A 230,686-nucleotide genomic window follows, 5' to 3' on the forward strand; every position below is an offset into this window, starting at 1 on the left:
CTGTTTTTCTGTAAACCAAGTACCCATGATGCATTTCTCCTTTTCATCTATACATCCACCGGTGTCAGGAGATTCCCTCCACACCGGTATTTAAAAAGCAAACAAGAAGTTTATTTTACTACGAAATCTCCCATAATAATAGCAGTCTTTCGATTCGGTGAACATAAAATTTTCTCTTTATAGTTGGGAGTATAAACAAGATGTGGTCATTTATCAAAACTTCATACAAATGGCTGATCATCAGCCTGAAGCTGACGGGCGCCGGTGCCCTCCTCGGCCTGATCGCCGTCATCGCTGTATTCATGACGGCTGTTATCCAGGGCCCCCCGTCTTTGAAAACAGAACAGAACACCCTCATCTATGGCAGCAGCGGAGATGTTATTGGAGAGGATAAAGGGTCTGAGGAAAGGTACTGGATTGCGATCGACGATATGCCTCAGTCGATTAAAGACGCTACACTGGCCATTGAGGACCGGCGGTTTTACAACCATTTCGGCTTTGATTTCAAAAGAATTGCTGCCGCTGCCTTAACAGACTTAAAGCAGATGCGGATGGCTCAGGGGGCCAGTACGATTACCCAGCAGTATGCCCGCAACCTCTACCTTTCGCATGATAAGACATGGAAGCGGAAGCTCTATGAAGCGATGTATGCCCTGCGTCTGGAAATCTTCTATAACAAAGACGAGATATTGGAAGGGTACCTGAATACCATTTATTACGGGCACGGGGCCTATGGTATTGAAGCGGCAAGCCGCCATTATTTCAGCAAGCACGCTGGAGAACTTTCGCTCACGGAAGCTTCCATGCTTGCCGGCATCCCTAAAGGTCCCAGTTATTATTCTCCTCTGAACAATGAAGATAGAGCCGTATCCAGGCAGGAGCAGATTCTAGCGGAAATGGAACGCCACGGCTACATTACGTCGACAGAAAAGGAAGAAGCTGTGGAGGCCAGCCTGAGTTATGCTGATGATCAGGGTAAGGAAACGCAGGAAACCGCTCCTTATTTTCAAGATGAAGTGATTTCTGAAGCGGCCCGTCTGCTCGGCGTCGACAGGGAAAGCATTCAGACCGGCGGGTATCACATCCATACGACGCTTAACGAAGAGCATCAACAAACGCTTGAGGAGATGGCCGTCCGGCACCTTCCGGACAGCAGCGACGTCCAGACTGCCGCAGCTGTTATGGACAGCCGTACCGGTGCCGTCACGGCGCTCATCGGGGGCAGGGATTACGAGGAAAGTCCGTTCAACAGGGCGGTGCAGGCAAAGCGGCCCATCGGCTCAACCATTAAACCGCTCCTCTATTACAGGGCACTGAAGTCTGGAGAGTCGCCGGTCACGATGCGTGAAAGCAAACCGGTTGAATTCCCCGTGGAGGGAAAAAGCGACCCCTATGTTCCGACCAATTTTAATGATCAATACGCCGAAAAGCCGATAACGATGGCGCAGGCTTTAGCTGTATCCGATAATATTTACGCCGTTTCCACCCATATGGACCTCGGTCCCGAAAAACTCGTTGAAACGATGAAGACATTTGGACTGCAGGGAACTTTTGAGCCCCACCCTTCCCTTGCTCTCGGCTATTCATCCGTATCCTTATACGATATGGTCACAGCCTACGGGAAGATGGTTAAAGGGTCCGACTCTCTTGAAGGGCATACGATTCACAAAATCACCGACCGCCATGAACATGTGTTATATGAATACAAACCGGTCGTACTGAAAGACGACCCTGTGGATGACGAGCTGGCTTTTACAGTCACCCATATGATGACAGGCATGTTCGATCCAGCCCTTGATGCGTCCTATGCTTCTGTCACAGGCACTCCTATTAAAGGGAAATTGACCCGGATGTACGGAGGTAAATCAGGCACGACCGATACAGACAGCTGGATGATCGGGTTCAGTCCGCAATATGTCACAGGAGTATGGATCGGCTACGATGAAGGGGGACGTCCTTTGGAAACCTTCAATGAGCACCGGTATGCCAAGTCCATTTGGGCGGATACGATGGAAGGCATCCATGAATCGCTCCCATCAGCAGCTTTCGTCCCGCCACCGGGGGTGAAAGGGGTCTATATTGATCCGGATACCGGCTATCTTGCCGGCCCCGATTGTCCGCAGGAACGGCTTGTCTACATGAAAAAGGCGGACATACCGAAGAAAGTATGTGGGGGCAGCGAAGAAAAGGATATCGAGGATGAATTCAAGGACGACCCGTGGTTCAAAGATGTTGTGGACTGGTTCTTCTAATTAAGAAAAGGTCCAAGCTTCCATCAGCCATAGAAAAACAAGAAGAAAGCTGGCGTCACCCAGCACTTGGACACATGTTGGGTCTGCGGTCACGTTCCGCTTATCGGTGGATGCTTGCCGCGGGCACGGCCTCAGCTAACTTGGGCAGGATAAACCACCTGCCCAAGTGGATCTTCGTCTCGCGCTGTTCCCGCAGGCGTCACCACCGAACACTCCTCGTAACCTCACCATAGGATGAGAGGAACAGAGGGGGCATCCTTTTTATACCATCAAGTTACGGGGGAAGGACAGCCCTCCTCCCCAAGGGACCTTGTTTCTCAAAATAACTTAAATTCTCCTTGGCAGAAAGGGAATAATCGGAGCTGTAATGACCATAAAAAAGGACAGAGAAAACGACCGGCCTGTGACCGGTCGTTTTCTCTGTCCTAGTCAAACATGTACTATCCATGTATTACTTAATATATTACCACGTCAAAGGTTCGTCAATACGCTCGGCGAAGATCTGTCTGTATTTCATGAACATTCCGCCAAATAACCTTCAGGCGATCGTTAAATCAATGATGTCCTCCAACGAAAAACGGACCCGTTCCTTTGTTTCCCAGTGAACGCCTTTGACCACCCGGTCCCACCGGCTCACTTCCTGGATTTTCATCAGACATTCCTCATAATCAAATCCGTTGTGGACCCTGAGGCAGACCGTTAAATCATCTTTCACAGCCCGCTGCAGCAGAAAATCGATTTCCACCGCCTTCTGCTCATCAATGATCCCCTTCTCTACCCGCTGATCCTCTTTCCAGAGCTTCTTCACCATCTCCACGTGTTCCGGCAGCATCAAAGACGTCCACTTAATGGTTCCCCGATCCCGATTTCGATTATCCATCATGCTCCTCCTCCATAACGAACATTTGTTCTTATTCTATCATAAAAAAGAACAGCGTAAACTGGAAGTTACAGGAGAAGTGGAAAAAAGCTCCGTTTCCCCACGATTCCTGAAAAAACGAGCCATAAAAAAAGCCGCCGGTTTTCCCGGCAGGCTTCCTTCCCCTTACGAAACGCCTAAAGCGTCCTTTAATTCCTGTGCGGTATTCTCCCACAGTTCCGGCTTAAATTCACGAAGATATTCACCGAGGATTTTTCTGCTTTTTTCGTCCACATGTTCGACGACGAAACGTCCTTTTAACGATTTGTCCATATGATTCACGTGCTGCGGCATCAGCTTATACCCACGCTTAATCGAACGGTCGACAACGATTTCACTGGCGGCCACTCCGTAGTAGCATGGATTTCCTCCACGGTAATCCACGGTCACCCAGGCGATCCAGTATTGAAGACCATTAGCGACCATGTCCCGATCTGTAATGAATTTGATCCGCTTCTCCACTTTACTGCGGGCATGAAGGGCACCCATATCCACATAGGCTTCTTCTTCATTCGGATCGACGATAACGGGGGTCATATTTTCAAGACTGATGGAACCAACCCCATAGCCGCCGTGGCCGTCTGTGGCATCGTCTTTAATGATTGTAAATTGGTTTTTCTTCTTATCACTGCTGTCACTATCTTTCTTAAACTGGTCAAATTCTTTCATGATCCAGTGAACCTCCTTTACAAGCACGCACGTTTTGATTTTATTTTAACATAGAACCACCGGGTGGGTGGAAGGAAAGGGCAGCGGCCCCTCTTCCTTGTTGGTCAAACGTTTGTTCAATGTCCCTTATCCCTCTTACCTTCAAAATCCGTGCCTCTATAGAAAAAAGGTGTACCAGCGTACACCTTCCGTTCCTCTTAATGAATCCCGCGGATCGTTTCAATGAAGGTCCAGCCCTCTTCTATGTCTTCATCGGAATAATTCTGGGCACTTTTGACTGTAAACACTTTCTCAGCCACCTCTTCTTTGGGCAGATCCTCAAAGAAAAGCATGGTTGAAACAAGTTCTAAAAACCTGGAGCTCCGTTCATTCATCATATCGATATGCTCATTCAGAGGCGGCAGATCCATTTCATAGTGTTTAAGGAAATCACGGCCGCTGTCTGTCAGCTGATAGCGGTATTGGTAATAATTCTTCTTTTCTTCTTTCGTTTCCGTAACGAAACCGAGGTTGCACATTTCCTCCACCCTGAGCGTCAGTTCCTCTGAATAGGGGCCGTAAAAGTGGAATTGGTACCGCTCCTCAAATGGGATTTCACACTTTTTCAAGATATAGATCATCTTCTGCAGTTTCTTCCTTCCGACGATCTCTTCCGTGCTTGAAAAAAACTGCATCAACTTCGCATGATTCTCCAACATGGAGGTTCACTCCTTATCCAAACAATATTTCCATAATCCGTTTCTTCGTTTTACTTCGATTGGACATTTCCTCCAGACGGTCAAGAGGAATATACAGCTTATGATCGGTCCGCTTCTTCCCGGAAATCGATTCAACGATATCTGAAAGCCTGGACAGCTCCTTCAGTTCACCGCTCGGCTGGAGCAGGTGAATCGGAAGACGCTCTCCTTCTTCACCGGGACGGTAGAAATCATAAGGCAGGTCGGAACTGGAATCCACGACAAGATAATAATCCGGGTTCAATCCCGCTTTGGTGAACAGCTTATACAGCTCCATCCATTCATTCATCTGAGCATTCGGGTTGAATTCGATGTATTTGAACAGCCGGCGGTTGACGAACCGCTGGCAGAGATCACTCAATACATCATCCTCTTCTTCCATCCACATCTGGAAATAATAAAGCACAACAGCTTCATCTAATGCTAAATACTCTTTCAAGCTCGGTTTTCCTTCAAAAAAGGAAAGAAAATGGACCGGTTCCAGCTTGAATGTATAGCCATCTTCATACAGCTCTTTCGCCCGGTGCAGGATCTTCGTCAAAATCACTTCAGCACTCCGGGTAACCGGGTGGAAATAAACCTGCCAGTACATCTGGTACCGGCTCATAATGTAGTCTTCCACCGCATGCATGCCGCTTTCCTTTACAACGACCTGATCTTCCATTGGACGCATGACCCGTAGAATCCGCTCCATATCGAAATGACCATAGCTGACCCCCGTGAAATAAGCGTCACGCTGCAGATAGTCCATCCGGTCGGCGTCAATCTGACTGGAGATCAAGCTGACCACCAGTTTATTTTCGTACGTTTTGTTGATCACATCGGCGACCTTTTTCGGGAATCCTTTTTCCACACGGCTGAGGACTTGATTGACCTCCGTATCCCCAAGCAGAATCGCCTGGGTGAATTCCTCATGATCCAGTTTGTACACCTTCTCAAAGGAATGGGAAAACGGACCGTGACCGAGGTCGTGCAGAAGAGCCGCACAAAGACAGAGCAGCCTCTCCTCCTGGTTCCAATGCGGCCGGTCCTTGAAATTTTCAATGATCCTCCGCACAATTTCATAAACACCGAGCGAATGATTGAAGCGGCTGTGTTCCGCTCCGTGGAACGTCAAATAGGAAGTTCCGAGCTGCTTCACACGACGCAGACGCTGAAACTCCGACGTTCCGACCAAATCCCATATCACCCGTTCCCGCACATGGACATAACGGTGAACCGGGTCTTTAAAAACCTTTTCTTCACTTAGTTTCTCATCACGATAAGCCATCCGCTTGTCCTTTCCTGACGACATTTTTAACTATTATATACCTTTATAACCGACAAAAAAACGTCTTGACAGACAAAAAATGACAGGGGCGCGTCCCCTTCCCTGTCCTCATCCTCTTTTTTGACTGGCGACTTTTTTAACCCATCGGAGATTTTACATTGGTTCACTTATTCATGCAACAACCGATATTTGCTATAATAGATGGTGCTGTATGTAAAGGAGTTCGAATGTGCATGAGTACAATCCATACGTTATTAAAAACCAATACCTACCGCTTCATCGACCAAAGCAGCCTGGGGCCTTCATTCTCAGCGCTTCAGTCGTTCGCCATGGACGACACCCTGTCCATTTCGGTCGGAGAGGGAATCAGTCCGACGACGGCCCGCTTATGGGTCCATCATAATACCGTCGTCCTCGGTATTCCTGATGCCCGGCTGCCTTACATTGATGAAGCCATCGAATATTTAAAAACCAACGGCTATCAGGTCGTTGTCCGGAATTCCGGCGGCCTTGCCGTCGTGTTGGATGAAGGTGTCATGAACCTCTCCTTCATTTTCCCAGACTCAAAGGAAGTAAACATCCATGAAGGCTACGATGCGATGGTTTCATTCATCCACTACCTGTTCCAGGACGTGACCGGCGACATTGAAGCTTATGAGATTACCCGGTCCTATTGTCCGGGCACCTATGATCTCAGCATCGACGGGAAGAAGTTTGCCGGCATTTCCCAGCGGCGTGTGAAAAACGGATCAGCTGTCCAGATCTACCTGGACGTCACCGGGAGTGGAGCGGAACGAGCGGCTCTGCTGAAACACTTTTATGAAATCGGGAAAAAGAATGAAGAGACCCGGTTCACGTATCCGGATATTGAACCGTCCGTCATGGCTTCCCTCAATGAGCTGCTGGACACCCCTCTTACCGTAGCGGATGTCCGGGACCGAATCCTGACCAAGCTGTATGAGCTTTCCGGACATATCGTAACCGACCCGTTGAACGACACGGAAATCGAATGGTTCCAGAAACGGTTTGACCAGATCGTCAAACGCAATGAAAAAGCGCTCGACCACCTCCGTTGAGGTTGTCGGGCGCTTTTATCATTATTTCAGGCGGACCAGTTCAGGCTTTTGACTTTCTTCTTCCCGTGTCGTACATAAGGAATCCCAGTCATAGGAAGCGCCGTCCCTCATCGTAACCATACGATCAGCAAGGGCCCGGGAATCCTCCCTGTCATGCGTCACAAAGATGCAGGTGGTACCCGTTTTTTTAAGAATGGCTTTCAGCTCATTTCTGATTTTCACCTGAAGGTCTGCATCAAGATTACTGAATGGTTCATCTAACAACAACAGCTCCGGTGCCGGTGCCAGTGAGCGGGCCAGCGCAATCCTCTGCTGCTGTCCCCCGCTCAGTTCATGTGGGTACCTTTTGGAAAAGTCCCCCATGTTTACAAGTTCCAGCACTTCCTGCACTCTTCGGCTGCGATCCTTCCGCTTCCACGCCTTCAACCCGAATTTCACATTTTCATACACCGTCATATGTGGAAAAAGCGCATAGTCCTGAAAGACAATCCCGATGCCTCTTTTTTCAGGAGCGACAAACGTCCGCTCATCTGTCATCGTGCGGCCTGCGATATGAATGGTCCCTTTCTCCGGGATTTCCAAACCGCACAGGAGGCGGAGCACGGTACTCTTTCCACTTCCGCTCTCTCCAAGGATCGAAATGATTTCCCCCTGTTCAATCTCCAGGTTAAAATCACGGACGGTTCGTTCTTTGGCGTTGGTATATCCAAAACAGAGATCTTTGATTTCAACATACATATCAATTCGACTCCTTTTCTAATACCTGATGAAAAATAAAGACAGCTGCTGCACTGATGACGACAATGATAAGGGAGGAAAGCGCCGCTTCATGGATCTGCTCATCACCGGCATATTTGAATGCGTTGGTCGAAAGCGTTCCGAAATTAAACGGACGCAGAATCAACGTCAGCGGGAGCTCTTTAATGATTTCAATAAAAGCAAGCAGAAACCCGCTGATCAGCGGTGCCCGCAGCATTCTTACGTCCACTTTGAAAAAGGTCTTCGTCATATTCATCCCCAGCATCCGTGAGGCTTCTGTATATTTGTTTCCGATTTTATCAAATCCCGATTCAACGGAATTGTAGCCAATAGCCAGAAAACGAATGATATAGGAAGATATCAGGATTACTAAACTGGTGCTCAAAAACAGCCGGCTTTCCATCCCTGTGGATTCATAAAAACGGGAGAGGCCACTGTCCAGTTCAATAAAGACCGTGCTGATACCGACAGCAATGACGGCTCCAGGAATGGAATAGCCGAGAATCGTCACTTTGGCTGCAGACTTCGACAGCCGGCTCTGATGGGTCCGGGCAAAGTTACCGATAATCACGGCAAAGAGAACAATCAACAGCGCTCCAGCCAGGGATACGAACAGAGAATTCCAGATCAACGTCAAAAATTCAGGGGAGGCTACTTTTTCAAAGGTTAAAAACATCCAGTCCACAAGCTGAATCAACGGGATGAGAAACCCGAGCATAAAGATGATCAGACAATAACTGAAGACCGCCCACCCACGCCCTCTGCTTAATTGAACAGCGCGCAGCGGCCGGGCTTTGGCCGTCGTAGACGCGTATTTCTTCCTGCCGCGCAGCAATTTCTCCAGTATCAAAATAGAAAAGACGATAAACATCAGGGTCGCTGATAATTTAATGGCTGAATTCAAGTCATTCATGCCGAACCATGTTTGGAATATGGCGGTACTGAACGTGGGAACACCAAAGTACTGCACCACCCCGTAATCATTCAAAACCTCGAGGAGAACAAGGCTGACACCCCCGACGACAGCTCCGCGGGAAATCGGCAGAACCACCCGGAAAAACACTTCCAGCGGTGACCCGCCAAGCAGCCGGGCATTTTCAATTAAAGATGCAGATTGATTAGCGAGAAAAGCTCTTGTAATCGTATACACGTATGGATATAGAAAAAGAGTGAAAATAAAAACAGCACCCGGAAGATTCAGAATATCGAAGTATTTCTGGTCCACTTCGATCCCCCACGTATTCCGCAATGTCGTCTGGATCACTCCTGTGTAATTCAAAATCCCATTGTACGTGTATCCAGCAATGTAGGGCGGGATCGCGAGCGGTAAGATAAGCGCCCACTTAAAAAACCTCTTCATGGGAAAATCATAAGCAGAGATCAACCATGCCAGGCTGGTGCCTATGATAATGGTTAAAAGGCCTGTGAAAACGATAAGCAGGGATGTGTTTTTCAATAGATCCGGAAGTATATACTCGGTGATATGATCCCAGTTTTCTGCTTTATTTGTAAAGAAGTTAAATAGAATCGTCACGTTGGGAACGAGAATTAAGATGACAATGATTAAACTGAGTATTGACCAGCTATTTCTGTAAGCAGGCAGTCTGCGAAGTACATTCAAAGAGGACACGTCCTTTTCCACCAGTCCCTCAGCCTTGAATGAAAAAAGCCTGAAGACTTGCTTCATTCAAGGTTGAGTCCATAATAATGATAACAGTTCTCAACTATATTGTATAGAAAAAACCGCATCATGACGGGCATGATGCGGTTCGAACTTATTTCCAGCCCACTTCATTCATAATCTGAATGGCACGGTCGTTGTTTTCTCCAAGTTCATTAAGGGAGATGTCCTGCTCTTTGAACTCGCCCCAGCTTTGAAGCAGTTCAGAAGCTTCGACATCCGGGTTTACCGGATACTCGTAATTGGCTTCAGCAAATTGCTTCTGAGCTTCCTCACCAGAAAGGAATTCAATGAATTTCTGAGCGTTCTCAGTATTCTGGCTGCTCGCTGTCACACCAATACCGCTGATATTCACGTGAGTTCCTGTGGAATCCTGGTTCGGGAAGATAATGCCCAGCTGTTCCGCCACTTTCACTTCTTCCTCATCTTCAGAGTTCAGCATTTTTCCGAGGTAGTACGTGTTCATCACTGCCACATCCCCTTCACCGGCAGCGACAGCTTTCGCCTGGTCACGATCTCCTCCCTGAGGATCACGAGCCATGTTATCCACGATTCCCTGTGCCCATTCCTTGGCAGCATCTTCACCATCTGTGGCAATCATAGAAGCAACAAGAGACTGGTTATAAATGTTGGAGGACGAACGAATCAAGACTTTGTCCTGGAACTCCTCGTTTGTTAAATCCATATACGTTTGAAGGTTTTCTTCATCCACACGCTCTTTGTGATACGCAATAACACGTGCACGTTTTGTCAGACCAAACCAGTTGTTATCCGGATCACGGAATTTCTCCGGGATGTTTTCATTCAACGTGTCACTTTCCAAAGACTGCAGCAGATCCTGAGACTTTGCACGGTGCAGACGACCAGCATCAGCTGTGATTAGAAGATCGGCTTCAGAAGCCTCTCCTTCACGGTCAAGGCGGGCTATCAATTCGTCATCATCGCCTTCAATGACATTGACCTCGATCCCAGTTTCTTCTGTAAACGTATCATAGAGCTCCTGATCTGTATCATAATGACGGCCGGTATACAGATTGACTTCGCCACCTGTTTCTTCAGAAGCGTTTTCTTCATTCGTTTCTTCTGTGTCTGCTGCTTCCTGATCAGAAGAAGTGTCTTCCTCCTGTCCGTCCCCTCCGCATGCAGCCAGTACGAATACGGATAGTAGAAGTGTTAAACCTAAGATCAACCATTTGTTCCTCATCATTTCCACCCCTGTATGTAAATTTTAAATGATAATGATTTTCATTCCTGCTATTATTTTAATGCAATCCAGGATAAAGTCAAGCGTTTTCACAAGATACTTCCCACCTATTAGAAATCGTTCCCAAACTCCCTCACGACAAGAGATAAAAAAAAGCCGACGAGAAGGTTCTCGTCAGCTTTTCTTGAATTATAGAGATTGAGCTGCTGTAATGATGGCCAGCTTGTACACATCATCTGCACTGCAGCCGCGGGAAAGATCGTTGACCGGCTGGTTCAGACCTTGAAGAACCGGACCTACCGCATCAAAACCGCCAAGACGCTGGGCAATTTTGTACCCGATGTTACCTGCTTCGAGACTAGGGAATACGAATGTATTCGCTTCGCCTTTCAGCGGGGAATCCGGCGCTTTTTTCTCAGCTACAGATGGAACGAAAGCAGCGTCGAACTGGAATTCACCGTCGATGACAAGATCAGGGTTCTGTTCTTTGGCAATTGTCAGTGCTTCAGCTACTTTTTCCGTTTCCGGAGATTTCGCAGAACCTTTCGTGGAGAAGCTGAGCATCGCTACTTTTGGATCCACATCGAACAAGGCAGCCGTTTCCGCACTCGCCAGTGCGATTTCTGCAAGGTCCTGGCTGTCCGGGCTGATATTGATGGCACAGTCAGCAAACACATATTTCTCGTCTTCACGGACCATGACGAAGACACCGGAGGTTTTCTTAATACCCGGCTTCGTTTTGATGATTTGAAGAGCTGGGCGTACCGTATCCGCTGTTGAATGAGCCGCGCCGCTCACAAGACCATCCGCTTTGCCCATATAAACAAGCATTGTACCAAAGTAGTTTTCGTCCTGAAGGATTTCACGGGCTTTATCTTCTGTCGCCTTGCCTTTACGGCGTTCGACAAAGCTTGCTACCATGTCATCATATTCAGGATAGTCCGCCGGATTCAACACTTCAGCGCCGGAAATGTCCACACCCAGATCTTTTGCTTTCTGTTCTACTTTTTCTTTATCTCCGACTAGTACAGGTGTCACCATACCATCCGCAGTTAATTGGCCGGCAGCTGTCAGAATACGCTCGTCCATCGCTTCCGGAAGTACGATTTTCGTACCTTTTCCATCAATTTTTGCTTTCATAGTATCAAATAGGTTACTCATGCTTAACCCTCCAATTTTCATTTCTGTTATATATGATAAAGTCTTTCGTGTATAAATGAAAGGAATTCCCTTCAAATTTTCTCCTTCCATACGGTTCTATCCCGTTTATCTGTACCCGGAAACGCCATCTATCATTCCTTCATTTAATTGTCACAGGATATGAGTGCCCTTCGTAATGCCGAAGGGTCAAAATATGTTATATTGGGAATGTGAAAACTTTAACTAATGACTTGCTATAAAAAGGAGCGAATGATCCTATGCCAGAAGCAGTAGTAACGATGGATGGATGGTATTGTCTTCATGATTTCCGCACATTGGACTGGACAGCCTGGAAGTACGCCTCCGAGGAGGAGCGTGGACAGGCCGTCTCAGAGTTCCGTGAGTTGATCGGACAATGGGAGGAAACAGAGGAAAATAAGGAAGGCAGCCATGCCCTCTACACAATCGTCGGTCAGAAAGCTGATTTCATGATGATGATTCTCCGCCCGACGATGGAAGAATTAAACGAAATTGAAACAGCCTTCAATAAAACGAAGCTGGCTGAGTTCACCACTCCAGCCTATTCCTACGTTTCTGTTGTCGAGCTCTCCAACTATATGGGAGGCGCCAATGAAGAGGACCCTGAAATCCAGGCCCGCCTTCGTCCGAAGCTTCCGAAGTGGAACCACATCTGCTTCTATCCTATGGATAAGCGCAGACAAGGAAACGACAACTGGTACGTTCTTGAAAAGGATGAGCGCGCCAAGCTCATGTATGCCCACGGTATGACCGGCAGACAGTATGCCGGCAAGATCCGTCAGATCATCACCGGATCCATCGGTTTTGATGACTGGGAGTGGGGCGTCACCTTGTTCGCTCACGATGTCCTTCAATTCAAGAAACTCGTGTATGAAATGAGGTTCGATGAAGTCACATCGCGCTACGGCGATTTCGGCTCTTTCTATATCGGAAACATTTTGAAGCCTGATGCTGTAGACCAATTCCTTCAAATCTAATGCATACGAAACTGTCCGGGTATTCCCGGACAGTTTTTTTATTTCTTTTGAGGTCCTCCTTATTTTACCTGTGTTTTATGAAGAGGATGCGGCGGATTTGTTAAGGTTTGATTTAGGCAGCGCCCGTTTATTTTTTTCATATCCCGGGAGGGTCCGTACATATAGTGATAAGGAGCATGCAAGCATGCCTTTCGTAAAGCGAGGTGACAGCGTGGCTGTTATTCCTTCTACTGAAGCTGACGTGAAGTTACTGGCGAGGCTGATGCGGGCAGAAGCTGAAGGTGATGGAGAACTGGGAATGCTGATGGTTGGGAACACGGGCGTAAACCGCGTGCGCGGAGACTGTATTGATTTCACTGATATCAACACCATCCGTGATATGGTCTATCAAAGCCCGGGAGGATTTGAAGCTACCCAGAAGGGCTACTTTTACCAGCGGGCAAGAGAAAAGGATATCCGTCTGGCAAGAAAAACGATCAAAGGGACGCGCTACCACCCGGCCTCCAACTCCCTCTGGTTTTTCAAGCCTTCAGGTGACTGCCCTGAACAATGGTTCGGACAGTGGAATACAGGGCGCTATAAATCGCACTGCTTCTACTCTCCGACCCGGTCCGACTGTCCAAGTGTGTATTAAATTCCTTTAAGGAGTGATTCAATTGGCACAAAAACCACAATCCGGAGGCCAGGGACAGCCGATGTACGGGCAGATGTCCTCCCCCTATTATGGTCAGAACCCTTATATGCACCAATATCCAAGTGCCCCTTTTCCCAACCAGGGGATGCCTCAGGGTCAGCAGGGAGGCAGCCTCCAGGTTCCACCTATGCAGCAGGGCAGTTTCAAAGGAGGGGTGAACCCGCCGAACATGCTCCCTTCTGAGGAATCCTACATTGAAAATATTCTCAGGCTCAATGCCGGAAAACCAGCCACTGTATACATGACCTTTGAAAATAACGATCAATGGAATGCGAAAATTTTCAAAGGCGTTATTGAAGCGGCTGGAAGGGATCATATCATTTTAAGCGATCCACAGACAGGGAAGCGCTACCTCCTATTGATGGTCTACCTCGATTACATTACATTCGATGAAGAAATCAACTATAACTACCCATTCGGATCAGGATCCAGTCAGGGCATGGCCAACTACCAGTCCCGCCCTTAAGCTTGAACTCGCTATTTCGATAGCGGGTTTTTCACTATGAAAGGAAAAGGTGAACGGATGAGACCTCCTTATGAGAATTACCAGCGGGCCTTGCTGGGAACCCTCCTTCTTGCGGTCGTCCTGGCGGTCCTGGCCTTATTTCAGCTGGAACATCAATGGCTCGTTCTTCTTTTATTCTATGTCCTGACCGCCGGCTTTGTTTTAGAGGGGCTCGTAGCCATGAAAAAGCAGCTGCAGATCGACATGATCATTCAGCTGCTGCGGGCCTTTATCATTTTTGTATTTGCAACCATTCTTTATTTCTGACGATTACAGATGCTTGATGATGGCATATCCAAGCAGAATCCATCCGATTAAGAATGACAAACCGCCCAGAGGTGTGATCATGGCAAATGTCTTGATTTCCGTAACGGCATAGATGTAGAGGCTGCCGGAAAACAAGACGATACCAATCAGGAAAAACCAGCCGGCGCCGGTCATCATTCCGGCCTGGATTCTGCCCATCAACAAGGCCGTTCCAAACAACGCCATCGTATGGAACATTTGATAATCCACGGCTTTCCCCCACTGGTCCAGGCCTTTTTCAGAAACTTTCCCTTCCAGACCATGGGCTCCAAAGGCTCCAAGGGCTACAGACAAAAAACCATTGATAACTGCGGCGATCAGTAAAAATTTCATATCGATCCTTCCTTCCTAGAAATCAAATATAGACGGCCCGTTGGCCTCTTCGTGATCCACTGTATCCGGCTGGGACTGTTTCGCCGGCGCTTTATCCGCCCCCATCATTTTCCGGATTTCCTCTGCGGTTGGTTCATTGACCGAAGGCTCCGGGCGCCCTCCCTGGGCATCTTCCTCCAGCAGAAGCTCAGCCAGAAGCTTCACAGAACGGACATGCTCTCTCACTCTCTGTTCGTTTCCATGCTGAAGCATCGCTTCCTGTATTTCATTGGCCATCCTTTTTAAAACGCTGTGATTGGTTACTGCCATTTTATAAACTCCTTTGCTCCTGTAAAAATGGGACTCTGTCGTAGTTTAACACGTCTCTTCCCCTCGTGTCCCATCCCCTTTCCATTGTTCAAACAAAGTTCCAAAACAATCTTTAAAAACCGCTCTTACTAAAATACATGAAGTGGAATCCCCTCTTTCTCAAAACCCTCACCCTCTCCTATCCCAGCAGGGACAAAACCGGATAAAAAAACTCCATCTGGGGCGGAGTTGTAAGCTGGTGGGAAAATCTCTACACTCTTTTAAGGGAGACTCTGCTTGGATCTAAGTCCTTCTGAAGAAAAAGATATTCATAAAAAGCCAGCAATAAGAGAGAGACGAGATTAGTCCAAATGACTGGATGAGATAGGTCTTCCACATATAAAACGGTATATAAAAAAGGGGCTGACTTTTGTTTAACAAAAGTCAGCCCTTTTTATCTGCTCATAACTTAGTTCGGTAACGTGGAGCGTTCGGTGGTGACGCCTGCGGGAACAGCGCGAGCCGAAGATCCACTTGGTCAAGTGCTCTTCTTGACCAAGTTAGCTGAGGCCGTGCCCGCGGCAAGCATCCACCGACAAGCGGAACGCGACCGGAAACATAAGATAGGACCAGTTCCTGGTCAGGTTTATCAAATAACCCCTAATTTGTTTAGGAAAATCAGGATGATCATGACCGGTGCGACGAACTTCACAAGGTAATACCAGACTTGTCCGATACCGGATCCCGTGAAATCTGTAGCTTCCAGGGCTTCCGATTTAGAGAAATACCACCCGATCAACAGCGCCATGGAAAGACCGCCCAGCGGCAGAAGAATGTTGGATGCAATGTAATCCATGGAATCCAGAATGTTCAAATCGCCGATCGGTGTGACACCTGACCAGATTCCGAAACCGAGAGAAACCCCGATTCCCATAACAAACATGATCGCTCCCATGACAACACTCGTGGCAAACCGAGTCCAGCCCAGAATTCTCATAAAGTAGGCTGTCGGCACTTCCAGTATGGAAACAGAAGAAGACAAGGAAGCAAGAATCAGGGCGAAGAAGAAGACAAGCCCTACGATTCCACCCATCGGCATCTGCTCAAAGATGCTTGGCAGTGTAATGAATACAAGCGGCGGCCCTGAGCTCGAATCGATACCGAAGGCAAAAACAGCTGGAAAAATGACGAGGCCGGATATAACTGCAAAGAAGGTATCCATAATCCCGATCCCAAGAGCGGCACTTGGCAGTTTGTTTTCTTTCCTCAAATAGCTTCCGTACGTGAGCATAGCTCCCATCCCCAGGCTCAATGAGAAAAACGCCTGCCCGAGGGCAGCGATGTAAATGGACGGATCACTTAAAGCAGTCCAATCCGGCTGAAACAGGAACTTCACCCCTTCTGATGCACCGTCCAGGGATAAGCTGAAAAATGCCAATCCAATCAAGATGAGGGCAAGCAGCGGCATAAAGATTTTGTTGGCTGCTTCAATCCCCTTTTTCACCCCACTCAACACGATGATGATGGTGAGGATCATAAACAGGGCTGTCCAGGCAATTGGATGCCACGAATGACTGATAAACTGACCGAATGCCCCTTCGTAGCCGACTTCCGGTGACGAAAAGTAAGACCCATTTAAATAATTCCAGAAATAAAAGATCGCCCAGCCGGCTACCACGGCGTAAAAACTCAAGATTAAGAAGGAACTGGCGATACCAAAAAACCCGGTTAAATACCACGGTGTGTTTGGTGCCAGCTTCTTGAAGGAACCGACAACATCACTCTCTGCTTTTCGACCAATACTCACTTCAGCAAGAAGCAGCGGGACCCCCAGTAAAATGACGAAGGTCAGGTACAACAGCAGAAAGGCTCCTCCACCACTGTTTCCTGCTACAAAGGAGAACCTCCAAATATTCCCCAGGCCAACAGCGGAACCCATGGCTGCCAGCATAAAACCAAGCTTCGTCCCCCACTTTTCTCTTACCATTCTTCCTCAACTCCTCTCCAACTCTTTCTATGATGTTCTGATAAATATTCATCATAATATCATAGATTTGGGAAAAGTTGATATAAAATCAGAAATTTCATATAATTTACAGCCTGTAGTCTATTTTCGACTGCTTCTTTTGTACAGGAGACGTGTTTTCCCGATGCTTTTCCTCAAATTTCATACAGGGGGTGCCTGAGGAATGCTGCACCACCTGAGAGGGCATCTCCTTCGATTTGAAATCGTAAGCGCTGCAGGCTCTCGGAAAAGCAGGGTTCCATGTCGTCCGAAAATGCCGGCAGCGAAAACAATTGATCTTCTTCAAAGAATTCCTTCCTTTCAACTGATGTGGTAAAAGCATAGCATATCCACTGGACCCGGCCATAAACAAAGCAGCCCCGCTTCACTCTCATGAAGCAGGGCTGTCATTTTAGTATCCGCGTTCGTTTTCAAGACGCTGAATCCGCGCTTCCAGTTTTTCATAGTCCTCACGGGAAACGAATCCAAGTTCATTCATTTGATCCTGGAATTTTGCCTTCATCTGTTCATTCCACTCCTGATCCTTCGACTGACCTTTGGCCATCCATGCCTGCATCCGCTCATTCACCACGCTCTTCGCCTGCGAAGGGCTGATTTCCCCCCGCCTGACCATATCATTCACGAGCTTTTCGAATTTTTCTTTTCCACTGACAGCGGCTCCTAGCCCTAAATGAAAACCTTTTTTCAGCAAGTCATTCATTTTCTATTCCTCCTATTATGATTGAGCTTCCGCAGCATGTTCACATGATTGATGGAACTGATCATAAACCCGGCGGCACCTGACCCGAAGATGATGCCGCCAATCCACCAGCCCGGCAGTACTTCCGTGATGCCTGTATAAAAGAAAGCAGCGCCTCCAATCATCATGAGGATGAAGGAAAGCAGAGTCATAAATAGATAATACTGATGGAACAACTGATTCTTCTGCTGGGTCGTCTTCCATTCCCTCTCTTTATCCCCATCCTCCAAATATTCAACAAGGGCACGAGGAAGAGAGAGAAGCGGCCTCGCCGTCTCTTTTAACACATCTGTGTAAAGGGACGAGGTGGAATCCTTTCCGGATACCCATTCCTTAATGACCGGACGTCCCCAGGCGATCAAATCCACTTGAGGATAAACGGTGCTCAGCACTCCTACAACGATGGATGCCGCACGTCCAAGAAAAGCATAGTCGGCAGGCAGCTGGATCGGCTGTTCTTTGACAAACTGCTGCAGATCTTCCAGCATGTCATTCATCATATGTGCGTCCAGCTTGTCAAAGTTCCCTTCCAGGTACATGTCCGTTGTCTGTTTCAACAGCTTTTTCACTTTTTCAGTATCTGCTTCCGGCAGGAGAAAGTCCATGTCCTGTAACGCTTCAATCACCCGGTCATAGTCATCAAGAATGAAACCCTGAATCATTTTGCGGATGGAATCCGCATCCTCTTTCTTGATTTCCCCCACCATACCGAAGTCCAGGACGACGACGGTGCCGTCCTCTTTAATCATTAAGTTCCCCGGGTGGGGATCAGAGTGGAACATTCCGGCATATAGAAATTGTTCGATACACAGTTCAAACAACGTATAAGCAATACGGCTCCGGTCGATTCCATGCCTGTCCATGAAAGATACATCTGTAATTTTATGCCCTTCCACCCACTCCATGACGAGCACACGCTTCGTCGAAAGATCTTCATAATAGTGGGGCACATATACATCCTCGAAATCACGGAAACGTTTTTGAAAGGCACGGCCGTTCTGAAGCTCCATCGTGAAGTCGAGCTCATTGCTGATGACACGGACAACTTCCGTATAAAGGGCCTGGAGATCCGCTTTTTTTCCATAAACGGTCAGCCGGTCAACTAGCCAGAAGACGATCTTCAACGCCTTGAAATCCATCCGGAACGTATCACGGACTCTGTAGCGCTGTACCTTGACCGCCACCGGTGTCCCGTCCTTCAGACGGGCTTTGTATACTTCTCCAATGGATGCGGAGGCGACTGCTTTTTCATCCATAGATGCAAGGCAGTCTTCCAACGGGGCATTCCAGTCTTCCTCGATCGTTTTTTTGGAATAGGAAAACGGGACAGGCTTCACGCGGTCGACAAGTCCCTCCAATTCTTTAATAAAGGAGGGTGGAAGGAGATCGCCACGGGAGCTGAGGAACTGGCCGAATTTAATAAGCAGCCCGCCGAGGGCCACTGCTTTCTGCCTGTACTCTTCCGCCATATCCGCCAGCATCATTTCCCATTTCCTTTTCGTCTGCTCATCCCAGATCCGGTGTCTTTTTTCGAACCAGAAAATACGGAGCAGAAAACGGACGGACATCCAGACGATGACCGTGATCCGGTAAATGGCTATGTATTTCAACCGTTGCTGCACAGCACCCGCCTCCTTTCTATGCTTCTGTACCTTACCTTTCCCCGCAAACCCGGCGGTCAATCCTGCCATTCGACAATCCCGGCGCATAAAAGCCCCTGTCTGCCAAAGGCAGCGCTTGCACTTTTCTCTTCTATTGTGTGAAAATTCATGTATAACGAAAGGATGAGTGCAATGATTCAGATTCGCGAACTGGAAGTCAGGGAACTACATAAAGCAGCCGAGTGGCTGTATCAGATGAACGGCCAGGACCGGCATTATGTGGCCTGGATGGCTTCTGAAAAAAATGAAATCTTCGAGCAGATCTGGACGTTAACCCAGTTCACTGAACCCCTGGCCTATGTCGCCTGGGAAGGTTCGGAGATTGTAGGGTTCTTAGGCATCGTTCCGTTTTTTGAGCAGAAATTCTGCCGCCTTCTCGGACCTTTTGCCATCAAAGAAGAGCCCGATGTCATTGAACGTTTATGGGATAAAGCCTCCTTAACGGCCCAGCTTCATTTTGACGCGGTTAAAGTGGCCTGCTACGGAGCGAATGAAGAGTTGAAGCATTTTGCAGAAAAGCATGCGTTCGAACTTTACAATGTCGAGAAAACGCTGGCCCTTTTTCAGGCGCATTACCAGGCTCCGAAGCCCGGGAAGACCCCGTCGATTTTTCAGATTCATGAAGAGGATAAAGAAAGACTGGATCGTCTCCATCCAGATGCGGCTTACTATACAACAGGAGAAATGATCGGTCTTTCCAAACAGCCGGGGAATTATATCTGGGGATATGAAGAGGAAGGAGAACTTACCGGCTACCTTTATTTTGAAACCATTGCCGAAGGAGAAGAAGGAGAAATCTGCTTTGTAAATGTCCACCCTTCCCATCAAAGCAGCGGCATCGGAACAGATTTAATGGAACATGCTCTTCAGTATGCGTTTTATGCCCTTGACCTTCAGGCCGTGACCATCTCTGTAAGATCTATGAACGCCAAGGCCGAGCAGTTGTACAAGGATATCGGTTTTCAGGAATTACATGAGATCCACGCCTATCAGAAACTATTTACGCCGACACCGCCTGCGCCGCTGCATTAATAGAAAGGAGGCCTTCCATGGAAATCATCAAAAAAACCCTGAGCAGAATCGGAGATGACAGTGAGGTTCAGAAACAGACCGCGGTCAGCGGTGGAGACATTAACCAGGCTTTTTATGTACAGACACAGAGCCAGGAATACTTTATGAAAACAAATGCAGGTGTCCCTTCTCACTTTTTCCAGGTAGAGGCCGAGGGACTACAGGCAATTCAACAGACAGGGACCATCCGTGTCCCGGAGGTCTATCATTATGATCAGCCTGAAGACGGTGAGTCTGCTGCGCTGCTTATGGAATGGATCCATTCCGGAAGCATGAACGATCATGCATCGCTCGGCAGTCAGCTCGCGCACATGCACAGCCATACGAATGCATCTTATGGATACGGCACTCCGACGTTTGTCGGCCAGCTCGATCAACCGAATACATGGGCCCCTTCCTGGGTGGACTACTACCGCACCTGCCGGCTGGGAGCACAGCTTGATATCGGTATATCCAAAAACCGTCTGACCTCCAAAAGACGCTCACGCCTGGAAGCCTTGATGAACAAACTCGATCAATACCTTCCCGCCCACCCTAAAGCCTCTCTGCTCCACGGCGATTTATGGGCCGGCAATTACATGATGGATGAACAGGGACGGCCGGTATTGATTGATCCTTCCATTCTATATGGCGACCATGCTTTCGAGCTGGCATTTACAGAAGTCTTCGGCGGCTTTCCTTCTGATTTTTACGAGCATTATCAGGAGGTCCTTCCCCTTCCGGTCCATTATGAGGAAACCAAAGCTCTATACCAGCTGTTTTATCTGCTGGCCCACCTCAATATGTTCGGAGAAAGTTACGGGCCACCCGTAGACCGTATTCTCAAACACTATACAGGCTGAGACTCAGGAATAGGCTCTTCCCTTTCCTGAGTCTGATATTTCCAACAGGTCCACCGGATAGGGTTGAAAATAACTCTGCTGCTTCAAATACCCGCTTTGAAAACGGGCTGTCCAGGAGCGCAGTACACTGATCACAGCACTTAACGGAACTTTTTCTTCCTTATATTGTTGAAGAAGATCAGCAAAACTCTGTTTTTCTTCACTCGTCAGCTGCTTTTTAAAGTAGCCGGCGATGTGCTGGCAGACATTTATGTGAGCACTCGCTTTTGCAGGCTCCTGCATCAGTTCATGCAGATAGCCTTCGTAGGCGTCCAGCACCTCACCAATGTCGTGATGGGCATGATTGGCGGTAGTCTGTCCCATTTTCTTCAACAGGCCTGGGTGGTAGGCCATGAACAAATATTTATGACGGGCGTGGAACTGCTGCAGCGCCTTCATCCGTCTTTCCTTTTTCATCTCCCGGAAGGAAGCCAGCGTAAACAGTTTCGTCAAAAAATGATGGCGCAGCGTGAAATTCTTCAACCGCCCTTCCTCTTCCACAGCCAGACCGCTGTGACGCTGGAGTACTTCTGAAGCAAACAATCCGGATGTCTTTCCCGTCACCTGGGAGTTCTCTGCACTGTGATACACCTTCACATCGTGCATGCCGCACGTAGGAGAACGGTTCTTTAAAAGAAATCCGTCCACTTCACCAAGATGATCGAGAAAGGATTTGGAAAAACCAGTCATTTTTTCAGTAAGATCCTCCCCTGTCTTCGGCTGAACGAGACGTCTTTCCGTTCCATCCACGATACGGATTACATCCCTCGGCACCCCCAGTCCTATCTCCACTTCCGGACAGACAGGGATGAACTCTACATGAGCTTTCATACGTTCTACCGCTTTATCTGGTATAACCGCCCCGTTATACCGGACCTCTGCAAATTCAAGGCACCGGCTCACGACGACTTTCGGCTTGGCAAATTCCTGCATTCCCTTCCCCCATTTCCAGTTTTCAACGTATACAAAGGGTTCCCCGTTGGCTTTCTGTGATAAACCCCGGGGGCTGTGATTCTCTACAAATTTCCTATTGGTTTTTGCCGGTAATCGTTATAGAATAAATAATGCTGTATATTTATTCTGAGATGTTTATAAATAAAACAAACGAGTCAGGAGAGATTTTGGATGAAAGCGAAAGATTTTAAAACTTCTTCGCATCTGCGTTTTATCATACCGTCTTTAATTGGTATTTTCTTATTCATGTTCCCCATCATTGGTGATGACGGAGCCGTCACCATTCCGATTGCTGTATTGGCAGGAGAAGTAGAGGAACGACTTGCCGGCTCCCTGTCTTTAATCATGACCATCATTATTACGATTACGGCGATTGCCACTGTATCCGCTAAGCTGCTGGGATCGGATGGATCCAAATCTCCGTTTTTCCATTCCTTATTTAATGTACCCGCGGTATGGGTCGTTACCCGTGTGCTGGGGATGATTTTTGCCATTATGGTTTACTTCCAGATTGGACCGGAGGCAGTCATTTCCGCAAATACAGGCGGGCTGCTGCTGGATTCCCTGCTGCACGTCCTGTTTGCCGTCTTTTTATTTGCAGGACTGTTCCTTCCACTGCTGCTGAATTACGGGCTGTTGGAATTGTTCGGCGTGATCCTTACGAAAATCATGCGCCCGCTTTTCCGTCTGCCGGGGCGTTCTTCCATCGATTCCCTCGCCTCCTGGCTTGGTGACGGGACGATCGGGGTCCTGTTGACGAGTAAGCAGTATGAAGAAGGATACTACACGAAAAGAGAAGCAGCGGTGATCGGAACCACGTTCTCCATCGTTTCTATCACCTTCAGTCTTGTCGTGATCCAGGAAGTCGGACTCGGTCATATGTTTGTGCCGTTTTACCTCACTGTGGCCCTTGCCGGGTTTGTCGCAGCATTAATTATGCCGCGGATTCCACCGTTGTCCAGAAAGCCGGACACTTATGTGACGGATGAAGCCGAAGGACAGAGCGAAGATATCCCTGAAGACCACAATGTGTTTACCTACGGATATACAAGAGCCGTTGAGCGCGGAAGCAAGTCCATTGGACCCGGGGGCTTTATGAAGCAGGGAGCTCAAAACATCCTTGATATGTGGATGGGAGTGGCTCCGATCGTTATGGCTCTGGGAACCATCGCTCTGATCATTGCGGAATTCACGCCTTTCTTCACATGGATCGGTATGCCGTTCATTCCGCTTCTTGAGCTGATGCAGGTGCCTTACGCAGCGGAAGCCTCTGAAACCATTCTTGTAGGTTTTGCGGACATGTTCCTGCCTGCTATTATTGGTGCGTCCATTGAGAGCGAGATGACACGATTCATCATTGCCGCCCTTTCTGTGACGCAGTTGATTTACATGTCGGAAGTCGGTGGACTGCTTCTTGGTTCCAAAGTTCCGGTTAACCTGAAAGACCTGTTCATCATCTTCCTTGAACGTACCATTATTACACTTCCAGTCATTACACTGGTTGCTCATCTTCTATTTTAAAGGCATGAAAAAGACCGCCGGGCCCAGGGCTCAGCGGTCTTTTAATTGTTCCAGTACCTTTTGGGCGGTTTCGAGACTGGACGAAGGATTTTGACCAGTCACAAATGGAAAGTCGACCACGACGTGGCTTTCATCCGGCTCTCCTCTCTTGAATTCCGCTCCTTCTTCTATCAACCGATCCTCCAGTGAAAAAGGTACATGTCCCTCCAAGCCAGTCAGCGTTTCCTCTTCATTTGAAAACCCTGTCAGCTTTTTACCATTTACGAAGGGCTGCTGGTTGTGATCCGTCACACCAACAAAGCCCGCCGGCCCGTGGCAGACAGAAGCGATCACCTTTCCTTCCGTAAGAAAATGGCGGAGCAGCTCGGCAAGCTGGTCATTTTCAGGAAAATCAACCATGGTCCCGTGTCCGCCGCATAAAAAGATGGCGGCATACGATGTAGGATCCACTTCCCCCAGCGCCACCGTCCGGCTGATCGGTTCCATTACCCCGTCCCACACCTCAGGAAGCTGATTGCTGTAACTGTTTTCGTCAATGGGCGGACGCCCTCCAAGTGGACTGGCAGCGGTCACCTCATATCCGGCTTCCCCAAACTCCACCGAAGGCTCCACAAACTCAGACAGCCACAAACCCGTTTCATGCCCATTCATACGGGCAGCATTCGTCACAATCATCAAGATTTTTTTAGACATACAAAAACCCCCTTGCGAATCTCTTCCGTATTATTCACAAGGAGGATGGGATTTATTTATGATTGAAGCGTCGAATCTTTATCAAAGGTCCGCTGCCACCAGCGTTTGATCAGCTGGATGCGCCCTTCGATGAAAGGCTGGGTCAGCGTGCGGATCAGGCTGCTTGATAACAGGTAGACGATGGCTGCTGAGATGATGGCCAGTCCGATGACGTCAAACAGGTTATCGACTTTGAACAAGTCGGCCTGACGGAAGAACTGGATGAAAAAGCCGTGCAGCAGGTACACATACAAGGTTTTCCCACCAAGATACGTGATCTTGTACTGGGTATTTGGAATCCAGGAAAGCACACTGACGACCATAATGCCGGCAAGAGCATACACAGCCAGCCGGAACAATCCTCCCATTTCCGGACTGCCGAGAACTTCATAGGATTTGGATCCGAGCAGCCAGCCGGAGTTGATTTCAGGGAGTACGGCAATCACACCCGCTGCAGCAGCCATAATGACCATGCTGATTTCCCGGACACGCCGTGTTCTCCACTTATGCACATGCTCCTTCGTCAGCCAGTAGCCGGCCAGGAAAAACGGGAAGAAAACGAATGTGCGGGACAAACTGAAGTGATGGCCGATATCCGCAAAATATCCGACGAGCACACCGATCTGCACAGCGATGGCGACGCCGAGCATCGGAGGGATTTTCTTAAACCAGTACAACAGAATGTGCCAGCAGAACAAACTGAACAGGAACCATAACGACCAGTGCGGATAAAAGATTCCGTCAAATCCTTCTCCCTTCCCGATGAAGAAGTAATACCCGGTATAGACGAGCTGAAAAATCAAGTAAGGCAGAATCAGTTTTTTAGCCAGCTGAATCAGATAATCTTTCTCCCCCGATCCTTTAGCAAAGAACCCGGCAAGGAAAATGAACGCCGGCATATGAAACGTATATATCCACGTATAAAGGGTGTACATCGGTTTGGAACCATCCGTAAACGGCTGGATCATATGACCGAAAACGACGAGGAAGATAAGAACAACTTTGGCATTATCAAAAAAAGCATCACGCTTCATGGGATCACCCTTCTTCGATTCAAGATAATCTATTCTACTTCATATGTACCACAATCCATTCACATTGTAGACAGGTTTTTGAAGATTTAAATCCTCTGTAATGATAATGTAATTGAGAAGATACAATGTAATGGTTTCATGAATAAAGACACCCTGGATCAGGGTGTCCCTCAGCTTGTAGAGAAACCTTTTTTTCTTTCTTACCGCCAGGAGCGTAAGGGCACCGCTCCTTGGGAATTCTTTAAAATCGAAAAGACTCTTCACCCAGCTCACTCTTGCTCGATGGAGGACAATCTTTTCATATCCCGGGAGGCAGCCGTCATCAGCGTCTGTGCTTTCCCTTTTTCTTTTCCGCGCAAGCGGCAACAGCGCACTTTTGAATCGGCGAACCTGCTTCTTGCACAGTCTCTTTCCTATCTATTCTAACGTCGGCACGAGGAGCTTATCGGTGGTGGTGCCCGCGGCATTCATCCACCGATAAGCGGAAAGTGACCCTTCACACGAAAAATGGACAGCTCGAACTAGTTAACACAGGCTGTTTCTACAGCCAAAAAGACACTCTGGATCAGGGTGTCTCTTCGGTCTCCTCAAAATCCACGGCCCACATGCCGTTTCGGAAGATGGGTTCGTAGAGGCCTTCCTTCGTTTCACCATCAATATTCAATTCGCCCGATCCCATCATGAAGTCTTCATGGACGAGACTGTCATTCACTCCGTGTGACTCCATCTGCTCCTTGTTGAAGGACGATCCACCTTTAATATTCGTCGGATACGCTTTTCCTAAAGCTAAATGGCAGGACGCATTTTCATCATATAAGGTATTGAAGAAAATATGGCCGGACTGCGAAACAGGGGATGCGTGCGGTACGAGGGCGACTTCTCCAAGCCGGGCAGAGCCGTTATCCGATTCAATCAGATGCTTTAGCGTCTCCTCTCCGGACTCCGCCGCATAGTCCACCACTTTTCCATCCTTGAAGGTTAAGGTGAAGTTCTCGATCAGATTCCCGGCATAACTCAACGGCTTCGTGCTGGACACTTTCCCGTCCACTCCGTACTTGTGAGGCATAGTAAAGACTTCCTCGGTTGGGATATTGGGGTTGAACGGCCGTCCTTTCTCTGATTCAGCCGCTCCTCCGTGCCAGATGTGATCGGAAACAAGTTCAATCGTCAGCTTCGTTCCCGGTCCGGAATAATGGAGTTTTTTATACTGCTTCTGATTCAGATATTCCCTTGCCCGGCGAAGCGCTGCATTGTGCTCCTCCCATGCCTGAACGGGATCTTCCATGTCCACCCGTGTAATTCTGAAAATCTCCTGCCACAACTTTTCCTGCGCTTCTTCCGGAGAAGCATCCGGAAATACCTTCTGCGCCCAGGCTTTCTGCGGATAGGCAACAATGGTCCAGGTCGTCTTATCATTCATCAAATAATCCCTGTATCCGGAAAGAGCCTCGCCACTCGCTTTCGTGGCCGCCGCCACCCGTTCCTGATCTACATTCTTCAATAAATCCGGGTCCGGGCCGTAAATGGTTAACAGCCCATACCCGTCCGCCACCATTTCTTCAAGACCTTCCGCTTTCCATTTAGGAAAATCCTTGAGGACGTCCATCGGGGCATGCTTCATTTTCATATAGCTGAGCATTTCGTCGTTCCATTCGACATGAACGTTTTTCGCCCCCATCCCGTAGGCCTTTGCGGTTACGATCCGGACGAAATCGGCAGCTTCAATAGGCGCGTTGATAATCAGACCCTGCCTGCGCTGCAGGTTTACACCGTTTTTTAAAGCCAGATCTGCATACTTCTCTAAATCATTTCGCTTTATTGTCATGGTTACCCCTCTTTTTATGTTTTGTCTTTAAAAACTTCAATCGCCCGCTTCCGCATTTTTTTATGGTCCACCACGGGCTCCGGATAATCTTCGCCGATCAGGCATCCTGCTTTTTCCTGTTCGTTCTCCGTCATCTTTGAAGGTTCATGGATGTACTTCTTACTTACATCTTCAAGTTCCGGCACCCATTCCTTGATAAACCGGCCGTGAGGATCAAAGCGCTCGGACTGCCTCACTGGATTAAACACGCGGAAATAAGGGACGGGGTCCGTTCCTGTAGAAGCTGCCCACTGCCAGCCGCCGATATTCGAGGCAGGGTCATAGTCCACCAGCCTCTCAGAAAAATAGCGTTCCCCTTCCCGCCAGTCCATCAATAAATCCTTTGTCAGGAAAGACGCAACTGCCATGCGGAGCCGGTTATGCATCCACCCGGTTTCATTCAATTGTCTCATCGCTGCATCAATCAACGGAAAACCAGTCTGCCCCTTCTTCCATTTTTCCAGAAGATCCTCATCATTATTCCATGGAATGCCCCGGTATTTCTCGACAAGCTCTTTGTCGTCCGATTCAGGGTAGAAATAATAAATCATGTTGTAGAAATCCCGCCAGGCAAGCTCGGAAATGTACGTTTCCACTCCGGATGTATCCTTTTTGAAGTTCACTTCGTCCTGAATTCTATGATACAGCGTCCGAATGGAAACTGCGCCGGTACGCAGATATCTGGACATCAAACTCGTCCCATCGACGGCCGGGAAATCACGCTCCTCATCATAATCATAAATGGCCGCATCCAGAAACAGACGGAACCTTTCCTCTGCCGCTTCTTCTCCGACGCCGGGGAAATCGGCTTCCGTTTTTTCCACCAGCGTCTGATACGCGTTTTCTCCCTTTTTGAACGAAGAACGCTCATCCAGGGCCGCTTTTTTCAGTTTCTTGTGGTTCACCCGCTGAATGCCGGGTTTCTGCTGCTGCTTCCATTTCTTTAAGTATGGAGAAAACACTTTATAATGGCCGCCATCCTGCTTCTTGATTTCTTCGGCTCCATGAAGGTGATGATCCATGTAATGAAAGACGTCTACATCCATCGAGTCCAGGTACTCCACCATATGGTCATCCCGCTTCTTACCAAAGCCCGTTTCATCCCGGTTAAAATAAACCATATCCACGGACAGATCCTCTACGAAGGACTGAAAGGCTTCTTCGATATCCCCTTCTATAAAATGAACGGGCGCTTCCATATCTTCGGCACGGGAAACAAGGTCCTGCAGCGTTTGAAAATAATAATCATGCCTCATCGTAAAGGACTTGTTCAAATCCGGGTGGATGTGAAAAACCAAGACGAGACTGTCTTCTTCCTTTGTATGTTCAACAGCTTTAGCCAGTGCTGTATGATCATTCAACCGCAAATCTTTTCTAAACCAGACGGCTCTTGTTGTCATCGCCGTTCCCCCTTTCCCTTTAACCTTCCTTTTTCCTACTTCGCTTAAACCAGAACCAAAGGCAGGGCCTGGCATTCGAGGAAACCCAGTAAAACCGAGCGCTCTGCCTTTTCCGCTTATCGAGAATTCCCGTGTTGTCCAGCTCCTCCAGAAGCAAAGGACCACTCCCTCCCGAAGACGAACGACCATGCATCCTCATTGAACATACACGTCAGGGTTCCGGCAGCTCCGCCCTCCACCAACGTTTTCTGCACCCTGCCGCTCTCAATTCTTTGATATATAAAAAAAGGGGATTTCTGATAAACAGAAATCCCCTTTTTTCAAAAGCTTGAAGGTTCACGCGCACCTACGTCTCCGGATTATTTGAACGCGTTCATCAATGTTGCCATTTCAATGGCTGCTGTGGCTGCCTCCCAGCCTTTATTACCAGCTTTTGTACCCGCGCGCTCGATCGCCTGTTCGATCGTGTCTGTGGTAATGACGCCAAAGATTACTGGAATACCACTCTTCTGGGAAGCCTGGGAAACTCCCTTGGCTGCTTCGCCGCAGACATAGTCGAAGTGCGGCGTGGATCCGCGGATCACGGCGCCCAATGTGATGACAGCATCGTACTTCCCTGTTTCCGCCATTTTCTGAGCCGCCAGCGGAATCTCAAAAGCTCCGGGCACGTAGGCAGCCTCTACATCATTCAAATCGACTCCGTGGCGCTTGAGAGCATCTACGGCTCCTTCATATAGCTTACTTGTAATAAAGTCGTTGAACCTTCCTGTTACAATCCCAATTTTCAGTCCTGTTCCTACAAGATTTCCTTCAAATGTTTTAACCATATGTCTCTCCCTTTCTAGTAGTGAAATAAGTGTCCCATCTTGGACTGCTTCGTTTTCAAATAACTCTCATTTTCCTTGCGGGAAGGCATCTGGATCGCCACCCGCTCCACAACTTCAAGCCCAAAACCTCCAAGTCCGGAGATTTTTTTCGGATTATTCGTCAGCAGGCGGAGTTTGGTTACACCCAGATCCTTCAGAATTTGGGCACCAACGCCGTAGTCTCTCAAATCAGGCCCGAAGCCGAGTTTTTCGTTCGCCTCCACCGTGTCATAGCCTTCTTCCTGCAGCTTATAGGCTTTCAACTTATTCATTAAACCGATGCCGCGTCCTTCCTGTCTCATATACAACAGCACACCACTGCCGTTTTCGGAGATCTGCCGGAGGGCGTTATGCAGCTGCGGGCCGCAGTCACAGCGGTAGGAGCCGAACACATCCCCTGTCAGACATTCAGAATGCACCCGGACAAGAGTAGGTTCATCAGGGTTGATCTCTCCTTTCACAAGAGCGATATGATCTTTAAAATCAATATCGTTGTTGAAGCCTACCGCTCGAAATTCTCCGTATTCCGTCGGCATATTTACTTCGATTTCCCTCGACACATGATTTTCCTTTTCATGGCGGTAGGCAATCAAATCCGCAATAGTGATCATCGGAATATCAAACGCCTCTGCCATTTCCTTCAAATCAGGTACACGTGCCATCGTTCCATCATCTTTAATGATTTCACAAATCACGCCTGCCGGCTGGGCTCCCGCAAGACGCGCCAGATCAACAGCGGCTTCTGTGTGGCCGGCTCTGCGCAGCACCCCGCCTTCCTTGGCAATCAGCGGAAAAATATGCCCCGGACGCTGAAAATCAGCAGCGGTACTTTCCGGGTTCAGCATTTCTCTGATCGTCAGGGCTCTTTCGTCGGCTGAAATCCCTGTCGTTGTCTCTTTATGGTCCACGCTCACCGTAAATGCTGTCTGGTTGGGATCTGAATTATCCTGGACCATCGGCATCAGCTCGAGCGCCTCAGCTTTTTCATCCGTAACCGGGGCACAGACAAGACCACGCCCATGCTTGATCATAAAGTTGATCATCTCGGTGGAAGCGTACTCTGCAATCCCGATCAGATCCCCCTCGTTTTCCCTGTCTTCATCATCACAAACGATGACAAGTTTTCCCTGCTTCAATACATCAATCGCTTTTTCAATGGAATCAAACATATTCTTCCCCCTCTTCACGCAAATCCGTTGTCCGCCAGCATCTGCTTGGAGATGGCTGTGCGCGGATGCTCTTGATTCTGCCCATTTAGAAAATGAGCGACATATTTCCCAATCATGTCACATTCAATATTGACTTTATCTCCCGGCTCTTTCCGGCCCAGCACTGTATGTTCCATCGTGTGCGGGATCAAGGAAATGGTGACACGATCTTCTTCTACTCCGAATACAGTCAGGGAAGTCCCATCAACAGCTATCGAGCCTTTATAGACAAAATAAGGGATTAAATCGGACGGCAGCTGAATGGCGTAATAAACCGCATTGGACTCCTGCCTTTTCGAAACAATCTCTCCCGTACCATCGATATGTCCGGATACAAGGTGGCCGCCGAACCGCCCATCTGCCGCCATGGCGCGTTCGAGATTCACAGCGCTGCCCTGTTTCAATTCATGGATGTTGGTGGCGCGGTACGTTTCCGGCATCACATCAAAGGATGCAGTATCCTTCGTATAATCTGTGACGGTCAGACAGACACCGTTAATGGAAATGCTGTCGCCCATCTTTATATCTTCCAGAATTTTGGATGCAGCAATTTTAATTTCCAAGGCTTCTGTTTTACTTTTAACGGATTGGAGCGTTCCTATTTCCTCCACAATTCCTGTAAACATTAACATTCCCCTTTTCTTATCGAAACAATTTTAATATCTTCTCCAAGCTTTTCGGTCGAAGCAAATTCAAAAGATTTCACCTGTTTCAACTGTTGGATGCCGCGGCCGGCAACCGGGGTCAGTGCTTCTTTTCCACCGATCAATTTGGGAGCTATATACGTAATCGTCTCATTGACCTTCCCTGATCTGACAAAGGCGTCGGCAATGGTCGCCCCGCCTTCAACAAGAAGTGAGGTCACTTGATGCTCCCCTAAATAACGAAGAACATCCGTAATATCAATGGTACGTCCAAGTGGAAGGACGCGGACATGTGCATACTCTTCCAGAAGCAGACGCTTTTCATCAGAGATATCCGATGACGTGAAAATCCACGTCGGGGATTCATCATTTTGTATCAGCATCGAGGCAGGCGGAATCCGAAGGTGTGTATCGAGTACGATCCGGATCGGGTGCTTACCGCCTCCCGGAATTCGTGTCGTCAGCGTCGGATTATCCATCATGACTGTATTGATCCCCACAAGGATGGCATCAGACTGATGGCGGTAGCGGTGTCCATCCTGTCTCGCCTCTTCCCCCGTAATCCATTGACTCTCTCCACTGGAGGTCGCGATCTTCCCGTCGAGGCTCATCGCTGACTTCAAGCGGACGTAGGGTTCACCCGTCTGGATGTAGTGAAAAAACGCGCGGTTGACTTCATCCGCCTCGTCTTTCAACACACCCGTCCGGACCTCCAGCCCTTGTCGTTTCATCATTTCAATGCCCCGGCCGGACACTTTTGGGTTCGGATCCGATGAAGCCGTAACCACCCGCCGGATTCCTGCCTTTGCGACAGCCTCGGCGCAGGGAGGTGTACGTCCGTGGTGACTGCACGGTTCAAGGGTGACGTAGATCTCCGCCCCTGCTGCTTTTTCCCCCGCCATACGGAGGGCATGAACTTCGGCATGAGGTTCCCCTGCCTTCACATGCACCCCCATCCCGACGACTTGGTTATCTTTAACAACAATGGCAGCTACTGAAGGATTGGGACTCGTCTGACCGACCGTTTCCCTGGCCATCTGTACAGCCACAGCCATGTACTGCTCATCACGCTCCATCTTCATCACCTGCTCTTTTCCATAAAAATAACCCTGAAGAAGACATACTTCCCCAGGGTCTTTGACGTATATTTTTCTGCGTACAGCAAATAAAGGGTACACGTGTTGTGTAAACGGTACCTATACGTTTCCATTACCTTCTCCCATCCAGACTCTAACTGTCGGCTTTGGAATTCCACCAAATCAGGGAGAACCGTGCATAACACTGATTCTCCGTCGCGGGCTGAGAGCTTATGCTCATAACCGCCGGCTGGGACTTTCACCCGACCCCGAAGGTATCCGTATTCAGTTGAATTACTTTAAATATATATCAAATCGACGGACGCCGCAATCCTAAAGGTTCAAAGAAGGCCTATTCATCCAGTGTGCTCACCAAACCAATGGATACCCACACAACCGGCCATACGGAAACTGCTATTTTCATGGACCTCCTATTGTAAAGAAGAAGAAAATCAGATAGTATAGAAATTATAAGGAAAACGTTTGCATAACAGGATATACTTCCAGACTTTCAGATCTGAATTTTTTAATCAACAAGCTGTCTATTCACTCATTTACACCAAGAAAACGTTTGCATAAATGAATGATTTTCATAATGAAAGAGGGGCTGTATATGGAACGGGTATGGTGGAAGGAAGCAGTAGGATACCAAGTGTACCCCAGGAGCTTCCAGGATTCAAACGGGGATGGAATCGGCGATCTGCAGGGAATGATCAGCCGCCTGGACTATTTGAAAGATATGGGCATTGATTTCATCTGGATTTGTCCGATGTATAAATCCCCGAAGGACGATAACGGCTATGACATTTCTGATTATCAGGATATCCTTGATGAATTCGGAACGATGGAGGATTTCGATGAGCTGCTCCAGGAAGTCCATAAGCGTGGGATGAAGCTGATCATCGATCTCGTCCTCAACCATACGAGTGATGAGCATCCGTGGTTCATAGAATCCCGTAAGTCCAAGGACAATCCTAAGCGGGACTGGTATATCTGGCGCGATGGCAGAGGCGGTCGTGAACCGAACAACTGGGAAAGTATTTTCGAAGGGTCTGCCTGGGAATATGATAAGAAAACAGGTCAATATTACCTTCATGTGTTTTCCAGAAAGCAGCCGGATTTGAACTGGGAGAACGAAGACGTCCGGGAAGCTTTATACAATACGGTCAATTGGTGGCTGGACAAAGGGATCGACGGGTTCCGTATTGATGCCATCAGCCATATCAAGAAGCGGCCGGGCTTTCCCGATATGCCGAACCCGAAAAAGGAAAAGTACGTGTCCTCTTTTGATATGCATATGAATCAAAAAGGCATCCACACCCACCTTCAGGAATTCAAGGACCGGACCTACGCCAACTATGATGTGATGACCGTGGGAGAAGCGAACGGGGTGAGTGCCGATGAGGCGGACCAATGGGTGGGCGACAACGGCAAAATGGATATGATTTTTCAATTCGAGCACCTCGACCTCTGGGACCAGGATGCCGAACAGCAGCTGGATGTCAAAGGCTTGAAAAAAGTGCTGACCCGGTGGCAGAAAGCCCTTGAAGGAGACGGCTGGAACGCATTGTTTGTAGAAAACCATGACAAAGCCCGTGTGGTCTCCACGTGGGGGGATGATCAGGTCTACTGGCGCGAAAGTGCGACATCTATTGCGACGATGTACTTCTTTATGCAGGGGACGCCTTACATTTATCAAGGGCAGGAAATCGGCATGACGAATATGCCCTTCCCTTCCATCGAGGATTACGATGATGTGGCTGCGAAAAACTTATACCAGACGAAAAAAGCAAAAGGCATGGCTCATGACGACATCATGGAAATCCTCTGGAACACGTCCCGGGACAACAGCCGCACACCGATGCAGTGGAGCCGTGAAGCACAGGCAGGCTTCACAACAGGAAAACCGTGGATGAAAATCAATCCGAACTATACATCCATCAATGTGGCTGATCAGGAACAGGACGCTCATTCCATTTTGAACTACTACAAAAAAATGATTGCCTTGAAAAAAGAGCAGGAAGTGTTCACGTACGGTACTTATGATCTTCTGCTTCCTGAGGATGAGCAGGTTTATGCCTACACAAGGACATTGAACGATCAACAGGCGGTCGTGATTGCCAATTTGACTGATCAAACAGCTTTCTTTGAGACAGAGGATCCGCTCAGTTCCAGTCAGATGGTTTTATCCAATACCATTGTAACCTTCCACAATAACGTATCAAGCTTTCCCTTGAAGCCTTACGAGGCCCGTGTTTATCTCATGGAGAAAGGACTATAAAGGATTACCTGCTCAACTGTGCTCAAAACAAACGCTGATAATGATCAGGTAACCATAAAAAACGGTCGGTATGACAGCTCATACCGACCGTTTTTTCAGTTAGGAAGCGACGGTTACATCCGCAACCAGTTCCAATGCTACGTTTCCTTCGATCGCTCTTGAAATCATGCAGGTCTTCTCTGCCTTTTCCACAAGGCGGTGCAGCTTCTTCAGATCCGTTTCTCCTGCCTCCTGCTTCAGCACGACACGGGGACGGTGGATGATTTTTTTGTAGGTGAAGACTCCGTCCGTTACATCGACTTGGCCCTCAGAAGTCATATCCATTTCCTGAAGCGGCAGGTCCGCTCTTTCAATCATAGCGGCCAGCGTAATGATGTAACAGGTAGCCGCTGCCCCCAGCAGCATTTCATCCGGGTTTGTTCCTACATCCGGTCCATCCATTTCTTTCGGGATGGAAATTTCCGTTTTTAATTTGTCTGACTCAATCCGGCCGACTTCATTCCGGCCGCCCGGCCAGTCTGCTTTTAAGTGAAAATGGTGTAATGCCACAGCAGAACAACCTCCTTCGTCTTTTTTCATCGCAATGAACGGATACGTGCCTCCATTCGTTTTCTGATCAAAACGGTGTGTTTCCTTAAAACCGGCACGACGGTACACCTCGACAGCCCTCTCATTGAAGGCAGCCACACTCAGTGTAAAAACACGGGCACCACAGCGGCGCTCTGCGAAATCCAAACCAGCGGCCACAAAGGAAGCACCCCTCCCCTGCCCTGTTAAATCGGGACGGAGCCCAAGCCCTACATCCACGGTTTCTTCAGAAGTCGGATGAATCGTGAAGAAACCGATCAACATGCCGGCTTTGTAGGCGCTGTACGTGTGCGCACTTCTCCTGTGAGGATCGATAAACGCTTCATAGTCTTCTTCATCGGCGGTCATATCATAAAAATCATACGGGGGTGGATAGTGCCATGCCGCTATTTCCTCGGCTTCCTGCTGGGTCATCCGGCAGAATGTGACCACCATTATGATTGCTGGGCGTCCTGGTCTTTTTTGAACCGGTCCATTTTCATATGGAGCTGCTCCACCATATGATGGACACGCTGAAAATCTTCCGGATCAAGATCGTCTGGATCCATGCTGGAAACAACCTGATGCAGCATATCGATCCGGTTTTTAACGTAGCGGAACTGATCGGACGTATTGTCTACAGCTTTCCCCACTATACATCCCCCCTTTTCTCCATTCTACCGCTCTTTTCATCTTCCATAAACCGAACCGCACCGGCTCCGGAAGAAACGGACACAAGTTTTTTATTCTCCGGGAAATCAGCCGAAAATCTGTCCATTAAAAGTAACGTGAAAACCCGTACCGGTGATTTCAATGTCTGATCACTGTACGGGTCTTCACTTTTACAAAACTCTTCTTTTTTCCACATTGACGTCAGGCGTGCGGATCTTCTTTTTTCCCGGAAAGGAACCATCCCAGAACAGCAATTAAAACGAGGACAGAATAGAAAATGATTTTCCATAAAGCTGAATGGGCAAAGTGCTCATCAAGAATTTGGATGTTGGGGTGGGCAAGCGTCGATACGACGAGCTTCACACCGACCCATCCCACAATGACGAAGGCTGCGATTTCCAGACCCGGGCGGGATTTAAGCAGATTGACGAACACGTTGGCCGCAAAACGCATGATGATAATCCCGATCATTCCACCCGCCAGAATCACCCCGAATTGGGCGCCATCCAGACTTCCCACCTCAGGGAGGTCAGTTTCTGGAAGAGCGACGGCAAGGGCAACAGCAGCCAGAATGGAATCCACAGCAAAAGCAAGGTCTGCGAGCTCGACCTTCAATACGGTCATCCAGAAGCCTTTCCCACGACCTGAACCGGTGTCCTCCTCTTCCTCTTCTTCCTCTCCGCTTGACCTCCATTTATCAATGAGGTGTTTGATCGAGATGAATAAGAGGTAGGCGGCACCAAGGGCCTGCACCTGCCACACATCGACTAGGAAAGATATAATGAATAAAGAACCAAATCTTAAAACAAACGCACCCATCAACCCGTAAAAGAGCGCTTTTTTACGCTGTTCTTTCGGCAGGTGCTTCACCATAATGGCCAGAACAAGAGCGTTGTCTGCCGCTAGAATGCCTTCCAGACCCACAAGTACAATTAAAACCCAGCCATACTCAATCAACAATTGAACATCCACAGTTCCACTCTCCTCATTTATACAAGCTGCCATCAAAAAAATGGCCCCGACCATAGTGGTCCGGGCCATTACATAGACCTTTACCACTGTGGGTAAAGGTCTCGCTAACAACGTTCGTTGCCAATAAAGCCGGGGACTGCTCCCGAAATGACGACTTTACTGTACCAGCTACTCCCCTTTAGGAATGCTACTTCTTCCTTAATCATAGCATGAAGCCTTTTTTTGTCAATCATTCCTGCCCACATTATGGAATCACTTTAGTATGGGGACGAGGCGGAATCCTTATACGCTGTTCATCAATCGTTTGACCCATTCGGGGTACACGGCGTCCATCAGGCTTTTTCTTCAAATAACCGGGCTGTTTCGACGATGACTTCAACTGCTTTTTCCATACTCTCCAGAGAAATGTACTCATATTTTCCGTGGAAGTTTTCTCCCCCTGTAAAGATGTTCGGAGTGGGAAGTCCCATATAGGAAAGCTGGGAACCATCCGTTCCTCCACGGATCGGCTGAATGACAGGTTCGACTCCTTTGTTCTGCATCGCTTCCTTGGCGATCTCCACGATATGGTGGACCGGCTTAATTTTGTCCCCCATGTTGTAGTACTGATCCTCCATCTCCACAGTCACCCGGTCTTCACCGAGACTTGCGTTCATCTGAGCCGCCAGATCATACATCCGCTGTTTTTTCTCCTTGAACTTTTCCCTGTCATGATCTCTCACGATATAGGAGAGTTCCGCCCGATCCACATTCCCTTGAAAAGCAAGCAGGTGGAAAAATCCTTCATATCCTTCTGTATGTTCAGGCGCTTCTTCGGCGGGAAGCTGGTTTTGGAATTCCAAAGCAAGCTTTACTGCGTTGACCAGTTTATTTTTAGCGGTTCCCGGATGCACACTGTTCCCATTAAAGGTCAATTTCGCGCCCGCTGCATTAAAGCTCTCATACTGAAGTTCGCCGAGGGGTCCGCCATCCACCGTATAGGCATAGGATGCGGCAAAACGATCCACGGCAAATTTATGAGGCCCTCGGCCGATTTCCTCATCCGGTGTGAACGCCACACGGATTTTTCCGTGCTTGATGTCAGGATGCTGAATAAGATGATTCAAAGCGGTCATTATTTCTGCAATCCCCGCTTTATTATCAGCTCCAAGCAGAGTCGTTCCATCCGTCGTGATCAACGTCTGCCCTTTATAGGCGGGAAGCTCAGGGAATTCCTCCGGGCGAAGCTCCACCCCCTCATTCAGATGCAGCACACCCCCGTCATAATTTTCAACCACCTGAGGGTTTACATGTTCGCCGGTAAAGTCTGTAGCTGTATCCAGGTGGGCCAGGAAGCCGATCACCGGCACTTCTTTGTCTGTGTTGGCCGGAAGGGTGGCCGTCACATAGGCATGCTCATCCACTCGTACCTCGCTCATTCCAATGTCTTCAAGCTCTCCAACAAGTTTATGAGCAAGCTCCCACTGCCCGTCTGTAGAAGGGGTGCGGCCGGTTGTTTCATCCGATTGGGTATTCATTTTTGCATAGGAAACAAAGCGTTCCAACAGTTCTTTTTTCATCAAGTCATTCTCCTCCCATGTTTCTTTCGGTTTAAACGTTTATACAGGAAAAGTAAATCTGTTGCTTCCCCACCGAAATTTGGTATCCTTATTATATCGAATCTATACGAACGTCTGAAAGCTGGAGCACCCGGCTTTTCTTTATTCTACATAAAAAGGTGTGTCTAATCTGTGGTCCAAAAAAAATGGTTTCAAGCCATCGTTACTGCCATACTGCTGGCTCTGTTGATTTTACTGCTTCATCAAATTCAATTTTTCTTTGATCCGGTCATGACCTACATCGGGGCCATCGCCCTCCCTTTGATCGGCGGCGGCATTCTGTTTTATTTATCCCGTCCATTATTAAAACTGCTGGAACATTACAAGGTGCCGAGGATTCTCGGTATCGTCATTATTTTCCTCCTGTTCATTGTCCTCGGGTACATCATCACCCAGTTCATTGCACCAGTCGCCCAGGAACAGTTCACGCGGCTTGTGGACAATATTCCGGATATGGCTGAAATGATCGGAGAAGGTGTGACGTACTGGCAGCAGAACCAGGACATTATTCCAAGTCAGTTTAATGCGACCATCGACAATGTGGCCAACAATCTGGAATCATACCTCCAGGATGCCTCCACAGTGGTGATCAACGTTGTCAGCCAGTTGATCAGCTTTGTGTTCGCCCTTGTGCTGATTCCATTTTTCCTTTTCTTCATGCTGAAGGATGGTGACAAGCTGATCCCTTTCATCAGGCAGTTCTTAGGCAGAAAAGCCGGGAAAAGCTTTGCTAAACTGGCGCACGATATCGACCATACGCTGCATTCCTTCATTCTGGGACAGTTGACGGTCAGTATCGTAGTCGGGCTGCTGCTGCTGGTCGGATACTTAATTATCGATCTCCCTTATGCCCTGACGCTGTCCCTGTTTGCTATGGTAATGAACGTCATCCCATTTGTCGGCCCGTTTCTTGCTGTGGTCCCCGCCATCCTCGTCGGACTGTTTGAAGATCCGATCCTGGCTGTGTGGGTGGCCGTCATTACCATTATCGCTCAACAGCTCGAGGGGAATTTTGTTTCGCCGAACGTCATGGGAAAAGCATTAAGCATCCACCCCCTGACCATCATCACGTTAATTCTCGCAGCCGGAAGTCTTGCCGGCTTCCTGGGGCTGTTGTTTGCTATTCCGACCTATGCGGTTATCAAAACAATCGTTCGTCATTTCTATCAGGAATGGCTGGAACGGAGAACAGCTGATCACAGGTGATCATATAAACGAATGGACCCGCTATTGTTTACTCAATAGGGGGTCCCCTTTTTTCACTTTACATTATTGAATCGAGGGATTTCTTATGCACAAGCCAAAATTGTGGACCTGGCCTTTTATCTTTCTCATCCTTGCCAACTTATTTACATTTATGAGCTTTCAAATGCTGCTTCCCAACCTGCCTCCTTACATCGAATCCATTGGCGGCAGTACGCTGGAAGTGGGACTGATTACAACAACATTTGCCTTTGCGGCTATCGTGATCCGTCCGTTCATCGGCCACCTGCTGATGACCCGGGCGCGGAAATTGTTGATTCTTATCGGTTCCACCGCTCTGCTCATCCTGACTATGATGTATCCTGTGACGCAGGTCGTCTTCTTTCTGCTGGTCATCCGCTTCATTCACGGTCTGGCCTGGGGATGGTCGACGACCGTTAATGGGACGGCTGCCGTAGATCTTGTTCCGAGGCGCCGCGTTGGTGAAGGGATGGGCTATTTCGGATTATCCGTGACGGTCGGAATGATCATGGCTCCAAGTCTCGGTATCTATCTGTACCAGAACTATTCCTTTTCTCTGCTCGTATGGATTTCCGCGGCCCTTGGAATCATTGCACTCCTTTTATTTTCAGTCACCAGCTTTACGACTCCGGATCAGGTATATGAAAATCAAAAAAATCCGCCTCGTTTCTCCTTTAAGGACGCCTTAATCGAAAAGCGGAGCTGGTATCCGGCTCTCGTTACGATTCTCAACACGTTTGGGTACGGAGCGGTTGTCACCTACATTGTCATTTTTGGGAACGAACAAGGGCTGGACGGCACGTTCCTTTTTTATTTCTTTAATGCTGTCCTTGCTACTGTGTCACGCCCAATAACAGGACGGTACTTTGATAAGCGGGGACCATGGAACTTGATAATCGTCTGTTCCGTCATATCTTTCATTGCCATGTGGGTGCTGGCAACAGCGGATTCCAATCTGGATCTCATTATCGCAGGCGCTTTATTCGGTGCCGGCTACGGTTCGATGATGCCCGCCCTGCAGGCCTGGGTCATTTCCAAAACCTCTATCGAACGGAGCGGGATTGCCAACGGGATGTACTACTCCTCCATCGATCTCGGCATTGGAGCGAGCGCCCTCGTCCTCGGGTTTATTTATCAATTTGTAAACACAGCTGCCTTGTTTAAACTGTCCAGCTTTCTCTTTTTAGTCGTCATGGTGCTGACGATCATCGACTTAAAAAAACAAACAGAGCCATGGCAGTCTCCTCAATAATGAAAAGCCCCGCATCACTGCGGGGCTTTTCGTTATTCGGCTGCATTGATTTCTTCAATCAGCTTATCAAGAACTTCACCATCTACCGTGGATACTTCATTGCGGTAGAAGTCGCGGACAGGTTCGGCCTTTTCTTTAAAGGCTTCACGCTGTTCGTCGGAAAGCTCTACAATTTCTGTCGGGTTTTCCGTATCGTTCTTGATCGTTTCTAAATATTCTTCGTTCTGCTTCTTCTGTTCTTCGAATACCCAGTCCTGCATTTCCGTTACCGTTTCATCCACCATCGTTTTCATTTCTTCGTCCAGACCTTCATACCAGTCAGTGTTGACCGTGGTCATCGCCACGTAGTTGTTATGATTCGACATCGTCATGTAGTCCTGTACTTCGTTGAAGGATGCATCTCCGATGAAGAAGATCGGGTTCTCCTGTCCTTCCACCGTGCCACGGTCAAGCGCTGTGTAAAGCTCAGACCAGCTCATAGGTGTCGGATCGGCGCCATACGCTTCATAAGATTTCAGGATTAATGGAGAAGTCTGTGTACGCATCTTGAAATTCTCAAAATCCGCAGGTTCGGATATTTCTTTACTTGATGTCCACTGCATCGCACCCTCAGACCAGAAGGAAAGCGGCGAAATGCTGTGTTCCTCGTAAAGCTCGCGAAGATCTGTATTCAAGGCTTCACTGTCGTTCAGGATGTTCTGTGTCGTTTCTACACTTTCAGGAAAAAGGAAATGAAGCGCAAAGACTTGCCCTTCTTTCACCATGTTTCCTGTAAAACCTGGAGACATGACGGCCATTTCCACAGTACCACTCTGCAGCTGCTCGACCTGATCGGATTCACTGCCTAGTCCGCCGAATTCATACACGTCGATATTTACGGCTCCATCAGACTTTTCATTCATACGCTTGGCAAACTCCTCGGCGTATTCATACTGGACCTGCCCCTCCACTTCTTCTGTTACGAACTTCCAATTATACGTCTGTCCGTCGTCCCCGCTGCTGTCACTGCTTTCGTCACTGCCTCCACAGGCAGCCAGCACCAAGCTGATCAATCCCAGAATAAGAACTGCTAATCCATTCTTTTTTCGAATGATAATGACCTCCCTTTGTATTTAAACTCTCCTCTTCCTAAAGAAGGAACAGTGAAAGTTCGTCAAAAAATATGAGTAAGCCTGAGATGGCAAACAAAATGAGAATATACGGTGGTGTGCCCTTGATGACCTCCAAATATGGTTTATTGAAGACTGCACTGGCTGTGAAGATGTCTACTCCAAACGGCGGCGTAGCTGATCCCAGAGCGGCCTGGAATGTGATGACGACTCCAAGGTGGACCGGATCTATACCGGCACTCATCGCAGCCGGGTAGAAGATCGGTGTCAGGATGAGAATGACGACGATCGGATCTACGAACATACAACCGATAAAGAAGAAGATCGTAACCATCAAGAGTACGTAAATAGCGCCAGGATCGGTTCCAAGAACGGTTTCCGTAATCATCTGCGGAATCCGTGCAAAGGAAATGACCCATGTGAAAGCCTGTCCGCCGGCGACAAGGACAAAAACGGCTGACGTGACAAGGCCGGTGGACCTGGCGATTTTCGGAAGCTCCTTAATATGTACGGAACGATAAATGAACACCTCAAGAATAAAGGCATACAGCACCGACACCCCCGCTGCTTCCGTAGGACTGAAGAGTCCTGTATAAATACCGCCGATGACGACAATTGGAAACCCGAGCGGCAGAATCGCTTTTCTTGTCATCGTCCACCGTTCGCTCCAGCTCGCCTTTCCTGCCAAAGGAATATCGGCCATTTTTGCGTAAATGATGCTGTAGACCGCAAAGCTGATGAATACGATGATCCCGGGAATGATACCAGCGATGAACAAGTCACCGACAGAGGTCCCGGAAACGAGGCCGTATATGATCATTCCGATGCTTGGCGGCACAAGAAGTGCGACGTCACTGGAATTGATGATGAGAGCGATGGCTGATGGATCTTTATAACCGATTTTCAGCAGCCGCTCTCTCATCGGCTTACCGATGGCGACTACTGTAGCCTGGGTTGACCCTGATATCGCCCCAAAAAGCGTACAGGCGGCGGCTGTCGTTACGGCGTAGCCGCCGCGGATATGACCGATGAACGATCCAATGAAATCCAACAGGCGGTTTGATGTCTTCCCTGTGGTCATAATATCGGCAGCGAAAATGAATAAAGGTACAGCTAGTAATACGTATGGTTCGATTCCTGTAGAAAATTGCTGCATGAGGATCATGGGGTCCAATGTTGGAAAATAAATAAACATGATGACTAATGGGGCTGCCATCAGCGGAATCATCATGGGAAAGTTTAAGAATAAAAGCACCACCATGATAATGAGCATAGTCGCGATCATATCGTTATCCTTTCTTGTATCCGATTTTTATAAATGCGTTCCTTCCAGATCATTTGTCTCTTCGTCGTTGTAGTCCTTGACATCGGTTCCCAAGTACACTTCATCCCGGTTCGTAATGTTGATCCACATGTTTCTGAGGAACTGGATGCCTCCAAGCACAAACCCGATTGGAATGAAAATGTAGAGGTAATAAGCCGGCATTTCCAGTGCTGAAGTCACTCTGCCGGACTCGTACACATCCTGCACATATAAGGCAGAATAGTAGGCAAGGACAAACAGGACGGCTGCTGTGCCAAAGGGAATGAGAATAGAAAGGAATTTCCTTACCTTAAAGGGAGCAAGATCATAAAAGGCGGACATGCTGATGTGTCTTCCTTTACGCGCGGCATAACTGATCCCCATAAAAGTTGCTACAACTATGGCAATCTGACTGACTTCATCAGCAAATGGAGGCGAGTAGCTGAACAGCGCCCGGCTCAACGCCTTACCCACGACCATTAAAGCAATGATAATAACCGCGTAGCTTAATATAAACTCTTCGATTTTTAATATGATTTTGTCTACTGCCTTAAAAACCTTCAAATATGTAATCCTCCTAAATAGATCGAATGTAGTAGTTTTCAGGCCAATTACTAAATATCATACCGGAACCTTAAAATTCACTCAAATTAGTATGAACAGAATATTTTGTACTAATTGTCCAAATGCAGCGGTTAGATGGAAATGGATGGGTTAGAGTCCTTTATGATGCGGATAGCTCGTTCTAGATAAAGAATCCTCCATTTTACCGCTTACATTTACAATATCTAACATTTATTTTTCTAATTTTTATGAAAATGATAAACGATGGAGTCACTGATTTTGTTGTAACCGATTTTTTTGTATATGGAGTTTGAGGTGGGGTTGGCAAGATCTGTGTAGAGTGAACAGAAGCTGTACCCCTGTTGGAGCAGATCCTTCGTTAAGTGCCAGACGGCCTGGGTAGCATAGCCCTTCTTCTTAAAAGAATCCGGGGTAAAAACAGCGTTGATCGTCGCCCCGTTTTTCGTTGTTCTGGCCCGGCCGGCCATTGAGACCGGGATTCCGTCCACCAGCCATAAAAATAAGCGCTGATCATGGATGAGGCTTTCCGCCAGTTCAGGAGCTCTTTCAACAACGAGGGATTCCTCTGTTTCTTTACCGTACTGGGTCATCCATTCTGCTACCATGGATTGATGGGATTTGTCGGCAGCCTGCAGTTCCCCGCTGCTTTGAGGAATGTCATTCAATTTATCCAGACGATGGACGCCCTGCTGCACATGGACCTGGGGGATGGCAGAAGTCAACTGTTTCCACTCCTCGACAAATACAGCGGTCGAACTTTGATCCCCAATGACACCCGGTACTTCATATTCATGGTTATACAAATGGCGGGCAGCTGCTTTAATATAAGAAGCAGCATCTGCGGTTACAGTCGGAAGAATCCATAGATGAGGGGGAGTTCGCAAGGCCGTGTAGACGGCCTTCCCCCCTTCCGTGATGCGGAGGGTGTAGCAGGAGCCTGCTTCCCTGCCACTCACGTAACGCTCCAGGACACCTAAAGGCAGATTATTTTCAGCTTCTCTTTCCAGGAGGAGGGGTTCCACCTTGGAAAAGAATGATTCGGGACTTTCGTCATTATGAATGATCATCAATTTATTCCCCTTCCGCTTTAAAACGAAACTATTTTTTGTTAAAATTCTGACTATAACATCATTTTCCCATTATACGTTGTCAATATATGGAGAACAAGATGAAAAGGAGTGATCCTGTGACCAAACAGGAAATTCGAGATGAAATTGCCTTTTTGAAATCAGACTATATACGAATTCAAGGCGATCTGGATAAATTGGAAGCCGCCGGCGGGAATATCCAGAATGCCGAACAGCAGCTCGCACGGATGGAAGAAGAATTGAAGGTATTAAATAGGAAGCTTGCAGAAGCATAATAAGAAGGAGAAGGAGAAGCCGATGTCGGCTTCTCCTTGTTTTGTATAGAATCCCAGTGCAGCCTCTTGTCTTCAGAAATTCTGACCATTCCCTTTCCCGGAGGAACGTCCAAGTCTCCCAAGAAAAACCTCCATTGCTGGTTCTTGGACGTCCGTTTTTCCGCAGGAATGTTCTTTCATAATCGAAAATACGAACCTTCACTTAAGCAACCATGAAGGTTTTCGTGTCATGGCAGGGTCTCCATTACCTGTGCATGAACGGTTTTTGGACTATTTTAATAACTGTTAAGGTCGTTTACTGCTTACAATTCCGAACCGAACCATGCCGGCGGCGGGAAGCGTTCAGTGGTGACGCCTGCGGGAACAGCACGAGCCAAAGATCCACTTGGTCAAGTGGTTTCCTTGACCAAGTTAGCTGAGGCCGTGCCCGCGGCAAGCATCCACCGATAAGCGGAACGCTGCCTTCTACACGACCTTTTCCAAAGTCAAAGGAGAAGCCGGTACCGGCTTCTCCTTTGACTTTGCTGCTTTATGATTTTTTCTCTTCCTGGTTTTTCCTCTGACCTTCAAGTTTTTCCTGAATTTTTTCAAATTCCTTGCTCGGAGGCATTAAGGAAACGATCACATCCCCATTTTCGGGACGGAACTCCACACCTGGAGTAAAGAAATCAACCTTACCGGACGTACGCTTGGCGAATAGAAGCATCGCGTGTTCATCCATGTTTTCCCGGTAATCTTCAAATGAATACTGGGCGGTAAGCGTCGTTTTTCTAAACACATACCCATTTTCAACGCGGGCATTCAGTTCTTCCCATGAAGCTCCTTCTTCGAACAGTACCCGTCCCCCGATTGTATGAACGAGATCTTCCAGATTGTCGCCTTCCTTATTTGTCAGGCTCAATTGGAAGGAGTTGTTACGTCCAAACTCGGGCACGAATGTGGTGCAGACAAGAGCGTTGTAGGAATCCAGTTCTGTAGCCGCTACAAGATATTCGTATGGTGTCATGTCGAGATAGTATTCCGTCTGTTCGGAAAGGATCTCTCCATGATAGGAGGCAATTCCTCTGGAACGGGCCCGCGACAGACGCTGCCAGGAAGAATCGGTCAGCAGTACAGGTATTTTCAGTTCCTCGAGCGTTTTTGCCAATCCTGTCGTAAACGCACTTCCTCCTGCAATCAACACGCCGGGAGGACCCTCCATAGACAAGCCGAGCTTTTTAGCGAGCCAGCCGATGGAAAAACCGTGAGCCACAACTGTCGTAAAGACAAGGGCAAAGGTCAGGGATATGAGAATGGAAGCATCTTCATATCCACCCTCAAGGAGAATGCTGGCAAAGTAGCTGGCGACCGTAAGCGCCACAATCCCCCTTGGAGCGATCCAGCCGACGAGAAGTTTTTCGGATTTGGATAAATCGGTCCCGATCGTCGACAGGAAAATGGACAACGGACGGACGATAAATAACATGAGGAGCACAAAGCCGATAATCCGGATATTAAAGATCTCCACCAGCGTATCTACCGTTAAGGAAGCCGTCAGCATAATGAAGATCGTTGAAATTAACAGCAGGGATATATTTTCCTTAAAGTGCCTCATATCCGCAATGGATGAAATGTGCATATTGGCAAGCGTCATCCCCATCGCTGTGACAGAAAGAAGACCGGTCTCATGCATGACCTCGTCCGCTCCTGTAAAGCAGGCGATGACCACCGCAAATACAACGGGTGACTTTAAAAACTCCGGTACATAACCGGTTTCGAACATCCACCCTACGCCTTTTCCGCACAGCCACCCCAGAAAGACAGCGAAAGCAGAAGCTAGAAAGAACATCAGCAGAGCGGATGGGTCATTGACGGTTAAAAACACAATGATTTCAAAGGCGAAAACCGCAAGAAGCGCTCCAATCGGGTCGACAATAATGCCTTCCCACTTCAAAATCTTAGCTGGACGAGGTTTCAGCTTCGCCTGTCTGAGCAGCGGAAGAATGACGGTCGGCCCGGTTACAATAAACAGCCCGCCGATCGTAAAGGCGACCGCCCAGGACAGCCCGGCCACATAATGGGCAGCAAAGGAACCGAGAATCCAGCTGAAGAACGCTCCGAAGGTCACAATCCGGAACACCGGTCTCCCCAGCCCGCGGACTTCCTTAAAATCAAGATTCAAACTACCTTCAAACAAGATTACCGCAACAGCAAGGGAGATGATTGGTTTATAAAGATCCCCAAAATCCTGTTCCGGGTTCATCAAATTAAATACAGGCCCTGCCAGCAGTCCGGCGATGGACATGACTACGATAGCCGGCAGGCGGAAGCGCCATGCTATCCATTGGGAGCCGACGCCGAGAAAGCCGACAAGGGTCAATTGCAGTAACAGCGAATCGATCATGTAGTAGTCTCCTTATCTTCTATGTTTATCAACAGCCGTGATTGATGTATAGACATATTCTATAATCCGGTTTTCCTTCTGTAAACTAACTTATCTTATCAGTTTTCTAAAAATATCATGACATTTTCTTACTGGTAATCTTAACCGTTTAAATTTTCAGACAAAAGGGTTGACATGGTATTCCCGCCCTGATAACATTACTCCGGTGCTAATTGAAATTTCTTAAAATTTTTGATGGATCCCACGCCTATCGTCACTTCCAGACAAGCTGTGTTCACGTCTGGATAGGAGCGATTTTTTTTACGCAGAATATATAGACACCCACGAGGAGGAAGCTGCTTTATGAGAGCCAGAGATACGCTGTTTATCGGTTTTACTTTATTTGCCCTGTTCTTCGGCGCCGGCAATTTGATCTACCCTGTGACTTTAGGAATTGAGTCTGGAACGTCCTATACACCTGCTATTCTAGGGTTCGTCATAACAGGAGTCGGTATTCCCATCATTACTGTGGCTGCCATCTCTCTTGTTCAAAACGGCGCTGTCCAGCTGGCCGGGCGGGTGCACCCTCTGTTCGGAATTCTGTTCACTTCCATGGTGTATTTAGTTATCGGGCCTTTCTTCGCTATACCAAGAGCAGCCAACGTCGCATTTGAAACAGGCGTGGCTCCTTTTGTCAACGGGGAGTCCCTGACGTTATTCATCTTTACGATCGTCTTCTTCATGCTCGTGTATTGGTTAAGCCGCAACCCTTCCAAATTGGTGGATCGGATCGGCCAATTCTTAACACCTGCCTTATTCCTGGCCATCGTCGCCCTTGTGATCGGCAGCTTCTTCGCTCTGGACGGTCCCATACAGCCGGCAGGCGAAAAGTATGCGGCCCAGCCGTTTTTCACTGGATTTGTGGAAGGGTACTTAACGATGGATGCCATCGCATCGCTTGCGTTCGGAATACTGGTCGTATCCTCATTCCGGGAACGCGGGGTTACAGAGCCCAGGCAGGTCACATTCTCCACATTAAAAGCCGGGCTTGTCACAGCCGCCGGACTCACATCCGTTTATGTGGCTATCGGCTGGATTGGAGCTAAAATGGCCGTAGAAGGTACGTATGATAACGGAAGTGCCATCTTATCCGGGGCGGCCCGGATCATGTATGGGGATACAGGCACGGTACTTCTGGGGGTCATTGTCGGTCTTGCCTGTCTGACCACCTGTGTCGGTTTGACCGTTGCCTGCGGCCAGTTTTTCTCTAAACGTGTCCAGGGACTGTCGTACCAAACCGTCATTGTTCTTGTTACTCTGGTCAGTCTGTCTATTTCCAACATTGGCTTGAACCAGATCATTTCCTACTCTGTCCCCGTCTTAGTCTTTGTCTATCCAATTACCATCGTGCTTGTCGGGCTGACATTTATGAGCAGGCTGTTCAACCACTCTCCTTATGTATATAGAGGAGCGATCATCCTGACAGCTTTCATCGGGCTTTATGATGGACTGGCTGCTTTCGGAGTTGATGTATCCGCCATTACTCCGCTTCTGAGCCGCCTTCCATTTTATGAGCTGAACCTGAGCTGGATCTTCCCTGCGGTTGTCGGCGGGCTTGCCGGCTGCTTGTATCAAACCTTCAAAGGACAGACGAAAACATCAGAAAGTTATCAGAATTGAAAGGTATTAGAAAATCCCTCTTTATTAAAAAGAGGGATTTTTTATTACTGATCAATAAGGGTGACACTGACTTTTACATCAAGGTTCTGCCCGCCTCCACGATAAACGCCTTGAAGGGGGCTGACATCTGCATAGTCCCTTCCTGTACCGATCCGGATATGCTGCTCGAGCGCTTCCACATTGTTGGTAGGGTCCAGCCCAATCCAGCCGATCCCGGGGATCATGACTTCCACCCAGGCATGTGTAGCCGCATCTCCGACTAAGGCGGAGTCCTCCCCTACATACAAATACCCACTGACGTAACGGGCCGGGATTCCTTGTGAGCGCAGCACCCCGATCATAATATGGGCATAATCCTGGCAGACACCTGCACGAAGCGGCCATGATTCATAGGCTTTCGTACTCACCTGGGTCGTACTTGTATCATAGCGGAAAGATTCATGGATGTATTCCATTAACCTCAGGGAATACCGGACCGGGTCCTGCATCGGGCCGAGAAGATCTTTAAATTCCTCAATTTGTTCCTTATATAGGAAAGTGTAGGGAGTTTCATTGATATAAGCCAGATAATGATGCCGGAACAATTCTGAATGAAAAATCGACTGCATTTCATCTGAGCATTCGATCATACGGATGAACGGACTCTTTTGAATGCTCACGGTTGAAATCGTCTTAAGAGTGAGGTGCTCATGCTTTTCCGGAATGAAAAATGTCTCCACATGGTTTCCCCACAAATCGATATGCTCCTTCGTCATCGATGACGGAGTGATTTCCGTCCGGTAGGCGAGCAGGCGCTGACATTCGTCGGTTCTTGGTTTCAGCCGGATATGGTTCATGCTTTGGTCGACGAAATTATCATAGTAAAAGGTATTGGTATGTTCGATTTGAAACTTCACTGGGTATTCCTCCTGATAGTTTTCTATTTCACCCGAACAGGTTCAATTAAGTAGTAGGTTTCTGAGAACATACGGCTCAATGTCTGACAGCGGTCCTGGAAGTGGTCAAGGAAATGCATCAGTTCTTCCATGCCCATCTCCTCAATCGAGGATTCTTCGATTTCATTTTGAATCACTTCCAGCATGTGAAACAGGTTTTCCGAGTAGTGTGATACTTTTCCACCTTCCAAATTCGTCACAGCCTCAAGAACATGATCCATACAGTATTGGATGGAACGCGGGAAGTTCCGTTCTTTAATAAGGAAACTCAGCACGTTTTTCGGTTCCATTGTCGGCGGGTACTCCTTAATGTAGGCATCATAACCGTTCAGAAAATGAAGGGCTGTCATCCAGTGGTAATAATGATGAGTTCCCCCGCCGGTTTCCTTCCGGTTCTTTTCACAGGTGACATTAAGGATACGCGCTGTTTTCTCCGCCCGCTCCAGCCACTTGCCGATTTTAATAAACGAATAAGGCGTCCCCCGGCTCATGCTGGATTCAATCACGCCCTGGGAGGTCATCGAAGTCTGGATCACCCGGTTTAAGTACTGCTGGGTATGATCCCTTGTATTCGGAAGCTCCTGCCACTCTTTCTGGTCGAGGTGGAACTGATTCAGCACCTCCCACAGCTCCTCTGGAAGGATATCTCTTGTCGCCCGTGCGTTTTCCCGGGCGTAATTCATCGTATTCATTAAGGAATTAACGTTCAGCGGGCTGATCGTCAAATACTGGATGATCGTTTCCCGATCCATCCGTTCATAGAAGCTGTAGTAATCCGCCGTGGAAGCACTGACTTCCAGGATCTCTTCCCACTCCCTGTCGAGAGCTTCCTTGCTGGAGGCTTCCAGCATATGAATCAGCTGCACCTTTAACACCCGGGCATTGTTCTCAGCCCGCTCGATGTTTCTGGACATCCAGTACAAAGAATCTGCTACACGGCTAAGCATGTTGATCACCACTTTCTGAAAGAATCCATGTATCCTTGCCGCCTCCGCCCTGGGAAGAGTTGACGACGAGCGATCCTTCCTTCAAGGCCACTCTGGAGAGGCCGCCTGGAAGAACGTTCATCTGCTCCCCACTCATGACGAATACGCGCAGGTCCACATGGCAGGGATAAAAACGCCCCTCCTGATATGCAGGAGCTCTGGACAATTTGATCGTCGGCTGAGCTATATACTGACTCGGCTTCTCCAGAATTTTCTTCTTGAAGATTTCCTGCTCACTTTCATCGGATTGAGGTCCAATCAGCATGTCGTATCCACCGGAAGCACCGACATTTTTAATGACCAGCTGATCGATATTCTCCAGGACATAATCCAGGCGATCCGGATCACTGAGGAAATACGTTTCCACATTCGGAATAATTGGATCCTCCTCCAGATAGAAGCGGATCATATCCGGGACGTACACGTACATCGCTTTATCATCAGCCACTCCGTTGCCAATGCCGTTCAAAATCGACACATTCCCCTTCTTATACGCTCGCAGCAGTCCGCTAACCCCGAGCATGGAATCCGGCCGGAAAGCCTCGGGATCAAGAAAATCATCATCGATCCGGCGGTATATGATGTCCACTCTCTGCAGACCACGGGTCGTTTTCATATAAACGATATCATCGTTCACTACCAGGTCACGGCCTTCCACAAGCTCGATTCCCATCTGCTGCGCAAGGAAGACATGATCATAATACGCAGAATTGTAGATGCCCGGAGTCAGCAGAACGGCTGTCGGTTTCTTTCCAGGTTCTGCGTTCAACGGCACCTGGCTGATCAACGACTGATGAAGTTCGGATATCTGGTGCTCCAGTGTTTCAATGGAATGCTGATTAAACAATTCCGGATAAACCTGCCTCATCACATAACGATTTTGAAATACGTAGGACATGCCGGATGGATTACGGAGGTTATCCTCCAGTACCCGGTACTCTCCGTTCTCGTCACGGATCAGGTCCACACCTGCGAGAAAGATGTGATTGTTCAGCGGAACCCGCACCCCGCCGATCTGCTTATCATAATAATAAGGATTGTTCTCTATCAGATCTCTCGGAATTACCCCGGCTTCCACAATGCGCTGTTCATGATAAATATCATCTAGAAAATGGTTGAGCGCCGACATCCGCTGCTTCATGCCTTTCTCAATCTTCTCCCAGTCTCCGCGCGGAATGATAATCGGTACAAAATCAAACGGCATCGTCCGTTCTGTCCCTCCGGTGTGACTATAAACGGTAAAGGTGATCCCCTGTCTAAGAAAATTCAACTGAGCCGTTTCATGTTTATTCATCAGTTCACGTTCACTAAATTGATGGACCAATTGATAAAACCACTGGTAGTGACGCTTGGGCTGTCCATCTCCCCTCATCATTTCATCAAAGTAGACACCCGTTTTATAATTGGTTAACACAACCTCTCCTCCGTTTCCTATGTAATTATTATCCTTTACCCTAAGTTAACAAAAACCAGACCTAAATTGTTGGAAAATTAGTACATTTAACAAAAAACCCCGAAATTCCACAAATTTCGAGGTTTTTCGGGGATAGGAAACAGTTATTTCATTTTAATGACGATTTTGCCTTTGGCATGATGGGTTTCACTGACTTCATGGGCTTCCCGAAGCCCTTCCTGTGAGAACGGGAGCTCATGACCGATGACGGACTTCAGTTTTCCTTCCTCCATCATCTTACCCAGCTTGGACAGCTGTTCACCATCAGGCTCCAGCCAGACGAATCCGGCCTTGATATTTTTTTCACCTGCTTTTGTTTCATCAGGAGGCTGGACGACAGATGGAAGCTTCCCACCTTCTTTCAGGACCTGAAAGCTTTTTTCCTGAACTTCTCCACCAAGTGTGTCTACAACAATGTCAAAATCCTGAAGCACTTCTGAGAAATCTTCTTCTTTGTAATCGATGAAACGGTCCACTCCCAGTTTCTCGACCCAGTCACGATTTTTTCCGCTCGCAGTGGCTGCCACGTAAGCCCCCATATGTTTGGCGATCTGGACAGCATAATGTCCCACTCCACCGGAACCAGCGTGTACGAGCACCCGGTCTCCTTCTTTAATATTTGAAAAATCGACCAGGCACTGCCACGCAGTGAGACCCGCCAGAGGGACAGCAGCCGCTTCTTCGAAAGTCACTCCTTTTGGCAGCGCCGCCAAAAGGTGTTCATCGACAGTAGTATATTCGGCATAAGTTCCGAACCTCGTTGTATCCGGTCTTGCGAATACACGGTCACCTGGTGAAAAGCTTTTCACATCTTCTCCCACTTCGGTAACGACCCCCGCGACATCCCATCCGAGAATGATGGGAAACTCAAAAGGAACCGCATCTTTCAAGTATCCTTCCCGCAGTTTCCAGTCAATAGGGTTTATTGAGGTGGCATATACTTCCACAACCACTTGTCTGCTCTCAGGTACAGGGTTTGGAACCTCTTTTTCAACGAGCTGCTCCCGACCTCCGTACTGTTCAATCACAACAGCTTTCATGATAAAACCGACTCCTTTTTTGAAGATTGATCCAGGTTAGTTTTCCCCTATATTTTCACGTGAAACATGATAAGATGTGAGAAGAACGATTACATTAAAGGATGATTGACATGATGGAACAGGCCGAAAAAATATTAATGCAGTATTACGGGTATTCTTCCTTCCGACCTGGACAGAAGGAAGCGATTGAACAGGTGATGCATGGGCAGAACACGCTCGCTGTCATGCCGACTGGTGGCGGGAAATCACTCTGTTATCAGATCCCGGGACTTGCGCTCGAGGGAACGGCGGTCGTCATATCACCGTTGATTTCCTTGATGAAGGATCAGGTCGACGCCCTTCTTTCCTACGGGGTGGCAGCTACGTACATAAACAGTTCTCTCACAGCAGAGGAACAGCGGACAAGACTGAGAGATATGGAAAAAGGGCGCTATTCCTTCATTTACGTCGCACCAGAACGATTCGAAACCCCTTCCTTCCTTTCCGCTGTGAGCCGGATCCCTCTTTCTCTTATCGCTTTCGATGAGGCCCACTGCATCTCCCAGTGGGGTCACGATTTCCGTCCAAGCTACCGTTCCATCGTCCCGACACTCAACAAGATCCCGAACCTTCCTGTACTTATGGCGTTGACGGCGACAGCTACACAGGAAGTCGTGGCCGACATCAAACAACTGATCCATGTCGAAGACGGCGATGTGATCAATACAGGATTCGCACGGGAAAACCTGGCATTCCGGATCATCAAAGGAAGGGACAAGCGCGAGTTCATCACCGAATACATGAGCCAGATCCCCAATGAGTCCGGCATCATTTATACCGCTACACGGAAAGAAGCCGACCAGCTGCATTACGTCCTTGAGAAAAAGGGTTACGCTGCAGGCAGGTATCATGCCGGTATGACCGAGCACCAGCGTAAGCAGGCGCAGATGGACTTTGTACAGGATGAGACCAAAGTGATGGTGGCTACCAATGCATTCGGAATGGGCATTGATAAATCCAACGTCCGCTATGTCATCCATTACGCCATGCCGATGAATATAGAATCTTATTATCAGGAAGCCGGTCGTGCAGGCAGGGATGGCGAACCCGGGGACTGTATCCTTCTCTTTGCGAGTAAAGACATTAATCTTCAGAAGTTCCTGATCGATCAGTCACCTTCTGAGGAAAAAAAGAAAGAAGAGTATGCCAAACTGCAGGCTATGACGAATTACTGCCACACCCATACGTGCCTGCAGAAGTATATCCTGGAGTATTTCAATGACCCGGTCCCTTATGAACGCTGCGGGAAATGCTCCAACTGTATGCACAATGGAGAAGTGGAAGACCGCACAAAAGAAGCGCAGATGGTGCTCTCCTGTGTGAAACGCATGGGAGGTGGTTTCGGAGCTGGTTTGACAGCCAAAGTGCTGAAGGGATCCCGTGACCAAAAGGTCAAACAGTTCGGGTTCCATAAACTGTCCACTTATGGAATTATGCCGAAAATTACGGAGAAGGAATTAACCCAGTTCATTCATTTCCTGACAGCTGAAGGATATTTAACAGCAGGCTCAGGGAAATACCCTTCCCTCCACCTCACCTCAGAAGCTGCAGCTGTCCTCAAAGGGGAAAAGCCAGTGGAAATGCTCGTGGAAACGGCAGCTGTCCAGCAATCAGCTGAATATAATGTCCAGTATTTTGAAGAACTGCGCGGCTTAAGGAAGCAGCTGGCTGATGAAGCAGGACTCCCGCCTTATGTCATTTTTTCTGATGCGACGTTGAAGGAATTCTCCATCCACCTGCCTCGGACAAAAGAAGAAATGCTTCAGATGAAAGGGGTTGGAGAGCGGAAGTACGAGCAGTACGGGGAAACATTCCTCGAGATGATCCGCCCGTGGTCCGAACAAACCGAATCAGCCCCCCTGCCATCACGCCGGCCGGAGCCCAGAGATCCTTTCGATGACAGGCCCAGCCACATCATAACGTTTGAGATGTGGAAAAACGGCAGCCTGTCCATCCGGGACATCGCAGATCAGCGCGGGATGAGCCCGCAGACGATCGAAAACCACTTGTTCCGCTGTGTTCAGGAAGGGGAAAATATTACATGGGATTACTGGTTTGATGAAGATCAGGAAGAGCAGATTCTTCAACAGTATCACCGGCTGGACGAAAAGAAGCTGAAACCGCTGAAGGAAGAACTGCCCGAGACCTTTACGTATTCCATGATTAAGGCCGTATTAATCAAACACCGTTACCTGAACAGATAAAAGGAGGAGTGGGATGATTACCCTGGATGATGTAAGGAAATGGGATGAACACGATGAGTTAAAAGAATATAAACAGGAATTTTTCCTGAAAGACGCCACCATTTACATGGACGGCAACTCCCTCGGACTGCTGTCCAGACGATCCGAAGCGGCGCTGCATCAATCCCTCGACGACTGGAGGGAGCATGGCATAGAAGGATGGACACAGGCTGCCGAACCGTGGTACTACATGTCGGAAAAGCTCGGCCAAATGACCGCTCCCCTTCTGGGGGCTTCCCCGGACCAGGTCATTAACACAGGATCCATCACGACTAATCTCCATCAGCTGCTTGCTACTTTCTACACACCGGAAAAAGGGCGTACAAAAATCATTGGAGACGAACTCAATTTCCCTTCAGATATCTATGCTCTAAAAAGTCAGATGGCGCTTCACCACCTTGACCCAGACGAGCATTTCATACCAATCGAAAGCTCTGACGGCTATACGCTCAAAGAAGAAGACATCATCGCTCATATGAAGGAGGATGTGGCTCTCCTTCTTCTTCCTTCTGTATTGTATAGAAGCGGTCAGCTGCTCGATATGAAAATCCTCACGAAGGAAGCTCATAAGCACGGAATTCTTGTGTTGTTTGACCTCGCCCACTCTATCGGGGCTGTGCCGCATCAGCTGGATGAGTGGGAGGTGGACTTTGCTGTATGGTGTACGTATAAATATTTGAACAGCGGTCCCGGCGGCACCGGTGGGTTGTACGTCAACCGCAGACACCTCGGAACCCACCCCGGACTTGCCGGATGGTTCAGTTCGGACAAGGAAAAGCAGTTTGATATGAATCATGAGCTGACCCCCTCATCCAACGCCGGGGCTTTTCAAATCGGTACCCCGCACATTTTAAGCTCTGCCCCGCTTCTTGGCTCTCTGGAAATGTTTTTGGAAGCAGGTATCGGGAACATCAGAAAGAAATCCCTGCAGCTTACACAACTGTTCATGGACTTAATCCATCAGGAACTGGAAGACTTCGGATTCAATATCCGCAACCCTCTGGAAAATGAACGCCGGGGCGGCCACGTTTGTCTTGTACACGAGGAAGCAGCCCGGATCTGCAAAGCGCTGAAGAGCGAAGGCGTCGTCCCGGACTACCGCTCCCCGAATGTCATCCGGCTCGCCCCTGTCGCTTTCTACACTTCCTACGAAGATGTTTATGAAGTCGTCAGGATTTTAAAAGAAATTGTCCAGGAAGAAAAGCATAAGTCATTTAAAAATGAACGGGATATTATCGCTTAGGAGGATACCGATGATGTGGATGGATATCAGCATGAAGCTGGATACAAAGACCCCGCCATGGCCGGGGGATGAACCTTTTAAATATGAAATCACCTATTCCATGGAAGAGACCGGATCTGTCAATGTCGGTCAGTTTAAAGGAAGCTGTCATATCGGCACCCATGTCGACGCGCCTTTCCATTATGATTCTTCAGGCTCCCGGATTGCGGACCTGCCTGTCGACCGCTTTACAGGAAGAGCGGTTGTCGTCCATTTGGACCAACCGGAAATGATTCACAAAGAACACATCACTGACATCGATTTAACAGGGGTGGATAAAATCCTCTTCCGTACAAACAGCTGGCCGGACCGGTCAGATTTCCCCTCCGCTTACACGGTTATCGGAAGCGACCTGGCCGGCTATCTTGCAGAGCATGGGGTTGATATGATCGGGGTTGATACCCCTTCGGTCGATCCGGAAACGAGCAAAGAACTCCCTGCGCATCACAGCCTGTGTGCCCATGACCTGCTTATTCTTGAAGGCCTGGTTCTGGACAGCGTTCTGCCGGGCACTTATGAGCTGATGGCCTTTCCGCTTAAAATGGCTGAAGCCGACGGAAGTCCGGTACGTGCTGTGCTGAGAAACCTGTAATTTTGCATTAAAAAAAGGTGGACGTTGACGTCCACCTTCAGCTTGTAGAGAAACCTCTGTTTCTTTACAAGCTTTTTGCTTTCTTGCGGTCAGGAGCGAAAGCCCCTTCCCTTTCCGCGGACGAGTGTCCGAGCTTCCTCGCAAAACCCACGCTCGGCGATCTCGGACCACTCGTTCTTCCGCAGGAGTGGAAGGGGCGCCGCTCCTTGGGGATTCTTTAAAAAATCGATAATGGCGGCCGTCATCAGCGCCTGTGCTTTCCCTTTTTCTTTTCCAAGCAGGCGTGAACAGCACAGGCCGAAGATCCACTTGGGCAGGCGACCTTTCTGACCAAGTCAGTTGAGGGCGTGCCCGACTCTAACTGGTTAACACAGGTTTGTTTTACAGCCAAAAAAGGTGGACGTCAAAGGACGTCCACCTTTTTTATCTTTATTTTTTTGAAATCCTTTGTTCCACAGCCATCGTCTTCGCTACTTTCGGCGCCAGCCAGATCATAGGAAGCAGAAGGAGTGACACAGGAACGGCTGTCACTACGATAAAGTTCTGAAGCTGCGTAATACCACTATCACCTGTAATCAGAAGAATAACAGCGATAGCCCCCATCAGAACAGCCCAGAATACACGGAGCCACGTTTGCGGGTTCCCTTCTCCTGTCACAGCCATAGCAATGGTGTAGGACATGGAGTCAGACGTTGTCACAACGAATAGAATGGTCAGGATCAAGAAGAGCGGTGAAACGATTTCCGCAAGTGGGAACTGCCCGGTAATCGCAAACATCGCTGCCGGGTTCCCTGCCTCATTCAAGGCATTTGAAACCGATCCCGGATTCTCCATTTCGAAGAATATTCCGGATCCACCAAGCACGGTAAACCAGAATGTTGAAATAATTGGAGCGAATACAGACACCGCTACGATAATTTCACGGATTGTACGCCCTCTGGAAATCCGGCTGACGAGAATGGCCATCATTGGACCATAACCGATAAACCAGCCCCAGAAGAAAACTGTCCATAGAGATAACCAGCCTTCATCCCCGCGGTACGTACTCATAGGAATGAACTGATCCACATAATAACCGAATCCAGATAGGAAATGGTCGATAATAAAGCCGCCTGGACCAAAAATGACGATGAAAATCATCAGTCCAAGAGCAAGACGGACGTTGAAACTACTCAACATCTGAATTCCTTTATAGAGTCCGGACACAGCAGAAATGGTGGAAACAAGCACCACAACCAGGATGATTGTAAATTGCGTGCTGAATGTATTAGGAATTCCGAAGATTTCCTGCAGTCCATAGCTGGCCTGCAGACCAAGGAATCCGATAGGACCAATCGTACCTGCGGCTACCGCAATAACAGCAAACGCATCAATGATGGTTCCGAAAAAGCTTTTGCGGAGCTTTTCCCCAAAGATTGGATAAAGCAGCGTCCTCGGTTTCATCGGCATTCCTTTTTGATAGTGACCGTACATCATAACGACGGCACTGATCGTACCAAGAATGGCCCATGCAAGGAATCCCCAGTGCATAAAGCTCTGAGCAAGCGCGGGATTAATCGCTGCTTCTGTACCTGATTCCACACCCGACTGGGAAGGTGGTGCAGTCAGGAAGTGCCACATCGGCTCAGCTGCTGCCCAGAATACGCCTCCCCCGGCAAGAAGCGTTGCCATGATAATTGAAAGCCATTTATACAAACCGATTTCCGGTTTATCCATATTACCCATTTTAATTTTTCCATATTTAGAAAATCCAAGCCATATACCGACGAAGAATGTCGCCAGCATCAATACCTGCCAGAACGCGCCAAAATAATTGGCTGACCAGGCAAAACTTTCACTTACAACTTTTTCTATGAACGAAATGTCGATAAGAGCAATAATCACAAAGAGGGTCAATAAGCCTCCACTGATTGCAAATACAGGCCAGTCTATCCGGCCTTTCGATTGTTTATCCATTTTGATCTCCTTTTGACAATGGTGTTACTTTCTTGTGGGAAAGCACAATAACTGACTCTAACATTACCCCTATTATGGTGTAAAGAAAAATCTTTTATCCCGCAGATGAAAAGGTCACTCCTGTGACCTCTCAATCCACATCTTCCACGTTATGGTCTTCCTGCCGCCTCTGACATTCCTTACAAAGGTTGATTTCTTCTTCCGCTTTGGATACGAGGGGCTTTCCACAGCGCGAGCATTCATCGTGCCGGTTGGGGTTTGCTCCGAAGATGTTCATTTCATATCCGTCACCAAGCATGGAATCCTCTCCTTTTCAGTGTGCTGTTCTTTGTATTCCCAACGTTTTTCATTTTAGTCCTTTTGCAGCCTGCTTTGCGGCCATTAATCCTGAAAGAGTCACGCCGAGTGTCCCGGCTCCAGGAAAGACGGTATCTCCGCATTGATACAAGTCAGGGATGCCGGTTCTTACCGAGTAACTGGTAAGCCAGCTGTATTTTCCCGTGGGAGCATATCCGCCTACTTTGCCATCTCTGCGGCGGAGCCATTTTTGGAACGTGACAGGCGTGCCGGGCAGCACAAGGTCGAGCTGATCGGTGAATCCCTCAAAATAATGGTCCACCGTTCGTAAAAGCTTTTCCTTCATCCACCGCTTTTCGTCTTCATAATGGCCGGCTTTCCACCAGGGGGAAATATCCGTATGGGTCGACAAGGTAAACGAACGCTTCCCTTCCGGCGCCATCCGTGTATCTTCCAGATCCGATAATGACAAAAGGAACTGTCCGCCATTATGGAGGTCATCCGGATGATCGGGATCAATAAACTGATGATACAGCACATCCGTGTCTAGAAATACGTCTGCATCTACACCGCCGTGAATAATAAACGCCCCCCAGGCTTTTTTCGCCGTTTCTTTCTGGGGACGAATATAGGACTGGGAGCTGAGCTCTTCTGTCAACGTGTCATGAAGGTTATGGACGGAGTTATTCAGAATAACCTGACGGGCTTCAAACGTAGAATTTCTTTTGGAATGCAGGGTAAAGCCAGCATCTCCTTTTTCAATGGAGTGAACCGGATGCCTCATGAGAACATCACCGTCATGCTCCCGTATATAAGCAGCCAATTTCCCTGCCGCTTCAGCAAGACCACCGTGAACCGCAAAAGCACCTTTATGAAAAGTCTGGAGCGCAGCAAATCCTAAAAAGGCCGGACAGTTCTCCACACTTGTCTGTACACTGTCCATTAATTCACCATTTAAAAATGTTCTAAACATGCGGTGCTGATCCAACCCATGTTTTTTCAGACGATCCTCCACAGTTTGCGTCATATAAGGCAGCAGCCGGAGCGAGCTTTCATTCACGAGCGGCAGCAGATGGGCGTAGTCGCCCCATGTCCGCGGCGGAAACACCGGCAGCTTATCCGTCAGCTGATCCACCAGCCGGCCTACTTTGAACACTTCGTCATAGAAGTTTTCAAAAGCCGTCCCCGGTCCTTCAAAAACCCGGGCCATTTCCTTGTACCACTCATTCCGGTCGCGGTAATAATGAATCGTGCGGTCCGGAAGGTGAACATCCATAATAATATCCAATGATTTCATGGACGGCTTTTCAATGCCCAGCCGTCCAAAAAGACTGTCCAGTACACCTCCAGGCTCAAAACCCATTCCGACCGTAGCCCCGGATTGAAAACGGTAGCCGTTTCTCTCAAACTGCCCGGCGCTTCCCCCAAGTTCATTCGACGCTTCAAAAACAACGACATTGTATCCTTTACTGGTTAAATCCGCGGCGGCTGCCAGTCCTCCAAAACCAGCCCCCACAACGGCAGCATCATAGATCATGCACGACTCCCTCCTTTCTCTTATTCTTTCCCCTTACCGGCTGCTGTTTAAAAAGAAAGCAGCCGATTCCGTCTCATCCGCAAATGAAAACTATTCCACTATAACCATTCAGACCTTGAACATGGAACCCTGGAAATCCGTGCCCCTTTTTCCTCCATATGAATACCACCTCCCTGACGCCGGGATGAACGAAACAAAAAAGACAGCCGGAAGTTCCGACTGTGCGGGGGCGGTAGAAACCGAACTTATCTACATGAATTTGTTCTGGAAAGAGTGTTTTCCCGCAGACGTCAACAATGCACATGGCTCGTCACTCCTTATGGATGAGTTCAAAAAAAGGGTGCTCTTCTGTTTAAAAGAAGAGCACCCTTTTTATACTAAAAAATTATACGCGGAAACATTTGTCCGTTCCTAAGTCTTCTGTTTCAAAGAGAAACAAGCCATTACTCAAATGTAATTGCCCAGCTGCCTTTTCTCATCACGGCTTCCGTCGTACCATCCTCGAGGACACCGTCGATATCCAGCTCACCGGATCCCATCATGAAATCCACGTGGGTGAGGCTGTGGTTGACGCCGTTTTGATCCAGTTCTTCCTCATTCATGTCGGAACCGCCCTGTACGTTATTCGGATACGCTTTTCCGAGCGCAAGGTGGCAGGACGCGTTTTCATCGTAAAGCGTGTTATAAAAAATCAGTCCGGATTGAGAGATCGGAGATTCATGTGGAACGAGAGCAAGCTCGCCAAGGTGACGGGAGCCTTCGTCCGTATCCAGCAGATGCTGCAGTGTTTCACTGCCTTCTTCTGCGGTAAAGTCCACGACTTTTCCTTCCTTGAAGGTCAGGGTGAAGTTATTGATGACATTGCCGCCGTAGTTCAGCGGTTTCGTGCTGGTCACTTTACCGTCCACGCCATATTTATGAGGAGCTGTAAAGACTTCCTCTGTCGGCATGTTCGGGTTAAACGAAATATTTCCTTCTGCTGTTCCGGCCGGCCCGCCTTTCCAGACATGCCCTTTTGGCAGGGCTACTTCAAGATCCGTGCCCGGTGCTTTATAAATCAGCTTCCGGTATTGTTTCTTATTCAGATATTCGCGGGCGGTAATGAGCGTATCATTGTGTTTTTTCCAAGCTTCCACTGGATCATCCTGGTCGACACGGACGATACTGAAAATCTGCTCCCACAATTTTTCCACTGCTGTATCTTCCTCTTCCCCAGGGAAAATTTTCTGCGCCCACTTCGCAATCGGAATACTGATGATCGACCATTGAATCCGGTCATTCATCGTGTAATTACGGAACGTGGACATGGCTTCTGAACGTGCTTTTGCAGCAGAAGCGACTTTCCCTGCATCAATACCTTTCAGAAGATCAGGGTCTGTAGAACGGATGGAAAGGATGGCTGCCCCCTGCTCGGCGAAATACGTATATTTCTGCTGCTGCCATTCCGGTACATGGGAGAGTGTTTCCTGATCAGCATGCTCATAAGCCATACGTGTCAGTTCATCGTCCCCCCAGTTGATATGTACATCTTTAGCCCCCATTTCAAAAGCTTTACGGGCGACAATCCGTGTGAATTCTGCTCCTTCAATGGTGGAGTTGATCATTAAAAGCTGGTCGTTCTGAAGGTTGACGCCTGTGCGCAGCGCCAGCTCAGCATATTTTTCAAGTTTATCCATACTTGGCATTTTCATGTGTATACCTCCTATATTTAAACAGTGTATCCGTATTCATTATTCCACAAAAAAACGACAACTACAAAACATATGAAAGAGACCGGGACAGAGGCGGCAGGCCGATGCCCCGGTCAATGAAGGAGAAGACGACTGACAGCTAAGCCTCATCCTCTTTCCCTGCATTATTCATGGCCTTCAACAATGAGAGAGAGCTCTTCCCAGCGTTCCATTTTCTGTTCAAGCTCTGCCTCCGCTTCTTCCTGTTGGGCGGTAAGGTCCCTGACCTTGTCATAATTGGACGCTTCTTCAGCGAGCTGGTCGTTCAGCGCCTCGACCTTCTCTTCTAAAGCGGCAATATCGTCTTCGATCGTTTCCCATTCCTGTTTTTCCTTATAAGAAAGCTTCCGCTTCCGGTTGCCTCTTCTCGTTTCTTCCTGGGCGGACGGCTGCTTTTCTTCCTTCGGTACCCTCTGCTCTTCTTTCACAGCTTCCTGGTACTCGGAGTAATTGCCATAGAAACGGCGCACCTGACCACTCTGTTCGAACGCAAGGAGCTGATTAACGACGCGGTCAAGGAAATACCGGTCGTGGGAAACCGTAATGACGACGCCTGGGAAATGCTCCAGATAGTCTTCCAAAACACCGAGGGTTTCTGTATCCAAATCGTTCGTCGGCTCGTCTAAGAACAGAACGTTCGGTTCGCTCATGAGTACGCGTAGTAAATAAAGGCGCCGGCGCTCTCCACCGGAAAGTCTCTTAATATACGTCCACTGCTGCGGTCGTGGGAAAAGGAACCGTTCAAGCATCTGCTCGGCGGTAACCTCTGTACCATCTTCGGTCCGGATGACCTCTGCCACTTCTTTGATATATTCGATGACTTTCAAGCTTTCATCAAGCTCATCATGGTCCTGGGTGTAATAGCCGATCTTTACCGTCTGTCCTGTGTGAACATTTCCGGCATCCGGCTCGATTCGTTCCGCCATAATATTCAAAAGGGTGGTCTTTCCGGAACCGTTGGGTCCGATAATCCCCAGACGTTCTCCAGGTACGACCAAATAATCAAGTTGATCCAGCAGCTTCCGCCCGCCGTAGCTGTGGGTCACCCCCTGGAGTTCGATCACCTGGTTCCCTAGTCTCGAAGACCCGATAGCCATATCGACGTTCTCTTTCTTCGTATGGAAGGTTTCTTCTTTCATAGCCTCCACCCGTTGAATACGCGCTTTCTGCTTCGTAGATCTCGCTTTCACGCCGGCTTTGAGCCAGGCGAGCTCTGTACGAAGAGTGTTTTTATGCTTTTGTTCCGCCTGCAGTTCCCATTCCTCGCGTTCGGCCTTTTTCTCAAGGAAGGTTTCATAGTTTCCTTCATACGTGTACAAGCGGCTTTGATCGAGTTCATAAATCAGGTTCGTTACCCTGTTCAAGAAATACCTGTCGTGTGTAACGACCATGAGGGCTCCTTTATAGGAAGAGAGATATTCCTCCAGCCATTCAATGGTTTCATTATCCAAATGGTTGGTCGGCTCATCCAGCAGCAGGAGGTCCGCCGGCTGAATAAGGGCCTTGGCAATAGCGACCCGTTTTTTCTGACCACCGGATAACTCCGATACTTTTTTATCAAAGTACGTAACGCCGAGCTTTGAAAGGACCGTTTTAGCAACTGTGCTCGCTTCCCATGCCCCTTTTTCATCCATTTTCTGCTGAAGATCCAGCATCCGCTCCTGGACGCCTGTGTCCTCCGGCTTTTCGGAAAGCTCGAGCATGACCTGTTCATACCTGCGCATCAGCACCATGATCTCAGCTTCCCCGTCATAAATATGTTCAAGAACCGTTTGGTTTTCGTCAAATTCAGGGTCCTGCGGCAGATACTCCACTGTGAAATCTTTCGCATGATCCATATCGCCCTGATCTCCGGTTTCCATCCCCGCAAGAATTTTCAGCAGTGTCGATTTTCCCGTGCCGTTGACACCAATTAAGCCGATTCTCTGCTGACTGGAAATCGTGAAGGACAAGTCATCAAATAAATCTTTATCTCCATAACTTTTACTCAGTTGATTGACTGATAATAAACTCATTACGCTCATTCCTTTAATAAGAATCTGCCCCCATCATATCACACCGGCCCCTTTTCCGGGGTGGGAAGGGACCTTGGGATGGATGAAAAAAGCTGCTGACGGTGTGTAGACCGTCAACAGCTTTTCTATCACTTCAGGCGTCTTCCTTCTCAGAGGACTGGTCTCTTCTCCAGTATTCCATCCCTTCCACTCCGGGCAGGTGATCCTGGTAGAAGACAGGGTCTTTCCCTGCTTTTTTCTGCTTCACGTAGTCGTTCAGGGCCGCGTACGCCACCGAAGACAACCGGAATATGGCATACAGGTTAATTAAAGCCATGATCCCCATCGTTAAATCCGCCAGTGACCAAACGAGATCAAACTCAGCGACAGCACCGAACATAACCATAGCCAGTACAGCCAGACGGTAAATGAAAATACTGCTTTTACTTGTCTTTATGAATTCAATGTTGGTCTCTCCATAATAGTAGTTCCCGACAATCGAACTAAAGGCAAATAGAAGAATGGCAATCGCAATAAATATGGCTGCCCAGGAGCCAAGCTGGGACTCGAAAGCTTCCTGAGTCAGCTGGATTCCATCGAGGGACGTATTTTCATAACCGCCGGCAAACAGGATAATAACAGCGGTGGCACTACAGATCAGAAGGGTATCTGTAAATACACCAAGCGTCTGAATCAAACCCTGCTTGACCGGGTGAGTGACTTCTGATGTGGCCGCTGCGTTCGGCGCACTCCCCATACCAGCTTCGTTGGAGAAAAGTCCGCGTTTGATTCCGATCAGAATCATCCCGCCGAACGTTCCACCGGCAATTTCACGGAACCCGAACGCTCCGGCAAAGATCTGCCCGATCATTTCCGGGACTTGAGCGATATTACCCACCAGGACATATGTGGCAATCAGAATATAGAAAATAGCCATAATCGGGATGATATACTGCGTTACCTGGGCGATCCGCTTAAGTCCACCAAAGATGATCAAAGCTACAAAGAAGGTCAGGATGGCTCCCATCAGCCATTTATCAACATCAAAGGAGTTTTCAAAGGCAAGCCTGATGGTATTGGACTGTACAGAACTGAATACAAGGCCGTATGTAAAGGTGATGGTAACAGCAAACACGATACCCAGTGTACGGTTCTTCAACCCTTTTTCAATATAATAAGCGGGTCCACCACGGTACTCGTTTTTATCCGGAACCTTATAGACCTGGGCCAGGGTGCTTTCAATAAAGCTGGAAGCCCCTCCAAGGACAGCTACAATCCACATCCAGAAAACCGCTCCGGGGCCTCCGACTGTAATAGCAGCAGCTACGCCGGCAAGGTTTCCTGTACCGACCCGGGAGGCCGTACTGATGGCGAAGGCCTGGAAAGGAGATGTTCCTTTCTTTCCCTCTGCTGAGATGGACCGTTTATCAAACAGTACACGGAACATTTCAGGTATGTAACGAAACTGAGCGAACTTCAGACGGATCGAGAACCAAAGTCCAACGCCCAGCAAGGCGGCGACAAGGATGGTCCCCCACATCCAGTCATTTAAAAAGGATAAGACTTCCTGCACACTGATCACTCCTATAAAATGTAAATGATTTCCTGTTTTACAACACGTATTCCCTTTCCCTATAGGAAAAAAACATGAATAAATTCAACTTTCTCATTTTATCATACAATGGGAGTCCACCACTACTGACTTTCCGATGAAATTGCCGCCCGCCTCCAAAGCCTTCCGCAGTTTCCTGCGCTTTCTCCTGGAAGCAGACTGAAGTTTTGGCCCATCCTGTAAACGCACTTCCTGATATAAAAAACCAGGGGGAGCAGGGCTCCTCCTGGTTGATTCTTAGGAATTCCGGCGCCATGGAAGGCTTGTTCCGAATTTCTCAGCAAGTTCCTTCGATTCCTTCCGCCGGTTTTTCCGGTGCTCATGACGCTTTTGGGCGTGATCATGAAGCCACTGCTCTTCCTCTGTTTCAGGGTAAACCGACGGCACCGGGGTCGGATCATTGTTTTCATCAACAGCCACCATGGATAGAAACGCGGTAGTACATACTTTACGTTCTCCTGTAAGCAGGTTTTCCGTCGTTGCTTTTACGAATACCTCCATGGATGTATTGTGCGCCCATGTGACAAAGGCTTCAAGGCAGACCGTATCGCCTTCAAACACCGGCTGAAGAAAGTCGACAGAATCGGTGGAGGCTGTGACGACCGGCTTACGGCAGTGGCGGACAGCTGCAATCGCAGCCACGTCATCAATGTGGGCCATCAGTTTCCCTCCGAAAAGTGTGCCGTGCGTATTCGTATCCGGGGGAAGTACATGAGAATTTTTAACGGTCAGTGAATCTATACAAGGTTTTGCATCCATAACTTTTTCCTCACCTTCATGTGGAATCGTTCTCCGGGATCTATTATATCATGTTAGAGCAGCTCGTCTTTCCTTTGAAAACGGATTTCAAAAACAGCACCGGGTTGATCATCCCGATTGTAGGCCTGGATGGTCCCTCCACTCCTTTCGATGATCGCCCGGGCTATGGCAAGACCGAGCCCCGTTTCCCCTTCTTTCCCCTTGATAAACCGCTCAAACATCTGCGGGAGAAGTTCCTCAGGAATCCCTGTTCCATCGTCTTTAATCCTGACCTTCATCTGTTCCGCTGCTGTTTCGATATCGACAGCCACGTGATGAGTCCCGTGACGGACAGCATTACTTAATATGTTGATGATCGCCTGTAGTATACGCTCTCCATCTACAAAGGAATAGAAAGAGGGGCCGCCATTCAGATCAATCGTCATTTCCTTATCATTTGCAAGCGGGATCAGTCTGTCCCTCGCCTGGATGACCACTTCCGTGATATCTGTCTGCTCAGGGTGGTAGACGTCTTCACTGCTGTCGAGCTTGGCAAGCAGAATCATTTCATTGACGATTTTTTTCAAACGTTCCGTTTCACTGACCATGACGGTCAGCCCCTTTTCTGCAGCCTCTCCCTGGAATATACCGTCCCGTATCCCTTCTGCGTATCCTTGTATCGACATAAGCGGCGTTTTCAACTCATGGGATGCATTTTGGAAAAACTGTTTCTGAGAATGAATGTACCGGGCAAGTTCAGCAGCCATGTGACGCACGCTCTGCTCGACTTCTTTGATTTCCCCTGAAGCCTGGACCTGTTTGACATCATCAAACCGGCGTTTTTCAATCTTTTTCACTTCCTGCTTCAGCTTCGTCAACGGCGTAACAAGCCGCCACGTTAATATATAACTGACGATCAGAGCAAGGAGAAGCCCGATTAAGAAGACCATAATCATCCGGATGGCAAATACAGACTGGACCGCCTGCAGGTCATTTAACGGTGTAGCCATCACGAGAATCTGGCTGTTCCCGGCGTTGACCGGAAAATCATAAACCACATACTTTTCCCCGTCACTCTCCCACACTTCTTCTCCTTCCAGTTCTTCTTCATACCGCTCCATCCAGGAGGCAGCAATAGAAGCGGGCATTGTACGAAAAAGGATTTCACCATTTTCGCTGTCGAACAACAAAATGGGATAATTGCGGTCCTGAATCAACTGCGATAACTCCGGGGTGCGGTCGGCATCCTGATCATTGATCAAGTCGATCAGGAGTTCCGCCCTCCCTTTCAACTGGCGCTGTTCATCCTGAATGAGCATATCCATTAAGAGGGAATAAACGAAAAAAGCGGTAATGGACATCACAATAATAATCAACGCCGTAAAAGCGGCATTTAGTTGATAGAGCAGTTTCATGAGGACTGGTCCCTTAACCTGTATCCATGACCCCAGACCGTCTCAATCGGGAGTTCCCTGATCTTCTTGCGTAATCGCTTGACCAGATCATCGACGGCTCTGTCACTGCCATAATAATCATCACCCCATACCTTAATGAGAAGCTCTTCTCTGGAAAAAGCCCGATTTTCCTGGGAAGCCAGAATTCGGAGCAGTTCAAATTCCTTGGTCGTTACTTCCACTTCCACCCCTTTGAAATAGGCCCGCCTTTCTGCTTCACTCAATTCAAGATCGCCGGCTTTGATTACATCAAGCTCCTCTTCAGAAAGAGGCTTCATCGCCTCCCACCGTTTCAAGTGTCGCTTCACCCTGGCGACCAGCTCCCGCGGGCTGAACGGTTTCGTTAAGTAATCGTCCCCTCCCAGTTCAAGTCCAAGGATTTTATCGATTTCATCATCTTTAGCTGAAATGATGATAATAGGGACCTCTGATGTCAGACGGATTTTCTTACAGAACTCATATCCGTCCATTCCCGGCAGCATGATATCCAGAACCCAGAGATCCGGAGAAGACTCCTCGAATATCCCCCAGGCCTCCTCCGCTGTTTCCACGCTGGTCACTTGATAGCCTTCTTTCTTCAGGTAGGCTTCTACTATATCTCTGATGTTTGGATCATCTTCCACCAATCCAATGAGTCGATTCATCATGTTTCCTCCTGGTTTTTTCTTTTATTCTCTCACATTTTCGAAACTTCCTCTTCCATTACACACTTTTTACACATTTTCTCCAAAGTCATTCCATAAGTCATTCCTATAATAAAAAGTGTCAGAGGGAAACACCAAAGACATACCAGCAAATCTTCAAGAAAGGGGCAGCCGTTACTCTATGTTGGATGATGAGAAGAACGTACATCGAAAACAGTATAAACGGTCAGGCATCGCCTTCAGCGTCCTGGGCGCCATCATTGCTGTTTTCATCGTAACGACCGTATTTCAATGGAAAGGGATTTCTATTGAAATCAACACGGAAGAGCCGACAGCGCAGGCGGATGAAGTGAATATCGGACAGAACCAGGAAGATGTCACTCAAGCTGTGAACGAGGTATCGCCGGCTGTCGTTGGTATAAGCAACATTCAAAGTTCAGCTCAGGGAACACAACAGGCCGGCACAGGTTCCGGGGTCATTTACAAAGAAGAAGGTGATCAGGCATTTGTCGTCACCAACCATCATGTTATTGAGAATGCTTCAGCCCTTGAAGTCATCCTTAGTGATGGGACCAAAGTAGAAGCCGAATTAAAAGGCAGCGACCCATTGACAGACCTGGCCGTTTTACAAATAGATAGCGAACATGTCGAGAAAGTTGCTGATTTAGGAAATGCCGATGACGTAGAGATCGGCCAGACAGCCATAGCGATCGGCAACCCGCTGGGCATGGAGTTCGCAGGCTCTGCCACCAAAGGAATCATCAGTGGATTGAACCGGAACATCCCGGTGGATATCAACGGTGACCAGCAGGCCGACTGGCAGACCGAAGTCATACAGACAGATGCAGCCATTAATCCGGGCAACAGTGGTGGTGCGCTGATTAACCTTCAAGGTGAAGTCATTGGTATCAACTCTATGAAAATCGCCCAGGCCGAAGTCGAAGGTATTGGCTTTTCGATTCCTATGAACGCAGCCAAGCCTGTGATTGAAGACTTAGAGACCAACGGCGAAGTACAACGCCCTTATATGGGAGTTTCCCTGCAGGATGTAAGCCAGATCCCTAATCCTGTTCTGGAAAGTGAACTGGGTTTACCAGCTGACATCACCCATGGCGTCCTAGTCCAGGGTGTCGAGGAAGGTTCGCCTGCTCAGGAAGCAGGACTGGAACGTTACGATGTCATCACCGCCATCGACGGAAATAAAGTAGACACACTCATCAGTCTACGGCAGTATCTCTACAACCAGTCACAGAACGGAGATACCGTAGAGCTTGAAGTGTACCGGGACGGGAACCCAACCACCGTCCAACTCACACTGACCTCTCAGTAAGTATTGAACAGATATGAAGAATACGGATACGAACAGGAAGTAAGTGGAACAGTCAGGCTTCGTCCACCGGACCCCAACCCCTATGCCGACGGACAAGAAGGCCTTTCCTGTTTCTACAGCCAGTCAAAGTAAAGTGGAGTCCCGGCTTCTCCTAAAGACTAACCTCCTTTTTGAGAACCGGGGCAGTTAAAGAAACGACAGATCGACCGGTGTCATCAAACAGCTGAGATCCCCCCCTCCTATCCTGTTTGTTTGATGCCTGCCGCTCCGTCCTTTCTATGATCGAAGTAAAACCAAATCAACCTCTCTCAAAAAACCCCTGCACACCGTGTGCAGGGGTTTTTTTCAGATATAACGGAGAGGGAACATTGTGTTTTTCCAATACCTTCAGAAACGGAAACTTTTCCAAAGTCAAAAAAAGCGAACCTTTTGATGCTTGGAAAGCCGCCGTTCCTGCAAACGAACGTTTTTTTGGTTTTGTATCCTGTGAATTAAAAATCTTATAATGAAAATGTTCTTTCGCGGCGACGATTTTTCCATCCGAAGGGAGATAACCTTATCTTAAATAAAATCCCGATGCCCACGGCAGGCTTCCATCGTTAAGCGGAACGTGACCAGTCATAAGATATATGAGCACGATAAATCCTATATTTACAGTCTAAAAACCCCTGCCTGTGACCGGCAGGGGTTTTTACATTATAAGATCGGCGACAACAGCCGGGAGATCGCTTCTTTAAAACGAATCCACGTTGACCTTGATTGATAAAGAGGCAGGGTAAGTTGAGTAGAATCCATGATATCTTCATGAAAACGGTCGGACAGTTCTGTCGCTGCGTCAGGATGATACAGAAATGCATTGACTTCAAAATTCAGCCGGAAGCTGCGCACATCAATATTGGCCGTCCCGACGGAAGCGATTTTATCGTCTACGACAATCGTTTTGGCATGGAGGAATCCTTTTTGATAAATATAAACCGTGGCCCCCGCCTTCAACATATCACCGATATTCGAATACGTCGCCCAGTAGACAAAAGGGTGATCCGGTTTGTTCGGAATCATAATCCGGACATCCACGCCTGAAAGAACGGCGACACGAAGGGCATCAAGGAGACTGTCATCCGGAATAAAGTACGGAGTCTGGATATACACGTATTTTTTCGCCGATAAGATCATCTTCAAATAGCCGTGTTTGATCTGCTCCCATTCCGAGTCAGGCCCGCTTGAAACAATCTGCATGGCGACATCACCCTTCGGCTCTGCCTTGTAGTAGCGTTCTTCATAAACAATATCCCTGCGTGAGGCATGGTTCCAATCAAGGATGAAACGCGTCTGCATATTGTTCACAGCTTCCCCCTCCACACGGAGATGGGTATCCCGCCAATAGCCGAAACGTTTATTGAACCCGAGGTATTCATCACCAATATTGAACCCGCCCGTATAGCCGATTTTTCCATCAATGATGGCAAGTTTCCTATGGTTGCGGTAATTAATCTTTAAATTGACCTTCGGTATAAAGGATGGAAAAAAAGACTCCACCTGAATACCGGCCTGCTTCATCTTCTTCAGGTAGCCTTTCTTCAAAAGCCTTGAGCCCATATCGTCATAGAGAAGCTTTACTTCAAGACCGGCTTGAGCCTTTCGGATCAAGGCGTCTGCGAGACGTTGGCCCAGATTATCATCCCGGAGGATATAATACAGCAGATGAATGTGATCCTCTGCCTGTTCAATATCTTCAAGAAGGGCCTGGAATTTCTTCTGTCCATCCGTAAAGATCTGGACGGCATTGTTCTGGGAAAGGAGGGCATCGTTATTTTTAAGATGCATGTAAATAAGATCTTCATAAGGAATAATATCTTTATGCTGGACTTCCAGATGCCCTTCCTTTATAGCCGTCAACTGCTCCTGAACAGCTGTAAGGAGGCCCAGCCGGCTTTTTTTATCCCATGTGAAGATTTCTTTCCGGTTCAGGCGCCTCCCGAAAATCAGGTACAGCAGGAAGCCTGCAATAGGAATGAATAAAAGCACCATGAGCCAGGCCCACGTCGCACTGGCATCCCTCCGCTCAAGGAAAATGATCGCCAGGGCCAGCAGGACGTTTAATCCAAGAATAATACTTAATAAGATCGGAAATATGTCTACCATGTACACACCTGCCTTTAATGAACACCATTTCTCTCAATATATCATATTCTTCGTCTCATCCAGGTTTGTAAAGGAATGAAATCATCTAAAAAATACCATAAAAAAAGACAGGCGCTTCTTATGATGCCTGTCTCCTGCACGTCTATCCCTGATATTCCAGGAGGATCCCTGCTTCCTTAAGAGCCTGCTCTGCTTCATCAAGAGCTTCTCTGCTCTCTGCAGCGATTGTATGAGTATGGATGCCGCCCGTAAGCTCGAGTAGGAAAGGAGCATTGGTGGAACGGACTTTTTCGATGAATTTTTTCACATCCCGGCGGTTTGAGATTTGAAGTCGTGCGGTCAGATCACCATAAACCGGGTGCTCTACCACAACGTCGCGGACGTGGACGCCGTGATCGACCAGTATATTCAATTCATCTTCCGTCTCACTGCCTTCGTGACGGCAGACAATCGTCCGTTGGTAAGCCAGATCTTCCTTAGCCTCTGACATATACATATAGCCCTGACTGGTAGCGACAATCGGTTCGTTCCCCGCTTTTAACAGAGAGACGTCACCGACGATCACCTGCCTTGTTACATTCATTTCTTCAGCCAGAGCACTTCCTGTAATTGGTACCCCCCGCTGTTTCAGGAGGGTGAGGATGTACTCCCGCCTTTCATTTGCTTTCATTTTCTTAGAAGATTGACTCATAGACATGACCCCTTCGTGCAAATTACGTACCCCTATCTTACCATAATAAGACAATGTTCAGGAAGCTTGGCAGGGAGTCACCCCTGCTCAAGCGTCCACCCTGACAGATTCCACTTTTCGATCGAGAAGGTACTTTCCCCAAGAGAAGTAAACAAAATATGCTCTTCCTCCGGCTGCGGGAAAATCCGGGATGTGAAGACCTCCTCGCCTCCGTTCACGAAAATTTCCAGGCTTGATGTGTCCGCGAAGATTCTCAAGCTGTTCAACGGCTGCTCCAGACGGACTCTCCGGAATTCTGTTTTCGAATGCTCGTCCAGACGGGGGCGTGACAAAGTCAAAACGCCTTTCCGATAGCTGAGAGAAGCATATTGATAGAATTCCAGCGCAAACTGATCCCCGAGCTTTTCAAATTCAAGATTCAGTTCGATAGACCGTCCCTCTACTCCTCTGACAGCTTTCTGGTCATTCTCTATGGTGATGGATGAATGCAGAAGGACCGGTCCCCTCATTGCCTGCAGCTCCTCCGCGGGGGACTGCATCAGCCGGCCGTCCTTCCATGTCAATTCTCTTGGAAGTGTAAGAGCATGTATCCAATGGTTGGCGGTCGTCGGATGAGCCTCTTCCTCTTGATCCGGAACGCCCATCCATCCTATAAGCAGACGTCTTCCCTGCTCATCCTCCATCGTCTGGGGCGCATAAAACTCAAAGCCCCGGTCAAGCTCCCGAAAAGCTCCATGATCAAAGCTTCCTGTATCATAATCCAGTGTTCCCGTGAAAAATCCGCTTTGATAAGTGTTGGCGTAGTCCATACCATCCGGTTCAAGCCCCTGTGGAGAAACAATCAATACATCCCGGCCGTTCAAAGGAAAGAGATCCGGGCACTCCCACATATAACCGAATGCTTTCAGCGGCCCTCGGAAACTCCCTGCGGCAGGGCCGATAAACTCCCAGTTTTCCAGGTCCTGTGATTGATACAAAAGGACCTGCCCCTGCTTGTCCATCGTCTGCGCCCCGACAATCATGTACCAGTTCCCTTCATGATGCCACACTTTCGGATCACGGAAATGGCTCGTATACCCTTCAGGACGCTCGATGACGACACCCTTTTTCTTAAAGTTTATCCCATCAACCGAAACAGCGGCACACTGATACTCTTCTTCAGGACCTGTGTCTCCATCTAGATTTCCCGTATAGAAAAGATGGAGTTGATCATCGGCAACGACAGCACTTCCTGAGAACGCTCCGTCCTTATCAAACCATTCAGATGGTGTCAGCGCCGGCGTTTGCTCGGTCCAGTGAATCAAATCCTCCGAGGTCCGATGCCCCCAGAACTTGGCTCCATGGCCTGTATGAAAAGGCAGCCACTGATAAAACAAGTGATAGGTCCCGTTCCACTGAATCCATCCGTTCGGATCATTCATCAATCCTGTTGGAGGCATATGATGGTATGTGAGGCGGTAGGGATCCGCTTCAACGCTGCCTTGGTTTTTACGTATTTCTGCTTCTGCCAGTTCCCTCAGTTCCTCATCTCGATCAGCCAATGTCATCCCCCTTTATGTATAAATACCTGATTCTTTCCACCTATTATATAGCGTTTCCTGTCTGTTTTCCATTGGTACACGGGCAGATATCTAAGATTCCTTCCCCTCCGGAAAACTCCACTGACTCCTACATGCATCATAAAAAAGAGAAAAGCCTAAAACACAAAGGCATTTTAGGCTTCTTCTATTTACTTCGTCGTTAAGACAGCCACCGTGGACTGACCCGCTTCCGCATGATCACTATAGGATGGTTCAAAAGAGTCCACGATATCGTCATAGTTGGTAATGATGACAGGCGTAATCGTGCTCTTCGCTTTTTCCTTAACAAGGTCCATATCAAAGGTGATCAAATGATCTCCAGCCTTCACCTGGTCTCCGGCTTTTACGTGGCCTTCGAATCCTTCGCCTTCCATAGATACCGTTTCAAGACCGATGTGGACAAGGACTTCCACGCCGGATTTCGTTTTGATTCCTACGGCATGGTTGGTTGGGAACAGTTGAACGATTTCTCCGGATACAGGACTGACTACTTTTCCGTCTGCGGGTTCAATAGCAACGCCATCGCCCATCATACGCTGACTGAATACAGGATCATCCACTTCATCAAGAGCGACTACTTTTCCGCTGACAGGAGCAGTCAGCTGCTCTTCTTCATTTTTTTTACCGAATAATTTTTTAAACATACGGCACCGTCCTTTATGAATGTAAGAATGTTAAAGATAGATTCACGGTTGTTCATGAAGCTACTTTTACTTTTCCCTGCACCGAAAAGGATAAACGCTGAACAAAACAAAAAGCCGGACAAGTGTCACGGCTTTGACGCGTTAATCAACTTCCGAGAGGGACTGATATAAATCATACCAAATATCGTCCACGGCTTCGAGTCCGACGGATATACGGATGAGCGATTCATGAATGCCCATAGCGTTCCGCTGCTCTTCAGGAACGACTGCATGAGTCATGGAAGCAGGATGCTGGATCAATGTTTCGGCATCTCCCAGACTGACTGCAATCTTAATGAGGTCCAGCCGGTTGATGAACCGCTCCGCTTCCTCCCGTCCGCCGTTCAATTCAAATGCAATGACTCCCCCTCCGGTCTTCATTTGATTCTGCACGACAGCCCCCTGCCTGTCATCTTGAAAACCCGGGTAATACACGTTCTTCACTTTCGGATGACGCATCAGGCGGGCGGCTATTTCTGACGCATTGGCACTATGACGGTCCATCCGGAGGTGCATCGTTTTCATACCTCTGATTAACAGCCAGGCATCAAAAGGAGATAAAATCCCTCCGATATCCTTCTGTTGGGAAGAAGCCAGTTTTTCCATGAATGAATGACTGCCTACGACGACACCCGCCACCACATCGCCGTGTCCTCCTATATATTTCGTGGCACTGTGAACAACAACGTCGCATCCAAGATCGAGCGGCCGCTGCAGATAGGGCGTGCAGAACGTATTATCAACAACCACAGGAGCGCCTGTCGAAGAGGCTGTCCGGGACACCATTTCCAAGTCGATGACTTTCATCGTTGGATTAATCGGCGTTTCTACGAAAATACAGGCCGTCCGATCCGTCATGGTCTGCTTCAATTCCTCTGCGGTCTCCATGGAGCAGAAATCATGAGTGATTCCATATTTCTCTTCCATCATCTTCAGCAGACCATACGTACATCCATAAAGCCCATTGGAGCAGACAATGTGGTCACCGGCTTTCGTAAGTGCAATAAGGACAGCCGAAACCGCTGCCATACCGGATGCAAAAGCCAGTCCTTTTTCCCCACCTTCCAGAGCAGCCATTCTTTCTTCAAACTGGGCGACGGTTGGATTTCCCAGCCTTGAATAAATGTATCCCTCCTCCTCACCAGCAAACCTCCGCGCTCCTTCCTGCGCAGAAGCAAACGAAAACGTGGAGGTTTGATAGATCGGGGTGGTCAGACTTCCCGTTTCATTATTTTTACATGACTCATTGTGGATCATCTTTGTTTCCATATGTTTCTTTCTCATATCCCTTCCCCTTCCTTCATTGTAAGCGTTTGCATTAATAGTTTATCAAAAAAAGAGGGAAAAGGCTCCCCCTTTATCTACTATATTCATTTCACATGCTCTCGTTCTTCCACGCTGTCTCTGCTCCGATATTCCTGGATATGTCAGGTGAAAACTTATATTCAGGTCAAATACATGATTTGGTATGAAAAGGAAACACTGAGAGAAAATCACCTTTGAGGAGGGTTACTATGACACAGTACGAACATTGGACACAACCTGAACCTTTATGGAGGGAAGACACTTCCTTGTCTTCCTATGAACCGTTAAAAGAAGATACATCTGCGGAAGTCGCTGTTATCGGTGGTGGAATTACCGGAATAACGACGGCATACCTGCTGGCGAAAACCGGCCGAAAAGTCGTCCTGCTTGAAGAAGATCGATTAATCAACGGCACATCCGGGCATACAACAGCCAAAGTCACCGCTCAGCACGGATTGATTTATCACGAGCTGATTAAGCACTTTGGTGAAGAACAAGCCTCCCTCTATTACCAGGCTCAGACGAAGGCTCTCCATACCATGAAAGAGTGGGTGGATAAGTACAACATTTCCTGTGACTGGGCGCAGGAAGACGCCTGTTTATTCGCAACCACCCGTAAAGGCTCCTTAAAGCTGGAAAAGGAGTACGAGGCCTATGAAAAACTGGACATCCCCGGGGGTACCGGTCATGCACTCCCTTTCAGCCTGGATGCTGAAAAAACACTGCACATGAAAGATCAGGCACGGTTCCATCCTGTGAAATATTTAAAGGCACTCGCCGAAGAATTTGTAAATCTCGGCGGAGAGATTTACGAACAGACGAAAGCGGTCGATGTCACTGAAAAAGACCGGCTTGAAGTGAAAACAGGCAGCGGACACACCGTCTCTTGTGAGAAATTGGTATCCTGCAGCCATTTCCCTTTTTATGATGGAAAAGGCCTCTACTTTTCCCGGATGTATGCTGAGAGATCCTATGTGATCGCTGTCGAACCGGAACAGGAAGTCCCTGAAGGCATGTACCTTTCTATCGATGAACCGAAGCGCTCCATCCGAACGGCCGATTACGACGGAAAAAAAGTGCTGATCATTGGCGGGGAAAGCCATAAAACCGGACAGGGTGTCGATACAAGCTTCCACTACCGGGCACTCGAAGAATTTGCTGCCGTGACGTTCGGCGTCAGGAAGAAGCTTTTCCAATGGTCGGCTCAGGATTTAACGACGCTTGATAAAGTCCCCTATATCGGGCCGATTACTCGAAGAAATGACCGGATTTTCATCGCGACCGGATTCCGCAAATGGGGGATGACAAATGGGACACTGGCTGCCCAGCTGATCACCGAATATGTATGTGGGGAAACGTCGTTGTTCCATGACCTTTTCAAACCTTCCCGGTTCAAGTCAGATCCGAGTATGAAACAGTTCATATCCCAGAATTTCGATGTAGCCTCCCACCTTGTGGAAGGAAAAGTCGAACTGGTGGAGGATACACCGAATCGTTTACAGAAAGGCGAAGGAATGGTCGTGCAATGGAAAGGGCAGCGGGCCGGTGCCTTTCGGGATGATGATGGACAGCTGCACGTCGTGGATACGACCTGTACACACCTCGGATGTGAGGTGGAATGGAACAGTGCGGAGCATTCATGGGACTGTCCCTGCCATGGCTCCCGCTTTTCTTATGACGGATCAGTCATGGAAGGACCGGCAGATCAGCCGCTGCTGAAGATAGCAATTGATAACCAGACTGAACTCCCGTTTCAAAGCCTTGATGATCCCGATCAGCCACAAGACACTCCATAAACATAAAGCCTTGAAAAAAAGATGGGAATGAGGAAAAGCCGGAACGATGTTTCAGCATCGTTCCGGCTTTTCCTTTTCCACTTCATCCACACCCTCTTCTTCCCACACCCGCTTCCCCTATCGCCCCACTCCGGGTGTCAGCCATCTCCCTGGTAAAGGAATCCTAACAAATGGGTCCAGAGCTTTTCTTTCTATCCAGCTGCTTCTTTGGTGCTATAATGAATCGGACACACGTCTATCACCTTTCAAAAGAGAGGAGAACAGAGATGGAAAACGATCAAAAACCCGGGATCATCTATACAGCCGGAGCCTATATTCTCTGGGGGATTCTTCCGATCTACTGGAAGTGGATACAGGATATTTCCGCTTTTGAAATTCTTGCCCACCGTATCGTCTGGTCTTTTGTCTTCATGAGCTTGATTATTGTCGTTCTTCAAAAACAGCAGCCTTTTCTCAAAGAATGCCGAAGAATATTAAAGAATAAGCGGCAGATGATCGGAATAACCCTGGCTTCTGTGACCATCAGTATCAACTGGGTCACCTACATACTTGCCGTCAATACCGACCACGTGGTCGAAGCCAGCCTCGGCTATTACATCAACCCACTGGTGAGCATTCTGCTGGGCATGATTTTTCTTCAGGAACGCTTTTCGAAAGCCCAATGGCTCGCTTTTGCTCTCGCTGGTACAGGTGTCCTTTATATGACACTAAAGTTCGGTTCCGTCCCCTGGCTTGCTCTGCTGCTTGCCTTCAGCTTCGGTACATACGGTCTCTTGAAGAAGCTGGTACCGTTGAACGCGATGTTCGGCCTGACCATTGAGACCTTGATCGTCACACCAGCCGCCCTGTTCTTCCTGGTTCAGCAGCAGAGCGGGCCGTGGGCTTCTGTGAATTGGGGATCGCTTACAACACTCCTTGTATTCGGCGCAGGAGTCGTGACGGCTGTCCCGCTGCTTTTATTTTCTGCGGGCGCCAAACGGATTCCCCTCTCCATGGTCGGATTCCTACAGTATTTTGCCCCAACGATTATGCTGGTCATCGGTGTGTTCCTTTATGATGAACCATTCACATCGGTGCATGCTGTCGCTTTTACATTCATCTGGTCAGGACTTGCGGTTTACACGATGGCTCGTATGAAACGCATGAAGAAATATGAGCCGAAAGTCAGATAAAAGGGCGTTCTCATATAGAGAACGCCTTTGACAGTAGAAAAAGCCTGAGATAACCAGTTAGAGTTGTCCATTTGTCGTGTGAAGGGTCACTTTCCGCTTATCGGTGTATGAATGCCGCGGGCATCACCACCGAACGCTCCTCATGCCGACATTAGCATATATAGACGAGAGTTTGTGCCCTAAGCAGGATCGCAGATTCAAAAGAACGGCAGGGGCTGCGCTATGCCGCTTTCGTGGAAAAGAACAGACTCTGATAACGGCTGCCTGCCGGAATATGAAAAAGACTGCCCTCCATCCAGCAAGGGTGAGCGGGGTGAATAAGAGTCTTTGTCGATTTTAAAGAATCCCCAAGGAGCGGTCCCCCTTCCTCTCCTGCGGAAGAACGAGTGGGCCGAGATCACCGAGCGTGGTTTTCTGCGAGGAAGCTCGGGCGCTCGTCCGCGGAAAGGGAAGGGTCTTTCGCTCCTGGCGGTAAGAAAAAAAGCTTGTAAAGAAACAGGGGTTTCCCTACAAGCTGGGGCGTTCTCATATAGAGAACGCCCCAAGACCATCAGCATTTACTGCTGCCCGCATACTGTTATATCGTCACGTCCTGCTTATCGGTGAGCGCCTGCCGCTGGCGTCACCACCGACTACAAAAAAGGGAACCCTCAAAATTCATGAAAGTTCCTTTTACATATTTGATAAATTCAGCTAAAGCACCGAATAATGGAAGACCTGAATTCGTAATGCCTTCAACTTCTATTTTCTGAACGTTTCTTAGTAAAGAAATTTGATGAGAGCAGCATCAATAATCCTATGACCATCAAAGGGATTGAGGCAGCTTCCAATAAATATGGCGTATCATCAAGGCCGACAATCTCACTGAACGCAAATCCAGCGGCAAAAATCCATAATCCTAAGTAAACAAGCCATTTTCCTGGTGTCGTTTTACTCTTTGCAAACATCCACCTTCCCCTTTCTAATCTGCCGCTTTTTGAAGATCTACTCCTCAAAGTTTATGAGTCCTGCACTGAAAAGGAGTCCGCCTTCCATTCCATCCAATCTACACCTTGTGGGAATTATATCCATACAATCAAATATCAGCACGTGACAAAGCCATGAACTAAAAAAAGAAGACGTTCTATTTACGAGAACGCCTCTCTTTTTATGCTGCAAATTCATAGAATAAGCGGACCACTTTCCCTTTATGCTCTGTTTCTACCAGCGCAGATGGGCTGCGGCATCTTTTCCAGATAGATAAGCACTTTCGAAACGAGTACGTCCTGCTTCATCATTCGGCCGGAGAAATGCGTCTCCTCCAACGATGAGTCTCCCGTCTCCACTCACATCAAGACAGGATTCCTTCATAACCTTCTTCGCCTGGGCGTACCGCCAGCGCTTCAGCTGCTCCGACTCAAGGTCGTCCCATGGAAGATAGGCCTCTGCCTTTTCCTTCACCAGGGACATCACATAATCTTCCCCGTAGTACTTTCTTGACCAGTCTCCTGTCATATAGACACTGACGATCACATCTTCGGAGATGCCTTTTTTGCTGTGATCGACGATACGCTCCACACCTTCCGGAAGTTCTTGATCCAGATGGCCGTGGCCGGGAAGTTCCGTCGGTTTGTTAAATTCAAACAAACCAACATATGTCGGTTCAAATAAAATTCCTTTCAACTGTTTTTTCACAGGTTCAGGCATGCTCACCGTACTATTTCTGAAAAGTTCCAGTACCTGCGGAGCAGGCATCGTCAAATACAAGCTGTCCGTCTGCCATTCGGAACCATCCGCCCCGTACACCCGGTACCCTCCATCGTTTTCCAGCAGCTTTTCAATTCTTGTTTCCAGTAATGTCGGAATACCATCGGCAAGCTGCTTGGCAAGACCGTTCATTCCGTCTACAGCCGTATACCGCGGATGATCATCCCCGAACCATTCCCTTACCCATCCTGCATCCAGCCATTCCTGGACTTCTTCAGCCAGTTCTTCTGAGCGGACCGTGAAAAACTGCGCCCCATGGTCGGCTCTGCCGCCGGCAATCCGGCGTGTCGCCAGGCGTCCACCGACACTTTTTCCTTTATCAACAAGCAGGATATTCGACCTCCCCTGCTTCATCAGACGGCGGGCAGCTGTTATTCCTGCAAGACCCGCACCGATAATGGTCACTTCATAATGTTCCATCCTTTACCCTCTCCTTATCTTGTGCTTCCTAACTTATAAAAAAGCACATGCATCCGTACTATATCCTTTCGACTTCCAGGACCTCATCAAGTATGGGATAGACCGCCTCGACCCCTTCTTCTGCCACCAGGCAGGCGACGCCAAGCGGCGTTTCCCAGAAGGTTTCAGGAACGGCCGGATTCTTTAAACCAGCCGGCTGATACAAAGAACGGTAGATCCGATCCAGATGTCCCCTCGTTTCCTCTGCTTCTTTCGGTTTCTCCCCCCGGGCGACTAAAAAGACCCAGCGCATCGATTGAAACAAATTATCTCCCGGCATAAATGTGTATTCTTTAAAAAACTTCAATTGTTTCTCAGCTTTTTCTGTCAGACCTGTCTCTACGTCAAGATCGTCCAGATGGCCATGCAGATGGCGGTACACCATTTGAAAGATCCTTCTTTTTTCGTCCTGCATCACTTTATCCGTGTAAATTTCCTGCAGCTTATCGAAAGCCGATGCTTTTGACCATTCCATCTTCTCATCACCTCTCTGTACCATTTCGCCCTTAAAGGAAGTTAATCCTTCCTAAAACCGAAGGAGGAGGCTTCCCATTCCACCGATTGATAGAAAAGAGGAAAGTCTTTGGTGTCTTCCTTTAAATGCCTGCCCAGGTGAGGCATGAGCTTATTCCAGGCCATGGGATTGGCAGCAATGGTTTGAAACAATGCCATTTCATTGCTGGTCCATTTCCGGAGTGAATGAATGTAATCCAAGGTCAGCTGAAACCCAGGCAGCAGCTGCTCATCTCTTTGCTTTTGAAAACGATCCAGGGCCGTTTTCCAATCGACTCCCTCATCCATCTGCTGAAAGGCATCAGCCAGCAGAAAAGACTGCAGAAACGCATCATTGATGCCAAGTCCCGTACTGGGGTCTTTGCTGTGACCGGCATCTCCAAGAAGAACCCATCCCTCTCCATAAGCATTCCTGAAAAAGTTCGGCATTCCGGGGGTTCCGATGATCTTCCCCTGCAGAGAAGCCTGCTTTAATCGCTGTTTCATGCCATAAAATTGATTAAACGTTTGTTCAAACGTGTCTTTCGGTGCTTTCATCATGGACGCAAACTCTTCGGGATGGATTTCAATCCCCAGACAGTCCCGGTTTTTCTCCATCGGAAAGACAAAGCCGATCCGCCCCTCATGCAGAAAGATTTCCGTTACAGGTTCGCGCAGCGGCTCCACGCCTGTGTAATAGCCGTACAGGACAGGCCGGAGCGGTTTTGTTTCTCTATATTTCTGCGCTCCTGCCCAGGCAGCGATGTTCGAATTTTTCCCATCCGCTCCAGCCACCCATTCGGAATAAGCCGTACACGCCCGGCCTTCCGTCTCAAGGTGAAGACCAATGACGCGTCCTCCCTCCTTCATGAGTCCTCTCGCTGATGTCCGGGGCATAAACGTAACCGTATCCAGGGCTTCGGCCTGCTCAATGAGCATGGCGTCCAGCACATCCCGTTTCGGAATGATCGTATAAGCGGGCCTCGGACCTTCCATAAAGCTTTGACCGATATACGTCCGCATCCGGGTGACTTTTCTCAAACCGGTCTCTTCCAATGGTTGAAGAATACCCAGCTCCTCCAAGAAGCGTGTGTGCGACATAAAGTGAGTGGACAGTGTGTCACTCGGAAAATCGGCTTTATCAACGAGAAGCACGCGCTTCCCCATCCTTCCCAGCAAAACAGCCAGACTCGCTCCAGCTGCTCTGGCCCCTGTGATGATGATGTCGTATGTGTGATTCATTCTGCTCCTTCCTTTCTCTCTCAACCTGTGTCTCATCATAATCGGTTTTCCTAAAAAAAACTACAGCACCGGATGGATGGTTGAAGGAAGGCATAAAAAAATCCCCTGGACGGGGATTTTCTTAAAAGGTACGTTCTTCTTCAACTTCGTGATTCTGATCCAGAATGTACAAGCGGCTCGGTTTATTCTGCTGGGCGATTTCTTCTGCCTTTTCTACAGCTGTGTCACGCTCGTCGTACATATCTGTCGGAGCCACATCCTCAATTTTTACAAACCAACCGGTTACATCTTTATTAGGTACTACACTATATTCCTTCATGAAAACATCTCCTTCATCATAGACTTAGTTATCCATTCCCGCACGTTTCCAGATTTAAACGCCCGGCTTACAAGCTGGGAATTGACAAGAGAGCAGGACCCCTTTATAATTTCAAACAAGTCAGATAAATTAAATATTGAAAACTCTTATCGAGAGCGGCAGAGGGACTAGGCCCTGAGACGCCCGGCAACCTTCAAGAAAAACTTGAAAAGGTGCTACATCCTACAGATCAGATGATCTGAAAGATAAGGGGAGGTAAACATACATAAAAAACCCTCTTCTTACTTACAGAAGGGGGTTTTTCTTATTCCCTCTACTCCAAGTATCGGGATGTCCCAGCAATTCTAAGGAGGAATTATTAAATGACCAACTCAAATCATGTGTACAGAGACGAAACGCAGCTGCTTCACGGAGGACAGGAAGCCGATCCAGCGACGGGTTCACGTGCGGTTCCCATCTACCAGACGACCTCGTATGTATTTAATGATACGGACCATGCCCAGAATCTTTTTGCACTTGCCGAACCGGGCAATATTTATTCAAGAATTACAAACCCGACCGTCGATGTATTTGAACAGCGTGTAGCACTCCTTGAAGACGGGGCGGCAGCTGTAGCCACTGCTTCCGGGATGGCGGCCATCACAATGGCGGTTCTAAACGTTGCCGGATCCGGTGATACCATCATCACTTCATCCAACCTGTATGGAGGCACGTATAACTTATTCGTCCACACCCTTCCCCGCTATGGCGTCCATGTCATTTTTGTAGATGGGAACGATCCTAATGCCTTCGAGGAAGCCATTACACCTGAAACGAAAGCCATTTTCGCTGAAACCATCGGCAACCCGAGTCTGAATGTGCTGGATTTTGAAGCGGTGGCAGATATCGCCCACGCCCACCACATCCCGTTGATCGTCGACAACACCTTTGCTACACCTTATGTATGCAAACCGATTTCATGGGGAGCCGATATCGTCGTCCATTCCGCAACGAAGTGGATCGGCGGCCATGGAACAGCTATCGGGGGCATCGTTGTAGACAGCGGACGTTTTGACTGGAATCACGAAAAATTCCCAGGCTTTACGGAGCCTGATGAAAGTTATAACGGCATCCGTTTCGGTCTGGACGCAGGGCCTGCGGCATATGCCATTAAGCTGCGTGTCCAGCTGTTGAGGGACATTGGTGCGTGCCTGAGCCCGCAGAACGCCTTTCTGCTGCTGCAAGGGCTGGAAACACTCCACCTAAGGATTCAAAAGCATGCCGACCAGGCTCAGGAAATTGCCGAATACCTGCAGCGTCATGAAGGCGTGGAATGGGTCAATTATCCGGGTCTTCCTGACCACCCCACCCATGACCTGGCTGAGAAGTACTTGAAAGGCGGGGCCGGTTCCATGGTTGTTTTCGGGATCAAAGGCGGACGCGAGGCCGGTCGTAAATTGATTGACCATTCCACCCTCTGGTCTCATGTAGCCAATGTCGGAGATGCAAAATCATTAATTATCCATCCGGCCTCCACCACTCACCAGCAGTTGAATGATGAAAACTTGAAAAAGTCAGGGGTAACCGAAGAACTTGTCCGCCTTTCGGTCGGTCTGGAATCGACAGCGGATCTTATCAGCGACTTGGATCAAGCCATTGAAAAAGCGAATGGGTACAGCCTGCCTTATCAGGAACAGTCACATCCGGCTGAGGAAATCCTCCGTTCCTCTCTTGATCGGTCCAATGGAGAGCTCCGCAAAAAAACGATCGGCATCGTCCCTGAACAACAGGGAGGACTTCAGGAGGAAGCGGTCAAGCTGGAACGATTCGGCTTTGATGTGAAGACATTCTCGAGTATAGAAGAAGTCCTCGAGCAGAATAATACGGCTTTCGATGTACTGTACTTTGAAAGCCTCACGGAAAATCAAGCAAATTCAGTCCAGTCAGCCAGACCGGCGATCATCTGGTCCCGGGCCGCCTCTTCGTTGGAAAGTGAACGAATCCTATCCGGAGTCAGCCTTCACGAGGCTGTCGTGTCCATCCGTTCCGGACATAGTTTATCCCAAACGCTCATCACTGTATAATGGCCAGAAAGGAGAATGAAAGCATGTCTTTAAAAAACCCCGCCAGCCAGACAGACGCTTTGGAAACCATTGAGCTCGGGCCTTTCCATTTCGAATCCGGCGGCCGGCTCGAATCGGTAGAACTGGCTTATGAACGCAGCGGTCCTGTCCACGCTCCCGTGATCGTCGTCTGCCACGCTTTAACAGGAAACCAGGAAGCTGTGGGTACAGAAGAGCAGCCCGGCTGGTGGGCTGGATTAATCGGAGAAGGCTGTCCAATCGACACCTCTTTGTTTCAAGTGATTACGTTTAATGTATTGGGAGGCTGCCACGGATCGACCGGTCCTGCCAGCCTGAACCCTGATACAGGTGAACCCTTCCGTCAAAAGTTCCCTAAAGTGACCATCCGTGATATGGTCCGTGCCCAGTATGAAGCATTGAAAAAGATGGGCATCCATCAGGTTAAGGCTGTTGCCGGCGGGTCCCTGGGAGGCATGCAGACGTATGAATGGGGGCTCCTCTATCCTGATTTCATGGAGAAATTGTTGATTATGGCTGCCACCCCCTACTTGAGTGATTACGGCATCGCCTTCAATCACATTGGTGCAAAAGCCATCAAAAACGACCCTCTTTTTCAAGACGGGGAATACGCGACCAACGAGTCCCTTCAAGGATTTGAAATTGCGCGGATGACAGGTATGGTCACTTATCGAAGCCCCACCCTCTTCGAGAAAAGGTTTGACCGCTCCAACGGCGGGGATACCTATGAAATTCAGTCCTATCTGGATTATCAGGGAGATAAAATCAAAGAAAGATTTGATGCGAACAGCTACCTCTACCTCCTCGATGCTATGAACAACCATGACATCGGGAGAAACCGCGGAGGATGGAAAGCAGCCGCCGCTCAATACAAAGCAGACATGGTTACGTTCAGTTTTGAACACGACCTGCTTTATCCGGAAGAGCTGATCTCTGCCTTTGCATCAGCCGCACCGAAGGCCGTCCACAGGCATATTCCCACGGATTACGGTCATGATGGTTTTCTCGTTGAATTCGATCGATGGGGACCATTCATCAAAGAGGAACTGAACGGAGACGAAACACAATGAAAAACGGGTAGACAAACACGATGTTTGTCTACCCGTTTTATTATGACTCAAGATCGCTGACGCTCACGAACTGGAAACCTTCGGCCGTTAACCGTTCCAATACAATCTCCACCACTTCAGGTGTCTGGCTCTGCAGTTCGTGCAGAAGAATCACAGACCCATTCCCTGCCTGCGATGTAATATCTTCCGCGATTTCCTCCGGCTCCTGTTCTCTCCATTCCTCTGAATAGAGCGTCCATGGAACCGTATTCCAATCGCCTTTATAAGCTTTTGGCGGCTCTTCCCCGAACGGCAGTCTCAATCCAACTGTTTCTATTCCCGCAGCCTGTTTAATGACGTCCTGGGTGGCGAGAATCTGTTCATCCACTTCTTCCGGACTCAACCGGGCGAGACGGGGGTGATCCCAGGTATGATTACCGATTTCATGCCCCTCTCCAGCCACCATCCGGGCGGTTTCCGGGTAGTAGGATACCCGTTTTCCAATCATGAAAAACGAACCTTTGGCATCATACTCATCCAAAAGAGTAAGAATTTCACTGGTCCATTTCGGATGGGGACCATCATCAAAAGTGAGAGCGACTTCCTTCTTCTCCGTTTCCACTTCAAAATCATTGGTGGACACGGACTCCACCCGGCCGGATTCGACTTGTTCAGAGGAGGAGGTTTCCGAAGGGGCAGAAGCGGATTCCAAAGATTCTGCAAGCTCATCCTGAATGAGCCCCTTCACATCATCGAAATCGACGAGCACATAGCCTGACGTCCCGTCTTCTGCCTGAAGATACACCCTCACACCTTCTTTCGTAAGAGCCACATCCTCGAATGTCCGCTTATTCACGTGCAGGGGAACATTGTAGCGGCTGGACAATTCTTCTTCACTCAGTGCTTCTTCTGTCAGGGCAGCCAGTTCATCAAGCACGTCGGGATCATTCTTCATAAGCTCGTCCAAATCAAGCTTACGGCCGTCCTTCTTATCAAAATTCATAACGGTCTGGTTTTTAATAACCCTGCTTCCGCCTACGTCCATCGTTTCAATGAAACGGATGACAAAGAAGCGGTGATCCTGATAAAGCATTTCAAAATCCACGTGAAGTTCATGGGATTCAGAACTTTCCCCGGATTGTTTATTCTGATAGCTGGCCTGCTTAAAATCGGCCTTCTGTTGATTGACGTAATCGGCAATCGTCTGGTTCACCTGATTATTGGTTGTCTGCGGATAGTGGATGGTAATGTGGTATTCATTGTGCTCCACCAGCTCCGTCTTCATATCGATATCGTATATGGGTTCGATTTCATCGGATTGTTTAGAATCATTTTCATTGGCTTTTGCGATAAATGAGCATCCTGATACAACTAAAACGACCAGCAGTGATATATATATAATAGGTTGTCTCATAACTCTTCCCTCTTTATCTATTAGTCACACAACCTATTGTAACACAAATGTAACAATCATTTAATCGATCAGATATATTCAGTCTATTCTGTCATTAAAAATGGGTGCGCACATCCCACAACTCAGGAAAGAAACGGTGATCGAGGACTTTTTTCAAGTAGCCGACGCCCGTGGATCCTCCTGTTCCTTTCTTATGACCAATGATCCTTTCCACCGTTTTCATATGACGGAACCGCCATTGCTGGAGACTGTCCTCCAAATCTACAAGCTTTTCAGCCAGCTGGTATAAATGCCAGTATCGATCCACATCTTTATACACACACGCCCATGCAGCTTCAACCGTAGGATTCTGTTCATACATCCGGGTGTAATCTCTTTCCAGCATTTCCGGGTCCAGATCAAAGCCTGCCTTGGCCAGCTGTTCAAGGGTGACATCATATAAGCTTGGCTGCTTATAGGCCTCTTCCAGGCGGCTGTGAAGTTTCTTATCTTTCCTGTAAATCTTCAATACAGCATCGGTCTTATACCCAAGAGAGAATTCAATCATCCGGTACTGGTAGGATTGAAAGCCTGAAGCCTGGCCTAATTGATCGCGGAATTCCATATATTCCGAGGGCGTCATCGTTGCCAGCACATCCCACGCGTGGATAATCTGCTTCTGAATGCTTGAAACTCTGGCAAGCATTTTGAAGGCCGGCTGCATATCATCGTTCTGAATCGAACGGATCGCCGCCTGTAGTTCGTGCAGCATCAATTTCATCCATAATTCACTAACTTGATGGATCATAATAAAAAGCATTTCATCATGATGGGAAGAGAGAGGCTTCTGCGATTCCAACAGCTCGTCTAAGCGTAGATATTCTCCATAGGTCATACGTTCGGAAAAATCGGTATGCACACCTTCACTGCCTTTCGGCGGTTCTTGAGTCAAGCATGAGCCCTCCTTTAATCCAGTACTCCCCGCTGAGGGATATTTCGAAATGTCATCGGCAGAAATTCTGTATGGACGAGTCCTTCATACATCAACAGCGTTCCGAATACAGGGTGTTCGGTGTGGACGTGTACCCGGGTGGCGCCTTCTTCTTCTTCGTAATGTTCATATACAGAAGTCACAGTCCCGTCCATCGACATTCCCCCCGGCCCATGATTGGCTTTCGACTCCATATATAAACCGCCTTCCGGAGTAACGTGAAGATCAAAGTCTGCCTTCACAAGGCCTGACCGCCCGAGATGGTCAACGAGACACTGTTTTTCTTCATCATATCTCGCCGCAGAATCGAACCCGCGGATGGCATAAGGGAAAAAGAATCGGCGGATCCAGCTGATGGTTTCCCTTCCCTCCTCATCTTCATAGACATAATTCTCAAGTGTAAAAGGGACGTCTTTCCCACGCTCTGCAAATAAAAGATGGTCTTTGACACCGGTACTCATCAATGGTCGCACAAGGGCCGGAGTCCCTCTGATTTCTGTCATTCTTCCCTGCCCGAGGACCATAAGATTCTGCTTACTCGTTAATCCGTATTTTTTCTGCAGCTCAGGATGCAGGTGATGGAACTGTTCCCCGAGCGCTTTGTGGTAGATGGATTTCATTTGTATACGGCCTCCTTTATACTGTCCGTTTTTCCAGTTCTCCCCCTGCTTGATCGTGAATACAATAGGGAGGACGGAACCTTGGCTGTACATGAATTATAGCATAAGTAAACGCTTACGATTTACCTGTACAAAGAAAAGAAAGACCTGCCCTTAAAAGCAGGTCTTTCTTATGGAAAACCGTGTTCTACATCACTTCTTCCGCAAAATCGCTGATCGCATAACCCTTCTGCTGCTTCATGAGCCAGCCCTGCTTTTCCAGCTGGGTGAACAACCTTTGGATATGCTTTTCCGGCCAGCTTGATAAAAGCCCGAACCAGCGTGTTTCATGAAGGTACAAACTTCTCAACTTGTTTGTCGGCTTACCTGCAAGCATCTGTACCAGCGTATGAACCGGATACTCACTGCCATAATAATAGATGAGATCAAGAATCTGCTGGGTATCTGCATAAGTGATGGAACGGCCCTTGACGGTCAGGATGATGTCTTCATCATGGTAGCGGACAGCTTCCAGCCGCGTCTTCAACTCCTCCAGCACATGCCGGGTATTCGGATAGACATGCTCCGGCACGATCTTCTGCCAACGACTCAACTCCTTAAGGATCCGGACTTCTTTCAGTTCTACACCGGCCAGCCACAACAGTTCTGAATCGTTCCCCTTCTCGGGTATATGAACCCGGCTTAGTTTGTCATACATGTCCAGTAAAGGGTAAGCAGACAGATCGTCTTTCCGGCGCTGATACTTTTCGATTCGGCTGACGACCGCAAGACTCTCATCGAGGGGTTTCCTGGCCGTGTTCAGCTGCTTCTTCAACGCCCTCAACTGAGCTAGCTGCTCAAGAAGCCGGCTGTTCTGCCGGGCTATCGCATTGAACTGCTCCTCGATCGTCGCCGTACGTTTGACTGCCCGATCCACATCAAACTCCTCCGGGAAGCGGACAGCCTCTTCCACCGTGTCATAATAAAGGCAGAAATCACACGTTTCACAATAGCAGCAGATCGTTTTCTCCTCTGCATCGAACTGTAGACATTTCGAATGAGGGCAGCTTCCCTCTTCCCGTTCCACCCATGCCTGTGGAAGTGCACGGAACGGACGCATGACGATTTCGACACGGTGCCTCCAATAAGCAATGTCCTCTGGATAGTTAAGCACAGAAATCAGGGAGGACTGGTTCATCGTTTCGACAGCATCGATCACGTCACGCTTTTGATGAAAAAGCTGGACAATCGGATGCCGGTGAAACGCGTCTGCTATTTTATCAAGCCAGTGTTCGCGGCTCTCCTTGCTGATATGAGAAAGAAACAGATAATCCTCCAATACTTCCCCGACATGATCGTACAACTGATCTGAGGAAAGCTGAGTGAAATCTGTGTGATATAAATAGGAATCTTTTAAAGGTAGTCCATGTTCTTCAGGCAGGGACTTCCATAAAAACAATTCTGGGCGCAGCAAATGTGGATGGATCGTCTCTTCTTTTTGAAAAGCTACAGGCAGAACAGCATCTCCGGTTAGTCCGAGATAATTTTGGATGGACGCTGTGTCCAGAGACTTCCTGCCGATATGATCCACAACTGCATCGTTAAGCCTGGATAATAACCCCCGTTCAAATTTATGTCCGATGGACCGAATATGCTTATTCTTCTTCCCAATCGGTGCGAGTACAACATGAGGGTAGCGATGATCCTGGTAAGCAATCCTATTTGGCAGTCCCATAATGAATTCCCCTTTGAATAAGGATTTACTACTATTATAGAAAAAGTATTACGAGTTACCAACAAATATAAGTAAAATGGGCGTCAAACCGTTAAAATTTCCACGGGATACCCAATGAACAGTCCCGTTTCTATAACTCCGGGGATGGCACTGAGCTCTTTTTCCAACCCATCATGAATGTCTGAGAACCGTACTTCCAGCAGGAGATTGCCCGCTTCTGTCAGAACGGGACCGTCTTTTGCCGCTGCCATACGGAGCTGGATATCCTCACATGGGAAATCCTGCAGTTTCGTTTCCACCAGATGAACAGCCCTCGGATCCACTTCAACAGGAACCGCGTACTTTTCGCCGAGCTTGTGAACGTACTTGCTTTCATCTACTAAAATATACGTTTTAGGGGAGCTTGCCATCACGAGTTTTTCAGCGAATAACGCTCCACCTCGGCCTTTGATCAACCGGCCGGCATTATCTACTTCATCCGCCCCGTCAAAACCCCAGTCGGGCTTTGCAGCAGTCAACGTCGTCCTCTTCAATCCGAACAGGGCACAGTTCATCTCCGCTTCTTTCGATGTCGGAACCGCGTAGACGTCCAACCCTTCGTCCTTTATGCGTTCTCCGATCTTTTCCAGTGCAATATAGGCTGTCGAGCCGGAACCGACACCGATGACCTGCTGGTCTTCAACCAGCCGGCTCACTTTTACGGCTGCCTGTTCCTTGGCTTCCCGATTGGATATGGCCCCCGCCCACACCGGGCTCCCGGAAAGTTGATTCCTCCACTTCATACAAATCACCTCTCTCTTTGTATTCCCAAAAGTCTCATAAAAAAAGCACAGCTGTTAAGGAAAGTGTATCAAATCAAGGCTCTCCACATACAGAGGAGCCGTAAACTTTGTCATTCTTTACGCCCCTTTCACATAAACTTAATGGAATACTCCTACCGAATCAAAAGGGGGAAAAGTATGAGAAGACTCTATTGGAAACTGGTGATCTTCTATCTCATTCTGATTACCGCCTTTGCCTGCGTAACTTTTCTCCATTAAAAAAATACCCCGGCATCCAGAACCGGGGTATTCCTATGTCCGCTTGAGATTTAATGGACAAGCTCATGCTTGAAGGCGTAGATCACAGCCTGCGTCCGGTCCGATACCTGCAGTTTCCCAAGAATGCTGCTTACGTGAACTTTTACCGTCTTTAAAGCAATGAACAGCTGATCCGCAATTTCCTGATTCGTCTTTCCTTCTGCCATAAGAAGCAGAATCTCTTTTTCCCTGTTCGTCAACTCTTCGTGAAGCGCACGGGTTTCCGGCTTCCGCATCTTTGTCATGATTTTCCCGGTCACTTCCGGCTCCAGAATGGACTGACCTTCGAAGGTGGCCCGGATGGCCTTGGCGATTTCCTCAGCTTTTGACGTTTTCAGCATATAACTGACCGCTCCCGCTTCTAAAGCCGGGTACACCTTTTCATCATCAAGAAAACTGGTGACAATGATGATTTTCGCCTCCGGCCATTCGGCTGTAATCCGCTTTGTCGCTTCAATTCCATCCATCTTTTCCATCACAAGATCCATCAGAATAATATCCGGCCGGTGATGAAAGGCAAGTTCTACCGCATCATCACCGTCCCCGGCTTCCGCAATCACCTCAATATCCGGCTGTGAGGACAGATAGGCGGATACACCAATGCGGACCATCTCATGGTCATCTGCGAACAATACTCGAATCATCAGGATTGACCTCCTTTAAGTCGGTGGGGCACTTTCACTTCCAAGCGGGTCCCCTGCCCTTTCACGCTGACGACCTTTAATGTTCCACCCATTTCATACGCACGCTCCTCCATATTTTGAAGGCCGTAGGAGCTTGTCTTTTTCTCTTCCACATGAAAGCCGGCCCCGTCATCGATCACCTTCAAAATGACGGTTTGGTCCCGCTCCAGAAGCATGACCGAAAGTGTCGATGCCTTTGCGTGTCTCAGTGTGTTGGATACCGATTCCTGCAGAATCCGGAAAAGCTGGTCCTCGACCCCTTTTTCTAAAGGAAACGGTTCGATCGTCCAGTCAATATGAAGCGGAACCTTTTGGACCAGCTCCTGAAGAAGCTCTGCCATCCCTTCCGCGAGCGTTTTATCCTTCAGAGGAACCGGCCGCAGATGGAGGAGCAGCGCCCTCATTTCGAGCTGGGACTGGTGGATCATCTTCTCGACCATTTTCAACTGCTGATCTGTATCGGCACGGCCGTGTTCCTTCGTTTCGTTAATGGCCGACATCATCATGGAAGCCGCAAACAACTGCTGGCTGACTGAGTCATGAAGCTCCCTGGCCAGACGGTTCCTTTCCTGTATGACCACTTCCTGCAGGCTTTTTTCCCGTTCTTCCGCTCTTTCCGTTACCATACGTTGAGAAAGTTCGGTTTGTTTCAAAATTTTCTCTTCCAGTTGTTTCACCTGATCTTCAATTCTTCTCACTTCTACAAGATCCGCCCCCTCCGTTTCCAGGGGTCTGCCTTTTACGACCTCTTCCAGCTGCTGCTCAATATGGGTGAACTGACGGCGCCAGTACCATCCCTGGGCAGTACCTGTTACAAAGCCCATCATCAAGGACAGCAGAAGAATGAAGAAACCATACGGAAGGTCAAGCACCTCCCGCGTCCAGAGCATAGACCACCGTTCTACTGGAAAAGCGGCGAATGTCACCCCTGTCAGAAGGAGAGCAAATACAAAAAATGTGAAAAGCCCCGACCCAATCTGTCTCTGCCAAAGATTCATATCCGCTTCACCTCAAGATCGCCGGAGAAGATCGAGGTAATTACCTTTACCCGGGGTTTATTTTTCTGATAATCCGGTGTTTGGTAAAACGTCATCTGGTTCAGCATTTTAGTCTTTTTGAATTGAAAAATCGTGCTTCGTCCAATCACGGCGCTGTGGTGGATCATAACTTCCACTTCATATGGAACATAGATGGTGACATTGCCTACGAAATGCCGGATGGAAATGACAGATTCATCCGGAGGCAGAACCGTTTCACTTAAATCGATGACACGATCGCCGAGACCCCCGTGAACATTGATATCCTGCCACGGGTAGGAATGGGGCGGTGTCGTCTGCCGACCGAAAAACTTCTGGGTGAATAAAGGTTCTCCTGGAGGGTCGGCCCATTCCGGATCCAGCCTTTCAACCTGGACTTTTTCCGGGTGCTGTTTCGTTTTGTAATAATGACGAAGAGCCAGGAAAAGGATGGCCAGCACGAGAAACCGGACGGCAATCATACTCAATACGGTCAGGCCGAAACTGACGGCACCCACCCAGAATAGGACCTTCCTCCAGACCGGCTTATAATTCTTCCATCCAAAATAAACGAGAACGGCTGAAAACCCTAGAGAAAAAATGAGGCCTCCGTTAAAGAACACTATTTCGATGATAAGGAGAATCACCCCTATGATTAAAATCGTGTTCAGCATATCAGTTGAAATTTTTTTAAGCACAGCGGTCATTCCCCCCTTACTCCTGTCGCTGCTTCGTCTTCCAGCCAAAGGAAAGACGCAGAGAACTGCGCCTTTATCATACCATGATTTATTTAACCGGACACTTCCTGCTTATGTTCGACCTTTTTCTCGATTTCCGCCATCCTGCTGTCAAACGTATTCCGATAATAAGCGCTGTTCACCTTATCCTCCAGATCTTCTATATAACGGTTGATCTCAGAGAATCGGGAATAAGACTTGTCCGATCCGTCATCCAGTACCCGGTTCATTTTATGATGGGCCCGGGCGGTATTTTCACGGCCCATGAATTCCATCCGTTTTAAGTGCATGTCTTTTAATTTGTGCTTCATTTCTTCATACTTCCGCTCCAGGGCTTCCAGCTGCTCCATACTTTCCGAACGTGCTGCCTTCAGTTTTTCTGCACGTCCTTCATACTCCTGCTGCTCCTTCACGGCAAACTCATGCATGGATGTTTCCCCGGCCTGTGCTGCTATTTCGGCCTGCCGCCTGCGTTTTTCCGCCATTTCCACCGCTTGTTGATATTCCCGCGTAAACTCACCTTTCAGCTGATGCTGCCTTTCCACCAGTTTCCTTACTTTTTCCGTTTCTTTTTCACTTTCCCTTAAGTACTGATTCAGCATAGCGACAGGATTCTTTTGTTCCTTCTGGTCCAATGCTTCATGAAGATCTGCCGTAATCGAATCCTTTAATCGTGTAAATAGGTTGGCCATGTTTCCATCTCCTTTGTTATTTGTTTAAATCCGCCCATTCACGCTCAAAATTTGTAAATGGGTCGTCTCCTTTTTCAGACGTGGAGTTCTGTGTGCGGCTTGTCCAATTTTTATAAATCCAGTAGAGGACATAAGCTGCAGCTACACCGACGACTGCGTATACGTTGGAAACGGCGATACTTAAAACAATCAAACCGACGACTATCCATCCGATTTTCCCAGCCGTTGAATCACTTTTCACGAACTGCTTAAAAACGATATACAACAGCCATACACTGGCACCAAGCAGAATCATCGGGCCGAGGTTTGCAAGCAATAATCCAAGGGCGGTCAGACCTGCGAGGAATAACAGAAACTTTTTCATTGATTTCCCTCCCTGCACTATTCTTGTTTTTATCATACCGGTGTAGAAGGATTTCCGTAATGAGCCTCGGATATATCTTTATCTAAGACCAGAGGCTTATCTCCATCTCCCTGTCCAGGTATAAAAAAAGAAAGGCGCCCACTTCCGGCGCCTTTCCTTCTCATCTTACCGCTGCTCTATTCACTTTATGATCGTCAATTCTTTTGGTGTCTCTGTCAGGGTGACATAACCGTCCGGCGTGACAAGCACATCATCCTCAATACGGACGCCGCCGATTTCAGGATCGTAAATCCCCGGTTCAATCGTATAGGTCATCCCTTCTTTTAATACCCCGTCATTCAAGTGGCTCATAGATGGGAATTCATGCACATTGATTCCCAGTCCGTGTCCAATCCGGTGTGGGAATTTTTCACCGTACCCCGCCTCGGTAATGACCTGACGGGCCGCCGTATCCAGGTCACCGACTCTCGTTCCAGGACGGCTGATGGCCAGGGAGGCATTCAATGCTTCCAGAACGGTTTCATAGATGGCCTTCTGCTTCTCATCTACAGATCGGAAAGCAAAGGTTCTCGTAATATCAGACGTATAGCCTTTCCAGACGACTCCAAGGTCAAACAGGACGAGGTCACCTTCCTTCAGCCTGCGGTCTCCCGGGTTTCCGTGAGGGTGGCCGGATTTTTCACCGAAGAGCACCATCGTGGAAAAGGACATTTGAGCGACACCTTTTTTCTTCAGCTCATACTCAATAGCTGCAAGAACTTCCATTTCCGTAACTCCTTCGCTTAAGGCTTCTGTGCCCACCTTCACGCCGTAATCTGCAAGCTCTGCTGCTTCTTTGAGAACGGCAATTTCCTGTTCATCTTTCACAACACGCATCTCATTCAGTTTTCCTTCAACGTCATGGACCTTCACGTTATCAAAGAGAGCGAAAAAAGATTCACTCCGCCCATAAGAAAGAACTTCTTTTTCTATCCCAGCGTGCTGAAGATTTGTGATCCCTGCCTGATTCATGGAATCCTTGATCATCTGCCATGGGTCCTCGTGATCGGCGTAACCAATGATTTCATATGTCCAGCCGGCTTCCTGCAGCTGGGCCTTTTCCATTCCCGGAAGGACAGCAATGGGGTCGGCTTCAGGGAAGACGACCAGCCCAAGCAGCCGTTCATGTGGGTCGGTCAGAAATCCTGTTAAATAAAAGAAGTTTTCCGGTGAATTAATAAAAGCCGCATCCACTCCGGTTTCCTTCAGGTATGCAGCCAGTTCATCCAAACGATGTTTCATTCTCCATCTCTCCTTTCCAATCTCCTCTCATCATATAGCAATCCAGGAAGTTATCCAACTCACACAAAAGTGCGAAAAATCGCAATATAAAAGGCTTCATCCCACATGGGACAAAGCCTGCTCTGCTTATTGAGCTGAATGATCAGGCGGCCTGCCTCAGTCTCGTTTTGGAGAGCCATACCTTTTCGAACCGTTGAGTGAAAAGGGCTGCACCTACAGCAAGAACGCTGTCCTTGATGATAAACGGCACCATACTGGACCACGCAAGGGCAAGGCTGATACCGTCTCCCCCGACCCAGAAATTCAAGGCGAGATAAAATAAATGGACACCAACAACGTAATTGATGAGGATGCCGGCAGCAGCGGCCGTCATGTACCTCGGCATCGTCCGCTTGGATTCAGCGATTTTTCCTACAAAATAAGCGAGAATGATATAAGACAAAATAAATCCGAACGTAGGAGCAATCACGACCGACAACCCGCCTTTAAAACCAGCGAAGATCGGTGCTCCTGCCAATCCTAAAAGGACATAAACAAGAATTGAAAAAGATCCGAGACGGCTTCCAAGCATAAGCCCTGCCAGAATAGCAAAAAATGTCTGCAGGGTCAGAGGAACTCCCATAACCTGAAGAAATGGCAGGTACGCTGTAATATTGGCCCCGATGGCCATCAGCGCAACAAATAAACTGCCCAGCGTTATTTCATAAACACTCAGTTTCGACTTCTTCATCATTTTCCCTCCTCGACAACTTCTCCCTTAAAGATAAGGAATAGGCCGCATAATGTCAACACCAATTAAATCAAGTTAACAATAAATAAGAGGCATGTACAGAAGATCATTGATCCTTTCTCACCAGAGCATAGATTCCAAAAAAAGCTGCCGAGAGCATTCTCGACAGCCTGAAAAACGCCTGGAGTTCCGGGTCTGTAAATATTACAGTCCCAGTCCCATCGACAGCTGATTCGTATAGCTTGTATAGGCCACCGTATGGTTAATTACAGCGATTTCACGTGCATCAAACCCAGCTTCCTTGAGCCTGTCCACACTCTCCTTATCCACTTGAACAGGTTTTGCGGTTAACCGTCCGGCATACTCCAGGACGGCTTTCCACTGCTCACTCATAGATGATGCTTCAAAATCCTCCAACCACTCCTCGACATGTTCCACTCCTGTTAACTCTTTGAGTAAAGCAGCGTGGCTTTCCGTGCAGTAGCGGCAGCCATTCTTCATCGAAACAAATGTAATGACAGCTTCTCTCAAATCCTCCGGAAGATTCGTTTCCTTCACAGCCTTTTGAAGAGGCCGGAAAGCCGTGTATAAATCAGGTTCATTCGCGATGAGACGGTCAAACAAGGAGGAGGGTCCTTCCTCTCCTTTTATTTCTTTCGTATGCTGTTGTTTCACAGGTTTAATCCATGGCATACCAATCCCTCTTTTCTACAAAATCCATTCCCGGTCCGGCGGCATCCGCCAATAAATTTCCCGGGAAATCTTTTTATTGAATAATTCGATAATTTCTCCAATCTTCCGGAAACAAATTCGTGTATTTCCCCGAAAGGAACCGATCATCTATAAGCTGAATAGCTCCATAATCCTCTTCTGAACGGATCAGACGCCCTCCGGCCTGCAGCACTTTGTTCATACCTGGGTACACATAAGCATAATCATACCCCCGGCGACCCTTTTCATTGAAGTAGTCTTTAATCAACTCTTTTTCAAAGTTTCTCGGAGCAAGGCCGACACCGACTACCGCCACCCCGTTCAAGCGGTCTCCACGCAGATCGACTCCTTCAGAAAAAACGCCTCCCATCACGGCAAAACCGGCCAGACGGCTTCCAGGGACGAACTGGGCCAGGAAGTCCTCCCGCCGGCTCTCGTCCATCCCCCTTTCCTGCATGACCGCATCAACAGACGAGATCTGGCGGAACTCCTGATAGACAAGCTCCATATAGTGATACGATGGAAAAAAGAACAAATGGTTCCCTTCATAATTCTCTGCCTGTTCTTTCAACCGCTGTGCCAGAATTCCTGCCGTTTGACTGCGGTTTTTATATCTTGTTGACAACGGCGTAATCATGACATCCACCTGAGATGCATCATAGGGGGAGGGCAGCTGGAGGATGTAATCCTCCTTCGTGCCCCCAAGCATTTCTTTATAATAAGCAAAAGGAGAAAGAGTCGCCGAAAAGAAAGTGCCGGACCGGAACCCGTCTGTCACCTTTTTCAATACGTGGGAAGGGTCAAGACAGAACAATTTCAGCATCACATCCTCCTCTTCCCCTTTGGCTGCTATAAAGCGGTAATGGTCATCGACAAACTCCAAAATCCTAAGGAAATTCTGTGCGGTGAAGTACAGATCAACAAGAGACTCTGACCGTTCGTCCTCTGTCTGTTCCTGAATGATCTGCTCGGATTTTCCGATGAACCGTTCGAGGTTTTCCTCCAGGTCCCCCGGCACTTCACCGATGACCGTTTCACCGCCCTGAAAACCCGCGAGCCGCTCCAGATCATCAGCCACTGCCTGGGTGGTCTTACGAATCCCCTCTTCGTCCTCCCATGTATCAGCGGCCTGTCTGAACGGATTTTTATACAGGGAGGCTGAATACATCTCCCGCGCCCGTTCAACAAGATTATGAGCTTCATCTACAAGAAGGGCTGTTTTTTTCCTGCGGTCAGGCAGCAGCCGCTTCAAGGCGACCCGTGGGTCATAGATGTAATTGTAGTCACTGATGATGACATCTGCCACATCGGTGAGATCCAGAGAAAATTCAAATGGGCATAAACGGTGTTTCCTGGCATACGCTTCAATCACGGGACGTGTAAGCTGTGTTTCGTTTCTCAGCACGTCTACGATCCCTTCATTCACCCTGTCGTAATATCCATCCGCGTACTCACAGTAATCCGGCTGACAAATGGTTTCCTCCTGGAAACAAATTTTCTCTTTTGCCGTCAACGTGACCGACCTCAGAGAGAGGCCGTGCTCCTCCATTTTTGCCAGCGCTTCCTCAGCCGTAGCTCTCGTCGTCGTCTTAGCAGTTAAATAATAAATCCTGTCCATTTTTTCAAGGGACAGAGCTTTCACCGCCGGGAATAAGGTCGATATCGTCTTCCCAATTCCAGTCGGAGCCTGAGCGAACAGGTTCCGCTTTTCTTCGATGGTTCTGTACACACTCCCCGCCAGCTTCCGCTGACCTGACCGGTATGTAGAGAATGGAAAGGAGAAGGAAGGCACCGTAGCTTCCCTCTGGTCCTCCAGATAATGAAGGACAGAGGCATAGGATTGATAAGCCTTCACCGTTTCCTCCATAAAGTCAGCCAGTTCATCATGCGTAAACCTGATTCGTATCCGCTTCTTTTCCTTCGTCCGTTTCTGCACATATGTCAACTGGACATCCATCTCTGCCAGGTTTTCCTGAAGAGAATAAATGTAGGCATACCCTTTCGCCTGTGCCCAGTATACAGGATGCGAAAAGCTGTCGAGTTCCTCAAGATCTCTGGATGTCGACTTGATTTCATCGATAACCGGTCCGCCTTCTCCTTCAAGCAGCCCGTCACAACGCCCCTGGATGATCATCGTAAGTGCTTCATACTGATATTCACACTGCAGGAAAACTTCCTTCTCGTCCCCGTCTGTATATTTCTTTTGAACTTCCTGATGGATGGCTGTCCCCTCAAGCAGAGCTGTATTGGACTGGAACCTTTCATCAATACTTCCCGCCCTGTACACGTAGGACACAAGCTCCCTGACAGATATGGTCATACTTCGATTCATATTTCAAACGCCTCCCACGGCCAATTGGTTCCCTACCCTCATCTTCCAACACTCTTTCACGTATGTCTATTGTAAAAGCATCATGCTATAATTATGGATAAAACTTTTTCATTTCCCATAAAAATAAAACAACATATAATACAAATAACGCCCCCTCAGGAGGGATCATAACGTGAAAAAGTGGAGATGGACAGCCTCCATCCTGCTTACTCTTATCCTTGCCTTTTTTATAACGGCTTCCTTTATCTATACACCAGAAAAGCAGGAGTCATCCGGCACACCTGATGAACAGCCGTTAGAAACAGGCCCCGCGGATGTAGTGGAACAGCCGGAGACAGAGCAGGAGGCTGCAGCAGAAGAAGACGAAAACGCCCTCGGCGAAGGACTTCGCGACGTTTTCACAAGTGTCATGGACAGCGCACGTGACCTTTTTATAAAAAATGATTTAACCATTGTGGCCATTGGCGACTCTTTGACGCAGGGAGTCGGTGACGGGACGGATAATGGCGGCTATGTCGGTATTCTGGAAGATAACTTCACGAATAATAACGACAACACTTCTCTGGAAGTGATCAATTACGGAAAACGTGGAAACCGGACGGACCAGATGCTGAAGCGGATGGAAGACGAAGAGATTTCCCGTTCCATTGAACAGGCGGATATTGTTCTCATCACCATTGGGGCCAATGATGTCATGAAGGTCGTTAAAGATAACTTCACAAATTTAAACTACCAGGACTTCAGGGACGAACGGGATGGATATGAGCAACGGCTCAGGGAAATCATTGAAAAGACACAGCATTTGAATGATGAAGCACCCATCTACTTTGTCGGTCTGTACAACCCATTCAACCAGTATTTTGATAACATTCCCGAGCTCGGGAAGATTATGGGGGACTGGAACGAGGCCAGTGAGAGGATCATCAACACCTATGATCAGGCCCACTTCATCCCTGTCCGTGATATTTTTGATGGAAACGAAGAAGAACTCCTATGGGAAGAAGACCATTTCCACCCGAATGAGCAGGGGTATAAGGAAATGGCGGAGCGCGTACTTGCTCATATTAGAGAAGACATTGAAGAATAACCTGGGTGGAATGATATATGAAACGATTATTTCTTAATAATAAGTGGCGGACATCCTTCTGGGTGCTGGCCATCGTCAACATCGGGATTATCGGCTGGCTGCTGGCCTTAATTTTCCTGCCGAGTTCGTATACCCTCGTCAATGTTGACCGTGGAAAAGAAAATACCGATGCTGAGTTCACCATTGTCTCGACGAAGGAAAATATGGAGCAGCTTGCCAATGAATACTTGTCTGAACTGTCTAACCAGACCGTATTTGACTATTCTGTGTCTCTCGATAAAAACGTGACATTATCCGGAAACATCAAAGCTTTTGAGCAGGTCGTCCCGATTAAGGTTGAACTAAATCCGGTGGTCCAGGAAAACGGCGATCTCGTTCTGGAGCAGGAGAAAATCTCCCTTGGACAGCTGCCGCTGCCTAACAAAAAAGTACTGGAATTTTTAAAGGAAAATTACAACCTTCCTGAATGGGTCATCGTCAACCCGAATGAAGAGAACATTTATGTAGCCGTCACCCAGATGGAAACGGCCAGTAATTTCAATGTAAAAGTGGATCGCTTCAACCTGAATGCCAACCAGCTGGCTTTTAAGATTTCTGTACCGAAAGATACGTTCCAATTCGCCCAGCAGATGGTCGAAGAGAATTTCTGATGGCTCCGGCAGAGCAAAGCGGATGAATGGCTTCCACCTCCTATGGTAAACTTAAAACAACAGGTCTAACAAAAGGATGTGACGTTCATGCGCGTAGTTAATAATATTGCGGATTTAATCGGTGATACTCCGTTAGTGAAATTAAACCGCCTGGCTCCAGAAGGTGGAGCAGACATATATATGAAACTTGAAAAATACAACCCGAGCGGCAGTGTCAAAGACCGGGCTGCCTTTAATATGATGGAACAGGCCGAAAAAGACGGACGCTTAAAAGAAGGGGCCACCATCATTGAACCGACGAGCGGAAATACAGGGATCGGGATTGCAATGAACGCCGCTGCCAGAGGATACCGCGCCATCCTTGTCATGCCGGATACGATGACACAGGAGCGGATCAATCTTCTGAAAGCGTACGGAGCAGAAATCGTTCTCACGCCCGGAGACGCAAAAATGCCGGGAGCCATCGCCAAGGCCAAAGAACTGGTCGAAGAGATCGAAGGCGGCTTTATGCCGATGCAGTTCGAAAACATGGCCAACCCTGACGCCCACCGCCATACCACAGCAGCAGAAATCATTGAAGCGATGGATGAGCTCGGTAAACCACTGGCCGGTTTTGTCTCTACGGCCGGGACCGGCGGGACGATCACCGGAACTGGTGAAGAGTTGAAAAAACGCTTTAAGGATATGACGATCCACGTGGCGGAACCGGCAGGATCTCCCGTTCTTTCCGGTGGAAAACCAGGCAGGCATAAGCTTGTCGGGACGAGCCCGGGGTTCATTCCAAGCATATTGAATCAGGACATCTATGATGAAATCTACCAGGTCACCGACGAAGATGCCTATGACATTACTCGTCGTCTGGCTCGTGAAGAAGGTCTGCTTCTTGGTACGTCCTGCGGTGCCGCATGCTGGGCCGCTATCCAGGCTGCCAAACAGAAAAATCCGGGGGAAGTCATCGTCTGCATCGCTCCCGACACAGGTGAGCGTTATCTATCAGGCGATTTATTCCGGTATTAAAAGGTACAAAAGAGTGATTTTCTTTGATTTATCAAAGAAAATCACTCTTTTTCCTTGTACAATGAAAAGAATACATAAAGACACGGATATGAGGCTGCCTCACCTTCGGATCTCGAAGTCCTGCGCCTTCAAGGTGCCATGACGATTTTTTCAGCGAATGTGAAACGAATGAAGGAAATAGAAAGAGTAAGCCTCATAAAACAGAAAAAAGCGGATGGCATGGATACAATATTCCATACCATCCGCTTTTTTAACGTTACCTTTCACAAATCCTCCGTTACTCAGCGGCCTCCATCGCGGACTCCTTTTTTATATCCGGTACAAATCCCGGAACCTTAAATGCCAGCCAAGGTGATACGACAATACCCTGGATAGAATAACCAGGAGAAAAATACTGTATGTATGAAACGGATTGTAAAGGTCGACCCAGCCAAGACCGATCACGACGCCCGTGACCATCGCCCACACGGCATAAATCTCCTGATGGAGAACCATCGGACGGCGCTGAGCCAGAACATCCCTCGTCACACCACCGCCCACCCCGGTCAGAATCGCAGCGAAAATGATTCCGCCCAGTGGAAAATCATGCTGAACCGCAAAGGACGCCCCCTGCAGAGCGAACGCAGAGAGACCGACAGCATCCGGATAGATATTCCATCGATCCCAGGCCATCACCCACGTTTTAGGAAAGAAATACACAATAGCAATGGTGATTAAAGCCACGTAAAACAGATACCCCTGCTCCCATACGTGTATCACTGGAACATCCAGAGCGATATTACGGATGATCCCCCCGGCAAAGGGTGTAGCTATTCCTAAAATAAACGTACCAAATATATCATACCTTTCGTTCAGTGCGACAATGGCTCCACTAAACGCAAATGCACTGACGGCAAGGATGTTTAAAATATCCCAGGTCATGCCTCTCCTCCTCTCCCTATCCAACTGGATGTCAAACGAATGTTATACCGCACCGATTATACCAAATTCTTCAGCCTCTCTTTCGAAAAAACATAGAAATTGTTGAAAATATGCAGGAAATGCTAGGACTAGTATGATTTTTTCTATACACTACTATATATAGTGAATTTTGTTGCAATATGCCACAAGGGATTCTCTTTAATAAGTAGAATTTATTATATAACTAAACATAGTAGGATGTGATCATTAAGAATGAGGAGCTGGCTGATCAAATTAAGAAAAGAACAGGACCTTACCCAGCAGGAGATTGCCGCAGGGGCTCATATCGATAGAGCCTATTACGCACAAATAGAGAACGGTACCAGAAATCCCAGTATGACGGTTGCTTCTCAAATTGCGTCTTACCTGCATATCAACCCATCGCTTTTTTACACTGAGCACTTGAGTGAGCCTTTTGAAAAAGCGCTCGTCCACTCACCTGTCGTCATTGCTCATTGTGATTTGAACCTTCGATATACGTGGATGTTCAACCCCCACCCGGACTTTAAAATGAATGTCGTCATCGGCAAAAGAGATGACGAACTGGATATCAATGAAGGCACAACCGGATTAATGGAGCTGAAACAGTCTGTAATGGACGATGGAATAACAAGAAGAGAGATCATTGCCTTTCCCCTGTCCGAAGGTCTGATCAGATATGACGTATTCGCCCAGCCTCTATATGATCAGAATGGACATATTATAGGCGCAGCGACGGTTTCCGTTGAACTGCTTATGTAATAAAGGAGGAGTCGTTATGGCTTTTGATAAACTATCCCCTTTCCTCCTGAAAGATGCCATTCATAAAGCCATTGAGTTGAAACTGGAGGAAGAGTTCATCCAGATGCTGCTGAATGAGATGAGGAAAAGGGAAAGAGAAACAGGAAAGATTGCTTCTTTTGAATGACATAACAGCCGATTGAACACCTTTTGAATGTATGTTTCCACTCAGGGACGGGTAAAGCTAACCAGAGGTGATGGTAATGGATAGAAACCGATGGATGATGCATCAGGACTGGGATGATTTGTATTTCATACACTGGCCCGTCCCCGCAGAAGAACTGCGACCTTACGTACCTGAGAAGCTCGATATTGATGAATTTGACGGTTCGGCATGGATTGCCGTCGTCCCTTTCCGTATGAAAAATATCCGTTTCAGGGGACTGCCTGAAATCCCGTTTGGCACGGAACTGCTTGAGCTGAATGTAAGGACTTATGTTTCGTACAAAGGTGAACCAGGGGTTTATTTCATTACCCTCGACTCTGATCACCCTCTCGGAGTTTTTTTAGCGCGCTCAGTTTTCGGTCTTCCTTACGTACACGCATCCATGCGTATGGATATTGGAGATTCCAGCACACAGTTTTCCAGCCGCCGCACACATAAAGGCTATCCAGCAGCACAGTTTCACGCGGAGTTTCAAACAGTCAGCGAGCCGATGGAGGCCCGCCCGGGCTCCCTTTTATACTGGCTCACAGAAAGATATGCTCTCTGGGTCGTTCGTGGAAACCGGGTATATAAAGGACCGATCATTCATAATAACTGGAAGCTTCAGAAAGCAGAAGCCGCTGTGACGACTAATCATCTGCTGGATTTCCTCCCCTCTGAATATTTCCGCAGCAGACCGGTGACCTACTATTCCAAATCTGTTCAAACACGGATTTTCCCATATGAGCGTAAGTCATAAGCACCCCCCGTTGAAACTTTCAGTTCCCTGCGGTATAATTATCTCGAATTCGAAATAAATGAAATGAGGTGGCTCCTTCATGGAATTAAAAGGTATTCATCACGTGTCAGCCATTACGGCTTCTGCTCCAAAAAACTATGATTTCTATACAAACGTGCTCGGTATGCGGCTCGTCAAGAAGACAGTGAATCAGGATTCCCCTTCGATGTATCACTTATTCTACGCTGATGGACAGGGAAATCCCGGGACAGATCTGACTTTCTTTGAAATACACCGGGCCGGAAATACCTATCCAGGGACAAGGAGCATTTCCACGACATCTTTACGGGTTAAAAATGATGAGGCCCTCCTTTACTGGCAGAAGCGCTTGAATGCTTACAATTTAGATGTCGATGCCATTCAGGAGCGGATGGGCAGAAATACCCTCTCATTCAGGGACCCGGAAGGACAGCGACTTATGCTTATATCCGACCAGAATAACTCCGGCGTTCGCGCAGGAACTCCCTGGGAAAGGTCTCCTGTTCCCCAAAACGTCGGAATTACAGGTCTCGGCCCTGTCCATTTGACTGTTCAGGAAGCTTCCAAAACAGATGATGTACTGACGCAGGTCCTCGGCTTCCGGAAAGTCGGAACCTATGACCAATGGACCGTTTATGAGACAGGGGAAGGTGGCTCAGGAGCTGAAGTCCATGTAGAAGAAAAACCAGATGAAAAGCCTGAGAAACCTGGAAGAGGTAGTGTTCATCACGTCGCTTTCCGGGTGGAAAACGAAGAAGAGTTAAGAAAATGGAAGGAAGTGATTGATGCAGCGGGATACCCCAATTCCGGCCTTGTCGATCGCTTTTACTTCAAATCGCTGTATTTCAGGGAAGCAAATCATATACTATTCGAGCTGGCTACAGATGGTCCTGGATTTGACGCAGACGAAGACTCCGGGCACCTGGGTGAATCGCTGGCCCTCCCTCCCTTTTTAGAACATGAACGGGAAAAAATCGAAAGCACGCTCACTCCATTGGATACAACAAAGTAATAGAGATATTATAAAATGGAAAGCCCCATAGGATGCAGCCATCCTATGGGGCTTTCCTTTATCCTCCCATCCAAAACACCTTCCGGGAACGTCATCTAAGCGTTTCGATTCATGAAAAAAAGCTTGTAGAAAAACTTGAGGTTTCTCTACAAGCTGTCTTTGTCAGGAAGAAACGATGGATTAAGATTCGAGACGTGCTTTAACCCAGTTGATCAAACCACCTTTTTCCATAATGTCAATCTGTCTGTCTGATAACGCGTGTTCCAGCTTTATCGTCCGGCCCCTGCCTTTGATTTCAGCTTCGACTACAGGTGAATGTTTGATTTGTTCCCTCAATCCGCTGAACACAAGGGTATCTCCCTGCTCGATTTCTTCCAATTCGTCTGGATTCTTAAACGTAAGCGGCAGCACTCCGAAGTTCGCCAGGTTCTGCCAGTGAATTCTGGCAAAATCTTCGACTATGGCTACTTTCATCCCTAAATATTTAGGTGCAAGAGCGGCATGCTCCCGGCTTGATCCCTGTCCGTAGTTGGCTCCGGCAACAACCGCATGGCCACCCTTTTCTCTCTGATCCATCGCCCGGTCATAGTAGGTGTCATCCACAATTTCAAAGGTGAACTTACTTATTTCCGGCAGGTTGCTTCGATAAGGCAGCACCCTTGCTCCTCCAGCCAGAATTTCGTCGGTGGAAATGTCGTCCCCCATCTTCAGTAAAACAGGAAGCTCCATTTCGTCCGGAAGCTCATCCATTTCAGGAATGGAGGCCACGTTTGGACCTTTGACTAATTCCACCTCTTTGGCCTCTTCATAAGGCAGTGGTTCATCGAGAAGGCGGGTGTCCACCGTCGGCTCATCTAAATCCTGAACATCAGGGTAGTCGAATCCGGCTTTTCTCGGGTCGGTTATGACGCCTTTCAAAGCAGAAACAGCAGCAGTTTCCGGGCTGCATAAAAAGACACTGTCTTCTTTCGTTCCAGAACGGCCGGGGAAATTCCTTGGCGTTGTACGCAGACTGTTCCGTCCTGTAGCAGGTGCCTGCCCCATTCCGATACATCCATTACACCCAGCCTGGTGGAGACGCCCTCCAGCTTGAAGGAAGTTAGCGATGTGCCCTTCCTGCGACAAATCAATCAACATCTGTCTGGAGGTGGGGTTAATATCAAACGAGACGCCGTCAGCGATATGTTTGTTTTCTGCAATCTTCGAAGCTATCGCAAAATCACGGTAGCCGGGGTTCGCTGATGAGCCGATATAGGATTGGTAGATTCCTTCTCCCTCGACTTCCTCCACCGGAACCACATTTCCCGGACTGGAGGGCTTGGCCACCATTGGTGAAAGTTCCGACAGATCCAACTCATCGTGGACATCATAAGCAGCATCGTCATCTGCGGCAAGTTCAATCCATTCATCTTCCCTGCCTTGAAGTTTCATGAAACGTTTCGTCTCCTCATCGGAAGGAAAAACTGTCCCGGTCGCTCCAAGTTCTGCCCCCATGTTCGCAATGACGTGTCTATCCATAGCTGTAAGGTTTTTTAATCCCGGACCGTAATATTCAAAGACATGGTTCACCCCTCCTTTGACCCCGTGCCTGCGCAGCATTTCGAGGATGGCATCCTTCGCGCTGACCCAGTCCGGAAGCGAACCCGTCACTTTCACCCCCCATACTTTCGGCATTTTCACGTAAAAAGGTTCACCGGCAATGGCCATCGCCACATCAATCCCACCGGCTCCCATGGCAAGCATGCCCATACTGCCGTTGGCACATGTGTGACTGTCAGAACCGAGAAGTGTCTGCCCGGGCTTGGCAAGGCGCTGCATATGGACAGGGTGGCTGACCCCATTCCCCGGGCGGCTGAAATAAAGTCCGAAGCGTTTTGCAGCACTTTCCAGAAACAAGTGGTCATCTGGATTTTTGCTGTCTTCCTGAATTAAGTTGTGATCTACGTACTGAGCGGAAACTTCTGTTTGGGCTCGTTCGATCCCCATAGCCTCCAGTTCAAGCATAACCATCGTCCCTGTAGCATCCTGCGTAAGGGTTTGATCAATTTTCAACCCGATTTCCGATCCAGGCGTCATCTCTCCCTCGACTAAGTGGTCCTGGATCAGCTTCTGTGTGACATTGTACCCCACACGAATCACTCCTCCTCACTGATTGGTCGATATTTTTAGAATAGATGAAATTTTCCTATACCTTTTATACCCGTTCTCGTGTATCATTACTCATAAACCCATATTTTCCCTTGAAAAACCTCTAATGGACACCCATTCTGTCCCTTCTATGAAAGTCCCCTGCAAAAACCACCTCTTAAGTACCATTTTTTTTACGACTTGGGAAACTGCCGAAATTTATTGAAAATGATGAAACGAACATGTATTCTAAAAATAGATTTGAAAGAGATTTGTTCTCCCAAATCAACAGTTGATCAACTAGGTGTGTGGAAAATGGAATATGGAAAAGTGCTTCGGTTCCATCGGGTGAAACAAGGGTTAACACAAAACCAGCTCGCTGATGGAATTATTTCGCCAGCGTATTTATCCAAGATTGAGAACGATCAGACCGTTCCTGCTTCTGAGGTGCTCGAACTTTTGTATGAACGCCTTGGCCTTGATTTTCACGACTCTTCCTATAACCACCCTTCCAAAGACAAGCTGAAGGAATGGTACAAAACGATTTTTTATAAGCAGAAGGAAGAAGCGGAGAAATTAAAGAAGGAGCTTTCTCATCAGAAGGATACGCTGAACAATCATCACCTGTATATTTTCTTTGAGCTCTTCCGCATTCGTCATCTTTTGTTGGAAAACAAGGTGGAGAAGGCTTATGAAGCATGGAAAGATATTAAACAGCACGAAGACACATTCGATGATGAAATGAAGTACTATTTTCATGTAAATTCCGGTCTGCTTGAATATTATCGTGGGAATTTTGATGAATCTTTTCAACAGTTGATGAAAGCCAAGAATTATATCAGTCCCGCAGGCATTGAGAAGTGGGAAGTCAGTGACTTGTATTACCACTTATCTTTAAGCTCGAGCCAGGCGCATCATGTATCAGCCTCTGTTTTTTACGCAGACCAAGCGTTGGAAGCTTATAAGAGCCAGTATGACCTTGCCAAAAGCGCAGACTGTCACATTATTCTCGGTATTAATTACAGCCGGTTGAAAAACTATGCGAAATCTCTTGAAAATTATAATCTGGCCAAAAAAATTGCTTCCCAGACCAAGGATAATCAACAGCTCAAACTGGTTTATATCAACATTGCGGTGTTGGAATCCAGAATTGAAAATCATGACTCTGCTATCCACAATTATAAGAAGAGTCTGGAATATGTTTGCGAGTCCAAGTCTACTTATGATTATCAGGAATACTTGAATATCATTCACGGGTTGATTATTGAACATTACCGTTTGGATGATAAAGCCGGATGTCTTGAATGGATTGAAAAAGGCTTAACAGAAGTTGAAAACACAGCTTCCGAGAGCCACTACCTCCATTTTAAAGTGTATGATCATTTATTGAATGAACTACCTGACACACTCCCTTTTATTGAGGAGACCGTCCTTCCTTACTTTCAGAAGAAGAAGGATCATGTTTACGTGATCAGGTATTCTAAATTCTTAGCCGATCTTTATGAAAGGCAGAGGATGTATAAACGCTCCACAGAACATTTAAGGTTAGCAATGCAATTGTTAAATAAACATTCTGACTTAGGAGGAATTATGTTATGAAAAAGATCATTGCATTTGTTGCTGTTCTAGGTCTGGCTGTCTCTATCGCTGCTCCATTGACTCAAGATAGTGCAGTCGAAACATACCCTAGACCATTAGCTGCTGAGCAAGTTTAATTTTACGTGTTAATTTAATTTTTATATAATTAACACCTCCCCTAATCCTATACCTATACAAACTTTTGCCTCTACTTTTCTTGAGTAGGGGTCTTTTTTTTGCAAAGAAAACCACGGCCTTATAAACAAGACCGTGGTTTTGATCAGGCTTGATTCATTTGTTTTTTCCAGGCCGCATATCCGCCCTTAAGGTTGATGGTATCCTTAAAGCCATTGGCCTGAAGCAGACTTACGGCAATGGCAGAACGAACACCGGATTGGCAGTGAACGATTGGCGTCCGGTCTTTCGGAATGTGTTCAAGGCTGTCTTTCAAATGTCCAAGCATCAAATGCCGGGCCTGATCCATATGGCCTGCCTCCCATTCTCCTGGATTCCGCACATCGATAACTACATATTGATCATCGGATTTGTACTGAGCCTCCAGTTCCTCGGGAGTGATGGACGTATAAGTTTCAAGTCCTCCGACCCGGCTCAGATCTGACTGATCCACATAGGCTGTGACGTCATCCAGACCGATGGCTTCCAATGATTTCTTCATATCAGTGAGCAGACTGCTTTCACCAATCAGTACAATGGACTGGTCATAGTCAACGAGCCATCCGGCCCAGTTGGAAAATGATCGATTATAAGGAATATTGATCGTACCCGGAATGTGACCTGCAGCGAAGCTCCACTTCTCTCTCGTATCAATAATGACAGCGTCATTTCCTCGATACTCTTCGAGTTGATCGACTGTCAGTTTCTTCACTTCCCGTTCCTTTTCCAGTGATGGACCTTCTTTGTTCAATTTTTTCATCATGCCGAAGTATTTCGGTGGTTCCGGCTGCCCATCAATTAATTCATCCGTGAACTCATCGATATCTGTGTGTTGAAGTGCCCAGTTATTCGCTTTTTCATAACCTACTGTAGACACAGGTACGGCTCCTAATGATTTCCCACACGCACTTCCGGCTCCGTGCCCCGGCCAGACTTGAAGAAAATCAGGGAGTTCCTTGAACGCCTCCAGGGATTGGAACATTTGGCGCGCCCCCTGCTGCGATGTCCCTTCAGAACCAGCAGCTTTTTCCAACAGATCCGGACGACCCACGTCTCCTACAAATACGAAGTCTCCTGTAAAGATCCCCATAGGAACCTCGGAGCCCCCTCCTTCATCTGTAAGCACGAAGGATATACTTTCCGGGGTATGCCCGGGGGTATGAAGAACATCAAATTTTATATTTCCTACGTGAAACTGGTCTCCGCCATTCAGCAACACGTGGTCTACTTCATCTAAATATTGGTACTTCCAGTCATTATCTCCCTCATTGGACAGATACAAAGTGGCTCCAGTGTGCTGAGCCAGTTCTCTTGCTCCAGAAAGAAAATCCGCATGAATATGCGTTTCCGTAACTTTCGTAATCGTAAATCCTTCTTTGTCAGCTGTTTCAAGATAAGGATTTATATCACGTGCCGGATCAATCACCATGGCTTCACCCGTTCTCTGGCAGCCGGTCATATAAGACATCTGGGCTAATTCTTCATCGAAAAATGATTTAAAAAACATCGTTTGCATCCTCCTTAAAAAGCTTATATTGAATTTATAACATACCCCACACCGTATGTAAAACCAAGAAACTTATAGATACCTTTACCATCTTTGGTAAAGAAAAAACACAGAACAACTCAGTCAGGAACCCGCCACCATAAAAAAAAGCACACGAAAAGACGTGTGCACCTACTCTTCAAAATATTTATTTACCGCTGTGACGGGATCTATGTCGTTGAGAGGCCCCATAGGAATCGTATTATTCCCCTTATTCAAAGCTACCGCATCGATTTCCTCATAAGTCAGATCATGGACCATCTCATCGATTCTCGCTTTGATTTCATTCATCATCCCTATAACGCTGCGATTTTCTGTTTTGGTATAAACGATTTCCTCAGTAGCATCAAGGATGTAATAGGCCGCCTTTTTATCAATATCCAGCAATTGAAACAGCTGCTGAAGGGACCCTTTAATGACATTATCCAGATGCTCAAATTGTTCTTCTTTTAAACCGAGGAGCGTCAAGTTCATCCCTGTTTCATTGTTCATGAGAAGGAGACATTTTTTACCCTTTACGGTTATCAAGTTGGCATGCCATCTATAGATCCCAGGAACATCCTGATAGTCATTAAGATCACGAACAGGGGATTTCAATTCATTCTGTAGTTTTTTTGTAGCACCAATGACGAACATCATTCCACCTCTTTCAATTCTTCAGCTACACCTATTTTACCTTTTTCCAAATAAAAAACAAAGGAGAACCACTATGGCCCTCCTTTGTTCAAGCTTTCGTCCGCCGGGCAAAGTCCACAAATTGAAACTTATCAGGGCGGTGCCTGGATTCAGTAAACTGAAAAGCTGTCGTGTCCGCAAGGTAGACATAACTTCGAATGACGACCACCTGCTGATGACCCTTCAAATCAAGCAGCTCTCTGTCTTCATCCGTAACATCTTCGACCACGATCTCTTTTTTCGCAAAACTGATCTCAAGCCCCAGCTCTTCTTCTATATAGTAATAGAGAGACTGCTCCGCTGTTTCTTTCGTAATATCAGGGATTAAATCTTCCCGGATATAGTCTTTATCAAGAATGATCCGCTCTCCGTCAATTTCCCTTGAGCGGATGAGTTTCCAAAGCTTTGCATCTTCCGGACAGCCCAGCTGTCTCCGGACATGGGCGGCCTGTTTAACGATGGCCAACTCGTGCACCCTCGTTTTTACTTCCTGTCCCATTTGGTCGGCCAGTTCTTTGAAACTGGTAAGACCTGAAACAGGAAATTTGAATTTGTTCCGTTCCAGAACGACAGAACCCTTCCCACGCACTTTTTGTATATAACCGTTTTGGGCAAGTAAATTCAGCGCCTTTCTGATCGTTTCCCGGGATGTTTCAAACTGAGCACACAGCTCATGTTCAGATGGAAGTGTGTCCCCGGCAGAAAAGGCACCCTGCTGAATATTTTTTACCAGTTCATTAGAGATTACGACGTATTTATTCTTCAAGGTTTATCCCCCTGTTCCATTTTACCTGCCCGGGAAATAATAAACCACAGATTCGTAAGGACGCAGTGATATTTCTGTACGGAAAGAAGGAGAGTCATCATAATTGCTGACCAGCACTTCTGTGTTCTCCTGAGTATCTACGGATGACGGAACAGGGAACGTGGTATCTTCTCCGTAAAAATTATTGACGACCAGCAGCTTTTCTCCGTTCCATTCACGAAGATAGGCAAAAACCTGAGGATGATCGGGCGTAAGAAGCTGATAATCCCCGAACGTAATAATATCATGGGATTTTCTCAACTCTATCAGCCTGCGGTAATGGTGGAAAATCGATGTTTCCTTTTGCATAACCGCTTCTGCATTAATGGTTTTGTAATTATCTGCAGGATCGATCCATGGCGTACCATCTGTGAATCCAGCATTGGCGCTGTCATTCCACTGCACAGGTGTCCGTGAATTATCTCTGGATTTCTGCTTTAGAACAGCCAGAATCTGCTCATCATCGAACCCTTTTCCTTTAAATTCTTCATACATGTTCAGTGATTCCACATCCCGGTATTTATCGATATGGTCGAATTTAGGATTGGTCATTCCAAACTCTTCTCCCTGATAAATATAAGGCGTGCCCTGCATCATATGAATAACAGTTGCAAGCATTTTTCCGGATTCCTCCGGATAGTTCACGTCATCGCCAAATCTTGAGAGGACGCGCGGCTGGTCGTGGTTGCACCAGAATAGAGCGTTCCAGCCTCCCCCTTCATTCATTTCCTTCTGCCACTTGGATAAAATGGCTTTCAGGTCATGAAAATCGAAGTCGGCCACTGTCCACTTTTCTCCGCCTGGATAGTCCACTTTCAGATGGTGAAAGTTAAACGTCATACTCAGTTCCCCACGTTCAGGAGCTGTATATTTGATGCAGTGATCAACCGTAGTTGAAGACATTTCCCCTACTGTCATCAAATCATAAGGCTGGAAAACTTCACGGTTCATTTCCTGCATAAATTCGTGGACACGCGGACCATCCGTATAGAATTTACGCCCGTCTCCAGGGGCTTTCGATCCATCATCATGAGGGAAAGACTGATTCTTGGAAATCAGATTGATGACATCCAGGCGAAAACCATCTACGCCTTTTTCTCCCCAGAAGCGCATCATTTCATAAATATCCCCGCGCACCTGTTCGTTTTCCCAATTCAAGTCCGCCTGGGTAATATCGAAAAGGTGAAGGTAATACTGGCCGGTTTTTTCATCATAGGCCCAGGCACTCCCTCCAAACTTCGATTTCCAGTTGGAAGGCGCTCCGCCGTTCACTGGATCTTTCCAGATGTAATAGTCCCTGTATGGACTTTCTTTCGACTGAAGGGCTTCCTGAAACCACTGATGTTCGGTCGAGGTATGGTTTACGACAATATCCATAATCAGTTTCATGCCGCGTTCGTGCGTTTCATGAAGCAGCCGCTCAAAGTCTTCCATTGTTCCATATTCATCATGAATCTCATAATAATCACTGATGTCGTATCCGTTATCATTCTGAGGGGATTTATACATCGGAGTCAGCCAGAGGACATCCACTCCGAGTTCATTCAGATAATCCAGTTTCTCAATGATCCCCTGAATATCCCCGACTCCATTCCCTGTTGTATCGTTAAAGCTTTTCGGATAGATCTGATAGACAACCGCTCTCTTCCACCAAGGCTGTTCATTCATGACCTCACCACCATTTCCTAGTTTTATACGTCTTTTTTACGTTTCGCATAGAGATAAGTTCCTACAAGAGGAAGAACGATGACAATAATCATCCCTACAGTAAAGTCCACCCAGTAATCACTGACGATGGAGAAGATCCCCGGCACTCCGCCGACTCCAATCGAATTAGCCAGCACACCTTGAGCTGAGATGTACAATCCGGCAATGGCGGAGGAACTGACCGCTATGATGAATGGATATTTGAAACGCAGGTTTACACCAAATAAGGCTGGCTCTGTAATTCCAAGCCATGCGGACACTCCTGAGGATACACCAAGACCCTTCAGTTTTTCATCCTTGGAAGCAAGCCAGATGGCGAAGGCTGCTGAGCCCTGGGCTATGTTGGATAAGGCAAGCATCGGCCATAGGAATGTCGTACCTGTAGAACCGACAAGCTGGATATCCACAGCAAGGAAAGTGTGGTGCATACCAGTAATTACGAGCACCCCGTACAAGCCGCCGTAAATCAGACCGCCAAGCCAGGAGAACGTATCAAATACAGCTACAAGTCCATCTGTAATCCAGTTTCCAATAGCAAACGTTATGGGGCCGATGATAATGAAAGTCAAAAAGCCAGTGACCAGTAAAGCAATGGGGCCTACAAACAGCAGTTGAATACTGTCCGGAATCCTCTTGCGAAGGAACAACTCAATCTTAGTCAGCAGATAGGCCGCAGCCAGAACCGGCAGGACCTGACCCTGATAACCGATTTTCTCCACGGTCATTCCGAATAAATTCCACGTAGGAACCGATCCTTCAGAAACCGCTTCTCCGTAGGACCAGGCATTCAACAGATCCGGATGGACGAGCACAAGTCCTATGACAATCCCTAAGATCGGACTGCCGCCGAATTTCTTAACTGCTGACCACCCGATCAGCCCGGGCAGGAACACGAATGCCGTGTTGGCTATAATGATAATCATATTTGCGATATCAGACCATTGAGGATATACATCAATCAAGGACTGATTATCAAAGAAAATATCAGGGGCTGTGAGCAGGTTGTTGATTCCAAGCAGGAGACCAGCGGTTACAATCGCCGGGAGAATCGGAATGAAAATATCCGCTAACGTTTTAATCGCGCGTTGAAGCGGATTCATTTTTTCGCTTGACGCTTCTTTCACTTCTTCTTTTGTAGCCTCCCCAATCCCGGCAAGTGCTACAAATTCCTTATACACTTTATCCACCGTTCCCTGTCCAACGACAATCTGGAACTGTCCATTAGTAGAAAAGGAACCTTTAACGGCTTCAATCTGATTCAATTTTTCCTGATCGACAATACCTTCGTCATGCAGCGCAAGACGGAGCCGTGTGACACAGTGCGTCGCTGCTGACAGGTTTTCCTTTCCACCAATGGCTTCTAGAATTTCTTCGGCCTGTTTTTTATGATTCATATCCTTACCTCCAGATGTTATTTTTTCTTCCCAAACAACGAGGTTCATCTACGGTTTTCAAAGCGGGTTTATTAAACGCTTTCAACAACCTTCAAACTAAACTTGTATATACATGATATGTCTTTATTATAATTTGTATATACAAGTTATGCAACCGTTAACATCAAGGATTTATAAATGGAATTCTTCCCCTGTCCGCAGGCAGACGAAAATAGGCGAAAACTACATGACTATATAAGCAGATTGTTTTTTTCTCCATTTCTGTTATGTTATATATTTAGGGTGTCGAAATAAATAGGGAGAAGGGATATTCATGCAGACCAACACAGCAGAAGCCAGGAAAAATGTTTGGATGATGTGGTTTGCAAATTTCTTTATTGCAGGAAGTATCACAATGGTTCTTCCTTTTTTGTCATTGTATATTGAAACATTTGGAGATTTTTCAGATGCCTATGTCCAGACATGGTCCGGCTGGGTGTTTGGCATCACATTTGTAACAGCTTTTATATTTTCACCGATATGGGGAAAGATTGGAGATCGGTACGGACGTAAGAATATACTCGTCATGTCTGCGCTCGGCCTGGCATTATCCGTCTTCCTCATGGGGTCTGCCACGTCCGTATGGCAGCTCTTTTTCCTGCGTTTATTTATGGGTGTATTCACCGGATTTATTCCCATGTCCCAGGCGCTTATCTCCACACAGACGCCTAAAGATATGGCCGGACGGGTACTCGGAACCCTTCAGACCGGGAGTATAACCGGCAGTCTCCTTGGTCCGCTGCTCGGCGGGTGGATTGCGGATTCGATTGGTTACGCCGCTACCTTCCAATATGTTTCCTTCACTGTAGCCTTGTCTGCCATCATCGTCTTTTTCGGTGTACATGAACAGAAGGTGAAAAAGGAAAGTGCCGATGAGAAGACCAGCTATAGCACGAAAGAAGTGCTCAGCCATATTGTTCACCACCCACTCCTGCTGATGGTTATGGTGGTGTCGCTGTTTGTCCAAGTTGCACACTTTAGTATTCAGCCGATTCTATCCTTATTTGTCGGAGAACTTCACGGCCCTGAAAACCTGGCTTTATTTTCCGGCATTGCATTTTCCGCAGCGGGATTGGGGAACTTAATGATGGCAAGAAGATGGGGACAGGTCGCCGACCGGATCGGGTATGTCAAAATTCTCATCTTTCTTCTTATTATGGCCGGAGTTGTGTATCTTCCCGCCGCCTTTGTTACGAATATATGGGAACTCGTTATTTTAAGATTCCTGCTCGGTGTATCCATCGGGGGCATCATCCCTGTTCGAACGGCTTATATTAGACAGGAAGCCCCTGTAGCTATGCAGGGGGAAGTCCTTGGATACAATACAAGCCTCCGCTTTCTCGGAAACATCATCGGCCCTGCCATGGGTGGCATGGTCGCAGGAGTCTATGGATTTTCCATGGTGTTTTTTGTCACCAGTGGTTTACTCTTATTCTCCGGTATCCTGTTATTTTTGGTCCTTCACAAAAGCAAGCCTGTATTCAGGCACGCATCCAGTCATTAGCCGAATGATCTGTTAATATAGGTGTAAAGACATTCCGGGAGGGGTTCGATGAACCGTGCATTACTAGTCATTGATTACACGAATGATTTTGTGGCGGATGAAGGGGCGTTAACCTGCGGAAAAGCAGCTCAGGCGCTCGATCCATTCCTCACCCATTTGAGCAGGGAATTTATCGATCAGGGGCAGCTGCTTGTTTACGGGGTCGATATTCATGAGGAAGATGATCTTTATCATCCGGAAACGAAGCTCTTTCCTCCTCATAATATAAGAGGGTCGGAAGGAAGACACTTGTATGGAAAGACAGGAGACGTCTATACGGCGAATGCAGCCAACCCTTCGGTACTGCACATCGACAAAACCCGTTACAGTGCTTTTGCTGGTACCAACCTTGATATGAAATTACGCGAACGGGGCGTGACAGAGCTTCATCTTACAGGCGTATGCACAGATATCTGCGTGCTTCATACAGCTGTGGACGCCTATAATCTCGGATATTCGCTGACCATTTATAGAGAAGGTACGGCGAGCTTCAATGAAGCTGGTCATGCATGGGCGCTGTCCCATTTTGAAACCACCCTTGGTGCCAAGGTCATATAAAAGGCGCAGCTTTCGTTTCCCGGTGTGGAAGCGGAAGCTTTTCTTATGGACACCAAAGAATTTAAAGGAAAGGAGTGATGATAATGTCACCCTCACCTGAACCGTCGATGAAATATTTTAAAACCGTGTTTATTTTAAGTGCTGCTGTCCTCATTGTTGTAATGAATACAACGATGTTTAATATTGCGCTCCCGAGCATACTTCAGGAGTTTTCACTGGAGCCGTCGGAAGGTGCCTGGATTGTTTCCGGCTACTCCATTGTCCTGGCTGTCTTTACGATTACCTATACTCGTTTAACGGATTATATCCCCATCCGCCATCTGCTGACGATCGGGATTACCATTTTCAGTTTATCTTCCATTCTGGGATTCTTTGCGGATTCCTATCTATGGCTGCTGACCGCACGTCTGTTACAGGCGGTGGGCGCCGCTGCCATCCCGGGGCTGTCCATGGTATTCGCTGGAAGGTATATACCGCCGGAACGCCGGGGAAGTGCTTATGCACTAATCGCTTCCTCCTCCTCCCTCGGTTTCGGTCTGGGACCGGTGGCCGGCGGGTTCATTACGGACTACGTCAATTGGAATTTTTTATTTGTTGTAACCGTCATGGTTTTATTCATCGTTCCTGTCCTTTACAGAGTCATGCCGGCTGAAACCATTAAACGGGGAAGCTTTGATATGTGGGGAGCAGTATGGTCAGGAGGTACGGCCACCTTTTTCCTGTTATACTTTTCCACCTTTACCCCGTGGTATTTAGCCGGGGGTATTTTATCCGCTTTGTTGTTATGGCGGAGAATCAATCATACGGCTGTACCATTTATTCAACCTGAGATATTAAAGAACCCTCAATATCGGAAGATCTTATATATGAGCTTTCTCGGCTTCACTCTTCACTTTGCTGTTCTATTTCTGATGCCGATTATGCTTGAACAGGTATATGGGAAAGGAGCAGCTGCCACGGGGCTGATTATTTTCCCGGGTGCGATGCTTTCGGCTGTCGCTGCGGTATATATCGGACGGCTGATTGACAGCTACGGAAACATCAGAATCTTATTATTGTCGCAGGTATTACTAATCATTGCCGGCATTATCTTTTACACGTCCTCCGGGGTAAGCGCCTATTTCATTATGGTCGGGTATATGTTTACAAGCTTCGGATTTTCCAGCTTGTCGTCCAGTTCCACGAATGAAGTATCCAATATTCTCCCCAATGACCAGATTGGCGCCGGGATCGGGCTTAAACAGCAGATCCAGTTTATCGGCAGTGCCTCGGGCTCTGTCCTTGCGGGGATTCTGCTGGATTTCAGGCAGCAGCCTTACACCGTGTCTGACTTCACCCTGCCGTTTGGAATATTGATTCTGCTTATGGCACTGTCCACCCTGACACTGGCCATATACACAAGAAAGCCTGAAGTTCCAAACGTTCAAAAAACTGACATTTGAAATTTCCTGTATAATCGAATATGATGGAGAATGGAAAAATTTTAATTAACCCAAACTGATATAGATAGAACAATAGGAGGAATCACTTATGAGCTCAAAAGATTATCGAGTTCTGCTGTATTATAAGTATGTTGACCTTCCTGATTACGAAGAGTATTGCCAGAACCACCTGAAATTCTGTAAGGATCTCGGGCTGAAAGGACGAATCATTGTTTCTCATGAAGGGATCAATGGAACCGTCTCAGGTACAGTGGAACAGGTAGAAGAGTATATGAACTATGTCCGCTCCGATGAGCGCTTCGCAGACATCCACTTCAAGATGGATGAGCATGAAGGCCATGCATTTAAAAAAATGCACTGCCGCGTGAAGCCTGAGCTTGTCAACTGGAGCATCGAGGAAGATGATATCGATCCTAAAACCTTCGGAGGTAAACACTTAAAGCCGAAGGAATTCAATGAAATGTTGAAGGATGATGATACGATCGTCATCGACGGCAGAAATGAATATGAATACCGGATCGGTCATTTCCGTAACGCTATTCAGCCGGATGTCAATCACTCCCGTGAATTCCCTGAATGGATTGCTGAAAATGCCGACCAGTGGAAGGGCAAGAAGGTCCTGACTTACTGCACAGGAGGCATCCGCTGTGAAAAGCTGACCGGCATCCTTAAGAAAAACGGCGTGGAAGATGTATACCAGCTTGAAGGTGGAATTACAACGTACAGCAAGGACCCGGAAGTTAAAGGTGAACTGTTCGATGGGAAGATGTACGTCTTTGATGAGCGTATCTCTATTCCTGTCAACCACGTAGAAGAGAAGGTCATTGCTGAATGCGAACACTGTGGAAAACCCGAAGACCGGATGATCAACTGCAGCAATCCTGTCTGCAACCGTCAGTATGTCTGCTGTGAAGCTTGTGAAGAAGAACAGCATGCAGCCTGCACAACTGAATGTAAAGAGCACCCGGAAAACCGCTGGGATGCTGTTCAGAAAAAGCAGATTGATAAATACGACCGTGTTCACGGATAAACCAAAAGGCTTGTTCCTCCCATAGGAACAAGCCTTTTTTTATTCCATCTACGCTCACTTCCTGAGTCGATGAGCGGCATGATAGGTGGAACCTATTCCGCGGTCAAAGGATAAAGCATGCTGGATAGCCGTCGTTACGAACGATTTGGCCCGCCGGACAGCCTCCTCCACTTCGTTTCCCTTAGCCAGTTCAGCGGTGATGGCGGCGGAATATGTGCACCCTGCTCCGCTTGTGTGGATCGTCTGAACACGCTCAGATTCCAGTTCAATCATTCCACTGCCATCATACAGCATGTCGACAGCTGGATAATCTTTTAATGCTCCCCCTTTAATCAATACATAATCCGGACCGAGATGATACAGATCCCGTGCTGCTGCCTTCATATCCTCCGGTGTTTCCGGAACCGGTATACCCAGCATGTGAGCCGCTTCCTGAAGGTTGGGCGTAATGATTTTTGCCAAAGGAAGCAGTTCGTTCATAAGGGTTTCAACAGCCTCATCCTTTAGGAGCTGGGATCCCATTTTCCCGACCATGACGGGATCCACCACTACATTTTCCATCTGTGATTCCCCGATGATTTCGGCTGTCCTCTTTATGATCTCTTCATTGAACAGCATTCCTGTTTTCAAGGCGTCTACACCTACATGCTCAAGAGAAGCATAGATTTGAGCTTCGACAGACGACAGCGGCTGTGTAAAAATCCCCTGTTCTGTTCTTTTATTATTGGCAACGAGAGCTGTTATGGCACTCATTCCGTATACATCGAATTCTTGAAATGTCTTCAAATCCGCCTGGATGCCTGCACTGCCCTGAGAGGCTGAACCAGCGATACTTAAGACTCTTGGTATTTGTCCCATCATGGACCTCCTCTTTCTTCTCTGTTCATAAATTGTAACAAAAACAAAAGGTCCAAAGCTATCCAGTCCCCTTCGCTATCCTGTAGAATGAAGACAAAGGAGACGTGAGGATGAGACCGTTCACCGAAAGAACCATAACCATCATTAAACAGATTCCTGAAGGACACGTCATGACCTATGGACAGGTGGCCCGTACAGCCGGCAATCCCCGTGCCGCACGACAGGTTTCACGGGTGCTTCACAGCATGAGTTCCAAACACCAGCTTCCCTGGCATCGTGTAGTGAATGCCCAGGGCCGGATTGCTTTTCAAGATGAAGACAGAGCCGCCGTCCAGCGTAACCTGCTGCAACAAGAAGGAGTCGTTGTGCTCCATAACAAAGTGTCCCTGGAAACTTATCAATACACCAATCATGAACCTTATGAATCCATATAGCTTAATGTTTGGATAAAGGATGTTTTTCTATGTTTGAAATCAAACCATACCCTGAATTATCCTGGTCACTTTCCCGTCACAAGACCATGCTGACCTGTTCCAGAAAATACGCCTACGATTATTATGTTTCCCATAACGGCTGGCTTCGCCAGGCGGATTCTTTAGCGAGACACGCCTATCGATTAAAGAAAATCACCAGCCTGGAAATGTTGTTTGGAAGCATTGTCCACGACCTGATTTATCAAACGCTGCAGAAAGTGCGCAGGAATGAGACCCTGCCGACCGAGGAGCATCTTTTAGATGACATCCGCCATCACCTGAATCGCGGCTTCATTGAATCCACGAAAAAAGAACACCTGTGGATGAACAGACCGAAGCACTACACCATGCTGCACGAGATCTATTACAGCCAGTCCAGCACACTTCCAAAAGCAAAGGTGGAGAAAATCACAGGCCGTCTGCAGCATGTCGTCAAACACTTCTTTAACAGCCGGACATTCAAGGATGTTCAAGATAAACAATCGATGGAATTTATAGAATCGGAAACCTTCCGTTTCATGAAAGCGGACGGCGTGAAAATCTTTGTCGTGATGGACCTTGTGTACAAAGACACAGCGAGAAACAAATGGATCATTGTCGACTGGAAGACTGGAAAATCCTCCGAGGAAGACCGGAGCCAGCTTTCTCTCTACGCTCTGTACCTGCTTCAAAAGTATGACATTCCATCTTTGGACGACATCGTTATCCGAAACGAATATTTGATTGACGGCACACATGTCGAGCACCAGCTGGACGAGCAGGATCTGATCAATGTCCAGAACCTTTATCAAATCAGCATGGAGCAGATGAAGCTTTACCTGGCCGATCCGGATAAAAATGAACCTCTCCCCCTCCAGCAGTTTCCGATGCAGAGCAATCCTTCCATTTGTGCGCGGTGCAATTATCAGGAGCTCTGCTTCCCTTCAGATCCGAATGTTTGAGAAAGAAGAGAAAAGGCTAAACAATTAGCAGAAAACATTCTAGAAGGAGTTGTATACGACATGAAAGTACTTGTAGCAGGAGCGAACGGACATACCGGACGTCTATTAGTAGAATATTTAAAAGCGGACGGCCATGAGCCTTATGGTCTCATTCGTAAAGAAGAACAAAAAGCAGTGGTTGAGAAGCTCGGAGGTACGCCGGTCCTTGCCGATGTAACCAAGAGTGACGTAGGCTATGCGGTTAAAGGAATGGATGCAGTCATTTTCGCAGCAGGATCAGGATCCAGCACCGGTTCCGACCAGACAGAAGCCGTTGACCGTGATGGCGCAATCAATCTCGTAAAAGCCACCGAAAACCTCGGCATTAAGAAATTCGTCATGCTGAGCAGTATGGCTGCAGGTGAGCCGGAGCGCGGACCTGAGGAATTGAAGCACTACATGAAGATGAAGGGCGAAGCGGATGATTATCTCAAATCTACGGAGCTTGACTATACCATCGTCCGTCCCGGCGGTCTGACAAATGATCCAGGCAGCAGCAAAATCCAGGTCGGGGAAAAAGTAGATGCTGGAACGATTTCCAGAGAAGATGTCGCGAAAACGATGATCGCCTGCCTTGAGGAGCAGAACTGCTACCACAAGACATTTGAAATGATTTCCGGTGATCAACAGATTGAAGAAGCTTTAAAAACATTATAATAATAAGAGAACCAGGCTGCAGCCTGGTTCTTTTTATATATAGTATGACGACGTAGGTATAAAGTCATTTCATAGGACAAAAGTATTGCAAAACATAATTCTCTGCTATAATGTTGGTAACTGATGCGTTAAAGGAGTAGTGAATTATGAAAGGCTCATTAATTAAGCAACATCGTACGTTTAAAAATATGACCTTGGAAGAACTTGCATCAGGAATATGCTCGGTCTCTTATCTTAGTAAGATTGAGCATGATACGATCAATGCCAGCGAAGAAATTTACCGCCTTCTTGGAGAGCGTTTAAAAATTAAGTTGATAGATATCAATGAAGAGTTTGACGAGGTTATTTACAACAATCTACATGCCTGGCATGAGGCTGCACAATTGAGGGACTTCTCCCTTATGGAAGAACTTCATAAAGAATGTGCAAGCCAATTAAGTGAAAATCAAAATATAGAGTTGACCAATCTATTCAAAATTATCCACACCCGACATCTTATGACTCAAACTGGAAAACCTCTGACTGATGACACCATGAAGGAAATTTCCAATATTTATAACGGAGCCAATACGGAATTTAAATTCTTCTTCCATAAAACGGTGGGTGTCCATTATTTACTGGTGGCGGAATTAAAAAAATCATTGAAGCATTTTATGGAAGCAGAACATCTCATGAATAAACTTCCCATTCACGAAGGTGAGGTTTATTTCCATTTAGCTTTAGCTTATTCAAAAATCCGCTCCTTTGTTGAGTCCACCTACTATGCCCATCAGGCATTAGAGATTTATGAGAAAACTTTATATTATCAACGCTTGGTTGATAATTACATGATTATTGCCATCAACTACAATTCCCTGGGTGTCCACCAAATCGCCGAGAAGTTCCTGCTTAAAGTGTTGAAGGCCGCTAAATATCAGCTGCCTGTTACTGAAAAAAGAAGGATCTACCACAACCTCGGGATCAACTATATTAATCAGGAGAAATACTCCGACGCCTACCACTACCTTCAACAAGCCTATGAAATAGATACGAAGGAAACCATGTTCAGATCCAGCACCATATACCTGCTCGCTTTAACCAGTTACTACAGCAGCGACTTATCTCAATGCTGGAAGTACATCGAGGATGGAGAAGCTGAATCGGAAAAAGAAAATCTGCTGAAATACAAACATAAGTTTTATATTTTAAGGAATATGGTGAGTGAAACAACCCTTGAAGATTCCTTCATGGAAAAGCTCGAGAATACAATTATCCCAGACTTCCGCCGTTTGAATGAATATAAAGACTATAAAGAATTTGTAGAAATGCTCGGCAACCTCTATTACGAAAAACGCATGTACAAAAAAGCCGCCATGTACTACAAAGAAGCCAACCATTATAGAGAAACCCAGAAAAAGGATCTGCTATAAAGAAAAGCAGGAAGCATCCGCTTCCTGCTTTGGCTGTAGAAAAAGCCTGTGTTAACCAGTTAGAGTTGTCCGCATGTCGTGTTGAGAGGGCACGTTCCGCTTATCGGCAAGTGCTTGCCGCGGGCACGGCCTCAGCTGAGCTGGGCGAAGAGTCTTTATCGATTTTAAAGAACGCCCAAGGGGCTTTCGCTCCCGGCGGTAAGAAAGAAAAAAGCTTGTAAAGAAACAGGGGTTTCTCTACAAGCTTTTTTCTTTTACATTCCGGTAATGTTTTTCTTCCAGTTTTTAAATTCAAGTTCGTCGAATTTGGCCCCCATTTTCTCATCATTAATGTAAAACAGAGCCTCATCGAGCGAACAGTCCACCTCTGCTTCACAATGAATCGCAGCAAGCTTCCTGGATAAATGAAGCATCTCCAGATTCTCTTCTATCTTTGAGCGCTGACCTTTCGTTAATTCCTCGATATTTTCAAGAATGCCTTCAATATTTCCATACTTCAGAAGAAGTTTCAGGGCTGTTTTTTCGCCAATCCCTTTCACTCCTGGATAGTTGTCACTCGTGTCCCCCATCAAAGCTTTCAAGTCGATCATCTGCGATGGTGTAATGCCTTTTTCCTCGTAAAAACTTTCTTCATGGTACTCTGCGTAATTGCCATACCCCTTCTTCAACAGTACGACGTTTACATTCGGTTTCAAAAGCTGCAGAAGATCCTGATCTCCTGTCAGCAGGAAAACCTGGGAATCTTCACTATACACCCGGCTGAGCGTCCCCATGCAGTCGTCTGCTTCATACCCCACTCGGCCGACATTCGGTATATCGAGGGCGGCGACCGTCTCTTTGGCCAGTTCGAATTGAGGAAGCAGTTCGACAGGCGGCTCCCCGCGATTGGCTTTATAATCCGGGTAAAGGTCGTTCCGGAACGTTTTGCTGCCCATATCCCAGCAGCAGATGACATGGGTCGGCTGATACGTATCCAAAGCGGTGAATAAATGCTTCATCATACCATAGACGGCATTGGTAGGCGTCCCTTTACTGTTGATCATATAATAATTACTCATAGCCGTGGCATAAAAAGCCCGGAATAACAAAGCCATGCCATCGACAAGCAGTATACGGTTGGTTGTCATACATAATCTCCTTTTCCAATAGATACTCTCATTATAACAAGAATGTCCATGGCATCGAGTGCTGTTTTTCCGTTTTGTTTTCTGTAAATTGACAATTTTCCGTCTTAATGGTAGTTTCAAAGTGAAGGTAAATGTAAACGCTTGCAAATTAATTTCAAATAGGAGGATGGATGTATGGTTTATGCTTTCCCGAACACAGAAGGATCGGAAGTCCAGTTTAAGGAGCGCTACGACAATTTCATTGGTGGAGAATGGACCGCTCCCGTGAAGGGCCAGTATTTTGAAAATGTGACACCTGTTACAGGCAGCACTTTCTGTCAGGTAGCACGATCCACAGAAGAGGATATTGAACTGGCGCTTGATGCAGCTCATAAAGCGAAAGATTCATGGGGGACGACCTCAGTCACCGAACGTTCTCTAATCCTTAACCGGATTGCAGATCGTATGGAGGAAAACGCTGAAAAGCTCGCTGTTGCTGAAACATGGGAGAACGGAAAAGCTGTCCGTGAAACACTGAATGCGGATATCCCTCTTGCTGTAGACCACTTCCGGTACTTTGCTTCTGTCATTCGATCCGAGGAAGGCACCATCGGGGAAATCGATCAGGATACCGTGGCCTATCATTTTAAAGAACCGCTGGGTGTTGTCGGTCAGATCATCCCTTGGAACTTCCCGCTTCTGATGGGAGTTTGGAAAATCGCTCCTGCCCTGGCTGCAGGTAATACGATTGTCCTTAAGCCGGCGGAGCAGACGCCTGCCTCCATCCTTTATTTCATGGAAATGGTGGAGGACCTTCTTCCGGCAGGTGTCTTGAATATCGTGAACGGATTCGGTCTGGAAGCTGGTAAGCCTCTGGCACAGAGCCCGCGTATCAACAAGGTCGCTTTCACCGGAGAAACGACAACCGGGCGGATGATCATGCAGTACGCCTCTCAAAATATCATTCCTGTTACGCTGGAGCTTGGTGGGAAATCACCGAACATTATATTTGAGGATGTCATGCGCGAAGATGACGATTTTCTTGATAAAACGATTGAAGGTATGGTGATGTTCGCCTTGAACCAGGGCGAAGTCTGTACGTGTCCGTCCCGTGCTCTTATTCAGGAGTCCATCTATGATGAATTCATGGAGCGTGCCATTAAACGGGTCAAAGAAATCAAAACGGGAAATCCACTTGATCCTGAAGTCATGATGGGTGCCCAGGCCTCCTCTGAGCAGCTGGAAAAAATCCTTTCCTATTTGGAAATCGGGAAGGATGAAGGAGCCGAATGCCTGACCGGTGGAGCACGCAATCAGCTGGACGGCGACTTTAAGGACGGCTATTATGTGGAGCCGACCGTTTTTAAAGGGAACAACAGCATGCGGATTTTCCAGGAGGAAATCTTCGGCCCCGTCTTGTCTGTGACAACGTTCAAAGACCATGACGAAGCTATGAAAATCGCCAACGATACCCTTTATGGTCTGGGGGCAGGTGTGTGGACGAGAGACATGAATACCGCCTATCGTTTCGGCCGCGGCATTGAAGCCGGCCGTGTGTGGACAAACTGTTACCACGCCTACCCTGCCCACGCAGCCTTTGGCGGCTACAAAATGTCCGGCGTCGGCCGTGAGAACCATAAAATGATGCTGGATCACTATCAGCAGACGAAAAACATGCTTGTCAGCTACAGCCCTAAAAAGCTTGGTTTCTTTTAATCATCGCTCCGATTGCTAAAGAAAGGAGACCTCTGAAGATGGTGGAACGCGTAAAAGCCACAGATGCTGCCCTGGAACTCATCGACCGGCTGAAAAAGAAGCACGGCTCTCTTCTCTTTCACCAATCGGGTGGATGCTGCGATGGCAGCTCACCAATGTGTTATGAAGAAGGCGATTTGATGATTGGCAGTCAGGATGTCCGGCTCGGGGACATTGGAGACACCCCTTTCTATATGAATAAACGACAGTTTGACTACTGGAAGCATACCCAGCTGATCATAGATGTTGTGGACGGCCGGGGAGGCATGTTTTCTCTCGAAGGTGTGGAAGGAAAAAGATTCCTCACGAGATCCCGGGCCTTCACAGATGAAGAGTATCAGCAGCTGAAAGAAGCAGAAGTACAAAAATAAACAGACTCGCTAACGGCTGCCGGGAATTTTCCCGGCAGCTTTTTTGGCGGATACGGAGAACAGGACAACACTCTCTAATCCATCCCCGGTCCTTTACTTTTGTTTCTTGTAAGCTGTCACGATCCTTTCCTGCGCACCGCCTGTTTTTTCAAACAACCGGAGCATCGGTTTGTTCTGGATACTGGTCGAGCCGACGTGACAGGCAGCTCTGAAGTCATACTTCAGGCGGCGGAGGGTTTCAATAAACACTGGAGTCCCCTTTCCCTTTCCACGCTCTTCAGGTATCAGTCCGATATAAAAAACACGGCCCTCATCCTCTGTCCCCGGTTCAATGTGAGGCATAGCGACTCCCACCGGCCCTTCCTTTTCATAAATCGCCAGGCAGGAATGCTCATACCCTTTTCCTAATTCCTGTTTGACGCTGTCCATATGCTCCTCCATGGTTTGATTGGATTCTCCGTTTGGGGAATCCTCCATCGACCGCTTCCAGATCTCCTTGAATAAAGGTTCTCCTATATCCGAAACCTTCTTCCATGTGAATGAAGCAGCCGGAGAAGGCAGAGACTTTAAAGGGTTCCGGTAAAAAGCGGTCCTGTTGTGTTTGGAAAAGCCTGTGTTCAACAGATATTTCTCTGCTGCCGGATGATTCCCCACCATAAGCGTGACCAGCTGGCCGGGAACGGCTTCCTGGTCAATCCTGTCAGCTAAAGAGCAGATTTCCAGGGTGGACAGCTTCCCTGTATCTTCAATCGTAATGTATTTTTCTCCTTCGATTCGTTTCACGGAATGACAGTTGAACCCGTTCATATTTGTATCCCCTTCCATTGAATGAATGTTCATTACGCAGGCCGTATTACTTTTCAGCGGGGTTTAAAAAGCGTTACGATAGAAAAAGAGATAAAGGAGGATGATCAAATGAGTAATCGAGAAATTCAGCTGGTAGAAAGACCGACAGCCGCTCCTACCCATGAGCATATCAAAATCGCCGAAACAGAAAAACCTGAACCAAAACAGGGAGAAGTCCTTGTGAAGCTTCTTTACGTATCTGTAGATCCATACATGCGTGGACGTATGAGTGATGCGAAATCCTACGTAGCCCCTTTCCAATTAAATGAACCGATGGAAGGCGGCGTTGTCGCTGAAGTTGTAGAATCACAAACAGACGCCCTGGCGGCGGGAGACATCGTTACAGGAATGCTTCCGTGGCAGGAATTCACAACGGCTGATCCAAATACCTTGAGAAAAATCGACCCAAGCCTGGGACCTGTCACTACATCCCTTGGTATTCTCGGTATGCCGGGACTAACCGCTTATTTCGGATTGATGGACATTGGTCAGCCGAAACAAGGAGAGACGCTTGTCGTTTCCGGTGCGGCGGGGGCTGTTGGCTCAGCTGTCGTGCAAATCGGTAAAATTGAAGGCTGCCATGTTGTTGGTATCGCCGGCTCTGATGAAAAACTCGCGTATTTAAAAGATGAACTGGGTGTCGATGAAGTCATCAACTATAAGACGGACGACGTTCCTGCCCGTCTGGATGAAGCCTGCCCGAACGGGATTGATATTTACTTCGATAACGTCGGTGGCGAGATTTCCGATGCCGTTTATCCACGCCTGAATAAATTTGCGCGTATTTCCCAGTGTGGAGCCATTTCCACGTACAATACGCCGAATGCCCAGGGACCTCGCATGCAGTCCCACCTTATTAAGGCCAGTGCCCTTATCAAAGGATTCACTGTCGGTGATTATCAGGACCGTTTCAGTGAAGGCTTCCAGTACTTGTCCCAGAAACTCCAGGAAGGCCGTCTGACGTATGAAGAAACGATCGTCGAAGGTTTCGAAAACGTCCCGGATGCGTTTTTCGGATTGTTTGAAGGGACGAACCTCGGGAAACAGCTCGTGAAAGTTGCGGAACCTTCCCATTCCTAATTCAAAAAAAACCTGTAGAAGGATGCATCCTTCTACAGGTTTTTTTTATGTCTCAAGTGAGGTGGAAGGACGTTGGATCCCAAGGTCACTAAGTGCCTGTTCGAGACCACCTTTTGTCTGGATCCGTTTAAAGTTGACACCAAGATCCACCATCGTTTTCGCCATTTCCGGCCTGAGGCCTGTCAATGTCGTTTTCACACCGACAAGCTCCAAGGCATGGAAAATCTGATAGATGTAATTCGCTACATAGGTATCGATGATCGGGACCCCGGATACATCAATGAACAGCTCATCGAGATCCAGTTCGGTACTCCGGCGGAGGGATGTATCCATCACCATTCTGGCCCTTGGTGGATCGACCTCTCCAATGAGAGGCAGAACCGCCACTCCTTCAACAATCGTAACCACAGGAACAGACAATTCAGCAAGTCTTGTTTCTTTGCGCTCAGCCTCCTGCTGGATGCTTCTTGAATAAGACTCGCTGAAGTGCCTGGTGACTTCATCAAGGATGGAACTGACGGCTTTACTTACTTTGATAATGGTGGAAGAAGAGAAGGCGTCCTGTTCCAACTCTTCCTTGAAATGATCCCAAAGCACCCGGCGGACAAAATGAACCGCTCTCAGGGACTGTGACAATTCTCCGCCCTGGTTGATTTTGCTCGCCACTTCTTTTTCCGACCAGACCTTCACTTTTTCATGAACGTCCAAAGTCTCTTCTTCCAGGCTTTCAGAAATAAACATGAACAGCTGCTCCCAGTCAGCTGTCATGAGTGCCTCCACCCCATATTCCTTTTTCTTCATCGCTTTGACTTGTTCATCCAGCACTTTTTTGCTGGATACAATTTTATCTTTTATGTAGGACAGCTCATTATTCATCTGCAACCGTCTCCCTGTTTAAAGTATTCTTTAATCCTAACCTTACCATAAACTATTTTCTGAAAGAATAACTATACCTATTCTTCTTTCTGTGATTTCGGTATGATTAGGGAGATAACGCCTGTCTATGGAGGATTTATATGAATAAAGCGACATTGACCATTTTTCTTGTACTCTGTCTTCTTTTCCTGATCAGGGGACTCTACATCGGTATCTCCCAGGGGGAATGGACATCCTTGATCATCGCCTTATTGATCATCGTGTTTGGATCCTACCGGCTTTTTCAAAAAAACCAAAAATAAAGCCTTCCGTAACGAAGGCTTTTTATGCATATCGGGGAAGATCATACCTTCCGAACCACTGGTGTCTGTGATCGGAAAACCAGCGGTATAGAGGGGAGCCTATCCGTGAGGCTCCTGGAAGAGATAGAAGGACACCGAAGGCCGCAAAGAAAGGCAGGGCCAGCATCAACCGGCGGATGGTTTCAAACCCCTGGGTGATTTCCCCTTCTTTTGTGAGCATATGAATTTCATCAAGGACGTTTCGTCCTTCTAAATAAGGATATTTTCCACTTTTCTCTGTTTCCTGTACAGCTACCCATTTTATCTGTCCCAGCCAGTCAAACTTCATGAGTATTTTTTTGACATAGAAGCAGAAGGGACACTGTGCATCGTAAAAAACGACATGCTTCACTGGATCACTCCTTTATGAAAACTCCGCCTTCACCCACCCCCGGAGGGCATTCACCATCCAGATTTCCTCGAATTCCCCAAGCTGATCCTTAGTAAGGATCTGTTCTTTTATACGCCCCTGGTCCAACAGGTACTGCCTGTATGTACCTGCAAGAAGACCACTGGTTACCGGCGGTGTGATGTACTCTCCATGATATTTGACGACGAGATTGGCTATTGTGAATTCTGTCAGTTCCCCCCGGTCGTTCCACAGAAGAGTGGCTGCTTTACCGGGCACTTTGTGTCTCTCATATATTTCCCTGTGCGTCGTCTTATGAAACAAGAAAGGATCCTGATCGGATACAGGGGCGGCGGCAAGAGCGGTCTGAACATGAGGAGCGGGTGGATCCATCGGCATAACCTGAATTTCTTCCCGCCCGTTTTCATCTGTAAGGAGCCTTATTTTGTACAGCCCTTCCGGCCGTTGGTCTGTCACTTCCCGTAAGCGCTGCTTCAACCGGGAAGTGTTCAATGGGAATTGAAAGTACCGCGCTGACTTCTGCAGCCTCTGCAGGTGGTAATCCAACAGGTGTACACACCCTTCTTCCAGTCTCATCGTCTCCAAAAGCTGAAAATCAGGACGGTCTTCTGTGAGAAGACGGGCTTTGGTAAGCACTTCCTGATACTCCCCTTCTGAAGTGGAATCCCACGTTACGCCGCCTCCCGTTCCATAAACCGCTCTTCCACTTTCATGGTTGATCATAATTGTGCGGATGGGAACATTAAAGACGGCTTCCCTCCGGGGGGTTATAAAGCCGATGGCGCCGCAGTACACATCACGGGGGGAATCTTCCAGCCTTTTAATATATTCCATCGTCCTCACCTTGGGAGCCCCTGTAATGGACCCACATGGAAACAAGGCTTCAAACACCTGATACATCGTTAAGGATGGAGGAAGTTCTCCTTCCACAGTGGAAGTCATCTGATGGACGGTCGGATAGGTTTCTATATCAAACAGAGCCGGCACGCGCACGGAGCCGGGGACGGCAATCCGGCCGAGATCATTTCTTAAGAGATCGACGATCATCAGGTTTTCTGATTTTTCTTTTTCGGACACTTGAAGGTGCGTGTGCTGCTCTTCATCTTCCGAGTAAAACCTTCCACGTCCAGCTGTGCCTTTCATCGGTTTTGTTGTAATCGTGCGGTTATTCATCCGGAAAAAAAGTTCAGGAGAAGCGGATAAAAGGCTCCGGTCCCCCATATTTATATAAGCACCGTAGCCGGGCTTTTGATTGTTCATTAAACGCTGGTACAGCGAAAAGTCATCACCGGAAAAAGCGGCTTCCAATCTTGTCGTATAATTGACCTGGTACGTATCCCCTTCTTCAATCCCCTTCTTCACCTGTTCGATGCCTTTTCGGTAGTGGTTGTAGCTGCCCTTCATTTTCCACTCGGACACATGAAACGGAAGGCCGGAGGAATGTTCAGAAGCGTCCTCCCCTTTTTCGAAAATCCCGAACCAGACGAGCGGCCATTCAGGAGAATCGTGCACAACAAACGACTCATCAAAAGCCGGTGCTGCCTCATATGAAACATAGCCGGCAGCATAATAGCCTTCATCAAGAAGTTCTTCCAACCGTTCGAACAGTTCCTTCACTTCCCGGTGGTTGTCGGTCGTCAAGATTTCCACCGGCTTTTCAAAACGTCTGTTTTCCTTTTCACCATGCTCGTTCACAAATTCAAACTGCAGAAGAGGTTCATGATTCATACGACCGCCCCTTTCCTGCCTGATTGATACCGCAGTGCCTGCTGGTACGTATTCCACAGCATCGTGAAGCCGCACTCTGTAAGAATTGACTCCGGATGGAACTGGATGCCTTCCACTGGATAGTCCCGGTGCCGGACTCCCATGATACTCCCATCTTCAGAGACCGCTGTAACTACGAGCTGCTCCGGCATTTGATACTTATCTGCCTCCAGGGAATGGTAGCGTGTGACCTGCACACTTTCAGGGAGGCCCTCATAGACGTGGGCACCATCATGCGTCATGGCCGTGACTTTACCGTGCATCGGCTTTCTGCCTTTACGGACGGTTCCACCATAAGCCTCTACAATCAGCTGGTGACCCAGACAGATGCCGAGAATCGGAATATCAGCTTCGAATGCCCGGAGAACGTCCAGGCAGACACCGGATTCCGATGGTTTACCAGGCCCCGGAGAAAGAACAATCAGGTCAGGAGCAAGGTTGGCGATCTCCTCTACGGTGACTGCATCATTTTTTCTGACCATGACTTCTGTCTCCATCTGCTGAAAATACTGCACCAAGTTATACGTAAAAGAATCATAGTTATCAATGACGATGATCATAGCTGTTTCACCTTTCGTCCGTAATCATAATACCTTCATTATACTACCCTTCGGGGGCACCCTCATAGGAAGAACTGCTGCTAAAATCCATCAGCTTAGGAAAAAACAATCGAAAATGCCTGATGGATATATTAGAATGTATAAAAAGATGCGCTCCAGTTAGGATGAATCACATGTGGAAACAACTGCTTTATTCAAAGAGCATATGGATCAAAATAGCCAGCATCGTGATCGGCATTACGATGCCCTTGTGGCTGAGCATTGAACAGACAGGCATTGATGCCCTTATGGAAACTCTAAAGACCGATCCGGATGGGAGCACCCTGATGCTTGCCGCTTTCGGTCTGGTTATGCTGAACACCATCCGGGCGCTCCCCCATTATATCGGTGCCCTTCTTCTTGGTGACGAATTAGGAAGGAGACTGGAACGGCCCTGGCTGAAAATCGCTGTTCCGTTCGCCATCATTCCCCTTGTATATGCCATTATCAACGGGTATAATTCGATCAACTATCATTTTGGCGGCCCCGCCATCATTCTATTATTATCCATAGCCGTTCTTCACCTGTTAGGAAAGGGGCAGCTGCGTCCAATCTATAAAGCTTTCATACTCGCCCAGCTTTTATTCGGATTCCAGTGGCTGGATACGATTACGTACCTGACAGCGTTCGGATTCGGAGGGGGGGAATTATCCCTGCTGGTGAAAACCACAGCAGAACAGCTGGGCTTCGAGCAGGCCATCAGCCTCTACAGCTTCCTTTTCTTCGCCTTTTTCATCAGCAACGCCACCGTTCTTGCGGTATACCTGACTGTGGCTGAACAAAAGACACGGATGAGACAGGATCTGGATATTGCCCGTCTTGACATGGTGGAATCCAGGTCCGGCCGGGAAGCCCTTCACCTCGTGCATGATTTAAAAACACCCCTTTCTTTGATGGAAGGGCTCAATTCCTTGATCCAGATGAAGACAGAGGACAGGGAAATCCTGCAGTACACAAATAAGATATCTTCATCCATCCAGGCCACCAGCGATATGGTTTCGGAAATCCTCTATCACGAGAAGAAGAACTGGTGTTCATTAAAGACATTTATAGAGTATGTCCGTGCCAACAAGCTGTCAGAATCAGAAACGATGTACACCTTTGATTTGGCCGCGGACGAAGAACTGGAAATCTACATTAACAAAATCCGTATGACAAGAGCGCTCGTCAACTTAATTGATAATGCGGGAGATGCAGTCGAAGGAAAAGCAGATGCCAAAGTCACGATCGCTACGAAAGAGAACAGACAAGGGGTATCGGTCGGCGTTCAGGACAACGGCCACGGCATCAGTAAAGAGAACATCAATAAAATATGGAGCGCAGGCTACAGTACGAAATCCCACCCAGGTGTCGGACTGACCTTTGTGAAAAACGTCGTGAAGGAGCATGACGCTGAACTGACGATTGAAAGCAGGAAAGGCATAGGAACAACGTTCTGGATTCATATACCGAAGGAGAGAGTACGAGATGAAAATATTAATCATGGATAATGACGAATCTCTTAGATACATGCTTACAGAATTCTGCCGGCATGCCCAATGGGATTCAGATACGGCCTCCAATGGACGCGAAGGCGTGGATATGTTTTTAAAAGGGAACTATGATGTGATTCTCGTGGACTATCATATGCCTGAAATGGACGGTTTGCAGACAGTTAGAGAAATCCGCCGGCATAATTCTGTCGTCCCTATTCTCGTCTTAACGGTAGACGAAAGACAGGAGGTGGCCGACCGTTTTCTTGAGGAAGGGGCGACCGACTTTGCGTTAAAACCCGTGAAGGCTCCCGACCTCATTTCAAGAATCAAGCTGCACGCCCAGATCGCAAACATGAAACACGTGCAGGAAGAAGAGGAAGATGTTTTTACGGCCAAAGGCATCAGCAAAGGCACCCTCCACTCCATCGCTCAATATTTACAGGAAAACCGGGAAGCCTTTCCTGTCGATGTGATCTCGAAGGAAATCGGACTTGCCTACCCTACCGTCTATCGTTACTTAATGCATCTGCTTGAAGAAGGAAAAGTGAAGCAGGTCGTCAGCCATCAACGCATCGGCCGGCCTAAAAAATTATACAAATGGTATGCTCACTAACATACATTCCCCACCTTCAGGGTACAGGGGTATCGAAGGATTTATGAAGGAGGCTCTCCATTGAGAACCAGCAACCCGATTTTAAAAACAGACGCATTCCAGCGATCCCGTGAACAGGGAAAAACGATGACGCTCGGAGGAACGATCGCCAAAATAGCCGTTTTATTCCTGTTCCTGCTTGGAACTGCCGGATATACATGGTACCAGTACGCCCAGGGAGCGGACGTAACAATGATGATGTTGATCGGAGCGCTCGGAGGATTGGTATTCGCCCTGGTGACCGCATTTATTCCAAAAGCTGCCCCTGTTACAACTCCCATTTATGCCGCTTTGGAAGGGTTTCTGATCGGAGGCCTGTCCGCTTTTGCGGAGGGAGCTTACTCAGGCATTGTCATTCAAGCGGTCAGTTTAACACTGGCAGTCATGGCTGCCCTGCTTTTTCTGTACGCTTCCAGAATCATTAAAGTGACGAGGAACTTACGTTTGATGGTGGTTTCTGCCACACTTGGAATTTTTCTCGTTTATCTCGTTCAATTCATTCTGCAGTTTTTCGGAATGGAAGTGCCCTACCTCCATTCCAGCGGCCCCATCGGCATTGGCATCAGCTTGTTCATTACCGCCATTGCTGCACTGAACCTTGTCCTTGATTTTGACTTTATCGAGCAGGGAGTGGACCGAGGAGCTCCTAAGCATATGGAATGGTACGGCGCCTTCGGTTTGATTGTCACGCTGGTCTGGCTGTACATTGAGATTCTCAGGCTCTTACAGAAGATTCGGCGATGAAACACGAAAAGCATGGAGGGGACCTCAGGGTTCCCTCCATGCTTTTTTCATACTGAATCATTGTCCGGCCGGTCCTGTTTTTCTTTTTTTCGGGCAGCCCTTTCCTTTTCATGCTTGCGGGTAAGACTGTATCCCAAAAGGGTTTGCATGCTGAGGAATATATATAATACCGGCAGGCTGATGCTGTTGGGTGTTAACTGGTCTAATAAAACTCCACTTTCGTCAGTTTGAAGGATGGACTTTGTTGATTGGATGTCGAAAATGCCCGTGAGGATGGTTGAAATCCCGAAGGCTATTGTGAATCCTGCAAAGATTATGTTCCATACACCAAAGGGCTTTTTTCTAATGATACCTCGTATAATCAGGTAAGTCATCAAACCTGTGATCAGCCCCCCAATACCTATATAGACATAGAGTTGCAGAATAAGATCTGAACCTTCAATGATAAAAAATCCCTCTTTTCTTGTGTTGGTATCACCGCCAGCCGTCTCCTGCCAGCTTGTTAAAATGGGCCGGGCAGGTTACTGCGTCAAAAGATATTAGAAGAAAGACAGCTATGCTGTTATAGAAAATCGTCTGCAGCATTGACTGGACTTCATCATGATTATCAAAAACCGCTGTTCTGTAAAAAAATGATCAGTGGCTCCGTGAGAGTCTCCGGTAGCGGAAGATCAGGGTCTGTATATGTCTCGAGATTGCCTTCACGATCCTCAGGAGCTTCCTTCAGCACGTGATTCATCCCCTCAACAAGGAGAAGCTGCGAGTCCGGTGCCGCACCCTTTAAACGCTCAGCTTCCTCTACCGGAATCTGAACATCATGGGTACCGTTCACAAGGAGAACCGGCACATCCAGCTCCCTGATCTGGTCGGCTGGATCGTAGCTCATCCATGAACGTAGAAACGGCTGAAGGTCAGAAGCGAATAAGCTCTGGAGAGGAGGACTCACCTTCCCGGCATCCTCTCCATCTCTCAATTTCTCCAACACATCCAGACTTTCCTCATATAAATCCTCCGGCAGATTCTCCCTGAGCTGATTTTCCAGGATTTTATCAATCGGCTGTCCCGCACCCGCCAGCGATACGAAAGCGTCGACAGCATGATCCTCAGCCGCCATCATGCCGACAAGCGATCCCTGGCTGTGCCCGATGACCGCTGTTTCCGTAAACCTCTCATCCCGGGAGAGTTTTTCCACCCACTGGCCGGCATCGTTGGCAAACACTTCAAACCTCATGTTTTGTTCATCCATGGCTGCGTCACGATTCCTGCCTGCGCCGCGCTTATCATAACGGACGGAAGCGATCCCGGCTTCTGCGAGTCTTTCGGCAAGCATTTTCAAGCTGTCATTCCTTCCCTGAACGCCCTGGGAGTTTCCGTTGCGGTCCGTCGGGCCTGATCCTGGAATAATCAAGGCCACCGGCGCCTTCTCCATTCCTTCAGGCATCAGCAATTCCCCGTACAGGGTGCCGGAAGAGGTTTCCACAGAGAGGAATTCCCCCTCTTCCTCAGGTTCCAGCTCTTTTTTCTCCATAAGAAACCGATAAGACTGTCCTTCCTGAGTAAACGTCCCCGCAACCTCCCCATCCGTGAAACTTCCATTGAATTGAATGGATTGACCAGGCAGCGGCATCGTAAATGCGACTTCTTCCCCGCCGACAATGATATCTGACAACCTGAAGTCTTCCACATTCTGTACAGGGATGCTGATGGTTCCTTCCCATTCTTCTTCTTTGTCCATATGTATAATAAAGCCCAGTGGCTGTCCCGGTACTTCAATGGTACCTTCCCATCTTCCCTCCAGCATTTCGACACTCCTTTCATCTTCTCCCCTTTCTCCCGTTTGACATCCAACTAAGAAAAGGACGACCAGAAAGATGACCCCTACCCACTTGTTCATTGATTTCCCACCCCTTTCTTTTCTTAAATTTTACAGGAAATTCAAGTGAATATCACAACATCAATAAAAAAACTCCGTCTCTTCAAGGAGACGGAGTAAACATCAAGCGTGCTGCTGACTGGATTTGCTGCTGTTCATAAAGAAGGTCATAAGCAGCATTAGGGCGAGGAATACAAGCACAATGCTGAATCCACCGGCCATTCCGAAAATTTCAGAGGCCAGGCCTACAATGTAACCGGCAATACCCCCGCCAATACCGGCGGCAATATAAATCAGCCCTAAGGCAGAACCGCTGGTTTTGGACATCTGCGTCCCAAACGCTGTTGCTGTCGGGAACAATGCTGAGAAGAATAGACCGGCTCCTGCGAAAAGATAAGGGAAGCTTTCCGCTACAAGGAAACTGATCCCGACCATCAGCAGCGCCCCTGCCGAAAAGCTGATCAGGATCACCCGCTCGTTCACCCATTTTGTAATATAGGCGGCTGCGAGTCTTCCAACCATGAAGAAAACAGAGAAAATCGATAGAATAGCCGCTACCAGATCTTCCTTCTCTGCCGTTGCCATGCCTCCTAAATCAAGCGATTTGAGGTAGACCGGGAAGAAATTTGTAAAGGAAACTTCTGCCGATACTTGAAAGACGAGAAAGACCATAAGAAAAACGAATTGAGCATCCTTCAGCATCGGAATAAAAGCCTTCAAATCGACTTTTTCCGCTTTCCCTGAAGGGAAGGCTACACTTGTGATATAGATAATGACAGCAACCAGTGAAACCGCAATGCCTAGATAAAAATATCTCCAGGACGCGAATTGGAAAAGGAAGTTCAATACTTGTGGAAAGATGACCATCCCAAGACCATAAACACCCATCGCGAGGTTGAACATCTGGTTCTGCTTTTCTGGATAAGCTGCGGGAACGATTGCGTTGGAAGCTACCCCGAGCGCTCCAAGACCAAAACCGACAATCATATAAAAACCGAGGAAAAACATAATATTGGGGGCAAGGCCTGTCCCTAGGAATCCAAGACCCATAATAATCGAGCCGATGATGGTCATCGTACGCAGACCTTTTTTGTCTGTGTAATATCCAATGATGACACTGGCAAGCGTAAAGCCAAGCTGGAAGATTAAAACGACAAGACCAAACTGGCTCATGTCCAGACCAAGATCATTTTCCACCTGGTCAAGCACAATCCCTTTGGTGTTGGTCACCCCGCCTGATATAAATTGAGTAAACATTAAAATGATTAAAGCGTGTAAACTTTTCCCTTTCTTCATGTGTGGTACCTCCTGATCGTCTTTTATGTGGGAACATTTTCAGGAAATACCCCGGTTTTTTTTCAGTAAAACTCCATTCTTCTATGTAACCGTTTTTTTACACGATTTTTTATTATTATCCCGGAAAAATTCCTCCTCTTTGGTGAATATTCACCTCTCTTCCCGTTATCCACTTATCATGAAATTTTAAGACGCGGCAGATGTGGGCTGGGATGACTTGTTCTATCAAACAAATCAGGCTGACGGGAGAACCCGTCAGCCTGATTTACTATATCAATGTTTCATATCTATGGAACCACGGCTCGGCCTCTTCGAGCTGGGAAGCCAGCTTAAACAAGGTCTTTTCATCGCCGAACCGGCCGGTAAAGTGGGACCCGATCGGCACATTGTTTTCTTTCCAATACAGGGGCACGCTCATCGCAGGCAGTCCCGTCACATTGGCTGCAGGGGCCAGGTGGGCATAAGCAGCTGAGACAGCAAGGATTTCATCAATCGTCTTTTCTTCCCCGTTATAACAGCCGAGCGGAAGTGCGGAAGAGGCATTGACCGGGTGAAGGAGAACATCGTACTGCTCAAAGAATGCATGGAATTTCGCACTTTCCGAAGCCAGATAGAGACGTGCTTTCTCATAATCCAGAGCTGAATAGCCTTCCGCTTTTTCAATAAGGGTGGAAAGCATCCGTTCTACGTTATGGCTGTCCGCCGTTTTCCCGTTCATCCGTGCCGCTTCCTTGACGGCTAAGGCGCCTCCTACGACCCACACCACAACAAAAGCGTCCATAAACTTGTTCAAATCAATGTCCGGGTACGCCCGCTCAACGTGGTGACCGAGCGATTCGCACAGCCGTGCCGTTTTATTTACAGCTTCCTGAACATCTTGACTGATCGGCATAACGCCGCCGAAATCAGCCATATATCCGATTTTCAATGAGCCCAGATCGCGATGATCCAGGCCGGCATAAGGTCTGCCCTGCGCAGGAGTCGCAAATAGATCCCCTTTTTGAGGGCCTTCTAAAATATCGAGCAGGGCCGCGCTGTCTCTGACGGATTTGGTAACCCCGTGACTGACGGCAAAGCTGTTCAAATGCATAGAGAAAGGGGTGCGTCCCCTTGTCGGCTTGAACCCGAACAAACCGGTGTTGGAAGCCGGAATCCGGATGGAGCCTCCACCGTCACTCGCATGGGCGAAAGGCACCATTCCTGACGCGACGGCAGCTGCCGCTCCACCACTCGAGCCACCGGGTGAATAGTCTCTGTTCCACGGATTTTTCGTAAATCCGAGATGGACAGACTCCGTAGCGGGTGTAAAGCCGAATTCAGGGGTGTTGGACTTTCCAATGATGGTCAATCCCCCTTTTCTGAACCGCTTTACGAATTCATCATCCCATCCAGCTTTGAAGCCATCCATCACTTTGGATCCATAGGTTAACGGATGGCCCTTCACGGCATTCAAATCTTTAATTAAAAAGGGAAGCCCCATGAATGGGCCATCCGTGTTCACCGGCTCCTCAATCTGATGAACAACAGCGTTCAAATCCGGATTTTTCCGTGCGGTAACGGATCTGTAGTGGTCGATCACCTCTTCAATTTTCCATTCTTTCTGAAGGAGTTTCTCCCGAAGCCCCCATGCATCGAGATGATACAGTTCCCGGTGTTCCATCTTATTACCTCCTTGATCGGTTCTGAATATGTACAGGTTTGCCCGCTTCTTTCCTGGGTAAAGTAAAACAAACAAAAGAGGAGGGAAAAGGTGTGCAGCCTAAAATCTTCTGGACCGCTTATGCAGCTTCTCTCATGGTTATTTCCTTGTATACAAACTCCATCCACCAGGAAGGGACGCTTCAGCTGACCCGGACCTTTCTCTGCTTTGGTGCTGCTCCGGCCTTGATTGGCTGCAGCTTAGAGACGGCCATCTGGTTCCGGCATTCCTGGAAACGGCTGCTTTTGACCGCTTCCCGGCTGCCGGTAACTGCAGCGGCTTTTCTTGCCGGAACCACTGCCGCTTATGATATTCTACACGTCTACGTCACCCATCCCGCATGGACGGTCATTCAGCTGATCCTGTTGTTTTGGGCGGCGCTGCTTTTCTGGTCTCCTCTTCTGATTCCCGCTCCTTTTTCACGAAAACAGACCCCAATGACAAAGTTCACCTACCTTATTGTTACAGGCATGCTCTTCTACTTCTATCACCAAGCCGCCGGATATGTACAGGGAGAGCCTGTATCCGTCACGTTTATGACCGGAGGCACCACGGCATTGATCGTATACCTTTTCTATTTCATCCATACTTGGGCAGCAGCGGAAGCACAAACCGACCGCTCGACGGTCAAAGGGCAGTTCCAACGTGTCCACCGGCATGAGTGATCGGACCAAAAAGCCGCTGAACCCAGCTGCTTCCCATTGTAACCAATGAAAACAGCATTTCAGACCATAGAAAAACGGAGGCTGCCGGGAACTTACCCGAATACCTCCGCTTTGTCATTTACCTCGGCTTCATGAATAGCTGCGTCCAATACGTGCCATACCGGCCCTGTCCTTCCACATAGCCCACTCCAATATGAGTGAAATCCTCGTGAAGGATGTTGGCCCTGTGGCCGTCACTGTTCATCCAGCCTTCAACGACTTCCTCCGGTGTCCGCTGCCCGGCGGCAATGTTCTCACCGGCAGCCAGATAGGAGAAGTCAAACTGATCCATCATATCAAACGGACTTCCATAGGTCGGCGATTCATGGCTGAAATAATTCTTGTCCGCCATATCCTGTGACTTAACATCGGCCATACCGCTCAACCGGTCATGCATCTCTAGAGGCGGCAGGCCTTCTTCAGCCCGTTCTTTGTTAACGAGGACAACGACCTCCCGCTCATATTCCCCAGGAGTATAGCTGTCCAGCGCCTGGACTTCAGCTGTCGGCTCTGAACCTTCCTGACCCTCCGGTTGAGGAGAGGAGTCAGAATCAGCGGCAGGCTGTTCTTCTCCTTGTTCCGACGGGGCTTCGTCCGGGTATTTCCATTCAATTTGATCTATAAAAGTAAAGAAATCCTGAAGGTCTGTTTGAAACCCTTCCACTTCTTTTTGAAAATCGGTTTCCTGCATCCAGCCCTGAATATGTGCACTGACTTTGTCATAGGAGGCTTTAGGCCCTTCCTTGAAAAAGTCCTGGGCAGAAACAGGGGTGGCGGCGACAATAATGACAAACAAGGCGGCTGAAAAGAGGACAAACTTCTTTATCATGATGATTCTCTCCTTGGTTTGTGAAGGTATGCTGCTATCTCCAGTATTCCATGCTCTCCTTCAAAAGGCAACTTTCCGATCTCTGTTACCGGCTCTCCAGACGTCCTTTGTAGATGACACTCTTCGTTAACGGAATCCCGAGGTTCTCTGCCATCTTTTTCAGACGTTTCTCTTCTACAGGATTCACGATTGAAACGACACGGCCTTCCACGGCACCAATACGGCCGGTCCTTCCGGCTCTATGCACATAAGAGCTCGGATCCTTCGGAATATCCAGGTTGACGACGTAATTGATTTCGTGAATATCCAGCCCCCTTGCGGCGACATCTGTCGCCATCAGCAATGGATAGGAACCATTGCGGAATTCTTTGACGGCTTTGGCACGCTGTTCTTTTTTCGCATCACTGTGGAGAAGGCCAAGGTCCAGTTTTTTGTAAACCAGTTTTTCAGCCATCACGTTCAATTTCGCGATATCCTGCATAAACGCAAGTCCGGTGAACCCGTCGGTGTGTGCCAGCTTCCGGACCATTTCAATCTTGTCCCGGTCTTCACTGACAATATAATGATGGGTAACCTCGGGCTTTTTCACCTCTTCATCAATGCGGATGACTTCTGCATTCTCATCCATAAATGTCTGTGCAAGGTCGATGACTTCATCCGGAAGAGTAGCCGAGAATAAAAGCTTCTGCGTATCCCGCTGTACACTCTTCAGAATATGATTGATCGTTTCCTTATGCTCCGGGACGAGAAGCTGATCCGCTTCATCCAGAACCACAGCCTTGATTTCATGGGCTTTCAACTTTTTCTTCTGAATGAGTTCGTTTACACGACCAGGCGTCCCTGCTGCAATATGCGGCTTCTTCTTCAGCTTATCGATCTGACGTTTCACATTTGCTCCGCCGATCAACGTCGTGCTTGTAATCCCGCTTCCCTTCGTCCACTTTTGAACCTCCTGATGGATCTGCATCACAAGTTCATGCGAAGAAGCGAGAATCAATAACTGGGTATGCTTTTGACTGCTGTCGATTTTCTCAATCAGTGGAAGCAGATAAGCCAGGGTTTTCCCGCTGCCTGTCGGTGCTTCAGCCAGCACATCCTCTCCCTTTGCAATAAAAGGAAGGGACGCTTCCTGCACAGCCGTCCACGTCTCAAAGCCGGATTCCTCCCACGCCTGTTTCGTAGAGGGAGATAAGTGATCCAGCCATTCCTGTTGTTTATCTGTCATGGTTTATTCGTTCCTTTCTATCTGAAAAACACGATCGGTATAAAAAATAGGCCTCTTCCCATTTCGTTTGGTGGAGAGGCCTTCATGTGTGATCCACAGCTTACTTTCATTATACCATGACTGTGTTTAAGATTCGATAAACTTCTTCAAGTGCTGCAGGTGGTTCTGGTCTTCCTTTTTTATGATCTGCTTGATCAACGGGCGGGTCAGCGCATTACGCAGCCCCTGGGTAAACAGCTCGCCTTGGAACACCACTTTCGTCCCTTCCGGTGCCTGTTCAAACTGGTAATGATACCGAAGGTCAAGACCGCTCTGAACACTTTTGACCGAATAGGACCGGTTTTCTTCGATCGCTGTGACTTCAATGACCGCTGATACCTTCCTGCCTCTAATTTCTCTCGTCTCTTTGAATTTATACCCTTCCCTGACAGGACCTTCGCTCAACAGCTCCACCGCAACCACAGCTTCCATGATCTGCGGGCTGTTTGAAAAATCCACAGCAGCTTTAAACACTTCTTCCACCGGCCGTTCAATCACGACCGACTGGGTCATAAAACTCATCGTTCTCCTCCTTTCGCTCTCCCTTCCCTATTCTCTACACAAGCCCTGTGTCCCTTTTTCCAGACAAGGATTCCCCCTCTCCGCTTCCGCGAGGTATAACGAGGGTGGAAACACACAACCTACAAAAAATAAAGGTGTGAAAGGGGAATGGTGTATGGACTGGTTAGCCGTCCTTCCATTTGTCGTTGTCATCATTGCCGCCATCTGGACCAAGCAGGTGATTCCAAGCCTCCTGTTTGCGGTTGTCGTCGCTGGATACATCATGGATTTCCACTGGCTTGGCGGGATGTTGACGACTCTGGGATTTATCATTGAAGGTCTGAGAGATGAGAGCAACATTAAAATCATTTTGTTTTTGTATGCTTTTTCCGCTTTGATTGGACTGATTAAAATGTCAGGGGGAATCAAAGGGTTCGTGCAGGAGGCGGCCGAACGGATTGAGCATAAGCGGGGAGCCTTTATGCTGACTTGGATTTCCTCCATCGGAACGTTCAGCGCCCCGAGCTTTCGCATTGTCACGATCGGACCGGTCATGAAAGCGCTGAGAAAATCCATCCCCATGACGAAACAGGAGCTCGGATTTGTCATTGAAACGACCGCCTCCCCTCTTGTCGTTCTCATCCCGATTGCTACCGCCTTCGTCGGATACATGACCTCTGTCATTGAATTATCACTTAATCAGGCAGGGATGGAAGGAGATGCCTACAGCCTTTATATCCAAAGCATCCCCTATAACTTTTTCGCCTTTGCCATGCTCGGTGTAGGTTTTTATTTAAGTTTCTTTCATAAAAACAAGACCCCTGCCACAGACGCTGAAAATCACGGGGAGCAGCCGGACGATGACCAGTGGGAAGACTGTCACCCTGCTGTTACGAAAGACCTTCCTGCCAAGCCGTGGCATTTAATCGTCCCTTTAATCAGTGTTATTCTTCTCACGTTTCTATTTATGTACAGCCTCGGCGTCCAAAACGGCCGCACAGGATTCGATGCCCTGATCAACGCCAATGTGCTGGATGCGATGGTTCTTGCGGTTGTGCTTACGTTAATTGCTTTTGTCATCTACCTTAAGTTCCGATCGGAATCTTTGAAAAAAATGATGGACAGCTTAATCGCCGGGGGAAACGATATGATGGGCGTCATTCTCCTGCTTGCGATGGTGTGGGGGCTCAGCACCGGATCAGAGGCCTTGGCGTTTGCCGATACCATATCTTCTTCCTTTGCCTGGGTGCCTGCAGGATTTGTCGCTGTCATCACGTTTATCGCAGGATGCGGCATCTCCTACTTCATCGGGTCTTCCTGGGGAACGTGGGGCATTCTTATGCCTGTGGGCGTTTCCATTGCAGCGGCCGCTGACAGCTCGCTCCCTATGGTGATTGGAGCGGTTTTTGCGAGCGGGACGTTCGGAGCCTTCGCTTCTCCTTTGAGCGACGATACGAATACGACGGCTGGAATTTTAAATTTGAACCCTGTTAAGTACGCCCGTTTCAAGCTGCGGCCGGCTCTCATTGCCGCCGGTGCTGCGGCTGCTCTCTATTTCGTGCTTTCCTTCTTCCTGACTTGAACATGGAAGCATAAAAAAGCCCGGGGATCCCCCGGGCGTTTGAGCCGGCATTATTTGATCGGCAGATAGAGACAGTATCTTCCTTCCTGTCCTGTATACGGCTGATACTCCTCAAAGCCGAACCCTTCCACCTGCTGATATCCATTTTCTACGATCCATTGATGGAGATACGAATACGGGTCAAAATCATGCAGTGAAGGATCATATTCGATCATGGCGTACGTGTGAGCAGGGACGGTTTTTGTAATCATATCCTGAGGGATTTTCTCAAAGCTGTCGACTTCCACGGCAGCAATCCAATAAAAAGCATCCCTGGATTCATTCCAATTCGGCGGGTCCACAAACATCCCGATCGACCGGGGCGCATTGACACGATTTTTCACTTTCGGCAGTTTCATCGTATGGAACTGCTCCATCAGTCTCGGCACCTTGATTGAACGTTCATCCATCATCGTTTGACAAGAGACTCCGACCACCTTGAAATGGGACTTTTGAACGACCTTAGGTTCCACTGCTGTTGTCACTTGCTCACTCATTGCATGGCCACTCCTTTTGATTTTGATCTCTCCTTGACTAATTCCACATGAAACCTGGTAATCCCTTGTAGAAATATCGCGTTCGATGATATTCGCAGCCATTCGACGATCTTTTTATGCACCTTTGTTCATGATGAAGAATAAAGTTCCATTCCTCTATCTTACGGTGCACACAGGAGCATTTATGCCATTTTTTATTTCCAGCCGATAACCGCCTGCAGGATGGCCTTCTGTACGTGCATACGGTTCTCCGCCTGTTGAAAAACTACCGAATGCGGCCCGTCAATCACATCGGCAGTTACTTCCTCACCCCGATGGGCAGGAAGACAGTGAAGGAAGGTGACGTCGGCAGCCGCCTGATCCAGCAGATCAGCGTTCACCTGATAGCCGTTGAATTCCTGGATACGGGCCTCCGCTTCGTCCTCCTGCCCCATGCTTGCCCACACATCTGTGTAAATGACATCCGCTTTCCAGGCGGCACGCTGAGGATCAGTTTCAACCGTCACTTTCCCGTCGTATTGTTCAGCCAGCCCGCGGGCCTTTTCTGTCAGCTCTTTATCAGGTTCATAGCCTTCCGGCGTACAGATGACCACTTCCATTCCCATCATAGCCGATAGAATCATCAAGGAATGCGCCACGTTGTTTCCATCTCCGATATAGACTACCTTTAAGCCGGAAAGGCGGCCCTTGATTTCAAGAATCGTAAAAATGTCTGCAAGCGCCTGACACGGATGGTAGCGATCGCACAAGCCGTTAATTACCGGGACAGAAGCGTGGGCAGCCAGCTCCTCGAGTTTTTCATGGGATGTCGTCCGGTACATGAGCGCATCCACATACCCCGACAATACCTGTGCCGTATCAGCAATGGTTTCACCACGGCCGATTTGAATGTCTCTTGAGTTCAAGTACAGGGCGTGCCCTCCCATTTGAACCATACCGACTTCAAAGGACACGCGGGTTCTCGTTGAAGACTTCTCAAAAATCATACCGAGCGTTTTCCCTTTCATGGACTGGGAGTATGGATTCTCCTTCACATGCTGGGCGGATGCGAGGAGACGGGAGACATCTGACTGTGTGTAATCAAGCCATGTCAGCACGTGTCTGCCATGGAGGGATTCATTGGCTGCATGCATTTGTTCCATTAAGTTCATAGGGATTTCACTCCTTCATGGGATTGCTGCGGCAGAGGTACAGGCACGGGATCCTTGCATGCCAGCCCCTTCAAATACGCCTCGAATGTGGATGCCTCGCTCATAACGGTCAAGCCGTTTTTGACAGCTGTAATCCGGCGCTTTTCCGCTTCCTCATTCGATTGATCATTCACATAAATGGCAGCGTCTTCTTTAGTGATCCACTCCTCGAACGGCAGGTCAGAAGCTTCTGGAACGTGTTTTCCTTCCAGATCCACCAAACACGCTTCCTTCACGTCATACAGGTCAGGAAGGTGGGCGAACACTTTAGCAAGAGCTTCCTCCACGGTCGTCCCCAGGCACATCCCTTCTCCCGTTGATTTCATGTTTGGACCCAGCTTATGATCGAGGTCCGTCATCGCATAGGAAGAGAAGAGCGGGTATTTAACAGCAGTTTCCTGAAAAACAGGAGCCGGCTGCCGGGACAGGCTGAATGCAGGGTCGTCGATCAGAATGCGGACCGCCCAGTCCACCATCGGGATATCGGCTACCTTACTGACGATTGGAACAGTACGGCTTGCGCGCGGGTTGACTTCAAGGACGTACACATCGTCCTTTTGAATGAGAAACTGGATATTCATTAAACCGGAATAGGTGAATTCCGCCGCAATCTTTTCACTGTATGTGTAGATTTTCTGCTTCAGTGCATCTCCAAGAGTGGATGGAAAAACAGCCATACTGTCGCCTGAATGCACGCCACCAGGTTCAATGTGTTCGATGATGTCGGGAAGGTATACCGTCTGACCATCCGAAACGAGATCCACTTCGACTTCCGCCCCTTGGAGCAGGGAGTCCAGAACAATCGGATAATGACGTTCGTCCGATTCAGCAAGGGCCCCTTCAAGTTCCTGTTTATCCTGTACAATCACCATGCCCTGCCCACCAATGACATACGAAGGACGGCATAAGAGCGGGAAGGTGTAGGAATCTGCAGCTTGCAGGGCTTCCTTTTTGGAATGACAGGTCGTCCCGGCTACATGCGGAATGTCGAGTTTCTTCAATGCAGCGTAGAATTTATCCCGGTCCTCAAGCGCATCGAGCACGTCGGCACGGACTCCAGCTAAAGGAATACCGGCTTTTTCCAGATCTTCGGCCAGGTTAATGGCGGTCTGTCCCCCGAACTGAGGAAAGACAAGATCAATGTTTTCGTGCTCCACGATGGAAGCGATGATTTCTTTTTGTATCGGTTCAAAATAAAGGCGGTCGGCGGTTTCGTAATCGGTACTGACCGTTTCCGGGTTGTTATTGATCATGATGGTCGTCCAACCCTGTTTTTGAAGACTTTCAATCGCCTTCACTGCACTATAGTCGAATTCAACGCCCTGCCCGATTCGAATCGGCCCGGAACCGAGGATCAACGCCTTCTTCCCGTCTCCAGACAGCGGTTCAATTTCATTAAGACCGGCAAACGTACTGTAAACATAGTTCGTCGCTGCCTCAAATTCTGCTGCACAAGTGTCGACAAGTTTAAAGGAGCGCTGAATATCATAGTTTTTGCGCGCTTGTTCTACATCGGCTGTCGTGCATCCGGCCAGTTCTGCAATGTGATCATCCAAAAAGCCGTATACTTTCGCCTGATGCAGCAGCGGCTGTGACAGCCCTTCCGTTTCAAGCGCTTGTTCTGTTTCGACTAAATGACTGATGACCTGAAGGAATAATGGATCGATCTGTGTTTCTGCATGAATCTTTTCCACCGCCGTCCCCTTCTTGAGCAGGTCATATATGGCGAAAAAGCGCAGATCTGTCGGTTGATGAAGATGGTACCAATGATTGGTCACTTCAGGAACTTTCGTGTCGAGCGATTGAATTGCTTTTTGGAACGCTCCTTCCATTGTGCGGTCGATGGCCATCACTTCACCTGTCGCCCGCATTTTCGTACCAAGCGAACGGTCCGCCTGTGGAAACTTGTCAAACGGCCATCTCGGGAATTTGACGACAACATAGTCCAGAGCAGGCTCGAAGCTTGCGTACGTATACCCTGTCAGCGGATTCTCCAGTTCATCCAGTGTATATCCCAGTGCAATCTTGGCGGCCATTTTAGCAATCGGATAGCCCGTCGCCTTTGAAGCAAGAGCAGAGGAACGGCTGACACGCGGATTCACTTCAATGACATAATACTGCTTACTGACGGGATCGAGAGCCAGCTGGACATTGCATCCTCCGATGACCTCAAGCGCCGATACGATTTTCAACGAAGCGGAACGCAGCATTTGATAATCATCATCTGTCAACGACTGGGAAGGAGCAACAACGATGGAATCCCCTGTATGCACCCCGACAGGGTCAAAATTCTCCATGTTACATACAGAAATGCACGTTCCTTTATGATCACGCATTATCTCATATTCGATCTCTTTAAAACCGGCAATGCTTTTTTCAACAATCACCTGGTGAATCGGACTCGCCTTGAGCCCTGTGGCGATTAATTCCTCGAGATCCTCTTCCTTATGAACGATTCCACCCCCGCGGCCGCCAAGAGTGTAGGCCGGACGGCTGATGATCGGATAACCAACTTCCGCCGCGAAGGCACGCGCCTGTTCAATCGTCGTAATGACTTCACTTTCCGGTACCGGCTGGTCAAGGTCATTCATCAAGGCACGGAACAGTTCGCGGTCCTCTCCCTGCATAATCGAGGAGATGCCGGTTCCCAGAAGGGTGAGGTCATATTTTTTCAACACTTCTTCTTTTTCCAGTTCGACCGCGAGGTTCAGTGCTGTCTGTCCGCCGAGCCCGGCCAAAAGAGAGTCCGGACGTTCGACTGCGATGATTTTCTCCAGACTCTTGACCGTCAGTGGTTCACAGTAGACTTTATCCGCCACATCATAATCCGTCATGATTGTCGCCGGGTTATTGTTGACGAGGATGACTTCATGACCTTCCTCTTTCAATGCCAGACACCCCTGGGTCCCGGAATAATCAAATTCTGCGGCCTGACCGATCATGATCGGTCCTGAACCAATCACCAATACTTTAGACATGTTCCTTCACTCCTTTGCTGCTAACAAGACCTATAAAATCATCAAATAACCATTCTGCATCGTGCGGCCCGGGGTGCGCTTCCGGATGAAACTGGGCGGACATCAGCTGTCCTGAATGATGCATCAACCCTTCGATCGAACGATCATTCACATTGGAAAAACGCTCCGTAAGCGGGGTATGAGACAAGCTTTCTTTTTTCACTACGTAATTATGGTTCTGGGAGGTTAGAAAAACCTTTCCTGTCACGGCATCTTTGACAGGGTGATTGGCACCGCGGTGACCAAACGGGAGTTTTTCCGTATCAGCGCCGTAAGCCAGTGCAATGACCTGGTGCCCCATGCAGATCCCGAAAGAGGGATACTCGTCGAGCACAGCTTTAATCTGATCTATCTTCGGCAGGGCATCCTTAGGGTCTCCCGGCCCGTTGGACAGAATGAGCGCATCGGGTTTCACCGTATGAACTTCCTCGACCTGTGTAAAAGGAATGACGGAAACTTTCACGTGGCGCTTCAGTAAAGACTGCAGGATGGATTTTTTCCAGCCGAAATCAATTAACCCAACATGAAGGTCCCCTTCTCCATACGTCTCTACAGCCTCTCCCTGTACAGCGAATATCTGCTGCTCCGATGGCTTCGAAAAGTCATGGTGGTCCTGATGACTCATAGCGGCCTGCTGTGTTCCGTGAGCCCGTATCGCTTTCGTTACTTCTCTTGTATCCACGCCCGTGAGATACGGCACCTGCTGCCCTTCTAAATACGCTCCCAGCGACTGGGTCGACTGGAAGTGGGATGGCTGCTGGGTGCATTGGTACATCACCACCCCGCTCACTTGAATTTCCCGGCTTTCCTCATCTGCGTCATTAATGCCGTAGTTACCAATGAGTGGATAAGTGAAAACGACAATCTGATCTTTATAGGATGGGTCTGTGAGTACTTCCTGATAGCCGGTCATTCCGGTAAAGAAAACAACCTCTCCCTGCATCGGTTCCTGTAACGTCGAAGATGCCTTCCCTTTAAATGTCCGGCCGTCTTGTAAATGTAGATAGCTTTCCATAGCCTTCACCTCGCTGAATGAATAATTATTATATATGTTGAATTTTTATACATAAAATGTCTGTAAAAGACGGTGCTTAAAAGTCACCGTCTTTTCTGCTATGCGTTCTGCAGGTTTTTTTCCTGTTCCACAAGGGAGTCCTTGATTAAAGCGGCTGCCTGCTGCAGCTCTGCCGTTTCCACGGTTAATGGTGGAAGCAGCCTCAGGACATTAGGGCCGGCTACAACCGCCAGCATCCCTCTGCCCCTGAGAGAATGAACGAGTTCAATGGCCGGCACGTCCACTTCAACTCCAATCATCAACCCTTTCCCGCGGATATCCTTCACGCTTGCCAAAGAGCCGAGTTCTCTCTGGAGAGTCTGAACGAATGTACGCCCCTTTTCCTCTACGCCGGATAAGAAGGAAGAAACAAAGATTTCCTCCAGCGTGGCCTGGACAGCGGCGGAAGCCAGCGGATTTCCGCCAAATGTAGAGCCGTGTGATCCAGCTGAAAAAGAAGCAGCCAGTTCTTCTTTTCCAATCATCGCTCCGACCGGAAAACCACTGCCAAGCCCTTTCGCTGTCGTTACGATATCCGGGTGGAGACCATGATGCTGATAGGCGAACGGTTTTCCTGTCCGGCCGATACCGGTCTGCACTTCATCAATGATCATCAGCGCTCCAAGCTCGTCACACTTGGCTTCGACCGCCTGCAGAAATTCCGTTGTGCCGGGGATGACGCCGCCTTCCCCTTGAATCACCTCAACCATAATGGCAGCAACGGAGCCATCATGGACACGCTCAATCGTTTCCTTATCGTTGTAAGGGAAGTATTCGAACGTCTGGAGCAGGCTTCCGAAACCTTCCTGGATTTTCGCCTGGCCTGTCGCACTCATCGTCGCAAAGGTACGTCCATGGAAGGACTGTTTAAAGGAGATGATCTTCTCCCTTCCTGTATGCTTTCGAGCCAGTTTAATAGCCGCTTCATTCGCTTCTGCACCGCTGTTACAGAAGAATGCATAATCCAGGCCGGATGCTTCACATAAGAGCTCCGCGGCTTTCTGCTGGGCAGGGATTTCGTAAAGGTTGGACACATGCCATACTTGATCGAGCTGCTTCTGCAGGGCCTCCTGAACCTTTGGAGGACGGTGACCCAGATTACAGACAGCGATCCCTGATACAAAATCCAGGTATTCCTTTCCTTGATCGTCCGTCACTTTTGTACCTTCTCCAGATACAATCGTTAACGGAAAACGGTTATATGTTGGAAATAAACTCATGATACGGTCTCCTTTCGTCCAGCCCGGATGGAGGTCCCTTTCAGGCGGCTGTCCTGTACAAGACGATCTTCCCCGCTGACAATCCACACTTCCTGAAGCCATTCAGACAAGGCTTCGACAGCGGACTGCACCTTCGGAATCATTCCTCCATAAATGACACCTTCCTGGATAAACTGTTCAATCTCCTCCGGGTTTGTCCCTTCGACCAGCCGGCCGTCCACCAGGATACCGGGAACATCTGTGACAAAGAGAAGTTTTTCTGCTTGAACGGCCCCGGCCACTGCTGCGGCGGCTGTATCGGCATTAATGTTTACCGTTCGTCCGTCTGTCGTCTTTCCGAATGGAGCGACGACAGGTACATACCCGCCCTCAAGCAGGTGATTCAAAACGGATGGATGTACATCCTTAACCTTACCAACGAAACCAAGCTGTTCTTCGTTGACAAAGTCTGCAGTCAGCAAACCGGCTTCAGACCCTTTCACACCAAGCGCCTGGATTCCACATCCGGCAAGCCTCTCTGTGATCTGGCTGCTGACGGTGCCTCCAAGGGCCATCTCCACAGCTTCCATCGTTTCAGCAGTTGTTTTCCTTAATCCTTCAATAAACTCGCCCTTGATCTGCAGCCGGTCAAGAAGCCGGCTGATGGCAGGTCCTCCCCCGTGCACGATGATGCACCGGTAATGGGTCAGAAGTTCCCGGAAGCTGTCATAAAAGTCATCCGTCAGCTTATCCAGCATGCTGCCGCCGAGTTTGATGACAATGGTCGGTTTATGTCCGGTAGCTGGCGTTGATTTTGACGTAGTCATACGTTAAGTCACACCCCCAGGCTGTTCCGGCTCCACGTCCTTCACCAAGATGTATGGAAATGTGAACCTCTTCATTGTCCAGATCCTCGGTTGCCTGCTCTTCTGAAAACGGGCATGGGGTCCCTTTGCTGAAGACGAGCTGGTCTTCAATATAAATATCACATGCTTCTGCTTTCACTTCAGCCTCGCTGTGTCCAATTGCACCAACAATGCGTCCCCAGTTGGCATCCAGACCGTAAACGGCCGTTTTCACAAGACTTGAGCCGACAACCTTTTTAGCAATGATCCTCGCCTCTTCATCTGAACCGGCACCAGAAACATTCACTTCGATGAGTTTGGTAGCTCCTTCCCCATCTTTAGCGATCTGCTTAGCCAGATCTTCACATACCAGCTGAAGAGTCGCTTGGAATGCTTCCCAGTCCTCATGATCCTCATCAAGCGGTTCATGGCCTGCATGGCCGTTGGCAAGAGTTAAAACCATATCATTGGTAGACGTTTCCCCGTCCACGGTGATTTGGTTGAATGATTTGTCAATCGATTGACTGAGTGCACGCTGCAGAAGAGCCGGTTCAATAACGGCATCGGTCGTAATGAAACCAAGCATTGTCGCCATATTGGGATGAATCATCCCTGAACCTTTCGATGCGCCGCCGATCGTCACGGTCTTCCCGTCAATCACTACCTGATAGCAGGCGGATTTCTGACAGGTATCTGTCGTTAAAATGGCTTGTTGGAAGTCGCTGTACCCATCTTCTGATACTTCAACCGTTTCACATCCATAAGATATTTTCTCCATAGGCAGCTGCTCCCCGATAACACCCGTGGAAGCAACGGCTACGAAATGTTCCGGCAGCTCATAACGCTCAGCGATCATCCTTCTCATTTCATAAGCGTTCTGCAGTCCCTCTTCTCCTGTACAGGCGTTCGCTACGGCGCTGTTAATCACAACTCCCTGCAGTTTCCCTGCTTTATTGACGCTCTCCTGAGTCACCTTCAATGGGGGAGCCTGGAAATGACTCTGGGTATAAACGGCTGCAGCAGAAGCTGGTGTTTCACTGAGCAGAAGGGCAAAGTCTTTTTTACGATAGCGGAGGCCGCTGTGAATTCCGCCTGCACGGAACCCTTTCGGAGATAGAATGGATCCTCCCGTTACTTTTTCCATCTGCTTTGATTTATCCACTTGTATCAAATCATTTCTCTCCTTCTTTAATCAGGGATAGACAGGAAGTGGAGCAAGTCCTGTTCTTTCATCCAGCTGGAATAATAGATTCATATTTTGAACGGCCTGACTGGCTGCACCTTTCATAAGGTTGTCAATGACACTGACGATGGTCACCCTGTTCGTTCTTGGATCGACCGTCACTCCGATGTCACAATAGTTGGATCCGTATACGTCTTTTGTAGCAGGGAAATCCCCGGGCCTTCGTACACGGACAAATGGTTTGGATTCATAGTATTTGAGAAAAAGAGAATGCAGTTCTTCGGCTGTCTTCTCTTCTTTTAAAGTCATATAGATCGTAGCCATGATCCCTTTCGTCATCGGAACCAGGTGGGTGGAAAACGTCACCGGACGCATCTCTCCGTTCCAGACGGAAAGCTGCTGCTCGATTTCAGGAATATGTTGATGCTGATTCACCTTATAAATCTGGAAATTCTCCTGTGCGTGCGCGAAATGCGTCAATGGATTGGCATTTTTACCCGCTCCGGAAACACCGGATTTGGCATCGATAATGATTGATGATGGGTCCGCAAGTCCTTCATGGATGACAGGGCCGAGACCGAGCAGGGAAGCCGTTGGGTAACAGCCCGGATTAGCAATCAATCCGGCATTCTGAATGGCTTCTGCGTTCCATTCCGGCAGTCCGTAGACAGCCTGCTGAAGTGTTTCAACCGGTGCCGGCGGTTTTTTGTACCACTGCTGATAAGCTTCGGGGTCCTGCAGGCGCAGATCTCCGGATACATCAATAACTTTCGCTTTTCCTCCAAGTAGTTCAGGCGAGAGTCCTGAAGACACCCCTGAGGGAGCTGCCAGGAAGATAACATCCTGCTCTGCTTTCATTTCTTCAGGGTCAAGGTCCTGTAATTCATGACGGCTGTTTCCAGCAAACTGTGGAAACATATCCTCATAAATCTCTCCTGCCCTTGATGAGGAGTACAGCGTTATTTGATTGATCTCTGGGTGATTACTGAGGATTCGGAACAGCTCCATGCCGCCGTATCCTGTTGCCCCTACAATTCCTGCTTTCAACAAAAAAACCACCTTTATGTATAAATATGATAAGGTCTGTATATTTACAATATTATTAACCCTTAGAAGTCATCTGTCAATAGGTTGCTGCCACATTCTGACGATTTTACAGATTCGTAATCTTATAGACCGCCGTTGTTGCCATCCACTCCGTTTTTCCAACTCAAAGTTATCCACATGTGCATAACTTATATCCATACCTGAAAAGTTCTGTTTTTTATTCACATATACACACATTTATACACAAAAACCACAATCAAAGTCTTATACGCCCATCCATATCTATGAAAAGGTGAGGACCCTTCCACATAAAAAGTTTGACGATCACGTTCCGCTTATCGGTGGATGCCTGCCGCGGGCACGACCGCAGGCATTATCACCAAACGCTCCTCAAGACATCACCTTATGATGGAATGAACAAGAGGAGTTTTTCTGTTCACCAGAAAAACTCCTCTTTTATCCTTTACAGTCACAGGGGTGAAAGCATGTGCTTCCCCTCCACGGAAAACCATCCGTACGGATCATAACCGTCAATGCAGAAATCAAAGGGTTGCCACGGTCCAAGATGTGCCGGGCCGTTTCAACCATTAGACATCAAAGGTTTGAAAAACATTCGTTTCATTCAAAGGATAGACATCCCTGTTAGTCAGGTGATTGATAATGACTTTATTCCGGTGGACCGACAGTCCAAGATTAGTCGAACCGACGCCATGAGTATGGGAGATGCCGCTGTGGACATAAATATGATTGGCACCCGGGTTTTTCTGGACCAGGCGGTAATCCTCTGTTACTTTATAACGCCCATCATCATCCCACTCCAGTAGTTCAGTAAGTTCCTTCACAAAATCCGGCACATATGGCTGATACCCCGTGGCCGCAATCACTACTTCAGAGTCATGACTGAATGTTTCGTCCTTCTGTATATGACGCCCTTCCAGTGTATAATGACCCGCTTCGTTCCGGTGGATCCTGTTAATTTCACTCAGCACCTTCAATCCGACGTTTAGCGTTTCCTGTCCGACTGTATGTTCATATAACAAATTGTAAATATCATTAATGGTATGATTGCTGATTCCTTTGTAATACAACCCCTGTCCGGCAAAGATGTCATCCTTCTGCTTTTGGGGAAGCTGATAAAAGTAATCCACATAATCCGGAGAAAAATGCTCCAGACTCAGCTTTGATTCCTCCATGGATTCAAAACCCGGGGACCGGGTGATCCAATCCAGCCGGTATCCCCCGTTCTTCTGCTCTTTCAAAAGCTCTCGGAACGTTTCAGCTGCACTCTGTCCTGAACCTACGACTGTGATCGATTCCGCATTCCTGCAGCGGTCATAATGGTTTAGAAATTCGGATGTATGAAAAACTCCGTCCCCCTCCACTTCACGGAATGAGGCCGGCATAACAGGAACACTGCCTGTACCGAGCACAAGATTTTCTGCGTAATACGTTTGAATCTCCTGTGTGCGGACATCCTGGACTTCGACCACATACAATGATTTCTCTTCCTGAAGCGTCAGCCCAACGACTTCTTTTCCAAAAACACAACTGGACAACTGCTCAGCCGCCCATTGGCAGTAATCATTATATTCTCTTCTCGGAATATCCAGACGCTGTAGAAAATAAAAAGGATACATCCGTCCTTGTTTATTAATGTAATTCAGAAAGCTGTAAGGGTTGGTCGGATCCGCCATTGTTACCAGGTCAGCGAGAAAAGGGACCTGCATTTTCGTTCCTTCAATCAACATACCGGGGTGCCATTCAAACGCCGGCTGTTTTTCAAAAAATAGTGCCTCTACATCCTCCAGCGGCTCAGAAAGTGCTGCCAAACTGAGATTAAAGGGTCCGGTTCCTACTCCGATTAAGTCATAAACCTTCTCTGGTTGCTCCATCATCCACGACTCCTTATCTGAAAAGTGATAGATTTCAGAATTTATTGTTCCAGTCTTATGTTATCATATGCTCAGCATGTTCGTGGAGAGGAGCAGATATACTTGATCAACGAAGTGAAGATCCATAGAGCGGAACCCGATTCTTACATGGACATTCTTCTGCTGGCGGATGAAAGTGAAGAGATGATTCAAACGTATATGCATGAAGGTGATTTTCACATCATTACGGTAAACGGCAGAAACGCAGGTGGATGTTTATGTACCTATCCCGACAGCTCTACTATCGAAATCAAAAACATAGCTGTAAAAGAAGCGTTTCGCAGACAAGGGATTGGAAGAGCGGCTGTGAAAAAGATTGAAGAGTTTTACAGAAAGGAAGGAAGAACAGCTGTGATTGCCGGCACATCCAATTCAAGCATTGAGAACCTGTCGTTTTACCAGAAAGCCGGCTTCCGTTTTCACTGTATAAAAAAAGATTTCTTTCTTTCCTATCCGGAACCCTTCTATGAGAACGGCATCCAAGGCATCGACATGATTGTGTTCCATAAGAAGCTGTAGAAGCTCTCAACAAGCAGCTAGGATTCAAAAATATAAAAAGGGAAGATTTTCAGGTAAACAGAAAATTTTCCCTTTTTACAGCGAACCAATGAACGAAGCCGTGTGCACAGCAGGCAGCTACAGCCATCCGGATCTCACAATAAGAAGACAAGCTTCCACCCCGAACTTCATTCCATAAAATACGAGAACCAGTCCTGCTCCCCGCTGAACCCATTTCAGCAGGGAAAAGGTCATGATGGATCTGCTGAAATGGACGAAAAAAGCGAGATTCATGTTCCATAATCCAATCCCGATAAAGACCATGGAGCTGATTAAGAAAGAATGAAACACATCCTCCTTTTGCAGCGCTCCGCTTAACACAGACCCATAGATGCTTACCCAGAACAGGATATTCATTGGATTGGTACCGGCGATCAGCATTCCACGGGCATAGGAGATCCAAGCGGCACCGTCTTCCGCCCGGTTTTCTTTCCCCCCGTCCCATTCGGATACGACAGGCTTACGGAAGCTTGTCCATCCAGCATGAGTTAAAACCAAACATCCAAGCAGCATCAAAGCGATCTGCACCCACGACCACGTCAGCACGACTCCCGCTCCTAAAAACATGACCAGCATCAACAGCAAGTCGGAAGACATCCCGCCAAGCCCTACACAAAGAGCAGGCCAGAAGCCAAACGCCAGCCCCCTCCGGATAATTTCTATATTAATAGGACCTACGGGTGCTGCAATGGACAATCCGAGTACAATGGACCCTGCAAGAAGAGTGACCATCCATTCTCCCCCCTGCAGATTTAATCGACGACAATATAAGCGATCATCGGTCCATTGGTGTCAATCTCTGCGTGTGTTGTACAGATAAGACGGTAAATCCCTTCCTTATCAAACTTTAAATCCACCACGGTTTCCTTGCCTTGTTCCACGACACCCTTAATCTCTGTGCCTTCAATATAAAAAGGATGCTCCCTGCCGTTTACACCGTAGATGGATAACTGAACATCCTCTCCTTTTTCCATGAAAATCGTTCCGGGATCCCAGCGATAAGCTTCAATCTTTGTTCCATCCGCTTTTTCAGCCTTGAATTCCCCTGTCACAAGCTGGACAACTCTTGCTTCTCCACCTGTTGGAGCTGTAGAGGTGAGAACGGCTCCTTTCCAAAAGAAAGACCCAATAAAATAAGCAGCCAGTGCAATGACAAGTGCTCCTCCAATCAGGCCGATCTTCTTAGCCGACCATATCCATGCTTCCATGTTTATCCCCCCTGTAGATGATCCCTACATATATATGCAGGTCCTCCGGGAGAACTTGTCTCTTTTTTCCCATACAAAAAGAACAGCCGGCCTGCTGTTCTCTCTAATCGGTATTAAAAAAAGAGCTTTGGATCAATCCATTCCGTATAGGACGATGATTCATCATCCTCGCTGAGAAGCAGGGAACGACACTCCTGATCATACTCAAATGGAATCGCCTGCGTGTAATCAGTGGGAAATAGATCGGCATTTCTATACTGCGTAAACGGGCGGTCAAGCAGCCGGCCGTTGACCTCATCCTTCTTCAACTCATCAACAACAATACTCCCGATTTGACGCCCCAGCCGAAGCCCCTGGTCGTTATCGACCGGATAATGCACTCCAGCCAGCAGTCGTGACCGGGCATTTTCTTCCGCCAGCTCCCGGATTTTTTTCCTTTCTGCCGGGAAGAAGTAACATAGTATGGCTTCTGCGGCCCCGGATATGGTGGCGTGACCGGACGGATACGATGGATGATCCGGTGTACAGATGACGGTTGAAAGAGATGGATCGAGCTGATTCGGACGCGGCACAAGCCACTTGTACTTCAAAGACCAGCAGACAACGAACGCATCATTCATCCCGCTGAACAAGGCACCCAGCATGCGGGCGGCACGCGGAGCTTCCACACCATACGTGTCGATCAGCCGGTCAGCAATTGGAAGCCACTGCTTGGAAGCCGGGCCTTCCCCCCAGTATTTCGCTATGCGGATATCGTGATCCGTCAAACCAGCCAGTACCTGTTTCACCTTCTTCAACTCTTCCTGCCAGTGGATCGTGCCCGGGTCCTGAATCATTAAACGGATCGGGCTTCCATCCAGTCTCTTGAACCCATGACGGCGGCTGTGGTGAATAAAATAGGTTTTCCATTCACCGGCTTCCACTTCAACACCGGAATCGAGCGTCGGAGGATGATCCTCTCCTGCATAAGGCAGCTCCGTCCAAAGTGGATAATTGTGATTACGGGACATACGCTTCCCCTCCCTTATGTCATACCATATGACACAGGACCCCGGGAGGTGTATTGTCACCGGGCTGTTGAACGCTTCCCTCCGGACTGAGCATGGAACAGATCGGCATATTTCCCGCCTTGTTCCATCAAGGATGTGTGTGTCCCCTGCTCCACAACCGCCCCTTTCTCCATAACAAGAATCAAGTCAGCCGACCGGATCGTGTGCAGCCGGTGGGCAATGACAAAACTAGTCCTGTCTCTCATCAATTCCGCCAGGCCTGCATTGATTTTCTTTTCGGTGACGGTGTCAATGCTGCTCGTCGCTTCATCAAGAATCAACAGGACAGGATCAGCAATCATCGCCCTGGCGATGGAAAGAAGCTGACGTTGTCCGTGGCTGACCCCCTTCCCATCTGAATCAAGCTTCGTATCATATCCATCAGGAAGCCGGACGATAAAATCATGCGCGTGAGCGGAGGCGGCGGCACGCTCCACCTCTTCGTCTGAAGCATCAAGACGCCCGTACCGGATGTTTTCCCGGATCGTTGTGTTAAACATTACGGCATCCTGAAGGACGACACCCATTTGACTGCGCAGGCTGTCCCGGCGGATTTCATTCAAATCTGTACCATCCAGGAGAATCCGCCCACCACTTGGTTCAAAATATCGGGATAACAAGGAGATCACGGTCGTCTTCCCTGCTCCGGTAGCTCCAACAAGGGCTGTAGTCTGCCCCTGTTCCGCCGTAAAGCTGATGTGTTTCAACGTGTCCTGTCCTTCCTTATAGGCAAAAGAGATGTCCTGAAATTCCACTTTTCCCTTAAGCGGAATGGATACAGCCTGTGATTCGTCACTGGTTTCCACATGTTCATCCATAACTTGAAAAACCCTCTCCGCTCCTGCAGCAGCGGACAAGATCATATTAAACTGATTGGCGAGATCATTAAGCGGACGCGTGAACTGTCGGGAGTAGGTCGTAAAAGTGACCATGATCCCAATGGAGATCCATCCATTGACCGCCAGAAGACCACCTGCTCCTACGATAATGGCGAAGCTGACATTATTCAGCATGTTCATCAGCTTCGGAATAAAGCCGGTGTACACCTGGGCATAATAGCCGGACTCTCTCAGTGCCTTATTCTTTTTTGCAAAATCATTGATCACGTGCTGTTCTCTTGAGAACATTTTTACGATGGATTGTCCTGTAAATATCTCCTCTACATATCCATTCACATCACCCAGATGCCGCTGCTGCTTTTTGAAATAAGGACCAGTCCGGTTCGTAATCCATTTCATACCGATATACATGACCGGAACAATCGTCAACGTCAACAGGGTCAGGACCGGGCTGAGCCAGAGCATTATTCCGACTGTACCCACAATGGTCAATACGCTGGTGACAAATTGAACGACAGCAGTGTTTAATGTCCGGCTTACGTTTTCAATATCATTCGTAAGACGGCTCATCAATTCCCCCTGCGGCATATTTTGAAAATACACGACAGGAAGCTGCTGCACGTGAGCAAATAATTGACCCCGCATACGCTGGACAGCTTCCTGAGCAATCCCGATCATCCAGTAATTTTGGAGCCACAAAAAGACCGAGTGCAGAAGGTATACGATAAGCAGAAATCCAAGGAAGGTCATCAGGCGGCCTCCATCGGGATCATCGATGATGGCATCCACCGTTCTTCCAAGCAGGTAAGGACCCAGCAGCGATAAACCGGCGCTTAGTACAATCGCTGTTAACACGAGGAAAAAAACAGTTCTGTGTCCGCTCATATAACTCCAAATCCGTCTCAATGTCGAACCGAAATGACCGGCTTTTTCCCTCGGCATCCCAATCGAGTGATGACGTCCTCTCCCCGTTTCCTGACGATTCATGACATCACTCCTTCTTTCTGTGACTCAAAGACCTGCCTATAGTAGACACTGGTTTCAAGCAGTTCCTCATGCGTGCCTTTCGCAGCAATTCTCCCTTGATCCAGCAGCAGAATCAGATCGGCCTGCTGGATGGAACTGATCTTCTGAGCTGTAAGGAAGACCGTACAGGACTGATTTTCCAGACTCTTCATGAGCTGTTGTTCGGTATGGGCATCAAGCGCACTGGTGCTGTCATCCAGCAGCAGAATCGAGGGTTTCCGCACTAAAGCCCGGGCAATGGACAACCGTTGTTTCTGTCCGCCCGAAAAAACAACCCCCTTCTGTCCGATTTGAGTATCATATCCCTCAGGAAGCGATTCGATAAATTCAGCAATCTGCGCTTGAGCAGCTGCCTCCTCGATCTCTTTTTCGGAGGCCCCTTCCTTTCCCCAGCCGATATTCTCACGAACCGTTCCTGAGAACAATTGGACCTCCTGAGGAACGAGGCTGACGGACTGTCTTAACGCCTGCAAGGCATATTCCTCCACATTCCTTCCATGAAAAAGAATCTGCCCGGATTCTTTTTCATATAATCGGGGTATTAAATGAAGGAGAGAGGTTTTACCTGCGCCTGTCTCTCCAATGATTCCCACGGTGCTCCCACTCTCAGCTTCAAAGGATATGTCCCTGAGTATCTGATGACCCGACCGCTGGAAAGATACATTAAGAAAACGGATTCCGCCCTGGGCTTTATCAAACGGACCGGAATTTATGCATCGACCATTTTCCACGGACGACATAAGGACCTCTTCCACCCTTTCGGCAGAGGCCTGGCCCCGGGAAACCATAAGAATGAGGAAAGTAAAAACAGAAAACGTAAAAAGGATTCTTGTCGCATAGTTGATGATGGCTACGAGTTCACCGGGCTGCAGGCTTCCGAGGCTCAGAAAACCGGAGCCTGTCCAGAGCAGAATAAGAATGACCGCATTCATCCCGAACATCACCATCGGCATAGCCGTTTCCATCAACCAGAGCGCCTTTTTATTCTGATCGACGAGCTCCGCATTGGCCGTACGGAACTGCTCTTCCTCATAATCTTTACGATTGAATCCCTTCACAAGCCGGACGGCGGATAAGTTTTGTCTGATCACACTGTTCAAAGCATCGAGTTTCTCCTGCACTTTTTTGAAGTACCGGACTCCTTTGATTAAAATGAAAAACAAGAATAGGAGAAACACAGGAACACACCCGATCAATATCAACGAAAGCCGTACATCAATGGTCAGCGCCATGATAAGGGCGGTAATGATAAACAAAGGGGCACGGAGGCCGATTCTGACCAGCATAAAGAGCAGGGACTGCAGCTGGATCACATCATTCGTTATTCTTGTGACCAGGCTCGGGGTTGAAATTGTTTGAAACTGTTCATCAGTAAAGTACTGGACTTTCTCAAATAAGTCCCGTCGCAGATCATGTCCAACCCCCTGGCTGAAATCCGCAGCATAAAAGGAGTTCGTTATCCCGGCAGCAAAAGCGGCAGCCGATAAACCGAGCAGGACCAAGCCCCAGAAGGTGACCGCCGATAAATCACCTGTGACGATTCCATCGTCAATGATCTTCGCCATGAGTACGGGCTGAGTCAGTTCGACGACCAGTTCAATCAGCATGAGCATTGAAGCAATGGCAGCGGATTTTTTATAAGGATGAGCATAAGAAAATATTCGTTTCATATTTTTTCCTTTCCGGCTGAGCCCGCTGTACAAGCTGCTCCATATCCAGCCCTTATTTTACGTACATTTCACCATTCGGCTTATACAGAAATCCCCAAATAAACTATATTAGTATAACTTATGTACAACACATACGCTCGTATTCGACCGGCTGAACCCCCCGGAATCACGGACTTAGTTGTTGCTTAAACAACTAATTTTAGTTCATAATGGTCTTTGTTGAAACTAACCTTTTTGTAACTACTTGTGATGTTAATTAAAAGGAAATAGAATTATAGTCATAGTGTTTTCCGATTTATCAGGAAGGTGATCCTTTTGGACAATATAAAGCCTATTTTTCCCGTCACGGAAGAATTACTCGAACTTGTGGACTTGTTGAATCAGATATCTCCATCAGAGGAAGGAAAAATCATTCCTCAAACGATGACGGTATTAAATAAAGTATATGCCCAGGGCATCATGGAAGGCTACGAAAAAGCCATGCTGAAGCAGGGGCAGAAAAAATAAATGGAAAAGAGGCGGAACTGATGGAAAGCAGAGTCGGCATTAGTGTCACACTGGAGGTCGTCTGTGGGAAATGGAAGGGGTTGATTCTCTGGAAGCTTCTGCAGGATGAATCGCTGCGGTTTAATGCCCTCCGCCGTTCTCTCGATGGGAATATTTCTTCACGGATCCTGGCACGAGAGCTGAAACAGCTGATGAATGACGGACTTGTGGAAAGAATTGACCATCAGACCGTCCCGCCTCATGTTGAATACCGCTTATCCTCCTACGGCCGGTCTACGGCTTCCTTTCTCCACGCCATGAACCAGTGGGGAATCAAGCACCAGGAAGAGATGCGTGCGGTGCAGTCCTACCCCGGCCGGACAGGTGACGAATCCACACCATAAAAAGAGGCACGAAAACATACGTGCCTCTTTTTTTCATGGGCTCATTCATCAGCTGGATACTGCAGACCGATCTGCCTGCGGGCTTCCTCCATGATGCGGGCGGTGATTAATGTATGTTCGAAAGAGTTCACAGCAGATTGTTCCGCTCCCTGTTGAATGACATCGATAAACTCGGCCACTTCGTAATACATAGGATGTGAACCATTCTTGACGTCCAGCTCCTCCCGCGTCCCGTCTCGATATAGAATATGAATATGGTCCGGCTCAGAAATATTCGGAATGATCATGGTCCCTTTTTCCCCTTGAATCTCCGAAGGGGCATGAGAATCAATAATTTTGGAGTGCATCACGACACCTTCCATATTTCCGTAGTCCACTGTGACAGAGCCCTGGCCGTCAACGCCGGTTTCCAGAAACAGACCGCTGGCTTTAATTGAGCGCGGAGCTCCGAATAATACGGCCATCGGATAAATACCGTAAATCCCTAAGTCCATCAATGAGCCATTGGATAACTCAGGCTTGAATGCGTTCAGCACTTCTCCCTGCTTATACGCATCATAGCGGGAGCTGTACTTACAAAAGTTCCCCACGTACCGGCGGATCGGACCCAGCTTATGCAGATGCTCCTGCACCGCTGCAAATCCCGGCATCAGTGTGGATTTCATGGCTTCCATCAGCACGACATTCTGATTTTTCGCGGTATCAATCATCCCGGCAATTTCCTTCTGGTTGGACGCCATCGGCTTCTCGCAGAGCACATGTTTCCCGTGCTTCATGAGAGTGACCGCATGCTCAGCGTGAAGAGCATTCGGACTGGCTATGTATACGGCCTCTATTTCTTCATTGAGGGCCAGATCGGTTATTTTCGTAAAGCGAAGCGGGGCTCCATATTGATCGGCGAACGCATCGGCCCGCTCCTGGTTTCTCGAATAAACGCCTGTCAATTCAAACTCCGGATGACTGCCCCCGGCTTCAATCAGCTTCTCGGTAATGGTATTCGTTCCTATAATGGCAAACTTCACCCACGATACACCTCCCTGTTCTTTATGGTCTTTATTATACATGAAACCATAAGGAATCCCCATATTTACAGCTTCTTTTTCAATTGATTCCAACCCAGCTCAGCCAGCTTTTCCTGCCCCTTTTTGTTCGGGTGGACATCTCTTTCAATGATATATTCCGGATGTCCGTCAAACACTTCATAAGCGTCAAGTAACGTGACAGACGCAAAATGCCGGACTAATTGAACGAGCGATTGATACTGCTTATTAATATAGGCCAGAGGGGCATTCAACTGATCAGAGGCAGCCGGATACGGATTGTACAGGTTATAGATAAAGATTTCCCCGTCTGTAAGCGCGTCAATTTCCAGAATCGTCGAATATACATTGTAGATAAGATTTCTGATGACGGGCGCCGCTTTTTCCAAATCCACTCCATGACCAGGATCGTTCTGCTTCAGGAAATTCAGGAGATCATTCCCCCCTATATAAAGAAGAACATAATCCGAATCGGCTACAGTCTTGCGGACAGCCTTATTTGTTTTCAACTCCTGAAGCAGTTCGCCTGATGTTAATCCTGGGACACTGAGGTTATGAACCGCCATCCCACTCTTTTCCCCAATTAAATAGGGAAAAGCTTGAGGGGAGGCCTGTTTGTTTCCCGGGGTCAGCTGATACCCATATGGGATGGAATCGCCAAGCGCTGTGATTTGCTTTTCAGAAGAGTAGACGTGGGCTGACCCCGTCATCCAGAGAAGCAGAAACAGCAGAAGTCCTATCTTCTTCATGCGTATCTTCCTTTGCTTATTTATGTAGAAAGGCGCCGGCAGAGCCGGACGCTTTTCATTACTTCGCTATAAACATCTGCACCCAGTAGTTGCCATCCTTGGCATAGCCGACACCAATATGGGTGATACTGTTATTCATGATGTTTTTCCTGTGACCGGAACTGTTCAACCATCCATCCACGACGGATTTCGGAGACTGCTGTCCTGCCGCAATGTTTTCAGCCGCTGTAGAATAGTCGACATCAAAGTCCTCCAGCATATCAAACGGACTGCCGTAGGTTGGAGACGTATGGGAAAAGTAATCATTTTTCGCCATGTCCTCTGACTTCACCTGAGCAACCTCTTCTACTTCCGCACTATTTTTCAATGGCTTCAACCCATTCTTTTTACGGGCTTCGTTCGTTAACTCAATGACTTTTTTCTGAAAATCACCGGATGCTGTCTGGCTTTCATTTGGAGTGGTGTCTTTTTCCGCCTGTTTATTGTTTCGTTCAGCAGACTCCGGCTGTCCTTGGTTATCCCCGGATGGTGCAGCCTGACGCTGGTCATACCGGCCTTCCTGATCAAAAAAGTACGGGCCTTCCATCGTTCCATTCGGACCATTGGGATTGATGCCCTCAAAATATACGTTGGCATCAAAGCGGCTCTGTTCATTGGAGCGGGGATCTACAGCATACCTTTGTTCCTGCTGCATGTTCTCATCTTCCGGATCAAAAGTAACCTGGTTCAAATTGTTGCGCTGACTTTCACGCGCACGTTCTTCTGTTGTATTACAAGCAGCCAGCAAGCCGATCAGCATGATGACTGATAAGATCATAAGGATATTCTTCCTCATTTTCATCCTCCTTAAGGAATAGGTTCATCTATACTATCTGCTCTTTCCATAACCTTATCCCTGCAAAGAAGTACCAGCACCACCGCCTGCGTCAACACATAAAAAAGCTGCGGATTTCCCACAGCTTTTTTATGTGTTAACGGCTGTTCAATTGAAAACAGACGACTTTCTGTTCCGTCATTGCCTCCATGCTGAATCGGACACCTTCGCGGCCGATTCCCGAGCCTTTCGTTCCACCAAACGGCATCTCATCAATCCGGTAATCACTGCTGTCATTGATCATAAGACCACCAACATCCATATACTGAACAGCTTCAAACGCTTTTTGGATGTTATTGGTGAAGATCCCTGCATGCAGGCCGTAATTCACGGAATTTGATAATTCAATGGCTTCATCCAGGCTTCTGACCGGATGGACAAGGACGACCGGTCCGAAAATTTCCTCCCTGGCTGCTTTTGCATCGTGCGGAACTCCGGTAAGAATGGTTGGATAGTAAAAGGTTCCATCCCGCTTTCCGCCCAGAACAATTTCCGCGCCCTCACCGACAGCTTCCTCCACCCAGTTTTCCACCCGCACCGCTTCTTTTTCCTGGATCATCGGCCCGACATCTGTGGTTTCATCCATTTTATCGCCCACGTTCAGAGCAGCCGCCGCTGCTGCAAATTCATCCAGGAAAGCTCCGTACTGCTGTTCTTCCACATAGATCCGCTGAACGCCGATACAATTTTGACCAGCGGCTGAAAAAGCCCCGGAGACACAGGCCTTCACAGCCGCTTCCCTGTCGGCGTCCTGTAAGACGATGACAGGGGAATTGGATCCGAGTTCCATACTTAACTTCTTTACCCCTGCTTTTTTCGTAATGGCTTCTCCTGCTTCAGGACCGCCGGTAAATGAAATCATCTGGACGGCCGGGTGGGTGATCAACGCATCACCAATATCTTTTCCAGATCCCGTGATTACAGAAAGGTAGCCTTCAGGAAGACCAGCGGCTGTAAAGGCCTCTGCGAGCTTCAAGGCGCTCAATGGAGTAACCGAGGCCGGCTTCAGGACCACAGCGTTCCCCGCAGCGATCGCAGGGCCGATTTTATGAGCCACTAAATTAAGGGGATCATTGAACGGCGTGATCGCCCCGATCACACCTATCGGAAAGCGCTGGTAGTAGCCGACTCTGTTTTCACTGCCTTCATTCTGATCAAAATTGATGGTTTCCCCTTTTAAACGCCGGGCTTCCTCGGCACTGATTTCGATCGTTTGAATCGTCCGCTTCACTTCTCCCCGCGCTTCTGTAATGGTCTTGCTGCCTTCCATGGCAATCACTTCAGCGAACGATTCCCGATGCTCCCGCACGTAGTCCGCTGCTTTTTTCAGCACATTCATCCGCTCATGAGTCGGCCAGGGATTACCCGCAGAAAAAGCACGATGCGCGCCTTCCACAGCTTCCTCCATATCCGTTTTTGATGCTGAAGGTACTTCGGCAATTAAACGCCCGTCCTGTGGGTTGTAGACAGGAAAAGTAGAGGCTGCCTCCACCCACCTTCCTGCGCACAGCATTTTTTCAATGACGTGATTTGTTTTCATGACTCTGCTCCTTTCCTAAACATTTATTTTCGATTGCTGCTTATGGTAATGGATCAGATCAATCAACAGCGCATAGCCGGTTTCCTTCAGTCCTGCCCCGGCACCTGTCATAAATATTGGTCCGGACATATCACACTCATATAAAATAGCGTTCAGAGCTCCTGTTACACCAGCGAGGGGCTCCTGTTGAGGCACGCGTTCCGGCTGGACTGTTCCTGTTACGCGTCCACCATTCCAGTCCAGCGTACCAATCAGCCTCCACTTCTCTCCCGCTTTGTCAGCTTCCTGTATGTCAGCCGCTGTCACACCTGTGATACCTGTACAGGGAATATCGTCCGGGGACAAAGGAACACCGAAAACATGACTCGACAGGATGGCCAGCTTATAGCGGACATCATAGCCTTCCACATCACTGACAGGGTCGGCTTCTGCATACCCCAGGTCCTGCGCCTGCTTGAGCGCATCTTTATACGCCAGGCCTTTTTCCATTTCCGTCAAAATATAATTGGTCGTACCGTTTAGAATACCCTGGATTTTATAAATCGTATTTCCAGCAAGGGTCTGCTCTGGAAGACGCAGCGCCGGTGTCCCGCTCATTACTGTACCTTCAAATCCGAAAAAGGCCCCCTTTTCCGACGCTTTTTCAGTCAATTCCTTATACGCATGGGCGACAGGACCTTTATTTGTCGTAATCACACTTTTCCCTTGATCCAGAGCCCGGCGGCAGTGACTCAATGCAGGTTCACCTGTTTCCACATTGGTATATGTGACTTCAACGATGACATCTGCATGAGAGTGATCAATCATCTCTATGCTGTCCCAGCCTTTAACAACCCCCGCCCGTTCAGGGTAGCCTTCCACAGTCCCATGATCGTTGAGCCCTTTCAAAAGAACAGGAATATCAAGGCCTTCCGGCTGATACACCGACCCTTTCATTAAGTCGCTGACTCCGACAACGACGGCCTCCAGTCCATAATGCTGCTTGAGCCGGGATCGTTTTTCTTCAATGATTTCCGCAAGCGCACGCCCTACACCCCCAAAACCGATAAAAGCGATTTTTACAGGCATTCTCATCCTCCTCGCTCTAATAGTTCGTAAGCACTGCCCAAAAGCACCTGCACCCCAAATGGCAGGGCTTGTTCGTCCAAATCAAAATCGGATTGGTGCAGACTTTTTTCTTCCTTCAGCCCGCACCCTAAGAAAAACATGGCCCCGGGTATGGTTTTTGTGTAGTAGCTGAAATCTTCACTTCCCATACCGAAGGGCTCTTCAATAAGCTTAAAACCGGACGCCGCTTTCCTTACTGCCCTATTCACCTCCGGATCGTTCACTAAAGCGGGTTCACCCCGCTGAACAGAAAGATCATAGCTTCCACCAAGGGCCGTCACTAAGGTCACAGTCTGCTTCAGATCCTCGACCAGCTTATTTCTGACGGACTCCTTGTAAGAGCGGATCGTCCCTTTGATCAAAAGCCGGTCCGGAATAATATTTCCCGCTTCACCCGCTTCGATCTTCCCAATACTGAGCGTCCCAATATCCAGGGGGTCCATGCGGCGGCCATTCAGGCTGTATAAAGCGCCCAGCAGAGACGAAGCGATCCAGATTGGATCGTTTACATGCTGGGGATAACCGGCATGACCTCCGGAGCCGTGGATAACAATAGAAAATTCATCATTGTTCGCCATGCTCGGTCCATCATGCCACTGCACTTCCCCGGTTTTACGCCACGGACACATGTGAAGCGCCACGAGCCGTTGAACATCATCCAGCCTGCCGGTCTGCAGCATTTTAACAGCCCCTGTTTCCCCTGCGGAGTCGCAGCATTCTTCTGCCGGCTGAAAGATCAGTTTCACCGTGCCGTTGAAATTCCCCTGCACAGCATCCTCATGCAGCAGTCGGGCGGCACCGAGCAGCACAGCCATATGGGCATCATGTCCACAGGCGTGCATCACGCCAGGATACAAAGAAGAAAAAGAATGGCTGGTCGTTTCCTGGATCGGAAGTGCATCCATATCCGCCCGCAGACCGATAACCGGGCCCTCTCCATGACTGATTGCAGCGACCACACCATAGCCGCCCACCTTCTCCTCCACATCATAGAGCGGAAGTTTTCTAAGTTCGGCAGCGACCGTTTCACTCGTCCGCTTTTCCTGAAAACTGCGTTCAGGGTGGCGGTGGAAATCCCTCCTCCAGATGATCAGCTGTTCAAATAACTGCCGGGCTCTAAGGGCCAAGTCCGGGTTTCTGGTTTTCACACCGCTTCCCCCTTAAGGCTTGACGTAGCTTTTTATAGACTGAAACGCATGGGCTAAGTCCGCCTTCAAATCCTCAATGTCCTCAATTCCTGCAGAATAGCGGATCAAACCTTCGGGAATGCCCATAGCAGCTCGTTCCTCCGGTGTACACTCCACATGACTTGTCGTTCTCGAAGGACCGACAACGGTTTCTACAGACCCTAAGTTCGCTGCTCTGTTGGCGTATTTCAACTTGGGAAGCAAATCACGAACGCCTGCGATTCCGCCTTTAACAGAAAAGCTGAGCATTCCTCCGAAACCTCTCATCTGCTCTTTGGCTGTCTGATGATGCGGATGTTCCGGAAGCCCCGGATAAAATACGGCCTCCACTTCATCAAAGGATTTCAAGTACTCAGCGATGGCTGCCGCATTTTTATTTTGCTGGTCAACGCGCAGCTTCAATGTTTTCATACCGCGCAGCAGAAGATACGCCGCCATCGGGTCGAGTGTGGCTCCATTAATTTCGCGGTAATGGTAAATGGGTTCAATCAGCTCTTTTCTGCCACAGACCGCTCCCCCAAGTGCATCGGCATGACCACCAAGGAACTTCGTAGCACTGTGAATGACGAGGTCAGCCCCCAGCTCAAGCGGGTTTTGGTTCACCGGTGTCGCAAATGTATTATCAACGATGACAAGCGCACCGGCAGCTCTGCCTGCCGCGGCCATCCGTTTGATATCTGTAATCTTCACCGTCGGATTGGTCGGGCTTTCCAGGTACAGCACCTTACACCCTTTAGCGACCTCCTCTTCAATCAACGCGTGATCCCCGGTCTCACAAAGAACGACCTCCACCTGCTGTTTAGGAAGAAATTCTGTAAAAATCTTATTCGTTCCGCCGTACGTATCTTTGATGGAAACCACTCTGTCTCCAGGGAACAGGTACGTACTCAGCGTATTACTGATCGCCGCCATGCCTGTAGAAAAGCTTGTGGCTGCCTCTGCTCCTTCCAAAACGCGGATTTTATCTTCAAAGGCCTGAACCGTCGGGTTGGTGTTCCTGCCATAAATATGGCCGGGCTTGGCGCCTACCGCTACGTCGTACCACTCATCCATGTCATCATATCCAAAGGATACGCTGTGGACGACAGGTACCTGTGTGGCTCCGAAGGCCAGCTGTTCCTTTTCACCGGCCCAGATGGATTTGGTGCTCATTTTGGCTTCTTTCATCATGATCATCTCCTTTATTATTCAAGGCGTTCCAGGTAAACCTCGCGATTGCTGTATCTTGAACCCCTGTTCCTGTTAAATCACACACCGTTATCTCCTCATCGGAAGTGCGTGCCTGTTTGCGTCCGCTTGTAAGCTCACCGAGTTCCATAACCGGACTTTTCAGAGCCGCTGCGCTCCTCAGCTCTCCAAGACGCTCGGACTGGTGGATAACATCGCATGTGATGCTGTCCGCTTTTTCCAGGACGCCGTGATCAAGCTCCTGCTTATGTTCCGCATCCGACCCCATAGCCGTAATGTGCAGCCCGGGTTTCATCCATTCCGCAAAAATGAGCGGCTTTCGGGATGGTGTAGTCGTTACCACGATGTCACTCTCTGCAACGGCCTCCTTCACACTGGAACAAATGGTCACCGGCAGGCCGAGTTCTTTTTCCATCTCTTCTTTATACGCTTCTGCCCGCTCCACTTTCCGTCCATACACATAGACGTGATCAATAGGACGGACGAACGTCAAAGCTTTCAACTGGAGTCTTGCCTGAGCACCTGTACCGATGATACCGGCCCTTCGTGCGTCTTTTCTGCTGCAGTACGCTGCACCAACCGCCCCTGCGGCCGCTGTACGCAGATCTGTCAGCATACCGTCATCAGCCAATACGGCGAGCGGCTGCCCTGTCCGGCTGTTAAGCAGGACCATCATCCCCCCGGATGTCGGAAGTCCGAGAGAAGGATTGTTAAAGAACCCGGACGATAATTTAACGGCAAAGCTGTCTTCACCCTCGATAAAGGCGGACTTTATATCGACTTCTCCGTTGTGCTCAGGCACATCTATACGCATAATAGGCGGCATCGTCACTTTTTTTGTAACCAACGATGTAAAAGCTTGTTCAATAACTTTGATGAGTGAAGGATCGAGACGGATGATACGCTCGATCTCCTTCCGCGTGTACAGTTGAATGACGTCCACTCCCTTTCAGCTGATTTGTCCACTCAAGTCCAGATGATCACGAATCACTAATTCCTGAGGGTAGGTCGTGAAGCGCTCGCTGCCGGTTTCAGTGACCCGGAACGTTTCTGATATTTCAATTCCATCCGTATCAAACCAAAGTGCCGGAATGAGATGGAAGGTCATATTCGGCTGCAGCACCGTCGGATCATCTCTTCGGATGCTGGCCGTATGCTCTCCCCAGTCCGGCGGGTAGTTCATGCCGACAGAATAACCGAGACGGGCTTCTTTCTCATATCCGTATTTCTTGATCGTATGCCGCCACACTTCTTCAAGCTCCCCGCAGGTGACCCCCGGCTTAGCAGCATCCAGGACGGTCTGGATACCTTCCAGGACAACAGGAGCCACCTGTTTCATTTTCTCATTCGGCTGGCCGATGGATACCGTTCTTGCGAGAGGCACATGGTACCGTTTGTAACACCCTGCAAGCTCTATAATGACGGCGCTCCCCTCTACAAACGGCCGGTCCGTCCACGTTAAATGTGGGATCGAGGTGTGATCCCCGGTCGGAAGCAGGGGCACGATGGATGGATAATCCCCGCCATATTCGGGGGTGCCTTTTACAAGATGGTAGTAAATCTCCGCCGCCGTATCACACTCCCGCACTCCGGGACGGACACTTTCCACTCCTTGAGTCATTGCAAGATCAGCGATCCGGGCTGCCCGCCTCATATATTCAATTTCCTGGTCTGACTTGATCATTCTCACTTCGTTAACAAGCAGAGAACCATCTGTAAAAGAAGCGTCCGGAAGACCCTTCTTCAGTCGTTCCAAAGCCATACCTGTAAAGTAGTAATGATCCATCTCCACACCAATTCGCCTCTTCCCCTGACCGATCTGACGGATAATTTCCGCTGCAAAATCCATCGGATGGTACACCGCTGAATGAACATAGTAATCCGGATAGGCAATTACATTATCGTCGTAAATCCACGTCGTTGCTCTGGCACCACCGGCATCCTGGTATCGTCCGATCCAGAGCGGCTGAGGTTCATCAATCAAAATAACGAGCATTTGATGGACATAAAACGACCACGCATCATAGCCGGAGAGATAATTCATATTGGCAGGATCCGTAATCAACAGCACGTCGATCCCTCTGTCCGCCATGTTTCCTTTGACGGCCTGCAGACGCTTCTGGTACTCCAAAATGTCAAAAGGAAGAACCATTCCATCCCCTCCATCCGAATTGTCGGAATTTTAAATCTTTATTAAGTCCATTGTATTCAACAGGATTTTTTTATGTAATGTAAAAATTGTATGAACTTTCAAGGTTGTCTTTGCTACACAATGGACACGGATGTCCCTGTAAGTGTTATGCTCTTTATAAATGTTTGTAGGAGGATGATCCATGACGTACAGTTATATCTCTCACCTTTACTGTCCGAAATGCTCGAAAACCTACTGCACCTCAGAAACTCACCATCTATGTACATGCGGCTCACCACTGCTTGTGAACTATGATTTGGAAGCGCTGTCTGTTTCCTGGACAAAGGAAAGCCTTAAAGAACGAAGCCCGGATCTCTGGCGCTATCATGAGCTCCTTCCACTTCAGGACCCTTCCCATCGTGTAACACTGGGAGAAGGGATGACACCGCTGCTCTCCCTGCCTGTTTTAGGAGATGACATGAACATCGGCCGGCTGGATATGAAAGATGAAGGCGTTATCCCGACGGGGTCTTTCAAAGCCCGCGGCGCCGCTGTAGGAGTATCTAAAGCCCGCGAACTCGGTGTCAGGGAACTAGCCATGCCGACCAACGGCAATGCCGGGGCAGCGTGGTCCCTCTATGCCGCCCGGGCGTCCATCATTCCCACCATCGTGATGCCGGTCGATGCACCGAAAATTACACGGAATGAATGCGCGGTCTCGGGAGCACGACTCTTCCTTGTCAACGGCTTAATCAGCGATGCGGGACGAATCATATCCCAGGCTGTCAAAGATCCGGACATCTATGATGTATCCACACTGAAAGAACCATATAGAATCGAAGGGAAGAAAACGATGGGGCTGGAAATCGCGGAACAGACGGGGTGGAAGCTTCCGGATGTCATTTTGTATCCTACCGGAGGCGGAGTCGGTTTGATCGGCATTTATAAAGCGATTCGGGAACTGCAGCAGCTGGGCTGGGTGGAAGATGGAAGGATGCCGAGACTTGTCGCTGTTCAATCAGAAGGCTGTGCTCCTATTGTGAAGGCCTGGGAAGAGGGACGGACAGAATCCGATTTCTGGGAGAATTCAGAAACGATGGCATTCGGAATCAATGTCCCTAAAGCGATCGGTGATTTTCTTGTGCTGGATGCGGTATATAAGTCCAACGGCTGTGCTGTTGCTGTATCTGAATCGTCGATTTTGGAAGAACAGCAGCGGGCTGCCCAAATGGAAGGAACATTTGTGTGCCCGGAAGGAGCGGCATCATTTTCCGCTGCCAGAAAACTGCGCCGGGAAAACTGGATCAAAGACGGGGAGCATGTCGTCGTATTAAATACCGGAGCCGGCATCAAATACCCGGATACCGTAAATCTGGATATACCAGTCCTTCAACCTGGTGACGTTTTGGAAAAAAAGGTATGATGAACATATTCTTAAAGAAAGCAGGGATCCTATGGAACGCATACAACTAGCAGAAGACCTCTCTTATTCACGCATTGTACACGGACTATGGCGTTTAGCCGACTGGAACCAATCAAAAGAAGACACGCTTGATTTGATCGAATTCAACCTCGATCAAGGCATCACGACTTTCGATCATGCGGATATTTATGGGGGCTACACGTGTGAGAAGCTTTTCGGTGAAGCACTCAGCCTGAAGCCATCTCTCAGAGACCAAATGGAAATTGTTACGAAGTGCGGCATCGTTCTTCCTTCTGAAAACCGGCCTGACCATAAGACCCATCACTACAATACGACGAAAGAACATATCATACGATCGGTGGAACAGTCCCTTACCGACCTTCAGACAGACTACATCGACACACTATTGATCCATCGTCCGGATCCGTTCATGGATCCTGCATCCACAGCTGACGCTTTCATTCAGCTGCAGAAAGAGGGAAAAGTACGTACCTTCGGTGTATCCAACTTCAAGGATCATCAATGGCAGATGCTTGAATCCTATCTGCCGTTTTCTCTCGTAACCAACCAGCTGGAGCTTTCCGCCTACCAACTGGAAAACTTTCAAGATGGTACGTTGAACCTTTGTCAGCAGAAACGCGTCGCACCTATGGCCTGGTCCCCTCTGGCCGGCGGTGAAGTCTTTACATCCACCGAGGAAAAAGCCGTGCGCCTGCGCACCACGCTGAAAAAGATCCAGGAGGAAATCGGCGCAGAGGGCATTGATGAAGTTATGTATGCATGGCTTTTGAACCACCCTTCCCGGATTATGCCGATCGTAGGCTCCGGGAAAAAGAACCGGATTTCCGGTGCTGTGAGAAGTCTTGATTACACGCTCAATCATGATCAATGGTTTGAAATTCTTCAAAGCTCCATGGGCCACGATGTGCCGTAATTCATCCGAAGACGTTTGATTATCATAAAAAGACCGGAACGACGCTTATCATCACGTCGTTCCGGTCTTTTTTCACCTCTATAACTCTGACACAGCTCTCCGGATGTCCGCCGCCTGCGTAATGGCGGATATCACGGCTGTTCCGGAAGCTCCGGCTTCTATAACTTCGTGTGCGTTTTCCGTCGTAATGCCTCCGATACCGACGACAGGCATGTCCGGCTGCTTTTCTTTTAATTCCCTGATCCACTTTGTACCGGAAACGGGGTTGGCATCCTTTTTACTCGTTGTAGGAAACACAGGTCCTGCACCGAGGTAATCAACAAGCTCGACTGGACTGTTCTCCCATTCCGTTAAATCGGATACCGACAGACCAATCACCGCGTGAGGATGAGCCTCACGGATGGCTTTCACATGTTCGTCCGACTGACCGACATGGATGCCATCCGCGTTCAAACAGCGGAAAAGCTCCACGTCATCATTCACGATAAATAGAACACCGGCAGCTTCACACCGCTTCTGCAGCGCTGCTGCCAGCTGATATTTTTGATCCCCTTGAAGGGATCCCTCTCCTTTTTCGCGGAATTGGAAAGCGGTAATTCCCGCAGCCACCGCTTCGTCCAGAATGGATAGTGGATCCCTGTCACAGTCCTGACTTCCCATTACCAAATACTTTCTAAGCTGCTGTTCCAAATTCACCGGCCCACCTCCTCTTCTGCTCCGAGGGCATCTATAAACGCAGGCACAAACGTCCCTGAACCTGATACATGAGGAAGGGAAGCTGCATGTTCGGCCGCTTTTCCAAAGTAATAGAGACCCGTCTGCACGTTTACCACTCTGTCCCCCGGGAGGGAAAGAAACGCAGTGAGTACGGCCCCAAGCAGACATCCGGAACCTGTGACTTTTGAAAGCCACTCATGACCTGTGTCGTTTTTAAATATTTCCCCGTTATACCCGACGACATCGGTTTTCCCAGTACAGACCGCCATCGTCTGATAGACTTCTGAAACCTTGAGGACAATCTCTTCTGTATTCGAAGCTTCTCCAGAATCAACGCCCTTCGTCTCGACTTTCTCTCCAGCAAGGAAAGCGAGTTCTCCCGCATTGCCTTTGATCACATCAACATTAACCGTCGACAATATTTTCCGGCAGGCTTCTGCTCTGTAGGAGGTGGCAGCCACTCCCACAGGATCCAGAACGACAGGGACGCCGGCCTCATTCGCCGCTTTTCCTGCCTCCAGCATCGCTTCCACCTGGTGCTCGTTCAACGTGCCGATATTCAACAGAAGGCCGTCTGCTAAACGAGCGACATCACCGGCTTCCTCAACGGCATTCGACATAATCGGAGAAGCGCCGAGAGCAAGCAGACCATTGGCCGTATAATTCATGACGACCGCATTGGTAATATTATGAATTAACGGGCGTTCGCTCCGCAGCTGCTGGATCAACGTTTGTGTCATTGGTTAAAAACCTCCTGACGTACAGCAAAATGATTGGTCGGTCCATCCCCTTTACCAAGATTGAAAGAATGGCGGATGGCCTCTGTAACAAAATGCTTGCCCTTTTCCACCGCTTGCGCAAGCGGATACCCCCGGCTCATATAAGCGGCTATAGCGGCCGAGTAGGTGCAGCCTGTACCGTGGGTGTTCGCTGAGTCGATGCGTTCTGCTTCGAAGGTGTGCAGCTGGTGCCCGTCATATAAAAAGTCGACCGCTTTCCCTTTTAAATGCCCGCCTTTTACAAGCGCAGCACCGGCCCCAAGTTTCTCTACAATCTCCACAGCCGCTTCCTTCATGTCTTCTTCATTATCGATCTGCTTATTGAGAAGTGTTTCTGTTTCTGGAATATTCGGGGTTACAAGAGTTGATTCCGGAACGAGATGCCTCTTCAAATATATCTGTTCCTCCTGCTCCACGAGCGGGTCTCCACTCTGGGCAATCATAACGGGGTCCATAATATACGGGGCATCCACCGTCTGCATCCAGTCTTTAATGACCTGCATCATTTCCTTATTGGCAATCATCCCTGTTTTAACAGCGTGAACCGGCATGTCTTCACTGACAGCGAACAGCTGTTCACGTATGAAGGCATCCGGGAGATGGTGTACATTTTTCACTCCTGTCGTATTTTGAGCGACGACGGAAGTCACGACACTCATCCCATAGCTCTGCAATTCCTGGAACGTTTTTAAATCAGCTTGTATACCGGCTCCTCCACTCGGATCCGTGCCGGCAATGGTTAATACACATGCGGGTTTCATTGAACCACTTCCTTCCTGTTTTTCTATTTCCACGCATTAGGACTGCAGCAGAGGGCTTTTGATCTTCACCCTTGATAAAATAAACACAGCAATAACAGCTCCGGATAGACTGCTCACCAGAAAAGACGGCAGAAATGCAAAGACCGCAGCCGAACTTCCCATGAACCAGTTGGCGAGAGGAACGGCCGCCAGAGCACCGATCACACCTGTACCAAACACCTCCCCTGTTGCTGCAGAGGATGTACGTGCATAAAGCTTGTAAAATACACCGGCACTAAACGCACCGATCATGCCTCCCGGAAAGGCCAGAACAGTTCCAAGCCCAAGCAGGAAACGAAGCAGACCGATGACAAAAGCAACGGCCACCGCAGGCAGCGGGCCGAGCACGACTGCAGCAATAACATTAACGGCATGCTGGACCGGGTAGGCTCTCGCTACTCCAGCAGGAAACCATAAAAACTGGGAACCAAGTGTCCCTATCGCCACAAGCACGGCCATAAATGTAAGGATGCGGGTCTTATTCACGATTCCACTCCTTCCTTGAAATAAAATAAAAACCAGGTCCACCGGGGACCTGGTTTTGATAGAAGAAGTCGATCATTTATGATCATCTGACTACTTCCCTCCGCTGGTATTAACCAGATCAGGTACATAAGAGTCAGAAAGCGTTCATGCTTTCCTCTCAGCCTCTTCAGGCTCCCCTAGTAGTTTCGAAATCTATTCATTTGGCTTTCATTCATCATAACAAAGCTGGTTGAATCTGTCATCACCCCGGTGCTTTACAGACGTCCAAAGGGTTCTTAAGAGGATGTGCGGTCAATGGGGAGCAGGCTTTTCTACTTTTTTCAGTAGCCATAAACGTACACTGAGCTCCAGCAAAAATAAATCGTCCGCATCCAACAGGGACAGCCCTGTCAGCTGCTCAATATTTCTAAGCCGGTGAAGCAGCGACTGCCGGTGCAGGTTGAGCGCTCTCGATGTCTGACTGACATTACTGTTGTATTTATTATAGACCATAAAGGTGTGAAGAAGCTCCGCCTGCCTCTTTTGATCATAGTCAATAAGAGGCTGCAGGGTGTCCTGGACGATCTCTTCAATTTCTCTTTTATGTGACAAAGCCATCAGAAGCCTGTTCATTCGTGTCTCCTTGAAGAATGTCCGGCCGCCTGCTTCATTCTGCTGCCCGCCCATCTGCAGAGCCGTCTGTGCTTCTTCGCAGCTCTTATGGAAGACTTGGCAGCCGTCTTTATGACACGAAATCCCCCATTGGATTGTGACACCGGCCAGCAATTCGAACAAACGCCTTTCGACAAGGTCCAGAAATTGGTTCGCCGCTTCCTCACTGCCTTCTTTATCGGCTTCCAAAAAGATAATGACTCTTTCTTCATCAAAGGTCGTCATCACCTGCCGTCCAACCATATGGCCGGCATAGGCGGCCTCTTTTTGGATGTAATAGTTGCGGCTCTGCAGAGAAGACGAAGGGGGAAGCTGTCCATCGTTTCCTTCAGAGCGGCTTATCGGCTGATGGAACAGCACCTCTCCGACAAAACAGACATAAGGCTTCTCCAAGTCATACCCGAGAAGACCGGCTTTCGCCAGCAGCTGCTTGTCTATACGCTGCTCCCGTTTAGCCAGATCCAAAATAAAGTTATCTTTCAGGCGGATTTCTGTCATTTCAATCGCATTTTCCTTCACAAAATAAAGGGCACAGGCCGTCAGCGTGTGCTCAAGGATCGTCATCATCTCTACTGTTACCTCTTCATCCTCCTCAGGCTGGAACAATAAATACCCCTGTTTTTTATAGTTGGATAAAATCGTGAGCTGATAACAGCGTTCCTCACCAATCTGATAAGTTTCTATAAAATGGGTGAGCGGGTGCTCCAAATCAAAAGGATCCTCGATTAAGGCGACATCCACGTCCCTTCGTCCGTTCAATGCTTCAATCAAGGATGAATCAAAATGCTGGTTGGCCCGGATATGCTTCAAATGGTCGCTGATAGCATTGGGAAGTCCGGTGTGTTGATAAAGGATCGTTGTAATTTCCTGGAGTCCCTTTCCATTCAGGACACAGTTGATCAACTCCTGACGGATCCCTTCCACATGCCTGTGAGCCTTCTGCTTCTCTTCATTGAGCAGCTGGAGCACGCCTTGGAGAATGTCTGCAAACCGTACTTCCCAGGGGATCTCCACCAGCACGAGCTCATGTTGTTCAGCAAGTGTAATGATACGGTCAGGGATTTTAAACAGATGACGGCCTGTGGCAAAAGCGAGGATAGAAGCATCAGACCGGATGACATCCTCCACGTAGGTCTCCAGGACCGTTATATCCTCCCCGCACCCTACGCCCGTACTGAGAACAAATTCATTGTTTCTCACAAAATTTTCAACAGGGGTCTCTATGACTGAGATCCACTCCACATCGCGCTCATACAAGGGTGTCTGCACTTTCGCACTCTTCAACACCGGCAGCTCCAACACCTCTTCAACAGGTACACCCATCCCCACTCCCCCTTTTTCAGCTGTCCATCCACGTCTTAACCGTATGTGTATCTACATTGTTTCCCGTGATGATAAGGACAACAGGCCCTTCAGGAATCGGTTGATCCAGCAGATAGCCCGCTCCAACCGCTGCTGCCCCTTCTACAACCATTTTATGATGATCAAGGAGGCTGTATAAACCTTCTTTAATGCGCTCCTCAGGTAAAAGAACTCCTTTATCCATCAGGGAACGGGTCATAGAAAACGTATAGCGGTTATCCTCTCCAATTCCCCCAAGCAGACTGTCGGCCAGCGTATCTTCTTCCTCCAGCGTGACGACAGCCCCTTTTTTCAGACTCGTCTGCATGACGGCGCTCCGTTCCATAGTCACCCCTGTGATCGAAATCGCCGGGTCCGCCTTTTTCAGGACTAAACCAATACCGGACAAAAGCCCGCCTCCTGACAGGGGGATAACCACTTCCCTGACATTTGGAAGCTGCTCCATCAATTCAAGTCCAATGGTTCCCTGCCCGGCAATAACCGCTGGGTCATCAAAGGGTTCGACGACCGTCATTCCTTTTTCTGCCTCCAGTTCTCTGCACCGCACAGCAGCCTCATCCTGACTGACACCTGTCTGTTCAACAGCCGCCCCCAGACGCTTCAGCCGCCCAAGCTTTGCTTCTGGAACACGATGGGATAAGCAGACCGTACAGGGGATGCCCATCCGTCCGGCTACATACGCGGTGGCAATGCCGTGATTGCCCGTAGAAAACGTTGTAACGCCCCGCTGTTTTTCTTCGTCTGTTAGAGATAGCAGCTTGTTGGCCGCCCCGCGTATTTTGAAAGACCCTGTGGGGTGGGACTGTTCCAATTTCAAATACACCGGCTGGGCGGCATGACCCGAGAGAAACTCCGAATAAACCAGCGGTGTCGGTTTTACGATGCTTTCCATACGTTTCCTTGCTATCCAAACATCCCGTAAATTCAGCGCTTCCAAAGAACCCCTCCCTGCCAATAAATGAAAAATTCTGATTATTATCCATTATAGGGGATGAACAGATGTCCAGAAAAGGGGCCTGAGGTGGAATCTTATAGAATTCCTCCACAAAGAAGCTCTCCTGTAAAAGGAGAGCCTTATAAAATCAGGACGACTTTTTCTTCCCGGATGTCGTCGTTTTTGTCCGTGTGGTTTTAGTCTTCCGCTTTTTCGTCGTTCCTTTAGTTTTTTCAAGGGATTTCTCAAGCGCATCCATAAGGTTTGTAACATTATCCGCTGCAGGCTTGTCCTTCGCTGTTGTAACCTCTTCATTGTTTTTCTTCGCTTCAATGAGTTCCATCAGGGCTGTGCGGTAGTCATCTTTATATTTTCCTGCATCAAATTCGCTCGTCAGCTGATCGATCAGTGTAACGGCTGTACTCAATTCCTTTTTACTCAAATCGGATTCTTCCGGGACATTGGGGACATCCTGGACACTGCGCACTTCATCCGGATAATGGATCGTTTCCATCACCAGTGTATTCTCATACACCCTTAATACAGCCAGCTGCTCCTTCGATCGTATGATGATTTTGGCAATTCCGATTTTCCCTGTATCCCCGAGCGCCTGGCGCAGAAGGCTGTAGGCTTTGGACCCGCCTTCGCTGGGAGAGATGTAATAGCTGCGTTCAAAATAAATCGGATCGATCTCCTCCAGCTTCACAAAGTCCAGGATTTCAACCGCTTTATCTGCCTGTTCCTTCTTCAGCTGCTCCAAATCCTCCTTGTCCAATACGACAAACTTATTTTTGGCACTCATAGGCCTTTACAATTTCGTCATTTTCGATGTCACGGTCACAGACAGGGCAGCGTTTTTCATATTCCACAGGGGAATGACATTCTTCATGCAGCTGTCTCAGCTTAATATCTTTATTCTCTGTTGCTGCGTGCAGCTTCACAGGAATATTGACCAGTCCGAAGCTGATTGTTCCTTTCCACATCGTGTGCATGCTTGATGCTCCTTTTTTCTTTGGCTCTGTTAAAGTCTGTTGTTGATATTTTAAACGATTACTAAATCGTCTCCGTCGAATCAGGGGTCTGGTCCATTATTTACTCAGGGCATGGGATGGCAGGGAAAACCGTCCGCTTTCCGCAGGGAACGATGAGCCTCCTCGAACTCCAAGGCCGCCTCATACAAATCCCATGACAGAAAGGGGTGATAGGAGATCACATGTTCAATAACAACACCAAGCTGTAACAGAGCCTTTTCTTTAGCTTTTACGTTCTGAATGAAAATATGTTCCGGGCTGCAGGGACAACCTAAGGAAAAAGGAGGAACCATATGAAACGTCCGATGCTGCTTACCTCATCCGATGAACTGCCTGAAGATGGCGAGTGGATCTTTGAACCGAAGTACGACGGCTTCCGGGCGTTCCTGGAATTTTCTCCAGAAGGCATCCGTCTGATCAGCCGGAACGGTAAGGATTTAACAGAGAAGTTCCCCGAAATATGCAGCGCCGTTCCTCCTCCCGGGACAGCCCCCTTTACGTTGGATGGGGAAATCGTCATTTTGAATACAGCCTTTCAAGCCAATTTCAAACTTCTGCAGAAGCGGGGGCGCCTGAAAAATCCAGAGAGCATTCAAAACGCAGCGAAGGAGCGTCCCGCTTTGTTCATGGCTTTTGATTTCGTGCTCAAAAGAACTCCTTTAGAAAAAAGGAAACAACGGTTAACCGAACTGCTCGACAAATGGCAGCACGCGGGAGTCCAAGAAATCGGGACTTATCAACATGTGGATAAACTGAGGGATCTTATACATCTCCACCTTGGAGAAGGGATCATCGCGAAACGGTGCGCCAGTCCCTATCGATCCGGGGAACGTACGCAGCACTGGCTGAAGTGGAAACTGTGGAAAACTGCTTCGGTATTTCTCACACACCTTGACCCTTCGAATGGATATGTGGATACAGGTGTGTATAACGGGGAACAAGTTGTCGCAGCTGGACGCTTCAAACATGGTCTTTCCAATGATAAAGCAGCCACATTACGACAATTTTTTAAGGAGAAGGGAAAAAAGGAAAAAGGTTTGTGGACACTGCCCCCCAGCGTATGTGCTGATATCCACTGCTTAGGAACGGAAAACGGAGAGTTCAGGGAACCAGCGTTTCACCAATTCCGCTTCGATCAAACACCAGATGAATGCACAGAACAGAAGATGACTTGGGATGTAAGTTTGTTTCCAGACCATTTCGAGCCGACAAACCTTGAAAAAGAGCTGTTTCCCGGCAGCACCAAGCGGGATTATCTCGTGTACATCCGTCATATGGCTCCCTATATGCTGCCTTACATGAAAGAAAAGAAGTTGACCATCATCCGCTTTCCTGATGGAATCCACAACGATTCCTTCTTCCAGAAACACCGGCCGGATTACGCTCCGGAATCTCTGAAGCTTTGGATGGAGAAAGGGGAGCCATTTATGTTGTGTGAAGAGCTTCATGGCCTGCTCTGGCTTGCAAATCAGGGAGCCATAGAATTCCATCTTCCTTTTGAGAAAGCGGGAGCCGTTCATCCGGATGAAATCGTTCTTGACTTGGACCCACCGGAGAAAGAAGCCTTCCCCCTATGCATAACAGCCGCTCAACTCTGCCGGAAATGGCTGGATGAACTCGGCGTCATCAGTTTTGTTAAGCTCTCCGGAAGCAAAGGGATGCAGCTGCATATCCCTTTACAGGAAGGGGATCTCAGCTATGAGGAAACACGGGTCATCACCGAAACCTTAGGCCGGCTTCTTGTGGAGACAAAACCAGACCTGTTTACAGTGGAGCGGTTAAAAAGAAAGCGGGGCAGCCGCCTTTATATCGACTCTGTCCAACACGGGAAGAACAAAACCATCATCGCCCCCTACTCCCTGAGGGCCAAGGATAACGGTCCGGTTGCTGCCCCCCTGTACTGGGAAGAAATCGATGAGCATTTGAATCCTCGCTCATTTACTTTGGATAATATGCTGGAAAGGCTGCAAGTAAGAGGAGATCCATTCCAAAGCTACGAAAAAGCCAGAACGCTCCAGCCCATCGATCAAATCAAAAAATTCCTCGACCATTAATGTCGGATATTGCCCGGGAAATGAAGATAAACCATAGGGTATTTTGTTACAAACCCGTCTCCTGATGAAATATTCACAATGAGGCGGGTCTTTCCTTGCTGGTCCATGTTATGTAGAGGCTTTGGAGAAACAGGAGGTTCCCACGTTTCTCCAAAGCCAGTGAACCGGTATGGGCGGACCAAAATGCCTGCTTACGCCTTTAAAACTTGTTTACGGGTGAAGACAGCGAGTAGAACAGCTACAAGCATTTCGGCAATGGGAAGCGACAACCATACACCCGCAGCTCCTAACCAATCAGGCAGCAGCCACAACAGCGGAAGGATGAATACAAAGCTCCGCAGGACGATAATCGTCGTTGAAGGGCGGATCTGTCCTACCGACTGGAAATAAGTCATATAAACAAAGTTAAAGCCAAGGAACAGGTAGCCGGTAAAAAACAGCCGGATGCCGTTCACTGCCAGCTCTTTTACTTCTGCGGACTCCACGCCGAACAAGGAAACGAGCGGCTTGGCAGCTAAAACTCCAAGGATAATCAAAATGAGGCCGAGACCTGCAGCTGTCCGTTCCCCCATTTTCACCGAGTCCTTGATTTTATCCCTGCTTCCTGCACCATGGTAGTAACTGATCATTGGCTGAAGAGCCGACTCAATGCCGAAGAAGGATAAAAACATAAAGCCGTGCAGGTAATTTACTACGGAGAAGGCGGCGACACCTTCCGTTCCAAGTAATGCCCCTATGGCTATATTGTATCCCGCCACAAATACGAGAGTCCCCGCTTCCGCAAGAAAACTAGGAAACCCGATGGTCATAATCTCCCTAAGGAGTTTCCATGACCATAGAAAAACCGGCTTGCGTAAATGAGTGTTTTTCTTGAAAAAGTGAAGGAAGAGCACCAGCAATCCTGCAACACTTGCCAGTACTGTCGCTAATGCCGCCCCAAATACCCCTTTTTCCAACAGGAAGATCATATAGTAGTTCAGTCCAATGTTCACTATGGCAGTCACTCCCAGCGCCACCATAGACAGGGTAGGACTGCCATCGTTCCGGACAAAGATGCTGAGGAGCTGCTGAAGGGCAATCAACCAGCCCAGCAGAAATAAAACGGTCAAGTAATCGACGGTAGGAGCAAACGTATCCGCATTAGCTCCCAGCATATAGGCGATCGGCTCAATAAAGAGGTATCCAAGCGTCCCGATCACAGCCAGGATAACGAGAGAAGATGCGGTGGAAAGCGAAAAGACATTCCTCGCTTTGTCAGGCTCTTCGCGGCCGATATGCATGGAATAGATCGTCCCGCCTCCAATTCCGATCCAGAGGGAAATAGAAAAGATCAAGGAAAAGACCGGCATGGCCAGGTTGACACCAGCCAGTCCTTCTTCCCCTACACCGCGGCCGACAAATATCCCGTCGATCAGGATATTGATAGACATCAGCATCATTCCGAATAATGCCGGAAAGAAATATTGAAAGAAAACCTGTTTGACTGGTTTGGTTTTCAAAGTCTCATGGGTTTCACTCATCTTCATGACCTCCTGCATCTGTTTGCAAGAGAAAGTATAAACCTTAAAGTAACTTTAAGGTCAATCCTTTTCTGTGACGGGAATTTGAATCCAGGTCACATATGCAGCGGAATCGTTGGTCACGGATTCGTCCAGAACTGCCACTTCAAGAGGGGTTCCGGATACCTGCCGCCCATCCTCCTTCAACTGCCTCATCATGACGGCATAGCTTTCCTTAATGGTTTCGTAAGGTCCACGGTGTGGATAGCAGGCATAGGTCCCTTCGGGAAGATGCGGACTTCCGGCTGTTTCCTGTTCCTTGGAAATAAATACGAACACAGCAAAGTATTTCGCCGGCCCTTCTCCATGAAGACTGTCCATATCCACCATCGTTCCCATATCGCCGGTGAAAAAGCCGTCGTACCCTCCGCCAGCTGAGGCCAGGTCTTCCAAATCCTTAAGAAAAATCGCATCCGACTCGACAAAAAGATCCACCGGTTGATCGTTATACAAATAGGTAATCGGTCGTTCAGGAAAATGCCGGTAAACGAACGAAGGAGATTGACGGAGATGCAGCCCTGTTTGAATGGTCTCAATTTTGCTTTGAATCATAGCCGAGACTTTCTGCAGTCTTGCCATTTCCTTTTCCGTCTCCTCTTGTTTCCGTTCCAGGAGCTCTTTCGTATTTTCAGCCGTCCGGTTTGCCAGCTGGTGCTGGATATCATCAATGGAAAATCCGTTCTTTTTCAGAAATATAATGGTATCCAATACGACAAACTGCTCGAAATTGTAATAACGGTACTGGGTTTCCGGGTCAACATATCCAGGCTGAAACAAGCCGATCCGATCGTAATACCTTAACGTAGAAGCAGAAATTTGAAACAACCGGGCCATTTCCCCGATTCGAAAACGCCGCTTCACAGGCATCTCTCCTTCCCTTTCTTCTCTCTTCCTATGTTATATCACATCCCAGCCGTATGACACGGATATCCGGGTCGTTGTCTCCATTAGAAAAGGGTGCCTTGATCAGGGGCACCCTCTACCTTTCTACTATTCTGTTCCTTGATTAACGGTTTCCCTCAGCTTGAACTTTTGAAGCTTCCCACTCGCATTCCTTGGCAGCTCGTCCACAAATTCATAGCGTCTCGGCCGCTTATACCGGGCCAGCTGCCCACCTGAAATACAGAATTCATCCAGCTCCTTTTCGGATAAGGCAGGATCTTTTCTGACGATATAGGCAGCTACGCGTTCTCCCCAGAGCTGATCCGGTTCGCCGATGACAGCAGCATCGAGGACGCCCGGGTGGGCGAATAAGCAGTCCTCCACTTCTCTTGAATAAATGTTTTCCCCGCCGGATAGAATCATATCCTTCACGCGGTCACTTACCCACAAATACCCGTCTTCATCAAAACAGCCGATATCACCGGTGTGGTACCAGCCTTTATATAGGGCTTCCTTCGTTGCTTCCGGATTGTTATAGTATTCCTTCATCATACTCGGTCCCCTCACGATAATTTCCCCGAGTTCCTGCGGTTTGCAAATCTCATTGGGTTCTGCGGGACCCTGTTCATTTGTCCGGACGACCCGGATGTCGTGATGGAAAATCGGCCTTCCCGCCGATCCGGCTTTCTCAATCTGCTCGTGATCGAACAACGCTGTAATGGCCGGCCCCATTTCAGTCATGCCATACGCCTGGACCAGTTCAATTCCAAGAATTTCATGCAGTCTCAAGGTCAGGGCAGGAGCCATTGGCGCCCCTCCATACAACCCTTGTCGGAGGGTCGAAAAGTCTTCATGGGAGAAATCTTCCTGAAGCATCATATTCCACATCGTTGGTGCAGCGAAGAACGTCGTGATCTGTTCTTCTCTTACGGTTCCGATTACTTCTGCTGCATCAAAGTGATGGACAAGGACGTTGGATGCACCGACCATCACGCGTGGGAAGAAGGCACAATGCAGTTCCGCGCAGTGGAAGATAGGAGCAGCGGTCATCCCTCGATCTGTTTCCTGAAGATGCATGGACGCCGCTATAATGAGCGCTTGATCCACCATATTCCTGTGCGTATGAATGACGCCCTTCGGCAGGCCGGTCGTTCCTGATGTATACATGATTGCATAGGGGTCATCCTCCCGCACTTCACAAACCGGCGGGCGTTCCACCACCTGTTCCATACGATCATAATAATGAGATGCAAAGGTGAAATCTTCATCAATAGACCAGAATTCCACTCCCGGCAGGCCACCAGCCACCGGCTCCACTTGAGGAGCTGTCGCTTTTTCAAAAAGCACAACCTTCGGACCGGCGTCTTTCAAAATGAAACGGATTTCATTCTCAGTCAGACGGAAGTTAATAGGATTGAAGACAGCGCCGATCTTCATACAGGCAAATAAAATCGTAGCGAATTCGACTGTGTTGTACAACACAGTGGATACTTTATCCCCCTTCTCCACTCCGGAAGCTGCCAGAGCTGCTGCTGCCCGGTTCACTTCATCCTCCCATTCCTTGAACGTCCACCGCATTCCGAGACGAACATCCACAAGGCCTTCTTTTTCCGGATACTTAGCGACCGTCTGCTCAAACATACTTTTTAATGTTGGTCCCATTTTATCGACTCCTTTTCGTTTTTACCCGTGGCTTTTATGCCGGTTTATCAGGGGAATCCGGGGCACTGCGGGACTACTTGGCCGGCATGCGTATGGCTCCGTCCAGACGGATCACCTCCCCATTCAACATGGAATTTTCTATGATGCTTACAACCAGATTGGCAAATTCATAAGGCCTTCCCAGACGCTTCGGAAACGGGGTCATCTGACCGAGGCCTTCTTTTACTTGTTCAGGGAGGTTATCAAACATCGGTGTTTCAAAAAGCCCCGGGGCGATCGCCATGACCCGGATACCCCAGCGGGCCAGTTCTCTTGAAACAGGAAGGGTCATTCCTGCCACGCCTCCTTTTGATGCACTATAGGCCGCCTGACCAATCTGTCCTTCAAAAGCGGCAACAGAGGAGGTATTGATCATGACGCCCCGCTCCCCATCCTCCGCTGCTTCATTTTTCTGCATCACTCCAGCAGCCAGGCGGATGACATTGAAGGTACCAATCAGATTGACTTGGATGACCTTTTGGAAAGATTCCAGAGAGTGGGGCCCGTCCCTGCCCGTTACTTTTTCAGCTGTAACGATGCCGGCACAGTTGATCACCGCCTGAATACCTCCAAACGTCTCCACACCCTTCTTAAGCGCCTGTTGGACTTCTGCCTCAGATGTCACATCCGCCTGGATAAAGAGCGAACGGCTCCCCAGTTCACGGGCCAGAGCCTGCCCTTTCTCTTCATTCTGATCGACGATAACCACACCGCCGCCCTGCCGGATAAGTTTCCGGACCACAGCTTCTCCCAGTCCGGAAGCTCCACCTGTAACAAACGCCGACGCACCCGATACATTCATGACCGTCCTTCCATCCTTTCAATGACAGTCGCATTAGCCATGCCGTGTCCTTCACAGACGGCAATCAGCCCGTACCGTTTATCCGTTCGTTCTAATTCGTGAACCAGGCTCGTCATCAGCTTGGCTCCGGTCGCCCCGAGCGGATGCCCCAAAGCGATCGCTCCGCCATTGACATTTAATTGTTCGTGGGAAACACCGGTTTCTTTCATCCAGAACATAGGAACAGGAGCAAAAGCTTCATTGACCTCAAATACATCCACATCCTCTATGCTCAGACCGGCTTTCTTCAACACATGATAGGTCGCCGGTACAGGACCTGTAAGCATGAGTGTTGGGTCGGATCCGACAACCGACCGGGCCGTAATTTTCGCTTTCGGCTTCAGCCCCAGCTCAGCCGCTTTCTGCCTCGACATCAGGAGAAGGGCTGCGGCTCCGTCACTGATTTGACTGGCATTTCCCGCTGTAATACGTCCGCCCTCCTGGAAAGCAGGCGTCAGTGTGGATAAGGTTTCCTCAGACGTTCCCGGTCTGGGCCCTTCATCCCTGTCGATCTTGCCGGCGGCTGTTTCCACGGGCATGATTTCCTGTTGGAAGTATCCTTCTTGGATGGCTGACAGCGCCCGGCGGTGGCTTTCTGCTGCGTAGGCATCCAGGTTTTCTCTCGTAAGCTGCCACCGCTCTGCTATTCTTTCAGCTGAGATCCCCTGATTGATCATGTCAAAGCGTTTCGTCAGCGTCTCATTGAACGCCACGCCTTTCATGTTTGAAAACATCGGAACACGGGACATGCTTTCAACACCACAGGCAATGACAACATCCATATCGCCACAGGCGATGGCCTGTGCACCGAAATGAACGGCCTGTTGGCTGGAGCCGCACTGGCGGTCAAGGGTCACGCCCGGGACTTCCACAGGAAACCCGGCTGTTAAGGCAGCGATTCTCGCAATATCGCCGGCCTGCTCACCCACCTGGGAGACACACCCTGCAATCACGTCCTCCACAGATTCCTTTTGAATACCGGCTCGTTCAACGACTTCGCTTAAAATACCGGCAAGAAGGATATCCGGGCGTATGGAGCTTAAGACGCCATTTCTTTTTCCTACAGGTGTTCGAACCGCTTCAACAATCACAACTTCATTCATCCTTCGATCCTCCTAATCCCATCTTCTTCGCAATAATGGTTTTCATTATTTCATTGGATCCTGCATAGACGGCCGTGACAGGAGCATCACGAAACCTTCTGGCAATTTCATACTCTTCCATATATCCATAGCCCCCGTGAAGCTGCATACACTCCAGGGCTGTCTTTTTCACCAGCTCTGTTGTCCACCATTTGGACATCGATACTTCCTTTACGACATCCTCTCCCTCCATATGGGCTTCAATCGTCCGGTTCAGGAAGGTACGGCCGATTTCAATTTCTGTATGCAGCTCCGCCAGCTTGAACTGGGTATTTTGAAAGGCAGCGATCGGTCTCCCGAAAGCCCGGCGCTGATTGACGTAATCCACGGTAATCTCCAGCATCCGTTCGCATGCGGCAATGGCTCCGATGCCTACGATCAGCCTCTCCTGCTGCAGCTGATTCATTAAATAATAAAATCCTTCCCCCTCTTTTCCCAGCAGCTGGGAAGAAGGAACGACGGCATCTTCAAAAATCAGCTCCGCGGTATCCTGGCTGTGAAGGCCGATTTTTTCAAGCTTTCTTCCCCTTGAAAAGCCGCTCATCCCCCGCTCAACGACGAGAAGACTGATACCCTTGTGTGGAGGTGACGCATGAGGGTCTGTCCTGCAGACGACGACAACTAAATCCGCATGGATGCCATTCGTGATAAATGTCTTTTCTCCATTGACGATATAATGACCGTCTTCCTTCACCGCTGTCGTACGGATGGAAGCCAGATCCGAGCCTGCCCCCGGCTCTGTCATGGCAACAGCCGTTACCATCTCCCCTGTCACACACTGCGGAAGCCACCTCGCTTTCTGCCCTTCACTTCCATAGGCTTCCAGGTAAGGCACAACGATATCATTGTGAAGGCCGATACCAATTAAGCCTGTGCCTATCTTTTCAAGCTCTTCGTTAATGATGACGGAGTATCCAAAATCGGCGCCTGTACCCCCATAGGATTCATCAAGCCATGGACACAAGTAACCCTGTTCCCCCAGCTTTCTCCAAAAGGACCGGGGAACTTCCCCCTTCGCTTCCCATTCGTCATAATAGGGGAGAGCTTCCTTTTTCAAAAACTTTCTGAAGGAAGTCCGGAGCATTTCATGTTCATCCGTTATGTATCCCGCTTTCATGTCCACCCTCCCTGCCTGTTTCTAAGCACCTAGTTTCTTCCCTCCTCCTTGTTTTTCCTGCCTCAACCGGAAAACGCTTACAAAAAGTTGTTTTTCTGCTTGAAATGACAAAAAAACCAGCCCGGATCAGGCTGGTTTTGTTCATTATTCTATTACCTTTTTAATGGCCGCGGCTACGCCGTCCTCAACATTGGACTTCGTCACAAAAGCCGCCTCATCTTTGACCACCTGCTGGGCGTTGCCCATTGCTACACCAAGGCCCGCTTCCCGGATCATGGCTATGTCGTTCATGCTGTCGCCGACAGCCATGACGTTCTTCATATCCAGCTCCAGCCACTGGCACACTTTCAACAAGGCAGCTGCCTTGTTGACGCCGACCGGGTTCACCTCGATATTGGTAGGACTTGAATTCGTCACTTCCAACGCATCATTGGCCTGGAGCTCATCCAGGATCACTTGACGGACCTCATCATCTTCGATATCGAAACCGAATTTGAGCCAGTCGTAGTCTTCAATTTCACTGTCAAAAGGATTCTGCGTATTATACAGCCCCTGAACCGTTGATGACCAGAAATAAAGGCCGTGCTCCTGTTTCAATTCCCACAGACGATTCACGTGGCTGTGATCAAGCTTTGTCTGATCCACCAATTCGTAATCATGATTGTAAATCTCTCCACCATTAATGGTGACAATATACGATGAGCGGCCAAGCGCTTCAGAAATATGCCGGCACCGGGAAAGGGAGCGGCCTGTGCTCAAAACAACATGAATGCCCTTCTCCTTCGCCTGTTTCACCGCTGCAGCATTGGCTTCTGACACTTCACCGTCGTGATTTACCAATGTTCCATCAAGATCAAGTGCGATTAATTTAATATCTTCTGCCATTATTCTCACGTCCTCTCTATATCCACTCTTCATTCTAATATAAGGCCGGCCCGCTTACAATTCACACCTTCCGGAACAGGCATGATTAACTCCATACCACATTGGGTATGGTAAAGGAGAATTCATAAGGAGGGAGTACATGTTTCATTATACGGTTGAAACAAATAAGAGCGTAGAAGAAGCAGTGGAAAGCCTGGAAGCGAATTTAAAGGATGAACAGTTCGGCGTCCTATGGAACTTTGATCTGAAAGGAAAGCTGAATGAAAAAGGTCTGGAATTTGAGGACGATTTCAGAGTGCTGGAAGTGTGCAATCCAAAAGAAGCGCAGCGGGTCCTGAACCAGAATAAAATGGCCGGATACTTCCTTCCCTGTAAAGTGGTCGTCTATAAAGAGCAGGACCAGACAAGGATCGGAATGCCGAAGCCATCTTCCCTTACGCAAATGGTAAATGACGATCAAATTCTCGCCATGGCTGAGGATATTGAATCACGCTTGATCCACTGTATGGACAAATCAATATAAAGATAAAAGAGCTGCCTCATCGCGGGGTCACGGAAAACTTTTCCCTGTCAAGAGAAGCGGTTAAAGGTTGTTGTTGATTCTCACGGATCGCTTGTCGATGGATGCCTGCCGCGGGCACGGCCTCCACTGACTTGGTCAAGAAATTCCTTAGGCCAAGGGGATCTTCGGTTCGCGCTGTTCCCGCAGCCATCACCACCGAACGCTCCTCCTGCCGACGTTAGAATATATGGGAGAGAGTGGGTGCCCTGTGCAGGTTCGCAGATTCAAAAGAACGGCATGGGCTGCGCTGATGAAGGCTGGCTGCTGGAATATGAAAAAGATTTCCCTCCATCCAGGGTGAACTGGGTGAAGGGGAGTCTTTTTCATTTTTAAAGAACTGCCAAGGAGCGGTGCCCCTTCCACTCCTGCAGAAGAACGAGTGACCCGAGATCGCCCAGCATGGGTTTTGCGAGGAAGCTCGGGCGCTCGTCCGCGGAAAGGGAAGGGGCACCGCTCCTGGCGTTAAGAAAGAAAAAAGCTTGTAAAGAAACAGGGGTTTCTCTACAAGCTGAGAGTGATTGATAAAAAAATCACTCTTTTTTTAATGGCTCAAAGGCGGGATATTGTCTGGGAGATGTCCTTTCAAGGAATAGTGAAAACTCCCTTCACTGGTTAAAGCCCCGTAAAAAACATCCGTTACCCGGTGATTACCCAGGGCCTCCTCCAGCCACGCCCGATCACGCCCCATCTTTTGAAGGATATCAGGCTGGAGTTTCCCATCAAGAATGATGGGGACATCATACCCCCCGCCCCTTACAGAAAGACTGAAATCCTCCCGTGCCGGCGGTTCTTTATCCGGCAATAACTTGACGGATAAAGAACCGTTCGCCTCAACAATACCCAGCTCAACCTGAGTGAGATCGAAGACCTGCTGTTCGCGGAGCATCTGTGTAATGTTATCAATGGAATACCGGATCTGATATAAATTTTTCTCCACCATTTGTCCCTTATAAACAACGATTGTGGGTTCAAATGTCAACATTTTTCCAAGCTTCCTGTTTTTCAGCTTGACCGTAACAATGAATTTCTGCAGCAGGGCAATGACAATAATAGCGGCAACGGTATGTATATGATCAATGTCCGGATCGGCGATATCTGCACCAACGACGGAACCTAGAACAAGCACAACAAGAAAATCAAAAACCGGAAGTTCTCCGATCGAACGTTTCCCCATAAAGATTCCCACTCCAAGCATCAGCGGGAGAATGGTCACAATTCGGATGATAACAACGAACAGGTCCTTCCATAACTCCATAGATTCCACCTCCATTTCTATTTTCACCCTTCCACCTTGTCCTATCCATTTATTCAAACAGAGGTGTTGACATTATACCTATAGGGGTATAATATATGTCATGTACTGTTCAACAACGAACATCTTCACAAGGAGGGGAAAACATGGAATATAATGACGCCATGAAAAACCGAGTCAAGCGTCTCGAAGGCCAGCTGCGGGGTGTATTGAAGATGATGGAAGAAAATAAAGACTGTAAAGATGTCATTACGCAGCTCTCTGCTTCACGGAGTGCCCTTGACCGGGCGATCGGACTTGTTGTAAGTTCCAACCTTGTGGAGTGCATCCAGGAAGCAGATCAACAGGAAGATAAAGAAGCCTCTATTAATGAGGCCGTTCAACTGCTCGTGAAAAGCAGATAAAATTTTTAAATTTTTATATACCCTATGGTGTATATAAACCAAGGAGGATAACCCATTGTCTGAGACAAAAAAGACGAATATTATTTTATTCAGCGGGGATTATGATAAGGCTATGGCTGCCTACATCATCGCCAACGGAGCAGCAGCCTACGATCATGAAGTAACCATTTTCCACACGTTCTGGGGATTGAACGCTTTACGTAAAGATGAACCCATCCAATTGAAAAAAGGACTTATGGAGAAAATGTTCGGTCGCATGATGCCTAGAGGTGTCAATAAAATGGGCATTTCTAAAATGAACTTTGCCGGATTCGGACCGAAAATGATCAAAGACGTCATGAAAAAGCATAATGTGATGCCGCTGCCGGATTTGATCAGCATGGCCCAGGAACAGGAAGTCAATCTTGTCGCCTGCACGATGACTATGGACCTTTTAGGGCTGCAGAAAGAAGAATTGATGGATGATATTCAATATGCTGGTGTAGCCGCCTATCTCGCTGATGCTGAAGAGGGCGCTGTAAACCTGTTTATATAATCGAGGAGGAATCAGGAATGAAAACATTGACGGCAAAAGAAGTAGAACAAAAGCTGAATGAAGGAAAAACATTGAATATCGTGGATGTCCGCGAAGATGAAGAAGTCGCTGAAGGTATGATTCCAGGTGCCACGCACATACCACTGGGTTCCATCGCAGACCGTGCAGGTGAACTGGATAAAGAAAAACCTTATATTATGGTCTGCCGCTCGGGTGGACGCAGCGGCCGCGCCAGCCAGATTCTTGAAGATAAAGGGTTTGATATCACAAACATGGAAGGCGGCATGATGAGCTGGGAGGGCCCCACGGAATAATCAAGCCACCCTTATGGGTAGAGGAGGAACAGGAATGGATGTTAAGACAGATGTAACACTGGATGCTAAAGGAACAGCCTGCCCGATGCCGATCGTGAAAACGAAAAAATCGATGAAAGGCATGGAATCCGGGCAGGTGCTGGAAGTCCAGGCCACTGATAAAGGGTCCACAGCAGACCTGCAGGCATGGACAAAAAGTGCCGGTCACCAGTACCTGGGTACCATTGAAGAAGACGGAGTCCTCAAACACTATGTCCGCAAAGCCAATGATGATGAAACAAGAGAGAAAAAGCACCCGGATGTCGTGGACAACGAGGAGCTGAATGCCGTTCGTTCAAACTCCGAATCCATCATTGTTGATGTCCGCGAAGCTGCAGAGTATGCATTTCATCACATCCCTGAGGCTGTTTCTATTCCTTTGGGGGAAATCGATGATCGCGGAGATGAGCTCGATCAGAGTAAAACGGTCTATGTCGTTTGCCGCACAGGCAGCCGAAGCGACCTGGCTGCACAAAAGCTTGCCGCCAAAGGGTTTCCTGCTGTCTATAACGTAGTTCCCGGGATGAGTGCCTGGAACGGCGAAACGAAATCACTCAACCAATAATTTTTTAAATAAAAATATACCTTAGGGGGTAATAGGATGACTGTGAAAACGATGACGGTAAAAGAAATCGCTCATAAAGTCCTGAACAACGAAGAGCTGTTTCTATTGGACGTCCGAACAGAAGATGCCTATCAGGATTGGAAAATCGAAAGTGAGCATTTCACCTATTTGAATGTTCCTTATTTTGATTTACTGGACGGCGTTGATGAATGGATAAAACAGCTGCCCAAGGACCAGCCGATTGCTGTCGTCTGTGCCAAAGGCGGCTCTTCACAAATGGTTGCAGAGATGCTTGTAGAGGAAGGATTGACTGACGTCTATTCCGTAGAAGGCGGAATGAAAGCCTGGAGTGAGCATCTCGAGCCAAGAAAAGTCAGTGATCTGAAGGACGGCGGTGAACTGTATCAGTTCGTTCGTCTCGGAAAAGGGTGCCTTTCCTATATGGTCACTTCCGAAGGAGAAGCGGCCATCATTGATCCAGTGAGGATGACCGGAGCCTATACAGATATGGCTGAGAAACTCGGGGTAACAATTACGAATGTCTTCGATACCCACCTTCATGCAGACCACATTTCAGGCGGTCGTACGCTTGCAGAGGAAACAGGAGCTGTTTACTGGCTGCCACCGGAAGATGCTGGTGATGTTGTATTCAACTATCAGCCGCTAAGGGACGCCGATCACGTCCAGATCGGTCACTCCAACATTGATATTCATGCCTTGTACTCACCAGGACACACGATCGGATCCACTTCTTTTGTCGTGGACGATACGTATCTGATGACGGGAGATATTCTATTCATCGATTCCATCGGCCGTCCTGACCTGGCTGGAAAAGCCGAGGACTGGGTAGGGGACCTGCGCGAGACTCTATATACACGTTATAAGGAGCTCTCTGATGAACTCGTCGTCCTCCCCGCCCACTTTATGATTATGGACGAATTGAATGAAGACGGCACGGCAACAGAGAAGCTTGGAACTCTGTTTTCCCGGAACCACGGATTGAATATAGCTGATGAAGGTGAATTCCGCCGGATGGTCACAGAGAACCTGCCGCCGCAGCCAAACGCCTATCAGCAGATCCGTGAAACGAATATGGGCAGAATCAGCCCTGACCATGAAGAACAGCGGGAGATGGAAATTGGTCCGAACCGCTGTGCTGTAAGATAAACCATTCTGACATGCGTCCGTCCACTACGGGCGCATGGATCAACCACGAAATGAGGAGGAAATCATATGAACACAGAAAAAGTACTTGATGCGAAAGGCTTGGCCTGCCCTATGCCCATTGTAAAAACAAAGAAAGCTATGAAAGACGTCGAAGCTGGCGGGATTCTTGAAATTCACGCCACAGATAAAGGGGCGAAGAGCGATTTGACAGCATGGGCGAAATCCAGCGGTCATGAACTGCTGAAACATGAAGAGGAAGACGGCGTATTCAAGTTCTGGATTCAAAAAGGCGAGTAAGCACGCTGGATGGATCATCGTATAAAAAATGCAGAGGGAACCGTTACAGGTTCCCTTTTTTAAGGAGGTTACCCTCATGGAATTTGGATTTATCCTAACGATTTTCCTTATTGGATTTGTGGGTTCCTATGTCTCGGGAATGCTGGGGATTGGAGGATCGATCATTAAATATCCAATGCTTCTCTACATCCCGTCCCTCGTCGGTTTTACCGCCTTCACTCCGCATGAAGTTTCCGGCATCAGTGCAGTACAGGTCTTCTTCGCTACCATCGGCGGCGTTTGGGCTTATCGAAAAGGCGGATATTTAAACAAATCGTTGATTGTGTACATGGGAATCAGCATTTTGATCGGAAGCTTTATAGGAGGATACGGTTCCCGCTTCATGCCGGAAGCCGGGATCAATCTTGTTTATGGAATTCTCGCTCTCACAGCTACGGTCATGATGTTTATTCCGAAAAATGGATTGGATGACCAGGAGATGGATGAAGTGACCTTTAACCGGCCCCTGGCCGCTGTACTGGCTTTGATCGTCGGCATTGGAGCCGGGATCGTCGGTGCTGCCGGAGCATTCCTGCTCGTACCTATTATGCTCGTCGTCTTAAAGATTCCAACGAGAATGACGATCGCTTCTTCTTTGGCCATTACATTCATCTCATCCATCGGCGCAACGGTTGGGAAGGTGACGACCGGCCAGGTGGAATACGCTCCAGCTGCTATTATGATCGTGGCCAGTTTGTTCGCCGCACCCCTGGGGGCATCTGCTGGTAAAAAAGTGAACACGAAGATTCTCCAAACGATTCTTGCCGTTCTGATCTTCGCATCTACGGTAAAGATCTGGATGGACATCTTTTAAAAAGGCTCTGTTATGGCTTGGTGTTGTTATTCAACATGTGAGCTCCTATCACCCCTTTCTGTCATGGGGTTTGTATGAGGCGGCCTTGGGAATGGCTCCCTTTCCGCGGGGTACCTTTATCCCACAGGAGTCCCGCCATTTCTAAGGCTGCCTCTTAAAGAAGAGTAGTTAGAAAGAATATAACCGAAGTCCGTTACACCACTACGAAAGGGATGACAGGGAAAAAGGAACAAGGTGAGACCCCGGAGAACGAAGTTCGAGGAGGCTCATCGTTCCCCGTGGAAAGCGGACGTTTTTCCCTGTCATCCCATGCTCTGGGCAAACAACGGATCGGCCCCCTGATTCCAGAGAGAGACGATTTAGTAATCGTTCAAAAGATCAACAACAGACTTTAACAGAGCTTTTAAAAAAGGACCCTCCCAGGTCCTTTTTTCATTTTTATCTTTACCCGCCCCTCTACCCCTGGAGGATTTCCAGGATGGAGGGCCGCCGCTTCTGGTACGTTACCGAAAACCTTTCTATATTTGATAACCTTCTTATACACAACTGGACATAAAAACCCCTCTGCCTGACAGCAGAGGGGCGGGGGTTATTCTTCATTTGATTGGGATTGTTCATCTTCGGTCACCAATTCGGTTTCATCAAGATATCGAAGCAGGTCCCCGTACACGATCGAATCAGACATTTCCAATTCTTCCTGGGCAGCGCTGAAGCCATCCTCACAGGCAGCTCCATCTTCTACTTCTTCTCCTGTTTCACGATCGTAGCATGTGCCTTGAATACCAACGTATTCTTCGTTGGCAAAGTTTCCGTCACGTGTGATCATCAGCTGGCGACGGTCTTCATCCAACAGATCATGACCGAATTGAACAGGGTTTTCATCTTCAATACCAAGAAGGTTCATAAGCGTCGGACGCAGATCAACCTGTCCGCCGACCGTATGATTCTCTTCAGGTTCGATGTCTTTTCCATAGATAAGGAAAGGAACACGTTGAAGCTGGAACTGTTCATACTCATTAATTTCTTTTCCGAGATACTCACCCATAGCTTCCTGGTGGTTCTCAGAAATGCCGAAGTGGTCTCCATAGATGACAAGGATGGTATCATCATAGAGCTCCGAGTTCTTGAAATCTTCCACGAATTTCTTCAATGCTTCATCCTGATAACGGATGGTTTGGAAGTAACGGTTTAATGTACCACTGCTCGTTTCCCCTTCTTCGATGAGTTTCAACTCTTCAGGAAGTGTGAACGGGTAGTGGTTGGTCAATGTAATCATTTTAGAATAGAAAGGCTGATCCAGCTCTTTCATTTTGTTCAGGGAATCTTCGAAGAAGTATTCATCAAGATAGCCCCATCCGTGGGACTTCTCTGTTGTCACTTCATAGTCTTCCTTGGAATAGAATTCATCATACCCCAGGGAATCATACATGACGTTCCTGTTCCAGAACGTCTTATCGTTGGCATGCATGGAATTGGTGAAGTATCCATTCTCTCCAAGTACGCTCGGCATCGCCTTATACTCGTTCCCGGAGTGCGTAAAGAACACAGCGCCGCGGTTCAGAGGATACAGGGAGTTCGCCAGTAGAAATTCTGAATCAGATGTACGTCCCTGTTTCACTTGATGGTAGAAGTTATCAAAATAGATGCCTTCTTCCTTAAGGTCGTTGAAGTAAGGAGTCAGCTCCTCGCCGTGCAGCGTATTATCCACTACAAAGGTCTGTGTACTTTCCAATGAAATGGCAATCACATTCTTGCCTTCAGCGGCACCTTCCAGTCTGTCACTGTCTTCTTTCTTGTTTTCGTTCAAATAGTTGATGACCGGGACAAGCTCATTACTGTCCGCCAGGGTCTTCTTCATTTCTGTCTTACCTTGAAGAACAATATCATACATGTGGTAGTTTAATACACCAATGTATTTGACGAGCATATTGCGGTCAAATGTCCGTTCAAGTAAATCCGTACGTTCTGTCTCCGCCCATTGAAGGTTTACAATGAACAGGGGAATAGCAACGATGGCCAGAACAATCCCTTCCGGCCGTTTCGGTGTGAACGCCTGGAAGCGGGAAGGTTTGAGATAAAACAGCAGGAAGCCTGCAGCAATGACATCAACGAACAACCATAAGTCAGCAGGACTTATAATCGTCGTGATACTTCCACCAAGATCAGCGAGGTTGGCTACCTGATTTAACATCGGAATGGTTATGAAATCATTGTATTCACGATAAAACAACACATTCACATAAAGCAGGATGGAACCTAAAATGTAGGCAGCAAACATCCCGCGCCGGCGTGCAAGCAGAATTCCAACTCCGAACAATAGGAATATACTGCTGAGCGGGTTGAAGGCCAGAATATTCGCCTCATTGGCGTTCTCCACGCCCAATGTGAAAATGTTGGTTTGAATATAATACATCTTCAACCAGAAGAGACCAATCACTAAGGCATAGACTAATAGTTTCAGTCCGGTTTTTTTGTTTATATATTTATTTCCTGTAAACATTGTAAAACCTCCGTTAATTTTACATTACCCTATTTTAACTCATCTTATTTCATTTTTGTACCATTAAAGCGATAGTTTTAAAACTCTGACACATTTACCCTTGTTTTATTACAGGTTTGTCATAGAAAAATGAACCTCTTGGCCTATGACCCTGAAAAATTACTATTCAACAAGTTATTTTTCATAGTTTGTAATCTTCTCCCTTCATTTGTGTTAACCTTTTATATAATCAGTTAACAAAATGGAGGTCATGTTTATGTCTGAAGAAAGCAGAAAGCTTCGTTTTTTGTTGAATAGTGCCATATTCGCTGCATTGACGGCCATTATGGCTCAAGTTGAAATCCCACTGCCTGTTGTGCCGATCAGCGGCCAGACGCTTGCCGTCGGTTTAACCGCCACCATTCTCGGAAGCCGTCAGGGCGCAGCAGCTATGGTTGGGTACATGGCTCTCGGGGCTGTAGGACTTCCTGTATTTGCAGGATTCAGCGGTGGTCCTCAGATTCTTGCCGGACCGACCGGAGGCTACATATTCGGATTCATAATCAGTGCCTTTATAACCGGCTGTATTCTCGAAAAAACCGCTTTTAACTTAGGCTGGGCGATGGCAGCGAATACGGCCGGTATGGTGGTTACTCTTCTATGTGGAACTCTGCAGCTGAAATTCGTACTCGATTTAAGCTGGACGGCGGCACTCGCCACCGGTATCTATCCATTTATCGCCGTCGGCTTGATCAAGGCTTTTCTAGCCTCATGGCTGGGCATTACAGTTCGAAAAAGACTGGTAGCCGGGCAGTTCATTAAACAATCAGCACCAAAGAAGGCCTCCTAGTTCTATTGCCCGGGAAATAAGGCCGGCTCATAATTCTCTTACCTTCCGGGAAGCCTATTCCTGGAGGTGATTGATCTGAATCCTTATTTATGCCCGGGATGCAAAACAAACCGCTCACGTTTTAACGTGATTGAGCAGCAGTCGATGCCGGTCAAGATGGACCCTGAGACGGGAGAGAGGCAGCCATCCTATACTTCAGAAACTATGGATGTATTCCATCTCGCTTATCAAGGCCCCGCCATAAAGGTCCAGTGCGGAGCTTGTGGTTTAATCGAAGATGAAGCATCTTTCATTGCATTTGCTGAACACCAGCGTATGAACGGAACCCCCTGAACAGGATCAGAGGGTTCTTTTTTTACGCATCCATAAACTGAACCTGCCACGCGTGAAGGAAAAGGCCGGGATCAAAGCAGCGGAAACCGGATGAATCATGACGGCAGTTGTGAACACATACCCCGCCAATCGAGTCCAGGAAGCTGGGTAAAAGGATTCTTCATTCACTTTTTTCATCTCTTCCAACACCTTCTCTTTCAAATCATATCCCACCCAAAGAGAGACGGCCAAAGCCTGTATACAGGAAGAAAAAAAAGGAAAACCCAGCATCATCTGAATAACGAGGACGGCACATGCATAAATGAGCAGGCAGCACTTCACCCATTTCACATAAACAAGAGCCAGAGCCTCATCCTCAACGGGAATATACCGAAATACGGTCGGCTGCTTGAAGAAGTTATGAAAAATGCCGGACGCCACTTCGATGAAAATGAAAACAGCCAGCGGGACCGTCAAAAACCTCATCCAGTCCACTTGAAGAGGAACCACTACAATAATAAGAACCCCCGCCACGATCGTGGATACCAGATAGTTGTAGGATTCCTTCCCATGAGACAGCCAGATGCGGTCATACATACGTTTCGGATAAAACCAGCTGTCCCTCATTTTACGGGCAGCTGCTGTAAATCGTTTTGGAGGTCTTACAGCGACATTCGTCACCTGGTTCACGAGCCAGAGGTTCCAAACCTTTGCATCATTCCGTTCCGCTATCTTCCCCCATGATGGTTCATAAAAGTACAAGGAAGCAGTCGCAGCCGCCGTAACCCAGGCAGCCCCACCGATGATCATCCACGGCAGGAAGCCGGCAGTATAGACGGATGTCAGGACGGTTCCCCCCATACTGACCAGCAGCAGCTTGATATACCACGGCGTGCTGTATAGTCTCCACTGAATCCATACTTCAAACAGCAGACTGCACCCATAAATGAAGAAAAATAAAAACGTAAAAGAAAGGGATAAAGGCGTTAACATGCCGGCAGCTGTCAAAACCAGGGCTGACAGGAACAGACTTTTACCTGCCTTTTCCATATATAAATAAAACAAGATCTCCCGCCTTGAATGAGGCAGGAGGCTGAGGTGAAGTTCTGAGGAAGAGAATGGGAGAGCTGAATCCCTGAAACCTGCGATACAGGCTCTCACCCATAAAGCCATAGGTAAAAAAGGGAGATAGGTTGAAGCCCGGTCCTCCCATTCATGGAAAAGCGGGGTGAAATCTTTCATCCAATCATAGCTGATCAGGAGTAATACGACAGCCATGACCGCGGCATAAAGAAATACAACCGGGTCATACAACGTCTTGAACGATTTCTTATATAGAAGCATCTTCTTCTGCAGACGACTCCGTTTCAATGTATGAAAAGCCTGCCAGCTCTCTGCTCCCATCATTGGTCTTTCCTTCTTTCCAGCATTTCAAAAAATTCCACTGGACCATAGGAGGAAACCGAACCATTCTTCAGCATGACATAGGTATCTGCCAGGGTCTTCACCTTTTCCAGCTGATGGGTGGTCAGGACAATCGTCATGCCCTCTTCTTTTTTACGGTTCAACTCTTCTTCTAAAAATTTACCCGCATACACGTCCAGCCCCATGAAGGGTTCATCGATAAACAAAACCGGCACAACAGGAAGCAGGGCGCAGATTGTTTGGACTTTCTGCCGCATTCCTTTGGATAACGCTTCTGGATATTCATCTTTCTTATCAGTAATTTCAAAGGCATCCATATACCTTTCGATCCTGGATGCAAAGGTTTCACGATCGATGGAGTAGCTTTGTTTATATAGATCAAAATGCTGAAGCGTGGTTAACTCGCTGAATAAAAGCGGCTCCTCCGGTATATAACTGAACATACGTTTATAGCCTTTCAAATGGTCATCTATATTTTCCTGATGGATGGCAATCGACCCCGATTGTTTATCTCTCATGCCAATCATCGTTTTCATTAACGTGGATTTTCCAGCACCATTATGACCGACCAGAGCAAGGATTTCTCCCCTTCCGGCCTCGAGACTTACGTCATGCAGGATCTGTGCCCCACCAATTTCCACCGAACACCCCTCTACACGAAGCACCATGTTCATCCCTCCTCATGTATAGGTTTACGTATTTTTCCAATTAAAAGTTTCAAAAAAAATAAGCCCTCTCCTGTTTGAAGAGCGGGCTTATCCTTATTGATTCATTCTAGAAAGAAAATCGCCGAGCAGGTCATCATCATTTTCCTCTTCTTCTGTCGATGATTCCACATCACGCAGATCATCCTGGAACTGATCAAGGTCCAGTCCATCCAAGTCATCATCACCGGTTGTAACCAGTTCCGGCACCTCTTTTTCTTCTTCCTCTCCCTCAGGAATAACAGGGGTTTGAGGTTCATCGGCTGCAGCCGTTTCTTCCTGCAGATACAGAGCTTCGTCGATATCATACGCACGGCTGTTCAGGGAAGCCAGAAGTGTGGTGGCACGGACAGGATCCATGATGAGCTGATGAAGGATACTGCCGATCAATGCTTCAGAGTGTTCATGCTTCATCCAGTTTCTCTGCTCTTTCGACAAGGCTTTCGGAAGGGGGACGGTGATCGTTTCTTTATCCTTGGAAAGAGATTCATTCACTCCGTCCATAACGAACTGAGCGATGCGGCTGGAAAAATTACGCCGTTCCGTCTCTTTCAAATGCGTCAATTGTTTTAATAAATGATCCGGAGTGTCCGAGGGGACACGAAATGTAATCGACTGCCCCCGTTCGACACTTTTTCTAGATGAACTCATGAAAAATCACCTTACTTGGAAGATCCGGATTGTTGTTCCACTTTTTTATTCGCTGGTTCGACTGGTTTTTTACTCGTTTTACGGATATAGTCGGAAATCAACTTATAATACGCATTCGCCATCATCCAGATGCTTTCTTCCTCGTCCTCGAAGAATTCAATATTAAACCCATCGAGTTTATTATTCAGCATTTTGATATATTCCTTAAGGACAGCAGATCCTCCACCTACGAAATAGCAGATTTCCGTCTGGGAATTCTTCTGCCATACATTACGAAGGTAACGGTACTGTTTCTTAGCCAGTTCAAGAAGAATGCGATCGGTAATATCGTGGACACTCGTACGGCTTCCGCGAACCATAATGTGGTGACGGTCGTTCTTTCTCGTAATAATATCCACCACGTCCCGACGGCTGTCGAGTTCCACTCCATGTTTCGTCAAAATTTCATCGCGGATCATTTCAAGTGATTCAGAAACGCCGAGGTTGAATCCCTGTGCTTTATCATCATCCACATTTCGGTTACGGATGACCGCGATATCTGTAGATAGCCCTCCAATATCCTGGATAAGGATCTGCTTGTCCACGAGTTCTTTATTGATAATGTGCAGGTCGTTATCCATAACAAGGTTGACATAAGCGGCGAACCCTTCCGGATAGACTTTCACTTCATCAAATTTAAGGTTCACTTTCATCCCTTGATATTTAGGGGTTACCAAAAATTCAACCTGGTGGACCGACCCAAGCAGTTGAGAGCGATAGCCCACGTCTTTTCCTTCTTTGACTTCGCGGAGAGGAAGACCGGTACCCAGGTTATAGTTAGCTTCCACCACATTATTTTTCGCAGATTGTGCTCCTTTACCAGAAACCGCATCAAGTGCCAGTGAAGCAAACAGCATGATCAGCGTTTGATCTTCTTCCGATTTATAGCTTCCTGGATCAAGCTCGGTGGAGTTCGTGGTCTTTGTTGCCAGATTTCCTACACGGTAAATGGCATTATTCTCTCGAAGGGCAGGGGAATGCACCCGAATATGTAGATTATCGAGTGGATTTTTATCATCCAGATCCTCAATTCCGATGACCGGACGATCCTCCAGGTCTCTCGCTACTACGTTAGGAATATAAAGGGAAGATTCCAGTTTCCCGAAATTTGCTTTCAACGCATCATTACCAACATCAATCGCTGCGATTCTTGCATGTGTCATAAACAGTTCTCCTTTTTATAAGTTATTTAAATGACCTCTCCTTAGTTAGAATCTATAAAACTATCAGAGAATAGTCAATCCTCCTTTTTTCGTGTTCATTTACGCAAACATGTGTACAAATCCGTGTACGTGTTTACAAATTTGTACACATCCCTTTATATCAGTATGTACACACTTTTGTATTCTTGCGTACAATTATGTGTACACAATGTTTACATTAAGAATACATGCAAACAAAATTGTGTACATAGAACTCAGAACATAAAAATTACATAAAATGACACAAAATCACGGGCTGAGTTTTTGTCAGTTTTTCGATGCCCTGGACTAAGGCAAGAAAAAAGCGATGCTGGAAGCATCGCTTTTACTGTTTGATATAGGTACTGAATAAATCTTCGAGTTTCTTGGTTAAGGCTAAAGTCATTAAGCCGTTTCCTTCAGCAGTTTTAGAGTAGCCGAGTGGAGTCGTGCGTTTAATGAGCTGGGAGAAGATTTCAGCTTCCGTCATCGAACGATTGAATTGTTTTTCAACTAATGGAATTAAAAGGGCAAGACCTCCAGACACATGCGGGGTGGCCATGGATGTACCAGAGAGGCGTGCGTATTTTCCTTCTAAATAGGTGGAAAGGATATCTACACCCGGAGCAACAAGGTCAATCTGCGTGTTCGTATTCGTAAAATCAGCCAGCTCGCGTCGTTCATCAACGGCCCCCACTTGAATGACTTCATTATAAGCACCAGGGTAGCCATATTCCATAGTATCTTCCCTTCCATCCCCCTCGTTGCCGGCTGCACATACAACGGACACGTCATGACGGACAGCGTCTGTAACAGCTTCTCTCAACTCTTTCGTATCTTGAGGACCTCCCAGGGACATCGATATTACTCTCACACGTTCCTGATTGGGACCCCTCCAATTCACGGCGTAATGAATGGCTTCAATAATCCAATCATACTCCCCTCCCCCATCCTCAGAGAGAACCTTCAAAATTAAAAGTTTTGCTTTCGGTGCTGTCCCAATGACCCCTTCGCCGTTCTCTACTGCAGCAATGGTACCTGCCACATGTGTACCATGACCATTATTATCTGCGTAATTATCAGGGTCTCCGCCATAATCATTGGTAAAGTTACGGCCATCCAGAATGTTTTCCTCAAGATCAGGATGATCAAGCTGACATCCTGTATCAATGATAGCTACAACACTTCCTTTTCCTCGCTCCGACTCTTCCCAAAGGCTTTCAGCTTCAACGATCTGTATTCCTTTCGGACGTTCATTCGTCGTTTCTAAAATAGCTTCCGTGCGGTAGGGAATCAATTTCATCCGGCTCATGGAAATCCTCCTCCATCCTGGTAACAGGTGTTGTTGTACAATCATGAAGTTTATCTTCCTCCTATTATAACACCCAGAAATAACCACTTAGGACAGGTTTTTGAAATAAGGACCATAGAATCATAAATCTTGGAGCGGACACCTATATTCAGTAAGTATCCAAATGACCGTTTAAGAGAACGGTCAGGACCCCTCGTTTAAAATAAGGATTTCACACCGTACAAGGGGCTTCATGGTGCTTAGAAAGCTTTTAGAGCCTTGTACGAAGGCATTCTGCTGCTTCAAAGCTATAAGCACACACACATGTCTGAATCCATAACAAAAGCTGCAGACATAAAAAAAGAACTGCACCGATCCGGATCGGTGCAGTTCTTTTTTATTTTATGGTAGATATTTTCTAGGGTTTACAGCATTCGTACGGCTGCCATTCCAGGACCCTTCATGAATTTCGAAGTGAAGGTGCTGCCCTGTAGACGCACCTGTACTTCCCATGTTACCTACAAACTGACCCTGTGAAACGGTCTGACCTGCAGATACTGCTGGAGTACTTCTCAAGTGTGCATAGACGGTCGTGAAGGTCTGACCGTTAATCTGGTGGGCAATCATCACGACATTCCCGTAGCTGGATGAATAGTTAGCCCGGATAACCGTCCCGGATGCGGAGGCATGGATTGGGATCGTACCGCCCGCAGCTAAGTCAATACCAGAGTGGAATTTCGTTGTACCATATATAGGGTGAACCCGGTTGCGGTCAAACTCGGATGTTGCCGGTGCATTGGCAGGCCAGATAAACCCTGTGCTGCTGCTTGCGGCTTCAGAATCGCTTGAATCAGAAGAGCTGGAGCTGTCTGATGACGAAGAACTTGAAGATGCACTGCTTACAGATTCCTCTTCCTCTTCTTCCTTGGCAGCTTCTTCTGAAGCAGCTTTTTCAGCTGCGGCTTTTTCAGCTGCGGCTTTCTTTCTGGCTTCTTCTTCAGCTTTCCGCTTACGCTCAAGCTCGAGCTGGCGCTGACGCTCAATTTCTTTCTCAATAGCAGCTTCCTGGGCAGCAAGAGTCTCCTGCTCTTCTTCCACACTGATCAGGTGGTCATGAGCAGCTTCTTCTTTCTGTTCAAGAGTGGACATCAGGGCTTCTTTTTCTTCTTTCTTACTTTCAAGCTCCTGTTTCAATGCTTCAAGCTCAGATAATTTCTCCTCAAGGGAAGCAAGTTCTTCTTCCACCTGGGCTTTCTTTTCTTCAACAGCCTGCTTGTCTGCCAAGTGCTGTTCAAGAATTTCCTTATCCTGCGTAGCAATTGTATTCAGGCTCATGATCCGCTCAAGGAAGTTCCCGAAGCTTTCTGCTCCCATTAGAACATCAAGATAATCGACGCTTCCCCCATTTTGGTGCATGGACTTCACACGCTCTTTAAGCAGTTCGTCACGCTCTTCGATACGCTTTTCAAGCTCAGCGATTTCTTCTTTGAGCTGGTCGATGTTTTCTCTTGTCTGTGCAATTTCATTTTCTTTCGTCTGGATCTTATCCAGTGTTTCCATCGTCTGTTCATCCAGACTTGCGATTTCAGCGTCTACTTGTTCCTGATCTTCTTTAAGTTCAGCAATTGTATCTTCTTTTTCCTGAATTTCCTGCTCATTCTCAGACTGCTGCTGTCGATTCTCTTCCAGTTTGTCCTGATTTGTTTCAGCGTTGACCGTTGTTGAAACAGGTAAACCGGAAAGAATCAGACCGGCAGAAAGAGCGGCGATAATAACTTTTGACTTCACTCTTCTTCCTCCCCCGATTCCTCACCTGTGTGAATGATTCCTCTATTTTTAAACCTTCAAATACTTACGGATGGACGTAAAGCTTCCCCAAAGTCCAATGGTCACTCCCATAAGGACAAGCAGGGCGGACACTTCAAAAACAAACGGGTAAACCGGCAGTAAGTCTATAAATAAAGTAGGATATCTGGTCGTAACCTCATTGTAGAGAGCGTCATAACCAAAGATCACAAGGGCAATCGGAATAATCGAACCAAGGATTCCTATTAGAATGCCTTCGAATAGGAAAGGCCATCGTATGAACCAATTGGTTGCCCCTACCATTTTCATAATCTCGATTTCACGTTTCCGGGCTACAATGGTAATCCGGATCGTATTGGCAATCAGGAACATCGCTGTAAACAACAGCCCTGCGATGATCGCAAGCCCGACATTTCTGGCCACATCCATAACGCTGAACAAACGTTCTACGGTTTCTTTGGCATATTCGACTTTATCCACACTATCAAAGCCTTCAATTGTTTCAGCTACTTGAATTGTATCTTGTGGATCTTCCGTCTTCACTACGTACACGTCATTCAATGGGTTTTCATCTTTCAGAGACTCAAAGGCTTCCCCTTCGTCCCCCATACTGTTGATCAGGTTATCCAGCCCTTCATCCTTCGATTGGAAATTCACACTGGAAACACCCTGCACGTCTTCTAAATCACCCTGCAGTTCCTCACGGCTTTCCTCATCTGCGGTACGGTCGATGAACACACGGACTTCAACGTCTTCCTCAATCTGTTCTCCTATATCATTCAGGTTCAGGAGAAGCATAGCAAAAACCCCGACAAGTAGAAGCGTCACCGTTACCGCTGATATGGAGGCCACCGACATCCACTTGTTTCTGGTTATGTTTTTGACGCCTTCTTTTCCGTGCCGGCCGAACGTTTTAAATTTCATTTTTTCTTTCACCCCGGCACTTCTGATTTATAACGGTTTGAAAGTCATTCATCCTGCCTGCATCTGCGTTTAAACGGTGATGGATTTCAAACAATTTCTATCACTTCCTACCAATCTTTCATATTTGTTGATCTATGTTGTAAAAGTTATGTAGTCTTGGTCGTCTCGTTCAATTACCCTACTAATTATATCAAAGATATTCGCTAAATAAAGACAAATTATTATTACATTTGTGTTTCATAAGTTTACAGAAACCCGTATTATCAAGGTTTCTTATCGACATGTTCCGTCATAATCAAAAGTATTTACATATGTGTATATAAGAGTCGTTCATCCCTGTTTCAGCATAAAAAAATAAGCCGTCCTCTTAGGAAGACGGCTTATTTTCCTGGTGATGATTCTTTAATTTTTCAATTTCCTTTTTGAGGCGGAAATTCTCCTGCAAGACAGAATCGTAGGTTATTCTTTTCAAAGCTTCCGGGTCCAGGTTAACTTCGTACCATGATTTTCGCAGCACAGCACCCCCTGTACTTGTCGGCTTAATTTCAGCAGCAGGGTAGAGCTTTTTCAGGCGGGACACTTCTTTTTCAGATAAGCGGAGTTCCCTGAAGAAAATGCCTTCTTGAAATGACTCGAACAAGAAGCGTTCAAACGCTTTTTCTGCCAAAGCCTTTCCTCCTTGAGTGAATCGTCTTACTTATATATAAGATGAAGCGGAAAGGTTCATGACTTCTGGTATACAGATTCTTTAACGACCGCATGAGCCACCACTTCCATTGGATCCAGCAAGGGCACAGGAAGGTGGTAAGGCTTCAGGACGAGACCGATTTCTGTGCAGCCCGAAACTATGACTTCAGCCCCCTGATCAAGCAGCTCCTCAGCAGCAGATTTCAAAAGGGTAAGGGGTTCGGCATCCGTGTTTCCACTTTTAATCCCATTGCTGCCATAAATAGCTTCCATCACTTTTTCGTTCTGGGTCACCGGCTGCGGCTCAATGACATCCAGGTGACCGAGGTGCTTTTTGAACAATCCGGTCTGCAGTGTCCCGGTCGTCGCCAGCACACCGACTTTTCGGACTTCCGGATAATGCGACTCGATATATTTTTTCAATTCTTCAAAAGCGTTCATCAGTGGAAAGGATACGGCTTTTTGTACTTCATCAATAAAATAATGCGCGGTCATGCATGGAATACAAGCCACGTCCACATCCACTTTTTCAAGATTTTTAGCTGCATCGATCATTTGTGGGACAGGATTTTCCCCGCGCCCCGAAATGGCCGCAGTACGGTCCGGGATTTTGGCATTGCTGTCAATAATCACACGGTAATGATCCTGATCCTTTTCGGCCTGTGTAGCGCGGATAATTTTCATATAATATTCAGCTGTCGCCTCAGGTCCCATTCCCCCGAGTATGCCGATAATTTTGTCGTTCATCGTCTGCCTCCTTACAAAAGACCCATACGTGGCTGAGAAACCATTTACAGAACGCCGGCTACCCGGTTTTTCAACGGTTTGAACAGCTGATCTTCATCGATGTCTGGTCTTTTTGTACTTAACTGTTCTAAAGCAATCTTCGCACCAGGATCCATGCCCTGACACCCGGCAAGCAGCAGCACATCATTTTCCTGTACTTCAGATAATGCATGGTTCACAGCATCATCAAGCTCTTTATAAAGATGGACATTGATGCCGGCTTCATCCATCGCCTCTTGAAATACACGCACCTCTTCATCTGTCACCACATCTTTTTCACTCACATGAGAATGGCTCACCGTAGCAATGATGTCAGTCAAACCAAGGCGTGGCGCCCATTCGGCAATGGCTTTCGCATTTTCCTGGTTCACGGTTACCCCGCGGCTGCCGCGGATGGCATACACCAGCTTCAAGTCTGCGTAGTCCATCTGTTGGAGCGTACTCAATGTAACGTTGATGTTCCCATAGTTGGCGAAGTGATCATCCAGCATTTTGAAATCATCTTCATATACCATTTCAAAGCGGCGTTCCACCCCGCCAAAGCCTTTAATACCGGACTGGATCGTTGGAATCGGTACCTCATTCAGAAGAGCAGCTGCGATGGCCACCATGGAATTGTAAACGGAATGATATCCCGGCGTGGACAATTCAATATCGAATTCCTGTGGAACATAGCTGGTGTCCCCTACAGAGAATGGGCGGCGGATTTCCACCGTGAACTTAGCTCGTCCTGTTGAAAGGTCCAGATTCCTGCAGATCAGATCGCCATCCCCGGTTTCCACACTGAATGTAAGGACATTGGCTTTTGTTTCTTCCACGAGTGATGCTGAATAGGAATCGTCAAGGTTCAATACAGCCCAGCTTCCTTCAGACGCGTTACGGATCAGGCTTGCCTTGCTGTTAAAGTATTCCTCAAAAGACCCGTGAAGATCAATGTGCTCTCGACTGATATTGTTTAAGGAGACGATATCAAAATCCACACTGCCCACCCGGCTTAAATCAAGCGCTGAAGACGAAACCTCCATCGTTACATGAGAGACGTCCTGGTTTCTCATTTCCGCAAAATATCGGTGCAGGTCCAGCGATTCAGGCGTTGTCAGCTTGGTCGGTTCAGAATAATCGCCGTACTTCACGACAACCGTTCCAATCAACCCTGTCTTCAGGCCGTGCTCTTCCAAAATGGCATCAGTCATAAAGGAAGTGGACGTCTTTCCATTCGTGGCTGTAATCCCGATAGTCTTCATAGCACGGGAAGGATGGTTATAATAGGCATCACTCAATGCAGCCAGTGCCTGACGGCTGTCTTCTACGCGGTATTGAGGCAGATCCTCCCATCCATCCTGGTAATCTTCTACGATGATTGCCGCCGCACCACTCTGCACCGCATCTTTCACATAACGGTGTCCATCCGTCTTAAAGCCTTTAATGCAAACGAAGACATCCCCTTCGCTTACGTTTTTAGAATTATAGGCGAGTCCCTGAACGTTCATGTCTTGATCATTCCAGGCTTCCAGCACCTCAATCGATGATAATAACTGATTAAGCATAGCCATTGTTATCTACCTTCCCTGCAATTTTTTACTGATTCCCATGTGGTAATCATCCGTTCATATCTTTCGTACATCCCCATACTTTTCCTGCCGTCATCCGGCTTATGCCGCCTGTCTTTCTATGCTTTTTTCGTCACACGGCCGGCAACGAGGCGGGCCAGTTTCTTCCCGAAAGCAAAGGCTGGTTTCGGATCTTTCGGATCCCATATGGCATGGGCTTTCGGTCTGAAGTAGGATTTCATGACACTCTTCGGAGAAAGCTGACCCGTCTTGATATATTCCCTTACGGCAAGAAGATCCTCATAGGCATACCAGAATACGATGTTTTTATCTTCCCGTACAGCTTTCGGTTCAAGCGGACGGCCCGTAAGTTCCCGGTAAGTGATATAAGGAATATTGATACCCGTCTTCTGCAGAAGGTGGTTCAAGTTTGTAATTCTCACATTGATTTCTATTAAATAATACTGCCCTGTTTGAGCATCTTTTTTAAATTCGATCTCAGCAAACCCTTTATACTGGATCCCCTCCAGGAATTTCGTTCCAAGCTCGTACAATTCCGGAACGTATTTCTGCTGGGTGTAAACGGAGGCTCCGTAATTCACAGGGAACTGACGAAGCTTCTGGCAGGTCACCCAGTGAGTGACCTTGGAATCCTGGTCCAGATAGGCATCAAATGTATACATATGATCATCAAACCCGGGAATGATGCGCTGTACAATCACTTCGATACCGGCTTCTTTCGCCTCGTTGACTTTCTCAAGGAGTTCCTCCTGATTGTGTACCGTGAAGAGTTTTCTACGGAACTTGGCCACAAATGCTGGAGAATCCACCGGCTTAACCAGGCACGGATACTGGATCTCCTTCTCCACAAGTTCCACGAAGTTCTCTTGATCGGCGTTAACCGTCTCAGGTACAGCCACCCCATGTTCAGAAGCCAGGGTATGAAGCGTCCCTTTGTCCATTATCTTAGTATATAGCCCCTGCTCCTTTTGAGGAATAAGGAAATGTTCCCGTAATTCCGACAGATGCTCATCGACGAACTCCACGTACGGATCAGCTGTCGGAATGAGCACAGGAGGACTGTCCTGTTTCTTTGCATAATCCACAAGAAAGGCAGCAAGTCCGGCCGGATCTTCTTTATAGTGGGGGCCGATCAGCGCTTCCGAACAATATTTAGATTCCAGCCCGTAGGCCCCTTCCCAGGCATAATCCACGGCAGCAACATGGACACCATGAATACCAAGACACCGGATTGTACTCAGTCCAATGTAATAATTCGCACCTAAAACGACCGCTTTATTCGTCATGAGATATCCCCTTTTACCTTTTTATTATTTATACACGTCCCGTAATCTGAGGCGTGAAACTTCCGATATGTAAACATATATATTTTACCACAATCCAGAGGTGAACAAAACGCAAACCGGTTCCCGACATACAAAAGGCGGCCCGTACCCGGGACGCCTTCAGTCTTTCTATCTATTTGGCAGAGGGCTGCTGAACATCCAGATGACTGGATGGTGCGGCGGCTGTTTTCTGCCCGCTTCTGCGGAAACGACGCACCCATGTATCAGCTCCATACATGATTAAAAACATAAGCAGGACGGTCAGAGACAACATCGCGAGTGATGTAACCATCGTTTTACCCCTTTTTTTCGTTAAATTTCCTCAAATCACTACAAATCCTTATATATAATACCAAATACAGGGCTGTTGTAAATATTTATTTCTATTTTCTCCACTATTCTTTTAATTATTTAAAAAAGCCGCCTTCCCTAAACAGGAAAGGCGGCCTAAAATCAGGACCATTCAAACTCCCAGTCTTCTTTTAAAATCAAGTAGGAGGCAAAAAGGCGGTCCGCTTTGTCGAGCTGTTCCGAACGGTCTCCCGGCTGCAGTTTAGGGAGAAGGATGGCCGCTACATCTTCCGTTAATTCTTCCTGTTCCACGGCATTCAAACCAGGATAGCGGTGGACGTACGTCCTGAGAAGTTTCCAATCTTCCTTTGTAAACCGCTGGCGCTCCCATTCTCCTATATGCACGGAGCGGTTCGTAATCCCCTTCTCCCCGAGAAACTTTTCCAGCTTTTTATCCGAACTTTTCCTTCTCTTTTTCTTCCGCTCATGGATGACAATGGTTCCTGCTACAATATCGCCGAGACGTTTGTGGGACGGATGGAAAAAGACCATCAGCATACCAAGCAGATAATAAAAAGGCAGCATATCAATAATACGGAGCAGATTGCGAATAAGAACGGACAGTGCGGTCGGTCGTCCGCCATTTTCCCTGACCACACGGAGACCCAGCAGCATTTTGCCCGGTGTCCTTCCGTTTGCGAGCCATTCAAATAAAAAGAAGTACCCCCAATTGATGATAAAAATGATCACGATGATTACAGCCACAACCAAACTCTCTGCCTGCCGGAAGTAAACACCTATGTAATTATCCATCAGCAGGATGACTGCCAGCAGACCGACGTTCATCAGCGTAGTAATCAACGTGTCTGTAATCTGTGCTGCTCCCCGGCTGCCCAGTCCAGCCAGTCTGAAATTCAGCGTCACATGCTCCGGTGTTTTCACTTGCACATTTTCCTGCATACGCCATCTCCTCTCCCGGGTTCCAATCAAAAGGAATCTTGCTTATAATTAAACTATAATGTAAAAAATTTCCGAGCGGCAGGTGACCCTATGAATTACCGTACATTTATCTCGCAAAACCGCCAGGACTGGGAGCGGTTGGAGAATCTCATCCATACTCTACAGCAGAATAAGAAAAAATGGACAGCCCGGCAGGTGGAAGATTTCCAGCGTACATACCAGAAGGTTACCCAGCATCTGGCCTTCAGCCAGACGTACTTTCCCGAAGAAGAGAGCACCGATTACTTGAATGCGCTGACATCAAAAGCCCACAATACCCTGTATCAGGAGCAGACCTCCAACTGGAAACAGGTGAAGCATCTGTTCGGCCACACCTTCATCAACCTTCTCCGTGAGCAGTGGGCGTTTGTCATCATCAGCATGGGCCTGTTTCTTCTTGGGGGAACGGCTGCATTTCTAGCCGTCTACCAGGATCCAATGAGCCTGTACACCATACTCCCCGACAACATCGCTCAAAACGTAGACCCGTCCCAGATCGGCAGGGATGGCGGAGTGAATTCACCGGTGATGTCCGCTGAAATCCTGACCAATAATATACAGGTGGCCTTTCTTGCGTTTGCCGGTGGGATAACCTTTGGGCTGCTTACCGTCTATGTCCTAATTTTTAACGGCATCATCGTCGGCGCGCTGGCCGCTCTTTTCTTCACCTATGGAAAGTCCTATGATTTCTGGGCCTATATCGTCCCCCACGGCATCATCGAACTGACAGCTATCTTCATTGCCGGTGGAGCCGGACTTCTGATGGGCTTTAAATTATGGGTACCCGGATCCCGGACCCGTGCCTATCAATTGAAAACAAATGCCTACCGCTCCGTCCTGCTGTTAATCGGGACGCTGCCCTTGTTTATCATCGCCGGGATCATCGAAGGATATATCACACCTTCCGCTCTGTCCCTTGAAGCCAAATATGCTTTTGCCGGACTGACAGTAATCGGACTGCTCATTTATATTCTCCTTGGAAGCCGGCCGTTTAAAGCAGCCCGCGGTTCATAATATCAATGTAGTAGGAAACCGAGGCGGATGCGAGAGCCTCTTCCGGAGCTTCAACCATAGGAAGCCCACGGCTCTCCCAGCGTCTCATCTCCTCTTTTTTATCCATCAACTGCTTCTGTGCCATACTTTTCACCATGGTTGAAGTGACATCCTCCGGGCTGCGGCTCGCAGCCTCATCCACTGCCCTGTCCCGGATCCCCACCATAAGAAATAAATGGGAACGTCGCAGCCTCATCAAGTAATGGAGCGCTGTTTCTTCATATAGAAAAGTGGTGACATCACTGAACAAAAGGAACAGGCTGCGCTTATTTTGAACGGACTGTAAATATTGGAAAACGGAGGCGTAGTTCGACTCATAACCTTCCACTTCTAAATGGTAGACTTCCTTTAGAATGGTCTGCATATGGGCCATCCCTTTTCCGGGAGGCACATAAACATGAACATGTTTTGAAAAAGCAGCCAGAGAAACATAGTCTCCTCGTTTCAACGCCGCTGTCGTAACCGTAAGAGCCGCTTCCAGGGCTTTTTCGAGCCGGTTATGGTCTTCAAGCTCCACCCCCATCATTCTTCCGCAGTCAATGAGAATCGTCACATACTTTCCGTGCTCCGGCTCATATTCATTCATCATGAGCTCCTGCTGTTTCGCTGTCTGACGCCAGTTGATCTTCCGAATGTCATCTCCTGTAACGTACGACCGGATCTGACTGAACTCTCCAGAACCGACCCGGTCTTTCCTGATGCGGGTTCCTTCATAAAGAAGAAAACGCTGGGCATCCTTCAGAAAATCCCGGCTGCCGCTTAAGTCCGGAATAACACGCACCTTCATTTCCTGATCACTACGCCCCTGCCTTGCCCAAAGTCCGATGGATGAACGCCAGCGATAGGAAGTGGACGGAATTCTATAATCTCCACGCTGTCCGGCTGTAAAGGAAAACACAAGGTCGCTTCCTCCCCTGCCGTTGATCCACCCTTTAAGCGGAAAAGGCTTGGAGAACGATGAAGGAAAATGATCGATGACTTCTATGAACATCGGGCGGTCCGAGTTGTTTTCAACAGAAAAAGCAGCTTCATTCTTTAAACCACGCTCGATTTCCTCATCCATTGAACGACGGAGGTGAATTTGTTTTTTGGCTGGCATCAGCGTCAAATCCAGAAGGCTGAGCAGAAAAACGACAGCATTCAAGGAAAGGAGATACGGCGGGGAAACCCCCAGCGCCGCCAGTCCCGTCACTAAAACCAACAGCACGGCGGCAATATAAAGGAGCCTCCGCGTCGGTACGATCCCTCTATCGCGGAACAGGAACAGATCCCACCAGCTCCTGAATGATCTGGTCATAGGTGGCTCCCTCCAATTCCATATGAGGCGCCAGTAAAACCCGGTGCCTCAGTGCAGGTACGGCTACTTTCTTCACATCGTCCGGTGTCACATAATCCCGCGAGCCTAAATAGGCCCAGGCTTTTGACGCACGAGCCATTGCTATAGCTGCCCGGGTACTCGCCCCGTGCCTGATCGTATCGGTCTCTCTTGTTTTCCTCACCATCTGGGTGATGTACTCATAGACGTCATCCGTTACCGTAATCCCTTGAATCTCCCCGCTGACCTTCTCGAAGATATCCATCGACAGAACAGGAGCGTCGGCAGCCCCATCTCCTCTTCCACTGACTGTATCCTTTATGACACTCACCTCTTCTTCGAGAGCAGGAAAATCGATCGCCAATTTAAACATAAAACGGTCCTGCTGGGCTTCCGGAAGCGGGTAAGTGCCTTCAAACTCTACCGGGTTCTGTGTCGCTACGACGAAAAACGGAGCAGGAAGCGGATATGTATCGCCCTGTATGGTCAACTGTTTTTCCTCCATCGCCTCAAGCAGTGCCGCCTGTGTTTTTGCGGGCGTACGATTGATTTCATCCGCCAGCAGAATATTTGTGAACACCGGACCCTTGAGCGTTTCAAACAGGCCGGACTTCATGTTGTAAATCATACTTCCGGTAATATCACTCGGAAGCAGGTCCGGTGTGAACTGGATGCGTTTAAAGTCACCGCCAAGCAGTTCAGCAAGCGTCCGGACCATTTTTGTCTTCCCTGTTCCCGGTACACCTTCCAAAAGGACATGCCCACCGGAAAATATGGCTGCCAGCATCAGCCGGAGGTTTTCCGACTGCCCGATGACTTTTCTTTCGTAGGAATCGATCAATTGTTGGATCTGCTCATTCATCTGTCCTGCACCTCTTTCCTCATCTCTTCAAGTACACCTGACCATTCCAGGTAGGATTTTTTATCGACATGGCTTTGATGTTCCAGCGGTTCAATCCGACGGGACATCGTCGTCCACCTTTCCATTACATCCGCATCAACCCGCCCGTCCAGGCTCTCTCTCGTTTCTTCCCAAGATAAGTGGACCGGGACCCCGTAGCGCTCCTGCAGCAGCTGGCGGACATAGGATTCCTGAATCTCCAGTGACTCCCGGTAAAACGCCCCTTTTTTATACCAGCTTGCAACGGCCTGCAGGCGTTCATCCCCAAACCGGACAACAGCTTCCCGAGGTGTGAAATAGGGACCGAAACGCTTTCCTTTCCACCACAGCGACAGGATTGTTAAAACAGCCATCTGTATGGTAAAAAACAAGATCCAGGAAGGGTAAACCCCTGCTTTATCAGCGAACCCGGCCCGAGTATGTATATATTCATCAAACCAAAGACCGCCACTGCTGTCCGCTGTATCCATAAGTTTGGAGACAAGTGTGAAATGATCCTTATCCAATATCTGGTCATTGGTCAGCCACGAGGGCGTTAAGCTGACGATCAGTCTTCCTTCGCCGTACGACCGTTCAACGGCAATCGCCCCCAATTCATCCTTCAGCAGCACCTGATCTGCTTCTTCGGTACGGAGCCTGTAGGAAGTCCGGACCTCGGCATCATACTGATTTCCGTCGGCATCTGTGATGCGCGAGGAGCCCTGACGGGATTCTGGATACTCCACACCCACATCAAAATAGCCGGCCGGATGCTGTTTCATCAGCCAGATGGTATGGCCTGCCTCCATCCACTCTCTGTACCGCTGCATTTCCTCCCCGCTCACCGTCTTCAAAGGCTCTGCCATTAAGAGCGTCCGGGAGGTGCTGGATCCTGGAAGCTGCCCAGGAGCTGCGGTCCAGCGTGCGGCCCCCTGCCCCTGCTCTTCCAACAGCGTGTAGAACCCTCTCAATCCGTTTAGTGCCGGAGATTCGGACGTGTATGGAGGATAGACTTCCGGTTCTTCTTTTGAGCTCCAGTAAATGACTACGGCCAACAGAAGGAGAACCGCTCCAATCCCCAGCCATGCTTTCCTTTGGTTCATCCGGCCTCCCCCTCTCTTCCTCTCTCCACATACCGTGACGCATCCGAACGGAAGCTATAGTAGCCGCTTTCATTGAGCAGACGCTCCCCGTAGGTCATCTGGTCATACATCAAGGCCAGACGGCGGAACGCTTCCACATCATCCGCTCCGGTATGAGCCCTCAATTCCTTTTCATAATCCCCATTGGTTTTCCATGACTGCACATCTACAAACCCTTGATCATCCAAATGGAGCAGAAGACCGAGAAAGACCTGGCGTGCCGCAGCTGTCCATTGCTGCTGTGCCGCCCGATCATCTGCCTGCTTCCAGTGACTTTCAAGCGAAAGCGGCCCTTCTTCACCAGGAAGAAACGGTCGGTTTCTATGGGCCTGCTTTTCGCCTGAAAGTTTGCTGAACAGCCGGAAAGCCAAAAACACGAGAATGCCGAGGCCGATGGCTCCAAAGAAATACAACACTCCATCCACCGTGGAACCTGTAATTTCCGCCCCGGGAAAAAAGGTTTCCAGTAAGTCTCTGACCCATTGGGAAAGCAGCTCACCTATCCGGCTTCCCGCACGCTCCGGCTGTTCGTCGTACGCCTTATAATCCTGCCTGCTCAAAATCTCTTTCAAACGATCCTTTTCCTGCTGTATTGCGCTCATACTGCCCATCACCTTCAGCCCTTCGCAGATTACGAGTTTTTATAGGAAGCAATCATATCTTTCAAGTCCTCACCCTCATTCCGGGTCTTCAAGTCATACAAAAGGACCGTGTAACCAACCATAAGGAACAATGTTCCAAGGAGTGAAGACAAGTCAGTTAATAATTTACCGGCGACACTTCCTCCAAGGAGAATGATAGAGACCGCATCGAATATAGAAGTTAACAGGAATATAATGATACCGAAGACAACAAATACGCCGAGCGTTGCCCAGAACCTTCCTTTTGTTAATTTCCAGCTCTCTGTAAATCCAGGTGCTGCCTTTTTATAAACAACAGACCCGAAGAACATACTCAGTCTTGTTCCAAAAAAAGCGAGAAGCGCGATACTACCGAGGGCGAGGAGAATGATCGGAAACAATCCAGCTCCGTCTCCGGCCGCAAGGGTTAAACCGATCCCGCCAAATCCAATCACAATGAAAATGATCAAAAAGACGCCAAAGACGATGACCCCGAGCAGCAAAGAACTTCCGATCAACGGCCAAAACCTTGAAAAGGCCCCCTTTACTGCTGTTTTTTTCGTCCAGCTTTCTCCTTTGATGACTTTACCGGCTGCAATGATGACGGCCGCCTGAGCCATCGTGTAGAGCACAAGGTTCAGGATGGTGTTCAATGCCAGATACACCATTTCCATTCCAAGTCCCAGATTGTCAGCAACCGAGGCTTGTACATTCCCTGCACTATCCAGGTTGTTCATCAGCTGTTCCCCAAATCCTCCCCCGGATGTTTCCCGGAAAAGGTCAATACCACTTACAATCATGAACAAGTAGTCGACTATGTAAATCGGACCGATTAAAAACAGCAGCATTAGAAATAATGAAGGAAAATGTTTCTTCGATATGCTGAACGATGTATCAAGAATTTCCCCGAATGATTTAGGTTTCAGTTGTTTCTGATCCATAACCTTCCTCCTCTATAAAATATTTACTACTAGTTTAACACGGTGGAAGGCTCATTTTGACAAAAAAAGACAATGATTTCATGATTGTGTTATAGGAGTGAAACGAAAGGAGGGAAAGGATGGGCGATGTCCAGCTTCACCATTACCAACACGTATGGCCGGAACGATTTGCTGCAGAAAAGACGAAAATACGAAGATGTCTGGGAAAGGACTATCCTGTCGAGCACATTGGAAGCACCGCTGTTCCCGGCATGAAAGCAAAGCCTGTGGTAGACCTGATGCTCGGTCTCCCCCACCTGGATATTGACCGATTTCTCATCGACGCCCTGCAAAAAGCAGACTATACGTATGTGCCAAAGGATGAATGGAAGGAGCGGTACTTTTTCCGGAAAGGAGAACCTGGGAACGGAACCTGCCACCTTCACATCGTCGCGTATGAAGGCGGCGAATGGCGGGATAAGCTTGCCTTTCGCGACTATCTCAAAAAACACCCTGGAAAGGCTGCCGACTATCAAAAACTAAAAAGCCGTCTCGCCGTAAAATACAGAAAGAATCGATCCCGCTATACCGCGTCGAAGGAACCGTTCATTCAGCATATCCTCCATCTCGCTGCAAAAGAAAGCTGACACCCGCGTGGGTGCCAGCTTTCTTTTAGGACAACTTCTGAAGATATTGAGTGACCGTTTCGATCCCTTTGGTAAAGTTATCAAGATGGAAGTGTTCATTCGGTGCATGTAGATTCTCTGTCGGAAGTCCGAAGCCCATCAACACAACAGGAGCTTCAAGAACGCGTCCAAACACTTCTACAATAGGAATGGACCCGCCTTCCTTCGGAAACAGCGGACGGATCTGGTAGACATCCTCATAAGCTTCTGCCGCCGCCTGAATAAAGGCGTTTTGAGAATCCATCGCAACAGGATCCGCTTGAATGAACTTCTCCAGATGAACTTTCGCCCCGACAGGCTTATACTGCTCCACATGGCGCTTAACCGCGTCATAAACGGCCCGTGGATCCTGATCACCGACCAGGCGGCAGCTGATTTTGGCGGACGCTTCTTTTGGAACAATCGTCTTCAGTCCTTCGCCCTGGAAACCACCTGTAATGCCGTTGATTTCGAGAGTCGGACGAATCCCTGTTCTTTCTTTGAAAGAAAACCCGACTTCGCCGTAAAGATCCTCAATCTCCAGTTCCCGTTTCGTTTCTTCTTCGTCAAAAGGGACTTCAGCGACTTCCCGGCGAAGTTCTTCCGCTGGTTCCGGCACCCCTTCATAAAAGCCGTCCACAGCGATTCTTCCTTGATCATCATGAAAAGAATCCAAGAGAGAAACGAGCGAATGGACCGCATTCGGCACTCCGCCGCCATATGTACCAGAATGAAGGTCAGAGTTCGCAGTCCGCACCGTCATTTGCAGCGCAAGCGCCCCGCGCAGGGATGTGCAGATCGCCGGCTGATCTTTTCCACTGAAGGAAGTGTCACTGATTACGACAGAGTCACAGGATAAACGCTCCTGATTTCCCTCGATGAAAGGACCGAGGTGGGGACTGGCCACTTCCTCCTCTCCTTCAATGATAAACTTCAAGTTCACAGGCAGCTTTCCATACTCTCTCATGAAAAGCTCGGCCGCTTTGATATGAATGAACAACTGTCCCTTGTCATCGGTGGCACCGCGCGCATAGATCTTTCCGTCCCGGATCACCGGCTCAAAAGGAGGGGTATCCCAGAGGTCAACAGGGTCTTCAGGCTGGACATCATAGTGGCCGTAGACAAGGACGGTCGGTTTATCAGGGGCGTGGAGCCAGTCCGCATAAACCAGTGGATGGCCTTCTGTTTCAATAACTTCCACATGCTCCATGCCAGCTTTTTCCAACGCTCCGGCCGTCCACTCCGCTGCCCGGCGCACCTCTCCTTTATATTCAGAAAGCGATGAGATGCTCGGTATACGCAAATACTGCTTGAGTTCTTCAATAAATTGGTCCTTATGTTTTTCCACAGCTTGTTTCACTTCACTGCCTCCCCTTTTTCAAATCTTATCACCATTATACATGACACGGCTGTCGATCTCTTTGAACACCTCTCTACACCCCCGGAAAAAAACGGACGGTACATTCATATCGAATGTACCGTCCTGCAGCGGATGATGGCGCCACTTATATAAGAGAAATAATGAAGCTGATTACTACGATTAAACCGATAATCATCAAGATTGTACGAATCATGCGATCACCTCAGTATTTATTGGATTTTCTTTTACTATTCCCTATTTCCAGCATTTTTGAAACAACAAATAAAAAAAGCTGCCGGGCTTTCACCCGGCAGCCTGAGAACGGCAGGGCCGTTCCTCTTTCCATAGACTTACATAACTTCACGATCCCAGAAACGGTGTGCGGAAACCGCTTCGCTGAATTGTTTGGCGAACTGATCTGCACTGTCACCGGTGATGACGCCGCTTTGACCGTCCATATCGTTCTGCTGCACATATTCTACACCTTCGTGGGTCGCTCCGATCGGTTTGAAGTGCATGAACGCCTCAGACAGGAAGTTCCCGGCCTGTTTGGCAAACGTTTGGTCAGCTTCAGCGCCGCCGACGGCATAAATCGCATCATAAAGAACAGAATCTACTGTAAGGAACGTATGATCCACTTTCAGTTCTGATTGGTCGTCCCCTTTCAGCATACCTTGACGGTTACTGATGATGTTTGTCATGATCCCTTGAGACTCCAGATGTTCAAGTGTCTGCCTAACGTCCTGACCGTTAAACCCGTCAGCAAGAATGACACCGACCGTTCTCGTCGCCGGGGAATGAACGGTATTCGCCTGGCTGAGCGCCGGAGAAGATTTGGTAACGTTCGATCCACCTGATTCCGGAGGGGTTACACCGATGTTCTCAGCAAAGGACTGGGCAAGCTCAAGGCTGACGTTGGAGAACATCTCGACGATTTTCTCACGTACATCTTCACTCTGCACTTTCCCAAGTTCAAAGCTGAACGCATTAATAATGTGATTCTTCTCATGATCACTCATGCTGTTCCAGAAAAGGGTTGCCTGGGAGAAGTGGTCTTTGAAGCTTTCACTGCGTGCACGGACTTTATGGCCGTCCACTTTTTCCTGGTAATGTTCAAAGCCGCCTTCTGCCTTGCTCGCCGGTGTTGGTGTATTACCAGCCAGCCCATTTTTATGGTAAGCCACAGGACCTTTATTGATCGTCTGACGTCCATACCCATCACGCTGATTGTTAAAGAACGGGCATACCGGACGGTTGATCGGAAGCTCATGGAAGTTTGGACCTCCGAGACGGATCAACTGTGTATCTGTATAGGAATGCAGACGTCCCTGCAGCAGCGGATCGTTCGTAAAGTCGATCCCTGGTACCAGATGGCCCGGGTGGAAGGCTACCTGCTCGTTCTCCGCAAACACGTTATCCACATTGCGGTTCATCGTCAGTTTACCGACGATTTCAA

General features: G+C 48.1%; 215 protein-coding genes, 2 pseudogenes and 3 riboswitches (2 of these 220 running past the window's edge). Of the genes and pseudogenes, 65 read left to right on the forward strand and 152 right to left on the reverse strand.

What is annotated here, in order from left to right:
• Nucleotides 1–27, reverse strand: the beginning of a protein-coding gene (gene speE / locus GLV97_RS02140) for a spermidine synthase (protein ID WP_160888879.1). 813 nt of this gene lie to the left of the window's left edge; only the first 27 of its 840 coding nucleotides appear in the window; the start codon lies at nt 25–27; the stop codon falls past the left edge of the window.
• Between the two features lie 173 nt (nt 28–200).
• Here speE and GLV97_RS02145 point away from each other — a divergent pair, with 173 nt between their 5' ends.
• Entirely contained in the window at nt 201–2,252 is a 2,052-nt protein-coding gene (locus tag GLV97_RS02145) for a transglycosylase domain-containing protein (protein WP_160888880.1), read from the forward strand.
• A gap of 538 nt (nt 2,253–2,790) precedes the next feature.
• Here GLV97_RS02145 and GLV97_RS02150 read toward each other — a convergent pair.
• From GLV97_RS02150 to GLV97_RS02165, 4 genes are all read right to left on the reverse strand, one after another.
• Complete coding sequence (locus tag GLV97_RS02150) at nt 2,791–3,132, reverse strand: YolD-like family protein (protein ID WP_160836871.1); 342 nt, start codon at nt 3,130–3,132, stop codon at nt 2,791–2,793.
• A gap of 165 nt (nt 3,133–3,297) precedes the next feature.
• A complete protein-coding gene (locus tag GLV97_RS02155; RefSeq protein WP_160888881.1) occupies nt 3,298–3,840 on the reverse strand; it encodes a YwhD family protein in 543 nt (180 codons plus the stop codon).
• 197 nt (nt 3,841–4,037) lie between these two features.
• Entirely contained in the window at nt 4,038–4,538 is a 501-nt protein-coding gene (locus tag GLV97_RS02160) for a YwgA family protein (RefSeq protein WP_160888882.1), read from the reverse strand.
• Nucleotides 4,539–4,551: 13 nt separating this feature from the next.
• Nucleotides 4,552–5,847, reverse strand: coding sequence for an HD domain-containing protein (locus GLV97_RS02165; RefSeq protein ID WP_160888883.1), 1,296 nt, complete (start codon nt 5,845–5,847; stop codon nt 4,552–4,554).
• A 233-nt stretch (nt 5,848–6,080) separates the two neighbouring features.
• Here GLV97_RS02165 and GLV97_RS02170 point away from each other — a divergent pair, with 233 nt between their 5' ends.
• Complete coding sequence (locus GLV97_RS02170) at nt 6,081–6,923, forward strand: lipoate--protein ligase family protein (protein ID WP_160836879.1); 843 nt, start codon at nt 6,081–6,083, stop codon at nt 6,921–6,923.
• Nucleotides 6,924–6,944: 21 nt separating this feature from the next.
• Here the strand turns inward: GLV97_RS02170 and GLV97_RS02175 are convergent, their stop codons facing one another.
• From GLV97_RS02175 to pta, 4 genes are all read right to left on the reverse strand, one after another.
• A complete protein-coding gene (locus GLV97_RS02175) occupies nt 6,945–7,661 on the reverse strand; it encodes an ABC transporter ATP-binding protein (RefSeq protein WP_160836881.1) in 717 nt (238 codons plus the stop codon).
• Between the two features lies 1 nt (nt 7,662).
• Nucleotides 7,663–9,303 carry an ABC transporter permease gene (locus tag GLV97_RS02180; RefSeq protein WP_237416853.1) on the reverse strand — a complete coding sequence of 547 codons (1,641 nt, stop codon included), beginning with the start codon at nt 9,301–9,303 and terminating at the stop codon, nt 7,663–7,665.
• A gap of 154 nt (nt 9,304–9,457) precedes the next feature.
• Complete coding sequence (locus GLV97_RS02185) at nt 9,458–10,570, reverse strand: Fe(3+) ABC transporter substrate-binding protein (protein ID WP_160836885.1); 1,113 nt, start codon at nt 10,568–10,570, stop codon at nt 9,458–9,460.
• A 186-nt stretch (nt 10,571–10,756) separates the two neighbouring features.
• Nucleotides 10,757–11,728, reverse strand: coding sequence for a phosphate acetyltransferase (gene pta, locus GLV97_RS02190; RefSeq protein WP_160836886.1), 972 nt, complete (start codon nt 11,726–11,728; stop codon nt 10,757–10,759).
• Nucleotides 11,729–11,985: 257 nt separating this feature from the next.
• Between pta and hemQ the strand changes: the two genes are divergently transcribed.
• The 4 genes from hemQ (at nt 11,986) to GLV97_RS02210 (ending at nt 14,189) form a co-directional block, all read left to right on the forward strand.
• Nucleotides 11,986–12,723, forward strand: a complete 738-nt coding sequence (hemQ, locus tag GLV97_RS02195) for a hydrogen peroxide-dependent heme synthase (RefSeq protein ID WP_160836888.1) — start codon at nt 11,986–11,988, stop codon at nt 12,721–12,723.
• Between the two features lie 211 nt (nt 12,724–12,934).
• Complete coding sequence (locus GLV97_RS02200; protein ID WP_027954676.1) at nt 12,935–13,357, forward strand: cell wall hydrolase; 423 nt, start codon at nt 12,935–12,937, stop codon at nt 13,355–13,357.
• A 61-nt stretch (nt 13,358–13,418) separates the two neighbouring features.
• Nucleotides 13,419–13,883 (forward strand): spore coat protein GerQ, encoded by a 465-nt coding sequence (gerQ, locus tag GLV97_RS02205; protein WP_202409724.1) that lies wholly within the window; start codon nt 13,419–13,421, stop codon nt 13,881–13,883.
• A gap of 36 nt (nt 13,884–13,919) precedes the next feature.
• Nucleotides 13,920–14,189: a hypothetical protein gene (locus GLV97_RS02210; RefSeq protein WP_224869221.1), complete on the forward strand. Its 270-nt coding sequence runs from the start codon at nt 13,920–13,922 to the stop codon at nt 14,187–14,189.
• Between the two features lie 3 nt (nt 14,190–14,192).
• On the opposite strand, the gene GLV97_RS02215 is transcribed toward GLV97_RS02210, so the two are convergent.
• From GLV97_RS02215 to GLV97_RS02235, 5 genes are all read right to left on the reverse strand, one after another.
• Nucleotides 14,193–14,561 carry a DUF423 domain-containing protein gene (locus GLV97_RS02215; protein ID WP_160840913.1) on the reverse strand — a complete coding sequence of 123 codons (369 nt, stop codon included), beginning with the start codon at nt 14,559–14,561 and terminating at the stop codon, nt 14,193–14,195.
• A gap of 15 nt (nt 14,562–14,576) precedes the next feature.
• Nucleotides 14,577–14,870, reverse strand: coding sequence for a DUF5327 family protein (locus GLV97_RS02220; RefSeq protein WP_160836894.1), 294 nt, complete (start codon nt 14,868–14,870; stop codon nt 14,577–14,579).
• 628 nt (nt 14,871–15,498) lie between these two features.
• On the reverse strand, nt 15,499–16,836 hold the full coding sequence (locus tag GLV97_RS02225; RefSeq protein ID WP_160888884.1) for a sodium-dependent transporter: 1,338 nt from the start codon (nt 16,834–16,836) through the stop codon (nt 15,499–15,501).
• Between the two features lie 430 nt (nt 16,837–17,266).
• A complete protein-coding gene (locus GLV97_RS02230; RefSeq protein WP_160836898.1) occupies nt 17,267–17,575 on the reverse strand; it encodes a phasin family protein in 309 nt (102 codons plus the stop codon).
• Complete coding sequence (locus GLV97_RS02235; RefSeq protein WP_337194071.1) at nt 17,572–19,236, reverse strand: ABC1 kinase family protein; 1,665 nt, start codon at nt 19,234–19,236, stop codon at nt 17,572–17,574. The genes GLV97_RS02230 and GLV97_RS02235 overlap by 4 nt, the downstream gene beginning before the upstream one ends.
• Nucleotides 19,237–19,407: 171 nt before the next feature.
• On the opposite strand from GLV97_RS02235, the gene GLV97_RS02240 reads away from it, so the two are divergent.
• Together GLV97_RS02240 and GLV97_RS02245 are read left to right on the forward strand one after the other, a co-directional pair.
• On the forward strand, nt 19,408–20,307 hold the full coding sequence (locus GLV97_RS02240) for a GNAT family N-acetyltransferase (protein WP_202410545.1): 900 nt from the start codon (nt 19,408–19,410) through the stop codon (nt 20,305–20,307).
• Nucleotides 20,308–20,324: 17 nt separating this feature from the next.
• Nucleotides 20,325–21,188 carry a fructosamine kinase family protein gene (locus GLV97_RS02245; protein WP_160836902.1) on the forward strand — a complete coding sequence of 288 codons (864 nt, stop codon included), beginning with the start codon at nt 20,325–20,327 and terminating at the stop codon, nt 21,186–21,188.
• A 3-nt stretch (nt 21,189–21,191) separates the two neighbouring features.
• On the opposite strand, the gene GLV97_RS02250 is transcribed toward GLV97_RS02245, so the two are convergent.
• Nucleotides 21,192–22,160, reverse strand: coding sequence for a YbgA family protein (locus GLV97_RS02250; RefSeq protein ID WP_160888886.1), 969 nt, complete (start codon nt 22,158–22,160; stop codon nt 21,192–21,194).
• 192 nt (nt 22,161–22,352) lie between these two features.
• Between GLV97_RS02250 and GLV97_RS02255 the strand changes: the two genes are divergently transcribed.
• A complete protein-coding gene (locus GLV97_RS02255; RefSeq protein ID WP_160836906.1) occupies nt 22,353–23,702 on the forward strand; it encodes a YjiH family protein in 1,350 nt (449 codons plus the stop codon).
• A 30-nt stretch (nt 23,703–23,732) separates the two neighbouring features.
• On the opposite strand, the gene GLV97_RS02260 is transcribed toward GLV97_RS02255, so the two are convergent.
• From GLV97_RS02260 to ribD, 9 genes are all read right to left on the reverse strand, one after another.
• Entirely contained in the window at nt 23,733–24,395 is a 663-nt protein-coding gene (locus GLV97_RS02260; protein ID WP_160836908.1) for a type 1 glutamine amidotransferase domain-containing protein, read from the reverse strand.
• Nucleotides 24,396–24,451: 56 nt separating this feature from the next.
• Nucleotides 24,452–25,468, reverse strand: a complete 1,017-nt coding sequence (locus GLV97_RS02265) for an acyltransferase family protein (RefSeq protein WP_160836910.1) — start codon at nt 25,466–25,468, stop codon at nt 24,452–24,454.
• Between the two features lie 39 nt (nt 25,469–25,507).
• Nucleotides 25,508–25,732, reverse strand: coding sequence for a hypothetical protein (locus GLV97_RS02270; RefSeq protein WP_160888887.1), 225 nt, complete (start codon nt 25,730–25,732; stop codon nt 25,508–25,510).
• A 301-nt stretch (nt 25,733–26,033) separates the two neighbouring features.
• A complete protein-coding gene (locus tag GLV97_RS02275) occupies nt 26,034–27,293 on the reverse strand; it encodes an aminopeptidase (RefSeq protein WP_160888888.1) in 1,260 nt (419 codons plus the stop codon).
• A gap of 14 nt (nt 27,294–27,307) precedes the next feature.
• A complete protein-coding gene (locus GLV97_RS02280; protein ID WP_160888889.1) occupies nt 27,308–28,732 on the reverse strand; it encodes a cryptochrome/photolyase family protein in 1,425 nt (474 codons plus the stop codon).
• 359 nt (nt 28,733–29,091) lie between these two features.
• Nucleotides 29,092–29,559 (reverse strand): 6,7-dimethyl-8-ribityllumazine synthase, encoded by a 468-nt coding sequence (gene ribE / locus GLV97_RS02285; protein WP_160836916.1) that lies wholly within the window; start codon nt 29,557–29,559, stop codon nt 29,092–29,094.
• Between the two features lie 14 nt (nt 29,560–29,573).
• Entirely contained in the window at nt 29,574–30,767 is a 1,194-nt protein-coding gene (locus GLV97_RS02290; RefSeq protein WP_160836918.1) for a bifunctional 3,4-dihydroxy-2-butanone-4-phosphate synthase/GTP cyclohydrolase II, read from the reverse strand.
• Between the two features lie 14 nt (nt 30,768–30,781).
• Nucleotides 30,782–31,432 (reverse strand): riboflavin synthase, encoded by a 651-nt coding sequence (gene ribE, locus GLV97_RS02295; RefSeq protein WP_160836920.1) that lies wholly within the window; start codon nt 31,430–31,432, stop codon nt 30,782–30,784.
• The gene (gene ribD, locus GLV97_RS02300) at nt 31,432–32,526 is read right to left on the reverse strand and encodes a bifunctional diaminohydroxyphosphoribosylaminopyrimidine deaminase/5-amino-6-(5-phosphoribosylamino)uracil reductase RibD (RefSeq protein WP_160889061.1); all 1,095 of its coding nucleotides are present in this window, start codon (nt 32,524–32,526) and stop codon (nt 31,432–31,434) included. Before ribD ends, ribE (GLV97_RS02295) begins: the two co-directional genes overlap by 1 nt.
• 131 nt (nt 32,527–32,657) lie before the next feature.
• Nucleotides 32,658–32,807, reverse strand: a riboswitch (FMN riboswitch).
• Between the two features lie 332 nt (nt 32,808–33,139).
• On the opposite strand from ribD, the gene GLV97_RS02305 reads away from it, so the two are divergent.
• Nucleotides 33,140–34,807, forward strand: coding sequence for a glycoside hydrolase family 13 protein (locus tag GLV97_RS02305; RefSeq protein WP_160836923.1), 1,668 nt, complete (start codon nt 33,140–33,142; stop codon nt 34,805–34,807).
• Nucleotides 34,808–34,906: 99 nt separating this feature from the next.
• Here GLV97_RS02305 and GLV97_RS19910 read toward each other — a convergent pair whose 3' ends face one another.
• The 5 genes and pseudogenes from GLV97_RS19910 to pepT form a co-directional block, all read right to left on the reverse strand.
• Complete coding sequence (locus tag GLV97_RS19910) at nt 34,907–35,356, reverse strand: OsmC family protein (protein ID WP_337194074.1); 450 nt, start codon at nt 35,354–35,356, stop codon at nt 34,907–34,909.
• A 96-nt stretch (nt 35,357–35,452) separates the two neighbouring features.
• Nucleotides 35,453–35,830 (reverse strand): annotated as a pseudogene (locus GLV97_RS19915) (GNAT family N-acetyltransferase); the annotation flags it as partial.
• The gene (locus GLV97_RS02315) at nt 35,830–36,027 is read right to left on the reverse strand and encodes an SE1561 family protein (RefSeq protein WP_160836927.1); all 198 of its coding nucleotides are present in this window, start codon (nt 36,025–36,027) and stop codon (nt 35,830–35,832) included. The gene GLV97_RS02315 and the pseudogene GLV97_RS19915, both read right to left, overlap by 1 nt.
• A gap of 220 nt (nt 36,028–36,247) precedes the next feature.
• A complete protein-coding gene (locus tag GLV97_RS02320; protein ID WP_160836929.1) occupies nt 36,248–37,018 on the reverse strand; it encodes a TerC family protein in 771 nt (256 codons plus the stop codon).
• A gap of 332 nt (nt 37,019–37,350) precedes the next feature.
• Nucleotides 37,351–38,577, reverse strand: coding sequence for a peptidase T (gene pepT, locus GLV97_RS02325; protein WP_160888891.1), 1,227 nt, complete (start codon nt 38,575–38,577; stop codon nt 37,351–37,353).
• Nucleotides 38,578–38,748: 171 nt separating this feature from the next.
• On the opposite strand from pepT, the gene GLV97_RS02330 reads away from it, so the two are divergent.
• A complete protein-coding gene (locus GLV97_RS02330; protein WP_160836933.1) occupies nt 38,749–39,822 on the forward strand; it encodes an AI-2E family transporter in 1,074 nt (357 codons plus the stop codon).
• Between the two features lie 85 nt (nt 39,823–39,907).
• Nucleotides 39,908–41,092, forward strand: a complete 1,185-nt coding sequence (locus tag GLV97_RS02335; RefSeq protein ID WP_160836935.1) for an MFS transporter — start codon at nt 39,908–39,910, stop codon at nt 41,090–41,092.
• Nucleotides 41,093–41,124: 32 nt separating this feature from the next.
• Here the strand turns inward: GLV97_RS02335 and GLV97_RS02340 are convergent, their stop codons facing one another.
• The 4 genes from GLV97_RS02340 to GLV97_RS02355 form a co-directional block, all read right to left on the reverse strand.
• On the reverse strand, nt 41,125–42,135 hold the full coding sequence (locus GLV97_RS02340; RefSeq protein ID WP_224869183.1) for a DctP family TRAP transporter solute-binding subunit: 1,011 nt from the start codon (nt 42,133–42,135) through the stop codon (nt 41,125–41,127).
• Nucleotides 42,136–42,220: 85 nt separating this feature from the next.
• A complete protein-coding gene (locus GLV97_RS02345) occupies nt 42,221–43,486 on the reverse strand; it encodes a TRAP transporter large permease (protein ID WP_160836937.1) in 1,266 nt (421 codons plus the stop codon).
• 27 nt (nt 43,487–43,513) lie between these two features.
• Nucleotides 43,514–44,068, reverse strand: coding sequence for a TRAP transporter small permease (locus tag GLV97_RS02350; protein ID WP_160836939.1), 555 nt, complete (start codon nt 44,066–44,068; stop codon nt 43,514–43,516).
• A gap of 239 nt (nt 44,069–44,307) precedes the next feature.
• The gene (locus GLV97_RS02355; protein WP_160888892.1) at nt 44,308–45,156 is read right to left on the reverse strand and encodes a GNAT family N-acetyltransferase; all 849 of its coding nucleotides are present in this window, start codon (nt 45,154–45,156) and stop codon (nt 44,308–44,310) included.
• Between the two features lie 119 nt (nt 45,157–45,275).
• On the opposite strand from GLV97_RS02355, the gene GLV97_RS19740 reads away from it, so the two are divergent.
• On the forward strand, nt 45,276–45,452 hold the full coding sequence (locus GLV97_RS19740) for an SE1832 family protein (RefSeq protein WP_237416894.1): 177 nt from the start codon (nt 45,276–45,278) through the stop codon (nt 45,450–45,452).
• A 529-nt stretch (nt 45,453–45,981) separates the two neighbouring features.
• Here GLV97_RS19740 and GLV97_RS02360 read toward each other — a convergent pair.
• A complete protein-coding gene (locus GLV97_RS02360; protein WP_160836943.1) occupies nt 45,982–47,835 on the reverse strand; it encodes a cation:proton antiporter in 1,854 nt (617 codons plus the stop codon).
• A 342-nt stretch (nt 47,836–48,177) separates the two neighbouring features.
• Here GLV97_RS02360 and brnQ point away from each other — a divergent pair, with 342 nt between their 5' ends.
• Nucleotides 48,178–49,494, forward strand: a complete 1,317-nt coding sequence (gene brnQ / locus GLV97_RS02365) for a branched-chain amino acid transport system II carrier protein (RefSeq protein WP_160888893.1) — start codon at nt 48,178–48,180, stop codon at nt 49,492–49,494.
• Nucleotides 49,495–49,538: 44 nt separating this feature from the next.
• Here brnQ and GLV97_RS02370 read toward each other — a convergent pair whose 3' ends face one another.
• From GLV97_RS02370 to GLV97_RS02385, 4 genes are all read right to left on the reverse strand, one after another.
• Nucleotides 49,539–50,390: a transglutaminase family protein gene (locus tag GLV97_RS02370; protein WP_160836947.1), complete on the reverse strand. Its 852-nt coding sequence runs from the start codon at nt 50,388–50,390 to the stop codon at nt 49,539–49,541.
• Between the two features lie 23 nt (nt 50,391–50,413).
• Complete coding sequence (locus tag GLV97_RS02375) at nt 50,414–51,376, reverse strand: alpha-E domain-containing protein (RefSeq protein WP_160836949.1); 963 nt, start codon at nt 51,374–51,376, stop codon at nt 50,414–50,416.
• Complete coding sequence (locus GLV97_RS02380; protein WP_160836951.1) at nt 51,369–52,829, reverse strand: circularly permuted type 2 ATP-grasp protein; 1,461 nt, start codon at nt 52,827–52,829, stop codon at nt 51,369–51,371. The genes GLV97_RS02375 and GLV97_RS02380 overlap by 8 nt, the downstream gene beginning before the upstream one ends.
• A gap of 143 nt (nt 52,830–52,972) precedes the next feature.
• The gene (locus tag GLV97_RS02385; RefSeq protein ID WP_160840926.1) at nt 52,973–53,908 is read right to left on the reverse strand and encodes an NADP-dependent oxidoreductase; all 936 of its coding nucleotides are present in this window, start codon (nt 53,906–53,908) and stop codon (nt 52,973–52,975) included.
• 110 nt (nt 53,909–54,018) lie between these two features.
• On the opposite strand from GLV97_RS02385, the gene recQ reads away from it, so the two are divergent.
• From recQ to kynB, 3 genes are read left to right on the forward strand one after another with little or no spacing between them, the layout of a single operon-like run.
• Nucleotides 54,019–56,151, forward strand: a complete 2,133-nt coding sequence (gene recQ, locus GLV97_RS02390; protein ID WP_160888894.1) for a DNA helicase RecQ — start codon at nt 54,019–54,021, stop codon at nt 56,149–56,151.
• Between the two features lie 13 nt (nt 56,152–56,164).
• Complete coding sequence (kynU, locus tag GLV97_RS02395; protein WP_160888895.1) at nt 56,165–57,433, forward strand: kynureninase; 1,269 nt, start codon at nt 56,165–56,167, stop codon at nt 57,431–57,433.
• Nucleotides 57,434–57,443: 10 nt separating this feature from the next.
• A complete protein-coding gene (gene kynB, locus GLV97_RS02400) occupies nt 57,444–58,064 on the forward strand; it encodes an arylformamidase (protein WP_160888896.1) in 621 nt (206 codons plus the stop codon).
• A 429-nt stretch (nt 58,065–58,493) separates the two neighbouring features.
• Here the strand turns inward: kynB and GLV97_RS02405 are convergent, their stop codons facing one another.
• The 9 genes from GLV97_RS02405 to GLV97_RS02440 form a co-directional block, all read right to left on the reverse strand.
• Entirely contained in the window at nt 58,494–60,020 is a 1,527-nt protein-coding gene (locus GLV97_RS02405; RefSeq protein WP_160836961.1) for a BCCT family transporter, read from the reverse strand.
• 130 nt (nt 60,021–60,150) lie between these two features.
• A complete protein-coding gene (locus GLV97_RS19745) occupies nt 60,151–60,318 on the reverse strand; it encodes a hypothetical protein (protein WP_202410546.1) in 168 nt (55 codons plus the stop codon).
• 48 nt (nt 60,319–60,366) lie between these two features.
• Nucleotides 60,367–61,854 carry a phytoene desaturase family protein gene (locus GLV97_RS02410; RefSeq protein ID WP_202410547.1) on the reverse strand — a complete coding sequence of 496 codons (1,488 nt, stop codon included), beginning with the start codon at nt 61,852–61,854 and terminating at the stop codon, nt 60,367–60,369.
• A 443-nt stretch (nt 61,855–62,297) separates the two neighbouring features.
• Nucleotides 62,298–63,545 carry an aminopeptidase gene (locus GLV97_RS02415; protein WP_160840929.1) on the reverse strand — a complete coding sequence of 416 codons (1,248 nt, stop codon included), beginning with the start codon at nt 63,543–63,545 and terminating at the stop codon, nt 62,298–62,300.
• Nucleotides 63,546–63,709: 164 nt separating this feature from the next.
• Nucleotides 63,710–65,599: an ABC-F family ATP-binding cassette domain-containing protein gene (locus tag GLV97_RS02420; RefSeq protein WP_160888897.1), complete on the reverse strand. Its 1,890-nt coding sequence runs from the start codon at nt 65,597–65,599 to the stop codon at nt 63,710–63,712.
• Nucleotides 65,600–65,732: 133 nt separating this feature from the next.
• Nucleotides 65,733–67,118 (reverse strand): alanine/glycine:cation symporter family protein, encoded by a 1,386-nt coding sequence (locus GLV97_RS02425; protein WP_202409729.1) that lies wholly within the window; start codon nt 67,116–67,118, stop codon nt 65,733–65,735.
• A 309-nt stretch (nt 67,119–67,427) separates the two neighbouring features.
• Entirely contained in the window at nt 67,428–67,949 is a 522-nt protein-coding gene (locus GLV97_RS02430; protein ID WP_160836969.1) for an acyl-CoA thioesterase, read from the reverse strand.
• A gap of 53 nt (nt 67,950–68,002) precedes the next feature.
• The gene (locus GLV97_RS02435; RefSeq protein ID WP_160888898.1) at nt 68,003–69,343 is read right to left on the reverse strand and encodes a sensor histidine kinase; all 1,341 of its coding nucleotides are present in this window, start codon (nt 69,341–69,343) and stop codon (nt 68,003–68,005) included.
• Nucleotides 69,340–70,026 (reverse strand): response regulator transcription factor, encoded by a 687-nt coding sequence (locus GLV97_RS02440; RefSeq protein ID WP_160836973.1) that lies wholly within the window; start codon nt 70,024–70,026, stop codon nt 69,340–69,342. The genes GLV97_RS02435 and GLV97_RS02440 overlap by 4 nt, the downstream gene beginning before the upstream one ends.
• A gap of 181 nt (nt 70,027–70,207) precedes the next feature.
• Here GLV97_RS02440 and GLV97_RS02445 point away from each other — a divergent pair, with 181 nt between their 5' ends.
• Nucleotides 70,208–71,356, forward strand: coding sequence for a S1C family serine protease (locus tag GLV97_RS02445; protein ID WP_160836975.1), 1,149 nt, complete (start codon nt 70,208–70,210; stop codon nt 71,354–71,356).
• 696 nt (nt 71,357–72,052) lie between these two features.
• Here the strand turns inward: GLV97_RS02445 and cls are convergent.
• The 5 genes from cls to megL all read right to left on the reverse strand — a co-directional run bounded on the left by cls (nt 72,053) and on the right by megL (nt 77,736).
• Entirely contained in the window at nt 72,053–73,498 is a 1,446-nt protein-coding gene (gene cls, locus GLV97_RS02450) for a cardiolipin synthase (RefSeq protein ID WP_160836977.1), read from the reverse strand.
• A gap of 142 nt (nt 73,499–73,640) precedes the next feature.
• Nucleotides 73,641–74,189 carry a transcription repressor NadR gene (locus GLV97_RS02455; RefSeq protein ID WP_160840932.1) on the reverse strand — a complete coding sequence of 183 codons (549 nt, stop codon included), beginning with the start codon at nt 74,187–74,189 and terminating at the stop codon, nt 73,641–73,643.
• 77 nt (nt 74,190–74,266) lie between these two features.
• A complete protein-coding gene (locus GLV97_RS02460) occupies nt 74,267–75,730 on the reverse strand; it encodes a glycoside hydrolase family 32 protein (RefSeq protein ID WP_237418545.1) in 1,464 nt (487 codons plus the stop codon).
• A 188-nt stretch (nt 75,731–75,918) separates the two neighbouring features.
• Nucleotides 75,919–76,413 carry a PTS sugar transporter subunit IIA gene (locus tag GLV97_RS02465; RefSeq protein ID WP_160836983.1) on the reverse strand — a complete coding sequence of 165 codons (495 nt, stop codon included), beginning with the start codon at nt 76,411–76,413 and terminating at the stop codon, nt 75,919–75,921.
• A 141-nt stretch (nt 76,414–76,554) separates the two neighbouring features.
• Nucleotides 76,555–77,736: a methionine gamma-lyase gene (gene megL / locus GLV97_RS02470; RefSeq protein WP_160888900.1), complete on the reverse strand. Its 1,182-nt coding sequence runs from the start codon at nt 77,734–77,736 to the stop codon at nt 76,555–76,557.
• Nucleotides 77,737–77,966: 230 nt separating this feature from the next.
• On the opposite strand from megL, the gene GLV97_RS02475 reads away from it, so the two are divergent.
• Together GLV97_RS02475 and rarD are read left to right on the forward strand one after the other, a co-directional pair.
• Nucleotides 77,967–79,553, forward strand: a complete 1,587-nt coding sequence (locus tag GLV97_RS02475) for an FAD-dependent oxidoreductase (RefSeq protein ID WP_160888901.1) — start codon at nt 77,967–77,969, stop codon at nt 79,551–79,553.
• 266 nt (nt 79,554–79,819) lie between these two features.
• On the forward strand, nt 79,820–80,725 hold the full coding sequence (gene rarD / locus GLV97_RS02480; protein WP_160888902.1) for an EamA family transporter RarD: 906 nt from the start codon (nt 79,820–79,822) through the stop codon (nt 80,723–80,725).
• Nucleotides 80,726–81,459: 734 nt separating this feature from the next.
• On the opposite strand, the gene GLV97_RS02485 is transcribed toward rarD, so the two are convergent.
• The 5 genes from GLV97_RS02485 to GLV97_RS02505 form a co-directional block, all read right to left on the reverse strand.
• A complete protein-coding gene (locus GLV97_RS02485; RefSeq protein WP_160836991.1) occupies nt 81,460–81,672 on the reverse strand; it encodes a hypothetical protein in 213 nt (70 codons plus the stop codon).
• 253 nt (nt 81,673–81,925) lie between these two features.
• Nucleotides 81,926–82,891: an NAD(P)/FAD-dependent oxidoreductase gene (locus GLV97_RS02490; protein ID WP_160836993.1), complete on the reverse strand. Its 966-nt coding sequence runs from the start codon at nt 82,889–82,891 to the stop codon at nt 81,926–81,928.
• A 58-nt stretch (nt 82,892–82,949) separates the two neighbouring features.
• Nucleotides 82,950–83,405, reverse strand: a complete 456-nt coding sequence (locus GLV97_RS02495; protein WP_160836995.1) for a hypothetical protein — start codon at nt 83,403–83,405, stop codon at nt 82,950–82,952.
• 41 nt (nt 83,406–83,446) lie between these two features.
• Nucleotides 83,447–84,664 (reverse strand): NAD(P)/FAD-dependent oxidoreductase, encoded by a 1,218-nt coding sequence (locus tag GLV97_RS02500; protein ID WP_160888903.1) that lies wholly within the window; start codon nt 84,662–84,664, stop codon nt 83,447–83,449.
• A 121-nt stretch (nt 84,665–84,785) separates the two neighbouring features.
• Nucleotides 84,786–84,983 carry a DUF2188 domain-containing protein gene (locus tag GLV97_RS02505; protein WP_160836999.1) on the reverse strand — a complete coding sequence of 66 codons (198 nt, stop codon included), beginning with the start codon at nt 84,981–84,983 and terminating at the stop codon, nt 84,786–84,788.
• A 143-nt stretch (nt 84,984–85,126) separates the two neighbouring features.
• A riboswitch (SAM riboswitch) is annotated at nt 85,127–85,235 on the forward strand.
• 110 nt (nt 85,236–85,345) lie between these two features.
• Between GLV97_RS02505 and GLV97_RS02510 the strand changes: the two genes are divergently transcribed.
• Complete coding sequence (locus GLV97_RS02510) at nt 85,346–87,046, forward strand: O-acetylhomoserine aminocarboxypropyltransferase/cysteine synthase family protein (protein ID WP_160888904.1); 1,701 nt, start codon at nt 85,346–85,348, stop codon at nt 87,044–87,046.
• 23 nt (nt 87,047–87,069) lie between these two features.
• On the forward strand, nt 87,070–88,134 hold the full coding sequence (metX, locus tag GLV97_RS02515; protein WP_160837003.1) for a homoserine O-acetyltransferase MetX: 1,065 nt from the start codon (nt 87,070–87,072) through the stop codon (nt 88,132–88,134).
• Between the two features lie 40 nt (nt 88,135–88,174).
• Here the strand turns inward: metX and GLV97_RS02520 are convergent, their stop codons facing one another.
• From GLV97_RS02520 to GLV97_RS02585, 14 genes are all read right to left on the reverse strand, one after another.
• Nucleotides 88,175–89,527 (reverse strand): polysaccharide deacetylase family protein, encoded by a 1,353-nt coding sequence (locus GLV97_RS02520; RefSeq protein WP_160888905.1) that lies wholly within the window; start codon nt 89,525–89,527, stop codon nt 88,175–88,177.
• A gap of 94 nt (nt 89,528–89,621) precedes the next feature.
• On the reverse strand, nt 89,622–90,458 hold the full coding sequence (kynA, locus tag GLV97_RS02525) for a tryptophan 2,3-dioxygenase (RefSeq protein ID WP_160888906.1): 837 nt from the start codon (nt 90,456–90,458) through the stop codon (nt 89,622–89,624).
• 14 nt (nt 90,459–90,472) lie between these two features.
• Nucleotides 90,473–91,117 (reverse strand): DUF4166 domain-containing protein, encoded by a 645-nt coding sequence (locus tag GLV97_RS02530; RefSeq protein WP_160888907.1) that lies wholly within the window; start codon nt 91,115–91,117, stop codon nt 90,473–90,475.
• Nucleotides 91,118–91,304: 187 nt separating this feature from the next.
• Nucleotides 91,305–92,831: an RQC-minor-2 family DNA-binding protein gene (locus tag GLV97_RS02535; protein ID WP_160837011.1), complete on the reverse strand. Its 1,527-nt coding sequence runs from the start codon at nt 92,829–92,831 to the stop codon at nt 91,305–91,307.
• 83 nt (nt 92,832–92,914) lie between these two features.
• On the reverse strand, nt 92,915–93,613 hold the full coding sequence (rpiA, locus tag GLV97_RS02540; RefSeq protein WP_160888908.1) for a ribose 5-phosphate isomerase A: 699 nt from the start codon (nt 93,611–93,613) through the stop codon (nt 92,915–92,917).
• Nucleotides 93,614–93,921: 308 nt separating this feature from the next.
• Nucleotides 93,922–94,554 carry a response regulator transcription factor gene (locus tag GLV97_RS02545; protein ID WP_160888909.1) on the reverse strand — a complete coding sequence of 211 codons (633 nt, stop codon included), beginning with the start codon at nt 94,552–94,554 and terminating at the stop codon, nt 93,922–93,924.
• Nucleotides 94,554–95,591: a sensor histidine kinase gene (locus GLV97_RS02550; RefSeq protein ID WP_160888910.1), complete on the reverse strand. Its 1,038-nt coding sequence runs from the start codon at nt 95,589–95,591 to the stop codon at nt 94,554–94,556. The genes GLV97_RS02545 and GLV97_RS02550 overlap by 1 nt, the downstream gene beginning before the upstream one ends.
• Nucleotides 95,588–96,307 (reverse strand): cell wall-active antibiotics response protein LiaF, encoded by a 720-nt coding sequence (liaF, locus tag GLV97_RS02555; protein WP_337194072.1) that lies wholly within the window; start codon nt 96,305–96,307, stop codon nt 95,588–95,590. The genes GLV97_RS02550 and liaF overlap by 4 nt, the downstream gene beginning before the upstream one ends.
• A gap of 92 nt (nt 96,308–96,399) precedes the next feature.
• Nucleotides 96,400–97,038 (reverse strand): PspA/IM30 family protein, encoded by a 639-nt coding sequence (locus GLV97_RS02560; protein ID WP_160837021.1) that lies wholly within the window; start codon nt 97,036–97,038, stop codon nt 96,400–96,402.
• Nucleotides 97,039–97,054: 16 nt separating this feature from the next.
• A complete protein-coding gene (locus tag GLV97_RS02565) occupies nt 97,055–97,402 on the reverse strand; it encodes a flagellar basal body rod protein (RefSeq protein WP_160888911.1) in 348 nt (115 codons plus the stop codon).
• Nucleotides 97,403–97,582: 180 nt separating this feature from the next.
• The gene (locus GLV97_RS02570) at nt 97,583–98,683 is read right to left on the reverse strand and encodes a M24 family metallopeptidase (RefSeq protein WP_160837025.1); all 1,101 of its coding nucleotides are present in this window, start codon (nt 98,681–98,683) and stop codon (nt 97,583–97,585) included.
• Nucleotides 98,684–98,825: 142 nt separating this feature from the next.
• A complete protein-coding gene (locus GLV97_RS02575; RefSeq protein ID WP_160837027.1) occupies nt 98,826–99,413 on the reverse strand; it encodes a biotin transporter BioY in 588 nt (195 codons plus the stop codon).
• Nucleotides 99,414–99,617: 204 nt separating this feature from the next.
• Nucleotides 99,618–100,106 carry a carboxymuconolactone decarboxylase family protein gene (locus GLV97_RS02580; RefSeq protein ID WP_160888912.1) on the reverse strand — a complete coding sequence of 163 codons (489 nt, stop codon included), beginning with the start codon at nt 100,104–100,106 and terminating at the stop codon, nt 99,618–99,620.
• Nucleotides 100,107–100,179: 73 nt separating this feature from the next.
• Nucleotides 100,180–102,456: an ATP-dependent DNA helicase gene (locus GLV97_RS02585; RefSeq protein WP_160888913.1), complete on the reverse strand. Its 2,277-nt coding sequence runs from the start codon at nt 102,454–102,456 to the stop codon at nt 100,180–100,182.
• Nucleotides 102,457–102,628: 172 nt separating this feature from the next.
• Here GLV97_RS02585 and GLV97_RS02590 point away from each other — a divergent pair, with 172 nt between their 5' ends.
• The 3 genes from GLV97_RS02590 to cysK all read left to right on the forward strand — a co-directional run bounded on the left by GLV97_RS02590 (nt 102,629) and on the right by cysK (nt 105,210).
• Entirely contained in the window at nt 102,629–103,543 is a 915-nt protein-coding gene (locus GLV97_RS02590) for a GDSL-type esterase/lipase family protein (RefSeq protein WP_160837033.1), read from the forward strand.
• A 17-nt stretch (nt 103,544–103,560) separates the two neighbouring features.
• On the forward strand, nt 103,561–104,193 hold the full coding sequence (locus GLV97_RS02595; protein ID WP_160837035.1) for a YpmS family protein: 633 nt from the start codon (nt 103,561–103,563) through the stop codon (nt 104,191–104,193).
• 87 nt (nt 104,194–104,280) lie between these two features.
• A complete protein-coding gene (cysK, locus tag GLV97_RS02600) occupies nt 104,281–105,210 on the forward strand; it encodes a cysteine synthase A (RefSeq protein WP_160837037.1) in 930 nt (309 codons plus the stop codon).
• 309 nt (nt 105,211–105,519) lie between these two features.
• Here cysK and GLV97_RS02605 read toward each other — a convergent pair whose 3' ends face one another.
• Nucleotides 105,520–106,131, reverse strand: a complete 612-nt coding sequence (locus GLV97_RS02605; protein ID WP_160837039.1) for a trimeric intracellular cation channel family protein — start codon at nt 106,129–106,131, stop codon at nt 105,520–105,522.
• A gap of 252 nt (nt 106,132–106,383) precedes the next feature.
• On the opposite strand from GLV97_RS02605, the gene GLV97_RS02610 reads away from it, so the two are divergent.
• The 4 genes from GLV97_RS02610 (at nt 106,384) to GLV97_RS02625 (ending at nt 108,885) form a co-directional block, all read left to right on the forward strand.
• Complete coding sequence (locus GLV97_RS02610) at nt 106,384–106,911, forward strand: XRE family transcriptional regulator (RefSeq protein ID WP_160837041.1); 528 nt, start codon at nt 106,384–106,386, stop codon at nt 106,909–106,911.
• Between the two features lie 16 nt (nt 106,912–106,927).
• Nucleotides 106,928–107,077, forward strand: coding sequence for a sporulation histidine kinase inhibitor Sda (gene sda, locus GLV97_RS02615; RefSeq protein WP_160837043.1), 150 nt, complete (start codon nt 106,928–106,930; stop codon nt 107,075–107,077).
• Nucleotides 107,078–107,153: 76 nt separating this feature from the next.
• Nucleotides 107,154–107,855 carry a YqjF family protein gene (locus tag GLV97_RS02620; protein WP_160888914.1) on the forward strand — a complete coding sequence of 234 codons (702 nt, stop codon included), beginning with the start codon at nt 107,154–107,156 and terminating at the stop codon, nt 107,853–107,855.
• A 79-nt stretch (nt 107,856–107,934) separates the two neighbouring features.
• Nucleotides 107,935–108,885 carry a ring-cleaving dioxygenase gene (locus GLV97_RS02625; protein ID WP_160837047.1) on the forward strand — a complete coding sequence of 317 codons (951 nt, stop codon included), beginning with the start codon at nt 107,935–107,937 and terminating at the stop codon, nt 108,883–108,885.
• Nucleotides 108,886–109,065: 180 nt separating this feature from the next.
• Here the strand turns inward: GLV97_RS02625 and GLV97_RS02630 are convergent, their stop codons facing one another.
• Complete coding sequence (locus tag GLV97_RS02630) at nt 109,066–111,015, reverse strand: aconitate hydratase (RefSeq protein WP_160888915.1); 1,950 nt, start codon at nt 111,013–111,015, stop codon at nt 109,066–109,068.
• Between the two features lie 312 nt (nt 111,016–111,327).
• On the opposite strand from GLV97_RS02630, the gene GLV97_RS02635 reads away from it, so the two are divergent.
• Nucleotides 111,328–112,611, forward strand: a complete 1,284-nt coding sequence (locus tag GLV97_RS02635) for a helix-turn-helix transcriptional regulator (protein ID WP_224869096.1) — start codon at nt 111,328–111,330, stop codon at nt 112,609–112,611.
• Nucleotides 112,612–112,870: 259 nt separating this feature from the next.
• On the opposite strand, the gene GLV97_RS02640 is transcribed toward GLV97_RS02635, so the two are convergent.
• The 5 genes from GLV97_RS02640 to treP form a co-directional block, all read right to left on the reverse strand.
• The gene (locus GLV97_RS02640) at nt 112,871–114,271 is read right to left on the reverse strand and encodes an MBL fold metallo-hydrolase (protein WP_160888917.1); all 1,401 of its coding nucleotides are present in this window, start codon (nt 114,269–114,271) and stop codon (nt 112,871–112,873) included.
• 171 nt (nt 114,272–114,442) lie between these two features.
• A complete protein-coding gene (locus GLV97_RS02645; RefSeq protein ID WP_160888918.1) occupies nt 114,443–114,946 on the reverse strand; it encodes a DUF6933 domain-containing protein in 504 nt (167 codons plus the stop codon).
• An 88-nt stretch (nt 114,947–115,034) separates the two neighbouring features.
• Nucleotides 115,035–115,730 carry a trehalose operon repressor gene (treR, locus tag GLV97_RS02650; RefSeq protein ID WP_423784955.1) on the reverse strand — a complete coding sequence of 232 codons (696 nt, stop codon included), beginning with the start codon at nt 115,728–115,730 and terminating at the stop codon, nt 115,035–115,037.
• 42 nt (nt 115,731–115,772) lie between these two features.
• Nucleotides 115,773–117,458: an alpha,alpha-phosphotrehalase gene (gene treC, locus GLV97_RS02655; protein WP_160840942.1), complete on the reverse strand. Its 1,686-nt coding sequence runs from the start codon at nt 117,456–117,458 to the stop codon at nt 115,773–115,775.
• A 23-nt stretch (nt 117,459–117,481) separates the two neighbouring features.
• Entirely contained in the window at nt 117,482–118,891 is a 1,410-nt protein-coding gene (treP, locus tag GLV97_RS02660; RefSeq protein WP_160837069.1) for a PTS system trehalose-specific EIIBC component, read from the reverse strand.
• A gap of 313 nt (nt 118,892–119,204) precedes the next feature.
• On the opposite strand from treP, the gene GLV97_RS02665 reads away from it, so the two are divergent.
• From GLV97_RS02665 to GLV97_RS02680, 4 genes are all read left to right on the forward strand, one after another.
• Nucleotides 119,205–120,434, forward strand: a complete 1,230-nt coding sequence (locus GLV97_RS02665) for an MFS transporter (RefSeq protein ID WP_202410548.1) — start codon at nt 119,205–119,207, stop codon at nt 120,432–120,434.
• A gap of 48 nt (nt 120,435–120,482) precedes the next feature.
• Nucleotides 120,483–121,031: a cysteine hydrolase family protein gene (locus GLV97_RS02670; RefSeq protein WP_160837070.1), complete on the forward strand. Its 549-nt coding sequence runs from the start codon at nt 120,483–120,485 to the stop codon at nt 121,029–121,031.
• 83 nt (nt 121,032–121,114) lie between these two features.
• On the forward strand, nt 121,115–122,473 hold the full coding sequence (locus GLV97_RS02675; protein ID WP_160888920.1) for an MFS transporter: 1,359 nt from the start codon (nt 121,115–121,117) through the stop codon (nt 122,471–122,473).
• Nucleotides 122,474–122,561: 88 nt separating this feature from the next.
• A complete protein-coding gene (locus tag GLV97_RS02680) occupies nt 122,562–123,503 on the forward strand; it encodes a rhodanese-related sulfurtransferase (protein ID WP_160837074.1) in 942 nt (313 codons plus the stop codon).
• 54 nt (nt 123,504–123,557) lie between these two features.
• Here GLV97_RS02680 and thiD (GLV97_RS02685) read toward each other — a convergent pair whose 3' ends face one another.
• Nucleotides 123,558–124,361 (reverse strand): bifunctional hydroxymethylpyrimidine kinase/phosphomethylpyrimidine kinase, encoded by an 804-nt coding sequence (gene thiD, locus GLV97_RS02685; RefSeq protein ID WP_160837075.1) that lies wholly within the window; start codon nt 124,359–124,361, stop codon nt 123,558–123,560.
• A gap of 110 nt (nt 124,362–124,471) precedes the next feature.
• Between thiD (GLV97_RS02685) and GLV97_RS02690 the strand changes: the two genes are divergently transcribed.
• The 4 genes from GLV97_RS02690 (at nt 124,472) to GLV97_RS02705 (ending at nt 127,880) form a co-directional block, all read left to right on the forward strand.
• Nucleotides 124,472–124,795: an MGMT family protein gene (locus tag GLV97_RS02690; RefSeq protein ID WP_160888921.1), complete on the forward strand. Its 324-nt coding sequence runs from the start codon at nt 124,472–124,474 to the stop codon at nt 124,793–124,795.
• A 29-nt stretch (nt 124,796–124,824) separates the two neighbouring features.
• Nucleotides 124,825–125,775 (forward strand): PD-(D/E)XK nuclease family protein, encoded by a 951-nt coding sequence (locus GLV97_RS02695; RefSeq protein WP_160888922.1) that lies wholly within the window; start codon nt 124,825–124,827, stop codon nt 125,773–125,775.
• 60 nt (nt 125,776–125,835) lie between these two features.
• On the forward strand, nt 125,836–126,471 hold the full coding sequence (locus tag GLV97_RS02700) for an SDR family oxidoreductase (RefSeq protein ID WP_160837081.1): 636 nt from the start codon (nt 125,836–125,838) through the stop codon (nt 126,469–126,471).
• A 146-nt stretch (nt 126,472–126,617) separates the two neighbouring features.
• Nucleotides 126,618–127,880, forward strand: a complete 1,263-nt coding sequence (locus tag GLV97_RS02705; RefSeq protein WP_160888923.1) for a helix-turn-helix domain-containing protein — start codon at nt 126,618–126,620, stop codon at nt 127,878–127,880.
• Between the two features lie 254 nt (nt 127,881–128,134).
• Here GLV97_RS02705 and GLV97_RS02710 read toward each other — a convergent pair whose 3' ends face one another.
• A complete protein-coding gene (locus tag GLV97_RS02710) occupies nt 128,135–129,007 on the reverse strand; it encodes a 5'-3' exonuclease (protein ID WP_160888924.1) in 873 nt (290 codons plus the stop codon).
• 174 nt (nt 129,008–129,181) lie between these two features.
• Here GLV97_RS02710 and adh point away from each other — a divergent pair, with 174 nt between their 5' ends.
• Together adh and GLV97_RS02720 are read left to right on the forward strand one after the other, a co-directional pair.
• Nucleotides 129,182–130,702: an aldehyde dehydrogenase gene (gene adh / locus GLV97_RS02715; RefSeq protein WP_160888925.1), complete on the forward strand. Its 1,521-nt coding sequence runs from the start codon at nt 129,182–129,184 to the stop codon at nt 130,700–130,702.
• A 38-nt stretch (nt 130,703–130,740) separates the two neighbouring features.
• Nucleotides 130,741–131,112: a DUF779 domain-containing protein gene (locus GLV97_RS02720; RefSeq protein WP_160888926.1), complete on the forward strand. Its 372-nt coding sequence runs from the start codon at nt 130,741–130,743 to the stop codon at nt 131,110–131,112.
• A gap of 93 nt (nt 131,113–131,205) precedes the next feature.
• Here the strand turns inward: GLV97_RS02720 and GLV97_RS02725 are convergent, their stop codons facing one another.
• Nucleotides 131,206–131,919 (reverse strand): GNAT family N-acetyltransferase, encoded by a 714-nt coding sequence (locus tag GLV97_RS02725; RefSeq protein ID WP_160888927.1) that lies wholly within the window; start codon nt 131,917–131,919, stop codon nt 131,206–131,208.
• Between the two features lie 108 nt (nt 131,920–132,027).
• Between GLV97_RS02725 and GLV97_RS02730 the strand changes: the two genes are divergently transcribed.
• Nucleotides 132,028–133,038 carry an NADP-dependent oxidoreductase gene (locus GLV97_RS02730; RefSeq protein WP_160888928.1) on the forward strand — a complete coding sequence of 337 codons (1,011 nt, stop codon included), beginning with the start codon at nt 132,028–132,030 and terminating at the stop codon, nt 133,036–133,038.
• A gap of 45 nt (nt 133,039–133,083) precedes the next feature.
• Here GLV97_RS02730 and GLV97_RS02735 read toward each other — a convergent pair whose 3' ends face one another.
• The gene (locus GLV97_RS02735) at nt 133,084–133,914 is read right to left on the reverse strand and encodes an STAS domain-containing protein (RefSeq protein ID WP_160888929.1); all 831 of its coding nucleotides are present in this window, start codon (nt 133,912–133,914) and stop codon (nt 133,084–133,086) included.
• Between the two features lie 140 nt (nt 133,915–134,054).
• On the opposite strand from GLV97_RS02735, the gene GLV97_RS02740 reads away from it, so the two are divergent.
• Nucleotides 134,055–134,216 carry a hypothetical protein gene (locus GLV97_RS02740; RefSeq protein ID WP_160888930.1) on the forward strand — a complete coding sequence of 54 codons (162 nt, stop codon included), beginning with the start codon at nt 134,055–134,057 and terminating at the stop codon, nt 134,214–134,216.
• 22 nt (nt 134,217–134,238) lie between these two features.
• On the opposite strand, the gene GLV97_RS02745 is transcribed toward GLV97_RS02740, so the two are convergent.
• The 3 genes from GLV97_RS02745 to GLV97_RS02755 are packed head-to-tail and all read right to left on the reverse strand — an operon-like array spanning nt 134,239 to nt 136,952.
• Nucleotides 134,239–134,607, reverse strand: a complete 369-nt coding sequence (locus tag GLV97_RS02745) for a DCC1-like thiol-disulfide oxidoreductase family protein (protein ID WP_160837101.1) — start codon at nt 134,605–134,607, stop codon at nt 134,239–134,241.
• A 12-nt stretch (nt 134,608–134,619) separates the two neighbouring features.
• Nucleotides 134,620–136,353: an aminodeoxychorismate synthase component I gene (pabB, locus tag GLV97_RS02750; protein WP_160888931.1), complete on the reverse strand. Its 1,734-nt coding sequence runs from the start codon at nt 136,351–136,353 to the stop codon at nt 134,620–134,622.
• Nucleotides 136,350–136,952 carry an anthranilate synthase component II gene (locus tag GLV97_RS02755; protein WP_160888932.1) on the reverse strand — a complete coding sequence of 201 codons (603 nt, stop codon included), beginning with the start codon at nt 136,950–136,952 and terminating at the stop codon, nt 136,350–136,352. Before GLV97_RS02755 ends, pabB begins: the two co-directional genes overlap by 4 nt.
• Nucleotides 136,953–137,125: 173 nt before the next feature.
• On the opposite strand from GLV97_RS02755, the gene GLV97_RS02760 reads away from it, so the two are divergent.
• Genes GLV97_RS02760 through GLV97_RS02770 form a run of 3 tightly spaced genes read left to right on the forward strand, consistent with a single transcriptional unit; the run spans nt 137,126 to nt 139,862 of the window.
• Nucleotides 137,126–138,481, forward strand: coding sequence for a sensor histidine kinase (locus GLV97_RS02760; RefSeq protein WP_237418546.1), 1,356 nt, complete (start codon nt 137,126–137,128; stop codon nt 138,479–138,481).
• Nucleotides 138,459–139,079 carry a response regulator gene (locus GLV97_RS02765; protein ID WP_160837107.1) on the forward strand — a complete coding sequence of 207 codons (621 nt, stop codon included), beginning with the start codon at nt 138,459–138,461 and terminating at the stop codon, nt 139,077–139,079. The genes GLV97_RS02760 and GLV97_RS02765 overlap by 23 nt, the downstream gene beginning before the upstream one ends.
• A 60-nt stretch (nt 139,080–139,139) precedes the next feature.
• A complete protein-coding gene (locus GLV97_RS02770; protein WP_160888933.1) occupies nt 139,140–139,862 on the forward strand; it encodes a Bax inhibitor-1/YccA family protein in 723 nt (240 codons plus the stop codon).
• A 47-nt stretch (nt 139,863–139,909) separates the two neighbouring features.
• Here the strand turns inward: GLV97_RS02770 and GLV97_RS02775 are convergent, their stop codons facing one another.
• The 4 genes from GLV97_RS02775 to GLV97_RS02790 form a co-directional block, all read right to left on the reverse strand.
• Nucleotides 139,910–140,239 (reverse strand): hypothetical protein, encoded by a 330-nt coding sequence (locus tag GLV97_RS02775; protein WP_160888934.1) that lies wholly within the window; start codon nt 140,237–140,239, stop codon nt 139,910–139,912.
• Between the two features lie 230 nt (nt 140,240–140,469).
• Entirely contained in the window at nt 140,470–141,756 is a 1,287-nt protein-coding gene (locus GLV97_RS02780; protein ID WP_160888935.1) for an alpha/beta hydrolase, read from the reverse strand.
• 102 nt (nt 141,757–141,858) lie between these two features.
• Nucleotides 141,859–143,031 carry an MFS transporter gene (locus tag GLV97_RS02785; protein WP_160837115.1) on the reverse strand — a complete coding sequence of 391 codons (1,173 nt, stop codon included), beginning with the start codon at nt 143,029–143,031 and terminating at the stop codon, nt 141,859–141,861.
• Between the two features lie 268 nt (nt 143,032–143,299).
• Nucleotides 143,300–144,691, reverse strand: a complete 1,392-nt coding sequence (locus tag GLV97_RS02790) for an amidase (protein WP_160888936.1) — start codon at nt 144,689–144,691, stop codon at nt 143,300–143,302.
• Between the two features lie 92 nt (nt 144,692–144,783).
• Here GLV97_RS02790 and GLV97_RS02795 point away from each other — a divergent pair, with 92 nt between their 5' ends.
• The gene (locus GLV97_RS02795; protein ID WP_160888937.1) at nt 144,784–145,395 is read left to right on the forward strand and encodes a hypothetical protein; all 612 of its coding nucleotides are present in this window, start codon (nt 144,784–144,786) and stop codon (nt 145,393–145,395) included.
• 118 nt (nt 145,396–145,513) lie between these two features.
• Here GLV97_RS02795 and GLV97_RS02800 read toward each other — a convergent pair whose 3' ends face one another.
• The 3 genes from GLV97_RS02800 to GLV97_RS02810 form a co-directional block, all read right to left on the reverse strand.
• Nucleotides 145,514–146,263 (reverse strand): CAP domain-containing protein, encoded by a 750-nt coding sequence (locus GLV97_RS02800; RefSeq protein WP_160837121.1) that lies wholly within the window; start codon nt 146,261–146,263, stop codon nt 145,514–145,516.
• A gap of 85 nt (nt 146,264–146,348) precedes the next feature.
• Nucleotides 146,349–147,488 (reverse strand): DEAD/DEAH box helicase, encoded by a 1,140-nt coding sequence (locus tag GLV97_RS02805; protein ID WP_160888938.1) that lies wholly within the window; start codon nt 147,486–147,488, stop codon nt 146,349–146,351.
• 126 nt (nt 147,489–147,614) lie between these two features.
• A complete protein-coding gene (locus GLV97_RS02810) occupies nt 147,615–148,049 on the reverse strand; it encodes an SRPBCC family protein (protein ID WP_160888939.1) in 435 nt (144 codons plus the stop codon).
• Between the two features lie 154 nt (nt 148,050–148,203).
• Here GLV97_RS02810 and GLV97_RS02815 point away from each other — a divergent pair, with 154 nt between their 5' ends.
• Nucleotides 148,204–149,610: a Na+/H+ antiporter NhaC family protein gene (locus tag GLV97_RS02815; RefSeq protein ID WP_160888940.1), complete on the forward strand. Its 1,407-nt coding sequence runs from the start codon at nt 148,204–148,206 to the stop codon at nt 149,608–149,610.
• Between the two features lie 50 nt (nt 149,611–149,660).
• On the opposite strand, the gene GLV97_RS02820 is transcribed toward GLV97_RS02815, so the two are convergent.
• The 9 genes from GLV97_RS02820 to GLV97_RS02860 all read right to left on the reverse strand — a co-directional run bounded on the left by GLV97_RS02820 (nt 149,661) and on the right by GLV97_RS02860 (nt 161,573).
• The gene (locus GLV97_RS02820) at nt 149,661–150,146 is read right to left on the reverse strand and encodes a GyrI-like domain-containing protein (protein ID WP_160837129.1); all 486 of its coding nucleotides are present in this window, start codon (nt 150,144–150,146) and stop codon (nt 149,661–149,663) included.
• Nucleotides 150,147–150,340: 194 nt separating this feature from the next.
• Entirely contained in the window at nt 150,341–151,279 is a 939-nt protein-coding gene (gene argF, locus GLV97_RS02825) for an ornithine carbamoyltransferase (protein WP_237418565.1), read from the reverse strand.
• A 14-nt stretch (nt 151,280–151,293) separates the two neighbouring features.
• Entirely contained in the window at nt 151,294–154,314 is a 3,021-nt protein-coding gene (locus GLV97_RS02830) for a carbamoyl phosphate synthase large subunit (protein WP_160888942.1), read from the reverse strand.
• The gene (locus GLV97_RS02835; protein WP_160888943.1) at nt 154,307–155,368 is read right to left on the reverse strand and encodes a carbamoyl phosphate synthase small subunit; all 1,062 of its coding nucleotides are present in this window, start codon (nt 155,366–155,368) and stop codon (nt 154,307–154,309) included. The genes GLV97_RS02830 and GLV97_RS02835 overlap by 8 nt, the downstream gene beginning before the upstream one ends.
• 98 nt (nt 155,369–155,466) lie before the next feature.
• Nucleotides 155,467–156,627 (reverse strand): acetylornithine transaminase, encoded by a 1,161-nt coding sequence (locus tag GLV97_RS02840; protein ID WP_202410549.1) that lies wholly within the window; start codon nt 156,625–156,627, stop codon nt 155,467–155,469.
• Nucleotides 156,624–157,433 (reverse strand): acetylglutamate kinase, encoded by an 810-nt coding sequence (gene argB / locus GLV97_RS02845; RefSeq protein WP_160888944.1) that lies wholly within the window; start codon nt 157,431–157,433, stop codon nt 156,624–156,626. The genes GLV97_RS02840 and argB overlap by 4 nt, the downstream gene beginning before the upstream one ends.
• Nucleotides 157,396–158,622: a bifunctional ornithine acetyltransferase/N-acetylglutamate synthase gene (gene argJ, locus GLV97_RS02850; protein WP_272917317.1), complete on the reverse strand. Its 1,227-nt coding sequence runs from the start codon at nt 158,620–158,622 to the stop codon at nt 157,396–157,398. Before argJ ends, argB begins: the two co-directional genes overlap by 38 nt.
• A 21-nt stretch (nt 158,623–158,643) precedes the next feature.
• Nucleotides 158,644–159,681, reverse strand: coding sequence for an N-acetyl-gamma-glutamyl-phosphate reductase (gene argC, locus GLV97_RS02855; protein WP_160837139.1), 1,038 nt, complete (start codon nt 159,679–159,681; stop codon nt 158,644–158,646).
• Between the two features lie 587 nt (nt 159,682–160,268).
• Nucleotides 160,269–161,573, reverse strand: coding sequence for a lysine N(6)-hydroxylase/L-ornithine N(5)-oxygenase family protein (locus GLV97_RS02860; protein ID WP_160888945.1), 1,305 nt, complete (start codon nt 161,571–161,573; stop codon nt 160,269–160,271).
• Nucleotides 161,574–161,675: 102 nt separating this feature from the next.
• Here GLV97_RS02860 and GLV97_RS02865 point away from each other — a divergent pair, with 102 nt between their 5' ends.
• Nucleotides 161,676–162,131 (forward strand): GNAT family N-acetyltransferase, encoded by a 456-nt coding sequence (locus GLV97_RS02865; RefSeq protein ID WP_224869021.1) that lies wholly within the window; start codon nt 161,676–161,678, stop codon nt 162,129–162,131.
• Between the two features lie 117 nt (nt 162,132–162,248).
• Here GLV97_RS02865 and GLV97_RS02870 read toward each other — a convergent pair whose 3' ends face one another.
• From GLV97_RS02870 to GLV97_RS02890, 5 genes are all read right to left on the reverse strand, one after another.
• Entirely contained in the window at nt 162,249–162,902 is a 654-nt protein-coding gene (locus tag GLV97_RS02870; RefSeq protein WP_160888946.1) for a LysE family translocator, read from the reverse strand.
• Between the two features lie 20 nt (nt 162,903–162,922).
• The gene (locus tag GLV97_RS02875; RefSeq protein ID WP_160837145.1) at nt 162,923–163,378 is read right to left on the reverse strand and encodes a hypothetical protein; all 456 of its coding nucleotides are present in this window, start codon (nt 163,376–163,378) and stop codon (nt 162,923–162,925) included.
• Between the two features lie 113 nt (nt 163,379–163,491).
• Nucleotides 163,492–164,388: a vanadium-dependent haloperoxidase gene (locus GLV97_RS02880; protein ID WP_160888947.1), complete on the reverse strand. Its 897-nt coding sequence runs from the start codon at nt 164,386–164,388 to the stop codon at nt 163,492–163,494.
• A 56-nt stretch (nt 164,389–164,444) separates the two neighbouring features.
• A complete protein-coding gene (locus GLV97_RS02885; RefSeq protein ID WP_237418547.1) occupies nt 164,445–166,253 on the reverse strand; it encodes an ABC transporter ATP-binding protein in 1,809 nt (602 codons plus the stop codon).
• Complete coding sequence (locus GLV97_RS02890) at nt 166,250–167,962, reverse strand: ABC transporter ATP-binding protein (protein ID WP_160888948.1); 1,713 nt, start codon at nt 167,960–167,962, stop codon at nt 166,250–166,252. The genes GLV97_RS02885 and GLV97_RS02890 overlap by 4 nt, the downstream gene beginning before the upstream one ends.
• 306 nt (nt 167,963–168,268) lie before the next feature.
• Here GLV97_RS02890 and GLV97_RS02895 point away from each other — a divergent pair, with 306 nt between their 5' ends.
• Both GLV97_RS02895 and GLV97_RS02900 read left to right on the forward strand, forming a co-directional pair.
• Nucleotides 168,269–168,469, forward strand: coding sequence for a hypothetical protein (locus tag GLV97_RS02895; RefSeq protein WP_224869012.1), 201 nt, complete (start codon nt 168,269–168,271; stop codon nt 168,467–168,469).
• 20 nt (nt 168,470–168,489) lie between these two features.
• Nucleotides 168,490–168,852, forward strand: coding sequence for a winged helix-turn-helix transcriptional regulator (locus GLV97_RS02900; protein WP_160837153.1), 363 nt, complete (start codon nt 168,490–168,492; stop codon nt 168,850–168,852).
• Nucleotides 168,853–168,893: 41 nt separating this feature from the next.
• Here GLV97_RS02900 and GLV97_RS02905 read toward each other — a convergent pair whose 3' ends face one another.
• From GLV97_RS02905 to GLV97_RS02945, 9 genes are all read right to left on the reverse strand, one after another.
• Nucleotides 168,894–169,916, reverse strand: coding sequence for a Gfo/Idh/MocA family protein (locus tag GLV97_RS02905; protein ID WP_160837776.1), 1,023 nt, complete (start codon nt 169,914–169,916; stop codon nt 168,894–168,896).
• A 23-nt stretch (nt 169,917–169,939) separates the two neighbouring features.
• Nucleotides 169,940–170,641, reverse strand: a complete 702-nt coding sequence (locus tag GLV97_RS02910) for a GDSL-type esterase/lipase family protein (RefSeq protein WP_160837155.1) — start codon at nt 170,639–170,641, stop codon at nt 169,940–169,942.
• 58 nt (nt 170,642–170,699) lie between these two features.
• Nucleotides 170,700–171,476: a CAP domain-containing protein gene (locus GLV97_RS02915; protein ID WP_160888949.1), complete on the reverse strand. Its 777-nt coding sequence runs from the start codon at nt 171,474–171,476 to the stop codon at nt 170,700–170,702.
• 136 nt (nt 171,477–171,612) lie between these two features.
• The gene (locus tag GLV97_RS02920; protein ID WP_160888950.1) at nt 171,613–173,055 is read right to left on the reverse strand and encodes an aldehyde dehydrogenase family protein; all 1,443 of its coding nucleotides are present in this window, start codon (nt 173,053–173,055) and stop codon (nt 171,613–171,615) included.
• A gap of 15 nt (nt 173,056–173,070) precedes the next feature.
• Complete coding sequence (locus GLV97_RS02925; RefSeq protein ID WP_160888951.1) at nt 173,071–174,123, reverse strand: homoserine dehydrogenase; 1,053 nt, start codon at nt 174,121–174,123, stop codon at nt 173,071–173,073.
• Between the two features lie 2 nt (nt 174,124–174,125).
• Entirely contained in the window at nt 174,126–175,310 is a 1,185-nt protein-coding gene (locus tag GLV97_RS02930) for an amidohydrolase (RefSeq protein ID WP_160837163.1), read from the reverse strand.
• A 12-nt stretch (nt 175,311–175,322) separates the two neighbouring features.
• Nucleotides 175,323–176,516: a cystathionine gamma-synthase family protein gene (locus tag GLV97_RS02935; protein ID WP_202410550.1), complete on the reverse strand. Its 1,194-nt coding sequence runs from the start codon at nt 176,514–176,516 to the stop codon at nt 175,323–175,325.
• Entirely contained in the window at nt 176,473–177,480 is a 1,008-nt protein-coding gene (locus GLV97_RS02940; RefSeq protein ID WP_337192727.1) for a cyclodeaminase, read from the reverse strand. Before GLV97_RS02940 ends, GLV97_RS02935 begins: the two co-directional genes overlap by 44 nt.
• A 6-nt stretch (nt 177,481–177,486) precedes the next feature.
• Nucleotides 177,487–178,689, reverse strand: a complete 1,203-nt coding sequence (locus tag GLV97_RS02945) for a M24 family metallopeptidase (protein WP_160837167.1) — start codon at nt 178,687–178,689, stop codon at nt 177,487–177,489.
• A gap of 181 nt (nt 178,690–178,870) precedes the next feature.
• On the opposite strand from GLV97_RS02945, the gene GLV97_RS02950 reads away from it, so the two are divergent.
• Both GLV97_RS02950 and GLV97_RS02955 read left to right on the forward strand, forming a co-directional pair.
• A complete protein-coding gene (locus GLV97_RS02950) occupies nt 178,871–180,091 on the forward strand; it encodes a threonine synthase (RefSeq protein WP_160837169.1) in 1,221 nt (406 codons plus the stop codon).
• Nucleotides 180,092–180,122: 31 nt separating this feature from the next.
• Nucleotides 180,123–181,025 carry an aldo/keto reductase gene (locus GLV97_RS02955; protein ID WP_160837171.1) on the forward strand — a complete coding sequence of 301 codons (903 nt, stop codon included), beginning with the start codon at nt 180,123–180,125 and terminating at the stop codon, nt 181,023–181,025.
• 78 nt (nt 181,026–181,103) lie between these two features.
• Here the strand turns inward: GLV97_RS02955 and thiE are convergent, their stop codons facing one another.
• The 7 genes and pseudogenes from thiE to GLV97_RS02990 form a co-directional block, all read right to left on the reverse strand.
• Entirely contained in the window at nt 181,104–181,721 is a 618-nt protein-coding gene (thiE, locus tag GLV97_RS02960) for a thiamine phosphate synthase (protein WP_160837173.1), read from the reverse strand.
• Nucleotides 181,718–182,482, reverse strand: coding sequence for a hydroxyethylthiazole kinase (gene thiM, locus GLV97_RS02965; RefSeq protein ID WP_160837175.1), 765 nt, complete (start codon nt 182,480–182,482; stop codon nt 181,718–181,720). Before thiM ends, thiE begins: the two co-directional genes overlap by 4 nt.
• Entirely contained in the window at nt 182,479–183,282 is an 804-nt protein-coding gene (thiD, locus tag GLV97_RS02970) for a bifunctional hydroxymethylpyrimidine kinase/phosphomethylpyrimidine kinase (protein WP_160837177.1), read from the reverse strand. The genes thiM and thiD (GLV97_RS02970) overlap by 4 nt, the downstream gene beginning before the upstream one ends.
• Before the next feature lie 36 nt (nt 183,283–183,318).
• Nucleotides 183,319–183,807 (reverse strand): energy coupling factor transporter S component ThiW, encoded by a 489-nt coding sequence (gene thiW / locus GLV97_RS02975; RefSeq protein WP_160888953.1) that lies wholly within the window; start codon nt 183,805–183,807, stop codon nt 183,319–183,321.
• 78 nt (nt 183,808–183,885) lie between these two features.
• Nucleotides 183,886–183,995: riboswitch (TPP riboswitch) on the reverse strand.
• A gap of 103 nt (nt 183,996–184,098) precedes the next feature.
• Entirely contained in the window at nt 184,099–185,781 is a 1,683-nt protein-coding gene (locus tag GLV97_RS02980; RefSeq protein ID WP_160837181.1) for a PucR family transcriptional regulator, read from the reverse strand.
• Between the two features lie 16 nt (nt 185,782–185,797).
• Nucleotides 185,798–186,757, reverse strand: a complete 960-nt coding sequence (locus GLV97_RS02985; RefSeq protein ID WP_306462691.1) for a pyridoxal-phosphate dependent enzyme — start codon at nt 186,755–186,757, stop codon at nt 185,798–185,800.
• Between the two features lie 145 nt (nt 186,758–186,902).
• Nucleotides 186,903–187,746 (reverse strand): annotated as a pseudogene (locus tag GLV97_RS02990) (Ku protein).
• Between the two features lie 332 nt (nt 187,747–188,078).
• Here GLV97_RS02990 and ligD point away from each other — a divergent pair.
• Nucleotides 188,079–189,839, forward strand: a complete 1,761-nt coding sequence (gene ligD / locus GLV97_RS02995; protein WP_160888954.1) for a DNA ligase D — start codon at nt 188,079–188,081, stop codon at nt 189,837–189,839.
• Nucleotides 189,840–190,030: 191 nt separating this feature from the next.
• Here ligD and GLV97_RS03000 read toward each other — a convergent pair whose 3' ends face one another.
• The 7 genes from GLV97_RS03000 to GLV97_RS03030 form a co-directional block, all read right to left on the reverse strand.
• Complete coding sequence (locus GLV97_RS03000; RefSeq protein ID WP_160888955.1) at nt 190,031–191,359, reverse strand: MATE family efflux transporter; 1,329 nt, start codon at nt 191,357–191,359, stop codon at nt 190,031–190,033.
• 60 nt (nt 191,360–191,419) lie between these two features.
• Complete coding sequence (locus GLV97_RS03005; RefSeq protein ID WP_202409704.1) at nt 191,420–192,265, reverse strand: MerR family transcriptional regulator; 846 nt, start codon at nt 192,263–192,265, stop codon at nt 191,420–191,422.
• 123 nt (nt 192,266–192,388) lie between these two features.
• Nucleotides 192,389–193,942, reverse strand: a complete 1,554-nt coding sequence (locus tag GLV97_RS03010; RefSeq protein ID WP_160888956.1) for a long-chain-fatty-acid--CoA ligase — start codon at nt 193,940–193,942, stop codon at nt 192,389–192,391.
• Nucleotides 193,943–194,015: 73 nt separating this feature from the next.
• Entirely contained in the window at nt 194,016–194,783 is a 768-nt protein-coding gene (locus GLV97_RS03015) for a 3-hydroxyacyl-CoA dehydrogenase (protein WP_160837192.1), read from the reverse strand.
• The gene (locus GLV97_RS03020; RefSeq protein ID WP_160837194.1) at nt 194,780–195,925 is read right to left on the reverse strand and encodes a thiolase family protein; all 1,146 of its coding nucleotides are present in this window, start codon (nt 195,923–195,925) and stop codon (nt 194,780–194,782) included. The genes GLV97_RS03015 and GLV97_RS03020 overlap by 4 nt, the downstream gene beginning before the upstream one ends.
• A complete protein-coding gene (locus GLV97_RS03025) occupies nt 195,918–197,081 on the reverse strand; it encodes an acyl-CoA dehydrogenase family protein (RefSeq protein WP_160837196.1) in 1,164 nt (387 codons plus the stop codon). The genes GLV97_RS03020 and GLV97_RS03025 overlap by 8 nt, the downstream gene beginning before the upstream one ends.
• Nucleotides 197,082–197,225: 144 nt before the next feature.
• Entirely contained in the window at nt 197,226–197,966 is a 741-nt protein-coding gene (locus GLV97_RS03030) for a Cof-type HAD-IIB family hydrolase (RefSeq protein ID WP_160837198.1), read from the reverse strand.
• 139 nt (nt 197,967–198,105) lie between these two features.
• Between GLV97_RS03030 and GLV97_RS03035 the strand changes: the two genes are divergently transcribed.
• Nucleotides 198,106–198,489 carry a DUF302 domain-containing protein gene (locus GLV97_RS03035; protein ID WP_160837200.1) on the forward strand — a complete coding sequence of 128 codons (384 nt, stop codon included), beginning with the start codon at nt 198,106–198,108 and terminating at the stop codon, nt 198,487–198,489.
• A gap of 16 nt (nt 198,490–198,505) precedes the next feature.
• Here the strand turns inward: GLV97_RS03035 and GLV97_RS03040 are convergent, their stop codons facing one another.
• Together GLV97_RS03040 and GLV97_RS03045 are read right to left on the reverse strand one after the other, a co-directional pair.
• A complete protein-coding gene (locus tag GLV97_RS03040; RefSeq protein ID WP_160837202.1) occupies nt 198,506–198,685 on the reverse strand; it encodes a hypothetical protein in 180 nt (59 codons plus the stop codon).
• A gap of 384 nt (nt 198,686–199,069) precedes the next feature.
• Nucleotides 199,070–199,783: a DUF421 domain-containing protein gene (locus GLV97_RS03045; RefSeq protein ID WP_237418548.1), complete on the reverse strand. Its 714-nt coding sequence runs from the start codon at nt 199,781–199,783 to the stop codon at nt 199,070–199,072.
• Between the two features lie 143 nt (nt 199,784–199,926).
• Between GLV97_RS03045 and GLV97_RS03050 the strand changes: the two genes are divergently transcribed.
• The 7 genes from GLV97_RS03050 (at nt 199,927) to GLV97_RS03080 (ending at nt 203,954) form a co-directional block, all read left to right on the forward strand.
• The gene (locus GLV97_RS03050; protein WP_160888957.1) at nt 199,927–200,184 is read left to right on the forward strand and encodes a metal-sensitive transcriptional regulator; all 258 of its coding nucleotides are present in this window, start codon (nt 199,927–199,929) and stop codon (nt 200,182–200,184) included.
• A 55-nt stretch (nt 200,185–200,239) separates the two neighbouring features.
• Entirely contained in the window at nt 200,240–200,719 is a 480-nt protein-coding gene (locus GLV97_RS03055; RefSeq protein ID WP_160888958.1) for a DsrE/DsrF/DrsH-like family protein, read from the forward strand.
• Nucleotides 200,720–200,736: 17 nt separating this feature from the next.
• Entirely contained in the window at nt 200,737–201,033 is a 297-nt protein-coding gene (locus GLV97_RS03060) for a rhodanese-like domain-containing protein (RefSeq protein ID WP_160837208.1), read from the forward strand.
• A 34-nt stretch (nt 201,034–201,067) separates the two neighbouring features.
• Complete coding sequence (locus GLV97_RS03065) at nt 201,068–201,637, forward strand: sulfurtransferase TusA family protein (protein WP_160888959.1); 570 nt, start codon at nt 201,068–201,070, stop codon at nt 201,635–201,637.
• A 36-nt stretch (nt 201,638–201,673) separates the two neighbouring features.
• The gene (locus GLV97_RS03070) at nt 201,674–202,804 is read left to right on the forward strand and encodes an MBL fold metallo-hydrolase (RefSeq protein WP_160888960.1); all 1,131 of its coding nucleotides are present in this window, start codon (nt 201,674–201,676) and stop codon (nt 202,802–202,804) included.
• Nucleotides 202,805–202,870: 66 nt separating this feature from the next.
• Entirely contained in the window at nt 202,871–203,101 is a 231-nt protein-coding gene (locus GLV97_RS03075; protein ID WP_160888961.1) for a sulfurtransferase TusA family protein, read from the forward strand.
• Between the two features lie 76 nt (nt 203,102–203,177).
• Nucleotides 203,178–203,954, forward strand: a complete 777-nt coding sequence (locus GLV97_RS03080) for a sulfite exporter TauE/SafE family protein (RefSeq protein ID WP_160888962.1) — start codon at nt 203,178–203,180, stop codon at nt 203,952–203,954.
• A 589-nt stretch (nt 203,955–204,543) separates the two neighbouring features.
• Here the strand turns inward: GLV97_RS03080 and GLV97_RS03085 are convergent.
• Entirely contained in the window at nt 204,544–206,454 is a 1,911-nt protein-coding gene (locus GLV97_RS03085; RefSeq protein WP_160888963.1) for an LTA synthase family protein, read from the reverse strand.
• A 256-nt stretch (nt 206,455–206,710) separates the two neighbouring features.
• On the opposite strand from GLV97_RS03085, the gene GLV97_RS03090 reads away from it, so the two are divergent.
• Together GLV97_RS03090 and GLV97_RS03095 are read left to right on the forward strand one after the other, a co-directional pair.
• Entirely contained in the window at nt 206,711–207,283 is a 573-nt protein-coding gene (locus GLV97_RS03090) for a biotin transporter BioY (RefSeq protein WP_160888964.1), read from the forward strand.
• 75 nt (nt 207,284–207,358) lie between these two features.
• The gene (locus tag GLV97_RS03095) at nt 207,359–207,616 is read left to right on the forward strand and encodes a DNA alkylation repair protein (RefSeq protein WP_160889068.1); all 258 of its coding nucleotides are present in this window, start codon (nt 207,359–207,361) and stop codon (nt 207,614–207,616) included.
• A gap of 6 nt (nt 207,617–207,622) precedes the next feature.
• Here GLV97_RS03095 and GLV97_RS03100 read toward each other — a convergent pair whose 3' ends face one another.
• From GLV97_RS03100 to GLV97_RS03160, 13 genes are all read right to left on the reverse strand, one after another.
• Nucleotides 207,623–209,002: a hypothetical protein gene (locus GLV97_RS03100; RefSeq protein WP_160888965.1), complete on the reverse strand. Its 1,380-nt coding sequence runs from the start codon at nt 209,000–209,002 to the stop codon at nt 207,623–207,625.
• Complete coding sequence (locus GLV97_RS03105) at nt 208,999–209,688, reverse strand: ABC transporter ATP-binding protein (protein ID WP_160888966.1); 690 nt, start codon at nt 209,686–209,688, stop codon at nt 208,999–209,001. The genes GLV97_RS03100 and GLV97_RS03105 overlap by 4 nt, the downstream gene beginning before the upstream one ends.
• A gap of 93 nt (nt 209,689–209,781) precedes the next feature.
• A complete protein-coding gene (locus GLV97_RS03110; protein ID WP_160840988.1) occupies nt 209,782–210,375 on the reverse strand; it encodes a hypothetical protein in 594 nt (197 codons plus the stop codon).
• Between the two features lie 11 nt (nt 210,376–210,386).
• Entirely contained in the window at nt 210,387–211,577 is a 1,191-nt protein-coding gene (locus tag GLV97_RS03115) for a ParM/StbA family protein (protein ID WP_160837228.1), read from the reverse strand.
• A gap of 364 nt (nt 211,578–211,941) precedes the next feature.
• Nucleotides 211,942–212,907 (reverse strand): S8 family peptidase, encoded by a 966-nt coding sequence (locus tag GLV97_RS03120; protein WP_160837230.1) that lies wholly within the window; start codon nt 212,905–212,907, stop codon nt 211,942–211,944.
• Nucleotides 212,908–213,288: 381 nt separating this feature from the next.
• A complete protein-coding gene (locus GLV97_RS03125) occupies nt 213,289–214,674 on the reverse strand; it encodes a PcsB-like coiled-coil domain-containing protein (RefSeq protein ID WP_160888967.1) in 1,386 nt (461 codons plus the stop codon).
• Nucleotides 214,675–214,722: 48 nt separating this feature from the next.
• A complete protein-coding gene (ftsX, locus tag GLV97_RS03130) occupies nt 214,723–215,616 on the reverse strand; it encodes a permease-like cell division protein FtsX (protein WP_160888968.1) in 894 nt (297 codons plus the stop codon).
• Nucleotides 215,617–215,983: 367 nt separating this feature from the next.
• Nucleotides 215,984–216,283 carry a hypothetical protein gene (locus GLV97_RS03135; protein ID WP_160888969.1) on the reverse strand — a complete coding sequence of 100 codons (300 nt, stop codon included), beginning with the start codon at nt 216,281–216,283 and terminating at the stop codon, nt 215,984–215,986.
• A 56-nt stretch (nt 216,284–216,339) separates the two neighbouring features.
• Nucleotides 216,340–217,050: an aspartate/glutamate racemase family protein gene (locus tag GLV97_RS03140; RefSeq protein WP_160837238.1), complete on the reverse strand. Its 711-nt coding sequence runs from the start codon at nt 217,048–217,050 to the stop codon at nt 216,340–216,342.
• A 44-nt stretch (nt 217,051–217,094) separates the two neighbouring features.
• A complete protein-coding gene (locus tag GLV97_RS03145) occupies nt 217,095–218,642 on the reverse strand; it encodes a Mur ligase family protein (RefSeq protein WP_160888970.1) in 1,548 nt (515 codons plus the stop codon).
• Nucleotides 218,643–218,758: 116 nt separating this feature from the next.
• Nucleotides 218,759–219,946 (reverse strand): carboxylate--amine ligase, encoded by a 1,188-nt coding sequence (locus tag GLV97_RS03150; RefSeq protein WP_160888971.1) that lies wholly within the window; start codon nt 219,944–219,946, stop codon nt 218,759–218,761.
• Between the two features lie 172 nt (nt 219,947–220,118).
• Complete coding sequence (locus tag GLV97_RS03155; protein WP_160888972.1) at nt 220,119–220,277, reverse strand: hypothetical protein; 159 nt, start codon at nt 220,275–220,277, stop codon at nt 220,119–220,121.
• Between the two features lie 161 nt (nt 220,278–220,438).
• Nucleotides 220,439–221,236, reverse strand: a complete 798-nt coding sequence (locus GLV97_RS03160) for an RDD family protein (protein ID WP_160888973.1) — start codon at nt 221,234–221,236, stop codon at nt 220,439–220,441.
• Nucleotides 221,237–221,326: 90 nt separating this feature from the next.
• On the opposite strand from GLV97_RS03160, the gene GLV97_RS03165 reads away from it, so the two are divergent.
• On the forward strand, nt 221,327–222,289 hold the full coding sequence (locus GLV97_RS03165; RefSeq protein ID WP_160888974.1) for a stage II sporulation protein M: 963 nt from the start codon (nt 221,327–221,329) through the stop codon (nt 222,287–222,289).
• Here the strand turns inward: GLV97_RS03165 and GLV97_RS03170 are convergent.
• From GLV97_RS03170 to GLV97_RS03190, 5 genes are read right to left on the reverse strand one after another with little or no spacing between them, the layout of a single operon-like run.
• Nucleotides 222,267–223,625, reverse strand: a complete 1,359-nt coding sequence (locus tag GLV97_RS03170; protein ID WP_160888975.1) for a DUF58 domain-containing protein — start codon at nt 223,623–223,625, stop codon at nt 222,267–222,269. The two genes, GLV97_RS03165 and GLV97_RS03170, sit on opposite strands and share 23 nt — an antisense overlap.
• Nucleotides 223,576–224,505 carry an AAA family ATPase gene (locus tag GLV97_RS03175; protein ID WP_160888976.1) on the reverse strand — a complete coding sequence of 310 codons (930 nt, stop codon included), beginning with the start codon at nt 224,503–224,505 and terminating at the stop codon, nt 223,576–223,578. Before GLV97_RS03175 ends, GLV97_RS03170 begins: the two co-directional genes overlap by 50 nt.
• On the reverse strand, nt 224,502–225,626 hold the full coding sequence (locus tag GLV97_RS03180) for a DUF4350 domain-containing protein (RefSeq protein WP_160888977.1): 1,125 nt from the start codon (nt 225,624–225,626) through the stop codon (nt 224,502–224,504). The genes GLV97_RS03175 and GLV97_RS03180 overlap by 4 nt, the downstream gene beginning before the upstream one ends.
• Nucleotides 225,623–226,267, reverse strand: coding sequence for a DUF4129 domain-containing protein (locus tag GLV97_RS03185; protein ID WP_160888978.1), 645 nt, complete (start codon nt 226,265–226,267; stop codon nt 225,623–225,625). The genes GLV97_RS03180 and GLV97_RS03185 overlap by 4 nt, the downstream gene beginning before the upstream one ends.
• Before the next feature lie 29 nt (nt 226,268–226,296).
• Nucleotides 226,297–227,226, reverse strand: coding sequence for a hypothetical protein (locus tag GLV97_RS03190; RefSeq protein WP_160888979.1), 930 nt, complete (start codon nt 227,224–227,226; stop codon nt 226,297–226,299).
• A 119-nt stretch (nt 227,227–227,345) separates the two neighbouring features.
• Here GLV97_RS03190 and GLV97_RS03195 point away from each other — a divergent pair, with 119 nt between their 5' ends.
• On the forward strand, nt 227,346–227,852 hold the full coding sequence (locus GLV97_RS03195; RefSeq protein ID WP_160888980.1) for a GrpB family protein: 507 nt from the start codon (nt 227,346–227,348) through the stop codon (nt 227,850–227,852).
• Between the two features lie 25 nt (nt 227,853–227,877).
• Here GLV97_RS03195 and GLV97_RS03200 read toward each other — a convergent pair whose 3' ends face one another.
• Complete coding sequence (locus tag GLV97_RS03200) at nt 227,878–229,230, reverse strand: dipeptidase (protein WP_160888981.1); 1,353 nt, start codon at nt 229,228–229,230, stop codon at nt 227,878–227,880.
• A gap of 350 nt (nt 229,231–229,580) precedes the next feature.
• On the reverse strand, nt 229,581–230,686 hold the 3' portion of the coding sequence (locus GLV97_RS03205; protein WP_160837264.1) for a catalase. Its footprint extends 931 nt past the window's final position; 1,106 of the gene's 2,037 nt are visible here — the last part of the coding sequence; its start codon lies beyond the right edge, outside the window; it ends in the stop codon at nt 229,581–229,583.

This window comes from Halobacillus litoralis, assembly GCF_009856355.1.
GTDB classification, from domain to species: Bacteria; Bacillota; Bacilli; order Bacillales; family Halobacillaceae; genus Halobacillus; species Halobacillus litoralis_B.

Coding starts and splice junctions, on each gene's coding strand:
- GLV97_RS02145 (WP_160888880.1), top strand. CDS start 201: ATGTGGTCATTTATCAAAACTTCATACAAATGGCTGATCATCAGCCTG.
- GLV97_RS02150 (WP_160836871.1), bottom strand. CDS start 3,132: ATGGATAATCGAAATCGGGATCGGGGAACCATTAAGTGGACGTCTTTG.
- GLV97_RS02155 (WP_160888881.1), bottom strand. CDS start 3,840: ATGAAAGAATTTGACCAGTTTAAGAAAGATAGTGACAGCAGTGATAAG.
- GLV97_RS02160 (WP_160888882.1), bottom strand. CDS start 4,538: ATGTTGGAGAATCATGCGAAGTTGATGCAGTTTTTTTCAAGCACGGAA.
- GLV97_RS02165 (WP_160888883.1), bottom strand. CDS start 5,847: ATGGCTTATCGTGATGAGAAACTAAGTGAAGAAAAGGTTTTTAAAGAC.
- GLV97_RS02170 (WP_160836879.1), top strand. CDS start 6,081: ATGAGTACAATCCATACGTTATTAAAAACCAATACCTACCGCTTCATC.
- GLV97_RS02175 (WP_160836881.1), bottom strand. CDS start 7,661: ATGTATGTTGAAATCAAAGATCTCTGTTTTGGATATACCAACGCCAAA.
- GLV97_RS02185 (WP_160836885.1), bottom strand. CDS start 10,570: ATGATGAGGAACAAATGGTTGATCTTAGGTTTAACACTTCTACTATCC.
- pta (WP_160836886.1), bottom strand. CDS start 11,728: ATGAGTAACCTATTTGATACTATGAAAGCAAAAATTGATGGAAAAGGT.
- hemQ (WP_160836888.1), top strand. CDS start 11,986: ATGCCAGAAGCAGTAGTAACGATGGATGGATGGTATTGTCTTCATGAT.
- gerQ (WP_202409724.1), top strand. CDS start 13,419: ATGTACGGGCAGATGTCCTCCCCCTATTATGGTCAGAACCCTTATATG.
- GLV97_RS02210 (WP_224869221.1), top strand. CDS start 13,920: ATGAAAGGAAAAGGTGAACGGATGAGACCTCCTTATGAGAATTACCAG.
- GLV97_RS02215 (WP_160840913.1), bottom strand. CDS start 14,561: ATGAAATTTTTACTGATCGCCGCAGTTATCAATGGTTTTTTGTCTGTA.
- GLV97_RS02220 (WP_160836894.1), bottom strand. CDS start 14,870: ATGGCAGTAACCAATCACAGCGTTTTAAAAAGGATGGCCAATGAAATA.
- GLV97_RS02225 (WP_160888884.1), bottom strand. CDS start 16,836: ATGGTAAGAGAAAAGTGGGGGACGAAGCTTGGTTTTATGCTGGCAGCC.
- GLV97_RS02230 (WP_160836898.1), bottom strand. CDS start 17,575: ATGAATGACTTGCTGAAAAAAGGTTTTCATTTAGGGCTAGGAGCCGCT.
- GLV97_RS02240 (WP_202410545.1), top strand. CDS start 19,408: ATGATTCAGATTCGCGAACTGGAAGTCAGGGAACTACATAAAGCAGCC.
- GLV97_RS02245 (WP_160836902.1), top strand. CDS start 20,325: ATGGAAATCATCAAAAAAACCCTGAGCAGAATCGGAGATGACAGTGAG.
- GLV97_RS02250 (WP_160888886.1), bottom strand. CDS start 22,160: ATGCAGGAATTTGCCAAGCCGAAAGTCGTCGTGAGCCGGTGCCTTGAA.
- GLV97_RS02255 (WP_160836906.1), top strand. CDS start 22,353: ATGAAAGCGAAAGATTTTAAAACTTCTTCGCATCTGCGTTTTATCATA.
- GLV97_RS02260 (WP_160836908.1), bottom strand. CDS start 24,395: ATGTCTAAAAAAATCTTGATGATTGTGACGAATGCTGCCCGTATGAAT.
- GLV97_RS02265 (WP_160836910.1), bottom strand. CDS start 25,468: ATGAAGCGTGATGCTTTTTTTGATAATGCCAAAGTTGTTCTTATCTTC.
- GLV97_RS02275 (WP_160888888.1), bottom strand. CDS start 27,293: ATGACAATAAAGCGAAATGATTTAGAGAAGTATGCAGATCTGGCTTTA.
- GLV97_RS02280 (WP_160888889.1), bottom strand. CDS start 28,732: ATGACAACAAGAGCCGTCTGGTTTAGAAAAGATTTGCGGTTGAATGAT.
- ribE (WP_160836916.1), bottom strand. CDS start 29,559: ATGGTTAAAACATTTGAAGGAAATCTTGTAGGAACAGGACTGAAAATT.
- GLV97_RS02290 (WP_160836918.1), bottom strand. CDS start 30,767: ATGTTTGATTCCATTGAAAAAGCGATTGATGTATTGAAGCAGGGAAAA.
- ribE (WP_160836920.1), bottom strand. CDS start 31,432: ATGTTTACAGGAATTGTGGAGGAAATAGGAACGCTCCAATCCGTTAAA.
- ribD (WP_160889061.1), bottom strand. CDS start 32,526: ATGGAGCGTGATGAGCAGTACATGGCTGTGGCTGTACAGATGGCCAGG.
- GLV97_RS02305 (WP_160836923.1), top strand. CDS start 33,140: ATGGAACGGGTATGGTGGAAGGAAGCAGTAGGATACCAAGTGTACCCC.
- pepT (WP_160888891.1), bottom strand. CDS start 38,577: ATGAAAAAAGAACTGTTGGAACGCTTTGTTTCCTATGCAAAAATGAAT.
- GLV97_RS02335 (WP_160836935.1), top strand. CDS start 39,908: ATGCACAAGCCAAAATTGTGGACCTGGCCTTTTATCTTTCTCATCCTT.
- GLV97_RS02345 (WP_160836937.1), bottom strand. CDS start 43,486: ATGATCGCGACTATGCTCATTATCATGGTGGTGCTTTTATTCTTAAAC.
- GLV97_RS02355 (WP_160888892.1), bottom strand. CDS start 45,156: ATGATCATTCATAATGACGAAAGTCCCGAATCATTCTTTTCCAAGGTG.
- GLV97_RS02360 (WP_160836943.1), bottom strand. CDS start 47,835: ATGATCGATTCGCTGTTACTGCAATTGACCCTTGTCGGCTTTCTCGGC.
- brnQ (WP_160888893.1), top strand. CDS start 48,178: ATGAGAGCCAGAGATACGCTGTTTATCGGTTTTACTTTATTTGCCCTG.
- GLV97_RS02375 (WP_160836949.1), bottom strand. CDS start 51,376: ATGCTTAGCCGTGTAGCAGATTCTTTGTACTGGATGTCCAGAAACATC.
- GLV97_RS02385 (WP_160840926.1), bottom strand. CDS start 53,908: ATGAAAGCTGTTGTGATTGAACAGTACGGAGGTCGGGAGCAGCTCGTT.
- recQ (WP_160888894.1), top strand. CDS start 54,019: ATGATGGAACAGGCCGAAAAAATATTAATGCAGTATTACGGGTATTCT.
- kynU (WP_160888895.1), top strand. CDS start 56,165: ATGATTACCCTGGATGATGTAAGGAAATGGGATGAACACGATGAGTTA.
- kynB (WP_160888896.1), top strand. CDS start 57,444: ATGATGTGGATGGATATCAGCATGAAGCTGGATACAAAGACCCCGCCA.
- GLV97_RS02405 (WP_160836961.1), bottom strand. CDS start 60,020: ATGGATAAACAATCGAAAGGCCGGATAGACTGGCCTGTATTTGCAATC.
- GLV97_RS19745 (WP_202410546.1), bottom strand. CDS start 60,318: ATGCTTGGTGACGGATATGAAATGAACATCTTCGGAGCAAACCCCAAC.
- GLV97_RS02410 (WP_202410547.1), bottom strand. CDS start 61,854: ATGATCTATGATGCTGCCGTTGTGGGGGCTGGTTTTGGAGGACTGGCA.
- GLV97_RS02415 (WP_160840929.1), bottom strand. CDS start 63,545: ATGAAAATGCCAAGTATGGATAAACTTGAAAAATATGCTGAGCTGGCG.
- GLV97_RS02420 (WP_160888897.1), bottom strand. CDS start 65,599: ATGAGTTTATTATCAGTCAATCAACTGAGTAAAAGTTATGGAGATAAA.
- GLV97_RS02425 (WP_202409729.1), bottom strand. CDS start 67,118: ATGTGGGGGACCATCCTTGTCGCCGCCTTGCTGGGCGTTGGACTTTGG.
- GLV97_RS02430 (WP_160836969.1), bottom strand. CDS start 67,949: ATGGATGCAAAACCTTGTATAGATTCACTGACCGTTAAAAATTCTCAT.
- GLV97_RS02435 (WP_160888898.1), bottom strand. CDS start 69,343: ATGAAACTGCTCTATCAACTAAATGCCGCTTTTACGGCGTTGATTATT.
- GLV97_RS02440 (WP_160836973.1), bottom strand. CDS start 70,026: ATGAATCGACTCATTGGATTGGTGGAAGATGATCCAAACATCAGAGAT.
- GLV97_RS02445 (WP_160836975.1), top strand. CDS start 70,208: ATGTTGGATGATGAGAAGAACGTACATCGAAAACAGTATAAACGGTCA.
- cls (WP_160836977.1), bottom strand. CDS start 73,498: ATGGTAGACATATTTCCGATCTTATTAAGTATTATTCTTGGATTAAAC.
- GLV97_RS02455 (WP_160840932.1), bottom strand. CDS start 74,189: ATGAGTCAATCTTCTAAGAAAATGAAAGCAAATGAAAGGCGGGAGTAC.
- GLV97_RS02465 (WP_160836983.1), bottom strand. CDS start 76,413: ATGTTTAAAAAATTATTCGGTAAAAAAAATGAAGAAGAGCAGCTGACT.
- megL (WP_160888900.1), bottom strand. CDS start 77,736: ATGAGAAAGAAACATATGGAAACAAAGATGATCCACAATGAGTCATGT.
- GLV97_RS02475 (WP_160888901.1), top strand. CDS start 77,967: ATGACACAGTACGAACATTGGACACAACCTGAACCTTTATGGAGGGAA.
- rarD (WP_160888902.1), top strand. CDS start 79,820: ATGGAAAACGATCAAAAACCCGGGATCATCTATACAGCCGGAGCCTAT.
- GLV97_RS02485 (WP_160836991.1), bottom strand. CDS start 81,672: ATGTTTGCAAAGAGTAAAACGACACCAGGAAAATGGCTTGTTTACTTA.
- GLV97_RS02490 (WP_160836993.1), bottom strand. CDS start 82,891: ATGGAACATTATGAAGTGACCATTATCGGTGCGGGTCTTGCAGGAATA.
- GLV97_RS02495 (WP_160836995.1), bottom strand. CDS start 83,405: ATGGAATGGTCAAAAGCATCGGCTTTCGATAAGCTGCAGGAAATTTAC.
- GLV97_RS02500 (WP_160888903.1), bottom strand. CDS start 84,664: ATGAATCACACATACGACATCATCATCACAGGGGCCAGAGCAGCTGGA.
- GLV97_RS02505 (WP_160836999.1), bottom strand. CDS start 84,983: ATGAAGGAATATAGTGTAGTACCTAATAAAGATGTAACCGGTTGGTTT.
- GLV97_RS02510 (WP_160888904.1), top strand. CDS start 85,346: ATGACCAACTCAAATCATGTGTACAGAGACGAAACGCAGCTGCTTCAC.
- metX (WP_160837003.1), top strand. CDS start 87,070: ATGTCTTTAAAAAACCCCGCCAGCCAGACAGACGCTTTGGAAACCATT.
- GLV97_RS02520 (WP_160888905.1), bottom strand. CDS start 89,527: ATGAGACAACCTATTATATATATATCACTGCTGGTCGTTTTAGTTGTA.
- GLV97_RS02530 (WP_160888907.1), bottom strand. CDS start 91,117: ATGAAATCCATCTACCACAAAGCGCTCGGGGAACAGTTCCATCACCTG.
- GLV97_RS02535 (WP_160837011.1), bottom strand. CDS start 92,831: ATGGGACTGCCAAATAGGATTGCTTACCAGGATCATCGCTACCCTCAT.
- rpiA (WP_160888908.1), bottom strand. CDS start 93,613: ATGAAGTGGAGGAATCAACTTTCCGGGAGCCCGGTGTGGGCGGGGGCC.
- GLV97_RS02545 (WP_160888909.1), bottom strand. CDS start 94,554: ATGATTCGAGTATTGTTCGCAGATGACCATGAGATGGTCCGCATTGGT.
- GLV97_RS02550 (WP_160888910.1), bottom strand. CDS start 95,591: ATGAATCTTTGGCAGAGACAGATTGGGTCGGGGCTTTTCACATTTTTT.
- GLV97_RS02560 (WP_160837021.1), bottom strand. CDS start 97,038: ATGGCCAACCTATTTACACGATTAAAGGATTCGATTACGGCAGATCTT.
- GLV97_RS02565 (WP_160888911.1), bottom strand. CDS start 97,402: ATGAAAAAGTTTCTGTTATTCCTCGCAGGTCTGACCGCCCTTGGATTA.
- GLV97_RS02570 (WP_160837025.1), bottom strand. CDS start 98,683: ATGAAACATCGTTTGGATGAACTGGCTGCATACCTGAAGGAAACCGGA.
- GLV97_RS02575 (WP_160837027.1), bottom strand. CDS start 99,413: ATGAAGAAGTCGAAACTGAGTGTTTATGAAATAACGCTGGGCAGTTTA.
- GLV97_RS02580 (WP_160888912.1), bottom strand. CDS start 100,106: ATGCCATGGATTAAACCTGTGAAACAACAGCATACGAAAGAAATAAAA.
- GLV97_RS02585 (WP_160888913.1), bottom strand. CDS start 102,456: ATGAATCGAAGTATGACCATATCTGTCAGGGAGCTTGTGTCCTACGTG.
- GLV97_RS02595 (WP_160837035.1), top strand. CDS start 103,561: ATGAAACGATTATTTCTTAATAATAAGTGGCGGACATCCTTCTGGGTG.
- cysK (WP_160837037.1), top strand. CDS start 104,281: ATGCGCGTAGTTAATAATATTGCGGATTTAATCGGTGATACTCCGTTA.
- GLV97_RS02605 (WP_160837039.1), bottom strand. CDS start 106,131: ATGACCTGGGATATTTTAAACATCCTTGCCGTCAGTGCATTTGCGTTT.
- GLV97_RS02610 (WP_160837041.1), top strand. CDS start 106,384: ATGAGGAGCTGGCTGATCAAATTAAGAAAAGAACAGGACCTTACCCAG.
- sda (WP_160837043.1), top strand. CDS start 106,928: ATGGCTTTTGATAAACTATCCCCTTTCCTCCTGAAAGATGCCATTCAT.
- GLV97_RS02620 (WP_160888914.1), top strand. CDS start 107,154: ATGGATAGAAACCGATGGATGATGCATCAGGACTGGGATGATTTGTAT.
- GLV97_RS02625 (WP_160837047.1), top strand. CDS start 107,935: ATGGAATTAAAAGGTATTCATCACGTGTCAGCCATTACGGCTTCTGCT.
- GLV97_RS02635 (WP_224869096.1), top strand. CDS start 111,328: ATGGAATATGGAAAAGTGCTTCGGTTCCATCGGGTGAAACAAGGGTTA.
- GLV97_RS02640 (WP_160888917.1), bottom strand. CDS start 114,271: ATGTTTTTTAAATCATTTTTCGATGAAGAATTAGCCCAGATGTCTTAT.
- GLV97_RS02645 (WP_160888918.1), bottom strand. CDS start 114,946: ATGTTCGTCATTGGTGCTACAAAAAAACTACAGAATGAATTGAAATCC.
- treC (WP_160840942.1), bottom strand. CDS start 117,458: ATGAATGAACAGCCTTGGTGGAAGAGAGCGGTTGTCTATCAGATCTAT.
- treP (WP_160837069.1), bottom strand. CDS start 118,891: ATGAATCATAAAAAACAGGCCGAAGAAATTCTAGAAGCCATTGGTGGA.
- GLV97_RS02665 (WP_202410548.1), top strand. CDS start 119,205: ATGCAGACCAACACAGCAGAAGCCAGGAAAAATGTTTGGATGATGTGG.
- GLV97_RS02670 (WP_160837070.1), top strand. CDS start 120,483: ATGAACCGTGCATTACTAGTCATTGATTACACGAATGATTTTGTGGCG.
- GLV97_RS02675 (WP_160888920.1), top strand. CDS start 121,115: ATGTCACCCTCACCTGAACCGTCGATGAAATATTTTAAAACCGTGTTT.
- GLV97_RS02680 (WP_160837074.1), top strand. CDS start 122,562: ATGAGCTCAAAAGATTATCGAGTTCTGCTGTATTATAAGTATGTTGAC.
- thiD (WP_160837075.1), bottom strand. CDS start 124,361: ATGGGACAAATACCAAGAGTCTTAAGTATCGCTGGTTCAGCCTCTCAG.
- GLV97_RS02690 (WP_160888921.1), top strand. CDS start 124,472: ATGAGACCGTTCACCGAAAGAACCATAACCATCATTAAACAGATTCCT.
- GLV97_RS02695 (WP_160888922.1), top strand. CDS start 124,825: ATGTTTGAAATCAAACCATACCCTGAATTATCCTGGTCACTTTCCCGT.
- GLV97_RS02700 (WP_160837081.1), top strand. CDS start 125,836: ATGAAAGTACTTGTAGCAGGAGCGAACGGACATACCGGACGTCTATTA.
- GLV97_RS02705 (WP_160888923.1), top strand. CDS start 126,618: ATGAAAGGCTCATTAATTAAGCAACATCGTACGTTTAAAAATATGACC.
- GLV97_RS02710 (WP_160888924.1), bottom strand. CDS start 129,007: ATGACAACCAACCGTATACTGCTTGTCGATGGCATGGCTTTGTTATTC.
- adh (WP_160888925.1), top strand. CDS start 129,182: ATGGTTTATGCTTTCCCGAACACAGAAGGATCGGAAGTCCAGTTTAAG.
- GLV97_RS02720 (WP_160888926.1), top strand. CDS start 130,741: ATGGTGGAACGCGTAAAAGCCACAGATGCTGCCCTGGAACTCATCGAC.
- GLV97_RS02725 (WP_160888927.1), bottom strand. CDS start 131,919: ATGAACGGGTTCAACTGTCATTCCGTGAAACGAATCGAAGGAGAAAAA.
- GLV97_RS02730 (WP_160888928.1), top strand. CDS start 132,028: ATGAGTAATCGAGAAATTCAGCTGGTAGAAAGACCGACAGCCGCTCCT.
- GLV97_RS02735 (WP_160888929.1), bottom strand. CDS start 133,914: ATGAATAATGAGCTGTCCTACATAAAAGATAAAATTGTATCCAGCAAA.
- GLV97_RS02740 (WP_160888930.1), top strand. CDS start 134,055: ATGAATAAAGCGACATTGACCATTTTTCTTGTACTCTGTCTTCTTTTC.
- pabB (WP_160888931.1), bottom strand. CDS start 136,353: ATGAATCATGAACCTCTTCTGCAGTTTGAATTTGTGAACGAGCATGGT.
- GLV97_RS02755 (WP_160888932.1), bottom strand. CDS start 136,952: ATGATCATCGTCATTGATAACTATGATTCTTTTACGTATAACTTGGTG.
- GLV97_RS02760 (WP_237418546.1), top strand. CDS start 137,126: ATGTGGAAACAACTGCTTTATTCAAAGAGCATATGGATCAAAATAGCC.
- GLV97_RS02765 (WP_160837107.1), top strand. CDS start 138,459: ATGAAAATATTAATCATGGATAATGACGAATCTCTTAGATACATGCTT.
- GLV97_RS02780 (WP_160888935.1), bottom strand. CDS start 141,756: ATGAACAAGTGGGTAGGGGTCATCTTTCTGGTCGTCCTTTTCTTAGTT.
- GLV97_RS02785 (WP_160837115.1), bottom strand. CDS start 143,031: ATGAAGAAAGGGAAAAGTTTACACGCTTTAATCATTTTAATGTTTACT.
- GLV97_RS02790 (WP_160888936.1), bottom strand. CDS start 144,691: ATGGAACACCGGGAACTGTATCATCTCGATGCATGGGGGCTTCGGGAG.
- GLV97_RS02800 (WP_160837121.1), bottom strand. CDS start 146,263: ATGATAAAGAAGTTTGTCCTCTTTTCAGCCGCCTTGTTTGTCATTATT.
- GLV97_RS02805 (WP_160888938.1), bottom strand. CDS start 147,488: ATGACAGATAAACAACAGGAATGGCTGGATCACTTATCTCCCTCTACG.
- GLV97_RS02810 (WP_160888939.1), bottom strand. CDS start 148,049: ATGAGTTTTATGACCCAGTCGGTCGTGATTGAACGGCCGGTGGAAGAA.
- GLV97_RS02815 (WP_160888940.1), top strand. CDS start 148,204: ATGGACTGGTTAGCCGTCCTTCCATTTGTCGTTGTCATCATTGCCGCC.
- GLV97_RS02820 (WP_160837129.1), bottom strand. CDS start 150,146: ATGAGTGAGCAAGTGACAACAGCAGTGGAACCTAAGGTCGTTCAAAAG.
- argF (WP_237418565.1), bottom strand. CDS start 151,279: ATGCATGCAGCCAATGAATCCCTCCATGGCAGACACGTGCTGACATGG.
- GLV97_RS02830 (WP_160888942.1), bottom strand. CDS start 154,314: ATGTCTAAAGTATTGGTGATTGGTTCAGGACCGATCATGATCGGTCAG.
- GLV97_RS02835 (WP_160888943.1), bottom strand. CDS start 155,368: ATGGAAAGCTATCTACATTTACAAGACGGCCGGACATTTAAAGGGAAG.
- GLV97_RS02840 (WP_202410549.1), bottom strand. CDS start 156,627: ATGAGTTTATTTCCAACATATAACCGTTTTCCGTTAACGATTGTATCT.
- argB (WP_160888944.1), bottom strand. CDS start 157,433: ATGACTACGTCAAAATCAACGCCAGCTACCGGACATAAACCGACCATT.
- GLV97_RS02860 (WP_160888945.1), bottom strand. CDS start 161,573: ATGGAGCAACCAGAGAAGGTTTATGACTTAATCGGAGTAGGAACCGGA.
- GLV97_RS02870 (WP_160888946.1), bottom strand. CDS start 162,902: ATGGTCACTCTTCTTGCAGGGTCCATTGTACTCGGATTGTCCATTGCA.
- GLV97_RS02875 (WP_160837145.1), bottom strand. CDS start 163,378: ATGGAAGCATGGATATGGTCGGCTAAGAAGATCGGCCTGATTGGAGGA.
- GLV97_RS02880 (WP_160888947.1), bottom strand. CDS start 164,388: ATGTCCCGTAATCACAATTATCCACTTTGGACGGAGCTGCCTTATGCA.
- GLV97_RS02885 (WP_237418547.1), bottom strand. CDS start 166,253: ATGAATCGTCAGGAAACGGGGAGAGGACGTCATCACTCGATTGGGATG.
- GLV97_RS02890 (WP_160888948.1), bottom strand. CDS start 167,962: ATGAAACGAATATTTTCTTATGCTCATCCTTATAAAAAATCCGCTGCC.
- GLV97_RS02900 (WP_160837153.1), top strand. CDS start 168,490: ATGGAAAGCAGAGTCGGCATTAGTGTCACACTGGAGGTCGTCTGTGGG.
- GLV97_RS02905 (WP_160837776.1), bottom strand. CDS start 169,916: ATGTATAATAAAGACCATAAAGAACAGGGAGGTGTATCGTGGGTGAAG.
- GLV97_RS02910 (WP_160837155.1), bottom strand. CDS start 170,641: ATGAAGAAGATAGGACTTCTGCTGTTTCTGCTTCTCTGGATGACGGGG.
- GLV97_RS02915 (WP_160888949.1), bottom strand. CDS start 171,476: ATGAGGAAGAATATCCTTATGATCTTATCAGTCATCATGCTGATCGGC.
- GLV97_RS02920 (WP_160888950.1), bottom strand. CDS start 173,055: ATGAAAACAAATCACGTCATTGAAAAAATGCTGTGCGCAGGAAGGTGG.
- GLV97_RS02925 (WP_160888951.1), bottom strand. CDS start 174,123: ATGCCTGTAAAAATCGCTTTTATCGGTTTTGGGGGTGTAGGGCGTGCG.
- GLV97_RS02935 (WP_202410550.1), bottom strand. CDS start 176,516: ATGAAAGAAGCCAAAATGAGCACCAAATCCATCTGGGCCGGTGAAAAG.
- GLV97_RS02945 (WP_160837167.1), bottom strand. CDS start 178,689: ATGGTTCTTCCTTTTGACATTTTGGAGTACCAGAAGCGTCTGCAGGCC.
- GLV97_RS02950 (WP_160837169.1), top strand. CDS start 178,871: ATGACGTACAGTTATATCTCTCACCTTTACTGTCCGAAATGCTCGAAA.
- GLV97_RS02955 (WP_160837171.1), top strand. CDS start 180,123: ATGGAACGCATACAACTAGCAGAAGACCTCTCTTATTCACGCATTGTA.
- thiM (WP_160837175.1), bottom strand. CDS start 182,482: ATGACACAAACGTTGATCCAGCAGCTGCGGAGCGAACGCCCGTTAATT.
- thiD (WP_160837177.1), bottom strand. CDS start 183,282: ATGAAACCCGCATGTGTATTAACCATTGCCGGCACGGATCCGAGTGGA.
- GLV97_RS02980 (WP_160837181.1), bottom strand. CDS start 185,781: ATGGGTGTACCTGTTGAAGAGGTGTTGGAGCTGCCGGTGTTGAAGAGT.
- ligD (WP_160888954.1), top strand. CDS start 188,079: ATGAAACGTCCGATGCTGCTTACCTCATCCGATGAACTGCCTGAAGAT.
- GLV97_RS03000 (WP_160888955.1), bottom strand. CDS start 191,359: ATGAGTGAAACCCATGAGACTTTGAAAACCAAACCAGTCAAACAGGTT.
- GLV97_RS03005 (WP_202409704.1), bottom strand. CDS start 192,265: ATGCCTGTGAAGCGGCGTTTTCGAATCGGGGAAATGGCCCGGTTGTTT.
- GLV97_RS03010 (WP_160888956.1), bottom strand. CDS start 193,942: ATGGGACCAACATTAAAAAGTATGTTTGAGCAGACGGTCGCTAAGTAT.
- GLV97_RS03015 (WP_160837192.1), bottom strand. CDS start 194,783: ATGAATGTATCGGGTGCGTCGGCGTTTGTTACAGGTGGAGCTTCCGGA.
- GLV97_RS03020 (WP_160837194.1), bottom strand. CDS start 195,925: ATGAATGAAGTTGTGATTGTTGAAGCGGTTCGAACACCTGTAGGAAAA.
- GLV97_RS03025 (WP_160837196.1), bottom strand. CDS start 197,081: ATGAAAGCGGGATACATAACGGATGAACATGAAATGCTCCGGACTTCC.
- GLV97_RS03030 (WP_160837198.1), bottom strand. CDS start 197,966: ATGGCAGAAGATATTAAATTAATCGCACTTGATCTTGATGGAACATTG.
- GLV97_RS03035 (WP_160837200.1), top strand. CDS start 198,106: ATGTTTCATTATACGGTTGAAACAAATAAGAGCGTAGAAGAAGCAGTG.
- GLV97_RS03045 (WP_237418548.1), bottom strand. CDS start 199,783: ATGGAGTTATGGAAGGACCTGTTCGTTGTTATCATCCGAATTGTGACC.
- GLV97_RS03050 (WP_160888957.1), top strand. CDS start 199,927: ATGGAATATAATGACGCCATGAAAAACCGAGTCAAGCGTCTCGAAGGC.
- GLV97_RS03060 (WP_160837208.1), top strand. CDS start 200,737: ATGAAAACATTGACGGCAAAAGAAGTAGAACAAAAGCTGAATGAAGGA.
- GLV97_RS03065 (WP_160888959.1), top strand. CDS start 201,068: ATGGATGTTAAGACAGATGTAACACTGGATGCTAAAGGAACAGCCTGC.
- GLV97_RS03070 (WP_160888960.1), top strand. CDS start 201,674: ATGACTGTGAAAACGATGACGGTAAAAGAAATCGCTCATAAAGTCCTG.
- GLV97_RS03075 (WP_160888961.1), top strand. CDS start 202,871: ATGAACACAGAAAAAGTACTTGATGCGAAAGGCTTGGCCTGCCCTATG.
- GLV97_RS03080 (WP_160888962.1), top strand. CDS start 203,178: ATGGAATTTGGATTTATCCTAACGATTTTCCTTATTGGATTTGTGGGT.
- GLV97_RS03085 (WP_160888963.1), bottom strand. CDS start 206,454: ATGTTTACAGGAAATAAATATATAAACAAAAAAACCGGACTGAAACTA.
- GLV97_RS03090 (WP_160888964.1), top strand. CDS start 206,711: ATGTCTGAAGAAAGCAGAAAGCTTCGTTTTTTGTTGAATAGTGCCATA.
- GLV97_RS03100 (WP_160888965.1), bottom strand. CDS start 209,002: ATGATGGGAGCAGAGAGCTGGCAGGCTTTTCATACATTGAAACGGAGT.
- GLV97_RS03105 (WP_160888966.1), bottom strand. CDS start 209,688: ATGGTGCTTCGTGTAGAGGGGTGTTCGGTGGAAATTGGTGGGGCACAG.
- GLV97_RS03110 (WP_160840988.1), bottom strand. CDS start 210,375: ATGAGTTCATCTAGAAAAAGTGTCGAACGGGGGCAGTCGATTACATTT.
- GLV97_RS03115 (WP_160837228.1), bottom strand. CDS start 211,577: ATGACACATGCAAGAATCGCAGCGATTGATGTTGGTAATGATGCGTTG.
- GLV97_RS03120 (WP_160837230.1), bottom strand. CDS start 212,907: ATGAGCCGGATGAAATTGATTCCCTACCGCACGGAAGCTATTTTAGAA.
- ftsX (WP_160888968.1), bottom strand. CDS start 215,616: ATGAAATTTAAAACGTTCGGCCGGCACGGAAAAGAAGGCGTCAAAAAC.
- GLV97_RS03140 (WP_160837238.1), bottom strand. CDS start 217,050: ATGAACGACAAAATTATCGGCATACTCGGGGGAATGGGACCTGAGGCG.
- GLV97_RS03145 (WP_160888970.1), bottom strand. CDS start 218,642: ATGGCTATGCTTAATCAGTTATTATCATCGATTGAGGTGCTGGAAGCC.
- GLV97_RS03150 (WP_160888971.1), bottom strand. CDS start 219,946: ATGACGAATAAAGCGGTCGTTTTAGGTGCGAATTATTACATTGGACTG.
- GLV97_RS03155 (WP_160888972.1), bottom strand. CDS start 220,277: ATGGTTACATCACTCGCGATGTTGTCTCTGACCGTCCTGCTTATGTTT.
- GLV97_RS03160 (WP_160888973.1), bottom strand. CDS start 221,236: ATGCAGGAAAATGTGCAAGTGAAAACACCGGAGCATGTGACGCTGAAT.
- GLV97_RS03165 (WP_160888974.1), top strand. CDS start 221,327: ATGAATTACCGTACATTTATCTCGCAAAACCGCCAGGACTGGGAGCGG.
- GLV97_RS03170 (WP_160888975.1), bottom strand. CDS start 223,625: ATGACCAGATCATTCAGGAGCTGGTGGGATCTGTTCCTGTTCCGCGAT.
- GLV97_RS03175 (WP_160888976.1), bottom strand. CDS start 224,505: ATGAATGAGCAGATCCAACAATTGATCGATTCCTACGAAAGAAAAGTC.
- GLV97_RS03180 (WP_160888977.1), bottom strand. CDS start 225,626: ATGAACCAAAGGAAAGCATGGCTGGGGATTGGAGCGGTTCTCCTTCTG.
- GLV97_RS03185 (WP_160888978.1), bottom strand. CDS start 226,267: ATGAGCGCAATACAGCAGGAAAAGGATCGTTTGAAAGAGATTTTGAGC.
- GLV97_RS03190 (WP_160888979.1), bottom strand. CDS start 227,226: ATGGATCAGAAACAACTGAAACCTAAATCATTCGGGGAAATTCTTGAT.
- GLV97_RS03195 (WP_160888980.1), top strand. CDS start 227,346: ATGGGCGATGTCCAGCTTCACCATTACCAACACGTATGGCCGGAACGA.